Source organism: Urechidicola sp. KH5 (assembly GCF_054661455.1).
This window is the reverse complement of the sequence record NZ_BAAFSW010000001.1, coordinates 1-230,686: the sequence shown is the minus strand read 5'-3', so window position 1 is coordinate 230,686 and position 230,686 is coordinate 1. Positions and strand designations below refer to the sequence as shown.

213 protein-coding genes and 9 tRNA genes (1 of these 222 cut by a window edge) are annotated in these 230,686 nt (G+C 33.6%); 127 read left to right on the top strand and 95 right to left on the bottom strand.

The window, feature by feature from the left end; translation table 11 throughout:
- The 6 genes in view from ACYQ5R_RS01110 to ACYQ5R_RS01085 are tightly spaced (at most 24 nt apart) and all read left to right on the top strand, a layout consistent with a single transcriptional unit that may run on beyond the window.
- Nucleotides 1-484, top strand: partial view of an FAD-dependent oxidoreductase gene (locus tag ACYQ5R_RS01110; protein WP_460189060.1) — the 3' portion only. 851 nt of this gene lie to the left of the window's left edge; only the last 484 of its 1,335 coding nucleotides appear in the window; its start codon lies off the left edge, out of view; it ends in the stop codon at nt 482-484.
- On the top strand, nt 471-875 hold the full coding sequence (locus ACYQ5R_RS01105; RefSeq protein ID WP_460189059.1) for a RidA family protein: 405 nt from the start codon (nt 471-473) through the stop codon (nt 873-875). The genes ACYQ5R_RS01110 and ACYQ5R_RS01105 overlap by 14 nt, the downstream gene beginning before the upstream one ends.
- Nucleotides 872-2,314: an aldehyde dehydrogenase gene (locus ACYQ5R_RS01100; protein WP_460189058.1), complete on the top strand. Its 1,443-nt coding sequence runs from the start codon at nt 872-874 to the stop codon at nt 2,312-2,314. The genes ACYQ5R_RS01105 and ACYQ5R_RS01100 overlap by 4 nt, the downstream gene beginning before the upstream one ends.
- A 3-nt stretch (nt 2,315-2,317) precedes the next feature.
- On the top strand, nt 2,318-3,100 hold the full coding sequence (locus ACYQ5R_RS01095; protein ID WP_460189057.1) for an SDR family oxidoreductase: 783 nt from the start codon (nt 2,318-2,320) through the stop codon (nt 3,098-3,100).
- Between the two features lie 24 nt (nt 3,101-3,124).
- Nucleotides 3,125-3,643 carry a 3-hydroxyanthranilate 3,4-dioxygenase gene (locus ACYQ5R_RS01090; protein WP_460189746.1) on the top strand — a complete coding sequence of 173 codons (519 nt, stop codon included), beginning with the start codon at nt 3,125-3,127 and terminating at the stop codon, nt 3,641-3,643.
- A gap of 5 nt (nt 3,644-3,648) precedes the next feature.
- On the top strand, nt 3,649-4,740 hold the full coding sequence (locus ACYQ5R_RS01085; protein WP_460189056.1) for an amidohydrolase family protein: 1,092 nt from the start codon (nt 3,649-3,651) through the stop codon (nt 4,738-4,740).
- A gap of 8 nt (nt 4,741-4,748) precedes the next feature.
- Here the strand turns inward: ACYQ5R_RS01085 and ACYQ5R_RS01080 are convergent, their stop codons facing one another.
- Nucleotides 4,749-6,101 (bottom strand): purple acid phosphatase family protein, encoded by a 1,353-nt coding sequence (locus ACYQ5R_RS01080; RefSeq protein WP_460189055.1) that lies wholly within the window; start codon nt 6,099-6,101, stop codon nt 4,749-4,751.
- A 101-nt stretch (nt 6,102-6,202) separates the two neighbouring features.
- Nucleotides 6,203-6,733, bottom strand: a complete 531-nt coding sequence (locus tag ACYQ5R_RS01075; RefSeq protein ID WP_460189054.1) for a hypothetical protein — start codon at nt 6,731-6,733, stop codon at nt 6,203-6,205.
- Nucleotides 6,734-6,916: 183 nt separating this feature from the next.
- On the opposite strand from ACYQ5R_RS01075, the gene ACYQ5R_RS01070 reads away from it, so the two are divergent.
- The 3 genes from ACYQ5R_RS01070 to ACYQ5R_RS01060 are packed head-to-tail and all read left to right on the top strand — an operon-like array spanning nt 6,917 to nt 9,044.
- The gene (locus tag ACYQ5R_RS01070) at nt 6,917-7,471 is read left to right on the top strand and encodes an RNA polymerase sigma factor (protein WP_460189053.1); all 555 of its coding nucleotides are present in this window, start codon (nt 6,917-6,919) and stop codon (nt 7,469-7,471) included.
- Nucleotides 7,449-8,063 carry a HEAT repeat domain-containing protein gene (locus ACYQ5R_RS01065; RefSeq protein ID WP_460189052.1) on the top strand — a complete coding sequence of 205 codons (615 nt, stop codon included), beginning with the start codon at nt 7,449-7,451 and terminating at the stop codon, nt 8,061-8,063. Before ACYQ5R_RS01070 ends, ACYQ5R_RS01065 begins: the two co-directional genes overlap by 23 nt.
- Nucleotides 8,064-8,072: 9 nt before the next feature.
- Nucleotides 8,073-9,044: a DUF4097 family beta strand repeat-containing protein gene (locus ACYQ5R_RS01060; protein ID WP_460189051.1), complete on the top strand. Its 972-nt coding sequence runs from the start codon at nt 8,073-8,075 to the stop codon at nt 9,042-9,044.
- Nucleotides 9,045-9,064: 20 nt separating this feature from the next.
- Here the strand turns inward: ACYQ5R_RS01060 and ACYQ5R_RS01055 are convergent, their stop codons facing one another.
- The 6 genes from ACYQ5R_RS01055 to ACYQ5R_RS01030 all read right to left on the bottom strand — a co-directional run bounded on the left by ACYQ5R_RS01055 (nt 9,065) and on the right by ACYQ5R_RS01030 (nt 15,258).
- Nucleotides 9,065-10,399, bottom strand: a complete 1,335-nt coding sequence (locus tag ACYQ5R_RS01055; protein ID WP_460189050.1) for an HTTM domain-containing protein — start codon at nt 10,397-10,399, stop codon at nt 9,065-9,067.
- Between the two features lie 43 nt (nt 10,400-10,442).
- Nucleotides 10,443-11,918 (bottom strand): cryptochrome/photolyase family protein, encoded by a 1,476-nt coding sequence (locus ACYQ5R_RS01050; RefSeq protein WP_460189049.1) that lies wholly within the window; start codon nt 11,916-11,918, stop codon nt 10,443-10,445.
- Between the two features lies 1 nt (nt 11,919).
- Nucleotides 11,920-12,048: a DUF2256 domain-containing protein gene (locus tag ACYQ5R_RS01045; RefSeq protein WP_460189048.1), complete on the bottom strand. Its 129-nt coding sequence runs from the start codon at nt 12,046-12,048 to the stop codon at nt 11,920-11,922.
- On the bottom strand, nt 12,035-13,135 hold the full coding sequence (locus ACYQ5R_RS01040) for an FAD-binding domain-containing protein (protein ID WP_460189047.1): 1,101 nt from the start codon (nt 13,133-13,135) through the stop codon (nt 12,035-12,037). Before ACYQ5R_RS01040 ends, ACYQ5R_RS01045 begins: the two co-directional genes overlap by 14 nt.
- A 231-nt stretch (nt 13,136-13,366) precedes the next feature.
- A complete protein-coding gene (locus tag ACYQ5R_RS01035; RefSeq protein WP_460189046.1) occupies nt 13,367-14,140 on the bottom strand; it encodes a zinc ribbon domain-containing protein in 774 nt (257 codons plus the stop codon).
- Between the two features lie 2 nt (nt 14,141-14,142).
- Complete coding sequence (locus tag ACYQ5R_RS01030) at nt 14,143-15,258, bottom strand: Nif3-like dinuclear metal center hexameric protein (protein ID WP_460189045.1); 1,116 nt, start codon at nt 15,256-15,258, stop codon at nt 14,143-14,145.
- Nucleotides 15,259-15,329: 71 nt separating this feature from the next.
- On the opposite strand from ACYQ5R_RS01030, the gene lpxK reads away from it, so the two are divergent.
- Entirely contained in the window at nt 15,330-16,361 is a 1,032-nt protein-coding gene (gene lpxK, locus ACYQ5R_RS01025; RefSeq protein ID WP_460189044.1) for a tetraacyldisaccharide 4'-kinase, read from the top strand.
- On the top strand, nt 16,324-17,136 hold the full coding sequence (locus tag ACYQ5R_RS01020) for a purine-nucleoside phosphorylase (RefSeq protein ID WP_460189043.1): 813 nt from the start codon (nt 16,324-16,326) through the stop codon (nt 17,134-17,136). Before lpxK ends, ACYQ5R_RS01020 begins: the two co-directional genes overlap by 38 nt.
- Here the strand turns inward: ACYQ5R_RS01020 and ACYQ5R_RS01015 are convergent.
- The 4 genes from ACYQ5R_RS01015 to ACYQ5R_RS01000 are packed head-to-tail and all read right to left on the bottom strand — an operon-like array spanning nt 17,133 to nt 20,649.
- Nucleotides 17,133-18,032, bottom strand: a complete 900-nt coding sequence (locus ACYQ5R_RS01015) for a Ppx/GppA phosphatase family protein (RefSeq protein WP_460189042.1) — start codon at nt 18,030-18,032, stop codon at nt 17,133-17,135. The genes ACYQ5R_RS01020 and ACYQ5R_RS01015 overlap by 4 nt on opposite strands.
- 3 nt (nt 18,033-18,035) lie before the next feature.
- Nucleotides 18,036-18,527 (bottom strand): SixA phosphatase family protein, encoded by a 492-nt coding sequence (locus ACYQ5R_RS01010; RefSeq protein WP_460189041.1) that lies wholly within the window; start codon nt 18,525-18,527, stop codon nt 18,036-18,038.
- 28 nt (nt 18,528-18,555) lie between these two features.
- Entirely contained in the window at nt 18,556-19,203 is a 648-nt protein-coding gene (pdxH, locus tag ACYQ5R_RS01005; RefSeq protein ID WP_460189040.1) for a pyridoxamine 5'-phosphate oxidase, read from the bottom strand.
- Between the two features lie 12 nt (nt 19,204-19,215).
- Nucleotides 19,216-20,649 (bottom strand): sodium:solute symporter, encoded by a 1,434-nt coding sequence (locus ACYQ5R_RS01000; RefSeq protein WP_460189039.1) that lies wholly within the window; start codon nt 20,647-20,649, stop codon nt 19,216-19,218.
- Between the two features lie 72 nt (nt 20,650-20,721).
- On the opposite strand from ACYQ5R_RS01000, the gene recR reads away from it, so the two are divergent.
- Entirely contained in the window at nt 20,722-21,339 is a 618-nt protein-coding gene (recR, locus tag ACYQ5R_RS00995; protein WP_460189038.1) for a recombination mediator RecR, read from the top strand.
- Nucleotides 21,339-22,502 (top strand): glycosyltransferase family 2 protein, encoded by a 1,164-nt coding sequence (locus ACYQ5R_RS00990; protein WP_460189037.1) that lies wholly within the window; start codon nt 21,339-21,341, stop codon nt 22,500-22,502. The genes recR and ACYQ5R_RS00990 overlap by 1 nt, the downstream gene beginning before the upstream one ends.
- On the opposite strand, the gene ACYQ5R_RS00985 is transcribed toward ACYQ5R_RS00990, so the two are convergent.
- The 3 genes from ACYQ5R_RS00985 to ACYQ5R_RS00975 are packed head-to-tail and all read right to left on the bottom strand — an operon-like array spanning nt 22,499 to nt 25,017.
- Complete coding sequence (locus tag ACYQ5R_RS00985) at nt 22,499-23,044, bottom strand: CopD family protein (RefSeq protein WP_460189036.1); 546 nt, start codon at nt 23,042-23,044, stop codon at nt 22,499-22,501. The two genes, ACYQ5R_RS00990 and ACYQ5R_RS00985, sit on opposite strands and share 4 nt — an antisense overlap.
- 48 nt (nt 23,045-23,092) lie before the next feature.
- Nucleotides 23,093-24,109, bottom strand: a complete 1,017-nt coding sequence (gene hemH, locus ACYQ5R_RS00980; RefSeq protein WP_460189035.1) for a ferrochelatase — start codon at nt 24,107-24,109, stop codon at nt 23,093-23,095.
- 5 nt (nt 24,110-24,114) lie between these two features.
- Complete coding sequence (locus ACYQ5R_RS00975; protein WP_460189034.1) at nt 24,115-25,017, bottom strand: helix-turn-helix transcriptional regulator; 903 nt, start codon at nt 25,015-25,017, stop codon at nt 24,115-24,117.
- Between the two features lie 284 nt (nt 25,018-25,301).
- Between ACYQ5R_RS00975 and hemA the strand changes: the two genes are divergently transcribed.
- From hemA to ACYQ5R_RS00915, 12 genes are all read left to right on the top strand, one after another.
- On the top strand, nt 25,302-26,570 hold the full coding sequence (gene hemA / locus ACYQ5R_RS00970) for a glutamyl-tRNA reductase (protein ID WP_460189033.1): 1,269 nt from the start codon (nt 25,302-25,304) through the stop codon (nt 26,568-26,570).
- Nucleotides 26,554-28,140 carry a hydroxymethylbilane synthase gene (hemC, locus tag ACYQ5R_RS00965; RefSeq protein WP_460189032.1) on the top strand — a complete coding sequence of 529 codons (1,587 nt, stop codon included), beginning with the start codon at nt 26,554-26,556 and terminating at the stop codon, nt 28,138-28,140. The genes hemA and hemC overlap by 17 nt, the downstream gene beginning before the upstream one ends.
- Entirely contained in the window at nt 28,133-29,110 is a 978-nt protein-coding gene (hemB, locus tag ACYQ5R_RS00960) for a porphobilinogen synthase (RefSeq protein WP_460189031.1), read from the top strand. Before hemC ends, hemB begins: the two co-directional genes overlap by 8 nt.
- A 4-nt stretch (nt 29,111-29,114) precedes the next feature.
- A complete protein-coding gene (gene hemL / locus ACYQ5R_RS00955) occupies nt 29,115-30,404 on the top strand; it encodes a glutamate-1-semialdehyde 2,1-aminomutase (RefSeq protein ID WP_460189030.1) in 1,290 nt (429 codons plus the stop codon).
- Between the two features lie 28 nt (nt 30,405-30,432).
- Nucleotides 30,433-31,458 (top strand): uroporphyrinogen decarboxylase, encoded by a 1,026-nt coding sequence (gene hemE / locus ACYQ5R_RS00950; protein WP_460189029.1) that lies wholly within the window; start codon nt 30,433-30,435, stop codon nt 31,456-31,458.
- Complete coding sequence (locus ACYQ5R_RS00945) at nt 31,459-31,947, top strand: DUF6973 domain-containing protein (RefSeq protein ID WP_460189028.1); 489 nt, start codon at nt 31,459-31,461, stop codon at nt 31,945-31,947.
- Complete coding sequence (locus ACYQ5R_RS00940) at nt 31,947-32,513, top strand: GNAT family N-acetyltransferase (protein ID WP_460189027.1); 567 nt, start codon at nt 31,947-31,949, stop codon at nt 32,511-32,513. The genes ACYQ5R_RS00945 and ACYQ5R_RS00940 overlap by 1 nt, the downstream gene beginning before the upstream one ends.
- Nucleotides 32,503-33,405: an oxygen-dependent coproporphyrinogen oxidase gene (hemF, locus tag ACYQ5R_RS00935; protein WP_460189026.1), complete on the top strand. Its 903-nt coding sequence runs from the start codon at nt 32,503-32,505 to the stop codon at nt 33,403-33,405. Before ACYQ5R_RS00940 ends, hemF begins: the two co-directional genes overlap by 11 nt.
- Nucleotides 33,406-33,931: 526 nt before the next feature.
- The gene (locus ACYQ5R_RS00930; RefSeq protein WP_460189025.1) at nt 33,932-35,254 is read left to right on the top strand and encodes a dihydrolipoamide acetyltransferase family protein; all 1,323 of its coding nucleotides are present in this window, start codon (nt 33,932-33,934) and stop codon (nt 35,252-35,254) included.
- A 140-nt stretch (nt 35,255-35,394) separates the two neighbouring features.
- Nucleotides 35,395-35,946, top strand: coding sequence for an RNA polymerase sigma factor (locus tag ACYQ5R_RS00925; RefSeq protein ID WP_460189024.1), 552 nt, complete (start codon nt 35,395-35,397; stop codon nt 35,944-35,946).
- Nucleotides 35,930-36,493 (top strand): hypothetical protein, encoded by a 564-nt coding sequence (locus ACYQ5R_RS00920; protein ID WP_460189023.1) that lies wholly within the window; start codon nt 35,930-35,932, stop codon nt 36,491-36,493. The genes ACYQ5R_RS00925 and ACYQ5R_RS00920 overlap by 17 nt, the downstream gene beginning before the upstream one ends.
- The gene (locus ACYQ5R_RS00915) at nt 36,474-37,385 is read left to right on the top strand and encodes a hypothetical protein (protein WP_460189022.1); all 912 of its coding nucleotides are present in this window, start codon (nt 36,474-36,476) and stop codon (nt 37,383-37,385) included. Before ACYQ5R_RS00920 ends, ACYQ5R_RS00915 begins: the two co-directional genes overlap by 20 nt.
- Nucleotides 37,386-37,482: 97 nt before the next feature.
- On the opposite strand, the gene tsaD is transcribed toward ACYQ5R_RS00915, so the two are convergent.
- Nucleotides 37,483-38,511, bottom strand: coding sequence for a tRNA (adenosine(37)-N6)-threonylcarbamoyltransferase complex transferase subunit TsaD (tsaD, locus tag ACYQ5R_RS00910; RefSeq protein ID WP_460189021.1), 1,029 nt, complete (start codon nt 38,509-38,511; stop codon nt 37,483-37,485).
- 15 nt (nt 38,512-38,526) lie between these two features.
- Here tsaD and ACYQ5R_RS00905 point away from each other — a divergent pair, with 15 nt between their 5' ends.
- Nucleotides 38,527-43,038: a translocation/assembly module TamB domain-containing protein gene (locus ACYQ5R_RS00905; RefSeq protein ID WP_460189020.1), complete on the top strand. Its 4,512-nt coding sequence runs from the start codon at nt 38,527-38,529 to the stop codon at nt 43,036-43,038.
- Between the two features lie 4 nt (nt 43,039-43,042).
- On the opposite strand, the gene ACYQ5R_RS00900 is transcribed toward ACYQ5R_RS00905, so the two are convergent.
- Together ACYQ5R_RS00900 and ACYQ5R_RS00895 are read right to left on the bottom strand one after the other, a co-directional pair.
- Nucleotides 43,043-43,423 carry a Rid family detoxifying hydrolase gene (locus tag ACYQ5R_RS00900; RefSeq protein WP_460189019.1) on the bottom strand — a complete coding sequence of 127 codons (381 nt, stop codon included), beginning with the start codon at nt 43,421-43,423 and terminating at the stop codon, nt 43,043-43,045.
- An 11-nt stretch (nt 43,424-43,434) separates the two neighbouring features.
- Complete coding sequence (locus ACYQ5R_RS00895) at nt 43,435-46,080, bottom strand: putative LPS assembly protein LptD (RefSeq protein ID WP_460189018.1); 2,646 nt, start codon at nt 46,078-46,080, stop codon at nt 43,435-43,437.
- A gap of 151 nt (nt 46,081-46,231) precedes the next feature.
- On the opposite strand from ACYQ5R_RS00895, the gene ACYQ5R_RS00890 reads away from it, so the two are divergent.
- The 9 genes from ACYQ5R_RS00890 to ACYQ5R_RS00850 all read left to right on the top strand — a co-directional run bounded on the left by ACYQ5R_RS00890 (nt 46,232) and on the right by ACYQ5R_RS00850 (nt 53,861).
- Complete coding sequence (locus tag ACYQ5R_RS00890) at nt 46,232-47,341, top strand: N-acetylmuramoyl-L-alanine amidase family protein (protein WP_460189017.1); 1,110 nt, start codon at nt 46,232-46,234, stop codon at nt 47,339-47,341.
- A 58-nt stretch (nt 47,342-47,399) separates the two neighbouring features.
- Nucleotides 47,400-48,353, top strand: coding sequence for an MlaD family protein (locus ACYQ5R_RS00885; RefSeq protein ID WP_460189016.1), 954 nt, complete (start codon nt 47,400-47,402; stop codon nt 48,351-48,353).
- 5 nt (nt 48,354-48,358) lie between these two features.
- On the top strand, nt 48,359-48,730 hold the full coding sequence (locus tag ACYQ5R_RS00880; protein WP_460189015.1) for a hypothetical protein: 372 nt from the start codon (nt 48,359-48,361) through the stop codon (nt 48,728-48,730).
- A 2-nt stretch (nt 48,731-48,732) separates the two neighbouring features.
- On the top strand, nt 48,733-50,064 hold the full coding sequence (locus tag ACYQ5R_RS00875; protein ID WP_460189014.1) for a 4Fe-4S dicluster domain-containing protein: 1,332 nt from the start codon (nt 48,733-48,735) through the stop codon (nt 50,062-50,064).
- 48 nt (nt 50,065-50,112) lie between these two features.
- Nucleotides 50,113-50,559: an LNS2 domain-containing protein gene (locus ACYQ5R_RS00870; protein WP_460189013.1), complete on the top strand. Its 447-nt coding sequence runs from the start codon at nt 50,113-50,115 to the stop codon at nt 50,557-50,559.
- Between the two features lie 16 nt (nt 50,560-50,575).
- A complete protein-coding gene (locus ACYQ5R_RS00865) occupies nt 50,576-51,355 on the top strand; it encodes a (Fe-S)-binding protein (protein ID WP_460189012.1) in 780 nt (259 codons plus the stop codon).
- Nucleotides 51,356-51,401: 46 nt separating this feature from the next.
- Nucleotides 51,402-52,298, top strand: a complete 897-nt coding sequence (locus tag ACYQ5R_RS00860; protein WP_460189011.1) for a 1,4-dihydroxy-2-naphthoate polyprenyltransferase — start codon at nt 51,402-51,404, stop codon at nt 52,296-52,298.
- 95 nt (nt 52,299-52,393) lie between these two features.
- Nucleotides 52,394-52,729, top strand: coding sequence for a hypothetical protein (locus tag ACYQ5R_RS00855; RefSeq protein ID WP_460189010.1), 336 nt, complete (start codon nt 52,394-52,396; stop codon nt 52,727-52,729).
- A 97-nt stretch (nt 52,730-52,826) separates the two neighbouring features.
- The gene (locus tag ACYQ5R_RS00850; protein WP_460189009.1) at nt 52,827-53,861 is read left to right on the top strand and encodes a transporter; all 1,035 of its coding nucleotides are present in this window, start codon (nt 52,827-52,829) and stop codon (nt 53,859-53,861) included.
- A gap of 128 nt (nt 53,862-53,989) precedes the next feature.
- Here ACYQ5R_RS00850 and ACYQ5R_RS00845 read toward each other — a convergent pair whose 3' ends face one another.
- From ACYQ5R_RS00845 to ACYQ5R_RS00815, 7 genes are all read right to left on the bottom strand, one after another.
- The gene (locus ACYQ5R_RS00845) at nt 53,990-56,173 is read right to left on the bottom strand and encodes a xanthine dehydrogenase family protein molybdopterin-binding subunit (RefSeq protein ID WP_460189008.1); all 2,184 of its coding nucleotides are present in this window, start codon (nt 56,171-56,173) and stop codon (nt 53,990-53,992) included.
- 2 nt (nt 56,174-56,175) lie between these two features.
- Nucleotides 56,176-56,631 (bottom strand): (2Fe-2S)-binding protein, encoded by a 456-nt coding sequence (locus ACYQ5R_RS00840; RefSeq protein ID WP_460189007.1) that lies wholly within the window; start codon nt 56,629-56,631, stop codon nt 56,176-56,178.
- 88 nt (nt 56,632-56,719) lie between these two features.
- Nucleotides 56,720-58,474: a M14 family metallopeptidase gene (locus tag ACYQ5R_RS00835; RefSeq protein ID WP_460189006.1), complete on the bottom strand. Its 1,755-nt coding sequence runs from the start codon at nt 58,472-58,474 to the stop codon at nt 56,720-56,722.
- Nucleotides 58,475-58,482: 8 nt separating this feature from the next.
- Nucleotides 58,483-58,932, bottom strand: coding sequence for a pantetheine-phosphate adenylyltransferase (gene coaD / locus ACYQ5R_RS00830; protein WP_460189005.1), 450 nt, complete (start codon nt 58,930-58,932; stop codon nt 58,483-58,485).
- A 6-nt stretch (nt 58,933-58,938) separates the two neighbouring features.
- Nucleotides 58,939-59,916, bottom strand: a complete 978-nt coding sequence (locus ACYQ5R_RS00825) for a D-alanine--D-alanine ligase (RefSeq protein ID WP_460189004.1) — start codon at nt 59,914-59,916, stop codon at nt 58,939-58,941.
- A 53-nt stretch (nt 59,917-59,969) separates the two neighbouring features.
- Nucleotides 59,970-62,375, bottom strand: a complete 2,406-nt coding sequence (locus tag ACYQ5R_RS00820) for a TonB-dependent receptor (protein ID WP_460189003.1) — start codon at nt 62,373-62,375, stop codon at nt 59,970-59,972.
- Nucleotides 62,376-62,522: 147 nt separating this feature from the next.
- Complete coding sequence (locus tag ACYQ5R_RS00815) at nt 62,523-64,340, bottom strand: fasciclin domain-containing protein (RefSeq protein ID WP_460189002.1); 1,818 nt, start codon at nt 64,338-64,340, stop codon at nt 62,523-62,525.
- A 139-nt stretch (nt 64,341-64,479) separates the two neighbouring features.
- Between ACYQ5R_RS00815 and ACYQ5R_RS00810 the strand changes: the two genes are divergently transcribed.
- Nucleotides 64,480-65,385, top strand: coding sequence for a MerR family transcriptional regulator (locus ACYQ5R_RS00810; RefSeq protein ID WP_460189001.1), 906 nt, complete (start codon nt 64,480-64,482; stop codon nt 65,383-65,385).
- Here ACYQ5R_RS00810 and ACYQ5R_RS00805 read toward each other — a convergent pair.
- A complete protein-coding gene (locus ACYQ5R_RS00805) occupies nt 65,382-66,278 on the bottom strand; it encodes a TIGR01777 family oxidoreductase (RefSeq protein ID WP_460189000.1) in 897 nt (298 codons plus the stop codon). The two genes, ACYQ5R_RS00810 and ACYQ5R_RS00805, sit on opposite strands and share 4 nt — an antisense overlap.
- A gap of 90 nt (nt 66,279-66,368) precedes the next feature.
- Between ACYQ5R_RS00805 and ACYQ5R_RS00800 the strand changes: the two genes are divergently transcribed.
- The 3 genes from ACYQ5R_RS00800 (at nt 66,369) to yaaA (ending at nt 69,398) form a co-directional block, all read left to right on the top strand.
- Entirely contained in the window at nt 66,369-66,941 is a 573-nt protein-coding gene (locus ACYQ5R_RS00800) for a PASTA domain-containing protein (RefSeq protein ID WP_460188999.1), read from the top strand.
- A 5-nt stretch (nt 66,942-66,946) separates the two neighbouring features.
- Nucleotides 66,947-67,969 (top strand): RluA family pseudouridine synthase, encoded by a 1,023-nt coding sequence (locus ACYQ5R_RS00795; protein WP_460188998.1) that lies wholly within the window; start codon nt 66,947-66,949, stop codon nt 67,967-67,969.
- Nucleotides 67,970-68,639: 670 nt separating this feature from the next.
- A complete protein-coding gene (yaaA, locus tag ACYQ5R_RS00790; RefSeq protein WP_460188997.1) occupies nt 68,640-69,398 on the top strand; it encodes a peroxide stress protein YaaA in 759 nt (252 codons plus the stop codon).
- Here the strand turns inward: yaaA and ACYQ5R_RS00785 are convergent, their stop codons facing one another.
- On the bottom strand, nt 69,399-69,734 hold the full coding sequence (locus tag ACYQ5R_RS00785) for a DUF2853 family protein (protein WP_460188996.1): 336 nt from the start codon (nt 69,732-69,734) through the stop codon (nt 69,399-69,401). It abuts the gene before it with no gap.
- A gap of 104 nt (nt 69,735-69,838) precedes the next feature.
- A complete protein-coding gene (locus tag ACYQ5R_RS00780) occupies nt 69,839-71,263 on the bottom strand; it encodes an L-serine ammonia-lyase (RefSeq protein WP_460188995.1) in 1,425 nt (474 codons plus the stop codon).
- 213 nt (nt 71,264-71,476) lie between these two features.
- On the opposite strand from ACYQ5R_RS00780, the gene dnaK reads away from it, so the two are divergent.
- The 3 genes from dnaK (at nt 71,477) to ACYQ5R_RS00765 (ending at nt 74,204) form a co-directional block, all read left to right on the top strand.
- The gene (dnaK, locus tag ACYQ5R_RS00775) at nt 71,477-73,387 is read left to right on the top strand and encodes a molecular chaperone DnaK (protein ID WP_460188994.1); all 1,911 of its coding nucleotides are present in this window, start codon (nt 71,477-71,479) and stop codon (nt 73,385-73,387) included.
- Between the two features lie 103 nt (nt 73,388-73,490).
- Nucleotides 73,491-73,934 (top strand): hypothetical protein, encoded by a 444-nt coding sequence (locus tag ACYQ5R_RS00770; RefSeq protein WP_460188993.1) that lies wholly within the window; start codon nt 73,491-73,493, stop codon nt 73,932-73,934.
- A gap of 12 nt (nt 73,935-73,946) precedes the next feature.
- The gene (locus ACYQ5R_RS00765; protein ID WP_460188992.1) at nt 73,947-74,204 is read left to right on the top strand and encodes a hypothetical protein; all 258 of its coding nucleotides are present in this window, start codon (nt 73,947-73,949) and stop codon (nt 74,202-74,204) included.
- A 1-nt stretch (nt 74,205) separates the two neighbouring features.
- On the opposite strand, the gene ACYQ5R_RS00760 is transcribed toward ACYQ5R_RS00765, so the two are convergent.
- Nucleotides 74,206-74,715, bottom strand: a complete 510-nt coding sequence (locus tag ACYQ5R_RS00760) for a lactoylglutathione lyase family protein (protein ID WP_460188991.1) — start codon at nt 74,713-74,715, stop codon at nt 74,206-74,208.
- A gap of 68 nt (nt 74,716-74,783) precedes the next feature.
- Nucleotides 74,784-75,062, bottom strand: a complete 279-nt coding sequence (locus ACYQ5R_RS00755; RefSeq protein WP_460188990.1) for a hypothetical protein — start codon at nt 75,060-75,062, stop codon at nt 74,784-74,786.
- A gap of 278 nt (nt 75,063-75,340) precedes the next feature.
- Here ACYQ5R_RS00755 and ACYQ5R_RS00750 point away from each other — a divergent pair, with 278 nt between their 5' ends.
- Together ACYQ5R_RS00750 and ACYQ5R_RS00745 are read left to right on the top strand one after the other, a co-directional pair.
- A complete protein-coding gene (locus tag ACYQ5R_RS00750) occupies nt 75,341-75,934 on the top strand; it encodes an RNA polymerase sigma factor (protein ID WP_460188989.1) in 594 nt (197 codons plus the stop codon).
- Complete coding sequence (locus ACYQ5R_RS00745) at nt 75,912-76,298, top strand: hypothetical protein (RefSeq protein WP_460188988.1); 387 nt, start codon at nt 75,912-75,914, stop codon at nt 76,296-76,298. Before ACYQ5R_RS00750 ends, ACYQ5R_RS00745 begins: the two co-directional genes overlap by 23 nt.
- A gap of 64 nt (nt 76,299-76,362) precedes the next feature.
- Here the strand turns inward: ACYQ5R_RS00745 and ACYQ5R_RS00740 are convergent, their stop codons facing one another.
- The 3 genes from ACYQ5R_RS00740 to htpG all read right to left on the bottom strand — a co-directional run bounded on the left by ACYQ5R_RS00740 (nt 76,363) and on the right by htpG (nt 79,941).
- Nucleotides 76,363-77,379, bottom strand: a complete 1,017-nt coding sequence (locus ACYQ5R_RS00740; protein WP_460188987.1) for a transglutaminase domain-containing protein — start codon at nt 77,377-77,379, stop codon at nt 76,363-76,365.
- A 9-nt stretch (nt 77,380-77,388) separates the two neighbouring features.
- Nucleotides 77,389-77,790, bottom strand: coding sequence for a carboxypeptidase-like regulatory domain-containing protein (locus ACYQ5R_RS00735; RefSeq protein ID WP_460188986.1), 402 nt, complete (start codon nt 77,788-77,790; stop codon nt 77,389-77,391).
- A gap of 261 nt (nt 77,791-78,051) precedes the next feature.
- Nucleotides 78,052-79,941: a molecular chaperone HtpG gene (gene htpG, locus ACYQ5R_RS00730; RefSeq protein ID WP_460188985.1), complete on the bottom strand. Its 1,890-nt coding sequence runs from the start codon at nt 79,939-79,941 to the stop codon at nt 78,052-78,054.
- A 161-nt stretch (nt 79,942-80,102) separates the two neighbouring features.
- On the opposite strand from htpG, the gene ACYQ5R_RS00725 reads away from it, so the two are divergent.
- Entirely contained in the window at nt 80,103-81,110 is a 1,008-nt protein-coding gene (locus ACYQ5R_RS00725) for a 3-oxoacyl-ACP synthase III family protein (protein ID WP_460188984.1), read from the top strand.
- A gap of 540 nt (nt 81,111-81,650) precedes the next feature.
- Here ACYQ5R_RS00725 and ACYQ5R_RS00720 read toward each other — a convergent pair.
- The 6 genes from ACYQ5R_RS00720 to pyrR all read right to left on the bottom strand — a co-directional run bounded on the left by ACYQ5R_RS00720 (nt 81,651) and on the right by pyrR (nt 87,465).
- The gene (locus ACYQ5R_RS00720; protein ID WP_460188983.1) at nt 81,651-84,104 is read right to left on the bottom strand and encodes a TonB-dependent receptor; all 2,454 of its coding nucleotides are present in this window, start codon (nt 84,102-84,104) and stop codon (nt 81,651-81,653) included.
- 117 nt (nt 84,105-84,221) lie between these two features.
- Nucleotides 84,222-84,686, bottom strand: coding sequence for a hypothetical protein (locus ACYQ5R_RS00715; protein ID WP_460188982.1), 465 nt, complete (start codon nt 84,684-84,686; stop codon nt 84,222-84,224).
- Nucleotides 84,687-84,724: 38 nt separating this feature from the next.
- Complete coding sequence (locus ACYQ5R_RS00710) at nt 84,725-85,645, bottom strand: ribonuclease Z (protein WP_460188981.1); 921 nt, start codon at nt 85,643-85,645, stop codon at nt 84,725-84,727.
- 9 nt (nt 85,646-85,654) lie between these two features.
- On the bottom strand, nt 85,655-85,987 hold the full coding sequence (locus tag ACYQ5R_RS00705; protein WP_460188980.1) for a hypothetical protein: 333 nt from the start codon (nt 85,985-85,987) through the stop codon (nt 85,655-85,657).
- A gap of 1 nt (nt 85,988) precedes the next feature.
- Nucleotides 85,989-86,918 carry an aspartate carbamoyltransferase catalytic subunit gene (locus ACYQ5R_RS00700; protein ID WP_460188979.1) on the bottom strand — a complete coding sequence of 310 codons (930 nt, stop codon included), beginning with the start codon at nt 86,916-86,918 and terminating at the stop codon, nt 85,989-85,991.
- Between the two features lies 1 nt (nt 86,919).
- Entirely contained in the window at nt 86,920-87,465 is a 546-nt protein-coding gene (gene pyrR, locus ACYQ5R_RS00695) for a bifunctional pyr operon transcriptional regulator/uracil phosphoribosyltransferase PyrR (RefSeq protein WP_460188978.1), read from the bottom strand.
- A 179-nt stretch (nt 87,466-87,644) separates the two neighbouring features.
- Between pyrR and ACYQ5R_RS00690 the strand changes: the two genes are divergently transcribed.
- The 5 genes from ACYQ5R_RS00690 to ACYQ5R_RS00670 all read left to right on the top strand — a co-directional run bounded on the left by ACYQ5R_RS00690 (nt 87,645) and on the right by ACYQ5R_RS00670 (nt 93,751).
- Nucleotides 87,645-88,982, top strand: a complete 1,338-nt coding sequence (locus ACYQ5R_RS00690; protein ID WP_460188977.1) for a tetratricopeptide repeat protein — start codon at nt 87,645-87,647, stop codon at nt 88,980-88,982.
- Nucleotides 88,983-89,037: 55 nt separating this feature from the next.
- Entirely contained in the window at nt 89,038-89,964 is a 927-nt protein-coding gene (locus ACYQ5R_RS00685; RefSeq protein ID WP_460188976.1) for a polyprenyl-phosphate transporter, read from the top strand.
- Nucleotides 89,957-90,973, top strand: coding sequence for a DUF368 domain-containing protein (locus ACYQ5R_RS00680; protein ID WP_460188975.1), 1,017 nt, complete (start codon nt 89,957-89,959; stop codon nt 90,971-90,973). The genes ACYQ5R_RS00685 and ACYQ5R_RS00680 overlap by 8 nt, the downstream gene beginning before the upstream one ends.
- A 1-nt stretch (nt 90,974) precedes the next feature.
- A complete protein-coding gene (locus tag ACYQ5R_RS00675; protein WP_460188974.1) occupies nt 90,975-91,718 on the top strand; it encodes a shikimate dehydrogenase family protein in 744 nt (247 codons plus the stop codon).
- A gap of 122 nt (nt 91,719-91,840) precedes the next feature.
- A complete protein-coding gene (locus tag ACYQ5R_RS00670) occupies nt 91,841-93,751 on the top strand; it encodes a DUF349 domain-containing protein (RefSeq protein ID WP_460188973.1) in 1,911 nt (636 codons plus the stop codon).
- 47 nt (nt 93,752-93,798) lie between these two features.
- Here the strand turns inward: ACYQ5R_RS00670 and ACYQ5R_RS00665 are convergent, their stop codons facing one another.
- The 7 genes from ACYQ5R_RS00665 to rsfS are packed head-to-tail and all read right to left on the bottom strand — an operon-like array spanning nt 93,799 to nt 99,224.
- Nucleotides 93,799-94,395, bottom strand: coding sequence for a YceI family protein (locus ACYQ5R_RS00665; RefSeq protein WP_460188972.1), 597 nt, complete (start codon nt 94,393-94,395; stop codon nt 93,799-93,801).
- 5 nt (nt 94,396-94,400) lie between these two features.
- On the bottom strand, nt 94,401-94,664 hold the full coding sequence (locus ACYQ5R_RS00660; RefSeq protein WP_460188971.1) for an acyl-CoA-binding protein: 264 nt from the start codon (nt 94,662-94,664) through the stop codon (nt 94,401-94,403).
- A gap of 41 nt (nt 94,665-94,705) precedes the next feature.
- Nucleotides 94,706-95,356, bottom strand: coding sequence for a phosphatidylserine decarboxylase family protein (locus ACYQ5R_RS00655; protein WP_460188970.1), 651 nt, complete (start codon nt 95,354-95,356; stop codon nt 94,706-94,708).
- A gap of 1 nt (nt 95,357) precedes the next feature.
- Complete coding sequence (locus tag ACYQ5R_RS00650; RefSeq protein ID WP_460188969.1) at nt 95,358-96,170, bottom strand: phosphatidate cytidylyltransferase; 813 nt, start codon at nt 96,168-96,170, stop codon at nt 95,358-95,360.
- Between the two features lies 1 nt (nt 96,171).
- Nucleotides 96,172-96,759, bottom strand: a complete 588-nt coding sequence (locus ACYQ5R_RS00645; RefSeq protein WP_460188968.1) for a hypothetical protein — start codon at nt 96,757-96,759, stop codon at nt 96,172-96,174.
- 38 nt (nt 96,760-96,797) lie between these two features.
- A complete protein-coding gene (gene ftsH / locus ACYQ5R_RS00640) occupies nt 96,798-98,825 on the bottom strand; it encodes an ATP-dependent zinc metalloprotease FtsH (protein WP_460188967.1) in 2,028 nt (675 codons plus the stop codon).
- A gap of 33 nt (nt 98,826-98,858) precedes the next feature.
- On the bottom strand, nt 98,859-99,224 hold the full coding sequence (gene rsfS, locus ACYQ5R_RS00635) for a ribosome silencing factor (RefSeq protein ID WP_460188966.1): 366 nt from the start codon (nt 99,222-99,224) through the stop codon (nt 98,859-98,861).
- An 81-nt stretch (nt 99,225-99,305) separates the two neighbouring features.
- Between rsfS and ACYQ5R_RS00630 the strand changes: the two genes are divergently transcribed.
- Nucleotides 99,306-100,037, top strand: coding sequence for a biotin--[acetyl-CoA-carboxylase] ligase (locus ACYQ5R_RS00630; protein WP_460188965.1), 732 nt, complete (start codon nt 99,306-99,308; stop codon nt 100,035-100,037).
- A 51-nt stretch (nt 100,038-100,088) separates the two neighbouring features.
- Here the strand turns inward: ACYQ5R_RS00630 and ACYQ5R_RS00625 are convergent, their stop codons facing one another.
- Both ACYQ5R_RS00625 and pyrE read right to left on the bottom strand, forming a co-directional pair.
- Complete coding sequence (locus ACYQ5R_RS00625) at nt 100,089-100,475, bottom strand: SRPBCC family protein (RefSeq protein ID WP_460188964.1); 387 nt, start codon at nt 100,473-100,475, stop codon at nt 100,089-100,091.
- Between the two features lie 13 nt (nt 100,476-100,488).
- Entirely contained in the window at nt 100,489-101,130 is a 642-nt protein-coding gene (pyrE, locus tag ACYQ5R_RS00620; protein ID WP_460188963.1) for an orotate phosphoribosyltransferase, read from the bottom strand.
- A 7-nt stretch (nt 101,131-101,137) separates the two neighbouring features.
- Between pyrE and ACYQ5R_RS00615 the strand changes: the two genes are divergently transcribed.
- Together ACYQ5R_RS00615 and ACYQ5R_RS00610 are read left to right on the top strand one after the other, a co-directional pair.
- On the top strand, nt 101,138-101,728 hold the full coding sequence (locus ACYQ5R_RS00615; RefSeq protein WP_460188962.1) for an NUDIX hydrolase: 591 nt from the start codon (nt 101,138-101,140) through the stop codon (nt 101,726-101,728).
- A gap of 110 nt (nt 101,729-101,838) precedes the next feature.
- Nucleotides 101,839-103,455 carry a SulP family inorganic anion transporter gene (locus tag ACYQ5R_RS00610; protein WP_460188961.1) on the top strand — a complete coding sequence of 539 codons (1,617 nt, stop codon included), beginning with the start codon at nt 101,839-101,841 and terminating at the stop codon, nt 103,453-103,455.
- A gap of 147 nt (nt 103,456-103,602) precedes the next feature.
- Here ACYQ5R_RS00610 and ACYQ5R_RS00605 read toward each other — a convergent pair whose 3' ends face one another.
- The gene (locus ACYQ5R_RS00605; protein WP_460188960.1) at nt 103,603-103,932 is read right to left on the bottom strand and encodes a hypothetical protein; all 330 of its coding nucleotides are present in this window, start codon (nt 103,930-103,932) and stop codon (nt 103,603-103,605) included.
- A 396-nt stretch (nt 103,933-104,328) separates the two neighbouring features.
- On the opposite strand from ACYQ5R_RS00605, the gene ACYQ5R_RS00600 reads away from it, so the two are divergent.
- Complete coding sequence (locus ACYQ5R_RS00600; RefSeq protein ID WP_460188959.1) at nt 104,329-105,006, top strand: metal-dependent hydrolase; 678 nt, start codon at nt 104,329-104,331, stop codon at nt 105,004-105,006.
- A 104-nt stretch (nt 105,007-105,110) separates the two neighbouring features.
- Here the strand turns inward: ACYQ5R_RS00600 and ACYQ5R_RS00595 are convergent, their stop codons facing one another.
- Nucleotides 105,111-106,019, bottom strand: coding sequence for a sterol desaturase family protein (locus tag ACYQ5R_RS00595; protein WP_460188958.1), 909 nt, complete (start codon nt 106,017-106,019; stop codon nt 105,111-105,113).
- Nucleotides 106,020-106,031: 12 nt separating this feature from the next.
- Nucleotides 106,032-106,493: an Lrp/AsnC family transcriptional regulator gene (locus tag ACYQ5R_RS00590; RefSeq protein WP_460188957.1), complete on the bottom strand. Its 462-nt coding sequence runs from the start codon at nt 106,491-106,493 to the stop codon at nt 106,032-106,034.
- Between the two features lie 173 nt (nt 106,494-106,666).
- Here ACYQ5R_RS00590 and ACYQ5R_RS00585 point away from each other — a divergent pair, with 173 nt between their 5' ends.
- The 4 genes from ACYQ5R_RS00585 (at nt 106,667) to ACYQ5R_RS00570 (ending at nt 110,857) form a co-directional block, all read left to right on the top strand.
- Nucleotides 106,667-107,623 (top strand): NAD-dependent epimerase/dehydratase family protein, encoded by a 957-nt coding sequence (locus ACYQ5R_RS00585; protein ID WP_460188956.1) that lies wholly within the window; start codon nt 106,667-106,669, stop codon nt 107,621-107,623.
- A gap of 11 nt (nt 107,624-107,634) precedes the next feature.
- On the top strand, nt 107,635-108,828 hold the full coding sequence (kbl, locus tag ACYQ5R_RS00580; protein WP_460188955.1) for a glycine C-acetyltransferase: 1,194 nt from the start codon (nt 107,635-107,637) through the stop codon (nt 108,826-108,828).
- Nucleotides 108,829-108,899: 71 nt separating this feature from the next.
- Entirely contained in the window at nt 108,900-109,940 is a 1,041-nt protein-coding gene (locus ACYQ5R_RS00575; RefSeq protein WP_460188954.1) for an o-succinylbenzoate synthase, read from the top strand.
- Nucleotides 109,937-110,857 (top strand): CPBP family intramembrane glutamic endopeptidase, encoded by a 921-nt coding sequence (locus ACYQ5R_RS00570; protein ID WP_460188953.1) that lies wholly within the window; start codon nt 109,937-109,939, stop codon nt 110,855-110,857. The genes ACYQ5R_RS00575 and ACYQ5R_RS00570 overlap by 4 nt, the downstream gene beginning before the upstream one ends.
- A 118-nt stretch (nt 110,858-110,975) precedes the next feature.
- On the opposite strand, the gene ACYQ5R_RS00565 is transcribed toward ACYQ5R_RS00570, so the two are convergent.
- A complete protein-coding gene (locus tag ACYQ5R_RS00565) occupies nt 110,976-112,895 on the bottom strand; it encodes a DUF3857 domain-containing protein (RefSeq protein ID WP_460188952.1) in 1,920 nt (639 codons plus the stop codon).
- Between the two features lie 6 nt (nt 112,896-112,901).
- A complete protein-coding gene (locus ACYQ5R_RS00560) occupies nt 112,902-114,809 on the bottom strand; it encodes a DUF3857 domain-containing protein (RefSeq protein WP_460188951.1) in 1,908 nt (635 codons plus the stop codon).
- A 134-nt stretch (nt 114,810-114,943) separates the two neighbouring features.
- Here ACYQ5R_RS00560 and ACYQ5R_RS00555 point away from each other — a divergent pair, with 134 nt between their 5' ends.
- Both ACYQ5R_RS00555 and ACYQ5R_RS00550 read left to right on the top strand, forming a co-directional pair.
- Nucleotides 114,944-115,996 carry an AMP-binding protein gene (locus ACYQ5R_RS00555; RefSeq protein WP_460188950.1) on the top strand — a complete coding sequence of 351 codons (1,053 nt, stop codon included), beginning with the start codon at nt 114,944-114,946 and terminating at the stop codon, nt 115,994-115,996.
- 96 nt (nt 115,997-116,092) lie between these two features.
- Nucleotides 116,093-117,928, top strand: coding sequence for a vWA domain-containing protein (locus tag ACYQ5R_RS00550; RefSeq protein WP_460188949.1), 1,836 nt, complete (start codon nt 116,093-116,095; stop codon nt 117,926-117,928).
- Between the two features lie 30 nt (nt 117,929-117,958).
- On the opposite strand, the gene ACYQ5R_RS00545 is transcribed toward ACYQ5R_RS00550, so the two are convergent.
- Both ACYQ5R_RS00545 and ACYQ5R_RS00540 read right to left on the bottom strand, forming a co-directional pair.
- Nucleotides 117,959-118,675 (bottom strand): YebC/PmpR family DNA-binding transcriptional regulator, encoded by a 717-nt coding sequence (locus tag ACYQ5R_RS00545; RefSeq protein ID WP_460188948.1) that lies wholly within the window; start codon nt 118,673-118,675, stop codon nt 117,959-117,961.
- Nucleotides 118,676-118,735: 60 nt separating this feature from the next.
- Nucleotides 118,736-120,364: an acyl-CoA carboxylase subunit beta gene (locus tag ACYQ5R_RS00540; protein WP_460188947.1), complete on the bottom strand. Its 1,629-nt coding sequence runs from the start codon at nt 120,362-120,364 to the stop codon at nt 118,736-118,738.
- A 139-nt stretch (nt 120,365-120,503) separates the two neighbouring features.
- Between ACYQ5R_RS00540 and ACYQ5R_RS00535 the strand changes: the two genes are divergently transcribed.
- The 7 genes from ACYQ5R_RS00535 (at nt 120,504) to ACYQ5R_RS00505 (ending at nt 125,529) form a co-directional block, all read left to right on the top strand.
- Entirely contained in the window at nt 120,504-120,857 is a 354-nt protein-coding gene (locus tag ACYQ5R_RS00535; protein WP_460188946.1) for a DoxX family protein, read from the top strand.
- Between the two features lie 3 nt (nt 120,858-120,860).
- Nucleotides 120,861-121,391, top strand: a complete 531-nt coding sequence (locus tag ACYQ5R_RS00530; RefSeq protein ID WP_460188945.1) for an NADPH-dependent FMN reductase — start codon at nt 120,861-120,863, stop codon at nt 121,389-121,391.
- Nucleotides 121,392-121,406: 15 nt separating this feature from the next.
- Complete coding sequence (locus ACYQ5R_RS00525; RefSeq protein ID WP_460188944.1) at nt 121,407-121,838, top strand: (4Fe-4S)-binding protein; 432 nt, start codon at nt 121,407-121,409, stop codon at nt 121,836-121,838.
- Nucleotide 121,839: 1 nt separating this feature from the next.
- The gene (locus tag ACYQ5R_RS00520; protein ID WP_460188943.1) at nt 121,840-122,277 is read left to right on the top strand and encodes a MarR family winged helix-turn-helix transcriptional regulator; all 438 of its coding nucleotides are present in this window, start codon (nt 121,840-121,842) and stop codon (nt 122,275-122,277) included.
- Nucleotides 122,278-122,347: 70 nt separating this feature from the next.
- A complete protein-coding gene (locus ACYQ5R_RS00515) occupies nt 122,348-123,211 on the top strand; it encodes a pirin family protein (RefSeq protein WP_460188942.1) in 864 nt (287 codons plus the stop codon).
- 76 nt (nt 123,212-123,287) lie between these two features.
- Nucleotides 123,288-124,976, top strand: coding sequence for an energy-dependent translational throttle protein EttA (ettA, locus tag ACYQ5R_RS00510; protein ID WP_460188941.1), 1,689 nt, complete (start codon nt 123,288-123,290; stop codon nt 124,974-124,976).
- Between the two features lie 4 nt (nt 124,977-124,980).
- Nucleotides 124,981-125,529, top strand: coding sequence for a hypothetical protein (locus tag ACYQ5R_RS00505; protein WP_460188940.1), 549 nt, complete (start codon nt 124,981-124,983; stop codon nt 125,527-125,529).
- On the opposite strand, the gene ACYQ5R_RS00500 is transcribed toward ACYQ5R_RS00505, so the two are convergent.
- From ACYQ5R_RS00500 to ACYQ5R_RS00465, 8 genes are all read right to left on the bottom strand, one after another.
- A complete protein-coding gene (locus ACYQ5R_RS00500) occupies nt 125,526-126,134 on the bottom strand; it encodes a WbqC family protein (protein ID WP_460188939.1) in 609 nt (202 codons plus the stop codon). The two genes, ACYQ5R_RS00505 and ACYQ5R_RS00500, sit on opposite strands and share 4 nt — an antisense overlap.
- A 2-nt stretch (nt 126,135-126,136) precedes the next feature.
- Nucleotides 126,137-127,699, bottom strand: coding sequence for a signal peptidase I (gene lepB, locus ACYQ5R_RS00495; protein ID WP_460188938.1), 1,563 nt, complete (start codon nt 127,697-127,699; stop codon nt 126,137-126,139).
- 12 nt (nt 127,700-127,711) lie between these two features.
- Nucleotides 127,712-128,413 carry a 4-hydroxy-tetrahydrodipicolinate reductase gene (gene dapB / locus ACYQ5R_RS00490; protein ID WP_460188937.1) on the bottom strand — a complete coding sequence of 234 codons (702 nt, stop codon included), beginning with the start codon at nt 128,411-128,413 and terminating at the stop codon, nt 127,712-127,714.
- Between the two features lie 10 nt (nt 128,414-128,423).
- Complete coding sequence (locus ACYQ5R_RS00485; protein ID WP_460188936.1) at nt 128,424-129,029, bottom strand: DUF5683 domain-containing protein; 606 nt, start codon at nt 129,027-129,029, stop codon at nt 128,424-128,426.
- Nucleotides 129,029-129,907, bottom strand: coding sequence for a ParB/RepB/Spo0J family partition protein (locus tag ACYQ5R_RS00480; RefSeq protein ID WP_460188935.1), 879 nt, complete (start codon nt 129,905-129,907; stop codon nt 129,029-129,031). Before ACYQ5R_RS00480 ends, ACYQ5R_RS00485 begins: the two co-directional genes overlap by 1 nt.
- A 3-nt stretch (nt 129,908-129,910) precedes the next feature.
- A complete protein-coding gene (locus ACYQ5R_RS00475) occupies nt 129,911-130,675 on the bottom strand; it encodes a ParA family protein (protein WP_460188934.1) in 765 nt (254 codons plus the stop codon).
- A gap of 83 nt (nt 130,676-130,758) precedes the next feature.
- Nucleotides 130,759-132,216: an aminoacyl-histidine dipeptidase gene (locus ACYQ5R_RS00470; RefSeq protein WP_460188933.1), complete on the bottom strand. Its 1,458-nt coding sequence runs from the start codon at nt 132,214-132,216 to the stop codon at nt 130,759-130,761.
- Between the two features lie 5 nt (nt 132,217-132,221).
- A complete protein-coding gene (locus tag ACYQ5R_RS00465) occupies nt 132,222-132,854 on the bottom strand; it encodes an NAD(P)H-dependent oxidoreductase (protein ID WP_460188932.1) in 633 nt (210 codons plus the stop codon).
- A 110-nt stretch (nt 132,855-132,964) separates the two neighbouring features.
- On the opposite strand from ACYQ5R_RS00465, the gene ACYQ5R_RS00460 reads away from it, so the two are divergent.
- On the top strand, nt 132,965-134,230 hold the full coding sequence (locus ACYQ5R_RS00460) for a DUF2851 family protein (RefSeq protein WP_460188931.1): 1,266 nt from the start codon (nt 132,965-132,967) through the stop codon (nt 134,228-134,230).
- Here the strand turns inward: ACYQ5R_RS00460 and ACYQ5R_RS00455 are convergent.
- The 7 genes from ACYQ5R_RS00455 to ACYQ5R_RS00425 all read right to left on the bottom strand — a co-directional run bounded on the left by ACYQ5R_RS00455 (nt 134,227) and on the right by ACYQ5R_RS00425 (nt 146,621).
- On the bottom strand, nt 134,227-135,726 hold the full coding sequence (locus ACYQ5R_RS00455; protein WP_460188930.1) for a S10 family peptidase: 1,500 nt from the start codon (nt 135,724-135,726) through the stop codon (nt 134,227-134,229). The genes ACYQ5R_RS00460 and ACYQ5R_RS00455 overlap by 4 nt on opposite strands.
- 69 nt (nt 135,727-135,795) lie before the next feature.
- On the bottom strand, nt 135,796-138,246 hold the full coding sequence (locus tag ACYQ5R_RS00450; RefSeq protein WP_460188929.1) for an alpha-ketoacid dehydrogenase subunit alpha/beta: 2,451 nt from the start codon (nt 138,244-138,246) through the stop codon (nt 135,796-135,798).
- A gap of 81 nt (nt 138,247-138,327) precedes the next feature.
- Complete coding sequence (locus ACYQ5R_RS00445; protein ID WP_460188928.1) at nt 138,328-141,144, bottom strand: gluzincin family metallopeptidase; 2,817 nt, start codon at nt 141,142-141,144, stop codon at nt 138,328-138,330.
- The gene (locus ACYQ5R_RS00440; protein WP_460188927.1) at nt 141,141-142,403 is read right to left on the bottom strand and encodes a T9SS type A sorting domain-containing protein; all 1,263 of its coding nucleotides are present in this window, start codon (nt 142,401-142,403) and stop codon (nt 141,141-141,143) included. Before ACYQ5R_RS00440 ends, ACYQ5R_RS00445 begins: the two co-directional genes overlap by 4 nt.
- 9 nt (nt 142,404-142,412) lie before the next feature.
- Nucleotides 142,413-143,120 carry an LOG family protein gene (locus ACYQ5R_RS00435; RefSeq protein WP_460188926.1) on the bottom strand — a complete coding sequence of 236 codons (708 nt, stop codon included), beginning with the start codon at nt 143,118-143,120 and terminating at the stop codon, nt 142,413-142,415.
- 70 nt (nt 143,121-143,190) lie between these two features.
- Nucleotides 143,191-146,016, bottom strand: a complete 2,826-nt coding sequence (gene uvrA / locus ACYQ5R_RS00430) for an excinuclease ABC subunit UvrA (protein WP_460188925.1) — start codon at nt 146,014-146,016, stop codon at nt 143,191-143,193.
- Between the two features lie 443 nt (nt 146,017-146,459).
- Nucleotides 146,460-146,621 carry a YciI family protein gene (locus ACYQ5R_RS00425; protein WP_460188924.1) on the bottom strand — a complete coding sequence of 54 codons (162 nt, stop codon included), beginning with the start codon at nt 146,619-146,621 and terminating at the stop codon, nt 146,460-146,462.
- 319 nt (nt 146,622-146,940) lie between these two features.
- Here ACYQ5R_RS00425 and ACYQ5R_RS00420 point away from each other — a divergent pair, with 319 nt between their 5' ends.
- The 25 genes from ACYQ5R_RS00420 (at nt 146,941) to ACYQ5R_RS00300 (ending at nt 168,039) form a co-directional block, all read left to right on the top strand.
- Nucleotides 146,941-147,162, top strand: coding sequence for a PspC domain-containing protein (locus ACYQ5R_RS00420; protein ID WP_460188923.1), 222 nt, complete (start codon nt 146,941-146,943; stop codon nt 147,160-147,162).
- Nucleotides 147,159-148,154: a potassium channel family protein gene (locus ACYQ5R_RS00415; RefSeq protein WP_460188922.1), complete on the top strand. Its 996-nt coding sequence runs from the start codon at nt 147,159-147,161 to the stop codon at nt 148,152-148,154. The genes ACYQ5R_RS00420 and ACYQ5R_RS00415 overlap by 4 nt, the downstream gene beginning before the upstream one ends.
- 88 nt (nt 148,155-148,242) lie before the next feature.
- Entirely contained in the window at nt 148,243-149,868 is a 1,626-nt protein-coding gene (locus ACYQ5R_RS00410) for an alanine/glycine:cation symporter family protein (RefSeq protein WP_460188921.1), read from the top strand.
- 9 nt (nt 149,869-149,877) lie between these two features.
- On the top strand, nt 149,878-150,762 hold the full coding sequence (locus ACYQ5R_RS00405) for a ComEA family DNA-binding protein (RefSeq protein WP_460188920.1): 885 nt from the start codon (nt 149,878-149,880) through the stop codon (nt 150,760-150,762).
- Nucleotides 150,763-150,774: 12 nt separating this feature from the next.
- Nucleotides 150,775-151,917, top strand: coding sequence for an acyl-CoA dehydrogenase family protein (locus ACYQ5R_RS00400; RefSeq protein ID WP_460188919.1), 1,143 nt, complete (start codon nt 150,775-150,777; stop codon nt 151,915-151,917).
- A gap of 104 nt (nt 151,918-152,021) precedes the next feature.
- Nucleotides 152,022-152,219, top strand: a complete 198-nt coding sequence (gene rpsU / locus ACYQ5R_RS00395) for a 30S ribosomal protein S21 (protein ID WP_460188918.1) — start codon at nt 152,022-152,024, stop codon at nt 152,217-152,219.
- Nucleotides 152,220-152,282: 63 nt separating this feature from the next.
- Nucleotides 152,283-153,173 (top strand): site-specific tyrosine recombinase/integron integrase, encoded by an 891-nt coding sequence (gene xerA, locus ACYQ5R_RS00390; RefSeq protein WP_460188917.1) that lies wholly within the window; start codon nt 152,283-152,285, stop codon nt 153,171-153,173.
- Between the two features lie 6 nt (nt 153,174-153,179).
- Complete coding sequence (gene hpf, locus ACYQ5R_RS00385) at nt 153,180-153,485, top strand: ribosome hibernation-promoting factor, HPF/YfiA family (RefSeq protein WP_460188916.1); 306 nt, start codon at nt 153,180-153,182, stop codon at nt 153,483-153,485.
- Between the two features lie 100 nt (nt 153,486-153,585).
- Nucleotides 153,586-153,659: transfer RNA gene (locus tag ACYQ5R_RS00380), tRNA-Thr, on the top strand.
- Nucleotides 153,660-153,712: 53 nt separating this feature from the next.
- Nucleotides 153,713-153,796: transfer RNA gene (locus tag ACYQ5R_RS00375), tRNA-Tyr, on the top strand.
- A 42-nt stretch (nt 153,797-153,838) separates the two neighbouring features.
- Nucleotides 153,839-153,911: transfer RNA gene (locus ACYQ5R_RS00370), tRNA-Gly, on the top strand.
- A gap of 10 nt (nt 153,912-153,921) precedes the next feature.
- Nucleotides 153,922-153,993, top strand: a tRNA-Thr gene (locus ACYQ5R_RS00365).
- A 58-nt stretch (nt 153,994-154,051) separates the two neighbouring features.
- Nucleotides 154,052-155,236 carry an elongation factor Tu gene (tuf, locus tag ACYQ5R_RS00360; RefSeq protein WP_460188915.1) on the top strand — a complete coding sequence of 395 codons (1,185 nt, stop codon included), beginning with the start codon at nt 154,052-154,054 and terminating at the stop codon, nt 155,234-155,236.
- A gap of 66 nt (nt 155,237-155,302) precedes the next feature.
- Nucleotides 155,303-155,375: transfer RNA gene (locus tag ACYQ5R_RS00355), tRNA-Trp, on the top strand.
- A 61-nt stretch (nt 155,376-155,436) separates the two neighbouring features.
- A complete protein-coding gene (gene secE / locus ACYQ5R_RS00350; RefSeq protein ID WP_460188914.1) occupies nt 155,437-155,625 on the top strand; it encodes a preprotein translocase subunit SecE in 189 nt (62 codons plus the stop codon).
- Nucleotides 155,626-155,638: 13 nt separating this feature from the next.
- On the top strand, nt 155,639-156,190 hold the full coding sequence (nusG, locus tag ACYQ5R_RS00345; RefSeq protein WP_460188913.1) for a transcription termination/antitermination protein NusG: 552 nt from the start codon (nt 155,639-155,641) through the stop codon (nt 156,188-156,190).
- A 77-nt stretch (nt 156,191-156,267) separates the two neighbouring features.
- A complete protein-coding gene (gene rplK / locus ACYQ5R_RS00340; RefSeq protein WP_460188912.1) occupies nt 156,268-156,705 on the top strand; it encodes a 50S ribosomal protein L11 in 438 nt (145 codons plus the stop codon).
- An 18-nt stretch (nt 156,706-156,723) separates the two neighbouring features.
- Nucleotides 156,724-157,416 carry a 50S ribosomal protein L1 gene (gene rplA / locus ACYQ5R_RS00335; protein ID WP_460188911.1) on the top strand — a complete coding sequence of 231 codons (693 nt, stop codon included), beginning with the start codon at nt 156,724-156,726 and terminating at the stop codon, nt 157,414-157,416.
- An 11-nt stretch (nt 157,417-157,427) separates the two neighbouring features.
- On the top strand, nt 157,428-157,946 hold the full coding sequence (gene rplJ, locus ACYQ5R_RS00330) for a 50S ribosomal protein L10 (protein ID WP_460188910.1): 519 nt from the start codon (nt 157,428-157,430) through the stop codon (nt 157,944-157,946).
- A 43-nt stretch (nt 157,947-157,989) separates the two neighbouring features.
- Nucleotides 157,990-158,367, top strand: a complete 378-nt coding sequence (gene rplL / locus ACYQ5R_RS00325; RefSeq protein WP_460188909.1) for a 50S ribosomal protein L7/L12 — start codon at nt 157,990-157,992, stop codon at nt 158,365-158,367.
- A 124-nt stretch (nt 158,368-158,491) separates the two neighbouring features.
- Entirely contained in the window at nt 158,492-162,307 is a 3,816-nt protein-coding gene (gene rpoB / locus ACYQ5R_RS00320) for a DNA-directed RNA polymerase subunit beta (RefSeq protein WP_460188908.1), read from the top strand.
- Between the two features lie 70 nt (nt 162,308-162,377).
- Complete coding sequence (rpoC, locus tag ACYQ5R_RS00315; RefSeq protein ID WP_460188907.1) at nt 162,378-166,655, top strand: DNA-directed RNA polymerase subunit beta'; 4,278 nt, start codon at nt 162,378-162,380, stop codon at nt 166,653-166,655.
- Nucleotides 166,656-166,661: 6 nt separating this feature from the next.
- The gene (locus tag ACYQ5R_RS00310; protein WP_460188906.1) at nt 166,662-166,973 is read left to right on the top strand and encodes a DUF3467 domain-containing protein; all 312 of its coding nucleotides are present in this window, start codon (nt 166,662-166,664) and stop codon (nt 166,971-166,973) included.
- Between the two features lie 65 nt (nt 166,974-167,038).
- Nucleotides 167,039-167,704 (top strand): DUF2461 domain-containing protein, encoded by a 666-nt coding sequence (locus tag ACYQ5R_RS00305; protein ID WP_460188905.1) that lies wholly within the window; start codon nt 167,039-167,041, stop codon nt 167,702-167,704.
- Nucleotides 167,704-168,039 carry an Mpo1-like protein gene (locus ACYQ5R_RS00300; RefSeq protein ID WP_460188904.1) on the top strand — a complete coding sequence of 112 codons (336 nt, stop codon included), beginning with the start codon at nt 167,704-167,706 and terminating at the stop codon, nt 168,037-168,039. Before ACYQ5R_RS00305 ends, ACYQ5R_RS00300 begins: the two co-directional genes overlap by 1 nt.
- Here the strand turns inward: ACYQ5R_RS00300 and ACYQ5R_RS00295 are convergent.
- Entirely contained in the window at nt 168,028-168,411 is a 384-nt protein-coding gene (locus ACYQ5R_RS00295; protein WP_460188903.1) for a hypothetical protein, read from the bottom strand. The genes ACYQ5R_RS00300 and ACYQ5R_RS00295 overlap by 12 nt on opposite strands.
- 77 nt (nt 168,412-168,488) lie before the next feature.
- The gene (locus tag ACYQ5R_RS00290) at nt 168,489-168,866 is read right to left on the bottom strand and encodes a hypothetical protein (protein ID WP_460188902.1); all 378 of its coding nucleotides are present in this window, start codon (nt 168,864-168,866) and stop codon (nt 168,489-168,491) included.
- A gap of 468 nt (nt 168,867-169,334) precedes the next feature.
- Between ACYQ5R_RS00290 and ACYQ5R_RS00285 the strand changes: the two genes are divergently transcribed.
- Nucleotides 169,335-172,208, top strand: coding sequence for a M16 family metallopeptidase (locus tag ACYQ5R_RS00285; protein WP_460188901.1), 2,874 nt, complete (start codon nt 169,335-169,337; stop codon nt 172,206-172,208).
- Between the two features lie 88 nt (nt 172,209-172,296).
- Here the strand turns inward: ACYQ5R_RS00285 and aroC are convergent, their stop codons facing one another.
- Entirely contained in the window at nt 172,297-173,361 is a 1,065-nt protein-coding gene (aroC, locus tag ACYQ5R_RS00280) for a chorismate synthase (protein ID WP_460188900.1), read from the bottom strand.
- 197 nt (nt 173,362-173,558) lie between these two features.
- On the opposite strand from aroC, the gene ACYQ5R_RS00275 reads away from it, so the two are divergent.
- The 14 genes from ACYQ5R_RS00275 (at nt 173,559) to ACYQ5R_RS00210 (ending at nt 187,188) form a co-directional block, all read left to right on the top strand.
- Nucleotides 173,559-173,643 (top strand) — tRNA-Ser (locus ACYQ5R_RS00275).
- Between the two features lie 131 nt (nt 173,644-173,774).
- Nucleotides 173,775-174,332, top strand: coding sequence for a YeeE/YedE family protein (locus ACYQ5R_RS00270; RefSeq protein WP_460188899.1), 558 nt, complete (start codon nt 173,775-173,777; stop codon nt 174,330-174,332).
- A 1-nt stretch (nt 174,333) separates the two neighbouring features.
- A complete protein-coding gene (locus ACYQ5R_RS00265; RefSeq protein WP_460188898.1) occupies nt 174,334-174,747 on the top strand; it encodes a DUF6691 family protein in 414 nt (137 codons plus the stop codon).
- A gap of 20 nt (nt 174,748-174,767) precedes the next feature.
- Nucleotides 174,768-175,397 (top strand): Crp/Fnr family transcriptional regulator, encoded by a 630-nt coding sequence (locus ACYQ5R_RS00260; RefSeq protein WP_460188897.1) that lies wholly within the window; start codon nt 174,768-174,770, stop codon nt 175,395-175,397.
- A 68-nt stretch (nt 175,398-175,465) separates the two neighbouring features.
- Complete coding sequence (locus ACYQ5R_RS00255) at nt 175,466-176,269, top strand: sulfite exporter TauE/SafE family protein (protein WP_460188896.1); 804 nt, start codon at nt 175,466-175,468, stop codon at nt 176,267-176,269.
- Nucleotides 176,270-176,332: 63 nt separating this feature from the next.
- A complete protein-coding gene (locus ACYQ5R_RS00250) occupies nt 176,333-177,745 on the top strand; it encodes an MBL fold metallo-hydrolase (RefSeq protein ID WP_460188895.1) in 1,413 nt (470 codons plus the stop codon).
- Between the two features lie 114 nt (nt 177,746-177,859).
- Nucleotides 177,860-179,185 carry a UDP-glucose dehydrogenase family protein gene (locus tag ACYQ5R_RS00245; RefSeq protein WP_460188894.1) on the top strand — a complete coding sequence of 442 codons (1,326 nt, stop codon included), beginning with the start codon at nt 177,860-177,862 and terminating at the stop codon, nt 179,183-179,185.
- A 14-nt stretch (nt 179,186-179,199) separates the two neighbouring features.
- Nucleotides 179,200-180,318 carry a DegT/DnrJ/EryC1/StrS family aminotransferase gene (locus ACYQ5R_RS00240; RefSeq protein ID WP_460188893.1) on the top strand — a complete coding sequence of 373 codons (1,119 nt, stop codon included), beginning with the start codon at nt 179,200-179,202 and terminating at the stop codon, nt 180,316-180,318.
- The gene (locus tag ACYQ5R_RS00235; protein ID WP_460188892.1) at nt 180,318-181,397 is read left to right on the top strand and encodes an SDR family NAD(P)-dependent oxidoreductase; all 1,080 of its coding nucleotides are present in this window, start codon (nt 180,318-180,320) and stop codon (nt 181,395-181,397) included. The genes ACYQ5R_RS00240 and ACYQ5R_RS00235 overlap by 1 nt, the downstream gene beginning before the upstream one ends.
- A 65-nt stretch (nt 181,398-181,462) precedes the next feature.
- Complete coding sequence (gene tgt / locus ACYQ5R_RS00230; RefSeq protein ID WP_460188891.1) at nt 181,463-182,593, top strand: tRNA guanosine(34) transglycosylase Tgt; 1,131 nt, start codon at nt 181,463-181,465, stop codon at nt 182,591-182,593.
- Between the two features lie 16 nt (nt 182,594-182,609).
- A complete protein-coding gene (locus ACYQ5R_RS00225) occupies nt 182,610-183,692 on the top strand; it encodes an LptF/LptG family permease (protein WP_460188890.1) in 1,083 nt (360 codons plus the stop codon).
- 6 nt (nt 183,693-183,698) lie between these two features.
- Nucleotides 183,699-184,616 (top strand): DMT family transporter, encoded by a 918-nt coding sequence (locus ACYQ5R_RS00220; protein WP_460188889.1) that lies wholly within the window; start codon nt 183,699-183,701, stop codon nt 184,614-184,616.
- A 54-nt stretch (nt 184,617-184,670) separates the two neighbouring features.
- Nucleotides 184,671-185,621, top strand: coding sequence for an acetyl-CoA carboxylase carboxyltransferase subunit alpha (locus tag ACYQ5R_RS00215; RefSeq protein WP_460188888.1), 951 nt, complete (start codon nt 184,671-184,673; stop codon nt 185,619-185,621).
- Between the two features lie 64 nt (nt 185,622-185,685).
- Nucleotides 185,686-187,188 carry an NAD(P)H-hydrate dehydratase gene (locus tag ACYQ5R_RS00210; protein WP_460188887.1) on the top strand — a complete coding sequence of 501 codons (1,503 nt, stop codon included), beginning with the start codon at nt 185,686-185,688 and terminating at the stop codon, nt 187,186-187,188.
- 32 nt (nt 187,189-187,220) lie between these two features.
- On the opposite strand, the gene ACYQ5R_RS00205 is transcribed toward ACYQ5R_RS00210, so the two are convergent.
- From ACYQ5R_RS00205 to ACYQ5R_RS00195, 3 genes are all read right to left on the bottom strand, one after another.
- Nucleotides 187,221-188,216 carry a TlpA family protein disulfide reductase gene (locus ACYQ5R_RS00205; RefSeq protein ID WP_460188886.1) on the bottom strand — a complete coding sequence of 332 codons (996 nt, stop codon included), beginning with the start codon at nt 188,214-188,216 and terminating at the stop codon, nt 187,221-187,223.
- Between the two features lie 12 nt (nt 188,217-188,228).
- Complete coding sequence (locus ACYQ5R_RS00200) at nt 188,229-189,251, bottom strand: TlpA family protein disulfide reductase (protein WP_460188885.1); 1,023 nt, start codon at nt 189,249-189,251, stop codon at nt 188,229-188,231.
- A 125-nt stretch (nt 189,252-189,376) separates the two neighbouring features.
- Nucleotides 189,377-191,920 (bottom strand): ATP-dependent Clp protease ATP-binding subunit, encoded by a 2,544-nt coding sequence (locus ACYQ5R_RS00195; protein ID WP_460188884.1) that lies wholly within the window; start codon nt 191,918-191,920, stop codon nt 189,377-189,379.
- Nucleotides 191,921-192,363: 443 nt separating this feature from the next.
- Here ACYQ5R_RS00195 and gyrA point away from each other — a divergent pair, with 443 nt between their 5' ends.
- Nucleotides 192,364-194,880 (top strand): DNA gyrase subunit A, encoded by a 2,517-nt coding sequence (gyrA, locus tag ACYQ5R_RS00190; protein ID WP_460188883.1) that lies wholly within the window; start codon nt 192,364-192,366, stop codon nt 194,878-194,880.
- Between the two features lie 20 nt (nt 194,881-194,900).
- On the top strand, nt 194,901-196,157 hold the full coding sequence (locus ACYQ5R_RS00185) for a tetratricopeptide repeat protein (protein WP_460188882.1): 1,257 nt from the start codon (nt 194,901-194,903) through the stop codon (nt 196,155-196,157).
- 55 nt (nt 196,158-196,212) lie between these two features.
- On the opposite strand, the gene ACYQ5R_RS00180 is transcribed toward ACYQ5R_RS00185, so the two are convergent.
- Nucleotides 196,213-196,983, bottom strand: a complete 771-nt coding sequence (locus ACYQ5R_RS00180; RefSeq protein ID WP_460188881.1) for a C40 family peptidase — start codon at nt 196,981-196,983, stop codon at nt 196,213-196,215.
- Nucleotides 196,984-197,004: 21 nt separating this feature from the next.
- Nucleotides 197,005-198,183 (bottom strand): acetyl-CoA C-acyltransferase, encoded by a 1,179-nt coding sequence (locus ACYQ5R_RS00175; RefSeq protein WP_460188880.1) that lies wholly within the window; start codon nt 198,181-198,183, stop codon nt 197,005-197,007.
- Nucleotides 198,184-198,295: 112 nt separating this feature from the next.
- On the opposite strand from ACYQ5R_RS00175, the gene ACYQ5R_RS00170 reads away from it, so the two are divergent.
- From ACYQ5R_RS00170 to ACYQ5R_RS00155, 4 genes are all read left to right on the top strand, one after another.
- Entirely contained in the window at nt 198,296-200,332 is a 2,037-nt protein-coding gene (locus ACYQ5R_RS00170; RefSeq protein ID WP_460188879.1) for an HD family phosphohydrolase, read from the top strand.
- A 106-nt stretch (nt 200,333-200,438) separates the two neighbouring features.
- Nucleotides 200,439-200,522 (top strand) — tRNA-Ser (locus tag ACYQ5R_RS00165).
- Between the two features lie 6 nt (nt 200,523-200,528).
- Nucleotides 200,529-200,603, top strand: a tRNA-Pro gene (locus ACYQ5R_RS00160).
- A 14-nt stretch (nt 200,604-200,617) separates the two neighbouring features.
- Nucleotides 200,618-200,691, top strand: a tRNA-Arg gene (locus tag ACYQ5R_RS00155).
- 92 nt (nt 200,692-200,783) lie between these two features.
- Here the strand turns inward: ACYQ5R_RS00155 and ACYQ5R_RS00150 are convergent.
- From ACYQ5R_RS00150 to ACYQ5R_RS00120, 7 genes are all read right to left on the bottom strand, one after another.
- The gene (locus tag ACYQ5R_RS00150) at nt 200,784-201,287 is read right to left on the bottom strand and encodes a hypothetical protein (protein WP_460188878.1); all 504 of its coding nucleotides are present in this window, start codon (nt 201,285-201,287) and stop codon (nt 200,784-200,786) included.
- Nucleotides 201,288-201,741: 454 nt separating this feature from the next.
- Nucleotides 201,742-202,920, bottom strand: a complete 1,179-nt coding sequence (locus ACYQ5R_RS00145) for a class I SAM-dependent methyltransferase (RefSeq protein WP_460188877.1) — start codon at nt 202,918-202,920, stop codon at nt 201,742-201,744.
- A 5-nt stretch (nt 202,921-202,925) separates the two neighbouring features.
- Entirely contained in the window at nt 202,926-204,008 is a 1,083-nt protein-coding gene (locus tag ACYQ5R_RS00140) for an AI-2E family transporter (RefSeq protein ID WP_460188876.1), read from the bottom strand.
- Nucleotides 204,009-204,037: 29 nt separating this feature from the next.
- On the bottom strand, nt 204,038-205,708 hold the full coding sequence (ggt, locus tag ACYQ5R_RS00135; RefSeq protein ID WP_460188875.1) for a gamma-glutamyltransferase: 1,671 nt from the start codon (nt 205,706-205,708) through the stop codon (nt 204,038-204,040).
- Nucleotides 205,705-206,289 (bottom strand): acyl carrier protein phosphodiesterase, encoded by a 585-nt coding sequence (locus tag ACYQ5R_RS00130; RefSeq protein WP_460188874.1) that lies wholly within the window; start codon nt 206,287-206,289, stop codon nt 205,705-205,707. Before ACYQ5R_RS00130 ends, ggt begins: the two co-directional genes overlap by 4 nt.
- A gap of 65 nt (nt 206,290-206,354) precedes the next feature.
- Nucleotides 206,355-207,473 carry a DNA polymerase III subunit beta gene (gene dnaN, locus ACYQ5R_RS00125; RefSeq protein WP_460188873.1) on the bottom strand — a complete coding sequence of 373 codons (1,119 nt, stop codon included), beginning with the start codon at nt 207,471-207,473 and terminating at the stop codon, nt 206,355-206,357.
- Nucleotides 207,474-207,549: 76 nt separating this feature from the next.
- On the bottom strand, nt 207,550-207,972 hold the full coding sequence (locus tag ACYQ5R_RS00120; protein WP_460188872.1) for a hypothetical protein: 423 nt from the start codon (nt 207,970-207,972) through the stop codon (nt 207,550-207,552).
- 131 nt (nt 207,973-208,103) lie between these two features.
- On the opposite strand from ACYQ5R_RS00120, the gene ACYQ5R_RS00115 reads away from it, so the two are divergent.
- Nucleotides 208,104-210,605, top strand: coding sequence for a PIG-L family deacetylase (locus ACYQ5R_RS00115; protein ID WP_460188871.1), 2,502 nt, complete (start codon nt 208,104-208,106; stop codon nt 210,603-210,605).
- Between the two features lie 121 nt (nt 210,606-210,726).
- A complete protein-coding gene (locus ACYQ5R_RS00110) occupies nt 210,727-212,430 on the top strand; it encodes a sodium:solute symporter family protein (protein WP_460188870.1) in 1,704 nt (567 codons plus the stop codon).
- On the opposite strand, the gene ACYQ5R_RS00105 is transcribed toward ACYQ5R_RS00110, so the two are convergent.
- The 6 genes from ACYQ5R_RS00105 to ACYQ5R_RS00080 all read right to left on the bottom strand — a co-directional run bounded on the left by ACYQ5R_RS00105 (nt 212,427) and on the right by ACYQ5R_RS00080 (nt 217,780).
- Nucleotides 212,427-212,654 (bottom strand): hypothetical protein, encoded by a 228-nt coding sequence (locus ACYQ5R_RS00105; RefSeq protein WP_460188869.1) that lies wholly within the window; start codon nt 212,652-212,654, stop codon nt 212,427-212,429. The genes ACYQ5R_RS00110 and ACYQ5R_RS00105 overlap by 4 nt on opposite strands.
- A 435-nt stretch (nt 212,655-213,089) precedes the next feature.
- Nucleotides 213,090-213,581 (bottom strand): DUF2911 domain-containing protein, encoded by a 492-nt coding sequence (locus tag ACYQ5R_RS00100; protein ID WP_460188868.1) that lies wholly within the window; start codon nt 213,579-213,581, stop codon nt 213,090-213,092.
- Between the two features lie 17 nt (nt 213,582-213,598).
- Entirely contained in the window at nt 213,599-214,444 is an 846-nt protein-coding gene (locus tag ACYQ5R_RS00095; RefSeq protein ID WP_460188867.1) for a DUF2911 domain-containing protein, read from the bottom strand.
- 90 nt (nt 214,445-214,534) lie between these two features.
- The gene (gene gldG / locus ACYQ5R_RS00090; protein ID WP_460188866.1) at nt 214,535-216,184 is read right to left on the bottom strand and encodes a gliding motility-associated ABC transporter substrate-binding protein GldG; all 1,650 of its coding nucleotides are present in this window, start codon (nt 216,182-216,184) and stop codon (nt 214,535-214,537) included.
- Nucleotides 216,174-216,896: a gliding motility-associated ABC transporter permease subunit GldF gene (gene gldF / locus ACYQ5R_RS00085; RefSeq protein ID WP_460188865.1), complete on the bottom strand. Its 723-nt coding sequence runs from the start codon at nt 216,894-216,896 to the stop codon at nt 216,174-216,176. Before gldF ends, gldG begins: the two co-directional genes overlap by 11 nt.
- A 26-nt stretch (nt 216,897-216,922) precedes the next feature.
- Nucleotides 216,923-217,780, bottom strand: a complete 858-nt coding sequence (locus tag ACYQ5R_RS00080; protein ID WP_460188864.1) for an SAM hydrolase/SAM-dependent halogenase family protein — start codon at nt 217,778-217,780, stop codon at nt 216,923-216,925.
- A 141-nt stretch (nt 217,781-217,921) separates the two neighbouring features.
- Between ACYQ5R_RS00080 and ACYQ5R_RS00075 the strand changes: the two genes are divergently transcribed.
- The 6 genes from ACYQ5R_RS00075 to lepB (ACYQ5R_RS00050) all read left to right on the top strand — a co-directional run bounded on the left by ACYQ5R_RS00075 (nt 217,922) and on the right by lepB (ACYQ5R_RS00050) (nt 221,736).
- Nucleotides 217,922-218,869 carry a PhoH family protein gene (locus tag ACYQ5R_RS00075; protein WP_460188863.1) on the top strand — a complete coding sequence of 316 codons (948 nt, stop codon included), beginning with the start codon at nt 217,922-217,924 and terminating at the stop codon, nt 218,867-218,869.
- Nucleotides 218,870-218,939: 70 nt separating this feature from the next.
- Nucleotides 218,940-219,890 carry a phosphoribosylaminoimidazolesuccinocarboxamide synthase gene (locus ACYQ5R_RS00070; protein ID WP_460188862.1) on the top strand — a complete coding sequence of 317 codons (951 nt, stop codon included), beginning with the start codon at nt 218,940-218,942 and terminating at the stop codon, nt 219,888-219,890.
- 38 nt (nt 219,891-219,928) lie between these two features.
- The gene (locus ACYQ5R_RS00065; RefSeq protein WP_460188861.1) at nt 219,929-220,561 is read left to right on the top strand and encodes an SGNH/GDSL hydrolase family protein; all 633 of its coding nucleotides are present in this window, start codon (nt 219,929-219,931) and stop codon (nt 220,559-220,561) included.
- Between the two features lies 1 nt (nt 220,562).
- Complete coding sequence (locus ACYQ5R_RS00060; protein WP_460188860.1) at nt 220,563-221,057, top strand: GNAT family N-acetyltransferase; 495 nt, start codon at nt 220,563-220,565, stop codon at nt 221,055-221,057.
- A gap of 1 nt (nt 221,058) precedes the next feature.
- Nucleotides 221,059-221,595, top strand: coding sequence for a S26 family signal peptidase (locus ACYQ5R_RS00055; RefSeq protein WP_460188859.1), 537 nt, complete (start codon nt 221,059-221,061; stop codon nt 221,593-221,595).
- Nucleotides 221,596-221,616: 21 nt separating this feature from the next.
- Complete coding sequence (gene lepB / locus ACYQ5R_RS00050; RefSeq protein WP_460189745.1) at nt 221,617-221,736, top strand: signal peptidase I; 120 nt, start codon at nt 221,617-221,619, stop codon at nt 221,734-221,736.
- Between the two features lie 36 nt (nt 221,737-221,772).
- Here lepB (ACYQ5R_RS00050) and ACYQ5R_RS00045 read toward each other — a convergent pair whose 3' ends face one another.
- Entirely contained in the window at nt 221,773-222,564 is a 792-nt protein-coding gene (locus ACYQ5R_RS00045) for a sulfite exporter TauE/SafE family protein (protein WP_460188858.1), read from the bottom strand.
- A gap of 98 nt (nt 222,565-222,662) precedes the next feature.
- On the opposite strand from ACYQ5R_RS00045, the gene ACYQ5R_RS00040 reads away from it, so the two are divergent.
- From ACYQ5R_RS00040 to ACYQ5R_RS00025, 4 genes are all read left to right on the top strand, one after another.
- Nucleotides 222,663-222,917 (top strand): DUF4212 domain-containing protein, encoded by a 255-nt coding sequence (locus ACYQ5R_RS00040; RefSeq protein ID WP_460188857.1) that lies wholly within the window; start codon nt 222,663-222,665, stop codon nt 222,915-222,917.
- Nucleotides 222,917-224,605 carry a sodium:solute symporter family protein gene (locus tag ACYQ5R_RS00035; RefSeq protein ID WP_460188856.1) on the top strand — a complete coding sequence of 563 codons (1,689 nt, stop codon included), beginning with the start codon at nt 222,917-222,919 and terminating at the stop codon, nt 224,603-224,605. The genes ACYQ5R_RS00040 and ACYQ5R_RS00035 overlap by 1 nt, the downstream gene beginning before the upstream one ends.
- Nucleotides 224,606-224,763: 158 nt before the next feature.
- The gene (gene acs, locus ACYQ5R_RS00030) at nt 224,764-226,671 is read left to right on the top strand and encodes an acetate--CoA ligase (protein ID WP_460188855.1); all 1,908 of its coding nucleotides are present in this window, start codon (nt 224,764-224,766) and stop codon (nt 226,669-226,671) included.
- A gap of 119 nt (nt 226,672-226,790) precedes the next feature.
- Nucleotides 226,791-227,129: a hypothetical protein gene (locus ACYQ5R_RS00025; protein ID WP_460188854.1), complete on the top strand. Its 339-nt coding sequence runs from the start codon at nt 226,791-226,793 to the stop codon at nt 227,127-227,129.
- Between the two features lie 54 nt (nt 227,130-227,183).
- Here ACYQ5R_RS00025 and ACYQ5R_RS00020 read toward each other — a convergent pair whose 3' ends face one another.
- Genes ACYQ5R_RS00020 through ACYQ5R_RS00010 form a run of 3 tightly spaced genes read right to left on the bottom strand, consistent with a single transcriptional unit; the run spans nt 227,184 to nt 229,496 of the window.
- Nucleotides 227,184-227,855, bottom strand: coding sequence for a PrsW family intramembrane metalloprotease (locus ACYQ5R_RS00020; RefSeq protein WP_460188853.1), 672 nt, complete (start codon nt 227,853-227,855; stop codon nt 227,184-227,186).
- Nucleotides 227,855-228,412: an NUDIX hydrolase gene (locus ACYQ5R_RS00015; RefSeq protein ID WP_460188852.1), complete on the bottom strand. Its 558-nt coding sequence runs from the start codon at nt 228,410-228,412 to the stop codon at nt 227,855-227,857. The genes ACYQ5R_RS00020 and ACYQ5R_RS00015 overlap by 1 nt, the downstream gene beginning before the upstream one ends.
- Nucleotides 228,405-229,496 (bottom strand): M42 family metallopeptidase, encoded by a 1,092-nt coding sequence (locus tag ACYQ5R_RS00010; RefSeq protein ID WP_460188851.1) that lies wholly within the window; start codon nt 229,494-229,496, stop codon nt 228,405-228,407. Before ACYQ5R_RS00010 ends, ACYQ5R_RS00015 begins: the two co-directional genes overlap by 8 nt.
- Before the next feature lie 100 nt (nt 229,497-229,596).
- Here ACYQ5R_RS00010 and ACYQ5R_RS00005 point away from each other — a divergent pair, with 100 nt between their 5' ends.
- Nucleotides 229,597-230,295: a DUF4294 domain-containing protein gene (locus ACYQ5R_RS00005; RefSeq protein WP_460188850.1), complete on the top strand. Its 699-nt coding sequence runs from the start codon at nt 229,597-229,599 to the stop codon at nt 230,293-230,295.
- Nucleotides 230,296-230,686: the final 391 nt, after the last annotated feature.

The following is a 230,686-nucleotide window of genomic DNA, read 5'->3' as shown; positions in this document are numbered from 1 at the left end:
AGTAAAAAGTAATTCATGGGTTCATGGTTCAACGTTGCTAATAGGAGATGCCGCCCATGCTATTGTACCTTTTTACGGGCAAGGAATGAATGCATCTTTTGAAGACGTTTTAGTACTTGATAAATTTATAGACAAGTACAATGGTGATTGGGAAACTATTTTTGCAGCCTACGCACAAGAAAGAAAACAAGATGCGGATGCAATTGCAGATTTGGCTGTAGAAAATTTTTATGAAATGCGAGATCATGTTGCAAATCCTGATTTCAAGAGAAAACGCGCTATAGAATTAGAGTTAGAGAAATCTCACAACTATTATTCTAAATATTCTATGGTAACATTTAGAGAAGATATTCCTTATGCGGTTGCTAAAGCACAAGGCAATTATCAAGATAAAGTATTGCTAGATCTTATTAGAAATGGTCAGATCAATGCAATGTCAAACGAAGAAATTCTATCCAAAGTTCAGAATTATGAGCACGAATAAAGTAACACCAAGAGGAGCTTATCCACTCGTTAAAAGGGTGGGAGATTTTATCTATGTTTCAGGTACCTCTTCAAGAAGACCAGATAATTCTATTGCAGGAGTTGAGGTTTTAGACGAAATGAATACCAAGGTTTTAAGCATAGAAAAACAAACCAAAGCTGTACTTCAGAATATAGATAATTTACTAAAGAATGTAGATGCTGATTTGAGTGATGTTGTAGATGTTACTACGTTTTTGGTGAATATGAATGATTTTGCTGGTTATAATAAAGTATATGGTACGTTTTTTAATAAAGAGGATGGACCAACTAGAACTACAGTGGCAGTGCATCAACTACCACATCCAGATTTGTTAATAGAAATTAAAGTAGTTGCATACAAACCATTATGAAAATTTTAAATTACATAAATGGTGGTTTTCTTGAACCACAAGGTAATGAGTGGATTGATAATATTTGTCCAGCCGATGGAACAATATATAGTGCCATAGCAAGATCAAATAAAGAAGATGTGAGGTTGGCGTATGATGCGGCTTCCGAAGCATTTAAAACTTGGTCTCAAACAACGGTTAATAAAAGAGCTGAAATTTTATTGAACATTGCATCAATAATTGAGTCTAAAATAGAAGAGTTGGCCGCAGCAGAAAGTAAAGATAATGGCAAGCCAATTAGTTTGGCTAGAAGTGTTGATATTCCACGTGCAGCTTCAAATTTTAGATTTTTCGCCCATGCCATAACTCAATTTGCAAGTGAGTCTCATGAAAGTTCAGGTTTAAAGGCTATTAATTATACTTTGCGTAAACCTATTGGAGTGGTTGGATGTATTTCACCATGGAACCTACCGTTATATTTATTCACTTGGAAAATTGCACCTGCAATTGCAGCAGGTAATTGTGTAATTTCGAAACCTAGTGAGGTAACACCATTTACAGCTTTTCTTTTAGCTGAAATTTGTGAAGAGGCTGGATTGCCTAAAGGAGTATTAAATATAGTGCATGGGTACGGGCATGAAGTGGGAGAGGCTATTGTAGAACACCCTCAGGTAAAGGCAATTTCTTTTACTGGCGGAACTAAAACAGGAGGCGCCATTGCTAAGATTGCTGCTCCCATGTTTAAGAAATTGTCGTTAGAATTAGGAGGTAAAAACCCAAATATTGTTTTCGCAGACTGCGATTATGAAGAAATGATGACAACCACATTGCGATCTTCTTTTGCTAATCAAGGACAAATTTGTCTATGTGGTAGCCGTATTTTTGTAGAATCAAGTATTTATGAGCTATTTAAGACTGATTTTGTTCAAAGAGTTAAAAAATTAGATGTCGGTCATCCATCTGAAGAATCTTCCAATCTAGGTGCTTTGGTTTCTGAACAACATTTAGAAAAGGTGTTACAATACATTGAAACTGCACAAAAAGAAGGTGCTAAGATACTTACGGGAGGGAGTAGAATAGTTGTAGAATATTTTGAAAATGGATATTATATGGAGCCAACTGTTTTAGAGGTAGATTCAAATAATTGTACCATTAATCAAGAAGAAGTTTTTGGGCCAGTTGTGAGTATTATGCCTTTTGATTCAGAAGAAGAGGTTTTACAAATGGCAAATGATTCAAACTATGGATTAGCTTCTATGCTTTGGACAAGTGATTTAAATCGAACGATGCGAATGACCGCAAATCTTGAAAGTGGAATTGTTTGGGTAAACACATGGATGCAACGTGATTTGCGCACACCATTTGGTGGAATGAAAAACTCTGGAGTTGGTAGAGAAGGAGGATTTGAAGCACTTCGGTTTTTTACAGAACAAAAAAATATATGTATAAAGTATTCTTAATAGATGAAATTAAACTTAAATAATAAACGAGCATTTGTTTGTGGTAGCACACAAGGTATTGGTAAAGCTGCTGCTGTTGGTTTGTCAGAAGAAGGTGTTCGAGTTACCCTTGTTGCTAGAAATGAAGAAAAGCTGAAAAAAGTTTTAGCAGAACTATCTCATCAAGAATTAGATCATGATTATTTGGTGGTAGATTTTAAGAATCCAGAAAATTTGCAGCAAGTTGTTGAAAAGCATGTAAAAGATAATCAATATCATATTTTAGTTAATAATACTGGTGGCCCTCCTGGAGGTCCAATTTTTAATGCACAAATTCATGAATTTGAAGCGGCGTTTACGCAACATTTAAAATGCAATCATGTTTTGGTACAAGCCTTGGTTCCAAAAATGAAGGTATTAGAATATGGCAGAATCATTAATGTAATCTCAACGTCAGTTAAGCAACCTTTAGATGGTTTGGGTGTTAGTAACACTATTAGAGGGGCTGTTGGTAATTGGAGTAAGACTTTAGCCAATGAGTTGGGGCAGTTTAATATTACGGTAAATAATGTGTTGCCAGGGGCTACAAGTACTGAGCGCTTAGCAGAAATTATCAATAACAAGGCTAGTAAAACCGGCAAAACTTTTGAACAAGTTGCAGATATAATGAGGAGTGGTGTACCTATGAAAAGATTTGCCGCTCCTGAAGAAGTTGCAAATGCTGTTGTGTTTTTAGCAAGTGAAGCCGCAAGTTATATTAACGGAATTAATATTCCTGTTGATGGTGGTCGAACAAAATCTTTGTAAATTTAGAAGCAATCAAATCAATATATTATGGGCTTAGTTTCTCCAATAAATTTTAAGGCATGGATAGAAGAACATCGTCATTTATTAAAACCACCTGTTGCTAATAAAGTGGTTTGGGATAATGGTGAATTTATTGTGATGGTCGTTGGTGGCCCTAATAGTAGGAAAGATTATCATTACAATGAAACACCTGAATTCTTTTATCAGGTTGAAGGCGATATTGTATTAAAAGTAATTGATGAAGGCGTTCAAAAGGATATTGAAATCAAAGAGGGTGAAATATTTTTATTACCAGCGAAAGTGCCTCATTCACCACAGCGTAAAGCAAACACTGTAGGTTTAGTGATAGAATATCCGAGACCATATGGTGTAAAAGATGGATTGCAGTGGTATTGCGAAAATTGCGATAATAAATTGTACGAAGAACCATTTACCTTAGATAATATTGAAACCGATATGCCTGTAATTTTTGATGCTTATTACAGCGATGAATCGAAACGAACATGTGCATCCTGTGGAACAGTAATGCAGCCTCCTAATTAACAATTATGGAAAAAAGAAAAATTAGAATAAATGGTCACTCACATTTGTTGCCATATCCTGAGCAAATTCCTTCTTTCATGCGTGAAAAGGAAATTTTTTGGGTAGATAAAGAGCGACGTTTTATGTTACAGAAAGGCTGGAAAAGACCTGTAACAGACTCAAGTTTCTTTTTAGATGAAAAGCTTGAATGGATGGAACGCAATAACATAGATCATGCGGTTGTTTTGAACCTTTCTCAGTTGTATGGAAATGCGTTGACGTATGATTTGATGAAGGAAGCGTTGCGTTTTCAAAATGATTTTAATGCACAAATTCAAGCGGAACATGGCAGTAAATTTACCTGTGGTTTTGTAGTACAACCTGCTTTTGTGCGCGGAGCTTGTTGGGAAATAGAGCGCTGTGTAGAAGAGCTCAATTTAAAGGTGTTATGCTTGCCAACACATTATATGGATACTACTGGTACATGGAAAGTGATTTTTGATGAGGTAAATGACCCAATTTTTGAATTGGCAGATAAATACAAATTGGCTATCGAAATACATCCATATGACGGAAATAAAATGATTAAGCTTGAAGACAAGAATTGGCGCTTTCATTTAATTTGGATGTTAGCCCAGTGTGGTGATGCGTATCATTTTTATACCTTAAACGGTTACCAAGAAAAATACCCAAATATTAGAACATGCTTTGCTCATGGTGGTCAATTGGCACAAATGAGTTTGGGTAGAAGAATTCAAGGGTTTGATGGTCGACCTGATTTGTTTGAAGGTAAAACACATCCAAGAAAAGCGGTGGGACATAAAAATATTTATTTCGACACCTTGGTTCACGATACAGACTCTTTCAAACTAATGGTAGATAGACAAGGAGGTACAGATCAAATATTAATGGGATTAGACGATCCTTATCCATTAGGTGAAATGGAAAGCGATGAGCAATCTTCTTACCCAGGTAAATTGTTAGACTTAACACTTGATAGAAATATTATTTCCGAAAAGCAGCACGCTGAAATTTGGAAAGACAATGTCCTTAATTGGTTATATGAAGAAGATGCTAGTAAACAAGAATTACTCGATAAAATTAGAGGAGTCAAATAATCGTAATACTACTCTTTTTCTTGAATCAATTCTTTTTTACCCGAGTTAAAATCTTTACGAATTACAGCTCTATCATATTCTTCACCTAAAGCGGTATAAGCAACATATGTCAGCTCATTGTTTTCAATAGTTATAACTTGATAAAACTGGGTTTGTTCAGCAGCATTATCTAGCTGGTATCCATCTTTTACATAGTCCTTCATTTGCTCTGAATCTAAACTATATTGTTTAGGTCCACTAACTGAAGTAATATAAACGGTTTTTAATCCCTCTTCCGTATTGTCGGCATTTCTAGTTGGTACATGTCCTCGCGAATATGTATGGTCGTGTCCATTCAAAACTAAATCTACGTTGTATTTATCTAAAAGGGGTTTCCAATGATCGCGTGCAAATTGAAAATTACGTCCTTTCGCAGGAGAAAATACGGAGTGGTGGCAAGTTAAAATATTCCATTTGGCTGTACTGTTTTTTAATTGCTCTTCAACATATTTTGTTTGAATTTCTAACTGGTCATTTGAGTTTAATACAATAATGCGAACATCTTGATAATCTACAGTGTAAACGGTTTCATGCAATTCTTCTGGTAAATCGTGCTCAATAGGTAAAGTAAATTGCGGACGCCATTGTATGGCTAATTTTCTTGACTCACCTTTGGTAACAGGTCTAAACTCATGGTTTCCAACTACAGGTATTGCTGTCCATTGGCTATGTATAAATCCACCAGCTTTGTACCATTCTGCCCACTCATAATCTTTATGAGCTTGATTGATTAAATCTCCAGCATGAATCACAAAAGATGCATTTGGCGCTGTTTGATAGGCCATTCTTATGACTCTAGACCAATGATCGAGTACTTCATTTTGAGCGTCTCCAAAGTAAACAAATTGTGTAGGAGCATATTCTGATTTGGCTGTTTTAAATTGAATCCATTCAGACCAATGGTCTTTACCATCTCCTACACGATAAACATACATTTTGTCAGGTTTTAGGTCTGTAAAAATTGCGCTATGATAATGCACTTTTAGTGGTGCATTACTTTTATAAGTTCCTAAATCAAAAACCTCTGTTTTGGCATTAATAGTTTTGGCGTCTTTAACAAATTTTGAATTTACAGTTGCTTCAGCAATTTGAGCAACAGAAGCAGTTACGCTTACTTCAGTACGCCAAGTAACAGCTCTATTTGAAGCTGGGTCTCCGTGGAATGTAAGAATTATTCGATCTGGATCTTTACTTGGTATTTCCCAATGGTGCATACCATGAGGGTGTGAATGAGAATGCGAATGATCATTTTGTGCTTTGCTTATAGTAATTGAAAAAACAACAGCAATAGTAAATATTAAATAACTTTTGAAGGTATCCATCTGGTGAAGTATATTGTTTGAAAGTTTAAAAAAGACTTTTCAAAACTAGTAAAAAGCTTTCTGGCATCAATTAAGTTTAAGTATAATAATAATGAACAAACTTAATGTGAATGTTCAGTATTGTTGAATTGGGTTTTAGAAGTAATACGTTCCCATGGAATATCATCCATTACATCGTTAAAATATGAAAAGAAATCTTCGCTTGTTGTATAGCCATTTTCCGAAATAGCTTCAAAACCTATATCACCACAAACGTGACCTTTATTGTAGTACAGTTTTCCATTATTGTCTATTGCCAAAGAAATGTCTCCAATTGATTTATTATCATGTTTAGATTGTATATAAATGTAAATCCAATCTCCAGATGCAAATTGTATACTTCCAGATTTCCTTAAAATATACCTTTGGCGAATCTTTTCTTCTTCTTTAAATTGCACGCTTTTAGCTTGATAAATTACAGTGTCAATTTCTACTTTTTTCAATAATTCTATTTTGTCATTTACCCAGTCGGTAACGTCAACCGAATCTTCATGATTATGGTGTTTTTGGGCATAGATACATTGTGTGATAAGTAAAATAAATGATAAAAAGAGTAATTGTGAATAATTACGGGGTTGGAGATTCTTTTTCATTTTTAATTAATTTAATCTGGTTTAGATTGACTAAAACTATAAAAAAAACTTAAGATTTTTAACTAATGTGTTTATTTATAGTTGATTGTTAGGTGTGGCATGATGTTTTTCAAGACCGAATTAAAAAAAATGCGACACTTTTTAATAACTTCCGTTCTATAAGAAACTATCTCAAACAAGATTTTGTTAAACGAATTAGAATTGATAGAGCAATGCAAGCAGAACAGTTATTCTGCACAACTTATAGTATATGAAAACTATAAGGGTATGATGCTAAATACTAGTTTTAGAATTGTTCAGAGTCGAGAAGATGCCGAAGATATTATGCAAGAATCTTTTTTGGTAGCTTTTGAAAAGATTGGTCAGTTGAAAGAGTCGGTTAGTTTGGGTGGTTGGTTAAAGAGAATTGTTATCAACAGATCTCTAGATGCCGTTAGGAAAAAGAAAAGAGATGGATGGACGGAAGTATTGAATGATTCAATCCAACAAGAAGAAGATGACGTGCAGGAAGAAGATTTGTCTGCAACCATAGAACAGATAAAGGAGGGAATCTACAATTTAAAAGAGAAGTACCGAATTGTATTAGTTTTAAATTTAATTGAGGGATACAATTTGAAGGAAATAGCATCTTTTTTAAAATTAAAAGAAAGTACAGTAAGAAATCAATTTAGCCGAGGTAAAAAGCAATTGATTTTAAAATTAAAAAGACATCATCATGAATTTAGAGAAGCACATTAGATATAATGCATCAGAGTTTGATGATTTGACAGTGTCAAAGGAATCTGACACTTTATTCAAAAATAAATTGAAGTCTCGATTGCATACTCCTAAAAAGGGCAAGGTAATCAATTGGAGGGTAGTTTCTATAGCAGCAAGCATCTTGTTAATTGTTGGCACTCTTTTTTTTCTAAATGAAGGCAGCCTTTCTAATAATAAAGAGATGCAGCAGTTAATGGCAAGCTTGTCAGATAAATCAACTGGAGCAAGATTAGAAGCAGTTTATAAGATAGACGATGCTTTTTTGAAAGAAGATGCTCAAATTATTGATGTGTTAATTGGAACCTTATTAAAAGATACCAATGCCAATGTAAAAATAGCAACGATTGAAGCATTGCTTAAGTTTCCGAATAATGAACAAATTAGAAATGGTTTGGTTCAAGCTCTTAAGGTAGAAGAACAACCATTAGTACAGATAAAGTTAATTAACAGTTTAAGTGCTTTAAGAGAAACGCGCGCAAAAGAACCTCTTAGAGAAATAATTAATAATCAAGAATCTTTTGACATTGTTAAGAGTAATGCTCATTTGGCAATGGCAAATTTAAACAAGTAAAAAAATAAGATGAAAACTATACAATATATCGCACTGGTTTTAGCAGTTTGTCTGACTGTTTCGGTAAAAGCGCAAGAGAAAAGAATTGCATTTAGTAAAGGAGAACTTCGTATTTGTTCTGCCAAGAATTTTGAAATACAAGGGTACAATGGTACTGAAGTTATTATAAAAAGTTTACACGAAAAAAAGGATGCGAATTTTACATATGCCGTAAGAGGTTATGCAAGAACAGAGTCTGATAATGCTTCGTCACCATCTCAAAAAGGTTTGGCAACAACATCGTCAGAAAACGGAAGTGTCTTGTATTATTTTGGGGATGGTGAACGTAAAAAAGGATTGAAAAAACTTGGCAAAAATCAAGAAAATGAAGATTTGGGAATCTACTTTCTAATAGAAGAAAAAGCAGGAGAGTTGATTTTTAAAGATAAAGTGACTCCAGAAGGGGCGTTTACATTATACGGAGGAGAACGTTACTTAGTAAAAGTGCCGAATAGTGTAAAAATTAATTGGACAACTGGTAGTTGCTCTAAAGATTTTGAACAAACCAGTGCAAAGGCTCCTAAAACACGATCAGTTTTCTTTTATGATTCTAATCCATCTTCTATCACTGATTTTGAGGGTGAGGTAGAAATAAGCTCAACGCTAAATAATTTTACGCTTAAAGATGTTGTAGGTCCTGTAACTATTAATACTATCGGGGGTAATGTAACTGTAGAATTTGATAAAAAATCGCCAAAAAAAATATATTCTATCTATAGCAATAACGGGTTTATTGACATGCAAATACCGGAAAATGCTTCTATAGCAATGGATGTTGTAGGTAAATCTGTTTATAGTGATGTAAATTTTGCGGTACTTTCTGAAAAAGAAGAAGGAGAAGTAGGGCACAAGAAAACTGCAATGAATTTAAAACTTGGATCAGGCAAGGTAAAGATGAAGTTAGATGCGAGTTATGGTACAATTTATCTGAGAAAGCAATAGCTCTTTATAAGTTTAAAAAACTAATCTGATTGAAGAGGAAGAATCCAGGAGTAATGGTGAATTCCTCTTTTTTCTTGAGATAAGTCTACTTTACGATCTATCATTTCTTGTGCTTGTCTACCATTTAAGGACACCTTATTAAAGGCAAATACACTGGGAGAATCATAATTTTTATGTTCTATGTAATAGTCTTTTAAATAATGAGCAAATTGAAGAATCATATCGGGGTGCCCCGCCATTTTACTAATCTGACGTTTATTCAAGTGATCGTTTAATCGAACGATTTCTTCCAGATTATTTTTTTTGTCTTTTACAGTAAATTGTATTTGACTTTGTTTACTTCGCAACATCATACGCCATGCAAAAAAATGTCCTTCTTCGGTCCAGCTTGCATTTCCAGGATATAAATGATGTCTTAAAGGTATGAGCAATTGAATTACAATGAAGGCGCAAAAAAATAAGTAGATGTAATTTTTTTGCTTACCGTATTTAAATGTTTTAAAACCTATTGGCGGAAGTTTTTCTTTTAGTTTCCATTTTCTAAAACTACTAGGTGCAAAGAATAATGATGTAGCTGCAATAGAAAACCATGGAAAAGTGCCTACACCAAATGTTACTACGTTGCTAATATGAAAAAATATTGCAATAATAAATGCGGTTTTTCTTGTTCGTTTTAAAAGCATAAAGGGCACGATTAAAAGATCAAAAATAATACCGCCATAAGCAACCATATAGGCATGTGAAGTTGTAGAAATGTATGAACCAATTATGGGAAAATGTGCTTTTTTTGCAAGCCATAATTGTACTGGTTGTGCTTGTAGCCAATCGGAATTAATCTTTGCAAATCCGGCATAAATGTAGACTACACTTAATTGAAATAGTAAAATATATAATGTCCATGCAGGAACTTGTGATGCTTTAATTTTTGGATTGCGAAGTGAGTCTATCGAGTACGCTCTGTTTGCAGGTAAAAAACAAAATATTAAAAGTATGAGAGAGTAGAGGTAGAAATGGTTGATGTATAAACTCTTTTCCATTAAAAATAAGGAGGCTCCAGAAATTAGAAATAGCGGAGTAACCCATCTGTAGAAGAAGCCTAAAGCAAACAAAATACCCAACACAAGATTTACTATAAAATGAGCTTTTATGGCTGTTGAAGAAGTCCATGGCTGTATAAAATCTGTCAACATATACGAAAAATGAACTTTACCAGTAATTAAAGTTTGAGCGTATTTAGTAAATAAACCACCACTAAACTCTATTGTAATTAAAAGTCCCAAAATAATTCTAGCAAACACCAAAGGTGCTATATCTATGGGTTTCTCGAGTTTATTTAATACAAATTGTAGATTCACAAGTAGATTGTATGTATTATAAATAACGAATATCTGAAAATATTCATAATTTATTTATAATAAATGACTCTGCATTTTCTAAATGTATTTTCTTTTTTTCCTCTGTCATTTTATTGAGTGAGTGATTGAGCATAGCTGTGCGAGGATTGTTTTTAAAAAATTCACGGTGTTTCAAAACAAATCTCCAAAATAATCCATCCCAAATTTTGGTCCAAGGACCGCTATCATAATTGCTCATTTTTTTGATATAGTTTGAACCGCCGATATAAGGTTTAGTTGCAAAAGTTCCGCCATCTGCAAAAAGAGTCATTCCATAAACATTAGGAACCATTACCCAATCATAAGCATCTATAAAAAGTTCCATAAACCATTGATATACTTCATTTGGGTCAAACTCGCAAAGTAACATAAAATTACCCAATACCATGAGTCGCTCAATATGATTGCAATAGCCGGTACGTAAGACTTTTTTAATTGTTTGATCGACAGGGACAATTCCAGTTGTGCCGGTGTAAAATGATTTAGGAATCTTTCTTTTGGTCCCCCAAAAATTTCTAGTCCTGGAAAATCTGCCTTTACAAAAATACATTCCTCTAATAAATTCTCTCCAACCAATGATTTGTCGAATAAATCCTTCGACTGAATTAATGGGGATTTTCTCCGTTTGAGCAAAATTAAGCGTACGTTTTATGAGGTAATTTGGTGAAATTAATCCAGTATTTAAAAGTGGTGATAATACACTATGATGTAAAATTGATTCTTCTTTCAAAATAGCATCTTCATACATCCCAAAATCATAGAACCGAAAGAGTAAAAATTGTTCAATCCATTGGTAAGATTCTGAGTGATTTATTGGGTAAAAACGTTCTTTAGATAACTCTCCTGGATTCGATTTATACCATTTTTGAGTATATTCAACGGCTTCATTCCATTCGCTTTTTTCTTCAGGAAATTGTACATACGGTGGGATTTTATTTTTTGGATACTTTTTCCTATTCTCAATGTCATAAGTCCATTTTCCACCCACAGGTTTATGCTCTTTGTCTAATAAAATGAAAAGTTTTTTTCGTTGTTGCTTATAAAAAGTTGTATGAAAAAAGGATTTTTTATCTTTTTTAAAAAATACAGTTAAATCTTTTGTACTATTTAAAAACTGAGGGTTCTCAAGCATATTTATTTCACAGAGCTTATCTAAACATTTTATGCGCACTTCAAGCCAATCATCTGATGGATCAATAACATTTATATGTGTTATTTTTTTATCTAAAATCTCTTTTTTAAAGTTTCTAAAATCTGATAATTTATTTGTGGACTCTATGTAAATAACAGAGAGGTTTAGTGATTTTAGATATTTTTCATAGGCTTTCATCGAAGCCCTATGAAAAGCAATTTTTTGTTTGTGAAATGGATATTGTTTAAAAAAAAGAAATTCTTCTATTAAGTAAATAGTTTCTCTATTTTCTATTAGTGGATTTTTTTCAAAAAGCTGATGAGGGAATATAATATTTATGATTTTCATTTTACTTGTTGTATTTACAGCGTTTACTGCAATATTTTACTTGTTCCCAATCTCTTTCCCATTTTTTACGCCAATCAAATGGACGCTTACAAACTACACAGATTTTAGAAGGTAAATTACTTTTTTTCATATTGCAATTCCTTTTTACATTTTTTCCAAAAAGAAAAAAATGATGGGAAATATCCTGATATATCGGTCAGCCAAACTCTCGATTCCTTTTTACCTTTGTAATGATTGTTCAAAGGGTGTTCTTTGAATGTTATTAAATTGGGATTTATTAATGAACATAATTCATTAAACTCTCCAATAAAGATTTTTATATTAGGTATGTTTTTAGTTAACGCTAAAGAAAAATTGATACACTTTTCGCTGACAATATATTTCTCGAAAATAGAAGGTTCGAGTAAGAATATTCTTTGAAAATTTTCGTTCAAATGCCAAATGGGATCGATGTTATAATAGTTGTAAATTAATGTAGGCTTGTTTATTATCGAGGCTCTGTCATCTATTTTTGGGAGCACTAAGGGTGTTTTTAAATCACTAGTTTCCTTCAAAATTTCAGGTGTACTTAAGTTTGCGAAAGCTTCATAAGGAATGTCAAGAAAGGAATTTTGTTGTTGACTTTTAAAGAACTTATTAATATTACTTTGATTAGCAAAATATTGTTTATTCGAAAAAGTTCCAGCAACCCATTGCCAGCTTAATTGATTACTAGCTACATCACCATCAAATAAATGACTATACATCCATTTTGACGGAGTAAGCCAATGAGAATTTGCAATATTACAACATATAGAGGCGACATACATGCGCATATGGTTGTGCATATATCCTGTTAAATATAAACTCTCAATTGCCTTATCAACAGCCTGAATACCAGTATTAGCTTCTATTATTGCTCTGGGAATTTTATAATTTGAAATTTTATTTTGCTCGTTTCTAAAATCAGAATGTATCGCATCTCCTTTCCAAATCCAGATTTGTTGCCAATAGTCTCGCCAAGCAAGTTCTTGAATAAGCTTTTCTGATGATTCCCAAGGAATTTTTAATAAGCAGATATGTTCATAAACAAAGCGTGTTGAAATAACACCTCTAGAAATATAAGGTCCCAAATAGGTTACAGCACCATCTTTAAAATTTCTTGTTTTAGAATAGTTTTCAGGATCAATTGTATTTAAACACTTTAAAATTTCATTGTAATTTGTTTGGAATACCATTTAGTAAACTTTTCTATTTCATAGAAATAGTAGTAAATAATGGTTCAATCTTTCAGAATGAACAAGAATTTTATGGTGTTAAAAAAATATGATTTATTAAAACAATATAATTTTTTTACAAAAGATAGGAGAAATGAATAATAAGTAACCTAGACATGGTCTAAAGGTAGAAAAGAGGTATAAAAAAACCTCCTGAATTTAAGGAGGTTCTATTTCTTGTTTTTAAAAGTCTTAAGAAAATAATTTCTCAATTCTTTCTCTTTCTTCATCTGCTAAAGCAGCATCTACTAAAATTCTTCCAGAATGCTCATCAGTAATAATTTTCTTACGATTTGCAATCTCAACTTGACGTTGAGGTGGAATAGTAAAGAAAGACCCACCTGAAGCACCACGAACAACAGGTACAACTGCTAATCCGTTTACTGCATTACTACGTATTCTTTTATAAGCACGCAATAAGTGTTCTTCTATTACACCTGCAAATTCTTCAGATTTTTGTTTTAACAACGCTTCTTCTTTTTCAGTCTCTTCCATAATATCGCTTAACTCACCTTTTTTGTGCTTTAAGTGCTCATTTTGTTGGTTTAACTTTTCGTTGTTTTGACCAATTACTTCTTTCTTTTGCTCAATTTTAGCTTTGTATTCTTTAATGCGTTTTTCAGCTAATTCAATTTCTAAACCTTGAAATTCCATTTCTTTAGATAAAGAATCGAACTCACGGTTATTACGAACATTTTTTTGTTGTTCAGCATATTTTTTTACCAGTTCTCCAGCCTCAACAATCACATTTTTCTTGTTCTTAATTTCGGTTTCTAAGTTGGTAACGTCTTCTTCAAGATTTGAGATACGTGTACTTAAACCAGCAATCTCGTCTTCTAAATCCTCAATTTCTAATGGTAATTCACCTCTTACACTTTGAATCTCATCTATTCTTGAATCAATTAATTGTAAGTCGTATAAGGCTCTTAATTTATCTTCAACAGTTACGTCTTTTTTCTTTGCCATTGTTATGTGTAATAAATTGGATTTGTATTTGCTTCTGATATAATGATTTTACCTGTTAATAAGGCAGGTGCAAAAGTACTAATTTTTTTTGTAAGTAGGTCGAATAAAAGGTTTTTTGTGTACTGTTCACTTTCGTAATGACCTATATCAGTAATGAGCAGTTTTCCTTCTGCTTTGTAGAACTCATGGTATTTAATATCAGCAGTAACATAAGCATCTGCTCCTGATGCAATTGCTGCGCCAATAGCAAAGCTACCAGAGCCTCCTAAAACAGCAACTTTTTTAATAGTTTTTTCTAGTGGTTTGCTATGGCGAATTCCACCACATTTCATGGTGTTTTTCAAATGATTTAAAAAAGCTTCACTGTTCATAGGTATTTTTAATGTGCCTATCATTCCCATGCCAACATCTTGATTGGTATTTGTTATCTGAACCACTTCATAAGCAACTTCTTCATAAGGATGCGCTCGTTTGAGAGCTGCTATTATTTTTTCTTCTAAATGCGATTCGAAAATAGTACTTACATAAATTTCTTCTTCCTGCATTAATTCACCTTTAGAGCCAATAACTGGATTTGCTTTGTCATTTGCCATAAAAGTTCCTGTTCCTGAGATATTAAAGGTGCAATTACTGTAGTTGCCTATATTACCAGCTCCTGCATCAAATAGTGCTTGACGCACTTGCTGGTGATTTTCTTTAGGGATGTATGTTGTAAGTTTTTTAAGTTGTTCTTTTTTGGGAAGTAAGATTTTAGTGTTTTCAATACCTAGAATTTCACAAATCTTTCCGTTTACACCTGTTTTAACATTGTCAAGAGCAGTATGCATTGCGTATATTGCAATGTCATTCTTTATAGCTTTCAAAACAACTTTCTCAACATAATTATTGCCATTTAATTTCTTTAGGCCACTAAAAATAATTGGATGAAAACTCACAATTAAGTTACATCCCTTTTTTATGGCCTCATCTACCACATTTTCTAAGGTATCTAAAGTAATTAAAATACCGGTAACGTCTTGTTTGTAGCTTCCTACCAAAAGGCCTACGTTATCAAAATCTTCAGCGTATTTAAGTGGAGCTACTTCTTCAATAATTGCGGTAATATCGCGAACTTTCATAGTTGATTGTGTAAAATTCAAAGTTAGTCTTTTACAACGAATTTATATAATTGTTTTGTATTTTCGCAAGAATGCGTCGCCTCAGATACATATTATTTCCCTTTGCATTTATTTATCATTTAGTTACTTGGATAAGAAATATTTGCTTTGATAAAGGTGTATTAAAATCTACAAGATTTGATTTACCGATAATAGCTGTTGGTAATTTGAATATGGGAGGTACAGGTAAAACTCCGCAAATAGAATATTTAATTCGACTACTTTCTAATCAGTATAAAATAGCTGTTTTAAGCAGAGGATATAAGCGAGCAACTTCTGGGTTTGTTTTGGCTGATAGTGCTACAAAAGTTAAAGATATTGGAGATGAACCTTTTCAATTTTTTAATAAGTTCGAAACTATTTCAGTTGCAGTAGATGCCAATCGAGTTGAGGGCATTGGTAAATTAGAGGAACTTAAGCAACCTGATGTTATGTTGTTAGATGATGCTTTTCAACATAGAAAAGTCAAGGCTGGTTTTTATATTTTATTGACAGCATATCACGATTTATATACCAACGATTTCGTACTTCCTGCAGGTAATTTGAGAGAGGGGAGAGCTGGTGCGAAAAGAGCAGATGTAATTGTCGTAACGAAATGTCCAGATAATTTATCCAATGAGGAGATGCAACAGATTGAAAGAAAGTTAAAGCCTAAGGAGCATCAGAACGTATTTTTTACCAAAATAGCTTATGACTCTGTTTTACTAGGTGATGAAACTTATAAAACTCTAGGTGATATTAAAGAGAAAGATGTTGTTTTAATAAGTGGTATTGCTAATCCAAATCCATTAAAAGAATATTTATCTATTAATGGAGTTTCTTTTGAACATCTTAGTTTTGGAGATCATCACAATTTTAGTGAAACGGAAATAGAGAATTTTAGAAAATTGCAAGCCGACGGTAAAATGCTCTTAACTACAGAGAAAGATTATATGCGTTTAAAAAGGCATTTAAGCTTGTCATATGTGGCAATATCATCTCAATTTATAAACAACAAATCAATCTTTGACAAAAAAATAATTAGCTATGTGGGACAAAATTCAAAAAACCGTATCATTTCTTAAATTGAAAGGAATTGAACATCCAGAATTCGGTATCATTTTAGGAACTGGTTTGGGGAATTTATCAAATGAAATGGATATTGATCTTCAAATTCCTTATAAGGAAATTCCAGATTTTCCTGTTTCTACTGTTGAAGGGCATCATGGAGAATTGATTTATGGAAATCTTGGCGGTAAAAAGGTGTTGGCAATGAGAGGTCGCTTTCATTATTACGAAGGGTATCCTATGGAGCAAGTAGTTTTTCCAATACGTGTGATGAAATTTTTAGGGATTGAAAAACTAATTGTTTCGAATGCATCAGGTGGTGTAAACCCAAATTTTAGTGTTGGAGATATTATGTTGATAACAGACCATATTAATATGATGCCTGAGCATCCTTTAAGAGGTCCCAATGACAAACGATTTGGACCGCGATTTGTTGATATGCATGAGCCTTATGATATAGCTTTGCTCAAAGAAATTGAATCAGTGGCAAGTAGCATAGGAATTCAAGTGCATAAAGGGGTTTATTTAGCGCTACAGGGACCTACTTTTGAAACGCCATCGGAATATCGAATGGTAAAATTAGTAGGTGCAGATACCGTGGGCATGTCTACTGTGCCAGAAGTTATTACTGCTAAACATTTAGGTATGAAATGTCTTGGTTTGTCAGTTATTACTGATTTAGGTATTGAGGGGCAGGTTGTAGAGGTGTCTCATGAAGAAGTGCAATCTGTTGCTAAAATCGCTGAAAAAACAGTTGCCAAACTGGTGATACAATTTTTAGAAAATCATTAAGGTTTATTTTCTAAATGCATGGTTTTAATGATTCCATCTGCTAAACCAATTTTAGGTACGATTATTTTTTTTGCACCACTCCATTTCATGGCATTTAAATAAATTTTTGTAGCTGGAATAATTACATCAGCTCTATCAGGGTTTAGGCCTAATTCGCTAATGCGCTGTTCGTAGCTCATTTGTTTTAAGAACTGGTAGTGCGCATTTAAGTAAATAAATGAAAGTGGTTTACCTGGAACTCTTCCTGACATTTTAAAAAGTTTATTGATATTACCACCTGAACCAATAACAGTAATTTTTTTTAGTCCTTTGGTATTTTCTTTAATCCAATCTTTAATAATTGGCCACATTTCTTTCTTGTTAACCACGTTATTAATAAAACGTACGGTACCAATTTTAAATGATTTAGAAGCTACCGTTTTTCCGTTTGAAAAGACTGTGAATTCAGTACTACCACCACCCACATCAACATAAAGATAAGAGCGGTTTTCTTCTAGAACTTCAGATAAATCTGTAGAGAATATTATAGCCGCTTCTGTTTTTCCATCAATCAAATCAATTTGAACATCAGATTTATGAAAAACCTCAGCAATAACCTCTTTGCCATTTGAAGCTTCCCGCATTGCAGAGGTTGCGCAAGCTCGATATTTTTCAACTCCATGAACTCCCATTAAAAGCTTAAAAGCCTTCATGGCATCTACCATACGTTGCTTGTTAGCCTCAGAAATTTCACCTTTTACAAATGCATCCGCACCCAAACGAATAGGTACCCTTACTAAAGCTGATTTCTTAAATTGAGGTTCACTATTTTTTTTGCTAATAACGTTTGAAACTAATAGTCTAATGGCGTTAGATCCTATGTCAATTGCGGCATATTTCTTTATCTCTAAACTCACACTCTATTTTTTATGATCTTTTGGGAATTCTTTTAAAAATGTGCTTCCTTTCTTAATGCTTTTCCAGTGTTTGGTATCAAACTTAATACCTACAATTCCACAGGTTGGAACGTTATCTATATTTGCATTTCCATAACTATTTACAAAGTCATTGATACCGTGGTTATGACTGAATATAATTGCAGAATCAAATCCATCATCTAATGCCTTAATGGTTTTAACTAAATAACCATCACTAAAACTGTACAAAGAACTGTTAATTTTAAGATTGGCCATAGGGTAATTAAAAGTTTTACAAAAAATGATTCCTGTATGTAAGGCTCTATTAGCGCTACTAGAAACAAACACATCTGGTCTATTAATTTTTTCTTTCAAAATTTTAGACATCAAATGTGCATCATTTATACCTCGCTTTTTTAGCGGACGGTCAAAATCGCTAACGCCATCATAAGCCCAAGATGATTTTGCATGTCTTACAATGTAGAGTGTTTTCATTCTTCGGAGTTATGGTCAAATATAAAAATTATGGAGCTAAACGCTCCATTTTCCATTCAAAATTTTCGAGTAATTTATAACGAATTCTGTCGTGCATTCGGTTTGGGCGACCTTGCCAAAACTCAATGCTTTTAGGTCTTATTAAATAGCCGCCCCAATGCGGAGGACGCTTAATTTCTTTGCCTTGAAATTGAGTTTTAAATTGTTTTAGGCTGTTATCTAATACTTCCCTAGAATGTACCACTTCACTTTGGTTAGAAGCCCAAGCGCCTAATTTAGAGCCATCAGGTCGTGATTCAAAATAGCCATCTGAAATATTTTCAAGTGTTTTTTCTGCAGTTCCCTTAATTATTATTTGACGCTCTAATCCATGCCAAAAAAATGACAAGCATAAATTTGGGTTACTTGCTATGGCTTTTCCTTTTTCACTATTATAATTGGTATAGAAAATAAATCCTTCCCAAGTAAATTTTTTGAGCAATACTACTCGATTTTTTGGAAAACCATCTAATCCTATTGTAGCAACCGTCATAGCATTTATTTCTTCAACTGTATCCGATTCTTCAGCTTCATAAAACCATTTTTGAAACAACTCCATTGGGTTGTCTGGTAATGAAGATTCTGTCAGTTCACTCTTCTGATATACCTTGCGATAATTGCTCAAATCTTTTTCCATAGCACAAAGATATCAGTTCTTTTTTAAAAGTAGCAGTCCCATAAAGGTTAAGAATCCGTTAAGAACTAAAACAAAAAAACCAAAATCAAAGCCAAACTCAGAATTAGAAAAATCACTAATCACATAAGTTAGCACTGGAGCTAAAATAGCTACATAAGGCACTAATTGGTCTTTTACCTTTAGTTTGGTAAACAATCCAAAAGCGTATAAACCGAGCAATGGACCATAAGTATACCCTGCAAATTGAAATATTTTAGCTATTACGCTGTCGTTTGCAATAGTGTATTTGAATAGTAGTATTGTTGTTAATAAAAGTAAAGAGAAACCTATGTGTACATTCTTGCGAATTTTGATTTGTTCTTTTTCAGAAACTTTTTTATCAATTTCTAAAATATCAATACTGAAGGATGTTGTTAAAGACGTTAAGGCACTATCTGCACTAGAATAAGCTGCAGCAATCAGCCCCAATAAGAAGAATAAAGAAACGCCTAATCCAAGTTCTCCTTCCATTGCTATAATCGGAAACAAGTCATCACCATTTACTGTCAAGCCTTGGGCAGTCCCATAATCTGTCAATAAAACACCTAACGATAAAAAGAAAAAGTTGACGATAACTAATACTACAGTAAACCAAAAAATATTTTTTTGCGCATCTTTTAAAGTCTTGCACGTAAGGTTTTTTTGCATCATGTCTTGATCTAGACCTGTCATTACTATTGCTATAAAAGTTCCAGAGAAAAACTGTTTCCAGAAATTATTACCAGCGTTAATGTCGTCAAAAAAGAACGTTTTAGAAAGATTGCTGTCTGCTATATAACGAAATAAGTTATCAACTTGCATTGCATCTGAAATCGTGACAATACAAATTCCTACAGCAATCAACATAAATAAAGTTTGTAATGTATCAGTCCAAACTATAGTTTTAATTCCTCCTTTAAATGTATAGAGCCATATGAGTAAAATTGTAATTATAACGGTAACCCAAAATGGAATTCCGTAGGCGTCAAATAGAATTAATTGTAACACTTTAGCTACTAAAAAGAGTCTAAATGAAGCTCCTACTACTCTAGAGAGTAAAAAGAAAGAGGCACCGGTTTTATATGAATATTGACCAAATCGGTCTTTTAAATAAGTGTAAATAGAGGTGAGATTAAGTTTGTAGTACAAAGGCATTAAGACTAGACCTATTACCGTATAACCAATAATGTAACCCAAAACCATTTGCATATAAGAAAACTGTTGCCCTTCAACCCATCCAGGGACAGAAATAAAGGTAACCCCGGATAAAGAAGCGCCTATCATACCAAACGCCACTATATACCAAGGACTCTGTTTATTTGCTTTAAAAAAAGTGTCGTTGTTGGCATTTTTTCCGGTTATATATGATATGAGAATCAAAACACTAAAATAGGCTGCAATCAGCAGGACAATATGAAGAGGTTGCATAGAAAGTATTTAGTAAAACAAAGTAACAAAAAATTGTATTAGTTTCTAAGTTGAATTATTACATTTGTGGATATGGAGTTTTCTTCAAAATTATTGGAAAATGCTGTGAATGAAGTGTCTCAATTACCTGGAATTGGTAGGCGTACTGCACTGCGTTTGGTTTTGCATTTATTGAAAAGACCAAAAGATCAAACTCATGCATTAGGTAGGGCTTTGTCAAATCTTGTTGATGAGATTAAACTGTGTAAATCATGTCATAATATTTCGGATGTTGAGATTTGTGAGATTTGTGCAAACCCAAAAAGAAATACCGAAGTTGTTTGTGTTGTAGAAGATGTTAGAGATGTAATGGCTATTGAGAATACGGTTCAATTTAATGGGTTGTATCATGTGTTGGGAGGTAAGATTTCTCCAATGGAAGGAGTAGGCCCTCAAAACCTTACGATTGATAGTTTGATTGAGAAAGTAAGTCAGGGTACAATAAAAGAAGTGATTTTTGCGTTAAGCTCGACAATGGAAGGTGATACTACCAACTTTTATATTTACAAGCAGCTCGAAAAATTCAATATCAAAACCTCTACAATAGCTAGAGGGATTTCTGTTGGAGATGAGTTAGAATACGCAGATGAAGTAACTCTAGGAAGAAGTATTAAGAATAGAATTCCATTTGAAAACTCGCTACAGTCTTAATGAAGTTGTCTATTGTAATTGTTAATTATAACGCTCGTTATTTTCTAGAACTATGTTTACAAAGTGTTTTAGACGCAGTTTCCAATTTAGATGCGGAGATAATTGTTGTAGATAATAATTCTACTGATGACAGTTGTGCGATGGTTGAACGAAAATTCCCTGAAGCATTATTGATATCTAATAAAGAGAATTTTGGTTTTTCTAAAGCGAATAATCAAGGAGTTGCAAAGGCTAGAGGACAGTATGTATTGATTTTAAACCCTGACACAGTTGTTGCTCAAGATACTTTTGAAAAGATAATTGATTTTGCAAAATCGCGTCATAATTTTGGTGCTTTAGGAGCGAGATTAATTGGAGGACACGGCAGTTTTTTATCTGAAAGCAAACGAAGTATTCCTACTCCAATGGTTTCTTTTAATAAGTTGATGGGTATTACAAGTAGAGAAACTTCAAAGTACTATGCAAACCATCTTAAAGAAGATGAAACTGGAGTGATAGAGATTTTGGTAGGTGCTTTTATGTTTATGACTCGTAAAGTCTACAATGAAGTAAAAGGATTTGATGAAAGTTACTTTATGTATGGTGAAGACATTGATTTGAGTTACAAGATTTTAAACAAAGGATATCAGAACTATTATTATGCAGACTCAGAGGTTATTCATTTTAAAGGAGAATGTACTGTTAGAGATGCAAAACGACTGCATCATTTTCACGAAGCGATGAAAATATTCTATCGAGAGCACTTTAAAGTGAATCGATTGTATGACTTCGTCATGTATCTCGGGATTAATTTTTGGTATGTAATGAAAGCTTTAGGTAAGGGCAAGAAAACCAAACGCTCAAAGCTTCCAGAAAAAATTGCCTATTGTGGCAGCGATGATAGTGTTTATAATAGATTAGAAAGAATTTGTAATGGTACAACTAAATTGTATCACTTTAGCGAAGTTGGCAGTGTGCAGCTTCTAAAAGATTTTGCAAAATCTAATAATGTTACAGAATTTGTTTTTGACAGTAACTCTTATTCATATACTAGAATTATTGAATTAATGTCTGCTTTGAAGAATGAAGGGCTAACCTTTAAGATACACCCAAGAAATACAAATTATATTTTAGGAAGCAATACTTCTGATAGTAGAGGAGATGTGTTTGTTTTTGAAAGTTAAGCTTCTGGGTTTCGCTCTCTAATTCCTTTGTAAAGTTTGATACCTCCCATCAATATAAACCCAATAGCCACTATACCGACAACTCCCCAAATCCAACTTATTGTGGTTTTAAGAACTACTAAGAATACGATTGCAAAAAGCAAAATTGTTGCTACTTCATTAAAGATTCTTAATTTAAAAGAGTTGTATTTAATAATATCTTTTTGGAGTTGATTATAAATTGATTGACACAAGAGATGGTAAATAATTAATAGGCTGACAAATCCTAACTTGATCAACATCCAACTCATTGTTAAATAGGCAGGGTTTAAAACTAACATCCAAATGGCGAAAACTGTTGCTAAAATTGCAGAAGGCCATGTGATTATATACCACAATCGCTTACTCATTAATTTGTACTGGTTTTGAAGAATTTCTTTCTCTGGACTTGATTTTTTTACAGTTTCAGCATGATATATAAATAGTCGAACGATATAAAATAATCCTGCAAACCAAGTCACCACAAAAATAATGTGTAGTGATTTTAAATAAAGAAAGTCCATAGCTGCGAGTTTAGTTGAGTATCAAAAATAACGAATTGATTCCTAATCTTAATTTTTCATCCAATCTTCTGTCCACCCAACTACAGTATCAACCCATACATCTTGATCGTTCATACATGGCACATGAAAATAGGATTCACCACCGGCCTCTATAAATTCTTCTTTTCCTTCCATAGCTATTTCTTCAAGAGTTTCCAGACAATCAGTTACGAAAGCAGGTGTAATAACCGCTAGTTTTTTAATTCCTTTTTCAGGAAAAGCCTCTAGTTCAAAATCGGTATATGGCTTTAGCCATGGGTCTTTTAACAAGCGAGATTGGAAGGAGTTGCTATACGTTTTACCATCCATATCTAACTCTTTTATAATCTCTTTTGTAGTTTCAAAGCATTGATGACGATAGCAAGTTTTGTGCGCATCAGATGAAATATTGCAACAGCTTCCATCAATTTTACAATGACTTTTGGTTGTATCTGATTTGTAAATATGACGTTCAGGTATACCATGGTAAGAGAATAAAATATGGTCGTAGTCAATATTTTCTAAACTCTTTTTAATGGTTGTTACCATTGCATTTATATAGGATCTGTTATTATAAAATACAGATTGAATATCTAATTTAACGTCTTTAAATTTTTCTTTAATAAGTTCTTGAGCTTTAACCACTACAGTCTCATAACTAGACATGGCGTAATGTGGGTATAGCGGAATCATAAAAATTTCTGTAACCCCTTGTGCCGTTAATTCTGTAATTCCTTTTTCAATGCTCATAGATCCGTATCGCATTCCTAGAGCCACAGGCACAGAGACTTTTTCCTTGAATTTCTCTGTAAATCTTTCTGATAATACAATTAAAGGTGACCCTTCATCCCACCAGATTTTTTTATAAGCTTCAGCAGATTTTTTTGGTCGCGTATTTAATATGATACCTTTTACTAACAAGAAGCGTTTCCAATAAGGCATGTCAATTACCCGTTCGTCCATTAAAAATTCATCTAAATAAGTTCTAACATCTTTAATTTTTGTAGAGTCTGGGGAACCTAAGTTTACTAGTAATACACCTTTCATTTTTATTATACTGTTTCTTGTTTGGTAAATTGTTTTGGAGTAATTCCGTATTTCTTTTTAAATGCAACAATAAAATGGCTTGAAGTAGAATAGCCTACCTGGGTTGCTACTTCATTTACATTAAAACCGTTTTCGGCCAATAATTTTTTAGCAAATTCCATTTTATAATGGTATAAGTACGTAAAAACCGGCATTCCATACAATTCTTTAAAGCCGAGTTTTATTTTTTTAATATTGAGACCAACCATTTTTGATAGCTCCTCTAAAGAAGGAGGAGCTATCATTTCTTGAATAATTATGTCTTTTACTTGTTTAATTTTCTGAACAGTATCTTCGTTTGCCATAAATGGGCAACGATCTAAATCACTTTCAGTATTCATATTAAAATACATGCTAAGCAATTCATATATTTTTCCTTTTGTGTATAGTGCTTTTAAAGAATTATTTAACTGCTGCTGAAAAATTTGATTTAATACGCCTTTAACAGTATTGCTTGTAGGCTTCGTTTCAATTATCGGTTTTCCTAACTTCATACTTTCAAAGTTGAATACTAAATCTTCTTCCTCTGAAAATAATGAATGAAAATGCTTGATGGGAATTAATACTACCACCAATTCTGAATTAGGTTCTAACTGAAAGAGTAAATTAGATTGAACATCTTTATAGTATATCAATCCAGATTCATTTTCGTACAATTGAATTTTACAATGTTCCATATTAAATGCAACAGAGCAATTAGCGTTTAAACAAAAATATAATTGAATGTAATTGTTTTCTAAATGTTGAAAATAACGCTGGGATTCATCACTTTTATTTATTGCGTGAAGAATTGAAAAGTGTTCAGATTCTTTGTAAAAAAGCTCGGGACTTTTGTCGTTGTTTTTTTTTGTAATTACTGCAAAATTCATAACGATATTTTTTCTCTTTAGTAGAACTATATACCGCAAAAATACAATATTTTATGCAGTGATTGTTCTGTGTTCTTTCAATTTTACATCGTTCTTTTTAACCTGTTTACTTCTCTTTAGTGGCGTGTTTTCATTGATTTTGTTTTGATTTTCAACAAGTTGCACTTCTATTTAAAATCGATATAAATTACGATTCATACCTCATCTCGATATTTTAAGTACTTTTAGCGATATTTTTATGAGATTAGTGTCGGTACTTTTGTCGATATAATTTACTAATTGGTATGCAGAAGAAATTCGCTACGCGGAAATTTTACAATATTGGTTTAAGCTACAAAAAAGCAGATGTGCAGACAAGAGGGAAATTTAGCATATCAAAAGAAAACCAATTATTGTTACTTCAAGAAGCAAGATCACAAGGATTTGATGGATTGGTAGTTTTATCTACCTGTAACAGAACAGAGTTAATGGGTTTAGCAGAGCACCCATATCAATTAATTAGTTTGTTGTGTAAATATTCTGAAGGTACACTTGAGGAGTTTATGGAGGTTTCGAATATTCGTAAAGATACTGAGGCTGTTGGTCACTTGTTCAGATTAGGTACCGGACTATCAAGTCAGATTTTAGGTGATTATGAAATAGTTGGTCAGTTAAAACAGGCGTTTAAATTAGCGAAGCAAGAAGACATGCTGAATGCTTATTTAGAACGATTAATGAACTTGGTGTTTCAGGCGAGTAAACGCGTTAAAAACAAAACCAAATTAAGTTCTGGTACAACTTCGGTTTCGTATGCGGCTGTTCAATATATTTCGGAAAATGTAGAGAGTTACAATCAAAAGAATATATTGGTTTATGGCTTAGGTAAAATGGGAAAACATACTTGTAAAAACCTAGCAAAATATACCAAAAACAATTCAGTTACTTTAATCAATCGCACCAATCAAAAGGCAGTAGATTTTGTCCAAGAGCATCCAGAGATTGCTTGTGCTCAGTTTGATCAACTTACGCAAGAAATTGCAAAGGCTGAGATATTAATAGTCTCAACAGGTGCAGAGAGACCTACTATTACAGAAGCTCATATAGAAAAAGGAAAAGAGTTGTTAATTCTTGATCTTTCTATGCCCGAGAATGTTGATGTAATTTTGGCCGAAAGAAACGAAATTAACTTAGTGAATGTTGATGAGTTATCTAAAATAACCGATAAGACTTTAGAGACAAGAAAGCAAGAGATTCCAAAGGCACAGTTGATAATAGATGTGTACATGGATGAATTTGAAGAGTGGTTAAACCATCGTAGATTTACTCCTGCCATTAACGCCTTAAAACAATCGTTAGAAAATATTAGTGAAAACGAGATTGATTTTCACAAAAAGAAAATAAAAGATTTTGATGTTGATCAGGCACAAATCATTACCTCAAGACTGATTCAAAAAATAACAACCCAGTTTGCAAAGCACTTAAAAGATGAAAACACCTCTCCTGGTCAAAGCATAGAGGTTATGCAGAAAGTGTTTAATATTCATACAGAAAAAGTAGATGCAAAAAGCCATTAGAATTGGTACGCGTTCAAGCGAGTTAGCTTTGTGGCAGGCCAATACCGTAGCAGAACAAATTAATCATTTGGGCTATAAAACAGAAATAGTTCCTATTGATTCTCAAGGTGATTTAGATTTGAATCAACCATTGTATGAAATGGGAATTACTGGGGTGTTTACCAAAACATTAGACGTTGCACTTTTAAACAATCAGATTGATATTGCGGTACACTCTTTAAAAGATGTGCCAACAGTATTGCCTGAAGGTATTGTGCAAGCGGCGGTTTTAAAGAGAGGTCATAATGGAGATGTGCTAATTTTTAAAGAAAACGAAGAATTCTTGAGTCAGAAGGAAGCTGTAATTGCAACTGGAAGCTTGAGAAGAAAGGCACAATGGTTACATAAATATCCATCTCATACCATTACTGGATTAAGAGGGAATGTCAATACACGTTTAGAGAAATTAGCGACGAATAATTGGAACGGAGCCATTTTTGCAATGGCTGGATTAAAACGAATTAAAGTCTTACCAAAAGATAAATTTGTTCCTTTAGATTGGATGTTGCCTGCTCCAGCTCAAGGTATAGTTATGATTGCCGCTATAGAATCTAATACAGATGTACTAGAGGTTTGTAAAGAGCTAAATCACGAAGAAACTGAAAAATGTGCGCATGTTGAGCGTCAGTTTTTAAACGTACTTGAAGGCGGATGTACTGCGCCTATTGGAGCCTTAGCTTACATCAATAAAGATGAAGAGTTAGTCTTTAGAGGAGCCTTGTTTAGTCTTGATGGTCAAAAGAAAGTGGAGGTTGATAAAAAAGTGCCACTTGCTAAATACTACAAGTTAGGAGAGTATAGTGCAAAGGATGTACTAGTGAGAGGCGGTAAGAAGATGATGATAGAAATGAATGAAGAAGACAATAAGTCTGTTCAAATTCTTTCGACCAAACAACTATCAGAATCTCAAACAGATTTATTCGATTCGAAAATTGGATTTAAAATGAGCGATTTTATCGCCATTAGATATAACAGATTAAAGCCAACAGTGTTGAAAGAAGTTCAAAACCATGTAGTTGTAACAAGTCAAAATGGTGTTGAGGCACTATTGAATAACTTTTCACCATTAGAGCTGAATTTTAAAAATATTTATTGTGTTGGTAGAAGAACCAAGCGCTTAATCGAGCGAAAAATTGGAAAGGTGACTAATTCGGAAAACTCAGCAACGGAGTTGGCTAATTATTTGGTTACAGATAATATTGAAGGTGGTGTTACTTATTTTTGTGGAGATAAAAGAAGAGATGAATTACCCTCAATATTAAAAGAAGGAGGAATTACGCTAAATGAGATAGAAGCCTATAGAACCATATTGAATGAACGTAAATTTAGCGATATGTTCGATGCTATTTTGTTTTATAGTCCTACAGGTGTTCAGAGTTATGTAGAAGATAATGAGCATAGAGATGCAGTAGCATTTTGTATTGGAGAAACAACGGCAGAAGAGGCAAGAAAACACTTTGAAAAAGTTGAAGTATCTAAATTACCTTCCATTGAAAATGTGATTAAAACGGTTAATACTTATTATGAATAATATTAGAAGACCTCGTAGAAATCGAAAATCAGCGGCTCTTCGAGCTATGATTGAAGAGACAACTTTGTCTGTTAATGATTTTATTTATCCTGTATTCCTTATAGAAGGTTCTAATAAAAAAGAAGCCATAGAATCTATGCCCGGGATTTATAGGTATTCATTGGATTTGTTATTAAAAGAAATTCAAGAATGTGTTGATTTAGGTATTAAAGGTTTTTGTGTTTTCCCTTCGTTAGGTGAAGGTAAAAAAGATAAGTACGCAACAGAAGGTCACAACAAAAGTAGTTTGTACAATGTTGCATTGGAAAAAATTAAAACCGAGTTTCCATCAATAGCTTTAATGACTGATATTGCTATGGATCCTTATTCAAGTGATGGTCATGATGGAATTGTAGAAAATGGTGAGATTCTAAACGATGAAACGTTAGAGATATTAGGAAAAATGGCTTTAGCTCAAGCTGAGGCAGGAGCAGATATTTTAGGTCCTTCTGATATGATGGATGGTAGAGTAGGATACATAAGAAAAGTATTAGATGATGCTGGATATACGCAAGTATCTATCATGTCTTATACAGCAAAATATGCCAGTGCGTTTTATGGTCCGTTTAGAGATGCTTTAGACTCTGCACCTAAGTTTGGTGATAAGAAAACCTATCAAATGAATCCTGCGAATTCTAACGAAGCTTTAATTGAAGCAGATTTAGATATTCAAGAAGGTGCTGATATGATTATGGTAAAACCTGCTCTTGCTTATCTCGATATTATTAAGTTGTTGAAAGATAACTTTGATGTTCCTGTTACTGCCTATAATGTGAGTGGTGAATATGCAATGCTTAAAGCCGCAGCAGAGAAAGGATGGTTAGATGGAGAAGCAGTGATGCTTGAGAGTTTGTTGAGTATAAAGAGAGCGGGTGCAGATATAATTCTTACTTATTTTGCTAAAGAGGTTGCTCATTTATTAAAGAAGTAAAACTATGGAATTTAAGAAATCAGAAAAACTATACAATAAAGGACTAGAGCACTTAGTTGGTGCGGTAAACTCACCAGTAAGGGCGTTTGCATCTGTTGGAGGGAATCCTTTGTTCATTAAGAAAGCCAAAGGGTCTAAGATAGTAGATGTAGATGGAAATGAATATTTAGACTTGGTATTGTCTTATGGTCCTATGATTTTGGGACATAGACATAAAAAAGTTCAAAAAGCTATTAAAAAAGCGCTTGAAAACGGTTACTCTTTTGGAGCGAGTACGGAGAACGAAATTAAATTGGCAAAAATTGTTTGTGATGCGTTTCCTGGTATGGACAAAGTGCGATTCGTTAATTCGGGTACGGAGGCAGTTTTATCAGCAATTCGTTTAGCTCGTGCATTTACTGGTAAGAATAAAATCATCAAATTTTCAGGTTGCTACCACGGTCATACAGATGCGTTATTAGTGGCAGCAGGCTCTGGATTAGCAACTTTGAGTTTGCCTGGTAGTAAAGGTGTGCCAGATGAGGCTGTAAAAAACACTTTAATTGCTGAGTATAACAATCTAGAAAGCATTCAAAATCATATTGACAGTCATAGCGATATAGCTGCTGTAATTATTGAGCCTGTTGGAGGTAATATGGGAGTTGTAGTACCGCAAGATGATTTCTTAATCAAGTTAAAAGAATTATGTGCTTCTAATGGAATTTTATTAATTGCAGATGAAGTTATGACTGGTTTCCGTTCGAAATTTGGTGGTGCGCAAGAATTGCTAGGTGTAGAATCAGATATCACTTGTTTAGGCAAGGTTATTGGTGGTGGATTTCCAGTTGGTGCTTATGGAGCTCGAAACGAAATTATGGAATGCGTAGCACCTTTAGGTGGTATGTATCAAGCGGGAACCTTGTCAGGAAATCCTATTGCAATGGCAGCAGGTATTTCAACCTTATCAACTCTTAAGAAGCAAAACCCATATCAAGATTTTTATGATGTTGGTGAGCAAATAGAACAAATTTTATTGGAAGCCGCGGCTAAATATAATGTGGCAATAACAGTAAATAGATTTGGTTCAATGATGAATCCGTTTTTTACAAAAGAAACGGTCGTAGATTTTAAAACCGCACAGTCTAGTGATACAAAAATGTTTGCTGTGTTCTTTTGGGAGATGATTCGTCATGGGGTGTTTTTACCGCCTTCGCAATTTGAAGCGTGGTTCTTATCGTCGGCAATTAATGATGAAGATTTGTTAAAATTAACGCGAGCTGTAGATGCCGCAATGAAAAAAGTATCAGAGAGTTAATAGCAATTGCATTAACCAATATTATAGTATGATTAAAAACGATTTATTTTTAAGAGCACTTCGAGGAGAAACTGTTGAAAGACCTCCGGTTTGGATGATGCGTCAAGCAGGACGATACCTTCCAGAATTTATGGCTATTCGTGAGAAATATGATTTTTTCACAAGATGTAGAACACCAGAATTAGCGAGTGAAATTACCGTACAACCAATTAGAAGATACGGTATGGATGCTGCAATTTTATTTTCAGATATTTTGGTGATTCCTCAAGCTATGAATATTGAAGTGCAAATGAAACCAAACTTTGGTCCTTACTTGCCAAATCCGGTGCGAGACCAAAAAGGTGTTGATAATGTTATCGTACCAGATGTTCACGAAGAGTTGGGTTACGTTATGGATGCTATCAAGGCAACTAAGGAGTTATTGAATGATGAAATTCCTTTGATTGGTTTTGCAGGTTCACCATGGACAATATTGTGTTATGTAGTTCAAGGTCAAGGTTCTAAGAACTTTGATAAGGCTAAAGAATTTTGTTTTACAAATCCTGTTGCAGCGCATCAATTATTGCAAAAAATTACCGATACAACTATTGCTTATTTAAAGGCAAAGGTAGTTGCAGGTGTGAATGCGGTTCAAGTGTTTGACTCATGGGGAGGTATGTTGTCTCCTGCAGATTATCAAGAGTTTTCTTGGAAATATATCAATCAAATTATTGAGGCATTAAAAGACGATGCTCCCGTGATTGCCTTTGGTAAAGGCTGTTGGTTTGCACTAGAAGAAATGGCTAAATCAAACGCCTCAGCATTAGGTGTAGATTGGACAGTCACCCCTCAAATAGCGAGACAATTAACCAATAATGCAATCACTTTACAAGGTAACTTTGATCCGGTGAGATTACTATCTCCAACAGCAAAAATAAAGGACATGGTAAAAGAGATGATCGATGCTTTTGGTAAAGATAAATATATCGTAAACCTGGGGCATGGTATTTTGCCACATATTCCTTTAGAAAATGCAGGAGCCTTTATTGAGGCTGTTAAAGAATACAAAGCCTAAATGGCCCTCATAACGGTCATAAAACAAATAAAAGCCAAACAATTGTTTGGCTTCTTTCGTTTTTTTATACGACATCCCTTTTTTGCAGTCGCTACTTTTTTTGCTACTGTAAAGACCTATAGAATTGCTGAGCGACAATTCCCTAAAATTCATGGTAAGCACAACAAGGCAAATGCTTTTAGGCATGCCTTGTGGAATTGGCTGATAGCAAGAGCATGCTATAAATATTCCAAGAACATTGAAAAAGTTATTCGTTGGACTAAAGATGTTACAGATTGGCACGAAGAATTATTTATTAATGAAGAACTACCGCGATTAATGGATGAGCACAATAATGCTATAGGTAGAGGTTTTTTTGCTGAATATGTAACCTTATCACATGAGCAGATTGTTGAATTTCTATTGAAAAAAATAGATGGTGCTGTTATGGTTGTATCAATCGTAGAGGTTGAAAAGAACCCTTTAGAATTGGTATATTTAGAAGATTAATGGAGGTATTATTTCAAATAGAAACCAATATTGGAGAAGTTACTATTGCTCCTGTTCAACAAAAAGATGCTTGGGGTATTTGCGATTTTGTAGTTGCTAATGAAGATCGGTTAAGAACGTTTTTTCCAAAAACCTTGGCGCAAAATTTAACTCCGGAGTTAGCAGAACTTTTTACTCTAAAAAAAGAGAGGCAGTACAGTTTAAAAGAGGAATATTTATATACCTTAAAGTTGAATGCGAAGAAAGTTGTTGGGTTAATTTATATAAAAGAATTACAGAAAGTAATTGGTCAAGGGGAGTTTGCCTATTGCATTGATTATACTATAGAAGGCCAAGGTGTCATTACCAAAGCTGTAGCGTTTTTGGTTGACTATGCTTTTGAGAATCTAGAATTGAACAGATTGCAAATCATTGTGCATAAAGACAATGTAGGGAGTATTAAAGTTACTGAGAAGAATAATTTTATGTGGCAGAAAACGCTTTCAAAAGCGTTTACGCCTCCTGGGAAAAATGCAATGAATATGGAATTGTATGAACGATTTAAAATCAACAATAATGAAAGATAAATTTTACAACTATATACAAGCATTACAAGATACCATCACATCAAAGTTGGAGGCTATTGATGGTATTGCTGTGTTTGAGGAAGATATTTGGGAACGCCCAGAAGGTGGAGGCGGCAGAACTCGTGTAATTAGTGAGGGTGCCGTTTTTGAAAAAGGAGGAGTAAACATTTCGGCTGTACATGGTCCTTTGGCACCAGCAATGCAGAAGTATTTTGGTGTAGAAGATTGTGATTTTTTTGCTTGTGGTTTAAGTTTGGTTTTACATCCTAAAAACCCAATGGTACCAACAGTTCATGCCAATTGGCGATATTTTGAAATGTATGATAAATCGGGTGAAACGGTAACTTCATGGTTCGGTGGCGGACAAGATTTAACACCGTATTATTTATTTGAAGAAGATGCCAAACATTTTCATGCGATTTGCAAGCGAGCTTGTGATAATCACAATCCTGATTTCTATGCAAAATACAAAGCGCGATGCGACGAGTATTTTCACAATGCACATAGAAATGAAGCAAGAGGCATAGGAGGTTTGTTCTTTGACTATTGCAAGGCAACCGATGAGATGAGTATGGAACAATGGTATAATTTTGTAACAGAAGTTGGTAATAGTTTTTTAGAGGCGTATGCACCAATTGTAGAAAGAAGAAAAAATCTAGAATACACAAATGAGCAAAGAGATTGGCAAGAAGTGCGAAGAGGTCGTTATGTTGAGTTTAATTTGATTCACGATAAAGGCACATTGTTCGGATTAAAAACCAATGGTAGAATAGAAAGTATTCTTATGAGTCTTCCGCCACATGTACAGTGGCAATACAATCATCATCCCGAAATAGGAAGTGAAGAGGAAAAGCTAATAGAAGTTCTGCAAAATCCTAAAGATTGGGTGTAGTAGATTATATGATACTTATCGTTTTACAGTTATACGAAAGCCAATACCTTTGCATGAAGAATTGTTACTTGATTCAAAATTGTAGCATTATAGGTCCTGGATATATTACATATCCTACAGATTCTTATTTATAAATTTTATTAATGATTCAATTTGACGGACTTTATGAATTGATTTGTATTTCAACAAGTAAAGATTGAGAGAATTAGAATAGGATATGACCTATTATATTTCCCAGGTAATTAACACATAGTGAAAGAATAAGGTTAAATGTTTGTGCAAAATACTTGTAGAGCTTTTGATTTACTAGCGTATAGAAATCAATCAGAAATCATGATTTTTTAGATTATAGTTTAATTTTGTAATTATCAGTAAAAATTGTTTTTAATTGCGAATATTATTAATAATAGCTTTAAATTACATGTTGAATTTAGAATAATATAATAATATATAGAATCATTAAGAATTCGTATAGCGCTTCTTTCCTCACTTTTTCATACCTTTGCGAGACTAAAAAATCAAACGAATGGCATTATTTGAATTAAAACTTCCTAAAATGGGCGAAAGTGTTGCAGAGGCAACCATTACTTCTTGGTTAAAAGAAGTAGGAGATACCATTGAATTAGACGATGCAGTAGTTGAAATTGCTACTGATAAAGTTGACTCGGAAGTTCCAAGTGAGGTAGAGGGTGTTTTAGTTGAGAAACGGTTTGAAGAAAATGATGTAGTTCAAGTAGGTCAAACATTAGCAGTTATTGAAATTGAGGGTGAGGGAACAGAAGAGGCTGCTGTAGCAGATGCTCCCGAGGTTATAGAAGTTGCTGCAGAAATTGAAGCTTCGGTTCAAGCTACTGTTGAAACTGTTAATGTACCAATAGAAAAAACAAGTCCATCTGGTAAATTCTTTTCTCCATTAGTAAGAAATATTGCAGAGACCGAAGGGGTGTCTATGGCAGAATTAGAAAGTATTAATGGCACTGGTAAAGATAACCGTGTAACGAAAACAGATATTTTAGATTATATAGCAAATAGAGGAAGCGCTCCTGTAAAATCGGAAGCTCAGGTAAAAGAAGTTTCTTCTACTCCAGCTCGGGCCAAAGTAGCGCCATCGATTCCTGTTACTCCAATTGCAGCAAGTGGCGAAGATGAGATTGTTGAAATGAACCGTATGGCAAAATTGATTGCTAAACATATGGTTGATTCAGTTCAAACTTCTGCGCATGTGCAATCCTTTATAGAGGTAGATGTTACAAATATTGTAAAGTGGAGAAATAAAGTAAAAGATCAATTCTTTGCTAGAGAAGGAGAGAAATTAACGTTTACACCAATATTTATGCAAGCGGTAGCGCTAGCTTTAAAAGCTTTCCCAATGTTGAATATTTCAACCAATGGTGAGCAAATTGTAAAGAAGAAGAATATTAATTTGGGTATGGCCACTGCATTAGGTGATGGTAATTTAATAGTGCCTGTTATTAAGAATGCAGATCAATTAAACTTAGTTGGTATGGCTAAGCAGGTGAATAATTTGGCTAATAAAGCTAGAAACAATGCCTTGAGTCCTGATGATATCCAAGATGGAACCTATACGGTAACAAATGTTGGAGGTTTTGGTAGTATTATGGGTACGCCAATTATAAATCAACCACAGGTAGGTATTTTGGCTTTAGGTGCTATTAGAAAAATGCCAGCAGTTATTGAAACCCCAGAAGGCGACTTTATTGGTATAAGACAAAAAATGTTCTTATCGCATTCATACGATCATAGAGTGGTAAATGGTGCAGCTGGTGGAATGTTTATAAAACACATTAAAGAATTTTTAGAATCTTGGGATTTAGATACTGCATTTTAAGTTGAATTTAAATAATATGAAACCTCCCGATTTGGGAGGTTTTTTTATGCTTAAATTTTTTTCAAAAAAATCGCACTAATTTGCAACAAGGCAAAATTAGTCTCGTCTTTGATAATGAACACTAACTGAATAAGCACATTGTGAAAATTAACCATTTAGGAATCATAGAAAAGTGTAAACAATACGATCGAAGGGCACAGTTGAAATTATACAATCAGTATTGCGATGCTATGTACCAAGTTTCATACAGATTTATGAAAAATTCTCAGGACGCTGAGGATGTGATGCAAGAAGCATTTATAAAAGCTTTTAAAAAGATAGATTCTTATAAAGGTGAAGTTACCTTTGGCGCTTGGTTAAAGAAGATAGTGATTCATACCTGTATTGATTCATTAAAATCAGCAAAACTTAAATTTTCTGATGTAGATAAAAGGTATTTGAATGTTGTAGATAGGGATGACAATTGGGAGGTAGATGACCTAGTTTCTTTGGAAGAAATTAAAACAGCTATTTCTCAATTGTCTCCTAAATACGAGGTAGTAGTGTCCTTATTTTTAATAGAAGGATATGATCATCAAGAGATTTCTGAAGTACTTGGTATTTCTGAAGTAAATTCGAGAACGCAGTTGATGCGTGGTAAACAAAAATTAAAAGAATCTTTAAAATTTGTCAGTAATGGGACAGGATCTTAGAAACCTTATTAAAGAAGAACAAACGAAAAGAGTACCATTAAAACAAGGCCATAAGCAACGATTTGAATATCGTTTAGAGACAGCGTTTCCTCATAAGAAAAAAGATAACAATTGGTTGAAAATTGCTGCGGTAATTGTAATTGTTCTTTCTTTGGGATTTGCAGGGTTTTACTACTTAAATGCTGAAGGATTGAACAATGAGATTGTAGAGAATGAAATAAAGTACAACTCAATGGGTGAAATTTCTCCAGATCTAAAGAAGGTAGAAGATTTCTATTTAAACCATATAAATTATCAAATAGCAAAGATTAAGATTACTGATGAAAACAAGATTATTTTGGCAGCCTATTTTGACCAATTAGGCGAGCTTCAAAATGAATATGATACTACAATCGCATCAATCTCTGAGGAAGAAATTTCTGAAGAAACTATAGATGCACTCATTCAAAACCTACAATCAAGATTAAAACTAATGTATCAATTAAAGGGAGAGTTAAAAAAGATGAACAACCTAAACACACAAGAAAATGAAAGCAATAAAGTATAGTGTATTGATTGTATTTTTATTACAAGTTGGCTTATTGGTAGCCCAAACCCAAACAAAACAAATTAAAGAAAACTTTAATGTAAACAGCGATGTAGTTATTGAGATTAATACAAGTCATAGCGATGTAGTAGTAGAGCATTGGGACAAAAATCAGGTTTCAATAGAGGCTACTTTAACGGCAAACGGTATGTCTAAATCAGAGGCCGAGGAGTTATTCAAAAACTGGAAATTAGAGGCATTAGGAAATTCATCTAAAGTCGTGGTAACATCACATCCTAATTTTACATACCATTTTGACGCTATGGATTTTGTATTTGATATGGATTTGCCTGTAATGGATTTCAATTTTGAACCAGTATTAGCATTTGCCATTGATTTTGATTCGTTAGATATGTCTGCACCTCCAGTAATGCCAGAAGTTGCTGTTAAAGTTTTAAAATCGATTGAGTGGGATCAAAAAGCATATCAAAAAGATAAAGAGAAGTATTTGGCAGAATGGGAGAAAAAGCAGGGGGAATGGGAAAAGGAAATTGAAGAAAGCATAGAGCCTATAATGGAAGAGTACGAAAAAAAGATGGAAAAATGGGAGAAGGAATATGCTCAGAAGTATGAGCCAAAAATGAAGGAGTACGAAAAAGAAATGGCGAAATGGGAAAAAGAGTTTGAAGAAAAGTACGCGCCAAAGATTAAAGCTTTTGAACAAGAAATGGCAGAAAAAGAGAAGAAGATGGAAAAACAGGTAAAAGAATTGGAAGCGAAATTAGAGCAAAAAGAGACGAAATTGAATGAGATTTCGAATAAAATTGTAATAAAAATACCAAAAAAAGCGAAAGTTGATGCAAATACGCGTAAGGGTTCTATAAAACTACCGACAGAAGTTATCAAGATATAGTTTGAATAAATTATGTTCACTTAGATTTCCAAAAGAAACATAAGAAGCTTTAACAGATTTAACTGAACATAAAAACCTCCTAATTTAGGAGGTTTTTTTATTCTGTAACCTTAAGTCTAGCAGTAGCAGTAACATCAAAATTGGAAAAATTATTTTGCAAATAATTTAAATAACCTGTTATTCCAATCATCGCTGCGTTATCTGTTGTATATTCAAATTTTGGAATATAAGTGGTCCACCCATATTTTTTTTCAGCTTCTTTTAAGACCTTTCTTATTTCGGAATTAGCACTTACTCCACCTGCAATGGCTATATGTTTTATGCTTGTTTGCTTAGAAGCATTCTTTAGCTTATCCATTAATATTTGAACAATGGTGTGCTGAATGCTTGCGCAAATATCGTTTCGGTTTTCTTGAATGAATTTAGGATTGTCTTTGGTGTTCTTTTCAATAAAACGTAAAATACCAGTTTTTAATCCGCTAAAGCTAAATTCTAAATCGCCTACTTTTGGTTTAGTAAAAGGAAATGCTTTTGGATTTCCTTCTTTGGCATACTTATCTATTAATGGTCCACCTGGATAAGGCAATCCCAAAATTTTAGCAGATTTATCAAAAGCTTCGCCAACAGCATCATCTAAGGTTTCTCCTAATATTTCTAAATCAAAATAATCATTGATTTTCACTATTTGAGTATGTCCACCACTAATGGTTAAACACAAAAAAGGGAAGGGTGGTTTTTCTTGACTTTCATCATCGATAAAATGTGCCAAAATGTGACCCTGCATATGATTTACTCCTATTAATGGAATGTTTAAACCTTGTGCTAAACTCTTTGCAAATGAACTGCCCACAAGTAGAGATCCCATTAATCCAGGACCGCGTGTAAAAGCTATGGCATTTAGCTGATTTTTATCGATATTTGCTCTTAGGATAGCTTGCTGTACAACGGGGATAATATTTTGCTGATGTGCCCTTGAGGCTAATTCAGGTACCACACCGCCATAGGCTGCGTGAATTTCTTGATTTGCAACAACATTAGATAGTACTTTTCCGTTGCATAGTACGGCAGCACTTGTATCATCACACGATGATTCTATTCCTAAAATATATACAGGAGGTTTGCTCATTCTTGTAATTAAGGCATGAAAATTGTCATAGAAAATGCAAAGTTAACGCTTATCAAAAGAACAAAAAAAATAGTAATTAAATTTTTACGCAGTCTCACTGTACTACTGGTGTTAATTGCTTTATTGCTTGCTATTCCCGCTGTTCAAACAAAGTTAGGCCGAGTTGCAACAAATTATTTAAATAAAGATTTTAATACCAATATTGTTGTTAATAAGGTAGACTTATCAATTTTAGGTAGAATTAAATTGAAAGAGATTGACATTAAAGATCATCATTTAGATTCTATGATCAATATCGAAAGTTTATCAACTTCCATTTTTAGTTATCGCAATATCTTAAATAATAAGTTCGAATTTGGAGATATTACCCTAGAAGGTATAAACTTTATTATGAAAACTTATGAGGGTGAGAATGAAGATGCGTTTAACATATTTGTTTCGAGATTTGATGAAGAAAAGCCTGATACGATTCCATCTAACTTTTTAATGACCGCTGAAAGAGTTATTTTAAAAGATGCATTTTTAACAATTATTGATGAAAATAGACCAGATGATCCAGATGTCTTTTTTGACAATATTTATGGCGATGTCGATCATTTATTGATTGATGGCCCTAATTTTTCAGGAGATATTCGAGATTTTGAGTTTATTGAAAATCATCAAATTCAAGTTGAAGATTTGGATTCAGATTTTTCCTATACGCGTCAACGTATGAAACTTGCCAACACATCACTGAGAACTGAAACCTCAATAGTAGAGGCGGATGTAACTTTTTTTAGAGATGGTAGTTTTAAAGATTTCAATAACAAAGTACAGTTTGAAGCCAAGGTTAAAGAGGCTCATGTATCTTTAATAGACTTAAATAAATTCTACGGAAAGTTCGGTAACAATGATATACTGCATTTTAGTTCGAATCTTAGTGGTACACTCAATAATTTTTATGCCGAAGACTTGCAACTTCAATCGGATATGGATTTGATTATTGATGGTGATTTTGAAGTTGTAAATGCATTTGAAAACGAAAATGGATTCTCTTTAAATGCAAAGCTTCGTGAATTAATATCTGATCATAAGCAGTTAAAAGGTTTGCTTCCAAGTATTTTGGAAAAATCTTTGCCTACAGAATTTAAGACTTTGGGTAGATTTGAACTAAGTGGTAATGCCTTTGTTACTCCAGAATTGATTGATGCACAATTGCAATTAAACTCAGATATAGGTTCGGCAATTACAGATTTAGAATTATCTAATATTGGTCATATAGATAATGCATCGTACAAAGGAGAGGTGAAAATAATTGACTTCAAATTAGGGGAGTATTTAAAGGATTCACTTATTGGTAAATTATCTGTGGATGCCTATATCGATGGAACAGGGTTTCGATCGGATAATTTGAATATTGCTGTAGATGGTATGGTGCATAAACACCAGTATAAAGGCTATACATATAGAAATATTCGTTTAGTTGGACAGTTTGGAAATAAGAAGTTTAATGGACAATTATTTGCGAATGATGAGAATCTTAAATTGGATTTTATTGGTTTAGCAGACCTTGCCTCAAACCCATACAATTTTGATTTTGAAGCCATTATTGATTATGCTGATTTTAATAAATTAAATTTATTTAAGCACGATTCTATCTCTATCTTAAAAGGAGATATAGATATCGCCTTGCGTGGGAATACTTTGGAAGATTTAGAGGGGTCAATACATTTTACCCAAGCATCATATACCAATCAAAACGACTTGTACTTCTTCAAAGATTTTGATTTAATTTCTTCTTTTGACGGAAATGTTAGAACTGTTTCGTTTAATTCTCCCGATATAATGAATGGAGAAATTAAAGGAGAATTTTTGTTTAGAGAATTGGGTAAATTGGCTCAAAACACAATTGGAAGTATATATACAAACTATGATTCGAATTCTATTAGAGAAGGTCAGTATTTAGATTTTGATTTTAAAATATATGATAAAGTAATTGAGATTTTATTTCCAGAGGTAAAACTAGATCCAAATACATTTATAGAAGGATCTATGAATGGTGATACCGACGAACTCAAAATTTCTATGCGATCTCCAGGGGTGTCAATAGATGATGTGCATATTGATAGTATTCGATTACAGATCGACAATCAGAATCCACTTTTTAATACACAATTTACAATTGATGAGATTACAGCAAAAAGTTATAGGTTGTCGGATATTGGTTTAGTAAATGTAACGTTAAACGATACACTTTACTTTAGAACTCAGTTCAAAGGTGGATTTGAAAATACAGAAACTTTTGATTTAGGCTTTTATCATACAATAGATGAAAACGATAATTCAATAGTGGGTATTAACAACTCAAAGGTTATCTATAAAAACCAGACATGGAAAATAAATCCAAATGAGAATAAAAAAAACAAAGTTGTCTTTGCAGAAGATTTAAGCTCTTTTGAAGTAAAAGAATTTGATGTGCAATCTGGGAGACAGAAAATAAAAATGTTTGGTTCTTCATTTGGAGCAGAAGAAAAGAATTTAAATATAGAATTTGATAATGTTAACCTTGCCGGAATTACTCCTGATATTGAAGATTGGCACTTTGCGGGTTTAATTAATGGAGGACTTTCGTATAATGAGAGTCAGGGAGACGTATTGCCTGTTGCTAATATTTTTATTGAAGATTTCTTTGTTAATGAGTCTTATCAAGGTAATTTAAATGTTGATGTACAGGGACAAAATTCGTTGAGAAGATTTGATGTAGATGTTTCTATAATCGATGGAGAAACAACAAACTTATTGGCAAATGGAGTAGTTGATTTTACCAGTGAAGAACCAAATATTGGAATGAATATCGATTTTGACCGCCTAAAATTAGATATACTAAGCCCATTAGGAGATGAGAACTTCACAAACATGCGGGGTTATGTATATGGGGAGGCTTCTTTGGTGGGTAATTTAAACAATCCAGCAATGCGCGGTGAATTGTTTTTAGATCAGGCTGGTGTAGCACTACCATATTTAAATGTAGATTATGATTTTGAAGGTACCACAGTAGTTAATTTGCATGAACAGACATTTGAAATTGTAGATTTATCTTTAAGAGACATTCATTCAAATACCACAGGTACTTTAGATGGTACAATTTCACATTCTTATTTTACAGATTGGTCTTTAGATTTAAATTTAAATACAAACAACCTATTGGTTTTAAATACAGATCAATCAGAAGACGAGTTGTATTATGGACAAGGCTATATTGATGGCTCTGCTAATATTAGAGGATTAACAGATAACTTAACAATTAATGTTATTGGTAAGACGAACCCAGGTACTCGCTTTGTAATTCCTTTAAGTGATTTAAAGACTGTAGAAAATACAAAACTGGTGCGTTTCGTTTCTGATAAAAATAGAAAAACAGAAGAAAATGCCTTTGAGATTCCGGAAGAAATGTTATTCGACAGAATTAAAGGATTGTCTATTAATTTCGATTTAGAAGTTACCAAAGATGCAGTTATTGAAATGATTTTAGATGAGGCTACCAATAGTTCTTTAAAGGGTAGTGGTACAGGTGATTTAAGAATTGAAATAGACACCAATGGTAAGTTTAATATGTTTGGTGATTTTACTGTTGATAATGGTCGTTACGATTTTACCTTAGCAGGGGTAGCGAACAAGCGATTTGAAGCTGTTAAAGGAGGGACTATTTCTTGGAATGGTAACCCTTACACTGCCGACGTAAATATTGAAACCATATACAGGGTATATGCAAACCCTAAAACTATCCTTGAGAGTGTTTATACCAATAGAGATATTCCTGTAGATTTAGTAACGAGATTTACGGGAGAATTATACGACTCTCAAAAAGAATTTGATGTAATAGTACCCGATGTAGATTCTGAAGTGAAATCAGAATTGGATTTTAAAATCAGTCAAAATGAAGATATGATTAAGCATTGGGGTACACTTTTGATTTTTGGTAATTTTTATAATGATGAATCAACATTGTTTGAAAATAGTAAAGGGGTAGGTGAAGAAACAGTATACCAATTGTTATCTGGAGCAATTACCGGATTAATAAGTAAAGGAAACGATAATTTTAAAATGTCTTTTGATTATAGGTCAGCAACTGATTTATCGGCAATTGAAGATATTAATACGAATGATCAATTTGATGTTTCTGTTAAGACCAAGATTAACGATCGTATTTTAATTGATGGTACGGTTGGTGTTCCTGTAGGATCAGAAAATAAGAATGCCACTGTTGTTGGTGAGGCAACTGTAGAGTTTTTATTAAATGATGAGGGAACATTGAGATCTACTGTATTTAACCGTCAAAACGAAATACAATATACAGAAGAGGAAGAAGGGTATACCCAAGGAGTAGGACTTTCTTATACTTTTGATTTTGACAATGGTAAAGAATTGTTAGAGCGCTTGGGCTTGCGTAAAAAAGAAAAAGAGAAAGATTCTGCTCAGCAAAAAGGTATAGATACAATTCAAAAGACGAATAGGCCGAAGACTGTTACTTTTAAATCTTCGAATTAATTAGTTATTGTACTGCAATAACAGAAATTTCAACATTAACAAACTTAGGTAAATTGGCCACTTCTACAGTTTCTCGAGCTGGTGCAGTTATAGGGTCAAAGTAACTTCCGTATACTGTATTTACAGCACTAAAATTATGCATGTCTGAAACAAAAATACTAGATTTAATTACATTTTCAAAAGTCATATCAGCTTCAGCTAATACCGCTTTCAAATTTTCCATTACTTGTTTCGTTTCTACTTCAATATTAGTTAAAACCAATTCATTAGATATAGGATTAATGGCAATTTGACCAGACGTATAAAGCATATTTCCAACGAGTATAGCTTGATTGTATGGTCCAATAGGAGCAGGTGCGTAAGGAGTATTGATAATCTTTCTCATAGAATTTAAGTTTAAAATAAACGTCTATCTGGTGTTTGACGTTGATCGTATTTAACGTCGCTTAAGATTCCTGATTTTATACCTATATAGAAATTATAGGTGGTTCGAGGTCCAAAAGGTACCCAGTTAAAATTCATTTGCCAACTGTCTAAATCTCTATTAAATCGTAACTGCGTGTAGGTAAAACCACCTTGTTTTATGTCGTAACCAGAACTAAAGCCAACTTGCCATTTTGGAGTTAATTCCACATCTCCAGAAAACATGATAGAGTGCGATGCAACTTCGTTTTGTCTTGCAGTATTGTTATAATTAAAGGCATATGCTAAGCGCATACTCCATGGAATTTCTGCATTGTATAATTTAGCTTTCTTGGTATCTCCTTCATCATTATTGTTGGAAGGATCATTTGATGCAGTCATATTTTCACCAAAAATCCCATCAGAACCCGTTGGGTCTCTTTGGCTAGTACCCCCTGCATTGGAATTAGTGCTCTTATCTCCTCCCTTTTTAAAAGTATCGTTATTTAATGTGTAGTTTGCCGTAAGACCAGCATTGGTTAACCTAAACAAGCTTCCGCCATTGTCAATATTAAACTTATCAATTTTTCGACCATTGACATCAATAGCGTATGGGTCAAGGGTAGCTCTAAGGTTTATAACCATTTTATTGTTAAAAAGGTTTGCGCCAGTATTCATGCTTAATGGGCTCCACTTTAGCGAATCTGCTGCCATATTATAACTTGTAGCCAGATTTAAATTGTTTAGAAGTTTTATTTTCTTTGATTCTGTTTCGGTTGAATCTTTAGGTTTTACTTTTGCTTCGAGAGTATTAGCTATTGCAATTCCAATACTATTCGATAATCCGGTAGAAGGCCCACCATAAATTCCAGTTTCAAAAGGTGAATATTCAATTAGATCCAATGGGTCAGAGCTTTGTTGTACTTCTTCATAGTAAAAACCGAAGTCTGGTCTATAAGTGTAAGAAATACTAGGTCTCATAGTATGTCGAACAGCTTCAAGTCGTCCTTTTTTTAATTTTAGATCCCCATACAAAGTTGTACTGATTGATGCACCAACATTATATTCTCTAAATGAAGTGAATCCTCTAATTGTATCAGTTACAATTTCAGCTAAATCGTTATCATAATTTTTCTCAACTTTATCAAAATACCATACTTCTTGGTAGCGAGCATTAGGCGATAAGGTAAAGTGTTTAGCAATTTTCATATTGGTGCTTAATGCTACATCTTGTTGAATACCAGCGCGAGCATCCTCAAACATTTCTCTTTTAAAAAATTCTTCGTCTGAAGTATTAATTCTGTAATCACCGCGCATGTTATAAACAACACCCATATTGTGGAATGCATTGGTTTTTGATCCGTTTTTTGGAGCGAATGGATAGATACGATCCATACTCAATTGCATAGAAGGTAAATTCATAATAATACTTTCTGTATTCGTATTTTGAGAATGTGTCATAGAGGCCGACATATTAAAAGGAGAGCCAACAAACCTTTTTTGCCAAGAAACAGATGAATTTAGTGTATTATTTAAAAATGAATTACTGTTATATTCATTAAGTGATTGCCTATAATATTTACTACTACCTAAATTTACACTAGCCGAGAATCTTGAGTTCGGATTTGCTTTTGAATCCTGACTATGATTCCATCGAATGTTATAATTTGAACTCTGAGCAAAGTCATCTAATCCTCTAATACCACTGTATAAATTTTCATATCTAATATTGAAACCTCCACTAAATTTGTAACGAACAACATAACTACTTTGCGCCCCAAGAGCCCAACTACTATTCGTGTATATATCCCCAGTAATGGCTAAATCAAAATAATCGCTAAGTGCTAGATAGTATCCTCCGTTTTGTAAGAAAAAACCTTGCTCTCTACTGTTTCCGTAAGAAGGTAATATTAATCCAGAAGAACGGCCTTTTGTCAATGGAAAATAGGCAAATGGCAGCACTACAGGTGTTGGTACTTCTGCAATATACATTTGAGAGGTTCCAGCAACAATTTTCTTTTCAGGTATCATTTTACCACTGTTAATTTTAATGTGGTAATCTGGTGGTGATTTTTTTGAAGTAGTCAAGATAATATCACGCACATAAATTGTTGAATCATTTACTTTTTTTGTAATGGATGTGTGTGTTTCAAAACCTTCTAGAGAAGCATCTGTACCCCAGGCTATTAAGCGTTCGGTTTTGTAATTCATTTTAATAGTGTCGTGGGTCGATTCTTGACCCGCCTGATTAACTATAGGTCTTTGTGAATAGCCAGTACTATCTTTAATGCCATAAGCCGTTATTATATTTGTTTCGTGATTTATTGTAATATGTCCAGCTTTAATATTGACATCTCCATAATCAACCTCAGCTTCATCATACAATGTTATTAATGTTTGCGTAAAATCTTCTGTAATTCTGCCTTTAGCATTATGAGTAACAATATTGTCTAAAGCACCTTTTGGTTTGGGTATACTATCTAAGGAAAGCGAATCTATTGGTTGGGCTGCGATACTGTCTCTATTGATAATGGTTTGATTTACAGAGCGAAGCGAGCTTTTTAGAACTGTATTTTGAGCCAAGGAGGTCAATACCTGTGTGCAGATAAAAATGAGGGTTAGAACAGATTTGTTTTTCAATATTCGCAATGCTATGACCACTTTGTTGTTTTGCCTATAAAACTGGCTTGAAATTTGATAATTTTAGTACATTCGTAATGATTATATTTATTGAATAATAACCAAATTTTCAACGCCTCCTACAGGGGGCAAAAATAATTAAAATTAATTGATGAACTTACAGAAGCTCGACAAATTTAATACCAAAACGAACTGCTTAGTGGTTTTCGTATTTATTATTTTATGTACGTTTTATCAACCGGTCATTTTTGCTCAAAAAAAGACGTATACTGTTGTTTTAGATCCTGGTCATGGGGGTAAAGATCCAGGGAAAGTTGCATTTAAGAAATACAAAGAAAAGGATATTGCCTTGGCAATTGTTTTGAAATTAGGTGAATTACTTGAGAAGGAATCACATATTAATGTGATTTACACGAGAAAGAAAGATGTTTTTATTGATTTATGGGAACGTGCTAATATGGCTAATAGAGTTGATGCAGATTTATTTGTCTCTATACATTGTAATGCGCATAGTTCTCAAGCCAGCGGTGCTGAAACTTGGGTTCTTGGGTTAAATGCTAGCAAGCAAAATATGGAAGTTGCAAAACGTGAGAACGAAGTAATTTTATTGGAAGATAATTATGAAGAAAAATATCAAGGCTTTGATCCAAATAGTCCAGAATCTCTTATAGGTTTAACTATTGAGAATGAAGAGTATCAAGACCAATCACTTCAATTAGCTAGTATTGTTCAGAATAATATGGTGAAAGATTTAGGTAGAAAGAATAGGATGGTGAAACAAGCGGGTTTTGTTGTGCTTTTTCATTCATACATGCCCAGTATATTAATTGAAACAGGTTTTTTGACGAATAAGAGTGAGGGGCAATATTTATCTTCCAAGAATGGCCAATTTGCTTATGCCACGTCTATAGCTAAAGGGGTTAAAGAATATTTAGGTCAAATCGATTTAAATACGGTAGTTGACGAAATTATGCTTGAGCCTATTGAAGAATCTGTAAATACGTCAATTGTATTTAAAGTTCAGATAGCTTCAGGGAAAAAGAAAATTGCTGAAAAACCATACAATTTTAACGGATTGAAAGAAGTTCATCGAGTAAGAGTTTCTGGGGCATATAAATATTATCTAGGCGAAACACATAATTTTGATGAGGTTAAAGAATACCAGCAACTAGCTCAGAGTAAAGGGTATAAAGACGCCTTTATTGTTGCATTTAAAGACGGTGAAAAAATTTCGGTTACCGAGGCTTTAAAATCATTGTAAATGGCAACAATCCTTCGTTAAAAAATCACTATTATTGTTTTTTAAAAACAAAGCTATTTTGAAGATTACCAGAGAACTTAAAACAGGAATCGTTTCAGTAGTAATTATAGGTCTTTCTATTTGGGGCTTTAATTATTTGAAAGGACAAGACTTATTTAATAGCGCAGATGTAACGTATTTTTCTGAATTCGATAATGTTCAAGGACTTAACACTGCAAGCATTGTTACTATTAACGGGCTTCAAGTAGGTAAGGTTGAGCGTATTAAATTTATGGACGAACCTGGTAAAAATGGAAAGTTATTAGTTGAGTTTGGTGTTGAAACGAATTTAGAATTTTCTAAGAATAGTACAGTTAAAATATACAGCACCAGTATAATGGGTGGTTCTGCTATTGCAATTCTTCCTTCGTATGAAGGAGAAAAGGCAGTTTCAGGTGATAAATTTGTAGGGACAATTGAAGCAGATTTAATGAGTTCTGTTTCTGAAACATTAACACCCTTAAAGTCTAAATTAGAAAATGTTCTTGTAAGTGTAGATTCTGTTATGTTGGCTGTAAACCAAATAATGGATTACGAAACAAGAAAAAATTTAAAAGAATCTTTCGCTAAACTTAATAATACTTTGTCTGGTGCTGAGAGCTCCTTGGCAACGGTAGATTCCATCTTGACAGGTAATAAAGATAATATTGACAAAAGTTTAGGGAATTTTAAAAAATCTACAGAAAATTTAGTAGCCATTACAGACTCCTTAGCTGCGGCTAACCTTGGTGCAACAATAGAAAAGTTAGATAGTACAGTTACTTCATTTAATGCAATTTTGGCCGAAGCTCAATCTGGTGAAGGTACTCTAGGTAAATTTTTAAAAGATGAGGCTGTTTACAATAACATAGAAAACGCTACAAAAGAATTAGAAGAGTTATTGCGCGAAATGAAAGAACATCCAAAACGTTTTGTTCACTTCTCAGTTTTCGGTAAAAAGGATAAAGGATATCAACCTAACGAAGAAGACTAGTGCCTATGTTGATTGAGACTATTCCTTTTAATACCTCTGCAGGTAAGTTAAAGCGCTTATTAGAAGATGATGAAAAGACAAATACTTTAAAAGATAGCATGAAAACCGAAAGCTTTTCTAGGGTTTTGAAAATAAAATACATAGAAGCTTTAAAATATGCTAAAAAACTAACGAACGCGTCAGAAAGTCTATCAGAATCTGACATTGCTGTTCTTAAAATAGTAAATTTGTCCGATAGAGAAATACTTGATAACAATCAAGTAAAGGCATATTTTAATTATGCCAATAGAAAAGTATTAGGTAGTTCGACTAAAGGAGATATTTTAGGTTTGTCACCTAATGATAGTAAAGACAAACATAATTGGAATCATCAGTAACTATGCAATATATTGATAACATAGCGTTTGCCATTTTGCTCATTTTGAGTATAGGCTTCTTTGCTCGTAATGTGAGTAAATTAAAACGCAATATTTCCTTAGGTAAAGATGTAGATAGGTCAGACAATACAAAAGAGCGTTGGTCCTTAATGACGCGTTTAGCCTTAGGGCAAGGTAAGATGACAAGAAGACCAATTTCTGGTATTTTACACATCATTGTTTATGTAGGATTTGTCATCATTAATATTGAAGTTCTTGAAATTATTATTGATGGTCTATTTGATACACATAGAGTTTTAAGCTTTATGGGAGGTTTTTACGATTTCTTAATTGGTAGTTTTGAAATTTTGGCCTTTTTAGTATTGGTATCTGTAATCCTTTTTTGGATAAGAAGAGTTGTCATGCGTATTCCACGATTCTGGAATAAAGAAATGAAAGGCTTTCCAAAGAATGATGCCTTGTACATTTTGTATTTTGAAATGGTTTTAATGACGTTATTCTTGTTGATGAATGCGGCAGATTTAAACTTGCAACAAATTGGTGGTGAAGATTCACATTATTCACAGGTAGGAGCTTATCCAATTAGCCAATACATTGCACCTTTAATTGAAGGTTTAGGATATAAAGGACTCATTATCTTAGAACGTAGCGCTTGGTGGTTACATATTGCAGGAATTTTAGTGTTCTTGAATTACTTGTATTATTCTAAGCATTTACACATTCTATTAGCATTCCCTAATACATTCTTCGCTAATCTAAATCCAAAGGGTCAATTTACAAATGATGCAACAGTAACTAAAGAAGTGCAAATGATGATGGATCCAAATGCAGATCCATTTGCAGCACCAGCTGAAGGAGAAGAAGAGGAAATGCCAGAGAAATTTGGGGCAAGTGATGTAACAGATTTAAACTGGGTACAACTTTTAAATGCTTACACATGTACAGAGTGTGGTAGATGTACCTCTTCATGTCCTGCCAATCAAACTGGTAAAGAATTGTCTCCTCGAGCTATTATGATGAAAACGCGTGATCGATTAGAGGAAGTAGGTAAAAACATAGATAAAAACGGAAGCTTTCAAGATGATGGCAAGCAACTGTTAAACGATTATATCACTCCAGAAGAACTTTGGGCATGTACTAGTTGTAACGCATGTGTAGAAGAATGCCCAATAAGTATAGACCCACTTTCTATTATTATGGATATGCGTAGATATTTGGTGATGGAGCAAAGTGCAGCACCTCAAGAATTAAATATGATGATGACCAATATTGAGAATAATGGTGCGCCATGGCAGTACAACCAAATGGATAGGTTGAACTGGAAAGATGAATAAACAACAAACAACCCAAAATAAGTTTATAAACACAACTAAAAAGTTAGAATGAAAACAAAAACAAACAAGGAGTTAAGCGAGTTGAAAGATGCTGAAGGGAATTTATTGAGTCCTGTATTGGCAGATGGTGTAAAGAACTATTTGATCGATATTGATGGAACAATAACAGAAGATGTGCCAAATGAAGAGCCAGAGCGTATGGGAACTTGCGAGCCTTTTCCTGATGCTTTAATTACATTGAACAAATGGTACGACGAAGGTCACATTATTTGTTTCTTTACTTCTAGAACGGAAGAGCACAGAGAGATTACTACTGAGTGGTTAAATCGTCATGGATTTAAATTTCACGGTTTGTTAATGGGTAAACCAAGAGGAGGTAACTATCATTGGATAGACAATCACTTGGTTAGAGCTACTAGATATAAAGGTAAGTTTACCGATTTAGTAGAGAAAGAAGTTACTATTGAAGTATTTGACGACGGAACTCACGATTAATTTTAAATAAGCATTTATGGTAGTACCTACAATGGCAGAAATGATGGCACAAGGTAAACAACCCGAAGTACTATTTTGGGTAGGGTGTGCTGGAAGTTTTGATGATAGAGCAAAGAAAATAACAAAAGCTTTTGTAAAGATTTTACAGAAAGCCAATGTTGATTTTGCTGTTTTAGGTACTGAAGAAAGTTGTACTGGTGATCCGGCCAAACGTGCAGGGAATGAAATGGTTTTTCAAATGCAAGCCATTACCAATATAGAAGTTTTAAATGCTTATGAAATTAAGAAAATAGTAACAGCGTGTCCGCACTGTTTCAATACTATAAAAAATGAATATCCAGAATTGGGTGGGACGTATGAAGTAATGCATCACACCCAATTTTTAAAATCATTGTTGGCAGATGGTAGAATGACCATTGAAGGCGGACAATACAAAGGGAAACGTATTACTTTTCATGACCCCTGTTATTTAGGTAGGGCTAACGATGTGTATGAAGCACCAAGAGAGCTTATTCAAAAATTGGAGGTAGAATTAGTTGAAATGAAACGTTGCCGTATAAATGGTTTGTGCTGTGGTGCTGGTGGTGCTCAAATGTTTAAAGAACCTGAAAAAGGGAATAAAGACATTAATGTAGAGCGCACAGAAGAAGCTATTGAAACCAAACCAAACATTATTGCTACTGGTTGTCCATTTTGCAATACAATGATGACCGATGGTGTAAAAGCTACTCACAAAGAAGACAGCGTTGAGGTTCTTGATATTGCAGAACTAATCGCAAATGCTGAAGATTTATAAAACATAGTCACACGCTGAATTTATTTCAGTTTTTCAAGAATAGATTATGCTTAAAAACTACATTCAAGCAGCTCGTTTACGGACCTTACCACTTAGTTTATCCGGAATTATTTTAGGGAGTTTTATCGCCAACTCAGATGGTCATTTTAATTGGAGTATTTGTGTGCTTGCATTAATAACTACTGTTGGTTTTCAAGTACTTTCTAATTTTGCCAATGATTATGGTGATGGAGTAAAAGGAACCGATAATGATGACCGCATAGGACCTGAACGGGCATTGCAAAGTGGTGCTATATCACCAAATCAGATGCTTAAGGCTATTAAAGTCACCGCCGCTTTTACTTTAATAGTTGCGATAGCTTTAATTTATGTTGCCTTCGGAAAAGAAAACTTTGCTTATTCATTAGTGTTTTTTGCTTTAGGTATAACTAGTATAGTTGCAGCTCTTAAGTATACCATGGGTAAAAACGCTTATGGCTATAGTGGTTTAGGAGATATTTTTGTGTTTTTGTTCTTTGGTTTGTTAAGTGTTTGCGGATCTTATTTCTTATATGCTAAAGAATTACCAATAAGTATTTTCTTTCCTGCATGCTCTATAGGATTATTGAGTGCTGGTGTTTTGAATTTGAATAATATGAGAGATCGAGAGTCTGATGAGAAATCTGGTAAACGAACATTAGTAGTTAAAATAGGAGCTGAGTTCGCAAAGTATTATCATTACTATTTATTAGTTGCTTCGTTTTTATTTGCCTTATTGTTTGTAATGATTCGCTTTGAAAGTGCGATTAATTTCTTGTTTTTGATTGCCTACATTCCAATTTTTAAACATTTATATACCGTTTATAAAGTTGAACAACCAAAAGATTTTGATCCAGAACTTAAAAAACTTGCTTTAAGTACGTTTTTGTTTGCCGTTTTAATGGGGCTTTCATTCTTCATTTAATTTTAGAGTTTTTCTTTTTTTAATATTGATTGAATTCTATATTTGCTGCAAATTACCCCCTAGTGAAGAGTCAATTAATTGGCAACTTTTTTTACATGCTGTACATTCTGGCAATGCTTCAACCAGTAATGCCTTTAATTGAGTACAATCTTAATAAAGAATATATTGTTAGTGTACTTTGCGAGAACAGAAACAAACCAGAATTGGGTTGTAATGGTAAATGCTACATCGCAAAAGAAATAAGTAATTCACATAACCACCAAGAGCATGAAATTCCGGCAATAGATTTGAGCAAATACCCAATTTCTATTGTTGAATTAAATAACGATTCTAACAATTCGTTTTCTTTATTCTTTAAGCATCGATATTATTATACTCTTAAGAATACTCAAGACTATCAAGAAGTAATACTTAAACCTCCAACAGTTTAATTTTTCAATTTAGATTTTTTTGTCATTGTCAAGATGACTCTTTCAACTGTTCATTGGCTAACAGATGAGGTATTTTATTGAATAAATTAAACAAAACATGAAAAATTTTATAAAACTATTCGTGCTAATTTATAGCACAACAATTTTTGCACAACATTCAAAAGACACAATTAATAAGTGGAATGGAAATAGACCTGATGGTCATGCTCCAATTTCAGTTATGGGAGATCACATGCATTCTAAAGGAGATTGGATGTTTTCTTATAGATATATGAATATGCAAATGAAAGATATGATAGAAGGAGATAAAGAAGTGTCCGCAGATTACGTTCATAGTTTAGGGTATATGGTGGCGCCAATAGAAATGACTATGCATATGCATATGATCGGATTTATGTATGCTCCATCTAACAAGGTTACTTTAATGGCAATGTCAGGTTATGTAGATAATTCAATGGGCTTACAAATGCGTCAAATGACTGGTATGGTAATGCCATTTGAAACAGCTTCTTCTGGTTTTTCTGATTTAAAAGTATCTACATTATATAAGTTTTTTAACAATAATCGTCAATCAGTACATGGTCTCCTTGGACTTTCTATACCAACAGGATCTATAGAAGAAAAAGATGTTACACCTATGTCTTCACCGGAGAAAGTATTTTTGCCTTACCCAATGCAAATAGGATCAGGAACCGTTGATGCTCATTTAGGGTTGACGTATTTAGGTCAGAGAGAATTGTATTCTTGGGGAAATCAGTTCCGAACTATTTTAAGACTTGGCGAGAATAGTTATGATTATACATTGGGACATCAATATCAATTAAATAATTGGTTCGCTTATAAAGTAAGTAATTGGATTAGTTTATCAGCTAGAATTGATGGCTTATGGGTTTCAGAGATCAGAGGTGAGCACAGTGAGTTAAACCCAATGATGGTAGCAACCGCGGATACTGATAATTCCGGTGGTTTTGCACTTAATAGTGGTTTTGGTGCTAATTTTTACATTCCGGATGGTGCATTTAAAAACATGCGCCTTGGGTTAGAGTACGTAATACCTTTGTATCAAAATATGAATGGAGTTCAATTAGGTACTAAAAGTACCCTTACTATTGGATTGCAGTATGCATTGTAAAAACAAAAGGGCAAACATTTATGTTTGCCCTTTTTATTAGTTAGGTTAGTTGATTTTTGATGATCAAATCTAACCTCTCAAAATCGTAATTGCAATACTCAAATTGAGTATTTTAATCCAACTCTATATTATATTAAACCATAATCTGATAATGGTAAATTTCTATAACGCTTACCTGTTGCTTTAAAAATTGCATTTACAATGGCTGGTGCAATTACAGGAACTCCTGGTTCTCCAACACCAGTTGATTTTTCATCACTATCAATAATTTCTACATGAATTTCTGGTGCATCTGGCATACGAAGCATTCTATAGTCATGGAAGTTACTTTGTTCTATACCGCCATCTTTTGCCGTTATTTTTCCATAATAGGCTAATGACATACCAAATATGGCAGCACCTTCCATTTGAGATTTTACAGTGTCTTTGTTAATAGCAACACCACAATCAATAACAGAATGAATTTTGTGTACTTTTAATTTTCCATCAATAACTGATACTTCAACTACCGAGGCAACATACGACAAGAAACTGTATTGAATCGCAATACCTTGCGCATGACCTGCTGGTAAATCTTTACCCCAATCAGCATTTTTAGCGACTGTTTTTAAAACATTTCTGAATCGTTTGGTAGTCCATTTATATTCGCCTTCACCACCTTCTGTACGATCTTCATCTCCAAGTAGATTCAATCTAAAATCAAGAGGATCTTGATTTGCTTCATGTGCTAATTCATCAATAAAAACATTTACTGAAAACCCATGAGGTATATTGATTACAGATCGCAACCAACCTATTCGCACATGAGCAGGAGATTTACCCGTCTCAACACGCATATCTTGTATATTGTATGGTAAATTAGAGGCACTTGACACTTCCCATCCTTGTGGCTCGTCTGTACCTGGCATAAAAGTAGACATGATAGATGGCAACGCAAATCTGTGTAACCACCCTGAAACATTTCCGTTTGCATCTAAGCCAGCTTTCATATATTGTGCAGATGTGGTATGGTAATAACTGTGTTTAATGTCGTCTTCACGAGTCCAAACAACTTGCACTGGATGTCCTAAAGTTTTTGCCAAAGCTACAGCCTCAACGATAAAGTCAGGTTTTGATTTTCTACCAAAACCACCACCCAAAAAAGTAACATTAATCGTTACATTTTCTCGATCTACTTTTAAGTATTCGGCAACTTCAGTCCGTGCTGTTTGTGGATCTTGAGTAGGAGCCCAAACCTCACAAGTATCTCCGTTAACTACTGCAACAGCATTTGGCACTTCCATTGGGCTATGCACTAAATGTGGCGCTTGATATGTAGCTTCAACTGTTTTAGCGGCTTTGCTAATTGCTTTATAGGCATCTCCGGTATTATGTGCTTCTTTTCCTTTTTTATGAACATTTTTCGTAATCATGTCCATATATTTCTTTGAATCATAAGAACCATTGGCCCCATAATCCCATGTAACTTTAAGTGCTTCTTTTCCTTTAAAAGCAGCCCAGGTATTCGAGGCTACAACTGCAACACCACCTAAAGCGCCAAAAGGTCTGTCTACACGCGGGAGATTCACAACTTTTTCTACTCCTTTTATTTTTAAAGCATCAGTATCATCAAAATCTTTTACCGTACCAAAAGTAGCAGGACAACGCTGTATAGCTACAAACTTCATATTGTCTACACGCTTATCTAATCCAAAAACAGCACTACCATTTGCATAAATGGGTACGTCTATACCTGGTAGGTGTTTACCAATATATTTAAATTGATCTTTGGTCTTGTAAGTTACTTCTTCTGGAACTTCAAGAGTTTTGGCAATTTCTACCAAATCACCAAAAGCAATTTTTTTACGACTCTCTTTTTTATGAACAAAATGGTCTTCAGCATACACTTCTGATAATGCGACTTCCCATTTTTGTGCAGCAGCCATTTCTAGCATTTTTCGAGCTTTGGCACCCATTTCGCGCATGGCTTCATAGAGGTATCGTATACTTCTAGACCCATCGGTATTCTGATCGCCATATTTCTTATCACCGGTTGCTTGCTTAATTGAAACACGATTCCAATCAGCTTCCATTTCATCTGCAATAACTGAAGGTAAAGAGGTGCGTACACCATTACCCATTTCTGATCTAGAAGCAACAAGAATCAAGCTTCCATCAGAATTTAATTGCACAAATAAATTTGGGTTGAACTCTATTAATTCTTTTGGAGTATCAGAAAAAGCACCTGAATTACATGCTAAAACCAATCCACTTGAAGCCAAACCAACACTTTTGATAAAACTTCTTCTACTTATATTTTGAACTACTCCCATGGTTACGAATTTTTAAGTTCAACAGTATGAGTAATTGCATTCTTAATGCGTTGATAAGTGCCACATCTACAAATGTTTCTCACCATTGCATTATCTATATCCTCTTCACTAGGATTCGGATTGTTTTTTAACAATGCAGTTGCTGTAATTAATTGTCCTGGTTGACAGAACCCACACTGAGGAACATTAAACTTTACCCAAGATTCTTGTAGCATTTTAAGATTTTTGTCATCACCCTCAATGGTCATTATTTCTTTGCCATCAGCAAGTGATACTGGTATTTGACACGCATTGGTTGCTTGTCCATCCATTAAAACCATACATGCGCCACATAAACCTTGTCCGCATCCGTATTTAGTACCGGTATATCCTATTATATCTCTAATTGCCCAAAGCAGGGGCATATCAGCATCGACATCTATTTGATGTTTTTCTCCGTTTATATGAAGTGAAGCCATAAGTTAGTAGTTTAGATTTGCTTTCTAAATTACTAAAAATTAAAGTGTAGTTTTCTAATTGTTGATGAATTTAACAGAAATTTAGAAGCTACTTTTCAAAAACTCGATAAATAGGGTATTGTAAATAACTCTTTTCGGCATGCTCTGAGCGTAAATAAATAAAGTTTAATTGTGCATACCAATTATTGGCGAAATTCGAATCATTTGATTTTTTAGCATCAAATTCAGCTTTGATTTCTGGATTGTTTTTTAAAATTTCTTCTGCTTTATCTTCAAACACATATGGAGAAAAATGTTCTTTTTGTTGTAGAATTACGTCAAAGAAATTCCAGTTAAAAAAAGAATCTGTCGCTTCAGGTTCAAGCGTTTCTAGAATGTATTTTAGTCCTGGTTGGTTTGTCGGCACCAAGAAATCTCCTTTATCAAAAGATTGCATCTCGATAGCACTTTCTACTTTTGTATTGTAATGCAAATAGTGTCCTTCAAACGGACTTTTTCTAGTTTCGTATGAGGCAATTTTATAGCCTTCAACTTCTATTGCAATGGCTTCTTTTAATGGGAAATGTACAATTTTATTTCTTTTTAAATGCGCTATTACTTTTTTAAATCTCTTTGGAACCATATAGTAGTCAGGAATCTTAATGGACTTTGTTGGTTTAAAGATGTTGAAGTAATTTACAGTTTTAGTAAATGGTTTTTCGCGATGGTACTTTAAACGCAATTGTCCAGTAACTTTACTTTTTTCATAATGCCCTTCATACCCATGAAAATCTAAAGGCGTAACCAAGGTACTATCTACTTCAAAATGAATTGGGTATTCACCTGTTTCTAAAATTTCTGCTACTGCATCTCTTCTAAGTTGTTTGATTTTATAGGAATAGGTGTTTACAAAATCTAACGTGCTAAATAGTAATTCATAGGTGCCGTATACACGATCTCTATAAGGTTTTAGCATGTGCGTTTCTACCATAAAACCTAAAGAGTTAAATAATGTTGAATAACCAGTTGAATAACGAGGTGAGTCAAAAAATTGTGAGAATCCTTTTTCTGGAACTTGATTAAACACGTTTACGTAAGGCGTGATAATATGTCCTTTTTCTTGAAGGTTCTGTTCGATTCTCGTTTGCATAGAATTGAGTACAAAATTTCCAATAGAACCACCCATTTTGTTGTGTTGCGTGAATAGATGTGTTAATGTGTATTGATAATCTGCACCATTGCTAACATGCGTATCTATAAACACATCAGGATTCATATAATGAAATATTTTAGCAAATGCCTCAGCGTTTTTGGTATCGTTTTTTATAAAATCACGATTTAAATCATAGTTTAAAGCATTGCCTCTAAATCCATATTCAGATGGACCATTTTGATTTGCTCGAGATCCACTATTTCTATTTAATGCACCGCCGATATTATATACTGGAATGATACCAATAATTACATGTTTGTATTTTTCTTTAAGTTCTTCACTTTCAACTATATCACGTAAAAACAGCATGCTCGCATCTATGCCATCAGGTTCGCCTGGGTGAATTCCATTGTTGATTAATACGGTGTTCTTGGGAGTTGATAAAGGATCAAAATTCTTGTCGACATCAAACAAAATTAGATGTAAAGGTTTACCCGCGTCTGTTGTACCATGTGAGGTAATCTTAATTTCAGGATACTCTTTTGCAAGTTTATTGTAAAATTCAATTACTTGAAAATATGTAGCAGTACTATCTGTATGCGATCGTTCAAATATTGTTTCGAATTGGTAAGGAGTTACGATAGAGTCATTTTGTGCAAAAAAATTAAGTGAAGCACAAATTGCAAATAGTGATAGGGTTAATTTTTTCATTGGTTATTTTATAATACAGCTAGAGGCACAAGTCCTTCAGCAGATCCATTATTTCTTAAAATATCTCGAACGATACTTGAACTTATGAATGAATGACCTGAACTTGTTAAAAAGAAAACAGTATCGATACCCGATAATTTTTGATTAGCTTGAGCAATAGCCTTTTCAAATTCAAAATCTGCAGGATTTCTTAAGCCTCTTAATAGGAATTGCGCATTTTGTTCTTCGCAATATTTTACGGTTAATCCGGTATATGTATCTGTTTTTACGCTGGATTCATCTTTAAATGTCTCTTCAATAAATCTGATTCGCTCTTCTAAACTAAACATATACTTTTTGTCTGCATTAATACCTATGGCAATAATTATTTCATCAAAAAGAGGTATCGCTCTTTTAATAATGTCAACATGTCCTAAAGTAATTGGGTCAAATGATCCTGGAAATACTGCTCTTTTCATATGATTTTAATTTTGCTGCAAAGCCATCTCAATGGCATTTTCAAATAATTGTTCTAAACTAATACCAGCAGCCTGTGCTTGTTGAGGTAATATACTTTCTGTTGTTAAACCTGGTACGGTATTCATTTCAAGCATATAAGGTTCGTTGTTCACCAAAATATACTCGCTTCGTGAAAACCCCGTCATCTGTAAGGCATCATATGCCTTCTTTGCTATCTTATTTATAACTTTTGTTTGCTCCTCCGTTAATCTGGCAGGAGTAATTTCTTCAGATTTACCTTGGTATTTGGCCTCATAATCAAAAAAGTCATTTTCAGATACAATTTCAGTGATTGGCAATACGGTGGTTTCTCCTTGGTATTTTATAACTCCAACAGAAACTTCTGTTCCATCTAAAAATGCTTCAATAATGATTTGATTGTCTTCTTTAAATGCAACTTCTAGCGCTTGTTTTAATTCTTCCTTTTTATGTACTTTAGTAACACCAAAACTACTGCCCGCTCTGTTTGCTTTTACAAAGCATGGCAATCCAACGGCATTTACAATTTCTGAAGTGTCAACGGTATCACCCTCATTCAAATAGTACGAGCTTGCTGTTTTAATTCCGAATGGTTTTAAGACACTCAAACAATCTCTTTTGTTAAATGTCAAAGCCATTTGATAGGACGTCGCAGAGGTGTGAGGAATACCTAATAATTCAAGATATGACAATAATTTTCCATCTTCTCCTGGAGTACCATGAATTGCATTAAAAACACAGTCAAAAGAAACGCTAGTTCCGCTAATGGTTACAGAAAAATTATGCTTGTTTATTGGGTATTCTTGATTGTCAATTACAGCTACCCATTTATCCTTTAATATATGAACAGCATAAGCGTTGTAAAGCGATGGATTTAAATGTTGCATAACAACTGATCCACTCTTTAAGGAGATTTTATATTCTGATGAATAGCCTCCCATAACAACTGCTATATTTTTTTGCATTTATTTGATTTTTGGCTCAAACAAAAGTAGCAAAAAAAGAAATTAAAAAATCTTTAGAATCCTATCAATATTCCAATTGAAGGAAGTACAGTGCCGCTTTCGTCTTCAATTAAATAGGTGTCATATGCATTTGGATTGTTAGGGTCTTCAATCGGGTTACCCATATCATCGCGTCGTACATCTAGATATGGAGGAACATCTGTTTTAGAATTATAAAGGTTCTGAATATCTATATAGGCGTTTAAGGACCATTTAGAGAAATTCCAAGTTTTATCTACTCTCACATCCATTTGATGAAGAATTCCAGTTCTTTCGGTATTTAATAAATCCCAATCGTTAATTCCTCTTTGCGTTACATCCCAAATTTCTTTTTGAGAAGAAAGTTCAATATCATAAGGAGTATAAGGTGCACCACCTAAAAGTCTGAATTTTGCACCTACTTCCCAATTTTTCGCCAACTTTTTACCTGCAACAATATTCAAAATATGTCCATTATCCCACGATGATGGAACATACTCTCCATACTTATCTTGAAATTCACTAACTACGAATGTGTATGAAATGATTCCGTAGATAGTATTGCTTAATTTTTGTTGAGCCATCAATTCAAATCCATAAGATCTACCTCTAGAAGTTGAGTTTGCTGGTTCATTACCAATCACCCCGAAATCGCCACCTAAGTTTGCAAGAGAGATTTCATCGTTCAGTAAGAAAGGATAGTTTTTATATTTTTTATAGAACCCTTCAACGGTTATTTTAGAAAAGAACGAAGGGCTGAAAGAGGCTCCTGCAACAATATGGTCTGATTGAATGTAAGTAATATCGTTTTCTTTATTAACTAAGTTGCCATTATTATCTCTGTACCCCATAACAGTATAGGCGGGTAATTGGTAATAACGACCAGTGTTAAACCCTAAACTCCACTTTTCTGATAGTGCATAGGAAAGCGATATTCTAGGCGAAAGCTGTTCTAAAGGGTTGGACATGTCATTAGAATAATTGTTGAAATCAGTTCTTAATCCAAATGAGGCAGAAAGTTTATCGTTCAAGAATGATTTAGTTGCTTGACCGAAAAATGCGTATTTTGAAAAATCGATTTCAGAGTCGAAATCTAGAATTTCTACTTCTTCGTTAATTTCTTTTTTAAAAAATGTACTGTTGGTGTATTTAACAAACTCTAGACCAGTACCTGCATTTATTTTCCAACCATTTGAACTTCTGTAGGTATGTTCAAATCTAATTTTGTTTTCAATCTCTTGAGATTCATAATCGTATAATAAATTTTCAGGAGATTCATCGTTGTTCAAATACTTGTAAGCTTGGTTGTTTAAGTGATTTCTGCTTACAATTAAGCTTTGATTGCTATTTTCAGAATAGTGTTTCCAGTGGGCACCAACTGTGTAGTTCCATTGATTGTTAATAGGAATATTCGCTAAAATATAATTATTTCTATTGATGTCATCTTTATCGGTAACACCGTCATTTACATCTTCATTAATTTCAAATTCATCTATAGCACCAAGACCAATAATGGTAAGTTCGTTTTTGTCGTTTAGCCTAAAATCATGTTTGTATTGAAAATCGTTGTATGTTGGTAAGAATGGAATTTTTAAAGCTTTGAATAAAAACTGCAAATACGATCTTCTAGCAGAAAGAATAAAAGATGAATTTTCACCTGTCGGTCCATCAAGTGTTACACCTACATCCGAAGAACCAATATTGAATGTACCTGATAATTTTTCTGAATTTCCGGTAATTTGCTCAAATTCCATTAAAGAACTCATAGTATTACCTCTATTTGCAGGAAAAGCGCCTGCATAAAAATCAACATTTTTAATAAGATTTACATTAATCATACCTACCGGTCCACCAGAAGCACCTTGCGTGGCAAAGTGGTTTATATTGGGAACTTCAATTCCGTCCAAGTAGAATCTATTCTCGTTAGGAGCTCCTCCTCGCACTATAATATCATTTCTAAAAGAAACAGTGGTTGCAACACCCGGTAAAACTTGAATTACCTTTGAGATGTCTCTATTTCCTCCAGGATTTCTATAAATTTCTGAAGCTCCGATAGTATTTTTACTAACAGGAGATTCTAATTGTCTATTAAAAGGAGAAGCTTGCAATTCTATTTCATCAAGTAGAGCAGCATCTTCTTCTAAAGCAAAGTTTAAATTTGTTGTTTTTGCAGCAAATACGATTATTTCGTATTTAATAACTTTTTTATAACCAACGAAACTTGCGTATACATTGTAGGTTCCAGGATCTAAATTCTCAATAATGTAATTTCCATCACTATCACTAGTAGTTCCTAAAGAAGTATTTTCTATAATTATGTTGGCGAAAGGAATTGGAGCATTATTGATTTCATTAAATACCCTACCAGATATGGCTCCCTTTTGAGCAAATGAAATTAGAGTTATTGCTACAAAGCTAATTGTTAGTAATACTTTTTTCATGTGGTTGTTTGAATATAAATGTCTTTTTTAAAGCAGTTACGAAGGGATTAAAAAATGGAATTGCCGGCAAAACCTACCAACTGGGATCGCCGACAAAACCAAAAACTAACCACAAAATAACTATTGTATGAACATTTGATTAATTAATTAAAGCGTTGGTATTAATACTTTATCTACCACATGAATAACTCCATTGCTACCATGTACATTTACTTCAATAATATTTGCATCTTCGCTCATAGACATATCTGTTAGACTTGCGCCATCTTCCCCAAGATTCACTGTAAGTGTTTCACCACTTAACATTGGCAAAGCTTGACCATCAACCAAATCAGTACTAAATACTCTTGCACTTGCTGCATGGTATAATAAAATAGTTCTAATTTGATCTACCGTTAATGTTGGAATTACATCTTCTATATCTCCAAATGCAGCATCTGTTGGAGCAAATACAGTAATATTGTCTGCATCAATAATTGCTTGTCCTATATCTTCGTAATTTGGATCTGTTAAAAGACTTACCAAAACTGTAAATTCAGAATCATCACCCATATCAGCAAAGGCGGCAGCTATTTCTATAACATTTGGTGCAGGTGGTAAAAGTGTTCTATTAATTGCATGAACAACACCATTACTTTTTTCCATATCTACGGCTGTAATAGTTGTTAAACCATTTATAATTACACTACTTGTTAGGTATCCTAAATAGATTTTTTCATCATTATTTAGAGTCACTGCCATACCATCTGCTGGTAATTCTGATGATAACACTTTTGCTCCTAAGACATGATAGAGTAAAATAGGTGTTAAAGTTGCTGCATCCAGACCATCTAAAGATGTTATGCCTGCAGCGATAAAGGCGGCATTGTCAGGAGCGAAAAGTGTTAAATCATTAGCTGTTGAAATAGTTTCAAGTAAATCAGCAGTTTGAAGTGCTTGTACTAATATTGTATAGTTAGGGTCGAACATAATAACTTCGGCAATTGTTCCCACAGTCTGAGCCACATATCCAGGAATCAATACTGCATCAATTCCATGAATTACACCATTTACAGCAAGAACATCTGGTGCTACTACATTTGAATCGTTGATCATTACACCATTGGATAAATCTACGGTAACAGACTCTCCTGTTAATAGTGTTTCAGCCATCATTCCATCTGATAATTCACCAGACTCAACTGACGTCCCAAGAATGTGGTATAAAACGATTTCTCTTAATAATCCAACCGGTAATTCATCCACACTTGATTTACCCAAAGCTGAAAGCAGGTTATCAAAAGCAGTATTTGTAGGAGCAAAAACAGTTAGATCTTGAGTTGGATCGCTTGCTGCTGCTAAAATATCAGCTAATTCTGGCTTTACTAATATTGAAACCAATGTGGAAAATTCAGGATTGCTAATTGCTAATTGTGTTATAGTTTCAGCGATAAACCCTTCTGGTAATAGGACTTCGTCTACAATATGTATGACGCCATTCGTTGCAAGAACGTCAGCATCCACCACGTTTGAGCTGCCATTTAAAACCACGCCATTGTTTACATTTACCATAATCGATTGACCGGATAAAAGGGTTGGTACGTCGCCATTAGTTAATTGATCTGAAGTAACATTACCACTAACCACATGATATTGTAATAAAGCGGTTAATAAAGAAGGTGTAGAGATAATCGTATTAAGAGTAGTTGGATCTAACTCGGCAAATGCAGCATTGGTTGGTGCAAAAATTGTAAAAGGTCCTTCACCTGAAAGTGTTGGTCCTAAACCTGCTGCGTTAATAGCACTGTTTAATGTAGATAAGCCTGGTGCTCCATCAATTATTTCCACAACATCTAAAGTTACGGTTGGTTCTCCCGGTCCATCATCATCATCGTCACAACTAACGAGAAATAATGATGCACCCATAAAAATTAACGCCGTTAAAAGCGAGAATTTACGTTTTAGTGATTCATTTAAAGTTTTCATTGTCTAATAAATTATGTGTTAAAGTTGGACAAATATATAAATAAAAAATTTTATTGTCCAAGAAAAAGTGTAAAAAAGTTATACAAAACCAAAAAAAAGTGTATATTTGCCATGAATAATCCTATTAAAATTCACGGTTTTGGCTACTTTTACAGGAAATTTAGAGAATATGAATACCTACACCATGGCGCAGGTGGAGACCCTAACCGGAATAAAATCTCACACTTTAAGAATTTGGGAAAGACGCTACACGTTTCTAAAACCTGAGCGTACAGAGACGAATATTAGGTATTATTCAGATGCGGATGTTCGGAAACTTTTAAATATATCTATTTTAATTAATAACGGATATAGAGTTTCGAAAATTGATAAAATGAATGAAGATGAAGTGCACGAGGTAGTGGTTCACCTCAATTCTAGATCTTCTGCAAAATTTGATGATGATTTAAACCGATTGGTGTATGCAATGATTGAAATGAACGAAGAAAGTTTCAATCATATTTTCAAAAGACATGTTACACGAAATGGTTTATTGTCAACGGTTATAGACCTTTTATATCCTTTTCTTGATCATGTTGGAGTTTTATGGACCACCAATAGAACCATACCTGCTCAAGAACATTTTATTTCTTGTTTAATTAGGCAGAAAATTGTATCTGCAATAGATATGATTCCGCCACCAAAAGAAGATGCAAAGAGTGTGATTTTGTTTTTACCTGAAAATGAGAGTCATGAAATAGCATTGTTATTGGCGAATTATATTGCTCGAGATTTAGGATTCAAAGTTTATTATTTAGGACAGAATGTTCCTCTGGAAAACATATTAGAGGTTAACGAAATTGCGAAAGCAAGCATAATCTTGACAATGTTTATTGCTCCAATTACAGAGAACTATAGAATATCTTTTATTGATTTGTTCAAGAATTTCGATATTCCCTTATACATTGGTGGAAATTTTGATATGACTAATGTACCAGCTCATTTTGAAAAGTTGGAATCTCCAGCAATGTTAGCGGATAATCTTAAGATAATTAGAAATATTTAGTCCAATAAATTATTCAGCGCATCCTCAATATATGGATATTTAAATTCAAATCCTGTATTACTAATCTTTTCTGAATTTACCACATTTCCTTCAGTAGCAAGTATCGACATTTGACCTAATATAATTTTTAGTGCAAATTTTGGTACCGCAGGTAACCAAATACTTTTGTTGAGTTTTCTTGAAATTCTATATGTTAGCTCTTTGTTTGAAACAGGATATGGTGCCACAGCATTATATATTCCATTTAATTTAGAATTCATCACCATATAAAGCATCATATTACAGTAGTCTTCTATATGAATCCATGATATAATTTGTTTACCATTTCCAATAACAGCTCCAAATCCTTTTTTTATAGGTTGACATATTTTTGTAAAAGGTCCATCATTTTTAGAAAATACAACTCCTGTTCTTATTATAGAATTATTTATACCTGAGGGTAAATCATCTAGAGATTTTTCCCATTTTATACAGATGCGAGCCAGAAAGTCATTTCCTGCTGAATCAGATTCGCTAAATATTTTATCTGTTGTTACACTTCCATAATAACCAATAGCGCTGCCCAAAATAAATTGTTTTACCCGATGTTTATTAGTTCTGAGATATTCACATAAAAATTTTGTACTATTTATTCTACTATCATATATCTCTCGTTTAAATTTTTTCGTCCAGCGTTTGGAAATACTTGCTCCGGCCAAATGAATAATAATATCGGTATTTTTGATAGCATTGCTATCTATTACTTGCTTATTGTGATTCCAATAATACACCTTGTAATTTTTATACTCTTTTTTGCTCCGAGATAAGAATGAAACTTCATGACCATTTGATTCTAAAATTGGAGCTAAATGCTTGCTTATTAAACCAATACCTGTTAAAAGAATAGAAGCCATATTTTAATCGTCTTAATGGATATAAAATAGTAAAAACAATAGAAAGTAAGATTGTTTCGTTTTATATCTTTGTTAAAACAAATATAAGATATGAGTTTGATAAAGTTTGTAACGAGTAAATCATTTTTAAAGAATTTAACCTTTGCCGGAATAGGTATAATTGTTTTTTTGTTTATTCTAAGTAAATGGCTGGATGTTTCTACCAACCACAATCAAAAAATTCAAGTTCCAGACTTATCTAAATTAACGCTAGAGGAGGTAAAAACCGTATTGAAAGAACTCGATTTAAGAGCAGAAATTCAAGATTCAACAAACTACAATCCAGATTTTCCACCCTTATCAGTCATAGAGCAACACCCTGAACCGGGTGATTTCGTTAAAGAGAAAAGGCGTATCTATTTAAAAATAAATAGACCTACATATCAAGATGTTGCTATTCCAAATATATTAACCAAGCCACGTAGAAATGCCGAGGCAACGCTTAAAGCGGTTGGATTTAGAGTGGGCAATGAACCGACATATGTAAAAGATATTGCTCTAGATGTTGTAAGAGGTATCTATTTTAATGGTAAAGAAATTGAAGTAGGAGATAAGCTTCCTAGAAATTCGTTGCTTGAATTAAAACTGGGTAATGGAGGCGATAGAGGCTTATTAAAAAAATAAGAGAAATGGTTGATAATGAATTTATTGAAAATGAAGAGATGTATGAGCATTTCAGATATGTTGCACATGCAGGTCAAGAACCTTTGCGTGTAGATAAGTTTTTAATGAATTTTATAGAAAATGCCACAAGAAATAAAATACAACAAGCTGCAAAGGCTGGTAATATTGTTGTAAACGATGTTCCTGTTAAATCAAATTACAAGGTAAAACCGAATGATGTAGTTCGAGTAGTATTATCGCATCCTCCTCATGAAAATTTATTGGTAGCAGAGAACATACCTATTGATATAGTGTATGAAGATGATGCAGTAATTGTTGTGAACAAACCACCAGGTATGGTCGTTCATCCTGGACATGGTAATTATTCTGGCACCTTAGTTAATGGATTAATTCATCATATAGAAAATTTACCCAATAATTCCAGTGATCGCCCTGGATTAGTGCATAGAATCGACAAAGATACAAGTGGCCTCATGGTTGTTGCTAAGACTGAATATGCGATGGCACATCTTTCTAAACAATTTTTTGACCGTACAACTGAACGACTCTATTTTGCTTTAGTTTGGGGAAATATAGATGAAGATGAAGGCACGGTGGTAGGTCATATTGGTAGAAGTTTAAAAAACAGATTGCAAATGTCTGTATTTCCAGAGGGCGAATTTGGAAAACCAGCCATTACACATTATAAAGTGGTTGAACGTTTTAGTTATGTTACATTAATTCAATGTAAATTAGAAACAGGTAGAACACATCAAATAAGAGCTCATATGAAACATAAAGGTCATACTTTATTTAATGATGAGCGTTATGGTGGAGATGAAATTTTAAAAGGAACAACGTTTACAAAGTATAAGCAGTTTGTTGAAAACTGTTTTAAAACACTTCCTAGGCAAGCGTTGCATGCAAAAACTTTAGGGTTTGAACACCCAACTACAGGAGAATTTATGCGTTTTGATTCCTCAATTCCAGAAGATATGGGTCAGTGTCTAGATAAATGGCGAACATATACAGTTCATCAAAAAGATTAGATAGGATGGATTCATTGACATAACTGGTGTCCATAATAGCAGCTATCGGTCTTTTTACACATAGATTGAGAGTTTTTCAAATAATTTGAAATCGAATGCTGGAGAAATTATACAGCGCACTTTCAATAGATTTGTGAATAATGAAGTTAAAAGATTATTTGCTGGGTTTTTGGGTGGGGCTATAAATCAAAGTGGTTGTGCTGTTTTTTATTAACTGTGTAATACCTTTTATTATTCTGCTCTTTTTGTAATTTGATTAAATCGTGTAATGCAGGAATTACTTTTGATGTAGTTATGGCTCATTTGTTGTTTAATACTGTTGTTGCCCTATTAATTTTACCATTCACTAAATTTTTGCTCGTATCATTCATAAAAAAAAATTCAGACTGCTAAAGAAATTGAACAAAATAGGGAAGTTTACATTTATCAAAGATTCAATATCTAATATCATATTTGTTCAATTGATTAATGAGCCATTTGTTCATTAGGTTGAGGTGTATAATGAACTGATGAATCTAAAAGATCGATAAAACCATCTAAAGAAAACAAAGGTCTACATTGAAAATGAACTTGATAATAAATAAATCCTATTGAAGAATTAATTAATACTCTTGTTTTCGGTTTAGAAATTTCAACTTGTTTGCTACCTTTACATTTAAATTAAACAATTATGAAAATTGTAATTTCTCCTGCGAAATCTTTAGATTTCGGAACTCCTTGTCCAACCGAAAAGTATACTCAGGGTATTTTCTTGGAAGAAGCAGCAAAATTAAATAAAGCTTTAAAAAAGAAGACAGCCAAAGATCTGTCGGCTCTTATGAATATTTCTCCAGCATTGGGTGAATTAAATTACAAGCGCAATCAGGAGTGGTCATTACCATTTACACCTAAAAATTCGAGACAAGCAGTATATGCTTTTAAAGGTGATGTATATATTGGATTGGATGCCTACTCAATTCCCGAAGAGAAATTAGATCAGTTACAAGATAAGTTGAGAATCTTATCAGGTCAGTATGGTTTATTAAAGCCATTGGATTTAATGCAGCCTTACCGTTTGGAGATGGGGACAAAATTGAAGATTAGAACTAAAGACAATTTATATCAGTTTTGGGGTGATAAAATCACGAAAGCTTTGAATGAAGAATTAGAAGAAAACATACCATTCATAAATTTAGCAAGTAATGAATATTTCAAATCAGTGAATTCAAAGAATTTGAAATCGCCAGTTGTGACTCCTGTTTTTAAAGATTATAAAAACGGGAAATTGAAAATGATTAGCTTCTTTGCAAAAAAGGCAAGGGGAATGATGGTCAGATATATTATTGACAACAATGTTGAAACAATTGAAGAGTTAAAAGGTTTCAACTACGAAGGTTATGGGTTTGATGCGAATATATCTACGGAATCAGAATTGGTATTTACAAGATAATTACTCATAAACGTATTCTCTACGCAATTTTTTGACTAATAAATAATAGAAGATAGCGCGATACTTTTTGGTCTCAGCTCCCATTTTATTAACTACATAACTAATCGCATCATCATAGCGCGATTCGTCATAAACTCCTAGTTTTTTATTTAAGAAACTTTGTTTAACGGTAGTCAAATCTTCTTCTGATGTACCTCTTAAAATTTCAGAATTTTCTTTATAAATTGATGGGCCTAACCCTTTGGTAACAGCAGTCAATAAATCCGCATCGAATTCTAAACCGAGTTCATACATTACCTTTTTATAATAATCCACTTTATTATAAAATTCACTCATTTTGGGGTTGATTAAGTTTGTGTTTTGTTGTTAAATGTTTTTCAAATATACTAAATATAGTAAAGTTTTCAAATTTATGTGCTGAAAATGAGGTGATTGAATTCCTAGCAATCAGCGATATTAACGCTAACAGCTAAGCCGCCTTCAGAAGTCTCTTTATATTTAGAGTGCATGTTTTTGGCAGTTTCCCACATACTTTCAATAACTTTGTCAAAAGGCACTTTGGCATTTGCACTATCAGTGTCTAAAGCTAACTCTGCAGCATTAATTGCTTTAATAGCACCCATTGCATTTCTCTCTATACATGGTATTTGCACGAGTCCACCAATAGGGTCACAGGTTAATCCTAAATGATGTTCCATGGCAATTTCGCTAGCCATCAATACTTGTTGAGGGGTACCCCCAAGTAATTCTGTTAATGCTCCAGCAGCCATGGCACTAGATACACCAATTTCTGCTTGACAACCACCCATTGCAGCCGATATAGTAGCTCCTTTTTTAACAATACTTCCTATTTCACCAGCTACTAAAAGAAACTGTTTGATTTGATCAAAGTTTGCATTGTGATTTTCAATTACCAAATAGTACATTAATACTGCTGGAATAACCCCTGCACTCCCATTTGTAGGAGCAGTTACTACTCGACCCAATGAGGCATTTACTTCATTTACACTTAAAGCAAAACAACTAACCCATTTGAATATTTGTCTGAATCGAACTTTAGTTTTTCTAATAGATGCTATCCACTCTGTTGGATTTGAATAAGGAGTTTCTCCTTTTAATTTATGGTGCATGTCAAATGCTCTGCGCCTCACATTCAATCCTCCTGGTAGCATACCTTCCGTATGACAACCTGTATACATACATTCTAGCATCGTATTCCAAATTGCATGAATTTCTGTATCTATTTCAGTAGGAGATTTTTGAGAAACCTCGTTTTTCCAAACAATTTCTGAAATTTTCAATTTTTCTTCTGCACAATGTTGCTCCAATTCCTTGGCTGTTTGAATGGGATGTGGAAATGTTTTGTAGATCGCGGCTTTTTCTTTTTCCCCGGTATGTTCTTCTTGAACAACAAACCCACCACCTATAGAATAATAGGTAGAACTATCTAGTTCAACTCTGTTATTAGATGCCTTAAAGGTTAAACCGTTCGCATGAAAAGGTAAAAAATCACGATTAAAAAAAATATCATTTTTGGTTGAAAAAGAAATTTCAAACTCACCATTTAAATTGAGTATTTCACTTGTCTTAATTTTATCGATTGTTGGTTGGATATCTTTGACAGGAATAGTAACAGGATCTGCTCCTGAAAGACCTAACATAACTGCTAAGTCAGTGGCGTGTCCAATACCAGTTAGAGATAGAGAACCATATAAATCTACTTTTACATGATTTACATGTTGCAGAATATCTTTAGATTTTAAATGTGCTATCCATTGCTCAGCAGCACGCCAAGGACCTAAGGTATGTGAACTTGAAGGCCCAATACCAATTTTAAGCATGTCAAAAACTGAAATACACTCCATTATTTCGTAGATAGTTATTTTTAGGTAGGCAAATATATGTTTTTGATAAAAAAAGCATGTCAAAAAAGACAATATTCTAAATATTAAATGTCATTTTGATTTGTCTTATTTTACACTTCTGACAAGATGTCATAAATATTCCAATGGCATAATGATTGACTTTAAGCAATCGATAATAGAAATCACTCGAATAACAATATAAATTAAAATAAAATGAGCAAAATAATTGGAATCGATTTAGGTACTACAAACTCTTGTGTTTCTGTAATGGAAGGGAACGAGCCAGTAGTTATACCTAATGCAGAAGGCAAGAGAACAACGCCTTCTATTGTGGCTTTTGTAGAAGGTGGCGATAGAAAAGTGGGTGACCCTGCAAAACGTCAAGCGGTTACCAACCCATTAAAAACGATTTATTCTATTAAACGTTTTATGGGGAATAAATATTCAGAATGTTCAAAAGAAATTGAGCGTGTACCTTATAAAGTAGTAAAAGGAGATAACGATACACCTCGTGTAGATATCGATGGTCGTTTATATACGCCACAAGAAATTTCAGCTATGACGCTTCAAAAAATGAAGAAGACTGCTGAAGATTACTTAGGTCAAGAAGTATCAGAAGCGGTTGTAACTGTGCCAGCATATTTTAACGATGCACAAAGACAAGCTACAAAAGAAGCTGGTGAGATTGCAGGATTAAAAGTAAGCCGTATTATTAACGAGCCTACAGCTGCAGCATTAGCTTATGGTTTAGATAAAAAGAACGAAGATCAAAAAATTGTTGTATTTGACTTTGGTGGTGGTACTCATGATGTTTCTATCTTAGAATTAGGAGATGGAGTATTTGAAGTATTAGCTACTGATGGTGATACACACTTAGGTGGTGATGATGTAGATGAGAAAATCATCAATTGGTTAGCAGATGAGTTTAAGGCTGAAGAAAACATGGATTTAAAGAAAGATCCTATGGCTTTACAGCGTTTAAAAGAAGCTGCTGAAAAAGCAAAGATTGAATTATCTTCTTCTGCACAAACAGAGATTAACCTTCCTTATATTACAGCTACTGCTAGTGGACCTAAGCACTTAGTTAGAACATTAAGTAAGGCTAAATTTGAGCAGTTAATTGATGATTTAGTTAAAAGAACTATCGAGCCATGTAGAACTGCATTACAAAATGCTGGATTGTCTACAGGAGATATTGATGAGATCATCTTAGTTGGTGGATCTACTCGTATTCCTGCAGTGCAAGAAGCAGTAGAGAAGTTTTTTGGTAAGAAACCTTCAAAAGGTGTAAACCCAGATGAGGTAGTTGCTGTAGGAGCTGCAATTCAAGGTGGTGTATTAACAGGAGATGTTAAAGACGTATTATTATTAGATGTTACGCCACTTTCTTTAGGTATTGAAACTATGGGTAATGTATTTACTAAATTAATTGAGGCAAATACTACCATTCCTACAAAGAAATCACAAGTATTCTCTACAGCAGTAGATAATCAACCTTCAGTTGAGATTCACGTGTTACAAGGTGAGCGTGCGATGGCTGCAGATAATAAAACAATTGGTCGTTTCCACTTAGACGGAATTCCACCTGCACAAAGAGGAGTACCTCAAATTGAAGTAACATTTGATATCGATGCAAACGGTATTATTAATGTATCTGCAAAAGATAAAGGTACTGGTAAAGAGCACAACATTCGTATTGAAGCTTCTTCAGGATTGACAGAAGAAGAAATCCAAAAGATGAAGCAAGAAGCTGAAGCAAATGCTGATGCTGATAAAGAAGCTAAAGAGAAAGCAGAGAAAGTAAATGGAGCTGACTCTATGATTTTCCAAACAGAAAAGCAATTAAAAGAGTTTGGAGATAAATTATCTGCTGATAAAAAAGAGCCAATCGAAGCTGCATTAACAGAATTGAAAGCTGCACATGCATCTCAAGATTTAGCGCAAATTGATGCTGCAATGGAGAAAATCAACGAAGCATGGAAAGTAGCTTCAGAAGATATCTACAAAGCACAACAAGAAGCACAAGCTAATGGTGCTGCTGGAGCTCAAGGAGCTGCTGATGCTCAAGGCGGAGAAGATGATGTGCAAGATGTAGACTTTGAAGAAGTTGAAGAAGAAAAATAATTTATTGAATCATCTTTAAATTATTAGATATATAGAACGCTCACCATTAAGGTGGGCGTTTTTTATTTATCGTATCTTAGCAATAGCAATAAAACTTGAAGTTATGAAACAGTTCATTTTATCATTGATAACCTTTTTTTCCTTTATTTCGTTTCATGCACAAGAAATAGTAGGAGCTTGGGAAAAAACTTTTCATGAAGAAGAAGTCACCTTAAAAAACATTGTTATTGTATCGGCAGAAGGTTATCAGGTATCCACATGGTACGATGCAGATACGGGAGAATTTAAAGGAACTAACGGAGGGGCATGGTCGCAAGAAGGAAATACAATTACTGAAGTTGTTGAGTTCGATAAAGAGGATTCTAATGTAGTAGGAACTTCTGTTTCTTTTGATATTGCAATTAAAGAAGATGAACTTAGAATAATTGGTACTGATGATTTGGTTTGGAAAAGAATAGATAATGGTACTCCTGGAGATTTAAATGTAGCATGGTTAATGTCTGGTAGAAAACGCGATGGGAAAATACAGACAAGAGATACTATATAACCAAGAAAAACAATGAATATTCTTTTTGGAACTAGATTTCAATGGATTACCTGCAATACCGAAACCAAACAATTTATGGGTGCTGTAGGCGGAACCTATACCACAATTGACGGCAAGTATACAGAAAGCATAGAATTCTTTTCACGAGATAATTCTAGAGTTGGATTAAGTTTAGAATTTGATTATGATTTGAAAGATGGTGATTGGCATCACTCTGGATTTTCTAGTAAAGGAGCCCCTTTGCACGAAACATGGACTTTGAGAACATAGTCTATTCTTGATAGGCTCCAAAAGAATATGTCAATTCATAACTGTGTGAATAAATTTCAAATACTACTCCAAAAGGATCTTCAACATAAACCATTTTATAAGGTTTTTCACCGGGATAATACTCACGAATTGGCATTCGTTGTTTACCTCCGTAGGCTACAATTTTATCAGTCAGTAATTCAATATTTGGATCTTGAACACAGAAATGAAATAATCCAGCTCTAAATGGATTGAATTCTGGTTTGATATTTTCGGTAGCTAGAAAAGAGAATAATTCAACCCCGATACCATCAGAAGTTGCCATATGCGCAATTTCAAAAGTACCCCATCCCTTACCAAAGACATCAATGCACATAACACCAATGGCTGTTTCATTTTCTTCGGTCACCGTTGAAGGAGACATAATAACATACCAACCCATTACTTCTTCATAAAATTCTACAGCCTTGTGTATATCGGGCACGGTTATTCCAATATGTGAAAATCTTCTAGGATAAGTGTTTTGTTTCATAGCAATTCAATTTTAAAAATATGGTACTCTAAATTTACAACTTATCCGCAGTAAAAGAAAGAAGTGTATTATACTTTCTTTTGATAGGCCTCAACACCCAATCCTAAAAATATAGTTAACAATGCAATGTGAATCTTAGATTGCATCCAATCTGCCCTTGGAAAATAAACAGTAATCAAGGCCACAAGTATAATAATTGCAGCATAAAAATAGGCCCAAACCAATTTCTTATTCACAATTATTAATATACCAGCTATTAATTCTGTTGTAGCATAAAATATGGTCAATAGATAATTTCCTGTTTCTCCTAAAAAACCGAAGCCTATACTTTGCAATGCTCCAGCCATTTTTTCTAAGCCAACTCCTCCTAAATAGCCTTCAAAAAATTTTTATAATCCGCCCCAAATAAATAAAAGTCCAAGACCCAATCTAATTATAAATTTTCCCATTTTTAAATTGTGATTGTTTTACGTCTATGATTGACGCACACAAGTTGTTTAAGTAACCAGGTGATTTTTTATTATCTAACTTCTTTTTATTGAATGATTTATAAGTTAATTCTTAATTTTTGAAAAAATAATACAATTTTAGTAACCTTTGTTAAAAGTTAATCGTCATACCTGTGATGAATCATCAAACCGACTCGTATTACATTGAAAAGATAAAAGAGGGACATACCCAATCTTTTAACATGCTTGTGCAACGCTATGAGCGTTTGGTTTTTGGTTTAACTATCAAGATGATGAAGCATCGTGAAGAAGCTGAAGAGGCCGCTCAAGATACGTTTATAAAGGCGTTTAAGTCTTTGAAATCCTATAAGGGTGATGCAAAGTTTTCGACATGGGTATATAGAATTGCTTATAATACTTGTTTAGACAGATTAAAAGGGAATGCCAAGTTTGTTAAAAATGTTGAAATAAACGAAATAATAGAAAATCAGTTGGAAGACACGAGTAATGTATTTGAAAGCTTAACTCGCGACGAGCGAAAAGATATTGTGCAAGAATGTATGAATCAACTTCCAGTAGATGAACGAGCTGTGTTGCATCTGTTTTATTTTGAAGAAAACAGTTTAAAGGAGATTACAGAAATAACTGCTTTAAGCAATAATAATGTGAAGGTGAAATTACACCGAGCACGAAAGAAATTATTTACTATTTTTAAGAATGCAGTAGATCATGAAATTTACAGTCATTATGAACAAAGAGCCGAAGGATAAATTAGATCAATTGACCAAAAAAATGGTTAAAGCTTTACCAGAAGAAACACCTTCATTAGATTTTTCTTTTAAGGTTATGGATGCCATTTACGATATTGAAGAATCTGTAGTATTGCAAAAAAGCAAACCACTTATTTCTAAATCAATATGGGCATTAATACTGACATTTGTAGGTGCTGCTTGTATTTACTTATTTCATTTAGTGGGTACAGAAGAAAGTACAATTGGTAAATATGTTCCAGAATTTTCATTGCAAATTCCATCACTTGAAGTGTCGAATATTACGCTTTACAGTTTTGTGGTAATTGGTATTATGATGGCTATACAGTTTGGTTTTATTAGAAACTATTACATTAAAAACTAGATTACAGAAATAGAATTACTAAAAAGCCCTCCAATTTGTAGGGCTTTTTAGTTTAATCTTTTGTCTAAATATTTTTTGCAGGGGCAACAACTTTAATGGTGTATGATGCGATTATATCTTCGTTTACTTTTAAATGAACGTCGTAGTAACCGCGACGTTTAAACGAGGTGGAAAAGCTCAAAGTTTTGTCAGTAACTTTAAAATTATTCATTTTGAGTTCCTCTTCTTGATCTGTATACATTACTAAGGCTGCTTTTAGATCTTTATGTTTAGAAAGTAAATCAATTTCAAAAGAAATTTCTGTATTTTTTTCGGTCATAATATTTAAGGTTGTTGGCAATTTAGGAATGCTGCGATGTAAAAAAGCTTCACCATATAATAAAGGGCTAGCAACAAAATTCTCTGCGGTCATATTACACCCCAACAACCAATTTTGGTCTTTAGGAAAATGATTTAACGCAAAATATTCTGGCTTAGTAAGAAAGTATCCATCATTATATTTTCGAACAAACCCTCCTTTATCACTTAAATATCCACTTGACCAAGTTGCATCGCATAAATACCATTTATTATTTAATTTAACTGCATTCCAAGAATGATTGGCAATGTCTAAAGTGTCTATATTTGTTTCAACACTGCGGCCGTAACCATCAATTATTTTACATTCTATATCGGCTAAATAAGAGAGTTCTTTAATTAGATAGGCATAGCCAGTACACATTGTCTTCTGATTTTTCAATAGTTTTTTGAAAGCCACTTTTTGGTAACTATTATTCCATAATAAAAGAGCAATACTATCATTTTTAAATTTTCGACGCTTTTTTATGACCTTACGGTATTGATTTTTGTCAGCTCTAATATTTTGACAAACCCATGTGTAAATAGCTCTAAATTTTTCAAGATCTGTCTTAAGAGTATGAGTTAGGTTGTAACTAAGCAAAGAAAGGTTTTGTAGATTTTCGCCCTCATACAATTTTGCTAAATTATCTGCATTGGTAAAGTCTACCGAATCAAATTCGGATAATTGACTAAAGGTTGAAGTAGCAAAGAATAATAAGGTACAAACGAAAAAACTTTTCATAAAAAGGATTTAGTTCTTTCTTTTAGATTTATACACTTTCTTTTTAGAAATACTTCCTAGCAAGTTATAGGCATCTTCTTGCATAATAACATTTATACTTACAATTGTGCCGCTAGCTGGGACTTTAATTTTTATTTTGGTTGTTTCTTTACCTAAAAAGCTGAAAATTAAAACATCACCTTCTTTTAATGCCCTAGGAAATTCGAAATTCCCTTCAAAATCAGATTCTGTTCCTACATTAGATCCTTGCAAAACAATACTTGTTCCAGGTAGTGGACCGTTTTCGTCTGATACATTACCTTGTACAGTATAATTTGCTTCTTGCGCTTGTAAGGTATTAATCGATGTAAACAATAAACAAACTATTGCTACGAATTTCAAAATGTTGGATGCTGAACTAGAATTTTTCATGACCTTTAATTTTAAGAATTTAACCTTTACATTACCTAAAGTCTCAAATTTATAATTAATAATTGAAATTAAAGTTGTTGACTATGTTAATGTTAAGGTGAATTGATTATTAATGTTATTACTCAAATGTATTGCATCTTTAATTATTAGAAACGAATAATTAGAGAAGTGCTATAAAAGACATGTGAAACTAATACTTGAATGAGTAACAAAAAAGCCTCTTCTTTTTGAAGAGGCTTTAGTTGTATCACAACAATCCAATTATTTAATTAGCTCATAACTGCGCTTGATGAAATTTGTTAATTCTTCACCATGTAATAGGTTTTGAGATAACTTGGCTAAATCAAATGTTTGATTTATTAATCGCTCTTGTTTCTTAGCAGTTTTGGTATTTAAGATTTCTCCTACCAAATCACTATTGGTGTTTACAACAAGATTGTACATATCTGGGAAATTACCCATACCCATCATTCCGCCGCCACCAGTTGCTTGCATTTCCTTCATACGACGCATAAATTCTGGCTGTGTAATAATAAACGGATTCGCATTAGAGTCCATTGCTTCTAACTGCACCGTGTAAGTTTCTTTTGGAATAACACCTTCTAAAACTTCTTTTAATTTTGTTTGCTCATCGTCACTTAATTTAGAAATCTTATCGTCATCTTTCTTGATTAAGTTATCAATATGATCTGCATCAACACGTGCAAATGAAATATTCTCTTTGCTCGTTTCTAATTTTTGAATTAAGTGCGATACGATAGGAGAGTCTAATAACAACACCTCATATCCTTTTGCTTTGGCATCTTCAATATAACTATGTTGTGCTTTAGCATCTGAAGTGTAAAGAACGATGGTTTTATCGTCTTTATCTGTTTGATTTTCTTTAATCTTTTCGATTAATTCACTCCAAACATAGTGTACGCCATCAACTGTTGGATATAATGCAAATTTGTCTGCTTTTTCAAAGAACTTCTCTTCTGAAAGCATTCCGTACTCAATAATAATCTTAATATCGTTCCATTTTGCTTCAAAACCTTCTCTATCATTTTTGAATAAGCTATTTAACTTATCTGCAACTTTACGTGTAATGTAGCTTGAAATTTTCTTTACCGCACCATCTGCTTGTAAATAACTTCTCGATACGTTTAACGGAATATCCGGACTGTCGATCACACCTCTTAACATTTGTAAGAAATCTGGCACAATACCTTCAACATTATCCGTTACAAAAACTTGGTTTTGGTATAATTGGATACGGTCTTTTTGAGGATCCATGTTCTGCGTTAACTTAGGGAAGTATAAAATACCGGTTAAGTTAAATGGATAATCAACATTCAAATGAATATTAAATAAAGGCTCTTCAAATTGCATTGGATACAACTCTCTGTAGAACGTTTTATAATCTTCGTCTTCTAATTCACTTGGTTGTTTTGTCCAAGCTGGATTAGGATTGTTAATTATGTTTTCTACCTCAATCGTTTCTGGTTTTGCATCCTTATCTGCATCTTCTGGTAAAGGCAATGTTTCTGTCTTCATTCCAAATTTTATTGGAATAGGCATAAACTTGTTGTACTTTGTTAACAATCCAGAAATTTTATTGTCATCTAAAAACTCTTCAGAGTCTTCTGCAATATGCAAAACGATTTCTGTACCTCTCGTTGTTTTATCTGTTTCTTCAAGCGTGTATTGCGGACTTCCATCACATTCCCAACGAACTGCTTTGGCATCTTCTTTAAATGATTTGGTATAGATTTCTACTTTGTCAGCTACCATAAATGCTGAGTAGAACCCTAAACCGAAATGACCAATAATTCCGCTATCTGGAACTTTGTCTTTGTATTTTTCAACAAACTCCTCAGCACCAGAAAAGGCTACTTGGTTGATGTATTTTTCAACCTCTTCACCAGTCATTCCAATACCTTGGTCAATAATTTTAATAATTTTTTTGTCTTTATCTACAACCACTTCAAGCTTTAAATCGCCTAATTCTCCTTTAGCTTCTCCTAAAGTAGAAAGATGTTTTAATTTTAAGGTTGCATCCGTAGCATTTGAAATAAGTTCTCTTAAGAAAATCTCATGATCTGAGTATAAGAACTTTTTGATTATAGGGAAAATATTTTCTGCTGTTACATTAATGTTTCCAGTTGCCATATTTTATTTTGTTTTTAATTTTTAACTGAAACAAAAGTGACAAAAAAAATACCAAAATGATTAGAGTGACAAGATGGCATAAGAGCATTTTGAAGTCATATTATTCACAGCATAACAAATTAAATTTTATTAAATTTGATAATCAATAAAAGTACAAGACTATGTATAATTCAAGAATAATGGGGATGGGGCATTTTGTTCCTGACAATGTGGTGACTAACGACGACTTATCAAAATTAATGGATACCAATGATGCGTGGATTCAAGAGCGCACAGGTATTAAAGAACGTCGATGGATAGAAGAGGGTAGTGGAGAAACTTCTGCAACTATGGGTGCCAAAGCGGCGAAAATTGCCATTGAAAAAGCAGGGTTAACAAAAGATGACATAGATTTTATTGTATTTGCAACTTTGAGCCCTGATATGTATTTCCCAGGATGTGGTGTTCAAATTCAGGATATGTTAGATATGCAAACTATTGGTGCATTAGATGTGCGAAATCAATGTTCTGGTTTTGTATATGCATTGTCTGTTGCAGACCAATTTATTAAAACCGGTATGTACAAGAACATATTGGTTATAGGTTCTGAGTTTCACTCTGGTGGATTAGATAAAACTACTAGAGGTAGAGGTGTGTCAGTAATTTTTGGTGATGGAGCAGGAGCAGCTGTGTTGAGTAGAAGTGAAGAGCACGGTAGAGGTATTTTATCTTCTCATTTGCATTCAGAAGGTAAGCATGCGCGTGAGTTAACTGTTGAGGCACCTAGTATTGCACATTGGGTTCCTCAAATTTTAGAAGAGAATGATCCGAATGATGAGTCTTATTTTCCATATATGAATGGCCAGTTTGTATTTAAGAATGCTGTAGTTCGTTTTTCTGAAGTGATTATGGAAGGATTAGGGGCTAATGGATTGCAACCTACAGATATTGATATGTTGATTCCGCATCAAGCCAATTTGAGAATAGCCCAATTTATTCAAAAGAAATTTAGATTGAACGATGATCAAGTATTCAATAATATTCAGAAGTATGGTAACACTACTGCCGCCTCTGTAATTATAGCTTTAACCGAAGCTTTTGATGAAGGTAAAATTAAAGATGGTGATTTAGTTGTGCTTGCTGCTTTTGGTAGTGGATTTACTTGGGGCAGTGTCATAATACGCTGGTAATTTTCCTTAAATATATTTAAAATTAAAAAACCATCAGTGTACTGATGGTTTTTTAATAGCTTAATAAGTTCCCACTTAAAAAAAATATTTATTACTCGTTAAAAATGACAGTTTTCGGATTGCTCATTTATAACACTTCAAAGTTACTTGAAGATTACCATATTGTCAATCCCTAAAAACTGTGAAATTTCATCACCGAAAATGGTGATTTTACTTCTTCTACGAATAAAAAAGTATAAAGAAAAGTCCGTTGATGTAACCCAATCAACGGACTTCGATTTAAAAATAATTTAAAGAACCCCAAACACTTCAAATTATTTTTATCAAAAAAAATAATTAATTCTTGTTTTTAATAAAAAAACAAAGTAAAGATAAGGTTCGATTTTAATCTTCGCAATCCCTGTAACTAGGTGTTTTTATCACTGAAAATGGTTATTTCTTATTGATTACGGATATTTAGAGTTGAAAATTAAGAAAGGTCTCAATGCAAATTTGTATCAAGACCTTTCCGTATCAACTTAAAAAAAACTATTTCTTTTTCTACAGGAATCCTCCGCTTCCTTGCGCTTCGTTGTTATCTCTATTTTTACGTTTACGCGCTTTATTCTTACCACCACCTAATCGGTACATAAATCCAACATATGCTGTTCTACTTTCCCAATTAAATTGCCCAGTAGAAGGGTAAGGGTTTTCTGCGTCAAACTTAAATTTCATGCCTTGAAAAATGTCGTTTACTCTAAAGCTTACCGTTCCTCTACCTGTAAATACGTTATAGCTTGCTCCAAAGTTCATCATCCACATTGGGTCTACGGCAAATTGTATGCTTTGACTACCACCACGATACATTGTAAATAATTGTAAACGTAAATCTTTAGTGACTCTAAAATTGTTGCTAATTCTTGCGTTAAAAGCGTTGTTTGTTACTTCTATCTCTTCCTCATTTGCGATTCCAGATTCTTGCTGCGTATATAAATCAGCACTTGCATTAAGTCTCCACCATGGAAAGAATGCATAGTTAAATGAAGCTTCAAATCCATACCTCTTATTTTTATCGGTGTTTGTAAATGATAGAAGTACTTTATCTTGATCTAATGGATCAACCGAAATTACACGTGTAATATTGTCGAATACATGACGATAGAACGTTCCAAAGGTTATATTTCCTTTTTCTAATTGGCGTGTATAATTAATTTCATATGAATTTGTAAACTGAGGATCTAGCTCAGGATTACCAACAGAAGTTATTCTAGGTGTACTCCATTCTCTAATAGGATTCATTTGTTGCAGAGATGGTCTATCAACTCTTCGGCTAAAACTCGCTTGAAATTGATTTTTTTCACTTGGTGTATATGTTACAAATGCTGATGGATAAATTGAGAAAATTTCATCTGTTACGACTTCTAGCCCATCTCCCTTAATAAAATCTGCTTGAATTTCATATTGCTCAAATCGTGCTCCTAATTGCAAGGATACTTTGTTAAATTTTCGGCTGTATGTTGCATAAGCTGAATAGATATCTCGTTCAAAATCAAAACTCGAATCTGGAATTTGTTGTGTTAAATAATCTCCTGGATTATCTGGATTTGGTATAGGGTTACCGGAATCGTTTAATACAAACTCGTATTGAGTAGTAACCTGATCATTCTCGGCTCTATTACCTCTTATTTCAAATCCTAATTCCAATTTACTTTGATCATTAATTGGATTGGTGTAATCAACATTAATTAAATGATTGTTTCTTCTATTTTCTATGTTGGTTACATAGTTGTTAAACATATCATCTGGATTTAAAAAATCACCATTTTCTGCATCTTCAGGTCCCTTAAATTTTGCAAAAGTACCTTCAAACTCAATATTGTGCCCTTCTTTAGTGAAGTCTAACTTATAGTTTAAGTTATAGGTTCCGCTATAGTTTTTAGAGTAGGCATTATTAAATCCATCTATAAGAGGAGTACCATTTTCTGAAATTTTAGTAGTACCAATATTGTCTCCTTTAAAATCATTTTGAGTTGTATATAAGGACAACGTATTTTTTTCATTTAAATAAATGTCTGCACCAACTTTAATAACATTAGATTGATTATCAGATAAAAAATCAAATTCTTGTAAAGAATTATTATCTATTCTATGTACGTAACCTTCGTTTGCACTTTTGCCATTATTATGACCATAATTTGCAAAGAAATTTACAATCCCGGTTTTGTAGTTCATGTCTAGAGAACCGTTAAAACGAGTATTTTCTCCTTGGGTTACTCCAGTATTTAGCGTAGCATTAAAACCTTGATTCGCACTTTTATGTAATACAATATTAATAATACCACTCATACCTTCTGGATTGTATTTTGCAGAGGGATTTGTGATTAATTCTACTTGTTTAATAGAGGTTGAAGGTATTTGTTGTAGGAGTTGTGCCGCACTTACATTGGTCGGTTTTCCATCTACTAATACACGAACATTTTCGTTGCCTCGTAAGCTAATATCACCAGTTTGAGAATCTACACTTACCGATTGTACATTGTTCAGCATTTCTGCCGCTGTTGTTCCTGAAGCAGTTAAATCTTTTCCAACATTGATAACTTTCCTGTCAATTTTTTGAACTATGATTGAGGTTTCTGCGATAACTTCTATTTCATCTAATTCTGTAGCATCTACCTCTAAGTTAATATTCCCTATATTATGATTGGTGTTATCTTCATTAAATTTTAACTGTTTTGAAACTGTTTTATAGCCTATAAATTGTATTTCAACAATGTTATTTCCTAATGGAATTTTCTTAATTTCAAAGACTCCTTTATCGTCTGTAACTCCTCCTGTTAAGATTTCATTTTTATCATTTTTAACAACAATATTTACATATGGTAAAGTTTCTTGCGTATTAGCATCTAAGACAGTACCAGATACTTTTCCTGTTTTAGCAATTTTGTTAGTAGTTCGTGGTGAAGCTTGTGCAATAACAACTACAAAAAGCATAACAATGCTTAATGGTTTTTTCATGTTTAGTTTTGGTTTTGATTTGCCTATATGACGAGGCTAAAAAAAAACTGTTACCAAACAGAAATTGGTTTAACAGGAGTTTAACAACAATGTTAAATTAATGATAAAGTTAGGGGGTTATTTTTTTGTTTCAGCAAGTGCAATTTTCATCATAGATTCTAATAATTTACATGAATCATTATTTGCCAACGATTCCATAAAATAGTTGAAATAAGAACCTTTTAAGGTGTCTATACTATTCATGATTTTTATATCAATCTTATCGTCTTTAAAGCAAATGTCAATGGCATCCCCATATTCACCATTTTCCATTTTTTCAGCATCTTTTAGAATTTTATTTTGCTCTTGCTCATTAATAGTTTGAAAATATTCAATAAACTTATTTGTAGCAACTTTCCCTCCTTTATCGGCCATAATGTTTATGAATTCCAACATAAAAGGATGTATCGTTTCGAAACCAGTATTTAAACAATCACAAGCATTCTCTAAATATGCATCTATTTTCTTTTTTTCTTTTTTCTTTATTTGAGCTGATGCAATTATTGGCAAAACAAGTAATATAACTAATAGGGTTTTCTTCATTATTGTGATTTTAATCATATAAAATTTCGGTTAAAGTTTTATTTAGAAATGGAAACTTCAAAGATTTTTCCTGGTGCTGCTAATTCTACATTTTTAAAAGTAGTTTTTGCTTCCTCTAAATAGAGTTGGGTGTCTGGGTATCGTGCAGAAAAATGCCCCAAAACAAGTTTTTTAACTTTCGCTAGTTTGGCAATTGTAGCAGCTTGAGCTGCGGTACTGTGATTTGTTTTTTCTGCTAATTCTTTAAAGTCATCTAAAAAGGTTGCTTCGTGATATAGTAAATCTACTCCGTCTATTTGAGATACCATTTCTGGGTTATACATTGTGTCGCTACAAAAGGCATAGCGCAGCGGTGCAGGTGGGTCGAATGTTAATTCTTTATTTAAAATTATTGAACCATCTGACAATTGAAAGTCTTTACCCAGTTTTAAATTATTGTAATCACAAGTTTCTATTTCTGGGTATTTGTTTACTTCTGAAATGTTTAATCCTCGGGGCTTTTCTTTTTCTTCAAATAAAAAGCCATTGGTATATATACGGTGTTTTAATGGTATGGTAGTTACCGTAACTTTTTTATCTTCATAGATCAATTCTGGTTCTTTAGATGACAACTCGTGAAACTCGATGGGATACCCAGCATAAGATTGTGTTAAACGTAATTGAGTTACAATTAATTCTTTTATACCAATAGGTCCATATACATGAATTTTGGCTTCTCTATTTAGTAATCTAAACGTTGAAATTAATCCAATTAAACCGAACACATGGTCACCATGTAAATGCGAAATGAAAATGTGTTTAATTTTAGAAAACTTAATTTTTTGTGTACGCAATTGTACTTGAGTGCCCTCGCCACAATCTATTAAGAACATTCGATTTTGAATTTCTAAAACCTGTGCAGAGTGAGGAGTGTTAATTCTTGGTACGGCGCTATGGCAGCCTAATATGGTAAGTTTCATAATGGTAAATTACAATCCCATTAAATCACGTTCCATAGCATCCATGTCAATAATGTCTTTAGCCTCAACTAAAGTAGGAGCAACCTTTAATTCGTCAGGAACATCATCAATATCAATTCCTTTTGCAATTATTACCAATGAAGTAAAGTTTTCTATTTTCTCTTTTGCCAATGAAAGTAGTAGTTCTAAATCAGCAATTGAAATTTGATCAAATGAAGAGGTATCAACAATAACATGCTGTTCTTTTATGTCAGAACTGTTGTTAATTTCACCTAAAAATGACACTAAGTCTGTACTATCAGGTTGATACAAATGATATTTTTCATGATTCGAAACCTGCATGTTATCTCTTAATTTGTTGCGCTAAAAGATAAATCACTGCCATTCTAATAGCTACCCCATTTTCTACTTGGTTCAAAATGATTGATTGTTTAGAGTCGGCAACATCACTTGTGATTTCTACCCCTCTATTAATAGGGCCTGGGTGCATTATCACAATTTCTTTATCTAGACTATCTAACAGTTTTTTGTTGACTCCAAATAATTGCGAGTATTCTCTTGTAGAAGGAAAGTAGCTTACATCCATACGTTCATTTTGAACTCTTAGCATGTTTGCTACATCACACCATTCAAGCGCTTTTCTTAAATTGGTTTCAACACCAACTCCTAAAGACTCAATGTATTTTGGAATTAAAGTAGTAGGACCACATACCTTTACTTCTGCACCTTGCATTTTTAAGGCAAATATATTAGATAAGGCAACTCTCGAATGAAGAATGTCTCCAACAATCACTACTTTTTTACCTTCCACTTCTCCTAATTTTTCTCGTATGGAATAGGAGTCTAACAATGCTTGTGTTGGGTGTTCGTGAGTACCGTCACCAGCATTTACAATTTTAGAATTTACATGTTGACTTAAGAAAACACCGGCCCCAACATGAGGATGACGCATTACAATAATGTCAACTTTCATAGATAAGATATTGTTTACAGTATCTATTAATGTTTCTCCTTTTTTAACAGACGATTGACCTGCTGAAAAATTGATGATATCTGCAGATAATCTTTTTTCTGCCAATTCAAATGATAACTTAGTACGTGTACTATTTTCAAAAAATAAATTGGCAATGGTGATATCTCTTAAAGAAGGAACCTTTTTAATGGGTCGATTGATTACTTCTTTAAATTGGTCAGCAGTTTGAAAAATTAAATCAATATCCTCTTTTTTAAGGTATTTAATTCCTAATAAATGTTCTACACTTAACTGACTCATATCAATCGTTGTTAGTAATAAGGTAAACTATATCTTCGGTACTATTTTCTTTCCAATCAACCTGCACCTTCTCATTATTAATTGCATCTACCTGTCTGCCAATATAATCTGGTTGGATGGGTAAATGCCTGCTAAAACGTCTATCAATTAAAACCAATAACTCAATAGTGCTAGGCCTACCAAAAGCTTGAATTGCAGATAAAGCAGCTCTTATACTTCTTCCGGAATATAAAACATCATCTATAAACACAACCTTTTTGTTTTCTACAATCACATCTAAACTAGTAGCATTTGCAGCTAAAGGTTCGTTTCTTCTTCTAAAATCATCACGGTAAAAAGTTATATCTAAGTTGCCAGATGCAATAGAAGAAATACTGTAAGCATTTTTTAATACTTCTACTAACCTGTCGGCTAAAAAAACACCTCTAGGTTGTAAACCAACAAGAACGGTATCAGAAAAATCATTGTGATTTTCGATTAATTGACATGCTAATCGATGCAGAATGATGTGAATATCAGTGGAGTTTAATAAAGTTTTTTGACTCATAGATGCTAGCAAAGCGCTGATTGTTCAGCAAAGATAGGGTATTGTTAATTAAATTGTTAAAAACATATAAATTATTTTCTCGTATCAGGGTAAAGTTATACTACTTTTAAGCTGAACGTGAATGTGAGCTTATGCAACGAAACTCCAACCACCAAACATCGCTTTCGAAATTTGAATCAATGCTGAAGACCAACAGTGTTTTCTTTTTCGACTCCACTGAATTTGAATCTATTATCCAACACTACTTAGATGTAGGAAGACAGTCGCTCGCTGAAAAAGCCATTAAATTGGGCTTAGAGCAGCATCCAACGTCCGTCAATCTAAAACTATTGAAAGCAGAGTCATTGATCTATGCAGATAAGCTAGATGAGGCAGATAAGCTCTTAGCTGAATTGCATGCTCTCGAACCTTGCAATGAGGAAGTGTACATTCAAAAAGCAAATATTTTTTCGAAGAAAAATGAGCATCAACAAGCCATAGATACTCTTAAAATTGCATTGGCATATACTAAGAATGATGCAGATGTTTTGGCAATGATTGGTATGGAGTATTTGTATTTGGATAATTTTGATGATGCACGTTTAAATTTTGCTAAATGCCTAAATGTAGATTTCGAAGATTACTCGTCTCTTTACAATGTTATTTATTGTTTTGATATGCAAAATCAGCATAAAGAGGCTATTGAATATCTAGATGACTTTATTGATAAGGATCCATATTCTGAAGTAGCTTGGCATCAATTAGGACGTCAACATTTTATTTTAGAACAATACGAAGAGGCTTTGAGAGCTTTTGACTATGCTGTTGTGATAGATGAGCATTTTGTAGGTGCCCATTTAGAAAAGGCGAAAACACTTGAGCAGTTGAAAAAATATAATGAAGCCATAGAGAATTATTTAATTACGATTGAGTTAGATGACCCTACGGCTTTTGCTTTTTATAGAATAGGTAAGTGCTATGAAAAAATTGAAGATTTTGATTTAGCAGTTCAATATTTTAAAAAGACTGTTAAAGAAGATCCACTATTAGACAAAGGTTGGTTGGCATTAACCAATAGATATATGGAGGCTAAGAATCATCAAAAGGCTTTATATTTTATAAATAAGGCAATAACTATAGATGAATCTAATTCTTTGTATTGGAGGAGATATGCTGAAATTAATTTAAAATTGAACCACTTTGAAGAGGTGATTTCTGCATTTTATAAATGTCTCGATTTTAATGACACTGCATTAGATATATATGTTGGTTTAGCAGATGTGCTCAATTTTATTGGCGAATTTAAAGAGGCGTCTAAAGTCCTTATTAAAGCTAGAAGATCTTATCCTGATCATGCTGAACTCGATTATAGATTAGGTTGTATATACTTTATACTGGGTGAGGCTGAAAAGTCAAACAAGTATCTTTCTAAAGCACTATCTGCTGACTTTGATTATCACGCAATTTTTAAGGAGATTTATCCTACGGTTTTTGAAGACGAAACTGTTCTAACTTTGATTGCTAAATATCAGCATTAATAGTTTAATTCATTCTTGAAAACAGTATTTTTGTAGTACTAACAATATTACGAAAATGAGCAATCGTCGTTTTTTAGACTACTTAATTATATCTTTTAAGGGAATGGCCATGGGAGCCGCAGATGTTGTACCTGGAGTTTCTGGTGGAACAATTGCATTTATTGCAGGAATTTATGAAGAATTACTAGGCAGTATTAATGCAGTAAACTTTTCACTTTTTAAAACATTTAAAGAAAAAGGAATTAAGTCGGTTTGGCAGCAAGTGAATGGAAATTTCTTACTCGCCTTGTTAATTGGTATTGGGTTTAGTGTATTTACCTTAGCAAAACTGGTTTCTTATTTGTTAGAAAATCAACCTATTTTATTGTGGTCTTTCTTTTTTGGATTGGTATTAGCAAGTGTTGTTTATATAGCTAAACAAATTAGTAAATGGCAAATTCTTACTGTAATTGTTCTACTTTTAGGGGCTGCTATTGCTTATTATATAACAACTTTAACTCCGCTGGTAACAGAAAACGCTTCGCCAGTATATTTAATGTTGGCAGGAGCATTGGCAATATGTGCCATGATATTACCAGGTATATCTGGAGCTTTTATTTTGGTGTTACTAGGTGCTTACAAGTTTGTATTAGATGCTGTGCATAATAGAGATATTCAAACTTTAGCTATTGTGGCAGGAGGTGCTGTGATTGGGTTGTTAACTTTTTCAAGAGTTTTAAAGTGGTTGTTTAGTCATTATAGAAATATCACTTTAGCTTTACTAACAGGATTTATTATTGGAAGTCTTAATAAAATATGGCCCTGGAAAGAAACCTTAACATGGCGCACCAATTCAAAAGGTATAGAAGTACCATTAAAAGAGGCGAGTATTTCTCCTTCTACATTTGATGGAGATCCGCAATTAATAATGGCTATTGTTATGGCTATTGTTGGTTTTATTTTGATTCTAGGCTTAGAACAATTCGCAAAAAAATATGAGTAGAGAACGCAGTTTACTAGACAAAATATTCTTGTTCTTTAAGGGCTTAGCTATGGGAGCTGCCAATAAAGTTCCAGGAGTGTCTGGGGGTACAGTTGCGTTTGTTCTTGATTTTTATGAAGAACTTATTTATTCATTTCAAAAGATCAATGCCAAGGCTTTTAAATTATTAATAGTCGGTAGATTTAAGTCTTTTTATCAATATATTAATGCTACATTTCTTATACTAGTAATGGGTGGGAGTATGTTTAGCTATTTTAGTGTATCACTTGTTTTAGATTATCTCATTACACATTATGAGCTATATGTTTGGAGTACTTTTTTCGGAATGATCATTGGCTCAATTTATTATGTAGGTAAAGATTTTAATGATTGGTCTATAAAAAATATAGCATGGGGGATAGCTGGAATTGTGATTGGAGTTGGAATAAGCCTGATGAATCCAGCCACAGAAAATGATAATCTTTGGTTTGTTTTTTTCTGTGGAGTAATTGGAGTAAGTGGTATGACATTACCAGGTCTTTCCGGATCATTTATATTAATTTTATTGGGTAATTATGTACTGTTGTTGGTAGACTCGGTTAATGTTTTGTATAGAACAGTACTCGATATATTTTCTGGTGATTTTAGTTTTATTAAAGATGCGGTTAGAATGAAGTATATAAAAATTATTACAGTTTTCACAGGTGGTTCTGCATTTGGTTTGGTGGCTACTTCACATATTCTAGGATATGTTCTAAAAAGATGGCATCAAATAGTAACCGCTGTAATTATTGGATTTATTACAGGTTCATTGGGTATTGTTTGGCCTTGGAAGATGGAAGTACACAAGCAGAATGAACTAGGAGGAATTTTATTAGATAGTAGAGGTAATCCAGTAATAGAAAATTATAAGCGTTTTTTGCCAGCTTTGGATAGTCTAGAAACATGGATTGCAATTTCATTTGTCTTTTTGGGTATTAGTATTTTGTTGGGTCTAGATGCATATTCAAAAACAACGAAAAAAGTATAGTATGAAAAAAAAATACGGATTGGTAGGAAAGAATATTTCTTACTCTTTTTCAAGAGGATATTTTAGAGATAAATTTAAAAGTGAAAATATAGAGAATGTAGTTTATCAAAATTTTGATTTGCCAGATATTGCCGAGTTCCCTTTTATAACGTATCACAGAGAAGAAGAGTTTGGAGGTTTTAATGTTACCATACCTTATAAACAATCTATCATTCGCTATTTGAGTGAGGTAGATAAGATTGCTGAAGAAATTGGTGCTGTTAATACAATAAAGATTACCGAAGATTATAAACTCATTGGATATAATACCGATTGTTATGGGTTTGAAACATCTTTAAAGCCGTTGTTAAAATCATCACATAAAAAGGCATTAATTTTAGGAACGGGTGGCGCGTCTAAAGCAGTGTCGTATGTATTAAAAACTCTTGGAATTGAACATGTGTTTGTTTCGAGAACACCAAAAAATTCTTCTACTATATCTTATGATTTTTTAGACGAAAAAATAATTCAAGATTATACTGTTATTATCAATTGTTCTCCTGTTGGTACTCATCCTAATATGGATGAATGTCCTGCTATACCATATGAGTTTATCACTAAAGAGCATCTGTTGTACGACTTAATTTACAATCCTGAAGAAACTACCTTTTTAGGCAAAGGTAAAGCCGTTGGTGCAACAATTAAAAATGGTCATGAGATGCTTGAGTTGCAAGCAGAAAAATCTTGGGAAATCTGGAATTCATAAAAGAAATATTAGAAACGCAACTTTTTAGTTAAGTTTGTATCTAAAAAATATAAATCGTATTTGTTAAGGAATTGAATTATTAAAAGACTAATGCGACGTTGGACCTTTAAACATTATAAAAAATGTTAGACGAAAAAAATGAGCATCTTCCAAATAGTGAAGAAGAAACAACCCAAACGCCTACTTCAAATATAGAATCTACTGAAGTAGAAACCCCTGTAGAGCAAAAAACAGAAGAAGAAGTTGTTAATGAAATTGAAGCTGATTTAGCGGAAGCTTCAGAAAAGGATAATGGTGATCATCAAGAAATTGATGTTCTAAAAGACTTGCCAGATTATGGCAGTATGGATTTAGAAGCTTTAGCAAATAGTTTAGAGAAACTACTAAAAGAGCATTCTGTTCAAAAAATTAATTCACATGTTAATGCTATTAAAAGTTCTTTTAATAGTCAGTTTTCAAAAATACTTGCAGAAAAAAAGGCTGCTTTTCTAGCAGAGGGAGGAGAGAGTATAGACTTTAGTTATTCAAATCCAAACAAGGTTAAGTTTAATAAGTTGTACAATGAGTTTAGAGATAAACGTACAAAGTATTTTAAAGAATTAGATACTCAATTAAAGGATAATTTAGATTTAAGAGTTGCTTTAATAGAGCAGCTTAAAGATTTGATTATCAATGCAGATCCTAAAACTATGTATAACAAGTTTAGGGATATTCAAGAGCGCTGGAAGAAAATTGGTCCAGTAGCAAGAGAAAAGTATAACGATACATGGCGTACCTATCATCATCATGTTGAACGTTTTTATGATTTATTGCACATGAGCAATGATTTTAGAGATCTTGACTTTAAACACAATTTAGAAGAAAAACTAAAATTAATTGATAGAGTAGAGGCATTAGCAGATCATAAGGATATTAATTACGCATTTAAACAATTACAAGTATTACATAAAATGTGGAAAGAAGATATTGGTCCTGTTGCTAGAGAACATAGAGAAAGTGTTTGGGGACGATTTAGTAGCGCAACTAAGAAAATTCATGATAGACGCCATGATTATTTTAAAGGGTTACGCTCTAAATACGAAGAGAATATTGTGAAGAAATTGGAGGTAATTACCGAAATAAATAATTATGATGCTTCCAGTAATCGAAATCATAATGATTGGCAAAAAAGTATTAAAGAAATAGAAGGCTTGCGTGAGAAATTCTTTAAAGTAGGGCAGGTGCCAAAATCTGAGACTGAGAAAATATGGCAGCAGTTTAAAGAAGCTACTCGCAAGTTTAATAAAGAGAAAAATGCTTTTTACAAAAATGTAAAAAGTGAACAACAAGAAAATCTGAATAAAAAGATGAAGCTAATTGAGTTAGCAGAGTCATATAAAGATAGTGAAGATTGGGAAGAGGTCACAGAGGTAATGAAAAAAATTCAATCTGATTGGAAACGTATTGGTCATGTACCAAGAAAATATTCAGACAAAATCTGGAAACGTTTTAAGGATGCTTGTAACCATTATTTCGATAGATTCCACCAATATAAAAATCAGGGTTCTTCTGAGAATCAAGTGGCTTTCACGAAAAAGAAAGATTTTATAGAGAATCTAAAAGCTCAATCGGAATCTAAGACGTTTACATTAGATGAGATTAAAGAGCTCTCAGAACAATGGGGTTCGCTTGGAGTTGTTTCTCACAGTGCAAGACATATTGAAGGTAAGTTTACCAAGTTAATAGATAAGTTGTATAGCTCTCTAGATTTAGATAAGGCCGAGAGAGAAATGATTAAATTTAAAGTTATGGTAGAAGGGTATCTCGCCCAGAAAAACTACCGTAAATTAGATGGAGAACAACTTTTTATTAGAAAAAAGGTGGATGAAACTGTAAGAGAAATACAACAGTTAGAGAATAATATGAGTTTCTTTTCTAATACAGATAGTAATAATCCATTGCTCAAAAATGTAATGCAAAGCATTGAAGAACATAGGCAATCACTTGATATTTATAAACAGAAATTGTCTTACATAAGTCATTTGGAATATTAAAAAAAGGAGCGCATCGCGCTCCTTTTTTTATTTACTTCTGTTTTGTATTAATTCATTTCGACAGTATACGAGATTTGAATCGCAACGTCATTCCAAGTTTTACTAACTCCATCTGAGCCTTTGTGCAATTCAAAGCATGCTTTATTAATACTTTCTATGGCTCCTAAGGCATTCCAGTCTTCTAAGTTCATAATTCCTTTTAAACTAACTTCGGTATCTGTAATGCTCATTTTAAGAGGTAAATCAGCAGTAGCATTGTTCATCTTTATTGTTGCTACAGCATTGTTCGTATCAGTAACTTTAATAGTACCACTTAAAAGTGATGTGGTTTCCATTACTCCAAAAAAGAATTGTTTTAATTTATTATCGCGATCTTCTAAATTTGTGAATACGCTAGAAACAGGAATTGAAAATTCTGTACCATCTACAATTTCTTGAATGTTCGCACCATCTAAATTACTAGTGTTAATTTCTTTAAAAGTTCCGGAAACACCTACCTTGTCTGTTGTTTTATATGCTGTCCATTTTAAATCAATATTGGTGAGTGTTGCTTGCTTTTTTTCTGGATTTTTAACTTCTTTTTTGCATGATTGAAATCCAATCATCACACTTAAAAGTAAACAAAACGCAAATGTTTTTTTCATGATATTTATTTTAGATATGTTTTTACAAGTTTAATATAACCCTCTTTAGCTTCATCTTGAGTCAGGTGTTTTAATTGAAACCATGCGTGCAATTTAAAAGAACTTCGTAAAGCCTCCTCATTGCTTTCAGATCTTTTATAATCTGTGCCTAAAGTTGCTTGTTTATAGTATGCATAAAATTGCAACATTACATCAGGAGGTAACTTTTTATTAGTTTCTGATGCAAACGTATATGCCTCTTCAAAACGCGTATGTAAATCCTTTTTCATGGATTAGGTTGCAATAAATTTATCCAAAGTTAATAAAGATATTATAGAGTAGCAATAACTTGTTCTCCACCACGAACGGTTTGGTTAAGTACTACATTTATATCAGCATTTAATGGTAAGAAGACATCTACTCTTGATCCAAATTTAATAAATCCAGCATCACTGCCTTGAGAAATAGGAGCTCCTTCTTTTGCATAATTTACAATTCGCTTGGCAAGTGCGCCTGCAATTTGTCTATATAAAATTTTACCTACAGTTTTATTTTCAACTACAACAGTTGTACGTTCATTTTCCGTGGAAGCTTTCGGGTGCCAAGCAACTAAATATTTACCCGGATGATATTTGCTAAAAGCAACTGTTCCTGTAATTGGATATCTTGTGACATGCACATTAATAGGAGACATAAAAATAGAAATCTGTATTCTTTTATCTTTAAAATACTCCGTTTCTTCTACCTCTTCAATTACAACTACTTTACCATCTACAGGTGCAATAATATGATTGTCATTTAAAACTGTTTTACGTTTTGGGTTTCTAAAAAACTGAAGAATAAGTATATATAAAATAATCGTAGTTGCAGATAATAACATGTGCAACCAATATTGTGTTATAAAATTATCGATAGATAAAACCGCAGCTACCAAAATAATGGATGCAATTAAAATAATTTTATAGCCTTCTTTATGAAACATATTAAGTTAATTGTAAATAAATAAAAATAAAAGGTGCAGCAAAGATAACACTATCAAACCTATCTAAAAAACCACCGTGACCGGGTATCATATTACTACTATCTTTTAATCCGGCTTGTCTCTTAAACATAGATTCAATCAAATCTCCCATAACTCCAAAAATACTAACCAATCCTGCAATTACAATCCACTGGGTTAAAGAAAGATCAGCAAAATATATGGATAATAAATAAGACATTATAAAGCATGATATCATTCCTCCAAAAAAACCTTCTATCGTTTTATTGGGTGAAATTGATTCAAGTAATTTATGTTTACCAAAATTTTTACCAATTACATAAGCAAAAGTATCATTGCTCCATATTAATATAAAAACTCCTAATATGGCATAACTTGCATAATTAAAGTCATTGTCTAAGAAGGGTATTTGAGCAATCAGTACAAATGGCACAATGACATATATGACCGATAAAAATATCTTTCCTAAGTGACTTACTACTTCTTCTTTTTTAGCAATTAAGATCCAAGCAAAAGAGCAGAAAATAGTTAAAAAAAGAACCACACCAGCATATTGAAATATTGCTTTAGATGGGACATCTTCTACATTTAAAATATTTCCAAAAATATAACCTAGAACAGCAATAATATAAGGGAAAACACTTTTTAGGTTTATCATTCGCATAAACTCAAAAAGGCAGAATAGCATTATGATAAAAAATAAACTTAAAAAAGTGATTTTGCTAAATAATATAGAAAAAACCAGCACACTCACGTATACTATTCCAGATGAAATACGAGAAAGAAAGTCACTCATTTTACAGGTTCTCTAACAAGAGCAAATATAAGTTTTTTGAATTGTTTGTTCCGTAGTTTAAGAAATTATCTTCTTCTTCCACATTCTTATATTTTTGAACTGCACTAATGTTAGTTGGAATATTACCTTTATAATTAAGATTAATTGCCGTAAGGCTATCTCCTCTTGATTTAACCATCTGACTTGTAGTTGCAATCACAATAAAATTATTATTCATGTGACACAATTTGGCATCTCCTAATTGGTTTGAAGAGAATAGAATACTTCCATCTTCTGCAATTAAAGATTCACAAGTAGTAACAAAAGGAACAGATGCATTACAACCAGGTGTTAATTGAGCTTCAACGGTAGAAAGAAATCGCAAAGTAGTTTTAGATTTATAGCTTAATTTGTCCCAATCATTCTCTTCAATAATGTTGGCAATATTTTGGGCAACATCAACTTCACTTGTACAATAAAGAAATTTACCACCTTTTTTAATAAAGTGGTGCACAAATAAATCGTCTAATTCTAAAACTACGGGAACTTCAATTGGTTCTTTAGGTGCTTCATTTTCAGAGCTTCTGAAAATTTTTTTCAAAAGGTTCATAAACAGTCAGGGTGATTTACTTCAACAACACTCTAAAGCTATTCATTATTCTCTGATTTTTCAACCTTATCATCCATTTTTTCAGAAGAATCTTCAACAGAGTTTTCAACAGTTTTAACTTCTTTATTGTCGGTAGTTTCTTCTTCTTTTTCAAATGGACGTTTACCAAAAATAGTTTCTAAATTAGCTTTGAAAATAACTTCCTTTTCTAAAAGTACTTCTGCTAATTCAATTAACTTGTCTTTATGCTTATTAAGTAAGCTTATTGCTCTGTTATATTGTTCTTCTATTATTTTAGAAATTTCTTCATCAATAGTTTTTGCAGTTGCTTCAGAATACGGTTTTGTAAATCCATAGTCTGACTGACCAGAAGAATCATAATAGGTTATATTACCCACTTTGTCATTCAATCCATATACAGAAACCATAGCACGTGCCTGACGCGTCACTTTTTCTAAATCACTTAAAGCTCCCGTTGAAATTTTATTGAATATGATTTTCTCAGCAGCTCGTCCTGCAAGTGTTGCACACATTTCGTCTAACATTTGCTCTGTACGCACAATCATGCGTTCTTCAGGAAGATACCAAGCAGCTCCTAAAGATTGACCTCTTGGTACTATTGTGACCTTTACCAAAGGAGCTGCATGTTCTAAAAACCAACTTGCGGTAGCATGACCAGCCTCGTGATACGCAATCGTTTTTTTCTCCCCTGGAGTAATGATTTTATTTTTCTTTTCTAAACCTCCAACAATTCGATCAACAGCATCTAAGAAATCTTGATGATGTACTTTTTTCTTACTTTTTCTCGCAGCAATTAAAGCAGATTCATTACACATGTTCGCAATATCAGCACCAGAGAACCCTGGAGTTTGCTGAGCTAAGAAATCTAAATCTACATCCTTAGCCAATTTTAAAGGCTTAATATGAACTTTAAAAATTTCTTTTCGCTCATTTAAATCTGGTAAATCAACATAAATCTGACGATCAAACCTACCAGCTCGCATTAAGGCTTTGTCTAAAACATCTGCACGGTTTGTAGCGGCCAATACAATTACGTTGGTATCTGTACCAAAACCATCCATTTCTGTCAATAACTGATTTAAGGTATTTTCACGTTCATCGTTACCTCCTGTCATGCTATTCTTACCCCTAGCTCTACCAATGGCGTCAATCTCATCAATAAAAATAATAGATGGTGATTTTTGCTGTGCTTGCTTGAATAGATCGCGAACACGCGAAGCTCCAACCCCAACAAACATCTCAACAAAATCCGAGCCAGATAAAGAGAAGAAAGGAACTCCTGCCTCTCCAGCAACAGCTTTTGCCAGTAATGTTTTACCTGTACCTGGAGGGCCTACTAATAATGCTCCTTTTGGTATTTTACCTCCTAATGAAGTGTATTTTTCTGGGCTTTTTAAAAAGTCTACTATTTCTTGTACCTCTTCTTTTGCACCTTCTAAACCTGCAACATCTTTAAAAGTCGTTTTTACTTTTTGATCTTTATCAAATAGTTTAGCTTTAGATTTACCAATACTAAATATTTGACCAGCACCTCCGCTGCCTCCACCAGCGCCACTCATTCTGCGCATGAAGAATATCCAAAGACCTATTAACAATATAAAAGGTAACCATCCGATTAGCTCCCCAAAGATGTTAGTCTCTTTTTTATTCTTTTTTACAAAATCTAAAGAAAGATCTTTTTGTTGTGTTTTTAAGTAATTTTCAAAGTTTTGTAAATCACCAAAGTCATAGGTGTAGTGCGGAGCAGTGGCATCTTTAAAAAGTGAAGGTTTGCTAACGCCTTTATACTTTTCTTTGGTCAGTGCATCAGCTTTTAGAGTTATGTATGCAAGGTCCTTATTGATGATGTCAATTTTGGCAATATCATTATCGTTAAGTATTTCTTCGAATTTGTTTTCAGACAATTCATTAGAAATAGTGCTTACTCCACGCATCATTTGAAACCCAATTATTACGGCTATAATTAAGCCATAAATCCAGTAAGAGCTAAATTTTGGTAATTTATTCTGTTCTTTGTTGTCTTTTCTATCAGTATTGTTACTCATCTAAAAAAATTAAGCGGATAAATAGTCGGTTTTTTAGGCTGTGATTACAGTAATTTCAGCATCACCCCATAAACTTTCAATGTCATAATATTCACGAGTGCTTTTCTGGAAAATGTGTACAACTACATTTACAAAATCCATTAAAACCCATTCAGCATTGGTTTCGCCTTCTACATGCCAAGGCTTATCTTGCAATTCTTTGCTTACCATTTTTTGAACAGATCCTGAAATAGCGTTGACTTGTGTATTGGAGTTACCCGTACAAATAATGAAGTAGTCTGTAACGGTATTGTCAATATGACGTAAATCAAACAACTGTATATCTTCTCCTTTTACCTCTTCAATCCCTTTTATTACGACAGTTATTAATTCGTCAGTACTCGCTTTTTTCTTGGTCATTAAAAATTATTTAGTTTTGTTACAAAGTTATGTTTTTTCTAGTGACAATGACTTAAAAAAACAGAGTAATATAATCTTTTTATGAAGATAATCAAAGTTGATGCCATCGGGTCTACAAATAGCTTTTTAAAAGCTCAGATTAAAGAATCGCCACTTGATAATTTTACTGTTGTTGTAACTGATAACCAAACAAAAGGAAAAGGTCAACAAGGGGCGTCTTGGGAATCTGAGGCAGGTAAGAACCTAACGTTTAGTGTTTTTGTAGATGATTTGGATTTAGCTATTCAGAACCAATTTGTGTTGAGTATGACGGTCGCTTTAGCTTTAAAAAAGAGTCTTGTTAATTTTTTGCCAAATAAAATAGCTGTCAAATGGCCTAACGACATATTGGCAGACCAGCAAAAAATTGCTGGAGTTTTAATTGAAAATACTGTCAGAAAAGGTAAAATTGAAAATGCGATTATAGGTATTGGTTTGAATGTGAACCAAGAAGTATTTATATTAAATCCTAAAGCTACTTCAATGAAATTGTTAACAAATGGAAACTTTAATCTGGCGGAAGTATTGAATGATTTTCTTAAAGTTTTAAGATATGAACTCGAAAGTTTAAAATTGACTTCATTCGATCTGATTGAAGAAAATTATCTTAGAAACTTATATAATTTCGAAAAACCCGCCATGTTTAAATTGACTAACGGTCCATTGTTTATGGCTAGAATTTCAGGTATTGATGAGTTAGGAAGGTTGCAATTAGAATTAGAAGATGAAAGTAAAAAGTCTTTTGATTTAAAAGAGATAAAACAAATTTTATAAAAAAAATCCTCAACATTTTGTTGAGGATTTGAATTCTAATTACTTAATATTTTATTTCGCTAAATTTTCAGCTAAAGTATCAATAAACTTTTGTAGTGGTTTTTTTATCATCATGGCCATCATTGGGTTAAAATCTCCAGCAAATTTCAGCTGAACTTCAGTTGTATTATCACTAATAGTATTTAAAAATGTTGTAAGTGTAAATGCTAACTTACTACTTGCAGCACCTAAAACAATACTATCAAATTCATTTTTTTCTTTTAAAACCAATCTGATTTCTGGCATGCCTTTTAAAGCAAATAAAAAGGAATCGCCATCTACCTCAAACTTTTCTTTGCTTTCGGGCATTAGCTGCTCAAAATTGTTTAAATCTGTCAAGAAATTAAATAATTCTTTTTGCGACTTTTCTATCGTTACTTTTGGACTTTCTAAATTCATATCTAATAGGGGGTTATTGATTCCAAGTACTAGGAGAATTTCTCCAAGCTTGCAAAGTTTCTAAATCATTTTCAGAAATGTAATTGGTTTCGTTGGCTTGTTCTAACAATGCATCGTAATTGCTCAATGTTGTCAGTTCAACATTAGCATCTTCAAAATTAGAATCTGCTATATCAAATCCATAAGAGAAAATTGCAATCATTCCCTTTACAGAAGCATTTACAGCTTTTAACGCTTTAACAGCATTTAAGCTACTTTTTCCTGTACTGATTAAATCTTCAATTACTACTACATTAGCGTCACTTTCTAATGCGCCTTCAATTTGATTTTGGCGACCATGTTTTTTAGGCTCTGGTCTTACATAAATAAATGGAACACCTAATTCTTCAGCAACTATAACTCCAATAGCAATAGCTCCTGTAGCAACACCTGCAATTACATCTGGTTTTCCATATTTCTCAATAACTAAATTTGCCAACTCTTGACGTAAGTAAGTTCTTATTTGAGGAAAAGACAGGGTAGTTCTATTATCGCAATAAATAGGCGATTTCCATCCTGAAGCCCAGGTAAATGGTTGATTTGGTTGAAGTTTGATTGCTTTTATTTGTAGTAGTAGTTCTGCTGTTTTTTTTGCAGTATCTTTGTTCTTTATCATGCCGCAAATGTACACAATTTTTGACAATGAAATTCCGATTTATCTTATCAATAATTTGGATTTTGAGAACCAATCCCACTTTTATTTTAAAGACGAAATTACCATTGAAAAAGTATTAGATCTTGCTCGTTCAGCTGATGCTAACGCCATTTATGTGTATCATGAAGATTTAAAGCATTTGATGCGAGAATTTAAGTGGTATTTCAAGATTGAAAAAGCGGCAGGAGGATTGGTGAAGAATGAAGAAGGTGATTTACTTTTTATTTTTAGAAATGGAAAATGGGATTTGCCAAAAGGTAAAATCGATAAAGGAGAAAAGAAAAAAGAGGCTGCCATTAGAGAAGTGGAGGAAGAATGTGGTATTTCGGGATTAGAGATCACGAAAAAACTACAAAAGACATTTCATATTTTTCAAAGAAAGGGGCGCGAAACCTTGAAGGTTACCTATTGGTATGATATGCAAACCAGTTACAAAGGAGAATTAACGCCTCAACTAGAAGAAGGAATAACAGAAGTTGTTTTTAAGGACAGAGATGCTTTTAGTGAAGTTGAAAGTAATACCTATGGCAACATAAAATTACTTTTATCTCAATTTTAGCCTATTCAAATTTCAGTATTGGTAATAGTTTGAGTTGCATTAATTTGTTACTTCAATTCCTCTTTTAATTTTTTATAAAAACCTTACTTTTGCAGCTCAATTTTTGAGACATGGAAAAATTTATACGCAAACGCGTTAAAAATGCTCGCAACGACATTTTTTCTGGATTAACTGTGGCTTTGGCATTAGTGCCAGAAGCTGTAGCTTTTGCCTTTGTGGCAGGAGTAGATCCGTTAGTTGGATTGTATGCGGCATTTATGATTGGATTAATCACTTCTATTTTTGGCGGTAGACCTGGTATGATATCCGGTGCTACAGGTGCTTTAGCTGTAGTTATGGTGCATTTGGTTGCAGAAGGAAATGCAATGGGAGCAGAAGGAGAAAACCTTGGCTTGTACTATTTGTTTGCAACTGTTATTTTAATGGGTATCATTCAAATGCTCGCTGGAGTTTTTAAACTTGGAAAGTTTGTAAGATTAATTCCACATCCAGTTATGATGGGATTTGTAAATGGACTTGCAATTGTGATTTTCTTGGCTCAATTAAAGATGTTTCCAGAAACAGGTAGTACAAATTTCTGGTTGATGTTGGCCTTGGTAGGATTAACAATGTTAATAATGTGGGGGCTGCCAAAAATAAAAGGACTTTCAAAATTACCTGAAGCATTAATCGCTATTCTTGTAGTTTCGGCAATTGTAATATTTGGTGGATTAGATGTTTCTACAGTCGGATCTTTTATTAGAGATGGTGGTGGAGAAGGCTTAAAAGGTGGTTTACCAATGTTGCAGTTAGAAACATTTTCTAAAGTACCATTTAATCTAGAGACCTTTTATTTTATCGGTCCATACGCCTTAATTCTAGCTGCTATTGGTTTAATTGAATCATTGATGACGTTAAATCTTATAGATGAGTTAACTGAAACTCGTGGTGATGGAAATAGAGAATGTATGGCACAAGGAGGTGCAAATATTATTACTGGTTTGTTCGGTGGAATGGGTGGTTGCGCCATGATTGGGCAATCAATTATTAATATTAAAGGTGGCGGTAGAACAAGATTATCGGGTATTGTAGCAGCTGTTACCTTATTGATGTTTATTGTTTTTGCATCTGCTCCAATTGAGCAAATCCCTATTGCAGCACTTGTAGGTGTTATGTTTATGGTGGTAATTGGCACGTTTGCATGGTCTAGTTTTAGAATTATGAATAAGATTCCTAAAACTGATTTATTTGTATTGATATTGGTATCATCGTTAACTGTGATATTTGACTTGGCTATAGCTGTTATTTCTGGTGTAATTGTTAGTGCTTTGGTATTTTCTTGGGAAAACGCAAAACGAATTAGAGCGCGTAAACGCCTAAAAGACGATGGCACAAAAGTTTATGAAATTTGGGGACCTTTATTCTTTGGGTCGATATCTGCATTTAACGAAAAATTTGATGCAAAAAATGACCCTGAAAAAGTAGAGATTGATTTTGTAGAATCACGAGTGAGCGATCATTCTGCTTTAGAGGCCATATTTAATTTAGTGAATAAGTATGAAGCTGAAGGAAAATCAATTCGACTAAAGCATTTAAGTGAAGAATGTAAAGCTTTGTTGATTAAGTCAAGCCCAAAGTTTAATGAAGTTATTGTAGAAGATGTTGATGATCCCAGATATCACTTAGCTGCAGATCCAGAGAAGTTTACAAAAGGGCTTGGAGAATACGACGTTTTAGGAGATAAATAATAATAATAATAATATAAAAAAGAGTGCTTAGGCGCTCTTTTTTATTTCCCATAAAGTCTATGATAAATAAAATACCTTATAGCGCCAATTATCTAGAATACTGCAAGTATCCAAAATAAATGTTGATGCCTTGCAGCGTTAGAAGAACTATTGATAAAATCCAACTGAATCATCTTTTCGAGGTGCGCAAATAATTGTTTTGCCAAATTTTAGATCAAAGAATTTTCCATTTATTATCGTAAATGCGCCTTTGTTTGGTGTTTGGAAAGCCACCCAATCAACATTACTTTCTGTACCAATGTTTAAGCTGCTTTGTGCTATATAATTTGGATGATTTCTTGATGTTGCTATTACGTGCTCATTGTTGTTGAAATCTATTGTAACGATTGAAAAATAGTTTAATTCATAAATGGTAGAGTCAGAATTAAATAGATGATTCATTTCAACATTTTTATATTCGGTTGCAGCGTGCCCCATAATTTGTTTATCCTCTAGTTTTAATTTAATTGGAAAATTTCCCCTTCCGGCAGTTTTATAATTAATTACGGGGAATGGGCTTGATATAAAAGGAACATCTCAGGTTTTTAAAATATCTATATATGCCAATTCTTAATGGAACATGTCTAGATTCCAATAGGTGCTGTCATTTGATTTTTTAACAAGCACTGCTGCGTCTTCTTTGGTCCAATTTGAATCTTTTGTTTTTATGTCAGTTGAGCAAGAGGTTGTGCAAATTATTTAATTTAGTATGAGAGTCAATTGTGTTTTCATATTAGGGTTTTTTGAATAGACTTAGTAATTAAAATTTTGGTTGCCTCAGTACTCAGGTATATTTTTTATTAAATTGCAGCAAACCCAAATGCAATTATAGTTATGAGAATTACTTTTTTAGGTCATGCAAGCTTACAGATAGAAGTTGGAGGTAAAATACTGGTTGTAGATCCGTTTATTTCAGCTAATGAAATGGCTTCAAATATTGATATAAATTCACTTAAAGCAGATTATATATTAATTACACATGCGCATCAAGATCATATTTTAGATGTTGAAATAATCGCAGAAAATACAGGAGCTGTAATAGTTTCAAACTATGAGATTGTTACCCACTATGGTAGTAAGGGATTTGAAGGACATCCTATGAATCATGGAGGTAGTTGGAATTTTGATTTTGGACGTTTGACATATACCAATGCTATTCATACAAGTTCTTTCCCTGACGGATCCTATGGAGGTCAACCAGGAGGATTTATAATTGAATCTAAAGAAGGAAATTTGTATATCGCTGGCGATACTGCCCTTACCATGGATATGAAACTAATACCTATGCAATGTAAGTTAGATATGGCGGTGTTGCCAATAGGAGATAACTTTACTATGGGTTATGAAAGTGCCGCTATAGCAGCAGAATTTATTGAATGTGATACTATTTTAGGGTATCATTATGATACATTTGGATATATAAAAATTGATCATGATAGGGCAAAATCTGCTTTTAAAGCAAAAGGTAAACATTTACATTTGATTCCTGTAGGAAATCATGTCTCCATTTAAGAACCGAAGCAATAAAATTTAATGATATGACATCTTTAATTTCTGAGTAAGTAGATCATTTGGCACTATTAATTACACCAAAGGAAATAGAGAGGCATTGCACGCTAATGCTTAGAATTTTGTTTTTCTTTTTTCCAATCGTCTAATAAATCTTCAGATAATTTTCCTGTTCCATCGTGTTTCCAACCAGGAGGCTTTATGAAATATTTAAATCTATTTAAGAGCGATGTTTTTGAAGCGTAAACATCTTTAAACAAAATGTACCACTCCCCAAAGGCTATTTTAATAGGGTTGTAGGTATTGATGTTTGAAGTAAGGCCATAGATTACTTTTTCCTCTTCTAATTCAGGTTGAAAAGTGCCAAATAGTTTATCCCAAATAATCAAGATCCCAGCGTGATTTTTATCGAGATATAATGGGTTGCTACCATGGTGTACGCGATGGTGTGAAGGTGTGTTAAAAACGGCTTCAAACCATTTTGGCATTTTATAAATTAATTCGGTATGTATCCAATATTGATACAATAAACTAATCCCCATTTGAAACAAAATCATTCCAGGATGAAATCCTAATAAAGCCATCCATAGGTAAAATACAAAGGTGAAAAATCCTCCTGTCCAGGTTTGCCTTAAAGCAGTGCTTAAATTGTATTCTTGAGATGAGTGATGCACTACGTGAGATGCCCAAAAAAAGCGACTTCTATGCCCTAATCTATGAGACCAATAATATGAAAAGTCATCTGCAAAGAAAATTAATAGAAAAGACCACCAAGAAGTTGGTATGGTGAATACTCTAAAATTATTATATACATACAATAATAGTACTAACACCACTATTTTAGATAAAAAACCAACTGCAACATTGCCTAATCCCATAGTTATAGAAGTAAGTGCATCTTTTACTTTATATTTTTTTGTAGAATGTTTAGCAATTAAAAGTCCTTCAATAATTACGGTAATAGCAAAAAATGGTATAGCGTATAAAATGATATTTGGAAACTGAGGTTCTTGCATAGGGGAGAGAAATTAAATATAATAGCCGGTTGTGTGATGAATTTCTTTTAAAACAAAATAGCTTTCTAATATACCAATATTTTCAATTTTTGATAGCTTAGATCGAACAAAATCATGATACAGTTCTAATCCTTCTAAATTGATTTTTAAGAAGAAGTCCACTTTTCCTGCCATATGGTAACATTCTTGTACCTCTTCTAAAGCTTTTATCTGTTGTTCGAATTTATCGATAAAACCTTCATTGTGATAGCGCAACGTAACCATACAAATTGCGGTAATAGGTTTGTTAATCTTTTTCTTATCAAGTAAAGCCACGTATTTTTTGATGTATCCTTTTTTTTCTAATTTTTTGATACGCTCGAAAACTGGAGAAGGCGATAGGTTGATTAACTCTGCAATTTCTTTAGTGGTTTTTTTAGAATCAGTTTGAAGAATGCGTAATATTTTTAAATCAATTTCATCTAGGACTTCCATAAGCAGTAAAGTAAATTTTTCTTGTTTCTTAATTATTTTATCTGTGTAAAAGTAAATAAAACTTTTGAAAACAAATATTTAAGGAAATAATACTTTAAATATTGTAATATGCCATTTTAATAGTGGTTTAAGAGCTGAAATTATTAATTTTATACTTTCAATTATTCTTTGTTATGGATATAGATAAGATTCTGATTATCGGTGCGAAAGGGCAGATTGGTTCGGTGTTGACTAAGGAATTACAGTTGTTATATGGTAAAGAAAATGTTGTTGCTTCAGATTTAAGAGAAGATGTCAATTTCGATGGTGTATTTGAAATAATTGATGCAACAGATGTAGATAGAATTAAACTGATAGTGCAGCAATATAAAATCACGCAGATTTATCATTTGGCAGCCATTTTATCTGCAAAAGGAGAGGAAAATCCATTGTTGACATGGGATATCAATATGAAGACCATGTTTAACGTTTTTGAAGTTGCAAGAAAAAACGATGTATCTAAAGTGTTTTATCCAAGTTCAATTGCTGTATTTGGAGATGCGGCACCAGCAGATGCTACTCCTCAAAATTCATATTTAAATCCATCAACTGTTTATGGTATTAGTAAATCGGCAGGTGAGAATTGGTCTGAGTATTATTTTAATAGGTATGATTTAGATATTAGATCCATTCGTTATCCTGGTATAATTGGCTATCAATCGCTTCCGGGTGGTGGTACAACGGACTATGCAGTTGATATCTATCATAAAGCTGTGAAGGGAGAAGATTTTTCCTGTTTCTTAAAAGAAGATACCATGCTACCTATGATTTTTATGGAAGATGCCATAAGAGCAACCATAGAGTTAATGCAAGCTCCTAAAGAGAATATTAAAACAAGAACTTCGTATAATTTAGCTGGAATGAGTTTTTCTCCAGAAGAAATTGCAACAGCTATTCAAAAAATACTACCTAATTTTAAGGTGAGTTATAATCCTGATTTTAGACAAGAAATCGCTAATAATTGGCCTAGAAGCATTGATGATTCCGAAGCTAGAATTGATTGGAATTGGGAACCAAAATATGATTTAAATAGTATGACTAGCGTTATGTTAGAAAAACTACAAGAACAATATAATACATTTGCTAATTAAAAAAGATAATTATGTACGGCGCATTAAAAGAACATTTGCAAGAAGAATTAAAGGCTATAGAAGAAGCTGGGTTGTATAAGAAAGAACGCATTATTACAACGTCGCAAGATGCTGTAATAAAAGTTACAACAGGAGAAGAGGTAATTAATTTCTGCGCAAATAATTATTTAGGTCTATCAAATAATCAAGAAGTAATACAAGCAGCTAAAGATACACTTGATTCGCATGGTTTCGGTATGTCTTCGGTACGATTTATTTGTGGTACTCAAGATATTCACAAGCAATTAGAACAAAAAGTAGCAGATTTTTTTCATTGTGAAGACACTATCTTATATGCTGCGGCTTTTGATGCTAATGGAGGTGTGTTTGAACCTTTATTAACTAAAGAAGATGCTATTATCTCTGACTCATTAAATCACGCTTCTATTATCGATGGAGTTCGTTTGTGTAAAGCAGCGCGTTATAGATATAACAATAATGATATGGCTGATTTAGAAGCTAAATTAATTGAAGCAAATAAACAGAATCACCGTTTTAAAATTATTGTTACTGATGGTGTTTTTTCTATGGATGGTATTGTTGCTCAATTAGATCAAATTTGTGATTTAGCTGAAAAGTACGATGCACTTGTTATGGTAGACGAGTGTCATGCTGCTGGATTTATTGGCAAAACGGGTAGAGGTACTATCGAGCTTAAAAATGTATTAGGGAGAGTAGACATTGTTACTGGTACTTTTGGTAAGGCCTTAGGTGGCGCAATGGGTGGATATACTACAGGTAGAAAAGAAATTATTGATATGTTGCGTCAGCGTTCTCGCCCTTATTTATTTTCTAATTCTTTAGCTCCTTCTATTGTTGGAGCGTCTATTAAGGTATTTGAAATGATTGAGCGAGATACTTCTCTAAGAGATACATTAGAAAATAATACCAACTATTTTAGAAGAGGGATGGAAGCTGCAGGTTTTGATTTGGTTGGAGCAGATGCAGCTATTGTTCCTGTGATGCTGTATGATGCTAAATTATCACAAATTATGGCCAACAAATTGCTAGATGAGGGTATTTATGTAATAGGTTTCTTTTACCCTGTAGTGCCAAAAGAAAAAGCAAGGATAAGAGTGCAATTGTCTGCTGCTCATACTCAAGAACATTTAGATAAGGCCATAACCGCATTTACTAAGGTTGGTAAAGAACTAGGAGTTATTTAAGTAAAACTTAATTAAGGCCGTTTCATACGAAACGGCTTTTTTTATTATCTAAACTCGTATTTTAGCATAGCATGAAAGCTAGTTTTAAAAAATACACGCTTGAATTTAAACAAGCAAGTGGAACATCTCGAGGTGTGCTCCATACGAAAGATACTTATTTTTTAACTGTTGACGATGGTCAGAGAGTTGGGATAGGTGAATGCGGTTTATTTAAAGGATTAAGTGCTGATGATCGTCCAGATTATGAAGATAAATTATTTTGGTTGTGTAGTAACATTCACTTACCATTAGCCGAGTTATTGGAAGAATTGATTTATTTTCCTTCTATTCAGTTTGGTTTAGAACAAGTTATAAAGTCATTTAATTCTCAAGATCCATTTGTTTTATTTGAAAATGATTTTGCTATTGGTAATGCTAGTATCCCGATTAACGGACTTGTTTGGATGGGTGATAAGGCATTTATGCAGCAGCAAATAAAAGATAAAATTGCAGCTGGTTTTACAACCATTAAAATGAAAATTGGCGCTATCGATTTTCAAACAGAGTTAGATTTGTTGACAAATATTAGAAAAGAGTTTTCTCCAAAAGATATTGAGTTACGTGTAGATGCCAATGGCGCTTTTGATTCAAATGATGCTTTAGAAAAATTAAAACGTCTTTCTGATTTGAAAATGCATTCAATAGAACAGCCTATTAAGCAAGGGCAATGGGATGCTATGGCAAACCTTTGCGAACATACTCCGCTTCCGATAGCCTTAGATGAAGAATTAATTGATGTTTTTGATGTAACAAAAAAGAAAGAACTGCTACAAACAATACGTCCACAGTTTATTATACTTAAGCCAAGTTTAGTTGGTGGATTTGGTGGCAGCTCAGAATGGATTGATTTAGCGGAGAAACAGCGAATAGGCTGGTGGATTACCTCGGCACTTGAAAGTAATATTGGATTAAATGCTATTTCACAATTCACGTATGAATTGGGTGTAAATATTCCTCAGGGATTAGGTACTGGAAGTTTGTTTACAAACAATATTAAAAGTCCATTAGAAGTTGAGCAAGGACATATAAGAATAAATACAAACAAATCTTGGAACTTAAAATTAACAACATGAGTTACATAGCAAAAGCATTAGAAGTTAAAAATGATTGGTGGCGATATTTAGTAGGGTCAATTATTGTTTTAATTGGTATAGGAATCTTTAGTATGCCACATTCTATTGCAATTGGTATGAAGCAGATGTCTGGTGAAGTTGATTTTAATCGGCTAAATGATGTTTCTTATTTACTCGGTTTGTTCGATAGCAATATTAGTTTACTATTTATTTTATTACCTTTTTTAGGTGGTCTTATTGCGCTGCTTATTGTTGTAAAAAGTTTACACAAACAATCTATTACAAAAATAACAACCAGTAGAGCTAAAATTGATTGGAGTAGGTTTTGGTTTTCATTTTTATTTTGGGGAATTTTTAGTAGTGCAATGGTTGCACTAGGATATTATTTAGCTCCAGAAGAATTTGAGATTAGTTTTCAGTTAATACCATTTTTAATTTTAGCACTTATTTCCATTCTTCTAGTGCCGATTCAAACAAGTTTTGAAGAATATTTTTTTAGAGGCTATTTAATGCAATTTTTTGGAGTGCTCGCTAAAAATAGATGGGTACCTTTAGTATTGACTTCAGTAATGTTTGGGTTAATGCATTTTGCGAACCCTGAAGTTGATAAACTTGGTCCAGGTATTATGGTGTATTATATTGGAACAGGATTTTTCTTGGGAATTATTACTTTAATGGATGAAGGGTTAGAACTAGCTCTTGGTTTTCATGCTGCTAATAACCTTTTTACAGCGTTGTTAGTAACTGCCGATTGGACAGCATTTCAAACGTATTCAATTTTAACAGATACATCAGAGCCATCTATAACATATGATGCCTTTTTACCCGTAATTATTATCTATCCAATAATTCTTTTCATTTTTTCAAAGAAATATGGTTGGATCAATTGGAAGAATAAACTAACAGGAGGTATTTAGGCTGATGTAATGAATTGAAATTGAGTAATTAAATTATTTTTCGTATATTTCTGACTATAAATTGTTATGAAAGAAGGGAAGGGTTCATTTCTATGAGTTGAAAGCTTCCCTTTTCTTTTTATTTTACTGTAAATAAAATACTAGCCTTATTAAAATCTGAAGCGGCGTTAATTACTTCTCTAAACCCTTCATACAATTCTTTTGGATATTCATTCACATGATAAAACTCGTTAATGCTAATAATTAACTTATTGTCTTTAATCTCAAAATTTGATACGAATTGACAAAGCACTTCTTCTTCAACTTTCAATTGTTTATTTAATACCAATGACTCTGTACCCTCAACAATATAACCTTCAGGGATATCTATAGTTATGGTATAGAAATATTCATTAGGGTATTGCATTTCTACAGGGAATCTGCGTTCTGTTTCTTGATACAATTCGCTTTGAATACCAATGGTCTTTCCAATTTCAAAAATATACATGCCGCCTGCATCTTCAAGTAGTGCAGGGGTTTCTATAACACTATTCACTTTATAAGGTATGTTATATTCTGATTGGTTCATGTCTTTATTTTCTTCTTCAAAAGAAATAGTGTTTTTATCATCTATTCCAGAACCTGTTAATTGATCTTTAACATCTATCAACATTTCTTCAGAATAATAGGCCATAATAGCTCGATAAAGAATAGACCAATGTCCTGTATATTCTTGTTTCTCATCTACTCGAACTCTATCAAAATCATCAGGGAAACTAATATCCATAATACGTTTTACTTGACTAAAATCTGGATCATTTTGTTTTATGACATCAAAATAGAATTCTCCTTTTTGATTAATAAATAACGCATTATTACCTAAGAATAAAGCAGGAGCTTCTCCCAACCTGTAGTCTAGTCTCTCAGGCGATATGTACTTTTTGATACTAGGTAAATAAATCAAGAAATCACGTAAAGAATTTGGATTGTAAAACTCAGGGTCAAATCTCAAATCATACCTACTTGCAGTTACCACTAGTTCAAAAGGTATGTCAAGTGCCATTAAGAACTGCATATATACTTTACCAATACTATATTGACTTGCAGCTTTGTTTTTAATAATATAGTCTAATTCTTCGAGATTAGGATTGTTATTTTCAATTACCGCGAAATTTGTTTTGATATAGTTATCAACTAATGCCGCTTGAGTAAAGGTGTCTAAATTATCTTCTTGTATGATTTCAGGGATTAAATTTTTTACTTCATCCATTACAGTTGGTGTAAAATAACCTGAAGCAATGTTTCCTGTAGTATTACCCCACAACAAATCTTGAGTTACACTTGCGCTACCAAAACACTGATAAGCTACATAAATTTTATTGGCGTCAACCCCTGCATATTCTTCTTCTACCATTGCTGGAACATCATCTATAAATAGTTCTTCAACTAACATGTTGCCAAGGTAAGTGCGCTCAAACTCTTGATCTGTGTTATATGTCTTTATCTGACCGTTTAAACTATTCTTTATAAATACGACCTCAACACGTTCTATAGGGGCATCACTTTGCAGGAACTCATAACCAAACGGACTGTATTCTTTGTGAAGTGTATAAAGTAATTCTATTTCAGATCCGATTTCTACACCTTCAATTGCAAATATTTGAAAGTCGCCATATTCTTCTACATTTTCTACTTTCTTAATATTTTTTTCATCTAGAAGTGTGATTTTTCCATCTTTATTAATCGTACGCGCTTTTAAATCTATAATCTCTTTTACGCGATACATTGGAATATAGATTTGTGTTTGTTGTGCAACTCCAGCCTCATCGTTAACACGAACAATATTGTGGGTTGTTTCAAAAAAGTCTACTCCTTGAGACATTGCAGAAGGTCTATATTCTACAATCGTTTTTCTAAGTACAGTTAGTGAAGAACTTTGAAGTTTATCAGCATCTACCTGATGTAAGCTTCTATTTTCTTCCCAATTGTATGATTTATGAAATTGTGCAAAACTTGATGTTACGGTTATTAAAAAACCTACTAAAATTAATCTTTTCATCTATGCTTATTCGTTTATTTTTTCTAATACTACGCTTTTCTTATATGCCTTAATAATCTTTTTAATAAAGGAATTGTAGGCCTCTAATTGGTCGTTATCAATTGCGATAGTATTCATATATATTTCTTGATTCACTGTTATGGTATTTTCGTTTACTGAATATGTAAAACTAAACCCGTAATCATCTCGCTCTTCTTTTATATTCTTTGGTAAAAAACTAACATTATATCCATCAGGTATCATAAATCTTGAGTAGAAACTTCTCTTAAATTTATGATTAATGTCTTTACCGTATTTTTCTGCTTCTAATTGCAAAACATCTTTAGACCAGGGTTTTTCTAAATGAGGATTGAAAATAAGTTTACTGCCTATTTTTTTAGTGTAATTATTTATGGCAATATCATATGCTATTTTGTAGGATCCATTTTCTGGTTTAAAATTTCCTAATTGAATATTGCTAAAGGATGTTTTATTATTTCCAATTTCATATTTCGTGCTCAGATAGACTTCATTTGTTTTTTCATCTTTTTTGAACTGAGCATCGTAAATAAAATCAACCATATCATAACCTGTCATTTTACGGGTACTCTTTGCTACCAATTCATCATTAATAATTTCTATTTCGTTGGTAACTTTGGTAGTGTTTTTAAAAGGTTTTTGAACAGGAACAGATAAAACTTTATAAGTTGTCTCGGTCATGCCAACCATTCCTTCTTTACCTTGTATAAAGGCACTTGGCATTCCATATGGCACATAATTATCTGTAGCATCTAAAAAGATTGTTTCACCATCAATAAAAACTGTGGTAATCATGTGGTCGTATATTTTTCCTGTAGGTATTTGTTCATGCGTATAAGGCTTTTTACGCGAACCAATCCAAGTATGGTGCGCATCTATACCAACGTGAATCAACATTTCATATAGTAGATTTGACATGTCTTTGCAATCGCCATAGCGCTTATTGCAAACACTTGCTGCACCACGAGCGATCAAACCGCCATATCCGTATTCAAAAGCAACGTAATTGATATTTTGTTGAACCCATTCAAAAATGGCTTGTGCTTTTTGATGTTGTGTGGTTAATCCAGCTGTAATAGACTCTGCAATTTGATGCACTTCTTCTAGGCCACTTCTATCAACTTGCGCATTTAAAGACGCATTCCAAGCATATAAGTCGTCAAGAGAATTGAAAATGGAAACTTCTTTACGTTTTATCTTGTAATTTTTGATATAAATAACAACATGAGGCACATATTTAAAAATTGACTGACTGTTGGCAGTCTCATTAAAAGCATGAATATTTTTTGCTTTCCAAATATGTTTGGTTGTTTTTTTTCCTTCTTCTTTAGAGTAACTAATATCAAAATTCTCTAGATTAAACGTTTTGATTCCTAAAGTTACTTTATTGTCTACTTCTACAGTGTATATTGCCTCTTGAATTGGTACACCAGATCCAAACATAAATGTATTAGAAAAATGAGGTTCACTGATTTTTTCAGAGTACTGCAGATTTGTTTCAGCTCCTTTTGTTACTCCTGGATATACAAAGTGAATACTTTGATTATCGCTATAAAAAACTCCTCCTCTTATTTCATCTTTTGTTTCAAAATGATCTACTTCTAATGTTTCTGATGTAGTTGGGTTGTATGTAAAAGCTTTAATGTCTTTAACTTCTGTAAAGCTGTCAAAATAGATATAGTCATTTGCATAAAACAGCTTTTTACCTGTATTGAATTTGCCTTTATCTAAAATGTGATTTTCTATAGACAACTGGTGCTCCTTGTCAAGTCCAATTTCTAAACGTTTGCTTTTTTGTAAATAGTAAAAGTCTTCGTTTTTAAGAGTTTCTGACGCTTCTTGAGCAAACCCTATTTGTACTATTAAAAAGGCTAAAATTATTCTGATTTTATGCATGCAAAAAAAATAAGTTCCAAATATATCGTTATTTGTACGCTTCTACAATCTTCAACTGTTGAATTAAGAAAAATTTAGAAGTTAGATGAAATTGCTTACAAGCTGTATGCCATAAAATTTTTGCATCTTTGTATATGAGCATTTCTGTACATCCTTCATTTAAATTAAACAAAGTTTCTTTTTCAAATAAAAAAGAGCTTTTGTTGTATGCTAAAAGTTTTAATGATGATGTCTTTGATTTTTTAGATGAATTGTTTGATGATTCTAGAACCATCAAAGTAAAAACATCTGGTTCTACAGGTGCACCTAAAAAGGTTCATATTGAAAAACGATACATGCTCAATTCTGCAAGAGCAACGGCTTCTCATTTTCAACTAACTCAAGCAACTAAAGCCTTACTGTGCTTAAATATTAATTATATAGCAGGTAAAATGATGTTGGTACGTGCCTTAACCCAAGGTTGGGATTTAGATATAGTTGATCCTAGTAGTACGCCTTTAAAAGGAGTGCGTGAATCCTATGATTTCAGTGCTATGGTTCCGCTTCAGGTTAGAAATAGTTTAAGTGACTTGCCTAAGGTTAAAAAGTTAATTATTGGAGGTGGAGTTGTTTCGCAAGATTTAATAGACGAATTGCAAAAGCTAGAGACTAAATGTTACGCAACCTATGGTATGACCGAAACGGTTACCCATATTGCTGCCAAAAAATTAAATCAATTTAATGAAATCGATTCGGAGCCTCACTATAAAACATTACCTGGTATCTGGGTGTATCAAGACAAGCGCAACTGTTTGGTTGTCGATGCGCCATATATAGCCGATCATACAATTATTACCAATGATGTAGTAAAACTACTTTCAAATACACATTTTGATTGGTTGGGCAGATATGACAATGTGATTAATTCTGGTGGAGTGAAATTGCATCCGGAGTTGATTGAAAACAAATTAGCCAAAGTAATTAAAGTAGACTTCTTTGTAGCGGGAATACCAGATAATACATTAGGAGAGAAGCTGGTGTTAATCATTGAGGGTAAAGGCGATGTCGCAAAGATGTCGGAAAAAATAGCATCAGTGTTAGATAAGTATGAGAAGCCTAAAGAAATATTTTTTGTCCCACTTTTGTTGAGAACACCTACCAATAAAATTCAGCGTACACTTACTTTAAAAAGACTGCCTCATTCATAAGAGTACTTCACTTATAATTTAAACCACTTTACTAATTGGTATTGGTATAGTTTTAAGGTGCATCATAGTTTTGAGTAAATCAAATTTTTAGAAACTATGAAAACAGCAACCTATCTATTCGCATTCTTATTGGTATGTCAAATAAGTTATGCTAACAAATTAACCATTACAGGAATAGTAACTGATGGAAGTTCGCCTTTGCCTGGGGTACAAATTACTATTAAAGGATCAAATCTCGGGGTACAGACTGATTTTGATGGAAATTACATAGTTAAAGCAGATGTTGGCGATTGGTTAGAATTCTCTTTTATTGGTTTTAAAACCAAAAAAGTTAAAGTCAAGAAAAATAGTAAGGTTATAGACGTTGAATTGCAAGAGGATGCTGATGAACTTGACGAAGTGGTTGTAGTTGGGTATGGAGCAATGAGAAAAGAATCTTTAGCGGGTAGTATTGCAGGAGTGCGAATTAGAGGAGTATCGTCTGTAAAAAATTATAGCGTAATGCAATCTCCAAGTTACAATTATAATCAAGTATCACCAAATGAATCCTATGCAGATATTGATGAACCTGGATTTAAAGCGCCACATGCCAATCCACTTTCCACATTTTCTATTGATGTAGATAAGGCAGGATATAGCAATATTAGAAGAATGATTAATAATGGAACTACTATTCCAGAAGATGCAGTTAAAATTGAAGAAATGGTGAATTACTTTAAGTATAACTATGCACAACCTAAAGATAAACATCCGTTTGCCATTCAAACAGAAGTAGGCACTTGCCCTTGGAATGAGCAACATCAATTGTTAAAGATAGGTGTACAGGGTAAAGAAATTCCTACCGAAGATATTCCTGCTTCTAACTTGGTGTTTTTATTAGATGTTTCAGGATCAATGAGCGATTATAACAAGCTACCTCTATTAAAATCTAGTTTTAAGTTATTGGTAAATCAGTTGAGAAATGAAGATAAAGTATCAATTGTTGTTTATGCCGGAGCAGCAGGATTAGTATTGCCACCTACCTCTGGAGATGATAAACAGAAAATTTTGGAAGCATTAAACAAATTGGAAGCTGGTGGTTCAACAGCTGGAGGTGCTGGAATTGAGTTGGCATATAAAATTGCACAAGAGCAATTTATTAAAGGAGGAAATAACAGAGTTATTTTGGCTACAGATGGTGATTTTAATGTTGGAGCTTCTAGTGATAAAGCTATGACAGAATTGATTGAAGAGAAAAGAGAATCTGGTGTCTTTTTAACTGTATTAGGCTTTGGTATGGGTAACTACAAAGATTCAAAATTAGAAACCTTAGCAGACAAAGGAAACGGTAATCATGCATACATAGATTCAAAACTAGAAGCTCAGAAAGTATTGGGGCAAGAGTTTGGAGGTACTTTATATACCATTGCTAAAGATGTGAAAATTCAGGTAGAGTTTAATCCAAACTATGTGCAAGCCTATAGGTTAATTGGTTATGAAAATAGAATGTTAGCTGCAGAGGACTTTATTGATGATGCTAAAGATGCAGGAGAATTAGGAAGTGGTCATTCGGTTACAGCATTATATGAAATTATACCGGTAGGAGTGAAGAGTAAGTATTTGAAAAAAGTAGATGGACTGAAATACACAAAAAATATTGTGACTTCTGATAGTGAAGAGTTATTGACAGTTAAATTCAGATATAAAAAGCCAGATGGTGATAAAAGTAGAGAGATTGTTGAAACTGTAGGGCATAAAGAAGATTTAACTCCAATGTCAGATGATTTTGAATTTGCGAGTGCCGTAGCATTATTCGGAATGCAAATAAGAAAATCTGAGTATGCAAAGAAATCTAGTTTAGATGACGTTGTTGCACTGGCCGAAGCAGGCAGAGGAGATGATGAAGATGGTTACAGAGCAGAGTTTATACGATTGGTAAAATCATACCAATAACAAAAAAGCCCCGCTTAAGCGGGGCTTTTTTTATAATTCCATTGAGTGATATACATTTTGCACATCATCATCGTCTTCTAATTTTTCTAATAGTTTTTCAACATCCACTTGTTGTTCTTCACTCAATTTAGTAGTTGTTGTAGGAATACGTTCAAAACCTGAAGATAAAATTTCCATATTGTTATCTTCAAGATAACTTTGAATTGCTCCAAATTGTTCAAATGGTGCATATACTAATACTCCATCTTCGTCTTCAAATACTTCTTCTACATCGAAATCAATCATTTCTAGTTCAAACTCTTCAAGATCCATTTGTATGTCCTCAGCTTTTATTCTAAAGTTACACGTATGATCAAACATAAATACAACCGAACCTGAAGTCCCTAAATTTCCTTCACATTTGTTAAAAGCCGCTCTTACATTAGCCACTGTTCTATTGTTATTATCTGTAGCAGTTTCAACGACTACTGCAATACCATGAGGCGCGTAACCTTCAAACAATGTTTCTTTATAGTTAGCTGTATCTTTATCTGACGCCTTTTTTATGGCACGTTCAACATTGTCTTTAGGCATATTGGCTGCCTTCGCATTTTGAATTACCGCACGCAATCGAGAGTTGGTATCAGGATTTGGGCCACCTTCTTTAACGGCCATCACAATATCTTTTCCAATTCTTGTAAAAGTTTTGGCCATTGCTGACCAACGTTTCATTTTTCGTGCTTTTCTAAATTCAAATGCTCTTCCCATTTCTAAGTACTCTATTTTATTAAGGGGCTAAATTTCTAATTTTTTCTAAACCTGTACAAGTTAAACTTGAATCACTCCTAAATTAAATTGCTTTTCAATTGGCGCCTGATTTGCAGCCTCAATACCCATACTAATCCACGTTCGTGTTTCTAGTGGATCAATCACTGCATCCGTCCATAATCTCGATGCGGCATAATATGGAGATGTTTGCGCATCATAACGCGATTCAATGGTTTCTAACAATTCTTTTTCTTTTTCTGCAGAAATAGTTTCACCTTGTTTCTTTAAAGTAGCAGTTTCAATTTGTAATAACACCTTTGCTGCTTGCGCACCGCCCATAACTGCTAATCGTGCAGAAGGCCATGCAATCATAAGTCTTGGGTCATACGCTTTGCCACACATGGCATAATTACCTGCTCCGTAAGAATTTCCGACAACGACCGTAAATTTCGGTACCACCGAATTACTAACCGCATTTACCATTTTAGCCCCATCTTTAATGATGCCTCCGTGCTCAGACTTGCTACCAACCATAAATCCAGTTACATCCTGTAAAAACACTAACGGAATTTTCTTTTGATTACAATTGGCAATAAATCGAGTAGCCTTATCTGCAGAATCAGAATAGATAACACCACCAAATTGCATTTCTTTTTTAGCATTCTTAACTACCAATCTTTGATTTGCAACAATTCCAACAGCCCAACCATCAATGCGCGCATAAGCACAAATAATAGTTTGGCCATAACCTTCTTTATATTCTTCAAATTCAGAATTATCAACCATACGCTTGATAATTTCTTTCATATCATATTGGTCAGTTCTTGTTCTAGGTAAGATACCGTAAATATCCGCTTCTGTTTCTTTTGGATTCGCCGCTTCAATTCTGTTAAATCCAGCATTTTCTGTATCACCAATTTTATCAACAATATTCTGAATTTTAGTCAATGCATCTTTATCATCAGATGCTTTGTAATCCGTTACCCCACTAATTTCACAGTGCGTTGTAGCCCCTCCTAAAGTTTCATTATCAATCGTTTCGCCAATAGCCGCTTTTACTAAATAGCTACCTGCTAAAAAGATACTTGCAGTTTTATCAACAATAATAGCTTCGTCACTCATAATAGGTAAGTAGGCACCACCTGCAACACAGCTTCCCATCACACAGGCAATCTGAGTAATGCCCATGCTGCTCATAATCGCATTGTTTCTAAATATACGTCCAAAATGCTCTTTATCAGGGAATATTTCATCCTGCATTGGAAGATACACGCCGGCACTATCAACTAAATAAATAATAGGTAGTTTATTTTCAATAGCAATCTCTTGGGCTCTTAAATTCTTTTTGGCAGTAATAGGAAACCAAGCACCAGCTTTAACTGTGGCATCATTAGCTACTACAATACATTGCTTTCCTTTAATATAGCCTATTTTCACAACAACACCTCCAGAGGGGCAGCCGCCGTGTTCTTGGTACATACCATCGCCAACAAAAGCTCCAACCTCTACTTGTGGTTTTTCTTTATCAAGTAAGAAGGCAATACGTTCTCTTGCTGTTAGTTTTCCTTTTTCATGCTGTTTGGCAATGCGTTTTTCTCCACCGCCTTTATGAATTTTAGCTAATCTTTTGCGTAAATCGCTAACTTGTAGCTTATTGAAGTCTTCGTTTTTATTGAAGTTTAAATCCATAGAGTTTTTTCATTTTTTTACGAAGGCTAAAGTACAAAATAACTAAGAGAAGAACTAAATAGATTACTTGGAAATATATTCCTTGGAAAATAAAATTATTTGTACTACCTTTGTACTCGAATCTTAAACTAACAAAATTATGAAAGGAATGAAAATAGGTTATTATGTAGCCACCGGTTTATTGAGCTTGTTGATGTTTTTTAGTGCAGGAATGTACTTGTTTAACAACGCTGCGGTTCAAGAAATGTTTATCAGTTTTGGATACCCAACATATATAATTTACCCGTTGGCTGTAGCTAAAATTCTAGGAGTTATTGCACTATGGGGTCCATGGAAAACAATCAAGGAGTGGGCATATTCAGCATTTTTCTTCGAATTTATTTTGGCCTTTTTTGCACATTATATGATTGGTGATGGAGAGCAAATGGGAGCAGTAATGGCCATCGTATTATTAGTAACATCGTATATTTTATATAACAAGATTAAAGCATAACAAATGAAAAAAATTATTGCCTTTGGCGGATCGAATAGTAAAGCATCAATCAACAAACAATTAGCAAGCTATGCAGCGAGCTTAGTTGGAAATGCTGAGGTTGAAGTTTTAGACTTAAATGATTATCCATTACCATTATATGGTTTTGATTTAGAAAACGAAGCAGGGTTTCCAGCTAATGTTCAGGCATTTAGTGATAAAATAGAAGGAGCTGATGGTATCGTACTTTCTTTAGCTGAGCACAATGGAAGTTTTTCAACGGCATTCAAAAATATTTTTGATTGGGTTTCTAGAGTTGAAGGAAAAGTGTTTAGAGATAAACCAATGCTTTTACTAAGTACATCACCTGGACCAAGAGGTGGCGCTAGTGTATTGGCTTCTGCTGTTGCAGGTTTTCCATACAGAGGAGGTAATATTATAGCATCTCTTTCATTACCTAGTTTTTTTGATAATTTTAGTGATGGTGCAGTTTCTGATGAAACTCTTAATAATCAATTAAAAGAAGCAGCCGATAAGTTATCAGCAGCTTTATAAAACACAAAAATTGCTTTGGAAACGAATAAAGAAATTGTAAAAAGATATACTAAGGACGATTTATCAATAGTATGGAAACCGAATACGTGTATTCATGCTAAGCATTGCTGGAAAGATTTAATTCAAGTGTTTAATCCAAATAATAGACCTTGGATAAATCTTGATGGAGCTACCGAAAAACGAATTATTGCGCAAGTAGAAAAATGTCCTTCTGGGGCTTTGTCGTATGAATTGGCAACAGAAAAAGGAACGGTGTCGCACAGTTTAGAAACAAAGGTAGAAGTATTACCGAACGGACCGTTGTTGGTATATGGAACGCTAGAAGTAAAAGATACTAAAGGCAATGTAGAAACAAAAAATAAAACCACTGCTTTTTGCAGATGTGGTGCATCTCAAAACAAACCGTATTGCGATGGAGCACATATGAATATTGATTTTAAAGGATAGTATGGGAGATTTCGCCAAAGACATTAATTCAAAATTTCCGAATGAACGTGTTAAAGCAATGTTGAATATTATTTACACTTCCAATTGGATTAGCAGTCAGCAGACAGAGCATTTTAAACCGTTTGGTATTTCTCCTCAGCAATACAATATCTTAAGAATTTTAAGAGGTGCGGGAGAGCCTTTAAAAGTTCAAACAATAAAAGAACGCATGATAGAGCGTGCGCCTAATGCAACCAGAATGATGGATAAATTATGCGCCAAAGATTTAATAAGAAGATACAATTGCGAACACGATAGGCGTGTGGTTTATGTTGAAATTAAATCCGAAGGTTTGGAATTGTTAGAACAGATTAGAACTAGTGAGAATACAAGTCTTTGGGACCGATTATCTGAAGACGAAGCACAAACTTTGAATAGTTTATTAGATAAAATGCGTTAGCATTTTTTTAACCACATATTTTCCATGGAAAATAAAAAGAAATCAGTAATTGAAATTAAATATAATTGAAATGAAAACAGTGAAGCAAATAGGAGGAAGCCCTATGGTAAGCATGGGGCCAGTGCGATTAAGACAACCGCTTCCTTCGCTACAGGTATCAACATTTGACCCATTTATACTATTACACCACTACGGACCCTATGCTATTGGTCCCTTTAATAATCCATTTGATTTAGGGCCACATCCTCATAGAGGATTTGAACCTATTACATTATTGTATAAAGGTGAACAATTGCATCGCGATTCTTTAGGTAACGAGTCTGTTGTTAAGGCAGGAGATGTACAATGGACCACAGCGGGACGAGGTATTATACATGCTGAAGGACCACGAAAAGAATGGGTGCAAGAAGGTGGAGAACTAGAGGGTATTCAATTATGGTTGAACTTGCCTAAGGATAAAAAAATGATGACTCCTAATTATCAGCATATCAAATCTGAGGCTATGGAAGAAGTTACTAATGAAGAAGGTACTATTTCTATAAAAGTAGTCGCTGGTAATTTAAATGGTAAACAAGGTAAGATTAAAACCCAAACAGACGTGAATGTTCTAATGGGGGTTGCTTCTGGATCTGATAGTATGGAAATTTCTATTGTAGAGAATCATGAAACTTTAATTTATTTATTAGATGGAGAGTTATTAGTAAATGATGAACATCTTATGAAGAAAGGAGCAACGCAAATGCTTACGTTTAATCAAGATGGTACTACCTTGAAAGTGACTGCCAAAGGAGACGCGAATTTCTTGGTATTATCTGGTACGCCGCTTAAAGAGCCAGTTGCTCAGTATGGTCCGTATGTAATGAATACTCAGACAGAAATACTAGAAGCACTTCGAGATTACCAAATGGGTAAAATGGGCTTTTTAGCCGATTAAAGAAACAAGCACCGAATCCGGTGCTTTTTTTATGGAAAATGGCGATATTTGTAGTTCAATAATTAAATCATAAAACATGTCAGACGATAAGAAAATCATCTTCTCAATGTCGCGCGTAAGCAAGACGTATCCTGGAGCCAATAAACAAGTTTTAAAAGACATTCACTTAAGTTTCTTTTATGGAGCGAAAATTGGAATTCTAGGTTTAAATGGTTCTGGTAAATCTACTTTAATGAAGATTATCGCTGGAATTGAAAAGAACTTTCAAGGAGATGTAGTTTTTAGTCAAGATTACTCAGTTGGTTATTTGCCTCAAGAGCCAAAATTAGATGAAGACAAGACCGTAATGGATATTGTTAAAGAAGGGGTGGCAGAAACGGTTGCAGTACTTGATGAGTACAATAAAATTAATGACATGTTTGGTTTGGAAAAAGTTTACTCTGATCCTGATAAGATGGAGAAGCTTATGAACCAACAAGCGGCCCTACAAGATAAAATTGACGCGCTTGGAGCTTGGGAACTTGATACCAAATTAGAGATAGCAATGGATGCGCTTAGAACTCCTGAAGGTGATACACCAATAAAAGTATTGTCTGGTGGTGAGCGTCGTCGTGTGGCTTTGTGTAGACTATTATTACAACAACCAGACGTATTATTACTGGATGAGCCTACAAACCACCTCGATGCAGAATCTGTACATTGGTTAGAGCAGCATTTAGCACAATACAAGGGAACTGTTATTGCCGTAACGCACGATCGTTATTTCTTAGACAATGTAGCCGGATGGATTTTAGAATTGGATAGAGGAGAAGGTATTCCTTGGAAAGGTAATTATTCTTCTTGGTTAGAACAGAAAGGAAAGCGTTTAGCACAGGAAGAAAAGACAGCTTCTAAGCGTCAAAAAACTTTAGAGCGAGAGTTAGAGTGGGTACGCCAAGGTGCCAAAGGGCGACAAGCAAAATCAAAAGCGCGTTTGGCTAACTACGATAAGTTATTAAACCAAGATCAGAAACAAGTAGAAGAGAAGTTAGAAATCTATATTCCAAACGGTCCTCGTTTAGGTAACAACGTAATTGATGCCTCTGGGGTGTCAAAAGGTTTTGATGACCGATTGCTCTATGAAGATTTAAATTTTAGTTTACCACCAAATGGTATTGTTGGAATTATCGGACCAAATGGTGCGGGTAAAACAACCATGTTTAAAATGATTATGGGCGAAGAGACTCCTGATAAAGGTAGTTTTACAGTAGGAGATACTGCTAAAATCGCTTATGTAGATCAAAGTCATAGTAATATAGATCCAGATAAATCAATTTGGGAGAACTTTTCAGATGGTCAAGACTTGGTTATGATGGGTGGTAAAATGGTAAATTCAAGAGCATATTTAAGTCGATTTAATTTTGCAGGATCTGAACAAAATAAAAAGGTAAGTACCTTATCAGGTGGTGAACGAAATAGATTGCATTTGGCAATGACCCTAAAAGAAGAAGGTAACGTATTGTTATTAGATGAGCCTACCAACGATTTAGATGTAAATACGTTGAGAGCTTTAGAAGAAGGATTAGAAAACTTTGCTGGTTGTGCGGTTGTTATTTCGCATGATAGATGGTTTTTAGATAGAATTTGTACGCATATTTTGGCTTTTGAAGGTGAATCTCAAGTGTATTACTTCGAAGGTAGTTTCTCTGAGTATGAAGAGAACAAAAGAAAGCGTTTAGGTGATGTAATGCCACAACGTATTAAATACAAGAAACTAATTAGATAACAGTATGGAGCATCTTTCAACAGAACAAATTACAAATGGTTTAGAACACATTAAACAATCGCCTAAAGAGTCTGGTAAGATTGAATTGATAATTTGTAGACCAGAAGAGAATAAGCGAGAAGTGTTGAAAGAGGCTCAATTAGATGTTGAGCTTGGGGTAGTAGGAGATAATTGGAAAACCAGAGGTAGCTCCAGAACTACTGATGGTTTCGGGCATCCTGATATGCAAATAAACATGATGAATGCTAGAATTATCAGTTTAATTGCACAATCTAAAGAGCGTTGGAAATTAGCAGGAGATCAATTTTACGTAGATTTTGATTTGAGCGAAGATAATATTCCTCCAGGTACACAATTGGCTTTGGGTTCTGCGATTCTTGAGCGAACTGAAATTCCGCATTTAGGTTGCAAAAAATTTGTGGAGCGATTTGGTTTAGATGCAATGAAATTTGTGAACTCTAAAGAAGGAAAAGCACTTAACTTAAGAGGTGTGAATCTAAAGGTTGTAAAATCTGGAACTGTAAAAACAGGAGACTTAATTACGAAACTTTAAATCTTTTGAGCTGCTAAATACATACTGGTATTAGGCCCTTCCATAAACAACAAATCAAGAATACTTAAGTTTGGTATAAACCCATACTTGTCGTCAAATACTTGTACATAGGGTTTAAAATCAAAAATACGCTTGCCTTTTGCAATTGCCAAAGAACGATTGTCTTTTATACTAGGAGAAACATCGTACTTTTCTGTTCTTACAAACGGAATTTCCTCTTGCATTGCATCCATAATAAACGCATGTGTTTCAAAATTTAAATCGTGAAGAAACGTATGTTTTTTCTCAAATATAGTTTGCAAGTCATCTTCATAAAACTCAAAATAGGGCGATGAACGATACGCAGATTGCATAGATTTAAAATGGAGCTTTTGCCAATGCTCACTATATTTTATTTGAATGTCTTTGGACTTTTGACGACCACCTTTGTGCGTGTGTTTAATAGGTACATTTAATTGTAGCTTGCCATTCGCACCATAAATCAAGCAACGGTTTCTATAGGTTTGTTTTTGAAAATTATCTTCAACTTCAAAAACAATAGAAGGTTGTTGCATGATTGCAACATATTGAGCAATTGGAGCAAAATATGTAGGTATAAAGAGCATGCTTAGTTTTTAGCAGGGTTCTTTTTTCTAAAGAATTTAGACCAAACGAAATAACCTATTAAGGCAATCACAAAATACAGTAGGTAAGAAACTGGTTCGCCACTACCATGCACAGTTGTAAAGAAACGCTCCCATCTAGGTTTTCCATTCTCCCAGCTCATCCAAATAAATACAGGTTTTCCTACCACATGGTCAAACGGTGTATAACCATAACTTCGAGCATCTAGTGAGTTATGACGATTATCTCCCATCATCCAATAATAGTCTTGACTAAACGTATATTCAGTAATAGGTGTGCCATCAATGGTAATACTAGTATCTGTAACATCTACATTTTGTAGATGTTCGTATTCTTTAATGATATGTCCGTAGAAAGGAATGGTCGCTTCATTAATAGCTACTGTTGCACCTTCTTCAGGAATATAAATAGGACCAAAATTGTCAACGCTCCAAGGATATTTTGGACTATGCGGGAATACACTTCTGTCGTACGAACCATTTGGTATATTTTTGCGTTCAATGGCTGTAACAACAGAATTTTTAGCCAATCTTCTCGCTTCTTCCTCGGTTATAGTGAAGATAAATTTATTTTCAGAAATTTGACCTCCTTCTCGGATATTGTAGCGATCTAAAAATCGCTGATTGATAGCGCTTTTTGTAGTTACAGTATAATGGTATTGAGGTTTAGCTCTATCTGGTAAAACGGTTTGCTTTCCGTTTATAAAAATTTTACCGTTTATAATTTGAAGGCTATCGCCTGCAATTGCAACGCAGCGCTTTACATAGTTTGTTTTTTTATCGATAGGCTTATACGTATACTCACCAGAATTATCACCCCACATCGTTTTTAAGGTATCAGCAGGCCAATTGAACACTACAATCTCGTTTCGCTTAATTTTTTGAATACCCGGTAATCGCATATACGGTGATTGTACCGATTTTACATGCGATGAAAACGAAGGTGTTCTGATACCTGTAAATGGTATCTTGATAGAAGGCATGCTGTCATGCACCATAGGCAACGCAATAGGAGTCATAGGAACACGAGCCCCATAATGAAACTTACTTACAAAAAGATAATCACCAATTAACAAAGTCTTTTCTAAAGAAGATGTAGGTATGGTATAAGGCCTCATAAAATAGGTGTGCACCAAAGTTGCTGCAATAATTGCAAAAGCAATAGAGCTAACCCAATCACCCAAAGCAGAACGCGGTTTTAAACTTCTATTTTCTACGTAAGTTACATCTGTAGCATAATTCACATAAAAAATGTAGAACCCTAAGGTTAATAGCACAAGAATTGTATCTGGTCTTGAGTTTCTACCAAAACTTCTAATTGTTTCAATCCAAAGAATTGGGAACATTAAAAGGTTTACAATGGGGATAAACAATAAGATGGTCCACCACCACGGGCGATTCATAATTTTTAATAAAACTACTGCATTGTATACTGGCACTGCAGCTTCCCAAGCTTTTCTTCCGGCTTTAATATAGAGTTTCCAAGTACCTAAAAAGTGTATTGCTTGGATGATTAAAAAAATGATAAACCATTCTGTAAATGTCATGTGTCTAATATTTTAAAGTCCTAAAACGTCTTTCATTCCGTAAATACCTTTTTTGTCTACCAACCACTCAGCAGCAACTACTGCTCCTAACGCAAAACCTTGACGGTTGTGTGCAGTATGTTTGATATCTATGGTGTCTATAGCAGATTCGTATGAAATGCTATGTGTACCAGGTACCTCTGGAATTCGTTTTGCAACTATTGGTATTTCGCTAATGCTATTTGTTACACCTAAAGCCCAAGATTCTTTGTTAGAATTTGCAATAATACCTTCGGCCAAAGTAATGGCAGTACCGCTTGGTTCATCTAACTTTTTGGTGTGATGAATTTCTTCCATACGCACCTTATAGTCTTCTAAATTGGCCATCATTTTTGCTAAATATGCATTTAACTCAAAAAAGATATTTACGCCCAAACTAAAATTAGTTGCAGAGATAAAAGCACCATTATTTTCGTTGCAAATTGAAACGGCCTCATTATATCTTTCTAACCAACCTGTTGTTCCAGATACCACAGGAACGCCATTTTTAAAACAGTTGGTAATATTATCAAAAGCAACATTTGGTATACTAAAATCAATGGCGATATCAGCTTCTTTTATATCGTAATCTTTTGAATTCTCATCAATGGTCAACACTATTTCATGTCCTCTATCAATAGCAATTTTCTCAATTGCTTTGCCCATTCTTCCGTATCCTAAAAGTGCTATTTTCACTGTTTTGTTTTTAAAAATCGATATTAATTGCTATTCCGCCAACGGCCTTATTGGTTATTGGGTCAATATTAAAAGTGGGTCTAAACCCAATATTGTCTATAGTGTTTAATTGCATTAAGTGCGCATTTACACTTGCCTCAACAATTTGCAATGCATAAATACCGATGGTAATCATTAATGCTAAATCTCTATCTTCTTTGTAAGAGATTTGTATACGTTCTAAAGTTTCATCACTCAGTTCCACACCACCGTCAGAACCATCAAATTCATGTGGCTTACCAGCTTTGGCTAGTTTGTAGGCATCTCTTGCTCTATGGTAATTGTCGTTGTTATAAAGGTAAGCGTAGGTTGATGTACCCAAGGCGGCATAAACAATTGGAATTTTCCAGTACTTTTTGTTGTATGCTTGACCTAAACCTGGAAGTATCGCTGAATAAAACGCAGCTTTACTTGGTGCCTTTGGATCTATATCTTCAACCAATTGAATTTCATCAACCGATTCAATAGAAGTAATCGAGTCTTTTACAATTTCTTCTTCTTTTGTGTTTTCTTGAGCAAATGTTTGAAAACAACCCCACCCTACAATTACTAAATATAAAAAAGCTTTTTTAAGCACTATTCCATTAATTTTTTGATACGATTGAAATCTTCTTCTGAATGAAATGGGATTTCAATTTTACCTTTGTTGTTACCAGATACTTTAACGGTAATTTTATGGCCAAAGTATTCGCTAATGGTTTTGATTCCTTCGTTAACATAAGGAGGAATTTCTTTTGATTTTTTTTCTGGGGAATTTTTATGTGGAGTTCCAGTTTTATAATTGCGAACCATCTCTTCGGTTGCACGAACTGATAATTTATCTTTTAATATGGCTTCGTAAATCGCCAATTGATCTTCTTGTTTTTCAACATTAATTAAAGCTCTACCATGTCCCATTGAAATAAAACTATCGCGCATGCCAGTTTGAATAATAGGGTCGAGTTTTAATAAACGTAAGTAGTTTGTAATTGTAGAGCGTTTTTTACCAACACGTGTACTCATCTCTTCTTGTGTAAGATTTAACTCATCAATCATACGCTGGTACGATAAAGCTACCTCAATCGGGTCTAAATCTTTACGCTGAATATTTTCAACCAATGCCATTTCAAGCATCTCACGGTCATCAGCTGTTCTAATATATGCAGGTACCGTTGTGTTACCCACCATTTTAGAAGCTCTAAATCTACGTTCACCAGAAACCAATTGAAATTTATTGGCTCCCATTTTACGCACCGTAATTGGCTGAATTACTCCAAGTTCTTTAATCGAACTTGCTAATTCGACTAAAGCTTCTTCATCAAAATGACTTCTTGGTTGAAACGGATTTACATCTATATGCTCTATGTTCAATTCAACAATGGTACCAACTAATTGATTTGCCCCTGCATCATCTTCAGTATTTAAAAGTGCAGATAAACCGCGACCTAAGGCTTGTTTTTTTGTTGCTTTTGCCATGTTTTATTGATTCTTTTTGACTACTTCTTGTGCTAAGTTAATATAATTTTCTGCTCCTCTACTTGTAGCGTCATACTTAATAATACTTTCGCCATAACTTGGGGCTTCGCTCAATCGTACATTACGTTGAATTATGGTTTTGAAAACCATACTGTCAAAGTGTTTCTTAACTTCGTCAACCACTTGATTAGATAGGCGTAATCTTGAATCGTACATTGTTAGTAATAGCCCTTCAATATCTAATGCACTATTATGTAATTTTTGAACGTCTTTAATTGTATTCAACAATTTACCTAGTCCTTCCAGCGCAAAATACTCACATTGAATTGGGATAATAACAGAATCTGCAGCCACCAAAGAATTTAGTGTTAACAAACCTAAAGAAGGAGCGCAATCAATTAAAATATAATCGTATTGATCTTTAATAGGAGCGACAGCTTTTTTAAGCATATACTCGCGAGATTCTTTATCTACCAATTCTATTTCGATAGCTACTAAATCTATATGAGCAGCAATAATATCTACGTTAGGAGAATCTGTTGTAACAATTGCATTCTTTGCAGCCACGGTATGCTCTAAAAGTTGGTAGGTGCCATTTACAACTTGATCTACATCAATACTTAATCCTGAAGTAGCATTTGCCTGAGGATCAGCGTCTATTAATAGCACTTTTTTTTCTAAAACACCTAAAGCGGCGGCCAAATTAACAGACGTTGTTGTTTTGCCAACGCCTCCCTTTTGGTTTGCAATTGCGATTATTTTTCCCATTGAATATTTGAGGTTATGAAGCTATAAAAATACAATTATTTCTCTGTTATAAAAACAGAAAATGTTAACACTTTATACAACATTTAAACCTGCTCAGGAATGTTTTTAAGGATTTCCAAAAGGTATGTCCAATACTTCTTTGTAGAAGAGATACTTGCTCGTTCGTCTGGTGAATGTGCTCCTTTAATTGTAGGTCCAAAAGATATCATATCCATTTCTGGATAATGTGTTCCGAGTAAGCCACATTCTAAACCTGCATGACACGCCAAAACATTCGGCTCTTCATTAAATAAATTGGTGTATAGCGATTTCATAACTTTTAAAATGGCTGAATTTGGATTTGGTTGCCAACCAGGATATGACCCTGAAAAGGTGACATTAAATCCACCTAAATCAAAAACGGCTTTTAATCCGTTTGCCATATCCCATTTACCAGATTCTACAGATGAACGTGTTAAACATAAAACTTTTATAGATCCATCTTTAATTTCTACACGCGCTACATTGTTAGAAGTTTCAACTAAGTCTTTTATATCAGGACTCATTCTATACACACCGTTATGAAGCCCGTATAAAGTGTTTAAAATTGTATTTTGATCTTTTAATCCTAACGCGTTTAATGGGGCAACACTCGCAATCTCTTCATAAGAAATCTCCATATCTGGTTCCAGAGAAGCATATTCATTTTCGAGCGCTGCTTTTATTTCTTCAAACTGATTTTTAAACTTATTAGCATCAGTAATAATTACAACGGCATTGCTCTCTCTCGGAATTGCATTGCGCAATCCACCACCATCAATCTGATTGATTTGCATGGTATCTTGAACCGCTGTCATTATGCGATTCATTAATTTATTGGCATTTCCTAAACCTTTTATGATATCCATACCGCTATGGCCACCTTGCAAACCTTTAACCGAAATTTTAATATAGCCTTCGTGTTTATCTACTTGAACAGGAATATAGCTTTTCGTGGCTGTAACATCAACACCCCCAGCACAACCAACGCCAATTTCATCATCATCTTCTGTATCTAGATTTAATAAAATTTCTCCAGTTAGAAATTCAGGTTGTAACTCCATAGCTCCCGTCATTCCTGTTTCTTCATCTATCGTAAATAGTGCTTCAATTGCCGGATGTTCAATTGTGTTACTCTCTAATATGGCCATAATAGAAGCGACCCCCAAGCCATTGTCTGCGCCTAATGTTGTTCCTTTAGCTTTCACCCAATCTCCTTCTACAAACATATCAATACCCTGAGTGTCAAAATCAAAAATAGTTTCGTTATTTTTTTGATGTACCATGTCTAAATGACTTTGCATTACAATGGTTTTACGAGATTCCATACCCGCAGTTGCAGGTTTTTTAATCAACACATTTTGTACATCATCAACTATGGTTTCTAATCCTAATTTTTTACCAAAAGACACCATGTATGCAACAATTTCGTCTTCCTTTTTAGAGGCTCTTGGTATAGCATTAATATTGGTAAAGTTATTCCAAACTCCTGCTGGTTCTAGGGTTCTAATTTCTTGGCTCATGGTATTTATTTAATTTCGATGATTGATTCAGTTAATGGTAAACGTACTTTTTTAAGTTGACTCATAAAATCATCAGATGCTCTAAATCCAACTGGCAATAAGAGAGCAGACTTTAAGCTGTAAGATTTTAAATCTAAAACTTCATCAAATTTTTCCGCAACAAAACCTTCCATCGGGCAACTGTCAATTTTTTCTAATGCACAAACAGTCATTAAATTTCCTAAAGCTATGTATGATTGATGCTTAGCGGCTAATTCTAAATCGGCAGAGCTTTTAGTATCAACAACATTTTTTAGAAAACCTCTAAAATCTGAAATAGCACTTTCATCTATTCCTCTAACTTCTTTTTCTAAATCAAACTTCTTATCAACATAGTTTGCATCAACATCTGTTTTAATACATATTACAAGAAGATGAGAACAGGTAGAAACTTGTTGCTGATTGTAAGCATGTTCTTGCAATTGTTTTTTTAGTTCTTGGTTGCTAATAACTAACATTTTTAATGGTTGTAAACCATATGAAGTAGCGGTTAAATTAAAAGCTTCAATTAATATATTTATTTGTGATTCAGAAAGTTTTTTAGAATTATCAAACTTCTTTGTGGCGTAGCGCCAGTGTAAATGATCTATTATCGTCATAATCCTCTTTTTTGGCACCACAAAGAACGTAAAATTTAGGCGCATTTGTTACCTAGTTTAAGTGCTTTTTTTGATTCTGATATAAATAGTTTATATTTTAAAGCATAGCTATGAAAGAAGATTTTTTACAATATGTTTGGCAACATGGGTTGTTTGTTAAGAAAGCGATATATAGTGCTGAAGGAGAGTCGATAAGTGTCGTAAAGTTAGGCGTTCTAAATCGTAACTCAGGGCCTGATTTTTTAAATGCTCAAGTTAGAATTGCAGATTATTTATGGGCGGGAAATATTGAGGTGCATGTGAATGCTTCAGATTGGTATTTACATAACCACGATGTAGATAAAAATTATGATAATGTCATACTACATGTAGTCTGGAATAATGATACTACTATAAAAATTAATGATGTTTTATTGCCAACGCTAGAGTTACGTCAGTATATTTCAAATGAATTGAGAGACAAGTATCAAGCGTTTTTTGCGAAAAAGAAATCTTGGATATTATGTGAGAATGAAATTGCACATGTGCCAACATTTTCATTCATGTATTGGAAAGAACAATTGTTTTATCAGCGTTTGGAAGAGAAATCAAAAAGTATTGAATTGTTGTTGGTAAAATTTAAAAATGACTGGGAGGCTACTTTGTTTGTTTTGATGGCAAGAGGTTTTGGGTTGAGGCAAAATAGTGAGGCCTTTGAAGCTATGGCGGCATCTATAGATTTTGGAATAATTCGAAAAATTCGAACAAAACAAAAAACATTAGAGGCCTTATTCTTTGGAATGTCTCATATACTTACAAGTAGGTTGAATGATCCTTATCTCAAAGAGCTTCAAGAAGAGTATGCATGGTTAAAAAAGAAATTTAGGTTGGAATCCTCGTTGTTGTCTAACCCCACATTTTTTAGGTTGAGACCAGCAAGTTTTCCTACAATTCGTCTTTCTCAATTGGCGATGTTATATGCGTCAAATGATAATGTTTTTAACATGTTGATGCAGTTTGAAACAATTCAAGAGTTGACTACAGCTCTAAAAGTTTGTGCAAGTACTTATTGGGATACTCATTATAATTTTGGCAAGGTGTCTACTAAAAAGACTAAGGTACTTACTCAATCATTCGTGGAATTGTTGATGATTAACGTAATAATCCCAATAAAGTTTATTTATCTCAAGCAACAAGGTAAGCCAGTAGAAAAGTTGATTGATTTAATGTTGAACTTGCCTCCGGAAAAGAATAGTATTGTAAGGTCATTTAAAAAATTAAAAGTTAAAGCAAATTCGGCATTTGATTCTCAAGCTTTATTACAACTTAAAAACAACTATTGCGCACCACAAAAATGTTTGCAATGCGCAATAGGTCATTATTTGCTAAAAGCTTAGTCTGTATATTTTGCTCCAACTCCTTCTTTAGGAATAGTACGCAGAATAAATTCTCTTAAATGCTCATTTGCACTTTTTAAGTCCTCACGTCTTAAGTACATCATATGTCCACTTCTATATCCTTTAAAATCAAAGCGGTCTTTCATTTTTCCACTTGGATCAATCTGCCACATGGTATATTTTGCAGTGAAATACGTAGTAGCTCCATCATAATAACCAGATTGAAATAACACATTAAGATTCGGATTTTGAGCCATTGCTTGTCTCAAATCTTCGCGTGTATTATCATTGGTTCTATCCCAAGGGTGCACTGGCCCAAATACATTGTATTTCAAATCGGTTTTATAGTTCAATTCTTCGCGAATGTAATAGTTAATTGCCGGTGTAAACGAGTGCAACCAAGAGGTTAATTCGGCACTGTAATCAGGGCTGTCACCAGCATCCTTTTTGTCGATACCCAAATACCTAGAATCTAATCTTCCAACAGTAAAACCCTTTTCGCGTTTTAATTCTTTCCAGAAGTACGATGTACTTACAGCGAGATTATTATCTAAAATAGCTTCTTTTGAAAGGCCTGTATAATAAGATAGTTTGGTTGCTACAGCATCTTTTTCTTCAGAGCTTAAAAAGCCACCCTTTGCCAATGCTGGCATAAGTGTATTGATGGCGTATTCTTCTGACTCAGGCAGAATATCTAATAAATCTTTATTTTGAAGTGCTGGGTCCAGCATTTTCTGATACCAAGCAGCTGCGGTAAAATATGGTAGATTAATAGCATTACCTAGAGCAGAGTCTTGGCGAATCACCTTGTAATCAGCAGGTGAAACCATAATCACTCCATTTAAATACATCCACTGCGAATTTTGAAGCTCTAAAGCAAGTCCTGCAACGCGTGTACCACCATAACTTTCTCCAACAATATATTTTGGAGAGCGCCATCTATTATTTCTACTTACAAATGTATTGATCCATTCCGCTAAGTATTTAATGTCTGCATTGATTCCGAAGAACTTCTTGCGATCTGGGTATTTACCTTCTTTGTTTTTAACCATACGTGAATAACCCGTGTTTACAGGATTCACATATAAAATGTCTGCAACATCTAAAATAGAATATGGATTGTCTTTAATACCATATGGTTGCACAGGATATCCTTCGTCATCAATTTTTAAAATACGAGGACCCGTATATGCAATATGCATCCAAACAGAAGCAGAACCTGGGCCACCATTAAAAGAAATAACTAATGGACGATTGCTATCATCTTTAATGTCTGAACGTTTATAATAGGTATAATAAAGCGATGCGATTACTTCTCCATCATTATCCCAAACAGGTTGTGTGCCTGTAGTTGCCGTATAAGGAAAGCTAACTCCATTTGCAGTAGTTTGATGCTTTGTGATTACTGTAGAGTCTACATCGATAACTCGATTTTGCGACCATACAGTCACAACCATGGCTAAACTAAATAGCCATGTAAAAATTGATTTGTTCATTTTGAAATGCTTGTTGAATTTGAAGGTTAAAGATAACCAAAATCCATTTAGTTAATGAGCATTCAAATGTTAAAACAATTTAGGGAATTTTGTTGGGTTTGATTCATGCATCATTGCATATCCAGCTTCAAAAATATCATTTGAGTTTGGCTTAGAATAATAATCTCCATCAGAACCGTAAGCTGGTCTATGTGCTTTAGATGAAACAGTAACAGGTTTACTGTCTAAATATTGATAACCGTTTTGAGTTTCCAATATTTCTTGCATCATATAGGCAGTTCCTCCTCCAGGTACATCTTCATCTACAACCATAAGTCTGTTTGTTTTAGCTAGACTTTTTGAAATGTCGTGGTCTAAATCAAAAGGTAATAAACTTTGAGCATCAATAATTTCTATATCAATACCTGCCTGTGTGAATAGGGTAGCAGTTTCTTGCACAATTCTTAATGTTGAACCGTAGGATACTATGGTGATATCAGATCCTTCTCTTAGCGTTTCTACTTTACCTATTGGCACAGTAAATTCACCTAAATTGGTAGGTAAAGCTTCTTTTAAACGGTATCCGTTTAAACTTTCAATAACCAATGCAGGCTCTTCACATTGGAACAGGGTATTGTAGAATCCTGCAGCTTGCTGCATATTTCTTGGAACCAAAACAACAACTCCTCTTAAAGCCCCTAATATCATAGAAATTGGAGATCCTGAATGCCAAATACCTTCTAAACGATGACCTCTCGTTCTAATGATAAGTGGTGCGGTTTGTTTACCAAATGTTCTGTAGCGTAAACAAGCTAAATCATCTGTTAATGTTTGTAGTGCATATACCAAATAATCTAAATATTGGATTTCAGCTATAGGACGTAAACCTCTTAATGCCATACCAACTCCTTGACCAATAATTGTTGGTTCTCGTATACCAGTATCTGCAACACGAATTTCTCCAAATTTATCTTGTAAGCCTTCCATACCTTGGTTTACATCTCCAATTTTTCCAACATCTTCTCCAAAGGCAAGTGCTGTAGAATACTTCTTGAATAAGGCTTCAAAGTTATCTCTAATAATAATCCTACCATCAACCATTTGTGGTGCGGGATCAAATGTTGGTGCGACCATTGGTACTTTGGTTGCGGCCGTGTCATCTTCTGCATACAAGAAAGTATTGTACATATTTCGTACTTTTTCTTGTTGCTTTTCAAACCAAGAAAGCAACTGTTTTTTCTCAATAGTGTTCGTATTGGTCAAATAAACCAAAGAGGTACGAATAGCATTAAAAATATCTCTTCTTTCTGGCTCGTTAATATTTTTAAGATCGTTAACAAGCTTTTCAATAAACACTTTATTGCTGCTTACCTCAGCTACTCTATGTAGTAATTGAACTGCTTCGTGTTGTTCTTTTTTAATTGGGGCTATATAAGCCTTCCATGCGTCTCGTTTTGCAACAGAAGCTTCTTTTTTAGCGGTCTTTTCAATGGCAATTAATTCATCTTCATTTTCAACTAAACGCAAGGTTTCACCATCAGCCTCAAGTTCAAAATCTAATATCCATTCTCGCATTTTTGCGTTACAATCAAAATCTTTTTCCCATTGCAAACGCTCCTTAGATTTGTAACGCTCATGAGAACCAGAGGTAGAGTGGCCTTGAGGTTGTGTTAATTCTGTTACATGAATCAATACAGGTACATGTTCTTCTCTTGCTACTCTGGCAGCCTTGGTATATACATCCATTAATTGAACATAGTCCCAACCTTCGACTGTAAATATTTCGAATCCATTTAAGTCTTCTTCTCTTTCAAAACCTTTTAATACTGCAGATATGCTCTCTTTTGTAGTGTGGTGTTTTTGATGTACAGATATTCCGTATTCATCATCCCAAACACTAACAATTATTGGAACCTGCAATACTCCTGCAGCATTAATTGTTTCAAAAAATAAGCCTTCACTTGTACTGGCATTTCCAATAGTTCCCCAAGCAATTTCATTTCCTTCTTTAGAAAATTTATTTGCATGGTCTTTTAATGAATCTAACTCTCTATATACCTTTGAAGCTTGAGCTAAACCAACGAGTCTTGGCATTTGCGAAGCTGTTGCAGACATGTCTGCACTAATATTGTATTGTTCGGTTAAATTTTTCCATGATCCATCTGCATTTAAACTATGAGAAGCGTAGTGTGCACCCATTTGACGACCTGCAGAAAAAGGTTCTTCTTCAATATCAGTATGTGCGTATAAACCTGCAAATAGCTGCTGCGGAGTTAACATACCAATAGCCATCATAAAGGTTTGATCGCGATAGTACCCAGATCTAAAATCTCCTTTTTGAAAAGCTTTAGCCATTGCTATTTGAGGTAATTCTTTACCATCACCAAAAATTCCGAACTTAGCTTTACCTGTAAGTACCTCTTTTCTACCAAGTAAGCTACAAGCTCTACTCAATACAGCAATGCGATAATCATTTAAGATTTCTTCTTTAAACTGATTGAATGAAAGTTGTTTTGCTTTAGCAGATGTATCAGTACCCATAGGTTGGAGTTTTTAAGGATTGCAAATTTAAGATATTTTAATGGATTTTGAAAATCAATCAAAAAAAATGCATTATTTTCATTAAAAGAAGCCTCTTCTGAAGAAATCAATAATTTTCTTCGGTCTAAGAGTAAGTACAAAACGAATTCTGGTAGCGTAATCGTCTTCAGCTATTTCCCAACCATTATTAGAATAGACTGGAAAATACACTTCAAAGTATTCATGAACGAAATTTAAGCGTATTCCGTTTTCATAACCGAAGAAAACAGGCTCGTTTTTGTTTTTTAGAAATCCAAAGTCATTGTAGATTTCAATCCATCGCCAAATACCAACACTTGTGTTGAATGAAGCAATCCATCTGTTAGCAAAATTTTGTTCTAAGTCTGATTTAAATCCACCTTCGTTGGTTATGTATTGTTGACTAAAGAACCCATCCTCTTCTGAGCGCCCAAAATAGTTTAAACGAAACATATAATCAGACTGACGCGTTAAACCAAAAGAGAAATAATCAGATTCTGTATTGTTTCTAAGAAAAGTACCGAAGTAGACTCTAAAATCTAATTGTCTGTTAAGGTTGGTGAGTTTTCTATATCTTAAATCAAAGGTAAGTTTGCTAAATTCTTTCGACACTTCAAGATTACCAGTATACCGTAAATCTTGAATTATTTCGGGCTTTGAATAGTTGTAACTAACATTGAAAACACCGTATTCATTTGATTCAGGATTTTGATTTGGATCATCTGGATTAAAATCTCGATTTACATCTACATAATTTACAACAATAGAAGAACCACCAACATCTCTCAAGCTTTTTCTGTTAAAAGAGAATGCAGCCCACGGAGAAAATTTACGATACGCTAAATCTGGTGCATAATGAAAATAACTTCCAGCAACCCCAAACTGGTATTTGTAAATTTTTCTATTCTCTGGAAGCCATTCGTAAACAGCAGAGTAGGAGCCCGTTAAGCTCTTGCTTTTGAATCCGTAATAGGGGGTAAGCTTGTAGGATAGATTTTTCTTTAGAATTGTTTGATTTGACAAGGTTAAACCAAGCTGAACACCATCGTAAAAGTTATATCTAAATACCGGTATGTAGTATAATTGATTGTAATACGGGTCTTCTATATCTTTAAAAAATCGAAGTTGTAATGGTCGCTGAAGTATTTTCTTTTCAAGGCGTTTCCAATTGTTTCTCAAGTTAAGTTCTGGATATAAATATTCATAATTTAAAGAAACTCTATCGAAACCATTTTTTGGAATACTTATGGTTTGAATGGAGTCAATATCCGTAATCCACTGCTTAAATGAAATGTCTTTTTTCTCAACTCCATAAAGTGCAACAGGCGCTGTGAAATTACGATTGTTTTTAATAGTAACGTGCACTGAATCTTCTGATTGTGTAACTTTATCTATTTTATAATCAATCTTTTTGGCTGAACCAATATAGTCTCCAAAGAACCAAGAAACATCTTTGTCTGTTGCGCCCAAGAGTTCTTTAAATCGGTCTGAATGCGTGTATTTTAACTTGTTTTCTAGATAAAAGGATTTTATGGTAGTGGATATAATACTGTCTCCTAAATATTCATCTAAATATCTAAGACCGATACCTGCCTTGTATTTGTTAACTATTTTTCTATTAAAATTTGACAATGAATCAGCTCTTGTTGTAAGGGCCTGATCGTAATTTTTTCTAGCTGCAAATTGGTATACAAAGGGGTATTTATCATTAAAATCTAATTTGGCGAGATTAAAAGATCGAACTCCCCAAATTTTTGAAATGTTACCTAATGCTTTCACCTCTGGATAAAATGTTTCAACATATTCCATCATTAAATAATTCTGAATACCATCTGCCAACCACATATCTTCTCTGTGATTGACTAAGATTGAATTATCAATGAATTTTTTAGACAGGGCCTTAAACATCATAATGTCCCATTCAAATGTTTCTGGAAAAGGCCACAAAAAATCTGGTAACTGATTTAAGCCATATACTGGGTTTTTAGAATAGGTGATTCCACTAATAAATAATTTATCTTGTGGGTATTTGCCTAATCTACTCTCGATAAATGCAATTTCTCTATTAAGAATTTCAGTTTTGTTTTTTGGCTGTAAAGATTTGGATGGAACGTTGGTTTCAACCAAAACATGATCGGTTTGAAACAGCTCGTATGTACTTATTGGACTAAAGCTGAGTTCAACTTCTGTAACCATAGTGCCAGTAAGATGATGCGTTTTTTTATTTCCAGAGCTCGTTATTTGAGAATTTAAATTAGTGCTTAATGAATAAAAATTAGATAATTCTAACTCGATATTGTAGTTCGTGAAATCTATTAGTAAATCATCCATGTTCAGGTTGCTCATAAGTTGCCAGCCATCATCGTAATAGGCTGGAACCATATACCAATATCTTAAGTTATAATCGTTTTTATTTCTTCCGTATTTGGTGTACCTGTCTATAGGTACTCTAACTGTATAAGTAGCGGAAATTTTGACAGATGCTCCAGGTGCTAAAGGAGAGCTTAGTGGCAAAGCTAAAATGTCTGATTGATCTGCTCTAACAACATAGTTTATAGATTCAAAATTTATACTTATGTTGTTTATTGTTGTTTCTCCTCGACGTTTGTCTTTAGCAAAATATAATTCTTTATTGTAATCTTCTATAAGTCGCTTAGAAAGTGGCGTTTTGTTGTCTTTAAAGCTGTTTGGCCAATTGTGCAGGTAAATTGTGTCTAAAGAAACGGAAGCTTTATTGTAGTAGGTTATTTCTTGTTGTATGTGTAGTTCATGTGTTTCTGTATCTACAGTAACTTTCATGTCAATACTGTTGGTTTGAGCTACCAACGTGTCGATTGTGCTAAACAATCCAAGAAATAATAACAGAACTACTTTTCTCAATGAGTCTTTATAAATTTAATCGAACTATGTAACGCTTTGTTTGAAGTTATCATATAAATTCCTTCAGCTAAATGATTTACATTAATTGTAATCAGAGGGTTAGTAGTTGTTGGTACAGTGTAAATAACTCGGCCTAAATGATTGTATATAGTTAGTTTAGAATTGTAGAGCTCTGGCTCTATAAGTAAAGATATTGAATTTGCAATAAGATTACTTCCATTAAGACGCAATTTTTTGGTTAATTGTACATCTTCCAAACCTAAAATTGTTCTGGTAGTCTCAAGTTCTAGAACCACTGGTAAATGATCAGACATATCAAACAAGGTATTTCTTATATCTTGAGAATATGTTCCCGTACATGATACATCCTTAACGTCTCGGTTATAACAGTTTTTGTTATTTCCATAGGCACTGTAAGTATTTGCACTATATTGAAGATCGCCGCTTGAGGTTAGATTTTCTGAAACAAATATAAAATCAAAACGATCATCCATACCACTATATGCACCATTGCTGTATTGTTGATTTACTCGTGTTGCCTGTGTGTGAATACCTTGATACGTGGCATTATTGTTCCAACTTTGTGATGCCTTTGTTGGGTTTTCTGGATCAACCATGACAATGTTATTTGCATCGTCTAGTATTTCATGATACGCATCTTCTGTTGAGGTGTATAGATTAAAATCACCTGCAAATAAAACATAGCAATCTGAACTTAAAGTATTAATGACATTGGTAAAAACCTCTGCCATATCTAATCGAATCGCTTTGTTTGTAGAGCCTGTGCTTGATTTAAAATGGGCTACAAAATACTCTAAATACAGCGGGTTGGTCTCTTTATCAATCGTGTTTAATAAAAGTGTGTATTGATTAATGTCTCGAACATTTGTTGTGTGCACTTGCTCATTCACCAATTCAAATTTACTACTATCGTAAAATAGCAATTGTTGCAATTGATTGTATACACCATCATCAGATTGATTTGAAACAAAAGTAGCACTACTGTAGTTTGCATTTAAACTTTGCAGAGATTTAGTTAAGATCTCCGTAGCGCCCTCTTGTGATTCTAATTCACAAACAGTAAATAAATCTGGTTGGTAGTCTTGAATGATATCCTTCAGAAGTAACTCCCTATTTTGTGGATTTCCAGAAGGATATCTCAATAAATTATAAAACATGGTTTTAATGGAGGTTTGAGCATAAAGCTCACCGCCAAGAAATAAACATACTAAAAGGGTTGCAATATGTTTAGAGGTCATGTTAGGGTTCTAGAAATTAGGGCTTAAACTATATTTTTTATAGAAATCATCAATTACTTCTAGTACTTCTTCTTCTGTGTCCACCAATTTAAATAAATCTAGATCTACAGCGCTAATATTACCGAATTTTTTTAACAAAGTGTCTTTAATCCAGTCCATTAAGCCACCCCAAAATTCTGTGCCTACCAAAATAATTGGAAAAGCACCAATTTTCTTTGTTTGAATAAGTGTTAGGGCTTCAAACATTTCGTCAAGCGTACCAAATCCCCCTGGCATTACAACAAAACCTTGAGAATACTTTACAAACATTACTTTTCTAACAAAGAAATAATCAAAATCTAAGTTTTTATCGTAATCTATATATGGGTTATCGTGTTGTTCAAAAGGTAATTCAATATTTAATCCAACAGAAACACCTTTTCCTCTATGTGCTCCCTTATTTCCAGCTTCCATAATACCGGGGCCGCCACCTGTTACAACACCGTAACCGTGCTGCGTTATCTTATAGGCGATGCTCTCTGCTAATTTGTAATATTCTTCACCAGGTTTTGTTCTAGCAGAACCAAAAATACTTACACAAGGTCCTATTTTACTGAGCTTTTCGTAGCCATCAACAAATTCAGCCATAATTTTAAATATAGCCCAAGAATCGTTAGTTTTAATTTCATTCCAGGTTTTGTGCTTAAATTTGTCTTTAATCTTTCTGTCTTCGTTCATAGTTTATATTACAATTTGTTTGGGGAGTTTTATCCCATAGCATTTTTGTTGCTGTGATTTTGCAGGTCTGCTAATATAGTTCTTTTTTCAAAAAATGGGCTGTGTAGCTGTTGCTGTTTTTCGCAACTTCTTCAGGTGTACCAGTACATAGAATTTCTCCTCCATTTTTACCTCCTTCTTTACCAATGTCTATGATGTAATCTGCCAATTTAATAACATCCAAGTTGTGTTCTATAACCAAAACGGTATTTCCCTTATCAGTAAGTTTATTTAATACATCCATCAGTACTCTTACATCCTCAAAATGCAATCCCGTGGTAGGTTCGTCTAAAATATAAAAGGTATTACCCGTATCTCTTTTAGACAATTCTGAAGCAAGTTTTATTCGCTGTGCTTCTCCACCAGAAAGGGTGGTTGATTGTTGACCTAGGGTAATGTAACCCAAGCCAACATCTTGAATGGTTTTTAGTTTTTTGTATATTTTAGGATAAGGCTCAAAGAAATCTACAGCAGTATTTATGGTCATATTTAATACATCTGATATAGATTTCCCTTTATAGCGAATTTCTAAGGTTTCTCTATTGAATCTCTTCCCTTGACAGGTTTCGCAAGCGACTTCAACATCTGGTAAGAAGTTCATTTCAATAACTCTTACACCACCACCTTGGCAAGTTTCGCATCGTCCTCCTTTGACATTAAATGAGAATCTACCGGGTTTATATCCTCTAATCTGAGACTCTGGGATTTTAGAAAAAATATTTCTGATATCACCAAATACTCCAGTGTATGTTGCTGGGTTAGAACGCGGTGTTCTTCCAATTGGTGATTGATCTATGGCAATAATCTTATCGATGTGCTCCAAGCCTTTAATTTTTTTATAAGGCATCGGCTTTTTCACAGCCCTATAAAAATGATGGTTTAAGATAGGGTAAAGCGTTCCATTAATTAAAGAAGACTTACCACTACCTGAAACTCCTGTGACGCATATTAATTGACCTAAGGGGAATTCTGCAGTAATATTCTTTAAATTGTTACCAGTAGCACCAGAAAGAGTTATTGTTTTACCATTTCCTTTTCTTCGATTTTTTGGAACAGCAATTTCTTTAGAGCCATTTAAGTAATCAGCTGTTAAAGTTTGATGCTTTTTTAATTGGCTAAATGTACCCTCGCTCACAATTTGGCCTCCGTGCAATCCAGCTCCAGGACCAATATCTAGAACAAAATCTGCGTGTTCAATCATATCTCTATCGTGTTCTACCACTAATACTGAATTGCCAACATCTCGCAATTTTATAAGTGAATCGATAAGTTTTTGATTATCTCTTTGATGTAAACCAATACTAGGCTCATCTAAAATATACAATACGCCTACCAATTGAGAGCCGATTTGAGTTGCTAAACGTATACGTTGCGCTTCACCACCCGAGAGTGATTTAGAACTTCTATTGATAGTTAAATAGTCTAAACCTACATCTAAAAGAAATTGAATTCTAGTTCGAATTTCTTTAATGATTTCAATGGCAATTTCTTGTTGACGCTGGCTTAAGTGTTTTTCGATATTATCAAACCATTTAGCTAAATCTACAACATCTTTCGCAGCTAAATCAGCAATGTTATCTTTTCCGAACTTAAAGTAAAGTGCCTCCTTTTTCAATCGTTTACCTTCACAGACAGGGCACTTTATCTCATCCATATATCCTTTTGCCCAACGCTTAATGGAGGATGAATTGCTGTTATTGTATTGATTATCTATAAAAGTGTTGATTCCTTCAAAATCAATTTTATAAGAACGAGTTACCCCAGCAGTCTTAGATTCAATATCAAAAGATTCTTTACCTCCTTCTAGAATCATATTTAATGCTTCTGCCGGTATTGTTGATATAGGATCTGTTAATTCGAAATCAAAACGATCTGCAATAAGCTGAAGTTGTTTAAACATCCAACTATTTTTCTGTTCACCTAAGGGTGCAATTCCTCCGTGTTTAATAGAAATAGAAGTGTCTGGAATTATTTTTTTTTGATTGACAGTGTATCTTATGCCTAAACCATTACAAGTTTGGCACATACCTTTTGGTGAATTGAAAGAGAATGTATTTGGTTCTGGGGTGGGGTATGCAATACCAGTGGTTGGGCACATTAGTTCTCTACTAAAGTATCTTGGTTTTTCAGATCCATGTTCTAACACCATCATAACATTATTACCGGTGTATAATGCCGTAGTTATGCTTTCTTTTAGACGTTTATTGTTATTAGAATCAACCTTAATTCGATCGATTACAATTTCAATATCATGCGTTTTGTAACGGTCTAAACGCATGCCTTTTTCTATATCTACTATTTCGCCATCTAAACGAACTTTTACAAAACCTTGTTTTGAAATTTGTTCAAATAACTCACGATAATGTCCTTTTCGAGCTCTAACTACAGGAGCTAAAATATTGATGCGTTTTTCATTAAAGTCAGAAGCAATTAAATCAAGAATTTGCTCATCAGAATACTGCACCATTTTCTCACCAGTATTGTAGGAATAGGCATCAGCTGCGCGAGCAAACAAAAGTCGCATAAAATCATAAATTTCAGTAACTGTACCAACGGTAGATCTTGGACTTTTATTTGTTGTTTTTTGCTCTATGGCAATTACAGGAGATAATCCATCAATTTTATCGACATCTGGTCTTTCAAGTCCCCCTAAAAATTGACGTGCATATGCAGAAAAGGTTTCGATATATCGGCGTTGTCCTTCGGCGTAGATGGTATCGAAGGCTAGAGAAGATTTGCCACTACCACTTAAACCTGTTATAACAACCAGTTGTTCTCTGGGTATGCGAACATCTATGTTTTTAAGGTTGTGAACTCTTGCCCCTAATACTTCTATAAACTCTTGAGGTTTTCCCATCTGCTTTTTGTGAAAACGCAAATTTACCAAATTGAATTTACAATTTTGGGTTGGGTATATAACAAAAAAGATTGTTTAAAAAGAGTACAAAGTAACGTTTATATCATCTCATGTTGTAATCCCCCAGAAGCGATAAGATTTAAAAGTAAATACTTCATATCACGAAACTAGGACTTTTTAAACGGCCTGTTTTTGATTGAGGAGAGGCTGTATTGGCAATTATAATAGTATAATTATAGTTGTAAAAAACTTCTTTTTGTGAAACGTTTGGTTGATTATGAGCATAGGTAGTTGCAAGCCAACAAGGCGTGCTTTCTTCAATACTTTTATTAATTTTTTGAGTTAATTGCATAAAGCATTAATCGTCTATTTTAGAGAGTGATTTATGAATGTTGTTTACTGTCATTAATCCAGCAGAGCATACCATTCTTTTAGTTCCATTTTTAAACTGCCGGCTTGAATAGCTGGGGCGTATTTGTTAAAGCTTCTGCTTCTTCAATGCTACTAACATTAAAAATATAAATACCTCTTAAATTGCCATCTCCAAAGAATGGACCAGCTAATACTAGTTTTCCTGCTTCGGTCATTTTACCAATATTTTCCATGTGAGCAATTTGTAATAAATCAGCTTCTTCTTTTTATAAATCTTTATTTGCTTTTTTTTTTAAAATGCCATATTCATCGGTACTATTTTTTTCGTATTCGCTTCGTTCTAGCCTAAATCTGATGTTTTTTCAGATTCAGATACCGTCTCTTTATTGCAAGAAATTGGAAATGATATTGTAAGAATTATACTTAGAATGAAATTAACTTGTTTCGTAGTTCGAATGATTTGATTCTAATAAATATGTAGAATTTTTATACTCTAAAATCATAAATTATCATCGCAAATTTTAGTACCTTGCCTTTTAATATTTGTTGAGTATGATAAATTCTATTAGACATTTTTTTGAGCGTCATGGATTCGACGTTTCGTCTAGATTTGCAGATAGATTGGGGATAAGAGCAACCAATGTTAGGTTGTTTTTTATCTATATTTCGTTTGTAACAGTTGGTTTGTCTTTTGGTTTGTATTTAACGCTAGCTTTTTTATTGAAATTAAAAGATATGGTGTACACCAAACGTAGTTCTGTTTTTGATTTATGACCGTTAAACGTAGTGTATTTATAGCAATTGGTATGCTACTTACCGTTATTGGTATTGGGGTAAGTGGTTATATGTTTATTTCTGGTGACTCGTTTATTGATGCCTTGTATATGACTGTAATTACAATTTCTACAGTTGGTTTTGGATTGATACATCCGTTAAGTGTTGAGGCTAAAATTTTTACCATTTGTTTAATTCTATTGAGTGTTATACTCTATGGTTATGTACTTAAAATAATTTCAGAAAATATTGCAATTGGCACTTTTTTTAAAGAACTAAATAGAAAACGTATGCAAAGAAAAATTGATGCTTTAAGTAATCATACCATAATATGTGGGTTTGGTAGAAATGGTCAGCAGGCTGTAGCTAAATTAAAAAAGCACCAGCAGTCATGTGTTGTAATTGAATTAGATTATCATATTGTGGATGAATATGAAGGTTCAGACTTATTAGTTTTTCATGGAGACGCAATAGAAGATGAGGTACTTGAAAGGGCTGGTGTAGATAGAGCTAAAAATTTAATTGTGGCTTTGCCTAGCGATGCAGATAATTTATTTGTAGTGTTAACCGCTCGACAATTAAATAGTAATCTTTGCATAATTAGTAGAGCCTCAGATGAATCTTCTAAGAAAAAATTAAAAATTGCTGGTGCCAATAATGTGATTATGCCTGATGTTTTGGGAGGAGATCATATGGCTTCATTGGTAGTTACTCCTGATATTATCGAATTTGTAGATATGTTATCTGTTGAAGGAGAACACTCCTCTAATTTGCAAGAAATTACTGTAGATGAATTGCCTAATGATTATATAAATAAATCCATTAGAGACCTAGATTTAAGAAAATTAACTGGTTGTTCTATTATTGGTTATAAAACCACTGAGAACGAATATATTGTAAATCCTGATGCAGATACTCAGCTTACAAAAGGATCGAAATTGATTATTTTGGGTAGGCCTGAGCAAGTAGCTAAACTACAAAGTTTAATGTAAGTTAAGGCTTAAAAAATTGATGTTTCATCAAATTTTTATGATATTGCGCCGATATTAAATTTATTTAAACAAATCTTCAAATTATATTATGCATAAAAAACTTCTATCATTACTTTTTGTAATGGCTCCGTACGCATTATTTGCTCAAGACAAAGGATTAGATGAAAAAATAAATGATTGGTTTATGCCATTTGCTGTTAAATGGGAGGGTTTGGTTTTAAGTACAGTTCCTATTGCAGGTTATGACATTCCATTTGTGGTTATTTTATTAGTTGTAGGAGCTTTATTCTTTACAATCTACTTTAGATTGCCTAGTATAACTAAATTTCCTTTAGCTATTAATACGGTTAGAGGTAAGTACGATGAAATAGATCATCATGAAGCTGGAGACGACCATACAGGAATGTCTATAGATGGAGATGTTATCGGTACCATTAAAGATGAAAGTCAAGAAGGAGAGGTGTCTCACTTTCAGGCCTTGGCAACTGCCGTTTCTGGAACAGTTGGATTAGGGAATATTGCTGGTGTTGCCGTTGCAATTGCGTTAGGTGGACCTGGGGCAACATTTTGGATGATAGTTTGTGGATTGTTAGGTATGGCTACAAAATTTGTTGAGTGTACGTTAGGAGTAAAATATAGAGAGGTAGATGCTGATGGTACTGTGCACGGTGGACCTATGTATTATTTAAGTAGAGGATTAGGCGAGGTAGGTTTTGGAAAATTGGGTAAATTTTTAGGAGTTCTTTTTGCTATCTTATGTGTTGGAGCTTCATTTGGAGGTGGTAATGCATTTCAATCAAACCAAGCTGCAGTTCAATTAAGTTCTTTATTTAATTTAGAAGGTGGTTCTACTGGAGTAGTAATAGGTATAGTAATGGCTGTTTTAGTTGCTATAGTTATTATTGGTGGTATTAAGCGAATTGCAAAAATTACAGAAAAAATTGTTCCTTTTATGGCTGGTATTTATGTATTAGCAGCTTTGGTAATTATTTTTGCTAATTGGCAGTATATAGACGACGCTTTCGGATTAATAATGAAAGGAGCCTTTACACCAATGGCCGGTTTAGGTGGTGTAATGGGAGTTTTGATTGTAGGTTTTCAAAGAGCAGCATTTTCTAATGAGGCAGGTGCAGGTTCAGCAGCAATTGCCCATTCTGCTGTAAAAACGAAATATCCAGCTTCAGAAGGAGTTGTGGCACTTTTAGAGCCATTTATTGATACTGTAGTAATTTGTACTATGACTGCCTTGGTAATTATATTCTTTAATATAGATGGAGGCAATATGCAAAGTATCTTTATGTATGGAGGCGATGGAGCAAGTAACGTAATATTAAATGCAACAGGTGAAGCAATTGGAGGAGTTGACTTAACGTCTCAAGCTTTTGACTCTGTAATACCAGGATTCTCTTATATATTAACCATTGCAATAGTATTATTTGCTTTCTCAACAATGATTTCTTGGTCTTACTATGGATTGCAATCTTGGAAATATTTATTTGGAAAAGGAAAGAAAGCTGATTTAGCTTACAAAATCTTATTCTTAATTTTTATTGTTATTGGAGCAGGAGCTACCTTAGATGCAGTTATTAAATTCTCAGACGCAATGATTTTAGCGTTGGTATTTCCAAACATGATAGGATTATTCTTCTTGTTCCCTAAAGTACGAGATGAAATGAAAAAATATACTAGCGCCATACGAGGCGTCAAAGCTTAAAGCGATCAGATGAAAAAATTAAAATCCCATTTCAAATATCATAAAGATCAGCGAAATGGGATTTTTGCTTTACTACTCCTTGTTATTTTATTTCAAATTGCCTATTTCTTTTTAGATTTCTCGAGCGATGGTACAGTAGATATCAATACCCAGGAAGTTTTAAAGTTTCGACAAGAAATAGATTCATTAAAGAAAATTGAATTAGAAGCTAGAAAACCTAAGATATTTCCATTTAATCCAAATTATATAACTGATGTAAAAGGATATGAGCTAGGAATGACGAATGAAGAAATTGATTTATTACATGCATTTAGATCGTCTGGAAAATTCGTGAATTCTGCAAAAGAGTTTCAAAAAGTCACCAAAGTATCAGATTCTTTATTAGCCATAATAACTCCGTATTTTAAATTTCCAGATTGGGTAGTAGCTAAAAAGAAAACTCAAGTCAAAAAAGAAAAAGCAAAAAATACACCTCTATCACTTTCTTTTTCTGACAAAAAGGATTTAAATACGGTAGCGGCAGAAGAGTTGTTGCAAGTTTATGGAGTAGGTGAGATTATGTCTAAAAGAATTGTAAAATTCAGGTCCTCTTTACAAGGCTTTTCTTCTGATACAATGCTCTATAAAGTATATGGTTTAAAACCTGAAATAGTAGAAGAAATCATGAAATATTATACTGTTAAATCTAAACCTGAAATTTCACCTATAAATATTAATACTGCAACATTTAAAGAAGTTTTGAAAGTACCTTATATAGATTACGAACTAACAAAGAAAATATTTCAGTACAAAGACCAAAATAATGGATTTAATTCAATTGAAGAATTACTTAATATAGAGGGTTTAGACCAAGAAATATTTGATAAAATCGTTGTATATTTGGAAGCTAATTAAAAGAAAAACTACATGAATTTTAACCAGTCTGAAGAGCAAGAAATGATTGCTCAAGCTATTCGAGATTTTGGCAAACAGCATATTAGACCTTTTATGATGGATTGGGATGAAAATCAAACGTTTCCGGTTCATTTATTCAAAGAACTTGGAGCAATGGGTTTTATGGGAGTATTGGTTCCAGAACAATATGGTGGCTCAGGTCTAGATTATCATGCCTACATAACAATAATAGAAGAGATTTCAAAAATAGATTCTTCTATAGGTTTATCTCTTGCAGCACACAATTCATTGTGTACAAATCATATTCTTGAGTTTGGAAATGAAGAGCAGAAACAAAAGTGGTTGCCTAAATTGGCAACTGCAGAATGGATTGGTGCATGGGGACTTACTGAGCATAATACGGGTTCTGATGCTGGAGGTATGAATACTACAGCTAAAAAGGATGGGGATTACTATGTTTTAAATGGGGCAAAGAATTTTATAACGCACGGAATTAGCGGTGATATTGCTGTGGTTATTGCAAGAACTGGTGAGAAGGGGGATTCAAGAGGGATGTCAGCTTTTGTTATAGAGAAAGGAACTGCTGGTTTTTCATCTGGCAAGAAGGAAGATAAGTTAGGAATGCGTGCTTCAGAAACTGCAGAATTAATTTTTGACAATTGTCGAATTCATAAGGGTAATTTATTAGGTGTCGAAGGTGAAGGGTTTATTCAAGCCATGAAAGTTTTGGATGGTGGAAGAATATCTATCGGAGCACTTTCAATTGGAATAGCTAAAGGAGCTTATGAGTCTGCATTAAAATATGCTAAAGAGAGAGTGCAATTTGGAAAGCCAATAGCTCAATTTCAGGGTATTTCTTTTAAGTTAGCAGATATGGCTACTGAAATTGAAGCATCAGAATTGTTGTTGTATAAAGCGGCGTCGTTAAAAAATGCAAAACAACCAGTTACAAAAATAGGGGCAATGGCTAAAATGTATGCATCAGAAGTTTCGGTTAAAGTTGCAAATGAGGCTGTTCAAATTCATGGAGGTTATGGGTATACCAAAGAATTTCCTGTAGAAAAATTCTATCGAGATGCTAAATTATGTACTATTGGAGAGGGGACTACAGAGATTCAAAAAGTTGTGATATCTAGACATTTATTAAAGGAATAAAATAAGTTGAAATATTTTATTTTTTTTGTTGTGTGTAATGCAAATGTTTGTATATTTGCGCCACCCTTAAAAATAAGGAGAACTAAGAAAGGAGGAAATAAGATATGTTAATAGTACCAGTAAAAGAAGGAGAAAACATAGATAGAGCGTTAAAACGTTTTAAGCGTAAATTTGATCGCACTAAAAGAATGAGAGAATTAAGAGATAGAAAACATTTTACAAAGCCTTCTGTTTCAAAAAGAGCTCAAAATATTAAAGCAGCTTATATTCAAAGATTAAGAACAATGGAGGAGCAAGGATAAATTTTGCCCAAGATAATATTGAAACCGTTAGAATTTGTAATTTTGAGTTCTAACGGTTTTTTTATGCCTCAAAATGTCTTTTCTTTTATAACGTATCTTCAGCTCGAAAAAAACTATTCTGATCATACACTAAAGGCTTATGAAAAAGATATTCTAGACTTTGCAAAATTTTGCAAAGCAAATTACAGTATAACTAGTCTTGAAGAGATTCAGTACCCTGTTATTAGAACTTGGATATCTGTGTTAGTTTCTGAAGGAATTTCTAACCGTTCGATAAATCGAAAAGTCAGTAGTCTAAAGAGTTTTTATAAATTCCTTCAGAAGAGTAAACAGATTTCAACCAACCCTTTAGTTAAACATAAAGCGTTAAAGGTTGCAAAAAAAGTTCAAGTACCATTTTCAAAAGAAGAAATTAGAGCCGCTATTACTACTTTGGATGGTAATTCTGAGTTCGAAACGTTAAGAGATAAACTTATAGTTGAGATGTTATATGCCACCGGCATGCGAAGGGCGGAATTAATTAATTTAAAGGTTCGGGATATTGATCTATCTAATAGGACAATTAGAGTCTTAGGTAAAAGAGATAAAGAAAGGATTATACCTTTAATACCTTTAGTTAAAACTTCATTAGAATCCTATTTAAAAGAACGGAATTCATTTGTTTATTCGGAGTATCTTTTCGTTACAAATCGTCAAAATAAATTATATCCTTCTCTTGTTTATAGTATAATAAATAAGTATTTTAGTACGGTGTCATCTAAAACTAAAAAAAGCCCTCACGTTTTAAGACACAGTTTTGCTACTCATTTATTAGATGAAGGCGCTGACTTAAATTCTGTTAAAGAGCTTTTAGGTCACGCAAGTTTAGCATCAACTCAAGTATACACACATAGTAGCTTGAGCAAGTTAAAAGAAGTGTATAACAGTACTCATCCAAGAAGTACACAAAAATGATCTAGTATGAAAATATATGTGCAATCAGTAAATTTTAATGCAGATAAAGGATTGATCCAATTTGTTGAGAAGAAAGTAGAATCGTTAGATAAATTTTACGATAGAATAGTAGATGCCGAAGTATTTTTAAAAGTGCAACAAACCAGCGAAAAAGAAAATAAAAATGTAGAAGTAAAAATAAATGTTCCAGGTGATGAAATGATGGTGAAAAAAGTTTGTAAATCCTTCGAAGAAGGTGTTTCTCTGTCAGTTGACTCATTAAAAAGACAATTAAATAAACGTAAGGAAAAACAGCGTGCTCATCACACATAAAAAAATATTTAATTTTTTTTTAAAAAACGTTTGGATAAACTAAATAACTTTATACCTTTGCAGTCCGTTAGAAATAGCGGGCTGTTTTTGTGACAGAAAAGCCGATATAGCTCAGCTGGCTAGAGCAGCTGATTTGTAATCAGCAGGTCGTGGGTTCGAGTCCCTCTATCGGCTCTAAAACAAGAAAATTAGTCAATTCTTTTCGATTGATTTTCGTTCTTTAAATAGGTGAGATACTCAAGTGGCCAACGAGGGCAGACTGTAAATCTGCTGCGCAAGCTTCGGAGGTTCGAATCCTCCTCTCACCACCATTTATTTTAGCCAACTAAAATAAAGGAATTGTAATAAAAATTGCGGGAGTAGCTCAGTTGGTAGAGCGTCAGCCTTCCAAGCTGAATGTCGCCGGTTCGAACCCGGTCTCCCGCTCTAATTTTTAGCCGGTGTAGCTCAGAGGTAGAGCGTTTCCTTGGTAAGGAAGAGGTCACGGGTTCAATTCCCGTCATTGGCTCGAATATAAAAGTGTGAACACTAAATTATATATAACTAAGAATTAAAATTTTTTAATCATGGCAAAAGAACATTTTGACCGCTCCAAATCGCACCTGAATATTGGTACTATTGGACACGTTGACCACGGTAAAACTACGTTGACTGCTGCTATTACTAAAGTTTTAGCAGAAAAAGGACTTTCTGAAGTAAGAGATTTCGATCAAATTGATAACGCTCCAGAAGAGAAAGAAAGAGGTATTACTATTAATACATCTCACGTAGAATATCAAACAGCTACACGTCACTACGCACACGTTGACTGTCCAGGTCACGCGGATTACGTAAAGAACATGGTTACTGGTGCTGCTCAGATGGACGGTGCTATCTTAGTAGTTGCTGCTACAGATGGTCCAATGCCACAAACACGTGAGCATATCTTATTAGGTCGTCAGGTAGGTATTCCTAGAATGGTTGTATTCATGAACAAAGTGGATATGGTTGACGATGAGGAGTTATTAGAGTTGGTAGAGATGGAAGTTCGTGAATTATTAGACTTCTATGAGTATGATGGTGATAACACTCCAGTAATTGCAGGATCTGCTTTAGGTGGATTAAATGGTGAGCCAAAATGGGTTGATACTATTATGGAATTAATGGATGCTGTTGATACTTGGATTGAGTTACCGCAGCGTGAAGTTGATAAAGATTTCTTAATGCCAATTGAGGATGTATTTACGATTACTGGTCGTGGTACTGTAGCAACTGGTCGTATTGAGACTGGTGTTGCAAACACTGGTGATGCTGTAGACATCATTGGTATGGGTGCTGAGAAGTTAGCTTCTACAATTACAGGAGTAGAGATGTTCCGTAAGATATTAGATAGAGGTGAAGCTGGTGATAACGTTGGTTTATTATTAAGAGGTATCGACAAGTCTGATATTAAAAGAGGTATGGTAATCTGTAAGCCAGGTTCTGTAACTCCACACAACAAGTTTAAAGCTGAGGTTTATATCCTTAAGAAAGAAGAAGGTGGTCGTCACACGCCATTCCACAACAACTACCGTCCACAGTTCTACGTTAGAACAACTGATGTAACAGGTACTATTAACTTGCCTGATGGAGTTGAAATGGTAATGCCAGGTGATAACTTAACGATTTCTGTAGACTTACACCAACCGATTGCAATGAATGTTGGTTTACGTTTCGCTATTCGTGAAGGTGGTAGAACAGTAGGTGCAGGTCAGGTTACTGAAATTCTTTAAGAAACCCGATTTACAATAAATTAAACAAGGTGCTTCTCTTTAATTAAGAGGTAGCACCTTGTCTATACGGGTGTAGCTCAGTTGGTAGAGCACTGGTCTCCAAAACCAGGTGTCGGGAGTTCGAGCCTCTCCACCCGTGCTAGAAAGAAAGAGGAGATGTTATTTGTTCTTTCAGAAGTCAAAACAAATAAATAGTACAAATGAAAGTAGTTCAATATATTAAAGAATCATACCAAGAGTTAAGTACAAAAATGACCTGGATATCTTGGGCAGAAGCTCAAAAATCTACAGTAGTAGTAGCAATTTTTACTATCATTTTTGCCTTAGCGGTATTTTTAGTAGATAAAGGCTTTCAGTCAGTGCTTAGTCGTTTCTTTGAATTATTCTAAATAAAAGATTGTTATGGCTGATTTTGTAAAAAAGTGGTACGTAGTTAGAGCTATTGGAGGTCAAGAAAATAAGGTTAAAAACTATATTGAACAAGAAGTTAGTCGCCTTAATCTTGCAGATTATATCAATCAAGTTTTAGTACCAACTGAAAAAGTAATTCAAGTGCGTGATGGTAAGAAAATAAACAAAGAACGAGTTTATTTTCCAGGTTACGTGATGATTGAAGCGAACTTGAGTGGAGAGATTCCTCACATTATAAAATCAATTCCTGGAGTTATTGGTTTTTTAGGAGAGGTAAAAGGAGGAGATCCTGTTCCTTTAAGAAAATCTGAAGTGAACCGTATGTTAGGTAAGGTAGATGAATTATCAATTCAAAATGAGAATGTGGTAATACCTTATATGGTAGGTGAAAGTGTGAAAGTAATAGATGGTCCGTTTAATGGATTTGATGGATCTATCGAGAAGATATACGAAGAAAAGAGAAAGCTTGAAGTAATGGTTAAGATTTTTGGAAGAAAAACACCATTAGAATTGAGCTATATGCAAGTAGAGAAAATTTCATAATTGTTACGCTAATATTTTTAATAAGGCAGTTTCGCTTCCAAATAAACTGCATTATTTAACCTAATTAAGTTTAAAAAATGGCAAAAGAAATAAGCAAGGTTGTAAAATTACAAGTGCGTGGAGGTGCTGCAAATCCTTCACCACCAGTTGGACCAGCTTTAGGTGCTGCCGGGGTTAACATTATGGAGTTCTGTAAGCAGTTTAATGCAAGAACTCAAGACAAACAAGGAAAAGTTTTACCTGTTGCTATTACAGTATTTACAGATAAGTCTTTTGACTTTGTTGTTAAAACACCTCCTGCAGCTGTGCAAATTTTAGAAGCAGCAAAAGTGAAAAAAGGTTCAGGAGAACCAAATAGAAGAAAAGTAGCAACCGTTACTTGGGATCAATTAAGAGTTATCGCTGAAGATAAAATGCCTGATTTGAATGCATTTACTGTAGAATCCGCTATGAAAATGATGGCAGGTACTGCACGTTCAATGGGTATTAAAGTTAAAGGTGACGCTCCAGTTTAATTTTTAAAAATTTAGGAAATGGCAAAATTAACTAAAAAGCAAAAAGAGGCTGTAGCGAAAGTTGACTCATCTAAAGTGTTAACGGTATTAGAAGCTACAAACCTTGTAAAGGAGATTACATCGGTAAATTTTGATGCATCAGTAGACTTAGCGATTCGTTTAGGGGTAGATCCTCGTAAAGCAAATCAAATGGTTCGTGGTGTTGTAACATTACCGCATGGTACAGGTAAAGATGTTAAAGTATTAGCATTGGTAACACCTGATAAAGAAGCAGATGCAAAAGAAGCTGGTGCAGATTATGTTGGTTTAGATGAGTACCTTCAGAAAATTAAAGGTGGTTGGACAGACGTAGACGTAATTATTACTATGCCAAGTGTTATGGGTAAGTTAGGTCCTTTAGGTAGAATTTTAGGTCCTAGAGGTTTAATGCCAAACCCAAAGACTGGTACAGTAACTATGGATGTTGCTAAAGCAGTAAAAGATGTGAAAGCTGGTAAGATTGACTTTAAAGTTGATAAAACTGGTATCGTACATGCTGCTATTGGTAAGTCATCTTTTGATGCACAAAAGCTTGCAGACAATGCAAACGAATTAATTCAAACAATTATCAAATTGAAGCCAACCGCTGCTAAAGGTACTTATATTAAGAGCATTTATATGTCTTCTACTATGAGTCCATCTGTAGCAATTGATGCTAAATCAGTTATTTAAAAAGATAAATCATGACTAGAGAAGAAAAATCACAAGTTATACAAGATTTAACAGCTCAATTAACTGAAGGAAGTATTTTTTACTTGGCAGATATTTCAGGATTGGATGCATTAAGCACGTCAAATTTACGTAGAGCATGTTTTAAAGCTAACGTAAAGTTGTCAGTTGTTAAAAATACATTGCTTGAGAAAGCAATGGAACAGTCTGATAAAGATTTTGGAGAATTACCAACAACATTAAAAGGTAACACTTCAATTATGATTGCTGAAACAGGTAATGCACCTGCAAAAGTAATTAAGGAGTTTAGAAAGAATTCTGACAAACCTATCTTAAAAGGAGCTTATGTTGAAGAAGCTATTTATGTTGGTGATAACCAATTAGATGCTTTAGTTAACATCAAGTCTAAAGAAGAAGTTATATCAGAAATTATCGGATTATTACAATCGCCAGCTAAGAACGTTGTTTCAGCGTTACAATCTGGAGGAGGTAAGTTATCTGGTATCTTGAAAACATTATCAGAAAAAGAATAAGCGCACTAAATAAACTAAATAATAAAATTAAATTTAAACAAAAATGGCAGAATTAAAAGATTTCGCAGAACAACTTGTTAACTTAACAGTTAAAGAAGTAAATGAGTTAGCTGATATTTTAAAAGAAGAGTATGGTATTGAGCCAGCAGCAGCTGCAGTAGCAGTAGCTGGTCCTGCAGCAGGTGGTGCTGAAGGTGGTGCTGATGAGAAGTCAGAATTTGATGTGATCTTAAAATCAGCAGGTTCTTCTAAGTTAGCTGTTGTTAAATTAGTTAAAGAATTAACTGGTTTAGGATTAAAAGAAGCTAAAGGTATCGTAGATAGCGCACCAGCGCCAATCAAAGAAGGTATCGCTAAAGATGAGGCTGAAGGTCTTAAAAAGTCTTTAGAAGAAGCTGGAGCTGAGGTAGAGCTTAAATAAGCCCTTACCATCCACACAAAATAGGTTTAGGTCTTTAGAACTTGCGTTCTAAACAGGCCTAAACCATTTTGCGTATATATTCGTTCACGCATATTTAACTGACTTTTAATCAAAAAAATTTCCATTGGCAACGATATTAAACACCGAAAGAAAAAGCTTTGCTTCGGCAAAATTAACAACTGATTATCCAGATTTCTTGGATATACAAATCAAATCTTTCCAAGATTTTTTTCAGTTACAAACGAAAGCCGAAGAAAGAAGTGCCGAAGGGTTATATAAAACCTTTACAGACAACTTCCCAATTACTGATACGAGAAACCAATTTGTATTAGAATTTTTAGACTACTTTGTAGATCCGCCAAGGTATTCAATTCGTGAGTGTATTGAAAGAGGATTGACATACAGTGTGCCTTTAAAAGCACGTTTAAAATTGTATTGTACAGATCCTGAGCACGAAGATTTTGAAACCATTGTACAAGATGTGTATTTAGGAACAATTCCTTATATGACACAGAGTGGTACTTTTGTAATCAATGGTGCGGAGCGTGTAGTTGTTTCGCAATTACACCGTTCACCTGGGGTTTTCTTCGGACAATCATTCCATGCAAACGGAACCAAGTTATACTCTGCTAGAGTAATTCCTTTTAAAGGATCTTGGATTGAATTTGCAACAGATATCAATCAGGTAATGTATGCCTATATTGATAGAAAGAAAAAATTACCGGTTACAACATTATTCCGAGCTATTGGCTTTGAAAGAGATAAAGATATTCTTGAAATATTTGACCTTGCAGAAGAGGTAAAAGTTTCTAAGAGTGGATTAAAAAGAGTATTAGGTCGTAAAACAGCGGCACGTATCTTAAAAACATGGTTTGAAGATTTCGTAGATGAAGATACTGGAGAGGTAGTATCTATTGAGCGTAATGAGATTGTCTTTGACCGTGATACTATTTTAGAAAAAGAACATATTGATGAGATTGTAGAATCTGGTTCTAAAACTATTCTTTTACACAAAGAGGATAACCAACAAGCAGATTATGCAATTATTCATAATACATTACAAAAAGACCCTACTAACTCAGAAAAAGAGGCAGTAGAACACATTTACCGTCAGTTACGTAATGCAGAACCGCCTGATTATGAAACCGCAAAAGGTATTATAGATAAGTTGTTCTTCTCAGAGCAACGTTATAACCTTGGTGAAGTAGGTCGTTTTAGAATGAACAAGAAGTTAGAATTGAACGTTGATATGGACGTGAAAGTTTTAACTAAAGAAGATATTATTACAATCATCAAGAACTTAATTAACTTGGTGAATTCAAAAGCTGAAGTTGATGATATTGATCACTTATCTAACCGTCGTGTGCGTACAGTAGGTGAGCAATTAGCAGCTCAGTTTGGTGTTGGTTTATCTCGTATGGCTCGTACGATCCGTGAGCGTATGAACGTAAGAGATAATGAGGTATTTACACCTATAGATTTGATTAATGCTAAAACATTATCATCTGTAATTAACTCATTCTTCGGAACCAACCAGTTATCTCAGTTTATGGATCAAACAAATCCATTAGCAGAGATTACACACAAGCGTCGTTTATCAGCATTAGGTCCTGGAGGTCTTTCTCGTGAAAGAGCAGGATTTGAGGTTCGTGACGTTCACTACACGCACTACGGTCGTTTATGTCCTATTGAAACACCAGAAGGACCAAATATTGGTTTGATTTCTTCACTAGCGGTTTATGCTAAGGTGAACAACTTAGGATTTATTGAAACTGCCTATAGAAAAGTTGCAGATGGTGTTGTAGATATTAAGAATGAGCCAATCTATTTGAGTGCAGAAGAGGAAGAAGGAATGAAGTTTGCACAATCAAACTTACCATTGAATGAAGATGGTAGCTTTGTGAACGATCGTGTTATTACTCGTGAGGAGGCAGATTATCCTGTAGTGGAAAATAACGAAGTAAACTATATGGATGTATCTCCAAATCAGATTGCTTCTATTTCGGCTTCATTAATTCCTTTCTTAGAGCATGATGATGCGAACCGTGCATTGATGGGATCGAACATGATGCGTCAAGCGGTACCATTATTACGTCCTGAAGCACCAATTGTTGGTACAGGATTAGAGCGTAGAGTAGCAAAAGATTCTAGAATCTTAATTAATGCAGAAGGAGCTGGTGTTGTAGAGTATGTAGATTCAGATATCATTACTATTAAGTATGATAGAACTGATGAGGAGCGTATGGTAAGTTTTGATGAAGATTCAAAATCATACAACCTTATTAAGTTTAGAAAAACCAATCAAGGTACTTCTATTAACTTGAAGCCTATTGTAAGAAAAGGTGATAGAGTAGAAGAAGGTCAAGTACTTTGTGAAGGGTATGCTACACAAAAAGGAGAGTTAGCACTTGGTAGAAATATGAAAGTTGCCTTTATGCCTTGGAAAGGGTATAACTTTGAGGATGCGATTGTGATTTCTGAAAAAGTGGTAAGAGAAGATATCTTTACTTCTATTCATATTGATGAGTACTCTTTAGATGTTCGTGACACGAAGTTAGGTGCTGAAGAGTTAACAAACGATATTCCAAATGTTTCAGAAGAGGCTACTAAAGACCTTGATGAAAACGGTATGATTCGTATTGGTGCAGAAGTAAAACCTGGTGACATCTTAATTGGTAAGATTACTCCAAAAGGAGAGTCTGATCCAACACCAGAAGAAAAATTATTAAGAGCCATCTTTGGTGATAAAGCAGGTGATGTAAAAGATGCATCATTAAAAGCTTCACCATCATTAAGAGGTGTTGTAATTGATAAGAAGTTATTCCAAAGAGCAGTAAAAGATAAAACGAAGCGCGCAAGAGATAAAGAAGAAATTGCACGTTTAGAGGCAGACTTTACTGTAAAATATGACAAATTAAAGTCTCACTTAGTTGAGAAATTATTTGCCTTAGTAAATGGTAAAACTTCTCAAGGAGTGAAAAATGATTTAGGTGAAGAAGTATTACCTAAAGGTAAAAAGTTCACTCAAAAAATGTTGAATTCTGTTGAGGATTACGTTCACTTAACAAAAGGTTCTTGGACTACTGATACTGAATTAAATGCATCAGTTGGTGAGTTAATTCATAACTATAAGATTAAATTAAACGATTTACAAGGAGCTTTACGTCGTGAGAAGTTTACGATTTCTGTAGGTGATGAGTTACCAGCAGGTATTGTAAAATTAGCTAAGATTTATATCGCTAAAAAGCGTAAGCTTAAAGTAGGTGATAAGATGGCAGGTCGTCACGGTAACAAAGGTATTGTGGCTCGTATTGTACGTCAAGAGGATATGCCATTCTTAGAAGACGGAACTCCAGTAGATATCGTTCTTAACCCATTAGGGGTACCATCGCGTATGAACATTGGTCAGATCTATGAAACTGTATTAGGTTGGGCAGGTCAAAAATTAGGTACTACCTATGCGACTCCAATTTTTGACGGTGCAAATATTGATCAAATCAATTCATTAACAGATGAGGCAGGTGTACCAAGATACGGTCACACTTACTTATATGATGGTGGTACAGGAGAACGTTTTGACCAACCTGCAACAGTTGGTGTAATTTATATGATTAAGTTAGGACACATGATTGATGATAAAATGCACGCGCGTTCTATTGGTCCTTACTCATTAATTACTCAGCAACCATTAGGTGGTAAAGCACAGTTTGGTGGTCAGCGTTTTGGTGAAATGGAGGTTTGGGCTCTTGAGGCATACGGTGCATCAAGTACGCTTAGAGAAATCTTAACTGTAAAATCTGATGATGTTCATGGTAGAGCAAAAACTTACGAGAGTATCGTTAAGGGAGAGGCAATGCCAGAACCAGGTTTACCAGAGTCATTTAACGTATTAATGCACGAACTGAAAGGTTTAGGTTTAGACGTTAGATTAGAAGAATAATACAACCCTTGGTTAGGAGGTTCGCCTCCTAACCATCTTTATAATTTTTACATAATTCGAATCCATTATCATGGCAAAAAGAAACGATAAGTACACTGTAAAAAAGTTTAATAAAATATCTATTGGTTTAGCATCACCAGAATCTATTCTAGAAGCATCTAGAGGAGAGGTGTTAAAACCAGAGACCATTAACTACCGTACGCACAAACCTGAAAGAGATGGGTTGTTCTGTGAGCGTATATTTGGTCCTATAAAAGATTTCGAATGTGCCTGTGGTAAGTATAAAAGAATACGTTACCGCGGTATTGTATGTGATCGTTGTGGTGTTGAAGTTACTGAGAAAAAAGTACGTAGAGATAGAGTAGGTCACATTAACTTAGTAGTACCAGTTGCACATATTTGGTACTTTAAATCATTACCTAACAAAATGGGTTACCTTTTAGGGTTGCCATCTAAAAAGTTAGATATGATTATTTACTACGAGCGTTACGTAGTAATTCAACCAGCAGGAGCTAAAAATGCTGAAGGAGAACCATTACAAAAAATGGACTTCCTAACAGAAGAAGAATATTTAGATATTCTTGAAACGTTCCCTATTGAAAATCAATATTTAGACGATTCAGATCCAGATAAGTTTATCGCTAAAATGGGTGCTGAGTGTTTAATTGATTTATTAGCACGTATTGATTTAGATGAGTTGTCTTACCAATTAAGACACAAAGCAAACACAGAAACTTCTAAGCAACGTAAAACAGAAGCTTTAAAGCGTTTAAATGTTGTTGAATCTTTCCGTGAAGCGAATAAAAATAGAGAAAACAAACCAGAGTGGATGATCATGAAGGCCATCCCTGTAATCCCGCCAGAATTACGTCCGTTAGTGCCGTTAGATGGTGGTAGGTTTGCTACTTCAGATTTAAATGATTTATACCGTAGAGTTATTATCCGTAACAATCGTTTAAAGCGTTTAGTTGAGATTAAAGCTCCTGAAGTAATCTTGAGAAATGAAAAGCGTATGTTACAAGAAGCGGTTGATTCGCTATTTGATAACACACGTAAATCATCTGCTGTTAAAACAGAATCTAACCGTCCGTTAAAGTCGTTATCAGATTCCTTAAAAGGTAAGCAAGGACGTTTCCGTCAAAACTTACTTGGTAAGCGTGTTGATTATTCTGCACGTTCTGTAATTGTTGTAGGACCAACACTTAAATTATATGAGTGTGGTTTACCAAAAGATATGGCAGCAGAACTTTACAAGCCATTTATCATCCGTAAGTTGATTGAAAGAGGTATTGTAAAAACAGTTAAATCTGCAAAGAAAATTATAGATAAGAAAGAGCCGGTAGTATGGGATATTTTAGAAAATGTTCTTAAAGGACACCCAGTATTACTAAACCGTGCTCCAACGCTTCACCGTTTAGGTATCCAAGCATTCCAACCAAAATTAATTGAGGGGAAAGCAATTCAATTACACCCATTAGTGTGTACGGCATTTAACGCCGATTTTGATGGTGACCAGATGGCGGTACACTTACCTTTAGGCCCTGAGGCTATTTTAGAGTGTCAGTTATTAATGTTGGCTTCTCACAATGTATTGAATCCAGCAAACGGAGCTCCTATTACTGTACCATCACAGGATATGGTATTAGGATTGTACTATATGACTAAAGAGCGTAAGTCTACTCCAGAATACCCAATTAAAGGTGAAGGATTAACTTTCTATTCTCCAGAAGAAGTAATTATTGCTTTTAACGAGAAGAGAGTTGACCTAAATGCAGGAATTAAAGTTCGTACACAAGATATCAATGAAGAAGGAGAGCAAGTAACTAAGTTAATTCAAACTACTGCTGGTAGAGTGTTATTTAACGAGGTTGTTCCAGAAGAGGCTGGATATGTGAACGAAGTATTGACTAAGAAATCTTTAAGAGATATTATTGGTCGTATATTAAAAGTAACGAGTATTCCAAAAGTTGGTAAGTTCTTAGATGAGATCAAAGACATGGGATATAAGTTTGCATTTCAAGGAGGATTATCATTTAGTTTAGGTGATATCATTATTCCAGAAGAAAAGCACACAATGATTGCTGATGCTAATGAGCAAGTTGATGCTATCCGTATGAACTATAATATGGGTATGTTAACAAACAAAGAGCGTTACAATCAGGTAATTGATATTTGGGGTTCTGCAAACAACCGTTTAACAGAACTTTCTATGAAACGTTTGCGTGAAGACCAACAAGGATTTAACTCAGTATTTATGATGTTAGATTCTGGAGCAAGGGGTTCTAAAGAGCAGATCCGTCAGTTAACGGGTATGCGTGGATTAATGGCGAAGCCTAAAAAATCTACTGCCGGTGGTGGTGAGATTATTGAAAACCCAATTCTTTCTAACTTTAAAGAAGGTCTTTCAATTCTTGAGTACTTTATCTCTACGCACGGTGCACGTAAAGGTCTTGCGGATACGGCATTAAAAACGGCCGATGCAGGTTACTTAACTCGTCGTTTAGTAGATGTATCTCAAGATGTTATTGTAACAGAAGTAGATTGTGGAACTTTAAGAGGTTTAGAAGTTAAACCATTAAAGAAAAATGATGAGATTGTTGAGAAATTATCGCAACGTATTGTTGGAAGAGTTTCTTTACACGATGTTGTAGATCCTATTTCTGGTGAGGTTTATGTTGGAGCTAATGAAGCTATCACAGAAGAAATTGCTGTTAGAATTGAAGCTTCTCCAATTGATTCAGTAGAGGTACGTTCTCCATTAACATGTGAGTCTAAGAAAGGTATCTGTGCTAAATGTTACGGCTATAGTTTATCAACTAGAAAAATGGTTCAAAAAGGTGAGGCTGTTGGTGTTGTTGCAGCGCAGTCTATTGGAGAACCTGGTACACAGTTAACATTAAGAACGTTTCACGTTGGTGGTGTTGCTGGTAACATTTCAGAAGAGAACAAGTTAATTACTAAGTTTGCTGGTAAAGCTACAATTGAAGACTTAAGAACTGTAAAAGGTGATGACGGTCAAGGTAACGAAGTTGATATTGTAATTTCTAGAACTTCAGAACTTAAGATTACAGATAAGAAAACAGGTATCGTATTGAGTACAAACAATATTCCTTATGGTTCTATTATCTTTATTAAAGATGGTCAGGATTTAAAGAAAGGAGATACTGTTTGTCAATGGGATCCATTTAACGGTGTAATTGTTTCTGAATTTGGAGGTAAGATTGCATTTGAAAACATTGAGAAAGATATAAACTTTGCGGTAGAGATTGATGAGCAAACTGGTTTCCAAGAAAAAGTAATTACTGAGTCTAAGAATAAAAAGGTTATTCCAACTTTATTAATTCAAGGTAAAGATGGCGAAACGCTACGTTCATATAGTTTACCTGTAGGTGCACACTTAATTGTAAATGAAGGTGACACTATTAAGTCAGGTCAAACATTAGTTAAGATTCCTCGTAAATCTGGTAAAGCAGGTGATATTACCGGTGGTTTACCACGTGTAACAGAGTTATTCGAAGCACGTAACCCATCTAACCCAGCAGTAGTTTCAGAAATTGATGGTGTGGTATCATTTGGTAAAATTAAACGTGGTAACCGTGAAATTATAATTGAGTCTAAATACGGAGATATCAAGAAATACCTAGTTAAACTTTCGAACCAAATCTTAGTTCAGGAGAACGATTACGTAAAAGCTGGTATGCCATTATCTGATGGTGCAATTACTCCAACAGATATTTTGAATATTTTAGGCCCAACAGCTGTGCAAGAGTTCTTAGTAAATGAGGTGCAAGATGTATACCGTTTACAAGGGGTAAAAATTAACGATAAGCACTTTGAGGTAGTAGTACGTCAAATGATGCGTAAAGTTAGAATAATTGACTCTGGGGACAGCTTATTCTTAGAGAATGATTTAGTACACAAAAACGACTTTATTGAAGTAAATGATAAGATTTACGGAATGAAAGTAGTTGAAGATGCTGGTGATTCAGAAAGCTTAAAAGCAGGACAAATTATTAGTCCACGTGATTTAAGAGACGAAAACTCTAAGTTACGTAGAGCTGATAAGCAGTTAGTTGTAGCGCGTGATGCACAACCAGCTACTGCTGAGCAAGTATTACAAGGTATTACAAGAGCATCTTTACAGACGAAATCATTTATTTCTGCGGCATCCTTCCAGGAAACAACTAAAGTATTAAACGAAGCTGCTGTAAGCGGTAAAGTAGATAGTTTAGAAGGATTGAAAGAAAATGTAATTGTTGGTAAGCGTATACCTGCAGGTACTGGATTACGTGAGTACGATAGTATTATTGTAGGTTCTAAAGAAGAAATGGATAGATCTAATTTTTAAGAAACCATGGCTGAACAAAAACCTAAAGATGGTAAATTAAATATTGAATTAGATGAAAAAGTAGCGGAAGGAACGTATTCCAACCTCGCTATCATCAATCATTCAGTATCAGAATTTATTGTAGACTTTATCAATATTATGCCAGGTACACCTAAGGCTAAGGTAAAATCGAGAATTATCTTGACACCACAGCACGCTAAAAGGTTGGCCAAAGCATTAGAAGATAATGTTAAGAGGTTTGAAGGCAGACACGGAGAGATTAAAGATTATGAGCAACCTCCAATTCCTATTAACTTTGGACCAACAGGAGAAGCATAAAACAAAAACACCCATCAAAATATGATGGGTGTTTTTTTATATCTTTATATCAACATAATGAATACATGACCTACTTTACTTCTGAATATCTCCAGTTTTTCAAAGATTTAGCACCAAACAATGATAAAGAATGGTTTGATGCAAATAGAAAACGTTATGAAGAAGTAGTAAGAGAGCCTTTTAAAGTGTTTGTAACAGGTTTGATTGAAGAAGTCGCTAAGAAAGACCCAGAAATTCAAATAACACAAAAGGAAGCGATTTTTAGAATTAATAGAGATATACGTTTTTCTAAAGATAAAACGCCTTATAAAACCAACAATTCCGCTTTAATCTCAAAGAATGGTAGAAAGGATAAAACATACCCTGGTATTTATGTGGAATTAGGTCCTGAAAAACTGGGTATTTACGGTGGAGTTTTTATGCTAAATTCAAATCAAGTAGCCCGTGTAAGAGATTACATAGCAGATAATTTAGAAGCTTTTGAAAAGGCTATAAATGAAAAGTCTTTTAAATCATTTTATGGTGAAATAAAAGGTGAGCAAGCAAAAAGAATTCCAAAAGAATTAAAAGATGCAGCAGCAGTTCAACCTTTGTTATTCAATAAGCAATGGTATTATTTTGCCCATTTAGATCCAAAAACTATTGAGTCTAGTGGTTTAATGAACACTATTTTAAAACATTATGAGGTGGCTGCACCAATTAGAACATTATTAACCAAAGCACTATACTAATGACTAGGCATCCAATAAAAACCTATAGAGAGTTTTACAAGTTTTATTTATCCGAACATAGCAATAGAACATGTAGGTTATTACATGTTATTGGAACTACATTCGTTTTTGCATTGGCTATTACTGCTATCTATCATAGGAATTACGTGTTGTTTGCTTTTGTGCCCATTGCAGGTTACGGTTTTGCGTGGGTTGGTCATTTTTTCTATGAGAAAAATAAACCTGCGACATTTAAATATCCTTGGTGGAGTTTAAAGTCAGATTTTGTTATGTATTTTGATATTCTCTCTGGAAAGATAGGACTCGATAATTCTAAAGATCATTTAGTCAAATAATCGTATTTGATTGCTTCTTGTTTTGTCAAATAGATCGTAATTAAGTGGAGGCATACAAACCTCTGACATAAATTTCTTTTTGGCCATTCTAAACTGAATTGCCACTCGATTGGCATAATTACCCTCTCCTTTCATTCGAGTGCCAAATTTAGAATCCTTTAATGTTCCATTATGAACCACTTTAATTTGATTCAAAATTTTATCTGCTCGATTAGGTAACGTTTTATATATCCAATCAGTAAAAATTTCACCAATTGCGCCATTTAATCGAACCATAGTGTAGGCTATAGATTTTGCTCCAATTTGACTCACAGTTTTTACCATATCAAAAATTTCATGGTTGTTTAAACCTGGAATAATAGGAGCCATCATCACATTAACAGTATGCCTACTGCAGATAATTGCTCAACAGCTTTTAATCTTTGCTTAATGCTTGCTGTTCTAGGTTCTTAAATTCTTCTCGTATCTTCAGAAAGAGAAGTAATAGATATACTCACATGTATCAACCCTTGAGAGGCCATTTCTTTTAATAAATCAAGATCTCTTAAAACCAAACTGTTTTTAGTAATAATACTTGCTGGATGTTTGTATTTAAGTAAAACCTCTAACATACTCTGTGTTATTTTTAGTTTACGTTCAATGGGTTGATAACAATCTGTATTGCTCGAAAACATAATATTTTCAGCTTTCCAATTACGACTTGTAATTTGCTTTTCAAGCAATTCAGCAGCATTACTTTTATACAAGATTTTTTGCTCAAAATCCAATCCTGCATTGTAGCCCCAGAATTCATGTGAATTTCTGGCATAACAGCAAAATACAACCATGTTCACAACCCTGGTATGGATTCATAGAATAGGCCATTCCAATATCGGTAATGTTAACCTTATTCAAAACGGATTTTGGGAATATTTCTATATATTTAGTTTGATTTGAAGTAGCATCATCACCTTCTGGTGCACAGTAATTCAAATAGTCATCACGAATAGAATATCTAAATTGCTCAAACTTATTATGTGCTTGATATTTAGCGCTTCTCCCTTTTATCTACTCTTGTTTTTCGATGTTTTAAAGTACAGGAGTGGTTGGAGAATAACTACAATTGTTGAAAAGTTAATTTGATATTTGAGCCCCGTATCTAGATTGAACAAAGGATTAAATTATTCTAAATGTTTAATAAATAACGATTTATATGTGTAGTGTAATTTGTTAAAAAAACGCCAACGATATTCGAATCTAGCTAAAAATGAAAATTTTGATGTAAATTATGAATCAATTTAACTAAAATTTGATCTATGAAAACAAAAATCACCTTTATTATTTTTGTGCTCTTATCTTCAATAGGTTGGTCGCAAACAAAGCTTATTGAAAAGGTAACAAAAACTGGAGATGAGGTAATCATACCTTATGAAAAGTACAGACTCGACAATGGTTTAACCCTAGTAATACATGAAGATCATTCTGATCCATTAGTACATGTTGATGTTACTTATCATGTTGGATCTGCAAGAGAAGAATTACAAAAATCAGGTTTCGCCCACTTTTTTGAGCACATGATGTTTCAGGGCTCAGAAAATGTAGCAGATGAAGAGCATTTTAAATTAATTTCGAATGCAGGAGGTACTCTTAACGGAACTACAAATAGAGATCGTACCAATTATTTCGAAACTGCACCAAGCAATCAATTAGAGTTGTTACTTTGGCTAGAAGCTGATCGAATGGGATTCTTTTTGGATGCCGTAACGCAAGAAAAATTTGAAGTACAACGAGAAACTGTAAAAAATGAAAAAGGTCAAAACTACGACAACAGACCTTATGGACGATGGAGTGAAGTAAATGCCGAGGCTCTTTATCCGTATGGGCATCCTTACTCTTGGTTAACTATCGGAAAATTAGAAGACTTAGACAGAGTTGATGTGAATGACTTAAAAAGCTTCTTTTTAAGATGGTATGGCCCAAACAATGCTACGTTAACTGTTGGTGGAGATGTTAATGCTCAAGAGGTAATAAAAATGGTAGAGAAGTATTTTGGTGTTATTCCTCCAGGGCCAGAGGTTGAACCATTAAAACTAGATACTCCAACTATTGATGCAGATAGATATGTAAGTTATGTAGATAAAAATATTCGTTTCCCTGGATTGTTATTTACGTATCCAACTGTTCCTAGTTTTCATCCAGATGAAGCAGCTTTAGATTGTTTGGCTGAAATTATTGGAGTTGGACAAAGTTCTTTCTTGTTTAAACAATTTGTTGGCCCTAAAAAGGCGATTCAAGCGTCGAGTTTCAACTCTGCGAGTGAATTAGCAGGAGAAATATCATTTTTTGTTTTACCATTTCCAGGAAAAACCTTGGCTGAGTTTGAAACAGAGATGCGACAGGTTTTACTTGATTTTGAAAAAGCTGGTGTAACAGATGATGACATCACCAAGTTTAAAGCAAATCAAGAATCAAATTTTATAAATGGACTAGCAAGTGTAAGTGGTAAAGTATCGCAACTAGCGTATTATGAAACATTTTTAAATAACCCGAATGGTATTAAGAATGATTTAAATAGATATCAAAGCATTACAAAAGAAGATGTTTTGCGTGTGTATAATAAATATATTAAAGGTAAGCCTGCTGTAATATTGAGTGTTGTGCCAGAAACTGGAGCAGAACCTGCAAAGTCAGATAACTATACTGTTAATAAAGATGGTGGAAATCCATATCCAACTACTGATTATTCAGGGCTTGTGTATAATAGGCCTAAAGGAGATAATTTTGACAGAAGCATTCATCCAACACCAGGAGCTTCTCCTTTAGTAAAAGTTCCAGAATTTTGGACGTCGGAATTAAAGAATGGAATAAAAGTTATTGGAACACAAACTGATGAGATTCCTGTAGTTGCTGTGCAACTAAGTATTAATGGTGGCCATAGAATGGATATCAATACACCAGATAAATCTGGTTTAGCTGTTTTAACAGCCTCATTGATGAATGAGTCTACTGAAAACTATACCTCTGAACAAATTCAAGAAGAATTAAGAAAAATTGGTAGTAGTATCAATATTTATGCTGGAGATTCTCAAACAACAATTAGTGTTAATAGTTTGAAGAAAAACTTGGGTAGAACTATGGAAATTTTGGAAGAAGTGTTATACCGACCAAAGTTTACACAAAAAGATTTTGATAGATTAAAAAAGCAACAAATAGAAGGTTTAAAATCTAATGAGAAAGATCCTGCCTCAATAGCATCAAATGTTTATAGAAGACTGTTGTATGGTGACAATCATATTTACTCAGTACCAAGCTCTGGTATCGTATCATCTGTTGAGGCTATTGAATTAGCTGATGTTAAGAACTTCTACGAGCAAAATTATGGTCCAGAATTAAGTGAGTTAGTTATTGTAGGAGACATATCAAAAAATGAAGTTTTGAATTCTGTAGACTTTTTAAACAGTTGGGAAAACAAAGGTACTCAGGTTCCAACAATGCCAAAAGTAAACGAGCAAGATAAAACTAAAATTTACTTAGTTGATAAAACCGAAGCTCCACAATCTCAAATAAGAATTGGTTATGTAACCGATATGCCATACGATGCAACAGGAGAATATTTTAAATCATACTTAATGAATTATCCTTTAGGAGGGGCATTCAATAGTAGAATAAATTTAAATCTAAGAGAAGATAAAGGTTGGACATATGGTGCTCGCTCTGGATTTAATTCAGATGACGATCCTGGACCATTCACAGCAAGTGCAGGAGTACGTGCGGATGCAACTGCAGGGGCGGTATCAGAATTCATGAAAGAACTTACCGATTATAAGAAAGATGGGATTACTGATGATGAATTGTCTTTTATGAGAAATTCTATAGGTCAGCGAGATGCTAGAAGTTATGAAACTCCAGGGCAAAAGGCGAGTTTCTTGAGAAGAATAGTTCATTACAACTTAGATAAATCTTATGTTGATGAGCAATCGAATATTATTAAAACTATTTCAAAAGAAGAGATAAATAATTTAGCAGATAAGAACCTACAAATAGATAATATGAATATTGTAGTGGTAGGTGATAAATCAAGTAATATTGAAGCCTTAGAAGAATTAGGCTACGAAATAGTTGAACTTGATGCCAAAGGCAATATTATTTCTAAAAAGGAAGAACCAGTAAAAGAAGCGATAAAAGATTAACCCTTTTTTTACAACTCGTTTAAATATAAAAGCGGAGCAACAAATTCTTGTTGCTCCGCTTTCATTTTATTTTTACAATTAAAATGAATTACAGTTTGGTAGTCTTATCCAATAAATAAAAATCTGCCATTACCATGGCAGCCATGGCCTCAACAATAGGTACAGCTCTTGGCACAACGCATGGGTCATGTCTACCACGACCTTGCATTTCTACAACATTTCCTTCACTATCTATTGTTTTTTGTTTTTGAATTAAAGTTGCAACTGGTTTAAATGCTACTCTAAAGTAAATATCCATGCCATTGGTAACACCACCTTGCACACCTCCAGAAAGGTTAGTTTTAGTGGAACCATCAGTATTAAAGGCATCGTTGTGCTCACTACCTCTCATTTTGGTTCCGCAAAAGCCACTACCATATTCAAAACCTTTTACAGCATTTATAGATAGCATGGCTTTACCTAACTGGGCATGTAGTTTATTAAAGATGGGTTCGCCCAACCCAATAGGTACATTTTGAATGACACATGTAATAGTACCTCCAATAGTATCGCCTTGCTTCTTTATTTCTTTAATATGCTGAATCATTTCTTCGGCCTTTTCAGAATCAGGACATCTAATAGCATTTGATTCAATTAAACTAAAATCAAGATCTTGATAAGGTTTATTAATAGTAATCTCTCCTACAGAAGATGTAAAAGCATTGATATGTATCTGTGATATAATTTGTTTAGCAATGGCACCCGCAACAACCCAATTCGCAGTCTCTCTTGCAGAAGTTCGTCCACCACCTCTGTGATCCCTAATACCGTATTTTTGATCATACGTATAATCTGCATGCGACGGACGGTACACAGATACATTGTGATTATAGTCTTTACTTTTTTGATTTGTGTTTTGAATTTGAAAACCAATAGAAGTACCTGTGGTCTTGCCTTCAAATATACCAGACAAAAATTGTACTTCATCTGGCTCTTTACGCGCAGTAACTATAGCAGATTGCCCAGGTTTACGGCGATTTAGTTCAGCTTGAACAGCTTCTAAATCAATAGTTATTCCAGCAGGACAACCATCTAAAATTCCACCAATTGCAGGACCATGAGATTCGCCAAATGTGGTTAGTGTTAACAGATTTCCAAAGGTATTGCTCGCCATAAAATCAAATTTTGAACAAAAGTAACAAACTGCCATAAATTCTATACCAAAATAGGGTCTTTATTTGAACTTTATTGAATGAGATATTGAATTAAAAAATAATTGGAAAAAGTTTTGAGAATACTAAAAAAGCATACTATATTTGCACCCGCCTACGCGAGTAATTAATTTACAAACTAGGTAACGCATTAGATACTGGAGAAATGGCAGAGTGGTCGAATGCGGTGGTCTTGAAAACCATTGACTGTAACAGGTCCGGGGGTTCGAATCCCTCTTTCTCCGCAAAAGAAAACCGAAACGAAAGTTTCGGTTTTTTTGTTTCTACAAATTAATGTTTACTTACTTTACTGTGTAACCATAGTTACATTTAATCAAATTTAAATGTGATAATTTTGCATGAAACAATTTAAACTATGGACATAATTTATGCCTCATGGCCTTGGTATGTTTCTGGGCCTTTAATAGCACTCATCCTATTTATTTTATTAAAAGTTGGTAAACGATTTGGTATGTCAACCAACCTTCAAACGGTTTGTGCCATGTCTGGTGCCGGTAAAAAGTGGGAGTATTTTAACATTGATTGGAAAGCCAATCGTTGGAATTTGTTGGTAGCAGTAGGAGCCGCAATTGGGGGATATATAGCTGCTAATTATTTATCTCCAGATCAAAGTATTGCCTTGCACCAAGATGTTGTTGCACAATTAGAGGAGTTTGGTATTGCCAATGCAGGAGCAACCTATTTACCAGATGAATTATTTGGGGTAGGTGTATTTCGAAATCCTTTATATGTATTGTATTTAGTACTTGGCGGATTTTTGGTTGGCTTTGGAGCTCGTTATGCAGGTGGTTGTACATCAGGACATGCCATTTCTGGATTGAGTAATTTGCAATTACCATCATTAATTGCTGTTATAGGTTTCTTTATTGGAGGCTTAATAATGGTACATGTTTTATTCCCAATATTATTTTAAGATGAGAAGTATTATTTATTTAGTTATAGGTACACTGTTTGGTATCATATTATACAAATCAGAAGCAGCTTCTTGGTTTCGTATTTACGAAATGTTTCAATTCAAATCCTTTCATATGTATGGCATCATAGGTTCGGCTGTTGGATTGAGTATATTGATAACTGCTTGGATTAAAAGAACAAAGCAGAAATCTGTATTTGGTGAGCAGATAAAGATTAGTCCAAAAGAAAAAGGCTTTACTCGATATATTATTGGGGGTATACTTTTTGGTTTAGGTTGGGCCCTTGCAGGAGCGTGTCCGGGACCGATGTATATTTTGGTTGGAGCAGGATATGTACCCATTCTTGTAGTGCTTATTTCTGCTATTTTAGGAGCATTTATTTACGGAATGTTAAAAGATAAATTACCTCATTAATTAATAGTACTTTTGCCGCCATGATTCAAGAGTTAAAACAACATTACGGAGGACTTTTTGAACCTGAATTACTTCAGGAAATTAATGCTGTCGGAGTGTTTAAAGAAATTCCTGAAGGTTTTATATTAATGGATATTGGTCAATATGTGAGGTCTATGCCACTTCTAATAGACGGAGCCATTAAGATATTAAGAGAAGATGATGAAGGAGATGAATTGTTACTCTATTATCTAGAAAAAGGAGAAACATGTGCCATGACTTTGGCTTGTTGTTTAGGTCAGAGTAAAAGCGAAATACTAGCTGTGGCAGAATCTCCAACAAAATTGGTGATGGTTCCAATTCAAAAGATGGAAGAATGGACCAGTAAATACAAATCGTGGCGAAATTTTGTATTTGAAAGTTACCATACGCGTTTGCAAGAATTGATGGAAACAGTTGATTCTTTGGCCTTTTTAAAAATGGACGAACGTATTTTAAAATATCTTCATGAAAAGGCTAAGATAGCTGGTAGTAATGAGGTGTTAAGTACACATCAAGAAATTGCCTTCGATTTACATACTTCTAGAGTTGTGATTTCAAGATTACTTAAGGCACTTGAAAAACAAGGTACAATCGTCTTACAGCGCAATAAAATACTAATAAATGATTAAATGCTTTGTAACAAGAGTTGCAGTTTAGCAATCGTGAAAGTTGTTACTTTGTTTTATAAAAATATTACATGGATATTACTTCAATTTTAGGATATTTAGGAGCATTAATTATAGGGGTTGTATTGGGCCTTATCGGTGGAGGAGGTAGTATATTAACGCTACCAGTGTTGGTGTATTTATTGCATATCAACCCTGTTACAGCAACCGCATATTCTCTTTTTGTAGTCGGTGTCTCTTCAACCGTTGGCGTTTTCAAAAACCTTAAAAAAGGATTAGTTGATTTTAAAACGGCCTTCATTTTTGCAGTGCCATCATTTATCGCAGTATTTTTGACTAGAAAATTTATTTTACCTGCAATCCCTGAAACTATTTGGACAGTTAACTCTTTTGTGTTGACAAAAGATGTGGCTATAATGATCTTCTTTGCTGTTATCATGTTATTTGCCTCTTTTTCTATGATTAAAGGAAAATGTGAGCATTGTGATAAACTTGATGATGATTCGATTAGTTACAACTATCCAATGATTGTGGTTGAAGGTATTTTTGTTGGTACCGTAACTGGTGTTGTTGGTGCCGGAGGTGGTTTTTTAATAATTCCTGCTTTGGTTTTATTGGCTAAATTGCCGATGAAAAGAGCTGTAGCTACCTCCTTATTTATTATAGCTATTAAATCACTTATCGGATTTTTAGGTGATATAAGTCATATGCAGATTGATTGGGAATTTTTACTATTGTTTTCAGGATTTTCTGTAATAGGAATGTTTATTGGCGTATACCTCAATAAGTTTATAAAGGGAGAAAAACTAAAAAAAGGTTTTGGTTTGCTCACTTTATTAATGGGGATTTATATATTATTGAAAGAATTTTTTTAATTGTAACCTTAGTTACTGTGTATCTTTAAAAAGGGAGGTACTTTTGAACTAAAATTAAGACAAATGAAAGTTGAACAAATTTATACCGGATGTTTAGCGCACGCAGCATATTATATTGAAAGTAATGGCGAAGCAGCGATTATTGATCCATTGCGTGAGGTGCAACCCTATATAGATAGAGCACAAAAAGATAATGCTCAAATTAAATATATTTTTGAGACACATTTCCATGCAGATTTTGTTAGTGGTCACATAGATTTGGCAAAAAAAACAGATGCTACAATTGTTTTCGGACCTACTGCTAAACCGGGTTATGATGCTTTAATTGCAACAGACGAACAGATCTTTGAAATAGGTTATTATAAAATTAAAGTATTGCATACTCCTGGTCATACTATGGAGAGTACTACATATTTACTAATTGATGAGAATGGTGCTGAACATGGCATTGTTACTGGAGATACTTTATTTATCGGTGACGTTGGGAGACCAGATTTAGCTCAAAAAGTAGATAGTGATTTGACCGAAGAGAAATTGGCAGGATTCTTATACGATTCATTGCGCAACAAAATTATGCCTTTAAATGATGACTTAATTGTTTATCCTAATCACGGTGCGGGTTCCGCTTGTGGTAAGAAAATGAGTAAAGAAACTACCGATACCTTGGGCAACCAAAAAAAGGTAAATTATGCTTTAAGAGCAGCTATGACTAAAGAAGAATTTATCGCTGAATTGTTAGATGGATTGCTACCGCCTCCTAAATACTTCCCTCAAAATGTTGTGATGAATATTGAGGGGTATGATAGTATTGATAATGTGATGGAAAAAGGCTTGCAAAGATTGAATCCTCAGGCGTTTGAAATGTTGGCAAATGAAAGTGGTGCTATTGTTTTAGATGTTCGTCATCAATCAGAATATATAAAAGGACATATACCTAGTTCAATTTTTATAGGTATTGATGGTGGCTTTGCACCATGGGTTGGCGCTTTAATTGCAGATGTGAGCCAACCAATTGTGTTGGTAACTCCAGAAGGTAGAGAAGAGGAAACAGTTACCAGATTGGCGCGAGTTGGTTTTGACAATGTATTAGGTATACTTGATGGTGGTTTTAATGCTTGGAAAGCTTCTTCTAAAGAATACGATACCATTACATCGGTTTCTGCTGATGTGCTAAAAGAAGCTCTGAAAAAAGAAGTGCCTGTTTTTGATGTTAGAAAAGAAGGAGAATATACAGCAGCACATATACCAGATGCACATTTCACTCCCTTAGATTATATCAATAATCATTTGACAGAGTTTCCTAAAGATGACACTTTTTATGTGCATTGTGCAGGAGGATACAGGTCAGTAATTGCTGCATCCATTTTAAAAAGTAGAGGTATTCATAATTTAATTGATATTGATGGTGGATTTAAAGCTATTAAAGAGGCTGGAATTGAAGTAACAGATTATGTATGCCCTTCTACCTTAAAATAAATTATAGAATAGCAACTTAAAACCCGCTTAAAGCGGGTTTTAAGTTGCTATTAGTCATATTAATTTCTTTAATTTGTATCTCTTTTAACTATTTTCAAAAAATTGTAAACAATAATGAATTTAACGGTAGTAGGAACTGGATATGTTGGTCTAGTAAGTGGAACATGTTTTGCAGAAATGGGAAATACAGTGACATGCATTGACGTTGATACACAAAAGATTGAGCGATTAAAAAAGGGTGTAATTCCAATTTACGAACCGGGTTTAGAACCTATGGTGCTTAAAAATCATAAAAACGGACATTTACATTTTAGTACAAGATTAGCAAATGGCCTAGTTAAATGTGATATTGTTTTTATTGCTGTTGGCACGCCAATGGGTGAAGATGGATCTGCTGACTTGCAATATGTGACTACTGTGGCTAGTCAGATAGGTAAAGAAATGACTAAACCTTTAATTGTTGTTGATAAATCTACGGTACCTGTTGGAACAGCAGATAAAGTAAGAGCTACCATTCAAAAAGAACTTGAAGTAAGAGGAGAAGACATAGCATTTCATGTTGTTTCCAATCCAGAATTTTTAAAAGAAGGTGCAGCTATAGCAGATTTTATGAAGCCTGATAGAGTAGTTGTTGGGGTTGATAATGAAGAAGCTCAAGAGAAAATGGAAGCTTTATATGCTCCTTTTGTACATAATCACAATCGCATCATTTTTATGGATGTACGTTCTGCAGAAATGACGAAATATGTAGCCAATGCGATGCTTGCTACTAAAATTTCATTCATGAATGAAGTAGCAAACATTTGCGAATTAGTAGGAGCAGATGTCAACAAAGTTAGAATTGGTATTGGTTCAGATTCTAGAATAGGTTATAGTTTTATTTACCCTGGTAGTGGTTATGGTGGATCATGTTTTCCAAAAGATGTAAAGGCATTAAAAAAGATGGCTTTAGAAGAAGGCTATAATGCTCAATTAATTGGTGCTGTAGAACAGGTGAATGATGTGCAAAAATTAGTAATAGCTAAAAAGATTGTAACTAGATTTGGCGAGGATTTATCGAAAAAGACATTTGCTCTATGGGGTTTAGCATTTAAACCTGGAACTGATGATATGCGTGAAGCTCCTGCGATATATGTGGTTAAAGAGCTTGTAAAAAGAGGAGCTAAGGTAATAGCCTATGACCCTAAAGCCATGGTTGAAGCTCAACACTTTTACTTAAAAGATGTAGAAGGCATATCATATGTAAATTCAAAATATGAAACCTTACCTAATGCTGAGGCTTTGATACTTCTAACCGAATGGAAAGAATTTAGATCTCCTGATTTTGAAGAACTAAAATCTAAATTAAAAAATCCTATTATATTTGATGGAAGAAACCAATATGATGAAGAGCGACTAAATAGAAAAGGATTTGAATATCATCAGATTGGGAAAAGTTAATTAATACCTTTTGAATGCTATCTAAAATTTGGCTGTCCGCTCCACATATGAGTGGGCATGAAAAAACTTTTATAGATGAAGCTTTTACTTCTAATTGGATTGCGCCTATTGGAGAAAATATTAATGGGTTTGAAAAAGATTTAGAGAAATATTTATCTGCGGGGGTTAATGTTATTGCTTTAAATTCAGGAACCGCCTCTATTCACTTAGCGTTAAAATTACTGAATGTAGAGAAAGATGACATTGTATTGTGTCAAAGTTTTACATTTATTGCCTCTGCAAACCCAATAACGTATGTGGGTGCTATTCCGGTTTTTATAGATAGCGAAACTACAACCTGGAATCTAGATCCAGATTTGTTAGAAGAAGCAATACAATATTATATACAGCTAGGTAAAAAACCAAAAGCCATAGTGGCTGTGCACCTTTATGGTATGCCATATCAAATAGATAAAATTCATGAAATTGCCTCAAAATATAACATACCAATAATTGAAGATGCAGCAGAAGCATTAGGTAGTTTATTTAAAGATCAGCATTGTTCAACTTTTGGTGATATTGGAATACTTTCATTTAATGGTAATAAAATAATTACCACGTCATCAGGTGGAGCATTGGTTTCAAAAAGTGAATCACATTGTAAAAAAGTTTTATTTTTTGCAACCCAGGCTAAAGAAAATAAACCGTACTATGAACATTCAGAAATTGGCTACAATTATAGAATATCAAATATTTTAGCTGGTATTGGTAGAGGGCAAATGAAAATATTAAAAGAACATATAGTAGCGAGAAGATCAAATTATGATTTTTATTTTAACGCCTTAAAGAGGTATTCTGAAATTACATTTTTGAAAGAGCCAAATCATGTTTTTTCTAATAGATGGTTAACATGTATACTTACTCCAAATTATGAGTTTAGAGAGAAAATTAGATTGTCATTAGAAGCAAATAATATAGAATCTAGACCATTGTGGAAACCATTGCATCTTCAACCAGTATTTAGTGAAAATAGAAGTTTTGAAAATGGCGTTTCAGAAAATTTATTTCAAAGAGGATTGTGCCTACCTAGTGGCTCTAATTTACAAAAGGAAGATTTGAAGAGGGTAGTTGAGGTAATCAAAAGTTTTTTTTAATGGAATATTCAAGTTTATTAGAAGACCTCATAGATACAAGTTTGTTTGAAATAAATCAAGATTTAGTATCAAGCCATATCTATAATAAGATTGTACTTATTACAGGAGCTGCAGGTAGTATTGGTAGAGAATTAGCCATTCAAATAGCTTCTTATGATTATGATAAACTAATTTTACTAGATCAGTCAGAATCTGGATTGTATGATTTACAGCAAGATTTGTTGTTGCTAGATGTAAAGAATTTTGAAGTTATTATCGCTGATATTAATGATAAGACAAGAACATCTCAAATTTTTGCCAATTATAAACCTGATATTATATATCATGCAGCAGCATACAAACATGTGCCTTTAATGGAGAATATGCCGCATGAAGCATTAAAAGTAAATGTAGAAGGTACCATTACGTTAATGGATTTAGCAATTCAAAATAATGTATCAAAATTTGTTCTAATCTCTACAGACAAAGCTGTCGAACCTACAAGTGTTATGGGAGCAACAAAAAGGTTAGCAGAAATATATGTTAATGGTCTTGAATGTAATACCAAAATAATAATAACTAGGTTTGGCAATGTTTTAGAATCTAGTGGTTCAATTTTACCTTTATTTGATAAACAATTGCGAAATGGAGGACCAATTACAATAACAGATAAGAACGTTTCAAGATTTTTTATGACAAAAATTCAAGCTGCCCAATTTGTCTTAGAATCAACTGCAGGTCGGGATGATAGAGCTACTTTTATTTTTGATATGGGTAAATCTGTAAAAGTTATGGATATTGCTTTGAAATTAATTGAGAATTTCAATAAAGAAAACTCGAAGGAAATAGAAATAAAGTATATTGGATTGCGACCTGGTGAGAAATTAGGAGAAGTATTTTATCACGAAGACGACATTATATTTAAAACAAATAATCCAAAAATTTATAAAGTAATACCTCCTAAAATGTCGGGTTATTCTTTGAATAAAGAGATTAGAATATTTTGTGAAAACGCATCCGGAATGACTAGCTTGCAGGTGGTGCATCAACTTAAAAAATTAGTTCCGAGTTATAACAATGTCAATACTGAATATATTTAATGAAGTAGGCATTTAAAAGCAGATTTGTAATTTATCTCTAAACTGCTTTCTCTATCTTTGCACCAATGAAATTTGATTTACACGGAAAAGACGTTCAGAGCAAAGCACGAGCTGGAGTTATTACAACAGACCACGGTATAATTGAAACACCAATTTTTATGCCTGTTGGAACTGTTGCTTCAGTAAAAGGAGTGCATCAGAGGGAGTTAAAAGAAGAAATCAATCCTGATATCATTCTTGGAAATACCTATCACTTATATCTAAGACCTAAAACAAACATTTTAGAGCAAGCCGGAGGACTTCATAAATTTATGAATTGGGATAGACCAATATTAACTGATAGTGGAGGATATCAAGTGTATTCTTTATCTGGAAGGAGAAAAATTAAAGAAGAAGGTGTAAAGTTTAAAAGTCATATAGACGGTAGTTATCACACATTTACTCCAGAAAATGTTATGGAGATTCAAAGAAAAATAGGTGCCGATATTATTATGGCTTTCGATGAATGTACTCCATATCCTTGTGATTTTGCATATGCTAAACGATCTATGCATATGACGCACAGATGGTTGAAACGTTGTATTAATCATTTAGATAAAGTGGAGCCTCATTATGGATATAATCAAACCTTGTTTCCAATTGTACAAGGAAGTACCTACAAAGATTTAAGAAAAGAATCTGCTGAATTTATAGCTTCGGTGAATGCTGAGGGTAATGCCATTGGTGGACTGTCTGTAGGAGAACCAGCAGAAGAAATGTATGAAATGACCGATGTTGTTTGTTCTATACTACCAGAAGATAAACCACGATATTTAATGGGTGTTGGCACCCCAATTAATATACTTGAAAATATTGCATTGGGAGTTGATATGTTTGATTGTGTTATGCCAACAAGAAACGCAAGAAATGGTATGCTATTTACTGCACATGGTACTGTCAATATAAAAAATAAGAAATGGGAAAATGATTTTTCTCCTATAGATGAAATGGGTATTACTTATGTAGATACATACTATTCTAAAGCTTATTTAAGGCACTTATTTGTGTCAAAAGAATTACTGGCAAAACAAATAGCTTCTATTCATAATTTAGGATTTTATTTATGGTTGGTTCGTGAGGCGAGAAAACATATATTAGCGGGAGATTTTTCGGCATGGAAAAATAAAATGGTTCAACAAATGAATAAACGTTTGTAATAGGCATTGTCGCTCAATGAGAATACTTGATAAATACATACTTAAGAAATATCTCTTTACTTTTTTATTTGTATTACTTATACTTATTCCGGTAATTATTGCAATTGATACCGGTGACAAAATTGATAAGTTTTTACGTCATGAAGATTTAACCGTTGGTGAAATTATTCAAGATTACTATGTTAATTTTATGATTAACATCGCCAATATGGTGTTGCCATTAGCACTGTTTGTCTCAGTATTATGGTTTACTTCTAAATTAGCAAGTCAAACTGAAATTATAGCCATTAATAGTGCTAAAATTTCATTTACAAGATTTCTAAAACCATATTTTGTTGGAGCAACAATCATAGCACTTGCTTCTTTGAGCTTGAATCATTTTGTTGTTCCTAAAAGTACCAAGGTATATAACGAATTTAAAAATACTTACATAAAAAGTAGACCGGTAGATAATAATCAAATCATTAATATTAATCTGCAGTTAAGCGATAATGAATTTGTGTATATCAAGACTTTCTATATGAAGCAAATGAGAGGTAATGATTTTACCTTTGAGCGATATGAGGGGAATAAATTAGTTGAGAAATTAAGCGCTGATAGAATTCAATTTAGAGAGAAAGACACTACATACAGATTAACTAACTATTATAGAAAGAAGCTGAAAGAGAAAGAAGACATTGTGACTACGGGTAGAAGAATGGATACCTTGTTTGACTTTAAACCCAAAGATTTGCTTCATCTAGACGCATTTGCTCAAGAAATGCAGACACCAGAGCTTTTAGAATACATACAATTTTCTCAATCTAGAGGACGAGGTAATTTAAATGTGTATTACGTTGAATTGTACAAAAGAACTAGTTTGGCAGTAGCAGTGTATATTTTAACCTTAATCGCTGTTTGTCTTGGTTCTGTGAAAAGAAGAGGAGGAATAGGTATTAACCTTGCAATTGGAGTTACTATGGTATTTTTATATGTATTCTTGCTTAAAATTGTAGAAGTAATTGGTGGAGCTCCAAATTCTAGTCCAATATTTATGGTTTGGTTGCCCAATATTCTTTTCGGTTCCGTTGCGATATATTTGTATTTTAAGGTTAGATAATTTCTTATGTCAGAATTAGGAAATAACACAAAGCTTTTAGACTACTTACATCTTCACTTTATTATTTTTATATGGGGTTTTACTGCGATTTTAGGTGCCCTTATAAGTATTGAGGCCATTCCACTAGTTTGGTTTCGCATGGGATTGGCAAGCATCCTGCTCTTTATTTTTTTTATAGTAACTAAAAGATCGTTGCGCATCTCCAAAAAGATGCTTTGGCGTTATGTTTTGGGTGGAATAATTATTGCCTTACATTGGATTACATTTTTTCAGGCAATAAAATCTTCAAATGTATCAGTTGGATTGATTACAATGAGTACAGGCGCATTTTTCACCTCTTTAATTGAACCAGTATTTTTTAAAAGAAAAATAAAAAGCAGCGAATTGTTGTTAGGATTGTTAGTAATTATTGGACTTTATATCATTTTTAAAGTAGAAGGTAATTATACATTAGGAATCGTTTATGGTTTAATTTCTTCGTTTTTATCAGCCCTTTTTTCTGTGTCTAATGGCTTGTATGTTCAAAAGAACAATCCATTGACTATATCATTTTATCAGTTATTTTTTGGCGTACTTTTTATTACCGTAATTCTTGGAGTTCAAGGAGGATTTAGTGCTGATTTTTTTGCGCTTTCAAGTACAGATTGGATGTATTTATTTATTTTAGCGAGTATATGTACCGCTTATGCATTCTCAGCTTCGGTTAAAGTGATGAAAGTATTAAGACCGTTTACTGTTATGTTGTCAATAAATTTAGAACCTGTATATGGTATATTACTGGCTCTATGGTTGTTTCCAGAAAAAGAAACCATGCCTTCGAATTTTTATTTTGGCGCATTAATTGTTTTATTCTCGGTGATTTTAAATGGTATTATTAAGAGTAGGAAATCGCTGATGAATCGGGTTCAAAAAAAGAAATTTTAAACATTAGATTTATTCTAAGTTAGTATATTTGTAGTCTTACAAAACTAAAATTACATGGAGTATTTAGATTTCGAACTTCCTCTAAAAGAATTACAAGATCAGTTTGATAAATGCGCGTTGATTGGTGAAGAAAGTGATGTTGATGTATCTGAAACTTGTGCAAATATTCAAAAGAAATTAGATAAAACGAGAAGCACTATATATAAAAACTTAACCGCTTGGCAGCGCGTACAATTATCGAGACATCCAAATAGACCATATACTATGGACTATATCAATGCTTTAGCTGGAGATAGTTTTATGGAGCTTCATGGTGACCGTACCGTAAAAGATGATAAAGCCATGGTTGGTGGCTTAGGTAAAATTGGTGATCAAAGCTATATGTTTATTGGTCAACAAAAAGGGTATAATACAAAGACGCGTCAGTATCGAAATTTCGGAATGTCTAATCCAGAAGGCTATAGAAAAGCTTTGCGTTTAATGCGTATGGCAGAGAAATTTGGAGTGCCAGTTGTAACTTTTATAGATACTCCAGGAGCATACCCTGGTTTGGAGGCAGAAGAACGCGGACAAGGCGAGGCAATTGCTAGGAATATTTTAGAAATGACTCGATTAAAAGTGCCTATTATTTGTGTAATTATTGGAGAAGGAGCATCTGGTGGTGCATTAGGTATAGGTGTAGGAGATAAGGTGTTAATGTTGGAAAATGCATGGTACTCTGTAATTTCTCCAGAGAACTGTTCTTCTATTTTATGGAGAAGTTGGGAGTATAAAGAGCAGGCGGCCGAAGCTTTAAAGTTAACTGCAGAAGACAGTAAAAAAATTAAGGTAATTGATGCCATTATTGATGAACCTGTTGGTGGGGCACATTTTAATAGAGAAGAAACTTTTAAAACTGTTGAACAAACAATTGTTAAAACCTACAATAGTTTAAAGAAGCTATCAGTGGATAAACTTGTAGAAAAACGAATGGATAAATATGCTAATATGGGTGTATTTAAATAATATTAGATTTAAATCAAATAATATAAACCTCTCAATATGAGAGGTTTTTTTATACCTTCACTTTATGAAAATTCTAAATTCTAATCAAATTTATGAAGCAGATAAAGCTACAATTTCAGAAGAAGGAATTTCTTCGTTTGCCTTAATGCAAAGAGCAGCAACTGCTTGTTTTGATTGGGTTCACTCTAGGCTTCAAGATAAAAAGGAGTTTACTATTAAAGTATTTTGTGGAGTAGGTAATAATGGTGGAGATGGTTTGGTCTTGTCCGCAATGCTGCATCAACATGATTACAATGTTACATGTTATGTAGTGGATTTTTCAGAAAATAGGAGTGATAATTTTTTAAATGCTTATGCTTTTGCCAAAGATTCTGGTTGTTGGCCAAAAGTTGTGAATAATCAAAGTCAAATACCAAAACTATCAGCATCAGATGTTATTGTTGATTGTATTTTTGGTATAGGCTTAAATAGATCAGTTGAAGGTTTTACAGCAGATTTGATTAATGCGATCAATAAATCAAACGCATTTGTTTTAGCTGTTGATGTTCCTTCTGGTTTGTACATTAACAAAAGGAATCGCGAAAATGATATTATAATAAATGCGACACATACGTTAACTTTTGAGGTGCCTAAATGGTGTTTCTTCTTACCCTTAAGTGATAGATATACTGAAACTTGGGAAATTCTATCCATTGGATTATCAGCATCATTTATAGCGCAAATTGAAAGTGATGAATTTATTAGCAAACAAAAGATTAATACTATTTATAAAAAGCGTACACCATTTTCTCATAAGGGAACACACGGTCATGCTTTGTTGATTGGTGGTAGTTTTGGAAAAATTGGCGCTATGGTTCTTTGTTCTAAAGCTGCCATAAAAGCTGGAAGCGGTTTGGTTTCTGTACTTGTTCCTAATTGTGGATATGAAATCTTGCAGGTGAGTAATCCGGAAGTTATGGTTCAAACTTCTGGTGATAATTGTATAATTGATTTTAAACAATCTATCGAGCCATCTGCAATTGGAATAGGGCCGGGGCTTGATAAACATGAAGTCACGATTAAAGCATTTGCATTTTTTTTGAAGTCAAATAAAATACCGTTGGTGATTGATGCTGATGCCTTAAATATTTTAGCGGCGAATAAAGAATTATTAGAGTTTATTCCAGCACATTCTATATTAACTCCTCATCCTAAGGAGTTTGAACGTTTGGTAGGAGTGTGGAAAGATGATTATGATAAATTGGAAAAGCTTAAATCGTTTTCTATTAGATATGGATGTATTGTGGTGCTTAAAGGTGCTTATACTGTTATAGCTGACGGAAATAGGTTGTATGTTAATTCTACGGGAAATCCTGCGTTAGCGACAGCTGGTAGTGGGGATGTATTAACAGGAATTATTACTGGTTTATTGGCACAAGGTTATGATTATGTAAACGCTTCAATACTTGGAGTTTACCTACATGGTTTGAGTGCAGATTTAGGATTGGTTCAAGAAAGTGAAGAATCTTTTATAGCCACTGATATCATATTAAATTTAGGTAAAGCCTTTAAAAATATAAAAGCATAAAAAAGCACTTTCATTTGAAAGTGCTTTGTGTTTTATATATCTAACGAATCAAATAAGGCTCGTAACCTAGGGTCAGAAGGTCTTGGTGCATCCGCATCTACAATATTACCTTCAGGGTCTATTAATAAGAATCTAGGAATTGAGTTAATTTCGTACGCTTGTGAGAAAGAAATATCCTCTCCAGCAAATAATTGAACACCTCCCATTTGGTAATCCTCAATCATTTTTCTCCAGGCATTGTATTTATTCAATCTATCTGTAGATATACTAATAAATGCGATATTCTTATCGTGATAGTCTTCTTCAACTTCTTTTAAATACGGAATTTGTTGTTTACAAGGCCCGCACCATGTAGCCCAAACATCAATATAAACATATTTACCTTTAAAATCATCTAATGAAGAATTACCACCCTTAAAATTTTCAAAATCATTAAATTTTGGTGAAGGCTTTCCTTTTGCAAACTTTAAAGATCTTTCATGATTTATTGGGTAATTCTTTACCAAGAAATCTATGTATTGTTTTTGTCCAGCTTGAATTTGTGCAACTAAAGTAGTATCAACATTTTTTGTTGAAGGTTTATTTAAATAGTCTTTTAAATCTTCTAAACGTTGATCAAATTCAGTTTTATCCAATATATAGAAAGACTTAGGATTCGCATATTCTGAAGTATTGAAATTAATTTGCTCATACATGTAATTGTTGCTAGCTGATCCGTTACCGGTTATTTTAGGATTTCTAAAATCTTCTGTATCAATGTTAACATTTAAGTTGTAACCATTTGCTAGATATATAATGGTACGATTTGTTCCGTCAGAAAATGTATACATCCCCGTAGGAAGTTTTAAGGTGTCTTTAAAGTTCCCATTAGCATCTACAGCAATAGTTTTAGAGTAATCTCTCGATAAAATTTCTATTTTATCAGATGCAGCATTTTCTACTTTACCTGAGAGCGCCATATATCCTTTGGGCTCTTTGCAACCAACAATTAATCCTACGAGTAAAAAAGCAACAAATATTTTTTTCATGTATGTCTATTCTTAAATATTATGTTTGTTAAATAAATCTATTAATTTTTCGTCAGATGGTCTTGGAGCACTTGCTTCAACAGTATTACCATCTGGGCCAATTAAAATAAATCTTGGAATACCTTGAATTTCGTAATCTTGAACAAAGTCTGATTGCCATCCTTTTGGCGATAAAATTTGGATCCCTCCTAATTCTTTGTCAGCAACCATAGCTTTCCAGTCAGATTCTGCTTTTTCCCAAGAACCACTGCGTCTATCGTCATCTACAGACAAGCTGACAAAAGCAATGTTTTTATCGTGATATTTTTTCTCAACTGCTTTTAAGAAAGGAATTTCACGTTTACATGGTCCGCACCAAGTAGCCCAAACATCAACGTAAACATATTTACCTTTTAAGTCAGATAGAGATGTAGTTGAACCATCAAAATTTTGATAATCATTAAACTCAGGAGCTGGTTTTCCATTTAATTTTTCTCTTAAATCAATTAATTTTCCGAAATACTCTTTATAAAATGGAAGTCCTCTTTCAATTGTTGTTTTCGATGATGCTAAAACAATACTGTCTAAGCTTTGGTTTTCTTCAATAAATGAAGTCAATTCTTTTTCACCTTTATCAATAGTTGAATTTAAAGTTTCTCTATCCATACTATCAAAATCTTGATTTAGTATGTTTTCTTGTTTTAATGCAAAAGTAGCTAAGAAGTTATTGTTATCTGAGCCATTTCCTTTATAAATAATGGTTTCATCAAATTCTTTAGTATCAATTGTAATTTTTAAGTCGTATCCATTCTTGAGATAAATACCTGTAGATTCTGAACCGTCAAAAAGATTGTACAATCCATCTTCTACTTTTAAAGTATCTTTAAAAGAGCCATCTGCAGCTACTGCAATTGTTTTAGAATATGCACGAGATCTGATTACCAATGAATCAGAGTTTTGATTTTCAATTTTACCTGAAAGTGTAACGTAATCTTTAGGTTCTGTAGCACAAGATGCTAAAATGATACCTGCAAAAAGTAGGGTTATTTTTTTCATTGTTTTGTGTTAAAGTTTTGCTTATTGTCGTCAAATATAACGGTAATTGCAGATATGAGGTAATTTTAAGATTTACTTTAACAAATAATTTAAAAAGTTTTAGAGAATTGAATAAAAAAAGGCGGTTATTCAACCGCCTTTTTTCCTTTCTTTATTTTTATTGCCAGTTCGCTAGCATCATCTTTATAGTCTAACTCAATTGTATCTCCTTCAGATAAATTGGCATTAACAATTTCTTGAGCCAATGCATCTTCAATATATTTTTGAATAGCTCGTTTTAAAGGTCTAGCTCCGTATTGTTTGTCAAAACCTTTGTCAACAATAAAGTCTTTACTCTTTTTAGACAATTTAACCTTATAGCCAAGGCTGTTTATTCGTGCCACAAGCTTTTCTAATTCAATATCAATTATAGCATGAATATCCACTCTTTCTAGAGCATTGAAAACAATTACATCGTCAATACGATTTAAAAATTCAGGTGCAAAAGATTTTTTCAAGGCATTTTCAATTACACTTTTGGCATGCGCATCTGCTTGCTGTTTTTTAGACGCTGTACCGAATCCAACACCAGAGCCAAAATCTTTTAATTGTCGAGAACCAATATTAGATGTCATTATAATAATGGTATTTCTAAAATCAATTTTTCTACCTAAGCTATCAGTAATATGACCATCATCTAAAATTTGTAGTAGCATATTAAATACATCTGGATGAGCCTTTTCAATTTCATCTAAAAGCACAACAGCATAAGGTTTTCTTCTGATTTTCTCTGTTAATTGTCCACCTTCCTCATAACCAACATATCCTGGAGGTGCACCAATTAGTCTTGAAATCGCAAACTTCTCCATATATTCACTCATATCAATTCTAACAAGGGCATCATCACTATCGAATAACTCTCTCGCTAAAATTTTTGCCAATTGTGTCTTACCAACACCAGTTTGGCCTAAGAAAATAAACGAGCCAATAGGTTTGTTTGGATCTTTTAAGCCAACCCGATTGCGCTGTATAGCTTTAACAACTTTTAAAACAGCTTCATCTTGACCAATAACTTTACCTTTTATTAAATTTGGTAACTCACTCAATCTAGAACTTTCGGCCTCGGCAACTCTATTTACAGGAATACCTGTCATCATTGAGATAACTTCTGCCACATTGTCTTCAGTAACTATTTCTCTATTCTGTTTAGATGCTTCTTCCCATTTACTTTGAGCTGAGGCCAACATATTTTCTAAACGCTTTTCGTCATCTCTTAATTTGGCAGCTTCTTCAAATTTTTGACCATTAACAGCACTAGTTTTATCAAGTCTAACTTTTTCTAGCTGTGCTTCGTAATCAAGAATTTCTTGTGGTACCACTATATTTGTAATATGAATTCTAGAACCTGCTTCATCTAAAGCATCAATAGCTTTGTCTGGAAGATATCTATCAGTCATATATCTATTTGTTAATTTAACACATGCTTCAATGGCTTCATCTGTAAAATCAACATTGTGGTGCACTTCATATTTGTCTTTAATATTGTGTAAAATCTCAATAGTTTCTTCTTCAGAAGTAGGCTCCACAATTACTTTTTGGAAACGTCTTTCTAAGGCACCGTCTTTTTCAATATTTTGACGAAACTCATCTAAAGTAGTTGCTCCAATGCACTGAATTTCTCCTCTAGCCAAAGCAGGCTTTAACATGTTTGAGGCATCTAAAGAGCCTGTTGCACCTCCAGCACCAACTATTGTGTGAATTTCATCTATAAATAAAATGATATCATCATTTTTCTCTAATTCATTCATAAGAGCTTTCATTCGTTCCTCAAATTGCCCACGGTATTTTGTGCCTGCCACTAAGCTTGCTAAATCCAAAGAAACAATTCGCTTATTAAATAAAATTCGAGAAACCTTTCGCTGAACGATTCTAAGAGCGAGGCCTTCTGCAATCGCAGATTTACCCACTCCTGGTTCACCAATTAACATTGGGTTATTTTTCTTACGCCTACTCAATATTTGAGAAACGCGCTCTATTTCCTCTTTTCTACCTACAACAGGGTCAAGGTTGCCTTCTTCCGCTAAACGCGTTAAATCACGCCCAAAATTGTCTAAAACAGGTGTTTTAGATTTAGCTGGAGACTTCCCTTTACCAGGTTGTTGCTCAAACGGATTTGATTTACTGTCTTCAAACTCATCATCTGAAGGAGTTTCAGCAATTGGATTAATGGTAATGTCATTTTCCTCTTGTGGGTCCAATTGTTGAAAAATAGACTTTACTTCGTCGTAATTAATCTCAAATTTATCCATCAATTTAGTTGTTGGGTCGTTTTCATTTCTAAGCACACACAATAAAAGGTGGGCTGTGTTTACAGCGTCACTTTTAAATAGTTTTGCTTCTAGAAAAGAAGTTTTCAGAGCTTTCTCCGCTTGCTTTGTCAAACGTAAGTTACGCTTCTCATTGGTGTTAGCATCAATGGGGTTGGCAGGACTTAAGATTTCAATCTTTTTTCGCAAATGATCTAAATTTACTTCTAATACATTTAGAATATCTATTGCTTTACCATCTCCTTTTCTCAATAAGCCTAACACTAAATGTTCGGTTCCAATAAAGTCATGACCTAAGCGCAAAGCTTCTTCTTTGCTGTAGGCAATTACGTCTTTTACTTTTGGTGAGAAATTATCGTCCATAATTCAGAAATTTCAAATTGTTCATACTAAGTTTTGTATTTAGACAAGCATTGGAAATAAAAATTAAAATCGTTTTAACATGATTTTACTATTAAAACTGACTAAATGCTTTTGCAATTAGTTTACTTCTCTCAGAAATACTTACGACCTCTATGCAGATTTCTCTTAAGGAAGAGATCTTGTTCCTTTGTTCTTATTCGTAAAAATAAAGGAATTTTTTATCAAATAGAAACAAAAAAAATGCCACAGTAAAACACGGAGTGTTATAATGTTTGTTAAAACTCACTAAAGGCTTGTAAATAAAGGTCTAGAGTCTAGTTTTTATCAACACAAAATTGTTAATAACTCATCTGAATTTTTGACAGTTTTACATCCTTTAAAAAGTGAATAATTGTATCTTGTGGTTCGATTAAAAAATAGGAAGAAAACTAAACTTTGTATATATGACAGACGGAGAAAAATTAATCCCAATTAACATTGAAGATGAAATGAAATCTGCATACATCGATTATTCGATGTCTGTAATAGTATCACGTGCATTGCCTGACGTTAGAGATGGTTTAAAACCTGTGCATAGAAGGGTGTTATATGGAATGCACGAATTGGGTATTAAAGCAACTGGTGCGTATAAAAAATCTGCCAGAGTGGTAGGAGAGGTGCTAGGTAAGTATCACCCTCATGGAGATACCTCAGTATATGATTCTATGGTTCGTATGGCTCAAGATTGGAGTGTGCGTTATTTAATGGTAGACGGTCAAGGTAACTTTGGTTCTGTAGATGGAGATAGTCCCGCTGCAATGCGTTATACAGAGGTGCGTATGCAAAAGATATCAGAAGAAATGATGTCTGATATCGAAAAGAATACGGTTGATACGCGCTTAAACTTTGATGATACCTTGCATGAGCCAACTGTATTACCTACAAGAATTCCGAATCTATTGGTAAATGGGGCATCAGGTATCGCCGTAGGTATGGCTACAAATATGGCCCCTCACAATTTAACAGAGGTTATTAATGGAACAGTTGCTTATATAGATAATAATGATATTGAGATTGGAGAATTAATGCAACATATTAAAGCTCCAGACTTTCCTACAGGTGGTATTATTTACGGATACGATGGTGTAAAGAGTGCATTTGAAACTGGTAGAGGACGCATTGTAATGCGCGGGAAAGCTTCTTTTGAAGAAATAAAAGGTAGAGAATGTATTGTTGTTACCGAAATTCCATATCAGGTAAATAAGGCTGATATGATTAAAAAAACAGCAGAATTAGTAAACGATAAAAAATTAGATGGTATTTCAAATATTCGAGATGAATCTGATAGAAAAGGGATGCGCATTGTGTACATCCTTAAACGCGACGCTATTCCGAATGTAGTTTTAAATAAATTATTTAAATATACGGCACTTCAAACTTCATTCAGTGTAAATAACATTGCTTTGGTAAATGGTCGTCCAGAACAGTTAAACTTAAAGCAATTAATTCATCACTTTGTTGAGCACCGTCATGATGTTATATTAAGACGTACGAAATTTGATTTAGACAAGGCTGAGGCAAGAGCCCACATTTTAGAAGGATTAATTATTGCTTCAGATAATATTGACGAAGTAATTAAAATAATTAGAGCATCTTCTAATGCTGATGAAGCACGTGAAAGTTTAATGACGCGTTTTGAATTGACAGAAATTCAAGCAAAAGCCATTGTAGAAATGCGTTTACGTCAGTTAACCGGTCTTGAACAAGATAAGTTACGTGCAGAATACGAAGAGATATTAAAGACCATTGCAGACTTGAAAGATATTCTTGCAAATGAGCCACGTAGATATAACATAATTAAAGAAGAACTGATTGCTATAAAAGAAAAGTATGGTGATGAGCGTAGATCTGAAATTGAATATGCTGGTGGAGATTTGAGTATTGAAGACATGATTCCAGATTCTAAAGTGGTTGTTACCATTTCTCATGCGGGTTATGTTAAGCGTACCAACCTTGATGAATACAAAGTTCAAAATAGAGGGGGTAGAGGCCAGAAAGGTGTTGCAACTAGAAACGAAGATTTCTTGGAGCATTTATTTGTAGGTACCAATCACCAATACATGTTATTCTTTACACAAAAAGGAAAAGTATTTTGGATGCGTGTATATGAAGTGCCAGAAGGAGGTAAAAACTCTAAAGGTAGAGCTATCCAAAACCTTATTAATATAGAGCAAGACGATAAGGTTAAAGCTTTCTTGGTTACTCAAGATTTAAAAGATCAAGATTATATCAATAGTCATTATGTGATTATGGCTACTAAGAACGGTCAGGTCAAGAAAACTTCTTTAGAGCAATATTCTAGACCTAGAACTAACGGTATTAATGCTATTACTATTAGAGATAATGATGAGCTGTTAGAAGCGAAATTAACTACTGGAGACAGTCAGGTAATGCTTGCTTTAAAATCTGGTAAGTGTATTAGATTTGAAGAAAGCAAAACAAGACCAATGGGCAGAAATGCTTCTGGTGTTAGAGGTATTACTCTAGGGAATGAGTCTGATGCGGTTATTGGTATGATTGCCGTAAACGATGAAGAAAGTAATGTTTTAGTCGTTTCTGAGAATGGATATGGGAAAAGATCTAGTTTAGAAGACTATAGAATTACAAATAGAGGAGGAAAAGGTGTAAAAACAATTAATATTACTGAAAAAACCGGTAATTTAGTCGCCATAAAAAATGTGACTGATGAAGATGACTTAATGATCATCAATAAATCAGGAATTACGATAAGAATGGCAGTGTCAGACTTGCGTGTTATGGGGAGAGCAACTCAGGGTGTGAAACTGATAAACATAAAAGACAGTGATTCTATTGCTGCGGTTGCGAAAGTAATGCATGAAGAAGATGAAGAAAATGCTGAAAATTTGATTGAAGGACAAGAAGATGCATCAGCAGCAGGAACGGAAAGTAATCAAGAGTAAATAAGTAAATAAATAGAAAAATGTTTAGAAAACAATTTTTAATGTTAATTGCCTTAGTAATGGTGGGAGCTGTTGCGTTTGGGCAAAAGAATGAGCTAAAGACGGCAGAAAAGGCTTTAAAGAAAAAAGATTTTGGAGCTGCTTTAACGGCTTTACAACAAGCAGAATCTTTAATAGCAAATGCAGATGCTAAATCTCAAGCTAAGTATTATTATTTGAAGGGTACAGCTCTTTACGCAAATGGTACAAAGCCTGGGAATGTAAATGAAGTAGCTAAGGCTTTCAATAAGTTATTGTCTATTGAAAGTAAATCGGGTAGTTCAACATACACTAAAGCAGCTGCTGAGGTTTTAACAAAACTTATAAATGAGGCTGATAGTAAAGCTCAAAAAAATTATCAAGAAGCAACTGCAAGTAATAATGATCCAGTGAAATTAAAAAAGGCTGCAGAGAGTTATAAGCAAGTTTATTTATTAAGCCCTGCTGATACTTCTTATTATTACAATACTGCTTTAATCTATCAAATGGCTAAAGAATATGAAAAATCTAATAAAGTTTTTATGGAGCTCTTGGACTTGGGTTATACGGGCGTTGCAACGCAGTATATCGCTACAAGTAAGGTAAGTGGAGAATTAAAGGCATATGCTTCTAAATCTGCTATGAATAAAGAAGTTAAATTAGGTTTAGCTGAAAACCCAGAGGTTAAAGTTTCTGAAAATAAAAGAATTACGATTATCAAATCAATTGGTTTAAACTATGCTGGTTTAGATAATAATGAAAAGGCCTTAGAATTTTTACAAGAAGCTCGAAAAGCGAATCCAGATGATTTTAACTTAATTATACAAGAAGCTAACACGTATTTTAGAATGGGTAATAAAGAGAAGTTTAAGTCGCTTTTAGAAGAAGCAATTAAGCTTGATCCAAATAATGCACAATTACATTATAATATCGGTATTATGAATAATGAGTTAGGTGATGATGCTGCGGCAATAGCAAGTCTTAAAAGATCTGCTGAGCTAGAACCTGAAAAGGGCGAAAGCTACAATGCAATTGCGAATATTATATTAAAGAAAGTTAAAGCGGTTAGTGACGAAATGGATGCAAACGCAGCAAACTTTAAAAAATATGACCAAATTAAAGTAGAAAAGTATTTGCCGATATTAAGAGAGGCTTTACCTTATCTAGAAAAATCTTATGAATTGAGTCCTGACGATACTGTAAAGAATCAGTTGAATGCGCTTTATGAAAATCTAGAAATGGATAAAAAAGTTGAATAATTATATTTGTCTTTTAGAAAATTAAAAAAAGCCTGCAATTTGCAGGCTTTTTTAATTAAATAATTTTCTTAATTACTCTAAGTTTATGAGAATGTCTTCGAGTATCTACATTGTAAATACCGCTGTGATCTAATCGATCTATTCTTACTTTACCATGCGCATGAATTATATAATTATCTCTCATAATAATTCCAACATGTACTATGGCACCTTCGTTATTATCAAAAAAAGCTAAATCTCCAGGTTCACTCTCCTCAATAAAACTTAATACTTCTCCTTGAGTAGCTTGTTGACTAGCATCGCGTAAAAGATGATATCCACATAATTTGTAAACCATTTGCGTAAAGCCCGAACAATCAATACCAAACGGAGTTTTGCCTCCCCATAAATACGGAGCATTTAGGTACATAAAAGCAGTATTAATTAATTCATTTCTACTTTTTGAACCAATAATAACACCTCCATCATACTTAAATGTTATATCTGCAATATTAAATTGATTTTTAGAATAACCGGGTAATTGAGACCCTAAACTTATAGGAGTTAAATTTTGTTCTTCATCAGAAATAAAATCAATTAATTCTCCAGAAAGAAAAATATTCTGTTGATCTTGAGTTTTATACTGTTCCTCTGAACATTCTAGATATTGTTTGTTATCTATCCAACCTTCATATTTGTCAAATGCTAAACGAATTTTACTCCATTTTGAGCGTTTTTCTAAAACTTTAAAATGCTCTCCAAATAATACTTGGGATACAAGTTCACTCTTATCTGAAGGTTCAAATCTTAGAGATACTATGCTCAAATTACAAATTCCGTATAGCATGAAATTTAATTCTTAATAGGGTTAAATATTTTCAATAACAATAGCACTAGCACCACCACCGCCATTACATATACCAGCAGCTCCTGTGGCACCGTTATTTTGTTTTAAAACAGAAATCAAGGCCATAATAATTCTAGCACCAGACATGCCTAAAGGATGACCAAGAGAAACAGCACCTCCATTTACATTAACTTTTTCAGCATTTAAACCGAGTAACTTAATATTTGCAAGTCCAACAACGCTAAATGCTTCATTTAACTCAAAGTAATCAACATCTTCAATGTTAATACCCGCCTTATCTAGTGCTTTCGGTAATGCTTTTGCGGGTGCCGTAGTAAACCATTTTGGCTCTTGAGCAGCATCTGCATAAGATTTTATTCTTGCTAAAGGTTTTAGTCCTATTTCTGCAGCTTTATCAGCACTCATTAATACAAATGCAGCAGCACCATCATTTAATGTTGAAGCGTTTGCAGCTGTTACAGTACCATCTTGAGAAAACACAGGTCTCAAACTTGAAATTTTATCGAATTTCACATTCTTGAATTCTTCGTCTTGATCAAATATAATATCATCACCTCTTCTCTGTGATATAGAAACAGGTACTACTTCATCCTTAAACTTATTATTTGCCCAAGCTTCTGCACTTCTTTTATAAGAAGTAATTGCAAATTGATCCTGATCTTCTCTACTAAAATTATGTTCAATTGCACATAAATCGCCACAATTCCCCATATGCTGCTGGTCGTAAACATCAGTTAACCCATCAACAAGTAATCCGTCTTTAAGTTTAATATCACCTAATTTAACACCATTTCTGCCTTCAACGTAATGTGGGATACTACTCATATTCTCCATACCTCCAGCAACTACAATTTCCGCATCATCGCATTGAATTGCTTGTGCTGCTAACATTACAGATTTCATACCAGAGGAACAAACTTTATTTATGGTCGTACAAGGCACAGTATCTGGAATGCCAGCAAAAATTGCCGCTTGTCTTGCTGGCGCTTGACCTAATCCGGCTGATACAACGTTACCCATATAAACCTCATCCACTTTATCAGCAGATAAACCGATTTTATCGAGAGCTCCTTTAATAGCTATAGCCCCTAATTTTGGAGCTGGTATCTTTGCTAGACTCCCTAAAAAGCTTCCAATCGGAGTTCTAGCCATTGATACAATTACAATCTCTTTTTTCATATTTTCTTTCAAATTTTTACCATGCGAATTTAATCATTTTAAAGTAAAATATTAGTTTAAAGTACTGGTCTATCTACATTAATAAGTCAGGGTTATTTTTTACATTTGAACTATGAAGAAAATCTTAAACCAACTACTTCAGAATCATTCCTTAATCTATAAGGTCATATTATATGTTTTGTCAGTTGTTTTAATTGTTTTTATGTTTCCTAAAGGTGGAAAATTTAAATATGATTATGTAAAAGGAAAACCCTGGCAATATGAGAATTTCTATGCACCATTTAGTTTTGCAATTCAAAAGACTAAAAATGAACTTGCCAAAGAGCGAGAGGAAATTGAAGCCGAATCTCTTGTTTATTTGGTTAAGGACAGTCAAGTAAAAGCTGATGTTCTTAATCAATTGAATGAAAGTTTAAGTGAGACGATTATTAAAGTTGATTCTATATTGGCAAGAAGGATTATTGACAGTATTTATAAAATTGGATTTATAGATGCTGTAAGTTCTCAAGAGCTTTCGCCTGAAAAAGCAATTGTTGCTATTAGAACTGGGGTTGAGGTAGAAAATAAGAATCATCTTAATATAATTAGATCTAATCAATTATTACCTTTTATAAATACTGAACTAGAGGAAGTTAAAGATGTGAGTTCGCGTGCAGTTTTATTAAACACTCTTTCACGCATAGTAAGTCCGAATATTAGTTATGATGCAGAATTCACTAATAAGGCATTAGAGGAGGATTTAAACAAAATTTCTCTAACAACAGGTTATATTGAAGAGAACACAATTATTATTTCTAAAGGAGATATTGTAGAGGGTGAAAAATTAGCAGTTTTAAACTCGATAAAACAAGAATTAGAATCTCAGGTATGGAGTGAATCCAATTACAATTGGGTTGTTTTAGGATACACAATATTAGTTGCTTTGGCTCTTATAATGGTCCTATTATTTTTAAGAAAATACCGCCCAGAAATTTATGATAGTAATAACAAGACATTACTCATATTTATGATGATTTTGTTTATGGTTTTGTTAGTGACAATCATAATCAAGAGATTTGATGCTAAATATGTTTATGCTGTTCCTCTTTGTGCACTGCCTATAATTTTGAAAGCGTTTTTTGATGCAAGATTAGGGTTGTTTGTTCATGTTCTTACCGTGCTACTTCTAGGATTTGTAGTGCCCAATAGTTTTGAGTTTATATTTTTGCATATAATAGCTGGTATGGTTACTATTCTTACAGTTTCTGAACTTTACAAGCGTGTAAATTTATTTATTTCAATAGCTCAGATTACGTTGATTTACATGGTAGCCTATGTGGCTTTTACAATTATTAAAGAAGGTCATATACTTGAACTGAATGAATACTATTTTGGATTATTTGCTTTTAATGGAATTCTAGCTTTCTTGTCAACATTACTGATTTTTTTGATAGAAAAATCTTTTGGATTGGTCTCAGATGTTTCTTTATTGGAGCTTTCGAATACCAATTCTGCATTGCTAAGACTTTTGGCAGAGAAAGCACCTGGAACGTTCCAACACTCCATGCAAGTGGCAAATTTGGCAGAAGCTGCAGCTAACGAAATTGGCGCTAATGCTATGTTGGTAAGAACTGGAGCTTTGTATCATGATATAGGTAAGATAAATAACCCATTGTATTTTACAGAAAATCAAAGTACAAATGTTAATCCACATGATGAATTGCCTCCTGAGGATAGTGCCAGAATGATTATAGGTCATATAATTGGGGGAATTGAATTGGCAAAAAAATACAGGTTGCCGGATAGGATAATTGATTTTATAAGAACGCACCATGGTACATCTCTCGTATATTACTTTTATTCAAAAGCTATGGAAGCAAATCCAGATAGTGTATCTGTCGAAAAATTTCAATATCCTGGTCCAATTCCATTTTCCAAAGAAACAGCCATATTAATGATGTGTGACGCTGCAGAAGCTGCTTCCAAGAGTTTAAGAAGCCCAACTGCTCAATCGATAGACGAATTAATTGATAAAATTATTGATACTCAATTGGAAGGGAGTCAATATATGAATGCAAATATTACCTTTAGAGATATTGAGCTGGTTAAGAAAGTTTTAAAAAAGAAATTGAAGAACATCAATCATCTTAGAGTAGAATATCCTGAATAAAATGGTTAAATAAATTTGAAATTACTTTAAAAAAAGGTTGTGATATTGTGTTTGGAGTATTACATTTGCACTCGCAAAAATAAGTTCATTGCAATTTAAATTATTAGGAGAGGTGCCGGAGTGGTAACGGAGCAGATTGCTAATCTGTCGGCGGGTAACTGTCGCATGGGTTCGAGTCCCATTCTCTCCGCATTTTCGGGGTGTAGCGTAGCCCGGTTATCGCGCCGCGTTTGGGACGCGGAGGTCGCAGGTTCGAATCCTGCCACCCCGACAATAATTTAAAATGGTCGCGTAGCTCAGCTGGATAGAGCATCTGCCTTCTAAGCAGACGGTCATAGGTTCGAATCCTATCGCGATCACAAAAAGCCTTACTATTTCTAGTAAGGCTTTTTTGTTGCATAAAAAAACCTAACTAGTTGTAGTTAGGTTCTATATTTTTTTGAGTTATATATTATTCTTCTCCCGTATGTAATTGTTTTTCATCAACTTTAATATCTACTTGCTCTTTTAAATCGACGGCTTTTAGATAAAGACTTATTCTACTTCTTATAAAGTAAAGAATTGTAAGAATAACGATTGTAAATGGAAGCGAATAAATGAATTCAACTTCATCGTTAAATTCCATATCATCATTTATAACAGATATTAACTGAAAAATATAAACTGAAATTGGAATAGCAATAGAATGATACCACCAATGTTTACAAGTAGTAAACCAAACTAATAATAATGTAAGTGGAATAAGTTTTGAAAAGAAACTGTGTATAAAGTACCTTACGCTTTCATAATAATTACTTTCAAAAGTTCCGAATATTGTTTCGTAAGAATCAGTATCAGGAAATGATCTGTATAAGTAGAAAGCGTAAGGAATAAATAGCATAAATGCTATTATCAAACTACCCGTTCCTAGGTATTTTGTACCTTGCTTTTTCAATGGCTTGTTCTTCTTTGTCATTCTCCTTTACTGAATTTGCATTCAAAGCGAAAGATAATGAAAAAACAGCAAGCATTAGCAATCCGAAAACTAATTTTACTTTTTTCATTTTAGTGAGATTTTATTAATTAAAGTAAGAATCAAATATATCAAGCGCTTAGCAATAATGCAAAAAAATCTAACATAGTATTTATGTAGTTGCTATACTATTAAATGAGAAAAGTAGCTGTGCTAGTTACTATTACTAGGAATTATATGAATCTGCTTACTAGAAAAATTTTTCAAAATCTTTACAATTTAGATTTAAAAACTACGCTAATTATCCTTTTTAGGATTATTTTTTGATGAAAATTATCAATATTTCATCTAATCAATTCTTGGCATACTTTAAAAAAGGTAAAAGAAATGCGGGGACTTTGATTATTTCAAATGTAACATTTTTTCAAATATGATGTATGTAAAAAAAATAAATTTGCTAGAGTTTTTTGCAGTTAATAAAAACTTTTTCATTTTTTGAGTTTGTAGTGAAAAATAGATAGATTTCACCCCCTTCTTTTAAATCAGTTTTTTTTCTGATTTGCTCAACTGTTTCAGGGAAATTGCGTATTGTAATGTTTGCTTTGTTTGAATTGATTTGTTTTTTAATCTTCTTTTTATTGTATTTATAAAAATCAATAATTTCAAATCGTCTTCCTGGAAAATCAATTAAATCATCGGATGTATACAGATGCGAATGCTTATGCAGTTTTTTAAGGGATAGCTGTGTTGAAACTTGATTAAATCCACCAGATTTTAGAATGGCTGCATTTGGTTCGTATAAATATTTTAATGGAGCGGTATAAGTTACCTCAACATATTCTCCATTAATAAATTCAAATTTTTGAATTAAGGATTTAGACCAATTAATTGTTTTAATTTTTATAGGTTTATTCCAATTATTTTCAATAACGATTAGGAGTTCTTTAACTTCGTTATTCACCGCAACTACATGAATTTCTTTAACATAATTTAATTCTGAAATAACACTCGTTATATCCATTAACGGAGAGATCTTCAATAGAATATTATTCGACTTTTTTAATAACTGATTTAATGTATCTGGTATGTTGGGCACACAATCTTCTAAAAGAAAAACTCTACCCTTAACATCACTTCTTCTGGATGGATCAGCGTAAATACAATCGTATATATCGTTGGAATTGTTTAAATATTCCAATCCATCAAGTACAAAGCATTTGATATTTTCCTTGTTTAATTGTGCTAAATTATAAGAAGCAAGGTTACTTAAGTGTTCGTTTATTTCACAGTGCGTAACATGCTCAAAAGTACTACTGAAATAAAAGCAATCTACTCCAAAACCACCTGTGATATCAATTATTTTACTTCCTTTAATTAAAGATGCTTTATATCTCGCAGTAATTTCTGAAGAGGATTGTTCTATGTTAAGTTTATTTGGAAAATATATTTTCTCTGAACTAAACCATGTAGGTAATTTTTTTTGACATTTCTTTTTTGCTTCAATTTGCTCAACAATATCTTTAATATCTATTTCAGGAAATGGGGAGCCCTTAAATAATAGTCTAGTGATATCGCAATTAATATTTGCATTGATAAAGTCTTGAACTCTATTTTCTAGCAATGCTTTATTCATCATAAACTCTATAAATCTTTAGTCAAAGATTTAACAATTTTGTTTTCGGATAAAAATTCTTTTAAAATTACTTTTATAGCAGTGTAACTTGGAACCGCTACAACCATTCCAATCACACCGAATAGAAGTCCACCTATAATAATCACTAAAAATATTTCTAAAGGATGTGATTTAACACTTTTAGAAAATATGAATGGTTGACTAAAGAAATTATCTACTAGTTGGGCAATTATATAACCAATTAATACGTATATGGTCGTTGGTAAAATCACTGTTTGAAAGTCTTGTCCAATATTACTTGTCATTGTTAGAAAGAGCATTAAAACACCTCCAATGAGTGGTCCTAAGTATGGAATTAAATTTAGTAGAGCACATAAAAATGCTATGACTATGGCATTTTCAACTCGAAAGATACCTAGTGTAATTGAATACAATACAAATAAAATACTGATTTGAAATACCAATCCGATAAAATAACGCGATAAAAGGTCCTTAATAGTATTTAAAGATTTTGTTACTTTCCTCTCGCTGCGATCCGAAACCAAGGCTAGAATTACGTTATGCAATAATTTACTATCCTTCATCAAGAAAAAAGCAATAAATAAAACGGAAAACAATCCAATGCTGATGGAGCCTACCGCTCCTACAACTGTATTTAACACCATAGGTATTTCACTAAATCCAGACATTAAATCAAAATTCTTTAATTGCTCAACCAAGTCAAATCGCTGCTGCAAATAATGTTGACTTAGTTGATCCATTAAATGAACATAATTAGCTCTCAAATTATCAAAATTTAATAATGATAGATTTTTGCTTTGTTGTGTTATTAGAGGTATAAACAATCGAATTAATCCAAAAATAAATCCAGTGAACAAACCAATTGTTACAACTACAGCTATAGTATTTGGTAATTTGAGTTTTTTCTGTAAAAATCTAACAATTGGCCTAGCTATTAATGAAATCACTCCAGCAATCACGACATAAACAATTACAGTTTGAATTTTATAAAGAAAGTATAAAAATGCACTAATTGCCACTAAAGTACCTATGGCTTTAAGAATGCCTTTTGATATCATGTTTGAATTCATAGCGTAAATATAACTTTTATTAGTTCAAATTAAAATCCAACAGCAGCGTCATCACCTCTCGGATCTGCACCAGCTTCAAAATTCCCTTTAGCATCAACCAATATTGCATCTACTTTTCCTATGATAACAAAATTTGACTCATCGATTAGGTATCCTATTTTTTCTAGCCTTGTTATTATTTCTTCACTAAATCCATTGGGTTCCATTCTTATGGTGTCTGGCAACCATTGATGATGAAATCTAGATTTAGAAACAGCTTCTTGCATATCCATATCAAATTCTAAAACATTTAAAATAGTTTGAAATACAGAGGTGATAATTGTAGAGCCTCCTGGGGTGCCAACCACCATTTTTAAATCATCGTTCTTTGAAACTATTGTTGGCGTCATGGAGCTTAACATACGCTTCTCTGGAGCAATTGCATTCGCTTCAGCTCCAACAAGACCATATACATTTGGGGTACCTGGTTTTACGCTAAAATCATCCATCTGATTGTTTAAAAAGAATCCTAACTCATCGATGTAAACTTTTGAGCCATAAGCACTATTTAATGTGGTTGTTACAGAAACTGCATTTCCAAAGGGATCCACAATAGAGTAGTGGGTAGTTTCTTCGCTTTCGAACCCAATCACTTTTCCATGTGCGATTTCTTTGGAAGGAGTTGCTTGAAGCCAATTAAAATTAGACATTCTTTTTTTAGTGTATTCTTTAGAGATTAATGTGTCGATTGGTACTTCTACGAAATCAGAATCTCCTAAAAAATAAGCTCGATCTGCATAACTGCGTCTCTCGGCCTCGGTGAGTAATTGGATGTACTTTGAAGAATTGTGTTTCAATTCTTTCAGATTATAAGGCTCTACAGAATTCAATAATTGTGCTAAACAGATTCCACCACTAGAAGGAAGTGTCATTGAAGTTACAGTATATTCTTTGTAATTAAAAGATACCGGCTTTCTCCATAATGCTCTATATTCAGCCAAATCTTGCATGTTCAATATTCCGCCATTTCGCTGAATGTGTTCTACCAAACGTATTGCGGTTTCTCCTTTATAAAACTCATCTTTTCCATTATCTCTAATGCGTTTCAGTGTTTTAGCAAGTGCTTTGTATTTTATACTATCTCCCTTTTTAAAATTTGCAGTAACAGGTACTTCTTTCTCATTTACCAATATGATTCTTTTATTAAAGTTAGCTATTCGACCTTCTTGATAATCTGTTACTACAACTCCTTTATTAGCCAAATCAATGGCAGGTTGAATGAGTTCCTCCATGGGCAGTGAACCAAACTTTTTATGAACTTCAAATAGTCCTGAAATGGTACCAGGAACACCAACTGCCAATACGCCGGTGCGACTTTGATTTTTTATTACATTTCCATCTGTATCTAAATACATGTCTCTATGTGCCGCTTTTGGAGCTTTCTCTCTATAATCCAAAGCTCCAGTGGTTCCATCTTTTAATCTAAATACCATAAAACCGCCTCCCCCTATATTTCCTGCAACAGGGTATGAAACAGCTAAAGCAAGTTCTGTAGCTACCATAGCGTCAAATGCATTCCCTCCTTTTTTCATTATGGTAACACCAATTTCAGAAGCTTCTTTTCTGGCACTTACCACCATTCCATTTGTGGCAGTTACTCCTTTTTGAGCCATACTAGATATACTAAATAAAAGTGTGATAATTAGTAATTTAATCTTCATAAGTTACGGTATGTATTTTCAGAAAAGTGAATCAATTCTTCAAAAAATACAGTGAAATCTGATTCAAATTCTGTGTATTTTTTTTTTAAATCTTCTAATGCTAAATGCATATTCGATTTGTTTTTAGTGCGCCTATTCATTCCGTTTAATACTTCTTGCATCCCTTCGAAATATTGGTAGTTATAGAGCCAATTAAACTTTTCGATATATGGTAACATATATTTTGTTTGTTCAGGTAACAAGTCATAATGTTGATGCATGTATTTATAAAATGACTCAGAAAAAACCTTTAAATCAATGGTAGCATAAGTGCTCCAGTTTTTGGCTAAGAAATGATCGTAAAACAAATCAATTATTACGCTTTTGTAATGGCCGTACCTCCTGTTTAAACGCTGTTTTGATTGTTTGTGAATTTTATGTGTATCTGTAAAATGATCAATTGCACGATGCAGTAATATGCCTTTTTGAATTTTTTCAGGATAATTTAAATAGTTCTTTCCCTTAACGGCATCGGCAAAAAAATTACCCAAGCGCACATACTCGTCGTTGGGTGATAAATAAAGATGAGCCAAAAAATTCATTTTGTGAAGATAAAAAAAACCGCAACAATTGTTGCGGTTTTATACATGCTGTTTTAAGCAGAGAATTAGTTGTTCAGCATTACAGGCATAACAAGCATTGTAACAGCCTCGCCTTCTTCTACACCATCAGCTGGTGTTAAAATACCTGCTCTATTAGGTAAAGACATTTCTATTAAAACATCCTCAGAATTAAGATTACTCAACATTTCAGTTAAAAATCGCGAGTTAAAACCAATTTGCATATCATCACCTTGGTACTCACAATTTAAGCGTTCATCCGCTTTGTTTGAATAGTCAATATCTTCAGCAGAAATATTTAATTCAGTACCTGCCATTTTTAATCTAATTTGATGTGTAGTCTTGCTTGAGAAAATAGAAACACGCTTGGTAGAATTTAAAAATGCAGCTCTATTTACTGTTAATTTATTTGGATTTTCTTTTGGAATTACCGCTTCGTAGTTTGGATATTTACCATCAATTAAACGACACTCTAATACAACATTGTCAAATTGAAATTTGGCATTCGAATCGTTGTATTCAATAGCAACATCGCTATCGCTACCTCCTAAAATACCTTTTAAAAGATTTAAAGGTTTTTTCGGCATAATGAACTCTGCTGACTCATCTGCACTTACATCTGTTCTTTCATATTTAACAAGTTTGTGTGCATCTGTAGCAACAAAAGTTAAACTCTCTGGACTAAATTGAAAGAATACACCACTCATTACAGGTCTCAAATCATCATTGCCTGCTGCAAATAAAGTTTTTGAAACAGCTGTAGCCAAAATGGCACCATTTACAACAGTCTTACTTGGAGAAGCTAAATCAACAGCTTTTGGAAATTCATCGCCGTTAAAATAAGCCATATCATATTTACCCTGACTCGAGCTAATTTCTATTGTATTGTTATCTTCCGTTTTAAAAGTTAACGGTTGATCTGGAAACGTCTTTAAAGTGTCTAATAACAATCTGGCTGACACAGCTATGGCACCTTTAGAATCAGATTCTACTTCTAAAGTTGTACTCATAGTTGTCTCTAAATCAGACGCTGTAATTTTTAATTGGTTAGTATCTAATTCAAATAAGAAATTATCTAAAATAGGTAATGTATTGTTATTGTTAATAACACCCCCAAGCACTTGTAATTGCTTTAAAAGTTGCGAGCTCGATACAATAAATTTCATGTGTATGCTTTTTTATAAGAATACAAATATATTCTAAAATACTGTGAATTAGAAAAGAACTTATAAACAAATATTGTCAGTTAGAATCAGGGATTATTTGATAGGTAAAGAGACGTTCTTGTGTAGAAATTATATTGATTTTCATTATAAAATTACCTTCTGAAAGTAATTGTGAATTGCTGTTTAGATCTTGTTTGTATTCTACATTGTTAATAAAAAATCGAACATACGGTTTGGTGGTAATTTGATAGAAATTTATTGGCTCCGTAGTATCAGATGGATAAAGTTCTTGAATGACCGCGTGTTCATTATATCCAAAGGTAAATTCTAGTCTTTCTATAGTGTAAAGGCTGTTATTTTCAACTTCTAAGTAAGTATCTAAGTTCGGATCATCTATATTATTCTCAATGATATTTTCTACGGCTGTTCCAATAATCTCATCACAACTTATGTTAATTGAGAGTGTTAGTAAAATCAAGGCAAGTTTGAAATACTTCATAGTTGATTATTTATTGCGTTTTATCTATCAAGTATTATTCCAAAATCATAAATAATTGTTAAGGTTCGAACTGGTGAAATTTGATTTTAATTAATAATCAATAGATTTGTTACAATCTAAACTTGCATTACATGAAGCAAAAGCTATTGCTGTTTTGGGCTGTATTTTTATCTATTAATTTACTAGCTCAATCGCCTCAAAAACCATCTGCCTCAGAAATTCATGAGGCAATAAAAAAACTCAATTTTTTAGGTTCTGTATTATATGTAGCAGCTCATCCTGATGATGAGAACACTACAATGATATCTTTCTTTGCGAACGAAATGAAGGCAAGGACGGCTTATTTAGCTCTGACTCGAGGAGGTGGAGGTCAAAACCTTATTGGTCCTGAAATAAGAGAATTATTGGGTGTTGTACGAACTCAAGAATTACTTGGCGCAAGATCTATTGATGGCGGAGAACAAATGTTTACTCGAGCAAAAGATTTTGGGTATTCTAAATATCCAGAAGAAACATTATCTATTTGGAACAAAGATGAAGTTTTAGGAGATGTTGTTTGGGCTATTAGAAACTTCAAGCCAGATGTTATCGTAAATAGGTTTAATCATAAAAAAGAAAGTTATGGTACAACTCACGGACATCATACGGCTTCAGCAATATTAAGTGCTTTAGCTTTTGACTTGGCAGGAGATTCAAATGCTTATCCAGATCAATTGCAATATGTAGATATTTGGCAACCTGAACGTGAATTTTTTAATACTTCTTGGTGGTTTTATGGCAGTCAAGAAAATTTTGAAAAGGCGGACAAAACTAATTTAATATCGTTAGAGTTGGGAGTATATTATCCTGCGTACGGTTTGTCTAATAATGAAATTTCTAGTTTGAGTAGAAGTATGCATAAAACGCAAGGTTTTGGCTCAACTGGTTCAAGAGGCAGTAGAATGGAGTATTTAGAGTTGGTTAAAGGCTCTATGCCTCCGAATAAAGTTGATGTTTTTGAAGGTGTAAATACAACATGGACTAGAGTAGAAGGCGGTAAACCTATTGGAGATATTTTAGCTAAAGTTCAAGCAGAATTTGATTTCATCAATCCTTCTAAATCGGTTCCAGAGTTAATTAAAGCTTATAAGTTAATTCAGAACCTAGAAGATAAGCATTGGAAATTACAAAAATCAAAAGAAATAGAGTCAATTATTGTTGCTTGTTCTGGTTTGTTTTTAGAAGCGGTGGCAGATACATCATTTACTACTGTAGGTGGAGAAGTTAATCTACAAGTAGAGGTTATTAACAGAAGCAATTTAAATATTGAGCTTGGTACTATAAGCATGCAACCTTTGCAGGTAAGTAGCTACAATAAAGTGGCATTAGAATTTAACAAGAAGCATACAGATAAATTATCAGGTATTATTCCAATTGATATGGATTTAACCATTCCTTATTGGTTAACTGAGAAAGGTAGCTTGGGAATGTATAATGTAAAAGACCAACAATTGATTGGTGGGCCAAATACACCTCGAGATTTAGCGGTGCATTTTAATGTAACTATAGAAGGGTATACTTTTGATTTTAGAAGAGAAGTGGTATATAAATTTAATTCGCCTGTAAAAGGAGAAGTTTATAAACCTTTTGAAATTGTACCTGATGTTACAGCAAATTTAAGTGATAAGGTTCTGATTTTTGCGGATGATACTTCAAAAGAAGTTGCTGTTACAGTGAGATCTAATACTACTGAAATTGCAGGTAAGGTCTCTTTAGACGTACCTAATGATTGGAAAACTATTCCACCATATCATGTGGTGCAGCAAAAGGGAATTGGTTCAGAGCAAAAATACACCTTTAGCATTCAACCTTCATCAACAAAGAGCGAGGGTGTTATTAAGCCAATTGTTGCGGTAAATGGCGAAGAGTTTAGTGATGCATTAGTTGAAATGGATTACGATCATATTCCTTTTCAAACGGTAGTGATGCCCTCAGAAAGTAAAGTAGTTCGTTTAGATTTAGAGAAAAGAGGAGAGCTTATAGGTTATATTTCGGGCGCTGGAGATGCGATTCCGGGGAGTTTAATGCAAATAGGATATCAAGTTCAAATTTTAGAAGAAGATCAAATCAACTTAACTAATTTGAAACAGTTTGATGCCATTGTTATGGGGGTTCGAGCTTTTAATACGAATGAGCGTATCAAGTATTATCAAAAAGCTTTAATGGCATACGTCAACCAAGGAGGAACTATGATTGTACAATACAATACAAGCCATAGATTAAAAACTTCAAACGTTGCGCCATATGAATTACAATTATCTCGAGATCGTGTTACAGATGAAAATTCTGATGTGCGCTTTTTAGCACCAGATCACGAGGTTTTAAATTTTCCAAATAAAATAACTGCTTCAGATTTTGATGGTTGGGTGCAAGAAAGAGGTTTATACTTTCCAAATAATTGGAGCAAAGAATTCACTCCTATTTTAGCAATGGAAGATAAAGGAAAACCTGAAACTAAAGGAAGTCTATTAGTTGCCCCTTATGGCGAAGGTTATTATATATACACAGGATTGAGCTTTTTTAGAGAATTACCTGCAGGAGTTTCTGGCGCCTACAGATTATTTACAAATCTCTTATCAATAGGAAAAGAATAAGAGCTATGAAAAACGAAAAACCACCCATTTTTAAAACATGGAATCAACTGTATGCATTTGTGCTCTTGTTTCAAATTGTATTGGTAATCCTATTTACATTATTCACTAAAAAATACGCTTAATGCATTATATAGACTGGATTGTACTATTTGGAATTCTAATACTTATTGTAGGTTACGGTATCTGGAAAACAAGAAATGTTGCTACAACAGAATCGTTTTTAAGAGGTGAGCAAACGCTGCCTTGGTATACCATTGGTTTATCGGTTATGGCTACTCAGGCAAGTGCGATTACCTTTTTGTCTACACCAGGGCAAGCATTTGATGATGGAATGCGTTTTGCGCAATTTTATTTTGGGTTGCCAATCGCTATGATTATTCTCTGCGTGTATGTGTTGCCAAAGTTTTACAACTTAAAGGTATATACAGCCTATGAGTTTTTAGAAGATAGATTTGATGTTAAAACAAGGTCGTTAACAGCATTTTTATTTTTAGTACAAAGAGGGTTGGCCGCAGGATTAACCATTTATGCCCCGTCTATTATTTTATCTTCTATTCTTGGTTGGGACCTAAACATCACAAATTTATTAATCGGGACTTTGGTAATTGTTTATACCGTTTCTGGTGGTACAAATGCAGTTAGTCAAACGCAAAAGCAACAAATGATTGTAATTCTTTCGGGAATGTTTGTAGCTTTTTTAATTCTTTTGCAAAAATTACCAACTGGTGTTTCATTTGGCGATGCAGTTGATATTGCCGGCAATATGAATAAATTAAATGTTGTAGATTTTAATTTTGACTTGTCAAATCGCTACAATGTTTGGTCTGCTTTATTAGGAGGTACATTTTTGTTTCTTTCTTATTTCGGAACAGATCAATCTCAGGTACAGCGTTATTTGTCTGGAAAAAGTTTAACTCAAAGTAGATTAGGGTTATTGTTTAATGGTATTTTCAAAGTACCTATGCAGTTTGCCATATTATTTGTGGGTATTATGGTTTTTGTATTTTATCAGTTTAATGATGCCCCTTTACACTTCAATAAAGCCAATGTTGATCAAGTTATGAATTCTTCTCATGCTCAGGAATATGAAGAATTGAATAATAGAATGCAGGCAAACGCCGATGAAAAAAGTACTGTAATTTTAGATTTTGTTGCCAAGAAAAATGCAGGAGAAAATACAGATGCTTCAGTAGTTAGTATGAACGGCTTGTTGGAAAAAGAAAAAGAGTACAGACAAGAAGCTCGTGCAATTATAGATCAGGTATCTTTAGAGGGTACATCAAAATTAGAATCTGAGGATTCTGATTACGTGTTTATTACATTTGTAACAGATCATCTACCAATTGGTTTAATAGGATTGTTATTGGCTGTAATATTTTCTGCGGCCATGTCTTCTACGGCTTCAGAGTTAAATGCACTTGCAACAACTTCTTTAATTGATTTTTACAAACGTTCTTATGTTCGAAATCGAACGGACGAACATTACTTAAAGATGTCCAAATGGTTCACATTCGGGTGGGGTATTTTGGCGTTAATTTTTGCCACATTTGCTTCGTTATTTGATAATCTTATTGAAGCGGTAAATATTATAGGCTCTTTATTTTACGGAACTATTCTAGGAGTATTTGCTGTTGCATTTTTCTTTAAATCAATTAAAGGCAAAGCAACATTTGTTGGTGCTATTTTAGGCGAGTTAGTGGTTCTATTATTATTCTATTTGAATTTTAATGGAGTTATAGATTTGGCATACTTATGGCTGAATTTAATAGGTTGTGCCCTGGTAATTCTATTTGCAGCGCTATTCCAAAAATTAAATCGCGATTAATTAAATATTGTATTTACTATAATTTGAGCTCCTGAATTACTTCCTTTAACAGAGGGGTGAAAGTTTTCTGAACTGAAGTAATCAAAATTATTGGTCTTTTCGAAATATATTTTCCAAATTTTTCCAACAGGTATCAGAATAGCATTGTTTTTTATTGCGGCGTTGCTATAATTGGCAATTACACCATTAAAAGTGTGATAATATTGTTGTGAAGGCCACACCATAAAAAACACAATTTGGTATTGTTGGCTGCACAAAGATTTTTGAATTTGACACCATATTCTACCAACGAAGTTTTTTCATATGCTTGAGAAGATGGTCCTTGCTGAATGATAACATAATCGTATTTTTCTGAAGTAATTTGTCTTTGAACATCTCCATCATTCCAATGATCTTCGAATGCATAGTTTGGGTATGCAATTGTTTTAGTAGTTAACTTAATTTATTTATCTTAAACTTTCTTTTTAACGGGGTCTGGTAGATCATTCTAATAGCTAAGGCTGTTGCCTATAAAAAGAATAGATACTCTTTTGTTTGAGAAACAGTGGTTGCGACAATTAGTAACATATTAAAAATTAATAAAACTTTTTTCATAGTATATGAAATAAAAAACCACCAACCCATAAAAGATTGGTGGTTGTAATATTGATTGCTAATTTTTATTGAATATCTAATGTAAATGTCTTGTCAGCCCAGGCAAAAACAATTCCTTTGTCTGTAACATCAAATGTTAAGTTTTCAACATTACTAGATGTGTTTTTAGTTTTCAAATCTAATCTTAGTGCATCTTGAGACTTATTGTACGAATAAGATCCCCAAGCATCATTCTTTTTGTTAAAAATTACTGTAAAAACTCCGTTTTCTTTAGGAATAATAAAGAAACCGTATTTACCAGCTTTAAGATCTCTACCGTTCACTTTCACGTTTTTAGAAAAAGATACAGTAGTGTTTTTATCTGCGCCGGCTCTCCAAACGTTATCATATGGAACTAAATCACCATAAATTGTTCTTCCTTTTACTCTAGGAGAACTGTAATCAATAGTTACAACAATACTGTTTACTGTTCCGTTTGCTTCTTGACGTGGACTTTTCTGAGCAAATAAACTAGTGGTAGCCACTAATAAAAATGCGATTAATATTTTTGTTTTCATTGTGTGTGTATTTGGGATTATTTAGACCATTCTGCAATGGATTCTTTATTCATTTTAATGTAATCAGCATTACCAGATTTTTCAGCATCTTCTAAAGATTTTTGTGCGATCTCAATTGCACCTTCTTTATCACCTAATGCAGCGTAAATTAAAGATTGCTGACGCAATTGCCAGAAACGAGGAGTTTCAAACATGTTGATTGCTTTATCCATCCATTCTTTCGCTAGTTTTAAATCTTTTCCACTGCTATATAAATACGTTGCAGATTGAAAATATTCATCAGCTGTTGGACCAGACATCGCATTTTTAATACTTGCCATAGCTCGTTTATCACTTGGTGTAATCATATCAAAAGATACGTGTGTTTTAGCCCAGGCAATATTTACCTTAGCAGTACTTTCTGTTAAGTTTGAAAACCAAATACTAAACGACTGAACATCTTCGGTTAATAAATGTGTTTTAGCAGTAACTTTTAAAGCTACTTTACTCTCGTCTAATTCTGCAGGTGCTCCGCCACCATTGGCATCTGTATAAAAAATAATGTCCCAAAAATCTTCAGTTGGTACAGATAAAATACCATAACTACCAGCTTTTAAATCTTTGCCATCTATTCTTACATCATCTTCAAATGTAATTTTTGTACGGTAATTAGCTCCAGTTCTCCATACTTTACCATAAGGCACCAAATCGCCAAAAATTGTACGACCACGCATAGCTGGTCTTGAATATTCTAAAGTAACTTTTGTCAATCCAACAATTTGCTCCAATTTGGCAAAAGGGCTAGGCGCAGGGGACTCGATTTGAGCATTTACTGCAACCGAAATACATAGTACAAATGTGAGTGTAATAAGTTTATTAAGCATGTTAAAATGTTTAAGGTTTATTTACAAATATAATGATATATATCATTCATATTTCTTGTAAATGTCTTTTAACATTCCATTAAGAATCTATTATTTATACCTATTTCGGCGTAACATGTTGAAAATGAAACCGAATATTGTTAGGGTAATTAAAGGTGCCAGAAGGTTAAGAAATTGATAATAATTTCTTTTACTATAAGCAAGTTCTCTATTTAATACTTTTAGATCTACAGTTTTATTTCTTACTTGAATCAAACCACTATCATCAAGCAAATAATTGATGGTATTCAGCAAAAAATCTTTGTTTCCATAGAACTGCCCAGTGTACTTGTCTGTAGCTAAAGATATTGGTTGCCCTCTTTGTATTTCGTTAGCAATTAGATCTCCATCAGAAATAATTACAATTTTCCCATTAGCTCCATTGTTTAAGTGATTTTCATTTTCAAATGGTAGCACTCTATCAGCATAGGCTGATTTTACTTGTTCTTCAACTAAAACTGCAACTGGTAAATTACCCGTGTTATAACTTTCAGGTTTTGGTTGCTCTGCGGCGCGACTCAATTCTATCATAGAAGGAACCCCTATGGTTTTTGATAAAGGAGAGCTTTGTAATAATATTGTCTTTAATGAGCTGCTTTTTAAAGTGTCTATGCTACTCATAAATTTACCTCGTACCGGCTCAATATGTTTATTTATAACATGGTTGTTTTGAGATTGTAGTAACGGGTAGTAAGGCCATAAAAATGGACTGTATTGCGTTTGATTACCTATATTACCTGTTGCCAAAGGAATTGTAGCGCTGTACATGTCATCAACAATGTTCGGATTTATTCGAATACCATAGTTGAAAAATAGATCTGTAAGATTCAAGTCTCTGTTAAAAGCTAGGGTTTCTCCTGTTGTTTTTAAACTATCTAATTCAGCAGCTACATTATCTAACAACCACAATGTATTACCACCATTCATGTAGTATTGGTCTAATACATATTTTTCTTTTTCGGTAAATCGCTCTGTAGGTTTTGCTACTAATACAAGGTCAAATTGCTGAAGATCTAAAAGTGTTTTTTTAGCATTGTTTTTAACTGAATCTAAAGTAAATGGAGCAAGATGGTAATAGTTTTTTATGGTATTTAAAAAGTCATAAAGAAAAATATCATCTAAAGTACCGTTGCTCTTTAAAACAGCTATACGCTGTTGTTTTTCATTTGTTACTTTATGTATGGCATCAGCAAAGGCATATTCTAAATTTTGAATGGCATTTTCTAATTGAGCTTCTTGACTATCGGCATTGCTATCTTTTAGTAAAGAAACTTTTTCAAACTTGTTTCCAACCTCCACAACTGCCCATGGAAAAATAAGATGTTCTGAAACCTTACCGTTTTCTTGTACAGATAATTGACTTGGTGTTAATCCACTATTGGCTAGAGCTTCTGCATCTTCTGTAGGGTCTTCAAATCTAAAACTGATGTTTCTATTGATTGCTCTAAATTCTTCAAGTAATTGTTGAGTTTCAATCTGCAATCGCTTGAACTCAGAAGGGAATTCTCCTTCAAGAAAGACAGTTATTGTAACAGTTTTATCAACTTCTTCTAACAATTCAACCGCCGCTTTTGATAGTGTATAACGCTTGTCCTTTGTTAAATCAAAGCGCATTTTAAATTGATTTCCTAAGAAATTAATTGCAATTAAAACTATTAGTGATAACGTGAATTTTTGTATGTAACTTCTTTTACTTTTCAAGTTCCAATTGCCATTTTGTAAATACTAAAAAAAGAGTAGTGATACTTGAAAAATAAATTAGGTTGCTAGTATCAATTACACCTCGACTCAAACTTTTGTAATGTTCGTTCATACCAAGTTGTTGAACCGTGTAAGAATTACTACCAAACAAAGACGCAGCCGCTTCAAAACCATAAAAAAGACAAAAAGAAATACTTATTGAAATTATGAAGGCAACTATTTGATTGCTTGCCAATGTTGAAGAAAATAGACCAATGGCAGTGTAAGAGCTCACCATAAATAAAAGACCTATATAAGAACCTAGCATACTACCTAGGTCAAAGTTACCAACTGGATTACCTAGAATATGAATGGTGTAAATATAGATTAGGGTAGGAATTAAAGCCAAAATAACCAAACAAAAGGCAGCTAAGAATTTAGCATTTACAATTTGCAATATTCCAATAGGTCTTGTTTTTAAAAGTTCAATAGTCCCGTTTTGATATTCGTCTGCAAACATGCGCATTGTAATTGCAGGAATAAGAAATAAAAACACCCATGGCGCCAAAAAGAAAAATCCATTAAGGTCTGCAAAGCCAGCGTTTAAAATATTAAAATCACCATCAAACACCCATAAGAATAAACCATTTAAAACCAAGAATACACCAATCACCAAGTAGCCAATAGCGCTGGCAAAAAATGTGTTGAGTTCTTTGTAGAATACTGCTTTCATAAGACTTAACTACTAACGAAAGTTTTTTAATTATCGTATGTTAATTTTTCTTCTGGTTCAAAAGTAAGTGTTAATTGATCTCTGTAAGATAACCCTAATAGTTTACTGGCACTTCCACCTGTATTTGTGGTAGATTTGAACATAGCAATTTCTATTAGATCCGAAGAATTAAAAATGGCCATTCGTCTTCCTTCTACATGCCTATCTTCAGGGGCTACAGAAAAATCAACGATATCACTGTATTTATTATAGATTTTATTAAATGGGTAACGGTCTGCTCTCAATTCAAATTTTCGACCTCTACCAATTTGCTGAAATAGCTTTCGAGAAATATTGGTAACTGCATTTCCGTAGTTATCAATGTAAATAACACTCCCGGTTATTTTATTACCATCATTTGAAATTACGGGTTGTAAATCGGTAATTTTTTTATAATCACTAATTTCTTTACCAATTACTTCTAGAGTACCTCCTCTTTTGATATGGCATGCTACTTTTACAAAAACATCTAATACCGGAAAGTTACTCTCAATACGATCGTGTATGTTAATTTCTACAATTCTCTCAGGCCTAAACTCTGAAGTAATCATAGAAATTAATCCATTATTCGGACAAATGAAATAGTGATTATCTAATTTTAAGGCAATATGATTGTTCTCTTCGTTAAGTTCAGAATCTACACCAACAATATGCACAGTACCTTCAGGAAAACTTTTATAAGCATTCTTTAAAATATAAGCTGTTTCTGCAATGTTAAATGGTGTAATTTCGTGTGAAATATCAACAATAGTAACCTCCGGATATTCAGAATAAATAGCTCCTTTTACCGCGCCAACAAAGTGGTCTTTTAATCCGAAATCAGTCGTTAAAGTTATTAAGGACATATTGTTAATTACTTCCTAAGGTTAGCGGTTTGGTTACAAAAATATTTCTATAAATTTGTTTACAAATCTAATCAATAAATACTAACTTGAGCGTAGTTTTTTAACTGATCTGATAACTTATTTTAATAAAATGATAAGCCTTTGAACGAGCGACTTATAGAACTTACAGAAATAAATCCAAACGACTTGTTTGGTCCGCGAAATAGTAACATCGCCATTTTAAAAAAATTGTATCCAAAGCTTAAAATAGTTGCAAGAGGTAACACCTTGAAAGCCTTTGGTGAACCTGATATTCTTGATGAATTTGAGAAGAAGGTAGCACGCTTAATTCATCATTACAATCGATACAATAAACTAGATGAAAATAGTATAGAACGCATTGTTATGTCTGAGGCTGCTACTCAAAAAGCTGCAGGTAAAGAAAAAGATGTATTGGTGCATGGAGTTGGAGGCAAACTGGTAAAACCTCAGAGTCCGAATCAACATAAAATGGTTGAGGCTATGGTAAAGAACGATATGTTATTTGCTGTAGGTCCTGCAGGTACAGGTAAAACCTATACGGCCGTAGCTTTGGCAGTTAAAGCCCTAAAAGAGAAAGAAGTTAAACGCATTATTTTAACAAGACCTGCAGTTGAGTCTGGTGAAAAATTAGGATTCTTACCTGGAGACATGAAGGAAAAATTGGATCCGTATATGCAACCGTTATATGATGCGCTTAGAGATATGATTCCATTTGAAAAATTGGAGTCTTATTTAGAGAAGGGTATTATTCAAATAGCTCCGTTGGCATTTATGCGTGGTAGAACCTTAGACAATGCATTTGTAATATTAGATGAAGGTCAGAATACCACACATAGTCAAATGAAAATGTTCTTAACGCGAATGGGACGCAATGCAAAGTTTATAATCACTGGAGACCCTGGTCAGATAGATTTGCCGCATCGCCAAGTATCTGGTTTAAAAGAAGCTTTGTTGGCTCTTAAAGATGTAGAGGGGATTTCTATGATCTATTTAGATGATAAAGATGTGGTACGTCACCGTTTAGTTACACATATTATTAAAGCATTTAAAAGTATAGAATCTGAATAGTTGATTGTATCTTTGTCCAACAACAATAACTGTTTAGTTTTATAAAAATTAAGCGTATTACAACACACTAATGAATACCATAAATAATACTAGTTACAACTTTCCGAAACAAAAATCTGTATATAAAGGTAAGGTAAGAGAGGTTTATAATATTGATGATGAAGTTTTAGTTATGATTGCTTCAGATCGCCTTTCAGCTTTTGATGTTATCATGCCAAGACAGATACCTTATAAAGGACAAATCTTAAATCAGATTGCTCACAAGATGATGGATGCTACTTCTGATTTAGTACCCAATTGGATAGTTGGTGTACCAGATCCTAATGTTGCTATAGGTCATTTATGCGACCCATTTAAAGTTGAAATGGTAATTAGAGGTTATTTAAGTGGACATGCGGCTCGTGAATATAAAGCTGGCAAGCGTATACTTTGTGGAGTGCCTATGGCTGAAGGAATGAAAGAGAACGATAAATTTCCGGAGCCAATTATTACCCCTTCTACCAAAGCGGATAATGGCGAGCATGATGAAGATATCTCTAGAGAAGATATTTTGGCAAAAGGGATTGTGTCAGAAGAAGATTATGTTGTTTTAGAAGACTTCACAAGAAAGTTGTTTCAAAGAGGAACTGAAATTGCTGCTGAGCGTGGTTTAATTTTAGTAGATACTAAGTATGAATTTGGTAAAACAAAAGATGGTAAGATTGTTTTAATAGATGAAATTCACACACCAGATTCATCACGCTATTTTTATCAAGAAGGGTATGCAGAGCGCCAAGAAAAAGGAGAGCCTCAAAAACAATTAAGTAAAGAATTTGTGCGTCAGTGGTTAATTGAAAATGGTTTTCAAGGTAAAGAGGGGCAACAAATTCCTGAAATGACTGATGAAAAATTAATCGAAATTTCTAATCGTTATATTGAGTTGTATGAGCAAATCACAGGTGAAACTTTTGTGAAAGCAGATGTTTCTAATGTTGAAGATCGAATAGAACAAAACGTAGTGAGTTTCTTAAATCAGCTGTAATTTTGAAAACCTTTTTAACCTTTTGTTTTTGTTTCTGTATGTGCATAAGTTATAGTCAAGATTGGCCCAACTTAAAAAGATATCAAGAAGCTAATGAACCTTATATAAACAATGAAAAGAAAGCTCCTGAAGTTGTTTTTATGGGGAATTCAATTACAGAAGGTTGGGTTCATAATTTTCCAGCGTTCTTTACTGATAATAATTATGTAGGTAGAGGTATTAGTGGTCAAACAACACCTCAAATGTTAGTGAGGTTTCGTCAAGATGTAGTAGCATTAAAACCAAAGGCTGTAGTTATTTTAGCTGGAACAAATGATATTGCTGGTAATACAGGGCCATCAACTATTGAAATGATTGCTGACAATATTTTTTCGATGGCTGAAATTGCGAAAGCCAATAACATAAAAGTCATTATTTCTTCTGTTTTACCAGTGTATGATTACCCATGGAAACCGGGATTAGAACCAGCTCAGAAAATTATTGATTTAAACAGTATGTTGGCAGCTTATGCTAAGAAAAATGGGCATACTTATTTAGATTACCATACGGCCATGGCAGATGAAAGACAGGGCATGAAGAAAGAATACTCATATGATGAGGTGCATTGTACTAAAGAAGGTTACGAAGTAATGAATTCTTTGGTTTCAAAAGCCATTAAAAAAACCTTGTAATATGATTTCTGCTGAGCTTGTTCAGACTAATGAACAGATTCAAACTGTTGTAGAATTAGCAAAACAAATTTGGGAACAACATTACACCGCGATTATAGGAGAAGAACAAGTAGCATATATGCTAGATAAATTTCAATCTGAAAAGGCTATTAGTTCACAACTTAAGGAATCGTATCAATATTACTTACTTAATTACCAAAACACTTCTGTTGGCTATATATCTATTCAAGAAAGAGGTAACACTTTGTTTTTAAGCAAAATTTATGTGCTTGCTTCTCAAAGGGGTAAAGGAATTGGTAAATATGGTATTCAGTTTATTACTTTAAAAGCAAGGGAATTAGACAAATCCAAAATTTCATTAACAGTCAATAAATACAATACAAATTCTATAAAGGCCTACGAGAAATTAGGTTTTAAAAATGTAGATGCCGTTGTGGCAGATATTGGCGCTGGTTACGTGATGGATGATTTTGTATTTAACTTGGAATTAGATTAGGATGAATAAGAAAGTAAAAATATTAATTGGAATTATATGTGGGATCCTTGTTTTACTTCAATTCACATCTTTATTAGGCTGGTTAAAGCTTTATACAAATTCTACCATTGCCAATGAACCAAATTTGAAATTTGAATCGAGAATGTTGGTTTCAAATTTAATTTCACCTTCAAATGGTGATTTTGTATGTTATAATTATGAGGATGAGTATTTCGGAATGGGAATTAGGGTTCATCGCTTAATAGCAAAAGAAGGAGATATTGTAGAAATTATAAATGGAGAAGCTTATGTCAATAAAATTAATGTAGATAAGAGCTTAAATTTAATGCATTTATATATAATCGATTCTGTCCAATTTAATACAGCTAAAAGGAATGGGCTAATTAATGAAAATACTATTGGTTCAATGAGTCACTCTAATGAATTCATAATTACTTTTGATGATAGAGTTGCAAAGGAATATGGATTAAAGAATAGAGTAATAAAAAAGGATAGTATTCCAATGAGTAATATTCAATCAAAATTCAATAAGTCCTGAAGTAAAGATAATTTTGGACCTATTAAAGTTCCGAAAAACAAGATATTTGTACTTGGAGACAATAGGGATAATACAATTGATTCAAGAACAATTGGTTTTGTTGACAGAGAGATGTTAGTTGGAAGTATCGTATACTATTAATCATTAATTGCAACCTAGGTCATAATATACTTATTATTAAAACAAATGCTTCCAAAGAATTCGCACGCCTACAAATGCAACCAATATTGCAGTAGCTCTTTTTAAAGTAATTGCAGATATGCTATAGTTGCTTAATCTAGATCCTATTTGTCCACCTATAAAAACAGTACAACCCAAAACTAGAATAATCGTCCAATTAATTTCTATTGTTTTATTTGTTGATTGCAATTGCCCAATCAAACCAGCAATTGAGTTAACTAGTATAAAAAAACTTGAAGTTGCCGCAATTCTTTTTGGAGTATCCCAATTGGTTAGGTGAAGCAATGGTGCTAAGAAAATTCCGCCACCAATTCCAACCATTCCAGAGATAAAACCTATAATACCACCATAACTGGCATCTCTTTTAATCGATGGTTTGAAATTCTTATTTGTTGGTGTCTCAGAAATGAATTTAGAAATCCACATAAAAAAGGCAGCATTTAGTAAGGTACAGCCTAGAAGAATAAAAAAGAAAGTTTCACTAATTTTTAAATAGCCTCCAACAAAAGCTAATGGGACTGAAAAAAGAACCAGCGGTACAACTTTCTTCCATTCATATAAGTTGTTTTTGGCGTACATAATAGAGCCGCCACTAACAACTATAATATTGCAAATTAGAGCTGTTGTTCTAATTTGGGTAAACGCTAAAGACGTTAGGGCTAAAATGGCTAAATAACTAGAACCACCTCCAAACCCAACAGAGGCGTACAATATTGCAACAACAAAAAACAGCAATACAATTTCCCAATACGAGCTAATGATTTGAAGTATTTCTGAAAATTCAACCATAAAACGAAAATACAAATACCAAAGCAATCTCAAACTTGTTGCTACACTTAAAATAATTAAAAATTTATGTATTTTAGAAACCACTTAACTAACAAACTATGTCAGATTCTAATCATCAGTTGTATTGGAAAACCAACTTAAAGTATCTTGTAATTTTACTATCTATCTGGTTTATTGTTTCTTATCTCTTCGGGATTGTTTTTGTTGAAGAATTGAATCAAATAAGAATGGGTGGTTTTAAACTTGGGTTTTGGTTTGCCCAACAGGGAGCAATCTATGTTTTTGTGCTCCTTATCTTCATTTATATTAGACTGATGAACAAATTAGACAAAAAACACAACCTCGATAAATAATGGATTTACAAACTTGGACCTGGGTCTTGGTAGGACTCACCTTTGCACTGTATATTGGCATTGCTATTTGGTCAAGAGCAGCATCAACAAAAGAATTTTATGTAGCTGGTGGAGGTGTATCTCCATTGGCAAACGGATTAGCTACAGCGGCTGACTGGATGAGTGCAGCCTCATTTATCTCGATGGCGGGAATTATTTCTTTTAGCGGATATGATGGATCTGTATACTTAATGGGTTGGACCGGAGGATATGTATTACTTGCTTTATTATTGGCTCCTTATTTAAGGAAGTTCGGAAAATTTACTGTTCCAGATTTTATTGGAGATCGCTATTATTCAGACGTTGCCAGATTTGTTGCAGTATTGTGTGCGCTACTTGTATCGTTTACCTATGTAGCTGGCCAGATGCGGGGAGTTGGACTTGTATTTTCTAGATTTTTAGAAGTAGACATTAATACTGGCGTAATCATAGGCATGATTATTGTGCTGTTCTACGCTGTTTTGGGAGGTATGAAAGGTATTACCTATACCCAAGTGGCTCAATACTGTGTATTGATATTTGCATTTATGGTTCCCGCCATTTTTATATCTATTCAAATGACTGGTAGTGCAATTCCGCAAATTGGTTTCGGTGGAACAGATTCTGATGGAGTTTACTTGTTAGATAAATTAGATGGATTACATCGCGATTTGGGTTTTGCTGAATATACTTCTGGAAGTAAATCTACCTTAGATGTATTTTTTATAACAGCTGCATTAATGGTTGGTACAGCAGGTTTACCACATGTTATTGTTCGATTTTTTACGGTAAAGAAAGTAGCTGATGCGCGTAAGTCTGCAGGATGGGCACTATTATTTATTGCTATTCTGTATACAACTGCACCTGCAATTGCGGTATTCTCTCGCACAAATTTGATTGAAACGGTACATAATGTCAACTATGAAGAATTACCAGAATGGTTTAGTAATTGGGAAGCTACTGGATTGATTTCATTTACTGACAAAAATGGTGATGGTAAAGTACAATATGTAGCAGACGAAAATATAAATGAATTAACTGTCGATAGAGATATCATGGTGCTAGCAAATCCTGAAATTGCCAATTTACCTAATTGGGTGATTGCATTGGTGGCCGCGGGTGGTTTAGCTGCTGCTTTATCTACTGCAGCTGGTTTACTTCTTGTGATTTCTGCATCTGTTTCACACGATCTAATCAAGAAAATGATTAAACCCGATATTTCAGAAAGAGGAGAGTTGGTTGCTGCAAGATTGTCTGCAATAGTTGCAGTGTGTGTCGCAGGTTATTTTGGTATTAACCCACCAGATTTTGTTGCCGCTACGGTGGCATTAGCGTTTGGTTTGGCGGCGGCTTCATTTTTTCCTGCAATTGTATTGGGTATTTTTAGCAAACGAATGAATAAAGAAGGCGCTATTGCTGGAATGGTAGTCGGTATTTTGTCAATGCTTTTTTACATGCTCAAATTCAAATTCGATTGGTTTGGAGGTGGCACAAAAGAAGACTGGTGGTTTGGGATATCTCCTGAAGGATTTGGTACTGTAGCAATGATTGCCAATTTTGTGGTATCTATTGTAATTTCTAGAATGTTTCCAAAACCTCCAGCTGAGGTGCAAGAAATCGTAGAAAATATCCGAATTCCAACTGGAGTAGGGGAAGCTCACATGCATTAAACATAAATAAATTTTTATTAGATTAAATTTTTTATAAGATCAAGGTAAAAGTTGGTCGATAAAATAGTGCTGTCAATAGAAAAAAGAATCAAGACACTTTAATTATTTAGTATATTCGGAATCCGAATATTTTGAATCATAAAACATAACGATATACCATGAGTAATTATCATATCAAACACATAGAAGAATACTTTAAAGTTTACCGTAAATCTGTTCGCGAACCAGAGGTGTTTTGGGAAGAAATTGCAGAAGAACATTTTGTATGGCGCAAACGTTGGAACAATGTTTTGAGTTGGGATTTTTCAAAACCTGAAGTGAAGTGGTATGAAGGAGCTAAATTGAATATTACAGAAAATTGTATTGATAGGCATTTACGTACAAAGGGAAATAAAACGGCAATTTTATTTGAACCAAATAATCCAAACGAAGAGGCACAGCATATTACATATAACAGATTATACGAAAGAGTAAATCAATTTGCTAATGTATTAAAAGAACAAGGTATTGGTAAAGGAGATCGTGTTTGTATTTACTTACCAATGATTCCTGAATTGGCCATTTCAGTGCTTGCTTGCGCAAGAATTGGGGCTATACATTCAGTTGTTTTTGCTGGATTCTCTTCCACTGCACTTGCAACTAGAATTAATGATTCAGATTGTAAAATGGTCATTACATCGGATGGATCTTACAGAGGTAAGAAAACTATTGATTTAAAAGGTATTGTTGATGAAGCGTTAGAAGATTGTTCTGGTGTTTCAACTGTTCTAGTTGCGAAGCGAATCAATTCTGATATCCAGATCAAAGAGGGGAGAGATAAATGGTTGCAACCATTGTTAGATAGCGCCTCTACAGAATGTGAACCAGAAATTGTGGATGCAGAAGATCCACTTTTTATTTTATATACATCAGGTTCTACGGGTAAGCCAAAAGGAATGGTGCATACAACAGCAGGTTATATGGTGTACACTGCGTACACATTTAAAAATGTATTTAACTATAGAACGAATGATATTTATTGGTGTACAGCAGACATAGGTTGGATTACAGGACATAGTTACATTGTGTATGGTCCTTTAGCAAATGGAGCAACAACGGTGATGTTTGAAGGAGTACCAAGCTATCCAGATTTTGGTAGGTTTTGGGAAATTGTGCAAAAACACAAAGTAACTCAGTTTTATACAGCGCCAACTGCAATTAGGGCATTAGCTAAAGAGAATTTAGAGTTTGTAGATAAATATGATTTAACCTCATTAAAAGTACTAGGATCGGTTGGAGAACCAATTAATGAAGAAGCATGGCATTGGTACAATGATAACGTTGGACATAAAAAGAGTCCTATTGTAGATACTTGGTGGCAAACAGAAACAGGTGGAATCATGATTTCTCCATTACCTTACGTAACGCCAACGATTCCAACCTATGCTACATTACCATTTATTGGTATACAGCCAGCTTTAATGGATGAAAATGGAGAGGAGATTAAAGGTAATCAAGTAGATGGTAGGTTATGTGTAAAATTTCCATGGCCTTCTATGGCAAGAACTATATGGGGCAATCACGAGCGTTATAGAGATACTTATTTTTCGGCATATGAAAATAAATACTTTACAGGTGATGGAGCTTTAAGAGATGCAACGGGTTATTACAGAATAACAGGTAGAGTAGATGACGTTATAATTGTGTCTGGACATAACTTAGGTACCGCGCCTATTGAAGATGCTATTAATGAGCATCCGGCAGTAGCAGAATCGGCTATTGTAGGTTTTCCGCATGATATTAAAGGAAATGCATTGTATGGTTATGTTATCTTAAAGGAATCAGGAGAATCTAGATTACACGATAATTTAAGAAAAGAAATAAATCAAATTATTACAGAGCATATTGGTCCCATCGCAAAACTGGATAAGATTCAGTTTACAGTTGGTTTACCAAAAACTCGAAGCGGTAAGATTATGCGCAGAATATTGAGAAAAATTGCATCAAAAGACACCTCTAATCTCGGAGATACTTCAACTTTACTAAATCCGGAAGTAGTTCAGTTAATTATTAGTAATTCCTTGTAGTTTATTTAATAAATCGTGTAATTTACAAATACATAGGTGTTTAAGAGTTTAGTTTGTGTGATTTAGCCTTTTATTTTTTGTAATTTTGTTACACTTTATAGTAACCTATTTAAAATGTCATGAAAGCAAAGAATCTATTATTAGCTTCTGCGTTTGTTTTATTTGCTGTGGGGGTTTTCGCAAATAATAACATGTCTAAGACAACAATTGGTATTGCCAATAACGCAGTAATCACAGATGTAGAAACCTCACTTTCATTTTTTGTCCCTACCGAACACAAAGAAGTGTTCATATTTGTTAGTGATGAAAATAATCGCGTTTTTCAAAAAGTAAAAGTTTATCAACGCGGTAATGGAAAAATATTTTGCGATAAAACTGGGCTAAAGCCAGGTATCTATTATTACACATTAGTAATAGATGGTAAAAAGGCGGACCAGCAAAAATTGCAAGTGAAATAATTTTATTGTTTCTTACTAAAATGTATAACCTTCATTTAATTCTAATGGAGGTTTTTATTTGAATAAAGAATTTTTTAAATGGGTGTTGATTGCTTTTTTTGAAAAATATAACCCAACAATTAGTGAAATAAACGCGCCAATCCAGATTCCTGGAACAAAGGAGATGAATAAGAAAAAATCATAGGCACCATGAAATAGGACAGCAAGTCCCAACCCTAAAAGATTATATTTCCATTTTTGTTTACAGAATTTTGCTTTCCCCATATAATATCCCATTAAGACACCAAATGTAGCATGGGCAGGTACAGCGGTAAAAGCTCGTGCTAGAGCTGTAGCATACCCACCATCCATTACATAAAATATGTTTTCTGTAAATGCAAACCCCATAGAAACCATCACGGCATATACAATACCGTCAAACTTCTCATTGAATGCTTTTTTAGGTTGCGCAAAATATCTAACTATTATGTATTTACTAAACTCTTCTACCAAGGCAACCACTAGAAATGCTTTAAGAAATTGTTGCCATATACTATATTGATCTGTTAAAGGAAAGATTTTCATAACTACCATAGATATTACTATTGTGGTTAAAATACTGAGTATAGCGCCACCTAAAAATGTTTTGAATAATAATTGAATAGGTTCTCTATCGTACTTATCCTTAATATATATGTATAGTATAATAATTGCTATTGGAGCAACGGTCAATAGAATTATTTTCATCAAGAGTTGATTTTTAAATTATTTTTTATTGCCTCAATTACTAATAGGTAATAGTCAATATCATGTGGAACGAAATCCGAAATATTTTGTCGAGTTAATTGTTGTTCGAAGTCATTAATTGAGATTAACTTAATAGCTACAACTTCTTCTGTCTGTAAAATCAAATTAGATATTGGAAATTTTAACTCACATATATAAGTATGGTGAATTTCGTTATCAATTATATTTTCATTGTAAGTATGATGTTCTTTGTATGATGCTATAAAATTTAATTCAGGAGCAGTGATTTCTAAACCAATTTCTTCCATAACTTCTCGTACAGCGGAAGTTTGAGCAGATTCCCCAGCTCCAATATGTCCAGCAACAGAAACATCCCACATATTCGGAAAAACTTTTTTAGTAGGGCTTCTTTTTTGAAAAAGCAGATTGCCATCAGAAGTATAAAACCAAATATGGACGCTTGCATGCAACCATCCATATTTGTGAGCTTCAGATTTTAAAGCAGTTTTTTGAAATGAACCATCCTTATTTAATATGTCGATTAGTTCATCATTCAAAATAGCTCAAACTTTTATTTGGGTCTATTTGTAATAATGATTCGTATATCAATTTTATTACATTTTCAACATCATCTTGTGCTACCATTTCTACCGTGGTGTGCATATATCTTAACGGTAAAGAGATTAATGCACTTGGTACACCTCCATTAGAATAAGCGAAGGCATCAGTATCTGTACCGGTTGCTCGAGAAGATGCCAATCTTTGAAATGGAATTTTGTTTGACTCAGCTGTATCGATAATCAGCTCTCTTAAATTATTTTGAATAGCAGGGGCGTAAGAAATTACTGGTCCATCAGCAATTTTAGTTTCTCCCTCTTTCTTTTTATCTATCATTGGAGTTGTTGTGTCATGACAAACATCTGTAACAATTGCAAGATTAGGTTTGATGGTTTGGGTAATCATTTCAGCACCTCTTAAACCAATCTCTTCTTGAACAGAATTGGTTATATACAATCCAAAAGGCAATTCTTTTTTATTTTCTTTCAAAAGTCTTGCTACTTCTGCAATCATAAATCCTCCCATCCTATTGTCAAGCGCCCTGCAAACAAAATTAGATTTATTCAAAATCATAAATTCATCAGGATACGTAATAACACAGCCTACATGTACTCCTAATTTTTCAACTTCTTCTTTGTTTTTACAACCAACATCTATAAAAATGTTATCTAATTTTGGAGTTTCTTCCTTACCTTTTAATCTTGTGTGAATTGCGGGCCAACCAAAAATGCCATCAATAATTCCTTTTTTCGTATGAATGTGCACCCTCTTTGATGGTGCAATTTGATGGTCACTTCCTCCATTTCTAATTACGTATATCAATCCGTTTTCAGTGATATAATTCACATACCAAGAAATTTCATCTGCATGACCTTCAATTACTACTTTGAAAGGAGCTTCTGGGTTAATTACGCCAACGGCAGTGCCGTAATGGTCTGTAATAAATGTATCTACATAAGGCTGCAGGTATTCCATCCAGATCTTTTGTCCTTCACTTTCGTATCCAGTAGGAGAGGGGTTGTTTAAATAGTTGGTTAAAAAGTCAATAGACTTTTTGTTTAATATAGATTTCTTTTTTGTCATATATCATTGTATTTTCATCAAAAATACTCAAATTTACTTTTTGAGAAACTTATTTCAAAAGTTGAAATAAATTAGATTGAATTGAAGTCGTTATATTATTATGAGAAGTTGTTTACTTTTGTATATGTTAGTGTGCTTGCCAATGGCAGGTAATGCTCAAAACTCCAAAGAATATAAAAAAGATTCTACTTATATATATAAGGACTACATCATATTTGAAGGTGATACAATTGTTATTGAATTAGCGGAGGTTCAGGTTTTAAAAAAACTAAAATTCCAGGAGTCTTACGACAGAAGGTATTATTATTGGTTTAGAAACAAAACCTTCAATGCGTATCCCTATGCGAAATTGGCAGCAGAGAGATTAATAGTTCTAAATGAGAGGCTAGATAAAATAAAGTCTAAAAGAAAGAGAAAAGAGTACACTAAGATAGTACAAAAATATCTTGAAGGTGAGTTTACTGATCAATTAAAAAAGTTGACTAGAACAGAAGGTCGTATTTTAATTAAATTATTACATCGTCAAACGGGTGCTACTGCATTTGATTTAATTAAAGAAGTCCGAAGCGGATGGAAGGCATTTTGGTACAATAATACCGCAAGTTTGTTCAAACTGTCTTTGAAAGATGAGTATGATCCAGAAAATGTATACGAAGATTTTCTAATTGAAGATATTTTACAAAGAGCATTTATTGACGGTAAGCTCGAAAGGCAACCTTCCAAATTAGAATTTGATTACCTAGAAATTGCCGCCAAGATGGGAGATAAGATTCATATCCCAGAAGAATTAAAGAAGTAAATGCTTCGTTTTCAGCTACTCCAATTTCACTTAAAATAATAATTAAAAAATAGTTCAATTTTTGTGTAGTTATATGAATAAATTGTTTGTATATTTGCACCCGCTTTTGAGGCGTATAAGTCAAGAAGCAATCGTTCTTTGAGAGGGTTAAAAAAGATAAAAATAAATTGATTTTTTATTTGGTAGTATTTAAAAAGGTTATACCTTTGCAGCCCGCATTTATTTGTGGAAAGCGCCTTTAAAACGGGTATTAAAAGTTCTTTTAGAATACGGGTAAAAACAAACAAAAATTTTTTTCAAAAATCTTTTAAATTTTATTTGCAGATTATAAAAGAGTTTATATCTTTGCACCCGCTAAGAAAAAGAGTGATTAAAGTTCATTGAAAATATT

Coding starts and splice junctions, on each gene's coding strand:
- ACYQ5R_RS00845 (WP_460189008.1), bottom strand. CDS start 56,173: ATGGGAGTAGTTCAAAATATAAGTAGAAGAAGTTTTATCAAAAGTGTT.
- ACYQ5R_RS00705 (WP_460188980.1), bottom strand. CDS start 85,987: ATGCAGGTTTCGAATCATGAAAAATATCATTTGTATCAACCTGATAGT.
- ACYQ5R_RS00840 (WP_460189007.1), bottom strand. CDS start 56,631: ATGGCTTCACTTCATATAAACGGAGAAAAACATCAAATAGATGTCGAT.
- ACYQ5R_RS00835 (WP_460189006.1), bottom strand. CDS start 58,474: ATGAAAAAATTAACCCTATCACTATTTGCAATTTGTGCTTCACTTAAT.
- ACYQ5R_RS00560 (WP_460188951.1), bottom strand. CDS start 114,809: ATGCATAAAATCAGAATAATTTTAGCCTTTTTAATAGTACAAATAGGG.
- ACYQ5R_RS00020 (WP_460188853.1), bottom strand. CDS start 227,855: ATGAAAATAATTCTATTGACCGTTGCTCCAATAGCAATTATTATACTA.
- rpsU (WP_460188918.1), top strand. CDS start 152,022: ATGTTAATAGTACCAGTAAAAGAAGGAGAAAACATAGATAGAGCGTTA.
- ACYQ5R_RS01010 (WP_460189041.1), bottom strand. CDS start 18,527: ATGAAAACACTCTACATTGTAAGACATGCAAAATCATCTTGGGCTTAT.
- ACYQ5R_RS00905 (WP_460189020.1), top strand. CDS start 38,527: ATGAAAATTGTCATAGAAAATGCAAAGTTAACGCTTATCAAAAGAACA.
- ACYQ5R_RS00750 (WP_460188989.1), top strand. CDS start 75,341: ATGAATCATCAAACCGACTCGTATTACATTGAAAAGATAAAAGAGGGA.
- ACYQ5R_RS00140 (WP_460188876.1), bottom strand. CDS start 204,008: ATGAATTCAAACATGATATCAAAAGGCATTCTTAAAGCCATAGGTACT.
- ACYQ5R_RS00215 (WP_460188888.1), top strand. CDS start 184,671: ATGGAGTATTTAGATTTCGAACTTCCTCTAAAAGAATTACAAGATCAG.
- ACYQ5R_RS01095 (WP_460189057.1), top strand. CDS start 2,318: ATGAAATTAAACTTAAATAATAAACGAGCATTTGTTTGTGGTAGCACA.
- ACYQ5R_RS00760 (WP_460188991.1), bottom strand. CDS start 74,715: ATGAAACAAAACACTTATCCTAGAAGATTTTCACATATTGGAATAACC.
- rplA (WP_460188911.1), top strand. CDS start 156,724: ATGGCAAAATTAACTAAAAAGCAAAAAGAGGCTGTAGCGAAAGTTGAC.
- pyrR (WP_460188978.1), bottom strand. CDS start 87,465: ATGAGTCAAAAAACTTTATTAAACTCCACTGATATTCACATCATTCTG.
- ACYQ5R_RS01000 (WP_460189039.1), bottom strand. CDS start 20,649: ATGCAACCTCTTCATATTGTCCTGCTGATTGCAGCCTATTTTAGTGTT.
- ACYQ5R_RS00865 (WP_460189012.1), top strand. CDS start 50,576: ATGGTAGTACCTACAATGGCAGAAATGATGGCACAAGGTAAACAACCC.
- ACYQ5R_RS00505 (WP_460188940.1), top strand. CDS start 124,981: ATGGAGCATCTTTCAACAGAACAAATTACAAATGGTTTAGAACACATT.
- ACYQ5R_RS00440 (WP_460188927.1), bottom strand. CDS start 142,403: ATGACCTCTAAACATATTGCAACCCTTTTAGTATGTTTATTTCTTGGC.
- ACYQ5R_RS00715 (WP_460188982.1), bottom strand. CDS start 84,686: ATGAAGAAAACCCTATTAGTTATATTACTTGTTTTGCCAATAATTGCA.
- ACYQ5R_RS00420 (WP_460188923.1), top strand. CDS start 146,941: ATGATAAATTCTATTAGACATTTTTTTGAGCGTCATGGATTCGACGTT.
- ACYQ5R_RS00755 (WP_460188990.1), bottom strand. CDS start 75,062: ATGGCTGGAGCATTGCAAAGTATAGGCTTCGGTTTTTTAGGAGAAACA.
- ACYQ5R_RS01035 (WP_460189046.1), bottom strand. CDS start 14,140: ATGGCAAAGAAAAAAGACGTAACTGTTGAAGATAAATTAAGAGCCTTA.
- ACYQ5R_RS00255 (WP_460188896.1), top strand. CDS start 175,466: ATGGATATTACTTCAATTTTAGGATATTTAGGAGCATTAATTATAGGG.
- ACYQ5R_RS01085 (WP_460189056.1), top strand. CDS start 3,649: ATGGAAAAAAGAAAAATTAGAATAAATGGTCACTCACATTTGTTGCCA.
- ACYQ5R_RS00115 (WP_460188871.1), top strand. CDS start 208,104: ATGAAGCAAAAGCTATTGCTGTTTTGGGCTGTATTTTTATCTATTAAT.
- ACYQ5R_RS00250 (WP_460188895.1), top strand. CDS start 176,333: ATGAAAGTTGAACAAATTTATACCGGATGTTTAGCGCACGCAGCATAT.
- ACYQ5R_RS00095 (WP_460188867.1), bottom strand. CDS start 214,444: ATGCTTAATAAACTTATTACACTCACATTTGTACTATGTATTTCGGTT.
- rpoC (WP_460188907.1), top strand. CDS start 162,378: ATGGCAAAAAGAAACGATAAGTACACTGTAAAAAAGTTTAATAAAATA.
- pdxH (WP_460189040.1), bottom strand. CDS start 19,203: ATGGAAAAAGATTTGAGCAATTATCGCAAGGTATATCAGAAGAGTGAA.
- ACYQ5R_RS00270 (WP_460188899.1), top strand. CDS start 173,775: ATGGACATAATTTATGCCTCATGGCCTTGGTATGTTTCTGGGCCTTTA.
- ACYQ5R_RS00310 (WP_460188906.1), top strand. CDS start 166,662: ATGGCTGAACAAAAACCTAAAGATGGTAAATTAAATATTGAATTAGAT.
- ACYQ5R_RS00815 (WP_460189002.1), bottom strand. CDS start 64,340: ATGAAAACTTTAAATGAATCACTAAAACGTAAATTCTCGCTTTTAACG.
- recR (WP_460189038.1), top strand. CDS start 20,722: ATGGAGTTTTCTTCAAAATTATTGGAAAATGCTGTGAATGAAGTGTCT.
- ACYQ5R_RS00630 (WP_460188965.1), top strand. CDS start 99,306: ATGAAGATAATCAAAGTTGATGCCATCGGGTCTACAAATAGCTTTTTA.
- ACYQ5R_RS00920 (WP_460189023.1), top strand. CDS start 35,930: ATGGGACAGGATCTTAGAAACCTTATTAAAGAAGAACAAACGAAAAGA.
- ACYQ5R_RS00770 (WP_460188993.1), top strand. CDS start 73,491: ATGAAACAGTTCATTTTATCATTGATAACCTTTTTTTCCTTTATTTCG.
- ACYQ5R_RS00235 (WP_460188892.1), top strand. CDS start 180,318: ATGGAATATTCAAGTTTATTAGAAGACCTCATAGATACAAGTTTGTTT.
- tsaD (WP_460189021.1), bottom strand. CDS start 38,511: ATGAGCAAACCTCCTGTATATATTTTAGGAATAGAATCATCGTGTGAT.
- ACYQ5R_RS00295 (WP_460188903.1), bottom strand. CDS start 168,411: ATGATGGCTCCTATTATTCCAGGTTTAAACAACCATGAAATTTTTGAT.
- ACYQ5R_RS00900 (WP_460189019.1), bottom strand. CDS start 43,423: ATGAGAAAGATTATCAATACTCCTTACGCACCTGCTCCTATTGGACCA.
- ACYQ5R_RS00035 (WP_460188856.1), top strand. CDS start 222,917: ATGGATTTACAAACTTGGACCTGGGTCTTGGTAGGACTCACCTTTGCA.
- ACYQ5R_RS01065 (WP_460189052.1), top strand. CDS start 7,449: ATGAATTTAGAGAAGCACATTAGATATAATGCATCAGAGTTTGATGAT.
- hemC (WP_460189032.1), top strand. CDS start 26,554: ATGCAAAAAGCCATTAGAATTGGTACGCGTTCAAGCGAGTTAGCTTTG.
- ACYQ5R_RS00245 (WP_460188894.1), top strand. CDS start 177,860: ATGAATTTAACGGTAGTAGGAACTGGATATGTTGGTCTAGTAAGTGGA.
- ACYQ5R_RS00500 (WP_460188939.1), bottom strand. CDS start 126,134: ATGCTCTTTATACCTACATATTTTGCTCCAATTGCTCAATATGTTGCA.
- ACYQ5R_RS00800 (WP_460188999.1), top strand. CDS start 66,369: ATGAGTTTGATAAAGTTTGTAACGAGTAAATCATTTTTAAAGAATTTA.
- ACYQ5R_RS01045 (WP_460189048.1), bottom strand. CDS start 12,048: ATGAAAAAAAGTAATTTACCTTCTAAAATCTGTGTAGTTTGTAAGCGT.
- yaaA (WP_460188997.1), top strand. CDS start 68,640: ATGAAAATTGTAATTTCTCCTGCGAAATCTTTAGATTTCGGAACTCCT.
- ACYQ5R_RS00055 (WP_460188859.1), top strand. CDS start 221,059: ATGAATAAGAAAGTAAAAATATTAATTGGAATTATATGTGGGATCCTT.
- ACYQ5R_RS00585 (WP_460188956.1), top strand. CDS start 106,667: ATGGATATAGATAAGATTCTGATTATCGGTGCGAAAGGGCAGATTGGT.
- ACYQ5R_RS00425 (WP_460188924.1), bottom strand. CDS start 146,621: ATGGAAAATATTGGTAAAATGACCGAAGCAGGAAAACTAGTATTAGCT.
- ettA (WP_460188941.1), top strand. CDS start 123,288: ATGTCAGACGATAAGAAAATCATCTTCTCAATGTCGCGCGTAAGCAAG.
- ACYQ5R_RS00540 (WP_460188947.1), bottom strand. CDS start 120,364: ATGGATTTAAACTTCAATAAAAACGAAGACTTCAATAAGCTACAAGTT.
- ACYQ5R_RS00060 (WP_460188860.1), top strand. CDS start 220,563: ATGATTTCTGCTGAGCTTGTTCAGACTAATGAACAGATTCAAACTGTT.
- ACYQ5R_RS01050 (WP_460189049.1), bottom strand. CDS start 11,918: ATGAAAATCATAAATATTATATTCCCTCATCAGCTTTTTGAAAAAAAT.
- rsfS (WP_460188966.1), bottom strand. CDS start 99,224: ATGACCAAGAAAAAAGCGAGTACTGACGAATTAATAACTGTCGTAATA.
- ACYQ5R_RS00265 (WP_460188898.1), top strand. CDS start 174,334: ATGAGAAGTATTATTTATTTAGTTATAGGTACACTGTTTGGTATCATA.
- nusG (WP_460188913.1), top strand. CDS start 155,639: ATGGCTGATTTTGTAAAAAAGTGGTACGTAGTTAGAGCTATTGGAGGT.
- htpG (WP_460188985.1), bottom strand. CDS start 79,941: ATGGCAACTGGAAACATTAATGTAACAGCAGAAAATATTTTCCCTATA.
- pyrE (WP_460188963.1), bottom strand. CDS start 101,130: ATGATAAAGAACAAAGATACTGCAAAAAAAACAGCAGAACTACTACTA.
- ACYQ5R_RS00105 (WP_460188869.1), bottom strand. CDS start 212,654: ATGGTGTGGCCTTCACAACAATATTATCACACTTTTAATGGTGTAATT.
- ACYQ5R_RS01100 (WP_460189058.1), top strand. CDS start 872: ATGAAAATTTTAAATTACATAAATGGTGGTTTTCTTGAACCACAAGGT.
- ACYQ5R_RS00795 (WP_460188998.1), top strand. CDS start 66,947: ATGGTTGATAATGAATTTATTGAAAATGAAGAGATGTATGAGCATTTC.
- gyrA (WP_460188883.1), top strand. CDS start 192,364: ATGACAGACGGAGAAAAATTAATCCCAATTAACATTGAAGATGAAATG.
- ACYQ5R_RS01030 (WP_460189045.1), bottom strand. CDS start 15,258: ATGAAAGTTCGCGATATTACCGCAATTATTGAAGAAGTAGCTCCACTT.
- ACYQ5R_RS00550 (WP_460188949.1), top strand. CDS start 116,093: ATGAAAACAGCAACCTATCTATTCGCATTCTTATTGGTATGTCAAATA.
- ACYQ5R_RS00660 (WP_460188971.1), bottom strand. CDS start 94,664: ATGAAAAAGGATTTACATACGCGTTTTGAAGAGGCATATACGTTTGCA.
- ACYQ5R_RS00675 (WP_460188974.1), top strand. CDS start 90,975: ATGAAAAAAAAATACGGATTGGTAGGAAAGAATATTTCTTACTCTTTT.
- ACYQ5R_RS00415 (WP_460188922.1), top strand. CDS start 147,159: ATGACCGTTAAACGTAGTGTATTTATAGCAATTGGTATGCTACTTACC.
- ACYQ5R_RS00575 (WP_460188954.1), top strand. CDS start 108,900: ATGAAAGCTAGTTTTAAAAAATACACGCTTGAATTTAAACAAGCAAGT.
- ACYQ5R_RS00735 (WP_460188986.1), bottom strand. CDS start 77,790: ATGAAAAATTCTAGTTCAGCATCCAACATTTTGAAATTCGTAGCAATA.
- secE (WP_460188914.1), top strand. CDS start 155,437: ATGAAAGTAGTTCAATATATTAAAGAATCATACCAAGAGTTAAGTACA.
- hemF (WP_460189026.1), top strand. CDS start 32,503: ATGAAAGATAAATTTTACAACTATATACAAGCATTACAAGATACCATC.
- acs (WP_460188855.1), top strand. CDS start 224,764: ATGAGTAATTATCATATCAAACACATAGAAGAATACTTTAAAGTTTAC.
- ACYQ5R_RS00680 (WP_460188975.1), top strand. CDS start 89,957: ATGAGTAGAGAACGCAGTTTACTAGACAAAATATTCTTGTTCTTTAAG.
- ACYQ5R_RS00535 (WP_460188946.1), top strand. CDS start 120,504: ATGAAAGGAATGAAAATAGGTTATTATGTAGCCACCGGTTTATTGAGC.
- tuf (WP_460188915.1), top strand. CDS start 154,052: ATGGCAAAAGAACATTTTGACCGCTCCAAATCGCACCTGAATATTGGT.
- ACYQ5R_RS00045 (WP_460188858.1), bottom strand. CDS start 222,564: ATGGTTGAATTTTCAGAAATACTTCAAATCATTAGCTCGTATTGGGAA.
- ACYQ5R_RS00110 (WP_460188870.1), top strand. CDS start 210,727: ATGCATTATATAGACTGGATTGTACTATTTGGAATTCTAATACTTATT.
- ACYQ5R_RS00455 (WP_460188930.1), bottom strand. CDS start 135,726: ATGAACAAATCAATTTTTACATGGCTATTTAGTTTAGCCATGGTTGTG.
- ACYQ5R_RS00025 (WP_460188854.1), top strand. CDS start 226,791: ATGAAAGCAAAGAATCTATTATTAGCTTCTGCGTTTGTTTTATTTGCT.
- hemE (WP_460189029.1), top strand. CDS start 30,433: ATGATTAAAAACGATTTATTTTTAAGAGCACTTCGAGGAGAAACTGTT.
- ACYQ5R_RS00850 (WP_460189009.1), top strand. CDS start 52,827: ATGAAAAATTTTATAAAACTATTCGTGCTAATTTATAGCACAACAATT.
- ACYQ5R_RS00520 (WP_460188943.1), top strand. CDS start 121,840: ATGGGAGATTTCGCCAAAGACATTAATTCAAAATTTCCGAATGAACGT.
- ACYQ5R_RS00745 (WP_460188988.1), top strand. CDS start 75,912: ATGAACAAAGAGCCGAAGGATAAATTAGATCAATTGACCAAAAAAATG.
- ACYQ5R_RS00175 (WP_460188880.1), bottom strand. CDS start 198,183: ATGAAAAAAGAGATTGTAATTGTATCAATGGCTAGAACTCCGATTGGA.
- ACYQ5R_RS00400 (WP_460188919.1), top strand. CDS start 150,775: ATGAATTTTAACCAGTCTGAAGAGCAAGAAATGATTGCTCAAGCTATT.
- ACYQ5R_RS00615 (WP_460188962.1), top strand. CDS start 101,138: ATGTACACAATTTTTGACAATGAAATTCCGATTTATCTTATCAATAAT.
- rplL (WP_460188909.1), top strand. CDS start 157,990: ATGGCAGAATTAAAAGATTTCGCAGAACAACTTGTTAACTTAACAGTT.
- ACYQ5R_RS00530 (WP_460188945.1), top strand. CDS start 120,861: ATGAAAAAAATTATTGCCTTTGGCGGATCGAATAGTAAAGCATCAATC.
- ACYQ5R_RS00855 (WP_460189010.1), top strand. CDS start 52,394: ATGCTGTACATTCTGGCAATGCTTCAACCAGTAATGCCTTTAATTGAG.
- aroC (WP_460188900.1), bottom strand. CDS start 173,361: ATGGCGAGCAATACCTTTGGAAATCTGTTAACACTAACCACATTTGGC.
- ACYQ5R_RS00875 (WP_460189014.1), top strand. CDS start 48,733: ATGCAATATATTGATAACATAGCGTTTGCCATTTTGCTCATTTTGAGT.
- ACYQ5R_RS00690 (WP_460188977.1), top strand. CDS start 87,645: ATGCTGAAGACCAACAGTGTTTTCTTTTTCGACTCCACTGAATTTGAA.
- ACYQ5R_RS00570 (WP_460188953.1), top strand. CDS start 109,937: ATGAGTTACATAGCAAAAGCATTAGAAGTTAAAAATGATTGGTGGCGA.
- ACYQ5R_RS00990 (WP_460189037.1), top strand. CDS start 21,339: ATGAAGTTGTCTATTGTAATTGTTAATTATAACGCTCGTTATTTTCTA.
- coaD (WP_460189005.1), bottom strand. CDS start 58,932: ATGAAAAGAGCAGTATTTCCAGGATCATTTGACCCAATTACTTTAGGA.
- ACYQ5R_RS00870 (WP_460189013.1), top strand. CDS start 50,113: ATGAAAACAAAAACAAACAAGGAGTTAAGCGAGTTGAAAGATGCTGAA.
- ACYQ5R_RS00480 (WP_460188935.1), bottom strand. CDS start 129,907: ATGGCAAAAGCAACAAAAAAACAAGCCTTAGGTCGCGGTTTATCTGCA.
- ACYQ5R_RS00305 (WP_460188905.1), top strand. CDS start 167,039: ATGACCTACTTTACTTCTGAATATCTCCAGTTTTTCAAAGATTTAGCA.
- ACYQ5R_RS00180 (WP_460188881.1), bottom strand. CDS start 196,983: ATGCTATACGGAATTTGTAATTTGAGCATAGTATCTCTAAGATTTGAA.
- ACYQ5R_RS00655 (WP_460188970.1), bottom strand. CDS start 95,356: ATGTTTCATAAAGAAGGCTATAAAATTATTTTAATTGCATCCATTATT.
- ACYQ5R_RS01060 (WP_460189051.1), top strand. CDS start 8,073: ATGAAAACTATACAATATATCGCACTGGTTTTAGCAGTTTGTCTGACT.
- ACYQ5R_RS00915 (WP_460189022.1), top strand. CDS start 36,474: ATGAAAGCAATAAAGTATAGTGTATTGATTGTATTTTTATTACAAGTT.
- rplJ (WP_460188910.1), top strand. CDS start 157,428: ATGACTAGAGAAGAAAAATCACAAGTTATACAAGATTTAACAGCTCAA.
- ACYQ5R_RS00065 (WP_460188861.1), top strand. CDS start 219,929: ATGTGCATAAGTTATAGTCAAGATTGGCCCAACTTAAAAAGATATCAA.
- lepB (WP_460188938.1), bottom strand. CDS start 127,699: ATGACATTTACAGAATGGTTTATCATTTTTTTAATCATCCAAGCAATA.
- ACYQ5R_RS00600 (WP_460188959.1), top strand. CDS start 104,329: ATGAGAATTACTTTTTTAGGTCATGCAAGCTTACAGATAGAAGTTGGA.
- rplK (WP_460188912.1), top strand. CDS start 156,268: ATGGCAAAAGAAATAAGCAAGGTTGTAAAATTACAAGTGCGTGGAGGT.
- ACYQ5R_RS00205 (WP_460188886.1), bottom strand. CDS start 188,216: ATGAAAAAAATATTTGTTGCTTTTTTACTCGTAGGATTAATTGTTGGT.
- ACYQ5R_RS01040 (WP_460189047.1), bottom strand. CDS start 13,135: ATGGTATTCCAAACAAATTACAATGAAATTTTAAAGTGTTTAAATACA.
- ACYQ5R_RS00610 (WP_460188961.1), top strand. CDS start 101,839: ATGGAAAAATTTATACGCAAACGCGTTAAAAATGCTCGCAACGACATT.
- ggt (WP_460188875.1), bottom strand. CDS start 205,708: ATGAAGATTAAATTACTAATTATCACACTTTTATTTAGTATATCTAGT.
- ACYQ5R_RS00825 (WP_460189004.1), bottom strand. CDS start 59,916: ATGCAAAAAAATATAGCAGTTGTTATGGGAGGCTATTCATCAGAATAT.
- ACYQ5R_RS00285 (WP_460188901.1), top strand. CDS start 169,335: ATGAAAACAAAAATCACCTTTATTATTTTTGTGCTCTTATCTTCAATA.
- ACYQ5R_RS00010 (WP_460188851.1), bottom strand. CDS start 229,496: ATGACAAAAAAGAAATCTATATTAAACAAAAAGTCTATTGACTTTTTA.
- ACYQ5R_RS00625 (WP_460188964.1), bottom strand. CDS start 100,475: ATGAATTTAGAAAGTCCAAAAGTAACGATAGAAAAGTCGCAAAAAGAA.
- ACYQ5R_RS01075 (WP_460189054.1), bottom strand. CDS start 6,733: ATGAAAAAGAATCTCCAACCCCGTAATTATTCACAATTACTCTTTTTA.
- ACYQ5R_RS00930 (WP_460189025.1), top strand. CDS start 33,932: ATGGCATTATTTGAATTAAAACTTCCTAAAATGGGCGAAAGTGTTGCA.
- ACYQ5R_RS00240 (WP_460188893.1), top strand. CDS start 179,200: ATGCTATCTAAAATTTGGCTGTCCGCTCCACATATGAGTGGGCATGAA.
- kbl (WP_460188955.1), top strand. CDS start 107,635: ATGTACGGCGCATTAAAAGAACATTTGCAAGAAGAATTAAAGGCTATA.
- ACYQ5R_RS00200 (WP_460188885.1), bottom strand. CDS start 189,251: ATGAAAAAAATAACCCTACTTTTTGCAGGTATCATTTTAGCATCTTGT.
- ACYQ5R_RS00210 (WP_460188887.1), top strand. CDS start 185,686: ATGAAAATTCTAAATTCTAATCAAATTTATGAAGCAGATAAAGCTACA.
- ACYQ5R_RS00130 (WP_460188874.1), bottom strand. CDS start 206,289: ATGAATTTTTTGGCTCATCTTTATTTATCACCCAACGACGAGTATGTG.
- ACYQ5R_RS00765 (WP_460188992.1), top strand. CDS start 73,947: ATGAATATTCTTTTTGGAACTAGATTTCAATGGATTACCTGCAATACC.
- lpxK (WP_460189044.1), top strand. CDS start 15,330: ATGCGTCGCCTCAGATACATATTATTTCCCTTTGCATTTATTTATCAT.
- ACYQ5R_RS00100 (WP_460188868.1), bottom strand. CDS start 213,581: ATGAAAACAAAAATATTAATCGCATTTTTATTAGTGGCTACCACTAGT.
- ftsH (WP_460188967.1), bottom strand. CDS start 98,825: ATGAGTAACAATACTGATAGAAAAGACAACAAAGAACAGAATAAATTA.
- ACYQ5R_RS00685 (WP_460188976.1), top strand. CDS start 89,038: ATGAGCAATCGTCGTTTTTTAGACTACTTAATTATATCTTTTAAGGGA.
- hemB (WP_460189031.1), top strand. CDS start 28,133: ATGAATAATATTAGAAGACCTCGTAGAAATCGAAAATCAGCGGCTCTT.
- dnaK (WP_460188994.1), top strand. CDS start 71,477: ATGAGCAAAATAATTGGAATCGATTTAGGTACTACAAACTCTTGTGTT.
- ACYQ5R_RS01080 (WP_460189055.1), bottom strand. CDS start 6,101: ATGGATACCTTCAAAAGTTATTTAATATTTACTATTGCTGTTGTTTTT.
- ACYQ5R_RS00150 (WP_460188878.1), bottom strand. CDS start 201,287: ATGACAAAGAAGAACAAGCCATTGAAAAAGCAAGGTACAAAATACCTA.
- ACYQ5R_RS00740 (WP_460188987.1), bottom strand. CDS start 77,379: ATGAAAAGTTTTTTCGTTTGTACCTTATTATTCTTTGCTACTTCAACC.
- ACYQ5R_RS00435 (WP_460188926.1), bottom strand. CDS start 143,120: ATGAACGAAGACAGAAAGATTAAAGACAAATTTAAGCACAAAACCTGG.
- ACYQ5R_RS00805 (WP_460189000.1), bottom strand. CDS start 66,278: ATGGCTTCTATTCTTTTAACAGGTATTGGTTTAATAAGCAAGCATTTA.
- ACYQ5R_RS00565 (WP_460188952.1), bottom strand. CDS start 112,895: ATGAAAAGATTAATTTTAGTAGGTTTTTTAATAACCGTAACATCAAGT.
- ACYQ5R_RS00405 (WP_460188920.1), top strand. CDS start 149,878: ATGAAAAAATTAAAATCCCATTTCAAATATCATAAAGATCAGCGAAAT.
- ACYQ5R_RS01020 (WP_460189043.1), top strand. CDS start 16,324: ATGTGGGACAAAATTCAAAAAACCGTATCATTTCTTAAATTGAAAGGA.
- ACYQ5R_RS00595 (WP_460188958.1), bottom strand. CDS start 106,019: ATGCAAGAACCTCAGTTTCCAAATATCATTTTATACGCTATACCATTT.
- ACYQ5R_RS00945 (WP_460189028.1), top strand. CDS start 31,459: ATGGCCCTCATAACGGTCATAAAACAAATAAAAGCCAAACAATTGTTT.
- ACYQ5R_RS00890 (WP_460189017.1), top strand. CDS start 46,232: ATGAACTTACAGAAGCTCGACAAATTTAATACCAAAACGAACTGCTTA.
- ACYQ5R_RS00665 (WP_460188972.1), bottom strand. CDS start 94,395: ATGAAAAAAACATTTGCGTTTTGTTTACTTTTAAGTGTGATGATTGGA.
- ACYQ5R_RS00465 (WP_460188932.1), bottom strand. CDS start 132,854: ATGACGATAATAGATCATTTACACTGGCGCTACGCCACAAAGAAGTTT.
- ACYQ5R_RS00985 (WP_460189036.1), bottom strand. CDS start 23,044: ATGGACTTTCTTTATTTAAAATCACTACACATTATTTTTGTGGTGACT.
- ACYQ5R_RS00185 (WP_460188882.1), top strand. CDS start 194,901: ATGTTTAGAAAACAATTTTTAATGTTAATTGCCTTAGTAATGGTGGGA.
- hemL (WP_460189030.1), top strand. CDS start 29,115: ATGGAATTTAAGAAATCAGAAAAACTATACAATAAAGGACTAGAGCAC.
- ACYQ5R_RS01105 (WP_460189059.1), top strand. CDS start 471: ATGAGCACGAATAAAGTAACACCAAGAGGAGCTTATCCACTCGTTAAA.
- gldF (WP_460188865.1), bottom strand. CDS start 216,896: ATGAAAGCAGTATTCTACAAAGAACTCAACACATTTTTTGCCAGCGCT.
- ACYQ5R_RS00880 (WP_460189015.1), top strand. CDS start 48,359: ATGTTGATTGAGACTATTCCTTTTAATACCTCTGCAGGTAAGTTAAAG.
- ACYQ5R_RS00515 (WP_460188942.1), top strand. CDS start 122,348: ATGAAAACAGTGAAGCAAATAGGAGGAAGCCCTATGGTAAGCATGGGG.
- ACYQ5R_RS00820 (WP_460189003.1), bottom strand. CDS start 62,375: ATGAAAAAAGTATTACTAACAATTAGCTTTGTAGCAATAACTCTAATT.
- ACYQ5R_RS00145 (WP_460188877.1), bottom strand. CDS start 202,920: ATGATGAATAAAGCATTGCTAGAAAATAGAGTTCAAGACTTTATCAAT.
- ACYQ5R_RS00780 (WP_460188995.1), bottom strand. CDS start 71,263: ATGGAGTGTATTTCAGTTTTTGACATGCTTAAAATTGGTATTGGGCCT.
- tgt (WP_460188891.1), top strand. CDS start 181,463: ATGAAATTTGATTTACACGGAAAAGACGTTCAGAGCAAAGCACGAGCT.
- ACYQ5R_RS00545 (WP_460188948.1), bottom strand. CDS start 118,675: ATGGGAAGAGCATTTGAATTTAGAAAAGCACGAAAAATGAAACGTTGG.
- ACYQ5R_RS00120 (WP_460188872.1), bottom strand. CDS start 207,972: ATGAAGTATTTCAAACTTGCCTTGATTTTACTAACACTCTCAATTAAC.
- ACYQ5R_RS00070 (WP_460188862.1), top strand. CDS start 218,940: ATGAATACCATAAATAATACTAGTTACAACTTTCCGAAACAAAAATCT.
- ACYQ5R_RS00260 (WP_460188897.1), top strand. CDS start 174,768: ATGATTCAAGAGTTAAAACAACATTACGGAGGACTTTTTGAACCTGAA.
- ACYQ5R_RS00300 (WP_460188904.1), top strand. CDS start 167,704: ATGACTAGGCATCCAATAAAAACCTATAGAGAGTTTTACAAGTTTTAT.
- uvrA (WP_460188925.1), bottom strand. CDS start 146,016: ATGGGAAAACCTCAAGAGTTTATAGAAGTATTAGGGGCAAGAGTTCAC.
- ACYQ5R_RS00195 (WP_460188884.1), bottom strand. CDS start 191,920: ATGGACGATAATTTCTCACCAAAAGTAAAAGACGTAATTGCCTACAGC.
- ACYQ5R_RS00860 (WP_460189011.1), top strand. CDS start 51,402: ATGCTTAAAAACTACATTCAAGCAGCTCGTTTACGGACCTTACCACTT.
- xerA (WP_460188917.1), top strand. CDS start 152,283: ATGCCTCAAAATGTCTTTTCTTTTATAACGTATCTTCAGCTCGAAAAA.
- ACYQ5R_RS00475 (WP_460188934.1), bottom strand. CDS start 130,675: ATGGGAAAAATAATCGCAATTGCAAACCAAAAGGGAGGCGTTGGCAAA.
- ACYQ5R_RS00605 (WP_460188960.1), bottom strand. CDS start 103,932: ATGGGGCACGCTGCAACCGAATATAAAAATGTTGAAATGAATCATCTA.
- ACYQ5R_RS00470 (WP_460188933.1), bottom strand. CDS start 132,216: ATGAGCCAAGAAATTAGAACCCTAGAACCAGCAGGAGTTTGGAATAAC.
- ACYQ5R_RS00720 (WP_460188983.1), bottom strand. CDS start 84,104: ATGAAAAAACCATTAAGCATTGTTATGCTTTTTGTAGTTGTTATTGCA.
- ACYQ5R_RS00225 (WP_460188890.1), top strand. CDS start 182,610: ATGAGAATACTTGATAAATACATACTTAAGAAATATCTCTTTACTTTT.
- ACYQ5R_RS00170 (WP_460188879.1), top strand. CDS start 198,296: ATGAAGAAAATCTTAAACCAACTACTTCAGAATCATTCCTTAATCTAT.
- ACYQ5R_RS00040 (WP_460188857.1), top strand. CDS start 222,663: ATGTCAGATTCTAATCATCAGTTGTATTGGAAAACCAACTTAAAGTAT.
- ACYQ5R_RS00785 (WP_460188996.1), bottom strand. CDS start 69,734: ATGAGTGAATTTTATAATAAAGTGGATTATTATAAAAAGGTAATGTAT.
- hpf (WP_460188916.1), top strand. CDS start 153,180: ATGAAAATATATGTGCAATCAGTAAATTTTAATGCAGATAAAGGATTG.
- ACYQ5R_RS00645 (WP_460188968.1), bottom strand. CDS start 96,759: ATGAACCTTTTGAAAAAAATTTTCAGAAGCTCTGAAAATGAAGCACCT.
- ACYQ5R_RS00555 (WP_460188950.1), top strand. CDS start 114,944: ATGAGCATTTCTGTACATCCTTCATTTAAATTAAACAAAGTTTCTTTT.
- ACYQ5R_RS00590 (WP_460188957.1), bottom strand. CDS start 106,493: ATGGAAGTCCTAGATGAAATTGATTTAAAAATATTACGCATTCTTCAA.
- hemH (WP_460189035.1), bottom strand. CDS start 24,109: ATGAAAGGTGTATTACTAGTAAACTTAGGTTCCCCAGACTCTACAAAA.
- ACYQ5R_RS00220 (WP_460188889.1), top strand. CDS start 183,699: ATGTCAGAATTAGGAAATAACACAAAGCTTTTAGACTACTTACATCTT.
- ACYQ5R_RS00080 (WP_460188864.1), bottom strand. CDS start 217,780: ATGTCCTTAATAACTTTAACGACTGATTTCGGATTAAAAGACCACTTT.
- ACYQ5R_RS00975 (WP_460189034.1), bottom strand. CDS start 25,017: ATGAATTTTGCAGTAATTACAAAAAAAAACAACGACAAAAGTCCCGAG.
- ACYQ5R_RS00005 (WP_460188850.1), top strand. CDS start 229,597: ATGAGAAGTTGTTTACTTTTGTATATGTTAGTGTGCTTGCCAATGGCA.
- dnaN (WP_460188873.1), bottom strand. CDS start 207,473: ATGAAATTTATTGTATCGAGCTCGCAACTTTTAAAGCAATTACAAGTG.
- ACYQ5R_RS00410 (WP_460188921.1), top strand. CDS start 148,243: ATGCATAAAAAACTTCTATCATTACTTTTTGTAATGGCTCCGTACGCA.
- ACYQ5R_RS00940 (WP_460189027.1), top strand. CDS start 31,947: ATGGAGGTATTATTTCAAATAGAAACCAATATTGGAGAAGTTACTATT.
- ACYQ5R_RS00460 (WP_460188931.1), top strand. CDS start 132,965: ATGAAAGAAGATTTTTTACAATATGTTTGGCAACATGGGTTGTTTGTT.
- ACYQ5R_RS00450 (WP_460188929.1), bottom strand. CDS start 138,246: ATGGGTACTGATACATCTGCTAAAGCAAAACAACTTTCATTCAATCAG.
- ACYQ5R_RS00290 (WP_460188902.1), bottom strand. CDS start 168,866: ATGGTTGTATTTTGCTGTTATGCCAGAAATTCACATGAATTCTGGGGC.
- ACYQ5R_RS00700 (WP_460188979.1), bottom strand. CDS start 86,918: ATGAGTCAGTTAAGTGTAGAACATTTATTAGGAATTAAATACCTTAAA.
- hemA (WP_460189033.1), top strand. CDS start 25,302: ATGCAGAAGAAATTCGCTACGCGGAAATTTTACAATATTGGTTTAAGC.
- ACYQ5R_RS00650 (WP_460188969.1), bottom strand. CDS start 96,170: ATGAGTGACTTTCTTTCTCGTATTTCATCTGGAATAGTATACGTGAGT.
- ACYQ5R_RS00710 (WP_460188981.1), bottom strand. CDS start 85,645: ATGAAACTTACCATATTAGGCTGCCATAGCGCCGTACCAAGAATTAAC.
- ACYQ5R_RS00670 (WP_460188973.1), top strand. CDS start 91,841: ATGTTAGACGAAAAAAATGAGCATCTTCCAAATAGTGAAGAAGAAACA.
- ACYQ5R_RS00725 (WP_460188984.1), top strand. CDS start 80,103: ATGTATAATTCAAGAATAATGGGGATGGGGCATTTTGTTCCTGACAAT.